The organism is Aeromonas sp. MR19 (assembly GCF_963899305.1).
In the GTDB taxonomy this organism is placed as follows: domain Bacteria; phylum Pseudomonadota; class Gammaproteobacteria; order Enterobacterales; family Aeromonadaceae; genus Aeromonas; species Aeromonas bestiarum.
Genome location: NZ_CAWQWZ010000011.1, coordinates 1026947 through 1253416, shown reverse-complemented (window position 1 = coordinate 1253416; position 226470 = coordinate 1026947). Strand labels below are relative to the sequence as shown.

Here is a 226470-nt window from a genome sequence, read left to right as displayed (position 1 = left end):
CATCCTTGAACGGCGCCACCAGATCCTCATAGCCACCCAGCAGTTCACGGGCGCTGTAGTCGTGGCCCTTGGCCTGGATGATGCGACCCTGATGGATGGGGCCGAGCTGGCTGACGGTGCCGTCCACCGGCAGGGCCAGAGTCATGGCATCCTCTACCAGCGGACGTATCCCCGGCTTGAGCTCACGGGTGAAGAACTGGTTGAAGCTCTTGTAGTGGGCCGGACTCTCGTGCAGCGCCTCGCTCATGTCGACGCCGTACTGCTTGATAAACGCCTCTATCACCTTGGTGGTGAGGTTGCCGGCTTCGGCAGCCGCCAGCTTGCCTACCAGACGGGAGAGGGCGTGTTTGGGCAGGCAGTATTGACCGGCAATTTTCAGGTTGTCAGTGATGCTCATGATCTTCATCGAAATAATAAGTTGAATGGGTCACAGCCGGGCCTGTTGCCGACCGTGGCGGGCTTCCTGCATGGTTTCCAGGATGCGGTGATAATTGTGGAAGCGATCGGCGCTGATGTCGCCACGGTCGACCGCCGCGCGCAGGGCACAGCCGGGATCGTCCTTGTGGGTGCAGTCGCGGAATCGGCAACCACCCAGGTAGTCGCGGAACTCGATGAAGCACCAGGTGATGCGATCGGCTTCCAGATGCCAGAGGGCGAACTCGCGGATCCCGGGGGAATCGATCAGATCGCCGCCGCTCGGGAAGTGATAGAGCCGCGCCGTGGTGGTGGTGTGCGTACCGAGTCCCGAGTTTTCGGAGATCTCGCCGGTGAGCACATCCAGCCCCGGCATCAAGGCGTTGGTGAGCGACGATTTGCCCACCCCGGACTGGCCGACGAAGATGCTGATCTTGCCTTCGAACTGGGCCTTGAGCTCATCCAGCCCTTCGCCGCTCTCGCAGCTGACCAGGATCACCTGGTAGCCCAGCTTGCGATAGGGGTCGAGCTGGCTATCGATGCGGGCACGGGCCGCGGCATCGAGCATGTCGACCTTGTTCAGCACTATGAGCGGCTGGATCTCCACATCCTCGGCGGCCACCAGATAGCGGTCGACGATGTTGGTGGAGAACTCCGGCATCACCGCCGAGACGATGATGATCTGGTCTATGTTGGCGGCGATGGGTTTGACCCCGTCGTAGAAGTCCGGCCGGGTCAACACAGAGTGGCGCGGATGCACCGCCTCTATGACCCCTGCGGTCGCGGCATTGAGGCCGGGACGCCAGACCACCTTGTCGCCGCACACCAGGCTGCTGATGCTGCTGCGACGCAGGTTGCTGCGGTGTATGGTGCCATCGACGGCTTCCACATCCGCATGCTGACCGAAGCGGCTTATCACTACCCCTTCGATAGCCGGGCCAAACAGGGTGTCATCCACGACAGTAGTGTGATCTTTTTGCAGCCGCCGCTCGCGGTTGGCCTGGACGCGCCTTTGTTGACCCAGATTGAGTTTTGCTTTCTTTGCCACTCGATTCGCCAGTTTATGAACAGATCCAAAGCCAGTATGATACATGCAAATTGGCAAAATTCCGCCATTCCTCCCAATAGAGAGAGCAATCATGACAGTCAGCGCGCAGAACCTGGTATGGATCGACATGGAGATGACGGGTCTGGACCCCGAAGAGAACGTGGTACTGGAGATCGCCACCATAGTCACCGACAAGGATCTGAACGTGCTGGCCGAAGGGCCTGTCATCGCCATCCACCAGAGCGATGAAGAGCTGGCCAAGATGGACGACTGGAACGTCAACACCCATACCAAGAGCGGGCTGGTGGCCCGGGTCAAGGCGAGTCAGCACGACGACGCCCGCGCCGTGGCCGAGACGCTCGCGTTCATCCGCCAGTGGGTGCCGGAGCGTACCAGCCCGCTGTGCGGCAACAGCATAGGCCAGGATCGCCGCTTCATGGTCAAGCACATGGGCGAGCTGGAAGCCTTCTTCCATTACCGCAACGTCGACGTCAGCACCATCAAGGAGCTGGTACGTCGCTGGCAGCCCGAACTGCTGGATCAGTTCAGCAAGAGTGGCTCCCATCAGGCGCTGGACGACATCCGCGAATCCATCGCCGAGTTGCGCTTCTATCGCAGCCATGTCTTCAAGATCTGAGTGCCAGGCAAGGAGTTGCCATCGATCGGTTGCTAAAATCGACAGTTCGGCCAGCTTTTGAGCGAACGCGCGCAACCAGACGAAAAAGCCCTTGCAATTGGAAAGACTGCTCTTATAATTCGGCTCCCGTGCAGTAGCGCAAGCAACCAAATGCTGCACGATTTGTTTTGATGCCATTTTATGGTGTGTGCGGGAATAGCTCAGTTGGTAGAGCACGACCTTGCCAAGGTCGGGGTCGCGAGTTCGAGTCTCGTTTCCCGCTCCAAATTGTGATGATGAAACTGGTTCAATCCAGCCCGATGCGGGAATAGCTCAGTTGGTAGAGCACGACCTTGCCAAGGTCGGGGTCGCGAGTTCGAGTCTCGTTTCCCGCTCCAATCATCCTCACAGGCCACAAAATGACAACGCTGTTGCGGGAATAGCTCAGTTGGTAGAGCACGACCTTGCCAAGGTCGGGGTCGCGAGTTCGAGTCTCGTTTCCCGCTCCAAAATGTGATGATGAAACTGGTTCAATCCAGCCCGATGCGGGAATAGCTCAGTTGGTAGAGCACGACCTTGCCAAGGTCGGGGTCGCGAGTTCGAGTCTCGTTTCCCGCTCCAATCATCTTCACCAGCGCAAAACGACCATTTATGTTGCGGGAATAGCTCAGTTGGTAGAGCACGACCTTGCCAAGGTCGGGGTCGCGAGTTCGAGTCTCGTTTCCCGCTCCAAACATTTGCAATGTGACATCCTGTTGCGGGAATAGCTCAGTTGGTAGAGCACGACCTTGCCAAGGTCGGGGTCGCGAGTTCGAGTCTCGTTTCCCGCTCCAACACATTTGCAAGTGACATCCTGTTGCGGGAATAGCTCAGTTGGTAGAGCACGACCTTGCCAAGGTCGGGGTCGCGAGTTCGAGTCTCGTTTCCCGCTCCAATTTCTCTTCGTAGTCCTAGTCGTTCATTCTTTTTCTTATCCCCTTTCGAATAGATCCCGTATCGCGCCGCGATGCTTTGCCATATCCGCTTGTCAGCACCTGTGCCGTTTTCCCGTCATTGCCCTCGGTCCATGGACTATGGCGGCGGCAGCTGAGCGTAGGCGGCTTGAGAGAGGGGAGGGGCAGGTCAGGGCGGCGAAGGGCTCGCCTGATACGGGGCGGGGAATGACAGACAAAAAAATAGGAGGAGCAAGTCTCCTCCTACAGGCTCACTGGCGTGGCTTAGAGCAGGGTAACGTTCTCAGCCTGAGGGCCTTTTTTGCCCTGGGTCACAGTGAACTGGACTTTTTGACCTTCAGCCAGGGTTTTGAAGCCTGTGCTCTGGATGGAGGAGAAGTGAACGAAAACGTCCGGTCCCTGGGATTGCTCGATAAAGCCAAAACCCTTGGTCTCATTGAACCATTTTACTTGGCCGGTGCGAATGTCAGACATGTGGTAAGTCCTATCTATAACAAAATGAAACTAAGCCTTGTTGGGCAGCATTTGCCTAGAAATCAGGGGTTGCAGCATGACTGACCACGTCAATTTGTCCCAGTAGCATGTAGAACAATCCCTGTCTAAAGCACAAACGATTGTACGTGAGCGCGATCCCTTGTCAATTTGGCGCTTTTCATTTTTTGAGCAAGCTAAAAATATTGTGAAGTCAGCGGCTTATTTCATGGCGTCAGGTCAAAAAAACGGGAGGCCATGGCCTCCCGTTTCATCACTCCTTGAGGGCGAACCCTTCGCCCTGTCGGTCATAGCGATAGATGGCCTGACCGTAGGAGCGGATCTCGACCCGCTGGATGCGGCGGTTGTCATCGATCAGGATGAACACCGACTTGCCCGATTGCAGCCGGGTCAGCGGGCGATCAGGCCCTTCGATGGCGATCAGCCGGCTGAGCTCGGCCCCCGGCAGCTCGAACTTGCGCCAGATAGAGTAGAGGGTCTCGCCGGCCTGCACCTCGTGTTGCAGCCAGGTGCCGTCCACTTTCTCTTCGACCGGCTTGGCTGCAGTCGAGCTGCCATTGCCGGCCGTCAGGGCCTGGGCGGGCACGGCGAGGGGGACCTCGAGCGAGCCGGACGGGGCGACTTTCGGGGCGGCAGGCGCGGGCTCCCAGGCCAGCAACAGCAGCCAGATGGGCACCAGGACCAGCAGGCCTATGGTGTGTTTGCGGGGCAGCGGGCTGGTCAGCTTGAATTTGCCTGCTTTGGCCTCCTGGCCGCGCTGGCCAAGGCCACGCATCCCCTGGCCTATGCGCTGGCGCAGGGGCAGGGTAGCGGCATTGATACGATGGAGCAGGGATCCTTGTGATTCGTCTTGGCGACGCTGCTGGGCTCGTCTGTTATGGCCACGTGGGCGACGGTCCGGGGTGGGCACGGCATTTACCTCTCACTACATTGCCTGCCATCAGGCAAATTCCTTGCCTATGGTAAACGGACTCGCCCCCGAGGGGGAGAGTCCGCGAGAGGAAAATTATCAGCTGAGACGAAATTGTCCCAGTAATTGCTGTAAACGCTCGGCCGCCTGACGCAATGCCTGGCTGGCTTTGGCCGTTTCGGTCGCATCCTGAGCGATGTCGTTGGCCAGTGCGTTGGTTTTTGACAGGTTGCCGGACACCGTCTCGGAAACCGAGCTCTGCTCCTCGGCGGCGGAGGCTATCTGGTAGGTCATGTCGTTGATGGTGGAGATGGCCTTGTAGATGCTGCCCAGCGCCTCTTCCGCCAGATCTGCCTCGCCCACCGCCTGGTGGGTCAGCTGCTGGCTCTGCTGGATGGCGTTGACCGCGTTGGTCGAGCTGTGACGGATCTTCTCGATCAGCTCCTGGGTGTTCTGCACTGCCTGTTGGGTGTTGCCCGCCAGCTTGCGCACCTCGTCGGCCACCACCGCAAAGCCGCGGCCCTGCTCACCGGCGCGGGCCGCCTCGATGGCGGCGTTGAGCGCCAGCAGGTTGGTCTGATCGGCTATGCCCTGGATCACAGTCAGTATGCTGGTGATCTGCTCGCTGTCGTGGGCCAGCCCCTCGACCACTTCGGCCCCCTTGCCGGCCTCGGCCGCCACCTTGTGCATCGACTGGATCACCTGCTGGAAGCGTACCTTGCCCTGATCCGCCGCGCCCTGGGCCTGCTTGGCCGAGTCGGCTGTGTTGTTGGCGTGGGTGGCCACCTCCTGGCTGACATAGGACATCTCCTGCACCGCGGTCAGCATCTGCTCCATCTCCGCCTGGTGATGCTGCAGGTTGGTGTCGGTCTGGCCGGCGATGCGGTCGGTATCGCCGGCATGGCGGTTCACCTCGCTGGCGGTTTTCAGCACATCCCCCAGCAGCACCTGCAGCTTGTCGATGAAGCGGTTGATGCCCTTGGCGAGATCCCCCAGCTCGTCGACTGAGCGGGTGGTGAGGCGCTTGGTGAGATCTCCCTCGCCATCGGCGATGTCATCTACCAGGCTGACCATCTGGCGGATGGGGCCCGTGATGCTGCGGGCTATCACCAGCATGGTGGCCAGCGCCAGCACCAGCACTATGAGAGCGCCCACCAGTTGCTGGGTCATGGCTGCCCGGTTCATGTCGCTCAGCTGGCTCTCCAGCTGGTCGGCACCCGCCAGCACCACCTTGTAGGGCAGGGTGACTATGATGGCCCAGTTGCGGCTCATGCCCGGCACCATGATGGGTACAGAGATACGAAACGACTCGTCCAGCTCCTGGCGCTGCACTTCCGGTTTCAGATACTGCTGCCACTGGTTGCCGAGCAGCTTGTCGGCCCGGCTGCCCAGCAGGCTGGCATCGCCGCTGGTGCCGGTGATGACGCCGGCGGCGCTGACGATCAGGGTCTCGCCCTTGCCGTCATAGATGTTGCTGTTGAGGGACTGGGCCTGCCGGCTGATGGAGTCCACCGCCAGATCCAGCGCGGCGACGCCCTTGAACTGACCCGCCACCATGATGGGGGTGGTGATGGTGCTCACCAGCACCTGCTGGCCGTTGATGTCCACCTTGAAGGGATCGATGAGGCAGGAGCGACCCTCCCGTTTCGGGCAGGCATAGTAGTCGTTGGCCGGATTGCCAAATTCGTCGGCATCGCTCTTCTCGATGGAGAGCAGCAGGTCTGTGCCTATCTGATCCTTGTCACGGTAGAAGTAGGGGACGAAGCGGCCCTGGCTGTCACTGCCCAGTGCCGTCTGACCGGCGAAGGCGGCGTCCTGGCCGTCGAAGCCGTTCGGCTCGAAGCCGGCGAAGGCGCCATACAGTTGCGGTTCCAGGTTGAGCTGTGCCTTGAGCAGATCCGTGGCCTGCTGGCGATCCAGCGGCAGCTTGCCCTCCTGTTGCAGGGCGAGGGCACTGGCCATCTGCTGGGTATAGGAGAGTCCCTTTTGCAGCAACTGGGTGATGGTGGCGGCCTCGGCGCGCGCATTGGCACTGACCTTCTGCCAGGCCTCCTGCTGCAGGGCGGCACGGCTGGAACTGATGGTCAGCTGTTGGGTCTGTTGACCGGAATACTGGTTGAGCAGGATCAATATGACCAGGGCTGTGGTCATGGCGATCCCGGCCATCACCAGAATGCGATTCTGGATAGAACGGAACTGCATCGTCTCTTCCTTGTTTCGTGAGAAGTAGTGTGAGAGTTATTTGAATATCGGCCGGAGGAGGCAGCTCTCCAACACTTCCCATAGCAAATCGGAAATGGCGCTTCTGTTTTGCGATCCCCCTCAAATATCAGGTGCCAAGCGGTCGCCCGGCCAATTTAACCCCCTACTTTAGCGCGCCGCCACCTCATGGTTTTCCCATCCGGGATTCTGAGTGCTAAAATGCGACGGTTTTTTCTAACGAATTGGCCCAAGGCCCTCTACACAAGGCTTAAAGATGAAAGTCAAAACCCGTTTTGCTCCCAGCCCGACCGGCTTTTTGCATGTCGGCGGTGCCCGTACCGCACTCTATTCCTGGTTGTTTGCAAAGAGCCAGGGCGGTGAGTTCGTGCTGCGTATTGAGGATACCGACCTGGAACGTTCCACTCAGGAGGCGATCGACGCCATCATTGAGGGCATGGAATGGCTGGAGCTGAACTGGGATGAGGGCCCCTACTACCAGACCAAGCGTTTCGATCGCTACAACGGCATCATCGACGAGATGCTGGCCGACGGCCGCGCCTACAAGTGCTATTGCTCCCGTGAGCGCCTGGACGCGCTGCGCGAAGGCCAGATGGCTAGCGGCGAGAAGCCCCGCTATGACGGCAAGTGCCGTGATGCGGCCCACGATCACCCGGCCGATGCGCCGCACGTCATTCGCTTCCGCAACCCGACCGAAGGTTCCGTGGTATTCGATGACCACGTCCGTGGCCGCATCGAGTTTGCCAACACAGAGCTGGACGATCTCATCATCCGCCGTACCGATGGCGCCCCCACCTACAACTTCTGCGTGGTGGTCGATGACTGGGACATGGAGATCACCCACGTGGTGCGTGGCGAAGACCACATCAACAACACCCCGCGCCAGATCAACATCTACAAGGCCTTGAACGCGCCTGTGCCTGAGTTTGCCCACGTCTCCATGATCCTGGGCGACGACGGTGCCAAGCTGTCCAAGCGCCACGGCGCCGTCTCAGTGATGCAGTACCGCGATGACGGCTACCTGCCGGAAGCCCTGCTGAACTATCTGGTGCGTCTGGGCTGGTCCCACGGCGATCAGGAGATCTTCACCCTGGACGAGATGATCAAGCTGTTCAGCCTGGATGCCATCTCCAAGTCCGCCTCTGCCTTCAACACCGACAAGCTGTTGTGGCTGAACAACCACTACATGCGCAGCCTGGATCCGGCCTATGTGGCCAAGCACCTGGCCTGGCACATGGAAAACCAGCAGATCGACACCAGCAAGGGCCCGGCCCTGGCCGAGGTCGTCACCCTGCTGGCCGAACGCTGCAATACTCTGGTGGAGATGGCCGCCCAGAGCCGCTATCTGTTCGAAGAGTACGAGGCCATCGACGAAGCGGCCGCCAAGAAGCACCTGCGCGGCGTGGCTGCCGAGCCGCTGACCCTGGCCAAAGCCAAGCTGGCGGCGCTGGAAACCTGGACCACAGAGGCACTGCACGAGCTGATCGAAGCGACCGCCGCCGAGCTGGGTCAGGGCATGGGCAAGGTCGGCATGCCGCTGCGCGTAGCCGTGACCGGTCTGGGCCAGTCCCCAGGCATCGACGCCGTGATGGCGCTGGTGGGCAAGGAGCGGGTACTCGCCCGCATCGATCGCGCCCTGGCGTATATCGAAGCACGCATGGCCGCCGAGTAAGCTTGCCTTCGCACATTGCCGTCACCGGTCTGGGGTAATCTCTCCCCCGGCATCGACGCCGTGATGGCGCTGGTGGGCAAGGAGCGGGTACTCGCCCGCATCGATCGCGCTTTGGCGTATATCGAAGCGCGCATGGCTGCTGAATAAGTGCCTGTGATGGCATGCAAAAGGGCTCCCGCGAGGGGGCCCTTTGTTTTTGTTGGCTAACCAGATTTGTGACATAAAACAGCGAGATAGCGGCAAGGTTGCCGGTAAAAACAGCTAACTGATTGAATTTTGACTAAACGCGCCAATCGGCGTTATTTTTGGGTTGACAGCAAAGCGGGTGATGCCTATCATGCGCCTCCGTTGCCGGAGATAACTTTGGTAGCGCCGAGGTGAGTTGGGGTTATAGCTCAGCTGGGAGAGCGCTTGCATGGCATGCAAGAGGTCCGCGGTTCGATCCCGCGTAGCTCCACCAAATTCTCCTCGAACAATCTGGAATCCAAGGGGTTATAGCTCAGCTGGGAGAGCGCTTGCATGGCATGCAAGAGGTCCGCGGTTCGATCCCGCGTAGCTCCACCAGGTTCCTGATTGAAGATGAAGTACCCAGGGCAGTGCGGTGTGTATCACCCAGGCCGACCTTTGTGGGGTTATAGCTCAGCTGGGAGAGCGCTTGCATGGCATGCAAGAGGTCCGCGGTTCGATCCCGCGTAGCTCCACCACTATTTGATATTTGAATACCAGAGTTAGGGCAACCGGCCGCCAGAACCGGTTGTCTAATGAAGAAAGAATTTGGGGTTATAGCTCAGCTGGGAGAGCGCTTGCATGGCATGCAAGAGGTCCGCGGTTCGATCCCGCGTAGCTCCACCAATATTTGCGACAGATGGCCGCCAGAACCATTTGTCGAGTACGAAACTTGGGGTTATAGCTCAGCTGGGAGAGCGCTTGCATGGCATGCAAGAGGTCCGCGGTTCGATCCCGCGTAGCTCCACCAAATTCTTGTTACAAGAAGCCGAAAGGCCACCGTTATCGCGGTGGCCTTTTTGTTTTGGCTCATTTTTTCATTCAGCCCGTCTCTTGCCCGTAAAAAAGCCCGCATCGCAGCGGGCTTTTGGCGTTATGGCAAGGCCGCATCAGCCGCGGCGACGACGCCAGGCCAGCGGCAGCAGGGCCAGCAGCAGGGCGCCCATGGCACCGCCACCGCCGTTGCTCTCTTCCTTCAGCTTGAGGTCGACGATGATGGGATCATGGTCGGAGGCGCTGAACGGGTTGCCGGACTTGATCATGTCGCCGCTGAAGTCACGGCCGTACTCGAACAGGTTGCTCTCGAACGAGTTGATGTGCCAGTCGGCGACCGCCACTACCTTGCTGGCCAGCGCCGGGTTGGCGAGGGCATAGTCCAGGGTGCCGAGTTCGGCCTCGTAGCTGTAGGAGATGGCCTTCTCCTTGTTGAACTTGACGTTCATGTCCACCAGACCGTAGCTCTTGCTCACCTCGCTGCCGGTCTGCTCAAAGACCTGAGCGCCGAGGAAGGTCTGGGAGGCGGAGACTATCTTGCGCTGACCCTCGGTCGGCACATAGTCGGTCAGCACCCGGATCGCATCTTCCCTGGCGTAGGAGTTGAAATCCCCCACCAGCAGTACCTGGCCGGGCAGTTTGTTCACCGCCTCGCCCAGCACCTTGGCGGCGCTGACCCGGAACTCGGTGCACTTGCCTTGCAGATCGGCCGGCTCCTTGCCGTCCAGATTCTCCAGGCAGCCGGATCCCTTGGATTTCAGGTGGTTGACCACCAGGGTCAGCGGCTCCTTGCTGCCCTCGATGGTGAAGCTCTGCACCAGGGAGTCACGCTGGGAGGCCTGTTTCTCGACCCCTTTCGCATCCAGGTATTTCTGCACCGGCAGCGTGATGACGTTGGCGTCCCCCTGCGGTGCCAGCTTGGCGGGTCGGTAGATCATGGCCACCATGATGGCGTCGCCACCGAAGAAGCGCTCGTTGCCAAGCAGCGCCTTGGGCAGGGTCACGAAGGCGTACTGCTTGCTGGCATCCTTCTGCTGGGCGTTGAGGCTTTGCACCAGATCACTGATGGCGGAGTGGCTGTCGAAGCCGTTGTTCTCCATTTCCATCAGGCCGAGCAGGTCGGCATCCATCTCGGTGATGGCGTTGACTATCTTGGTGCGCTGCAGCTGGAAGTCTTCCAGGTTCTTGGCACCGCGGTTGCAGCCCTTGGCGCTGTCCGCATCCGCCTGATCCTTGCACAGCACGTTGAGGGCACCGCCCACGCTGGAGTGGCTGGTGAAGTAGTTGAGCACGTTGAAGCTGCCGACGCGCAGATCGGTGCCATCGGCACGGGCCGGGGCGCTCTGGCGGTCGTTGTCGCTGGTGCGCAGCAGATCGCCGGCGGTGATCACCTGATCCTGCGGCACTATCAGCCGGTACTCGTTGTAGCTGTAGCCCACCAGCGCATCCAGGTTGACCGGGGCATCGCCGATGCGCAGGTAACCCTGCTCCGGTTCCCAGGCCGGCAGCCAGGGCAGTTTGCCGTCAGCGGCCTTGAAGTCCGATTCGAGGAACACCCGGTTGTTGGCGTTGGCCTTGGCCAGTGCCTTGGCGGCCTTGCTGTCGGCATCGTGCAGCTGGGTCGGCTTCATCAGCGGCGCCTGGTGGGAGAGCACCAGGTTGTTGCGTTTGGCGGCATAGTCATAGCTGAAGTTGCGGCTTATCTTGAGCTCGCTGTCAGCATCGAGGCGCACCCGCATCCCTTCGTGACGCTCCAGCGCCCGGGCCAGGGTCTCGTTTTCCAGTACCCGCAGCGGCACGGCGGCAGGGGCCGTCCCCTGGGCGAGGACTCGCAGGCGCGGGGTGCCGCTGTCAGCGACCGGCTTGAGCTGGGTGTGGTTGTAGTACTCCTCGACCTTGGCCTCCAGGCAGACTTCGGCACCCGGCTTGATGTCCGGGTACTTGCTGGCGAAGTTCTTGTCGTTGAGGTAGACGAAGATGCCGTCCGAGGTCTGGGGGTTGCCATCGCCCTGCACATCCTGCAGGTAGAATCCAATCCGATCATTGCCCTTGTTGAGCGCATCGCCGAGGCCAGAGACCACCGCCTTGACCATGACGCTCTGGGGGCTCTCGAACTTGTCGCTGGGAATGAGCGGACTCTTGTCGCCACTGCCCTGAATGACGGGGATGGGGGTGAGGGCACTGTCGGCCGGGCAGCTGAAGCCGGCGGCATGGAGGGACGGGGACGCGAGCGCAAGCCCCACGGCCAGCGACAGCAGGGTACGTGTTCCTTTCATAACGGTTCCTTTTTTATTTTTGCCAGTGTTTCCATAGCCTTGGCTCATCGGCCAAGGGCGCGCATTGTCACATTTCCGGCATGTCATACCAGTGAGCCAACGCACATTACGGGGATGCAAATGAGGGCAATCTCGGTTTTTTTGACTTGGCTAACAGTATGAAATTAATGACAAAATCATTAATTCAACCAAAGCGGGAAACTGTGATCTGGCTGGCATCCACATATTTTTCTTCGAGAATGAAGATTGAGACTCGGCTGCTTGATTCCTATACTCGGCTTGTTCCTCACGGAACCCAGGTAAAGGGCAAACCGGCCGAGAGGCCGGGACGCAATGCCTCCGGTCTCAAGATCAGTCGATCCAGATAGCGGGGCTTCCCGGGGTGATGGTGGTGTCTGTGGCAGGTCCATTGCCAGCTGTCTGCCCCCCATCACGCAGGTTGCGATTGTTCTTTGTCCTGGTGACCAATGCCAAGACAAAACAAGGAAGATAACAATATGCAACAGACCTTTAGGCCTAGCAGGCTTGCCATGCTGGTGGCCCTGGCTGCCATGCCCGCCTGGGCACAAGCCGCGTCTTATCCCGCCTATCAGGCCGGCACCGCCTACAAGGCTGGCGATATCGTCAGCAACGCAGGCTCCCTCTACGAATGCAAAGAATTTCCCTACTCCGGCTGGTGTGGGGCCTCGCCCTATCACTACGCCCCCGGGGTGGGAGTGGTCTGGGCCGATGCCTGGAAGCTCTATGGCGGCGAGGTGCCACCACCGGCGCTCGGAGTGGCAATCAGTTCGCCCGCTGTTGGTAGCGCTTTCAACGAGGGCGCATCGGTGGCGCTCGCTGTGACCCTGAGCGGCAACAGCAGCGCCCTGGTCAAGGTGGAGTATCTGGTCGATGGCAAGCAGGTCGCATTGAGCAGTGGATCCCCCTGGTCGGCCAGCTGGGTTGCCACGGGTGTCGGCCCCCATCAACTCAAATCACGTGGGTTGGACAAGGATGGCAAGCTGCTGAGCGAGGCGGATGCCAGCTTCAGCGTCAACGCCGTGGTCGCGCCAGAGGCGCCCAGGGTGAGCATCAGCAGCCCAGCCAGCGGCGCCAAGGTGACCCTGGGTCGCAGCGTGGCGGTCAGTGGCAACGTAACCGATGCCAACAATGACGTGGCCAGGGTCGAGCTCTACGTGGATGGCAAGAAGGTGGGTGAAGACACCAGCGCCCCCTGGCAGGTGAGCTGGACGCCCCAGAGCAAGGGCGTTGCCGGCCTCAAGCTGGTGGCGACCGACAAGGAGAACCTCAGCGGCGAGTCGGCCCAGGTCGACGTGCAGGTGGAAGAGGCGGCCCTGCCGCCCACAGGTGGCAACCTCTCCTGCGACATCCGCCAGATCTATCGCCCGGACGGTTACGAGTGCATGGGGGATGACCATGCCCGCCGCGTCATCGGCTACTTCACCTCCTGGCGCACCGGCAAGAACGGTCTGCCCTCCTACCTGGTGAGCGACATCCCCTGGGACAAGATCACCCACATCAACTACGCCTTCGCGGCTGTGGATGAGCAGAGCCACCTGATCAAGGTGGACGATGCCGCCACCAAGATGACCTGGAACGGGGTGCCGGGCGCCGAAATGGACCCGGAATTCGCCTATCAGGGCCACTTCAACCTGCTGTCGAAGTACAAGAAGCAGTATCCGGACGTGAAGACCCTGATCTCGGTAGGGGGTTGGGCCGATACCCGCGGCTTCTACACCGCCACCACCAAGGGCGACTGTTCGGTCAATACCGCCGGCATCAGCGCCTTTGCCGACTCGGCGGTGAGCTTCATTCGCCAGTACGGCTTCGATGGGGTGGACGTGGACTACGAGTACCCTACCTCCATGAAGGATGCGGGCAATCCCAACGACTTCCCGCTCTCCAACCAGTGCCGGGCCAAGCTGTTTGCCAACTACGAGGTACTGATGAAGACCCTGCGGGCGCGGCTCGACAATGCCGGCACCGAGGACGGTCGCAAGTACATGCTGACCATAGCCTCGCCGGCGTCGGCCTACCTGCTGCGCGGCATGGAGAACTTCCAGGTCACCCAGTACCTGGATTACGTCAACCTGATGACCTATGACTTCCACGGTGCCTGGAACCACTTCGTCGGTCACAATGCGGCCCTGTTCGACAACAATGCCGATCCCGAGCTCTCCCACTGGGGCGTCTATAGCCAGGCCCAGTTCGGCGGCATCGGTTATCTGAACGCGGCCTGGTCGGCCCACTACTTCCGTGGCGCCCTGGCGGCCGGCAAGATCAATGTGGGTGTGCCCTATTACACCCGCGGCTGGCAGGGGGTGAGCGGCGGCAGCAACGGGCTGGGCGGCAAGGCAGCCCTGCCGAGCCAGAACGAGTGCCAGCCGGGCACGGGTGGCAGCACGATTCCGTGCGGCAACGGGGCAATCGGCATCGACAACATCTGGCACGATCTGGACAAGAACGGCAAGGAGATAGGCGGTGGCGCCGTGCCCATGTGGCATGCCAAGAACCTGGAGAACGCGGCCAGCCTCGGCATCACGACTCTGCCGAGCTACGGCACGGCCTGGGGTCTGGATCCCAACAATCCGGCCCACGTGATGCAGGGCAAGTACGTGCGTTACTACGATGACAAGGCGCAGGCTCCCTGGCTGTGGAACGCCGAGAAGAAGGTGTTCCTATCCACCGAAGATGAAGAGTCCATGGGTCACAAGCTGGACTACATCATCAAGCGGGGTCTGGGCGGCGTCATGTTCTGGGAGATGGCAGGCGACTACGCCTTCGATCCGGCCAAGAACGAGTACGGCATGGGCAGCACTCTGACTACCCTTGCCTACGAGAAGTTCGCCAAGGCGACCAAGTACAACACCAGGCAGAACGATCTGGCGGCACCGAGCGCCCAGCTCGACATCGCCGTGAGCCTCTCCGGCTTCAAGGAAGGGGACTCCAACTACCCGATCAACCCGAAACTCAAGCTGGTCAACAAGTCGACCCAGACAATCCCGGGCGGCGCCAGGATCGAGTTCCTGGTGCCCACTTCCACCTCTGACACCATCACGGATCAGAGCGGTATGGGGCTCAAGGTGGTGGAGAGCGGTGGCAACGACAACTCCGAAGGCATCGCCAACGAGAAGGACTTCCACAAGGTCGCCATGACGCTGCCGAGCTGGCAGACCCTGGCACCGGGCGCCGAGGTTGAAGTCGCCATGACCTACTACCTGCCGGCCGCCGGCGTGCCGAGTGGCATGCGCATCATCAGCGGCAGCCAGACCATAGGGCTCAAGGCCGAGTTCCCGACCCTGCCGGAGGCCGTACTGGGCTCGGGTGGCGGCGAGAATCCGGGCGGCGCCACCTGCAGCAGCCAGAACGTCAACCCGGCGGCCTACAAGGCCTATCCGAGCTGGCCGCAGGGGGATCACGCCAATGGCGGCGATCGCATGACCAACAACAAGGTGGTATGGCAGGCGAACTGGTGGACCAGCAGCGAGCCCAAGGCCACCGATGGCAGCTGGAAGCTGGTATGTAATTACTGATAACCCCTGCATGGGGTCTGGGCTGCCAACGCCATTCGTGGCAAGGCAGCACCAGCAAGCGGCATGACAATCCGGAGCCCAGGCTCCGGATTTTTTTATGGCGGAATATATAAAGAGGGGAATAAAAAAGACCGCTCCGAAGAGCGGCCAATTGCCACCAAGGCAACCTGCGGGGCGAACCCCTTGTTATCTGCGACGAGCGGGAGTGCGCCTGCCCTGCCGGGTGCCATGACGTGACGGCCGAGGCCGGGTGGCCGGGCCGTCACGCGGTTCGCGCCTCTAGGGGGACTGCGCCACCCTGCTGCGCGAGGCCGGGGCCTTGTCTATTGAGTGACGGCGCCGCCCCCTGCTGCGCTAGGCCGAGGCCTTGTTTATTGAGTGACGGCGCCGCCCCCTTGCTCCTTGAGGAAGTTGATCCAGGGGGAGGCGCGGCCACTGACGTTGCCATTCTGGGCGGCCTGGGTGAAGGCGCTGAGCGCCTCCTTCGGCTTCTGTTGCTCAAAATAGGCAACCCCGGTCAGGAACTTGAGATCGGCGCGCTGTTCACCATTGGCATTGGCCGCAGGCTTGGCGGCCAGGGCCACCAGATCCTGATAGCGTTTACTCTGGATCATCATGCGCGCCATCTTCAGTTGCAGCTCGGCATCCGGAGCCAGCTTGTAGGATCTCGCCAGAGTATCGATGGCGGGATCCAGCTCCTTGGCCTGATGCCAGTAGTTGGCCAGCGCCTTGTAGTTGGCCGCGTTGCTCTCTATGGAGCCCTCCTTCATCGCCTTCTCCATCACGCGTGCCGCCCGGTGGGGAATGCCGGCGAAGGCCAGGTAGTTGGCCAGGCGCTGCAATTCGGCCGCCTCGGTCAGCATGCCGAGGTTGTAGGCGGCTTCCAGCGCCGCCAGCGCCTTGCCATCGTTGCCCGCCTGCATGTGCATGGCCGAGAGCTGGGTCCAGTACTTCTTCTTCTCCGGATAGCGGTCGACCAGAGCGGTCAGCACCTCGGTGGCCGGTTTGTACTGTTTCAGCTCGTAGTGGGCCGCCATCTTGAGCAGATACCAGGATTCAGGTGCCTTGCCGGCGGAGAGCTTGATCGCATTGTCCACCGCCGGAATGGCTTCCCGGTACTGCTTGAGCTGCACATGGGCGTTGGCCAGGGTGATGTAGGCGTGCGGGGTCGGCTTCTCGTCCTTGCCCAGGCTCGCGAACCACTGGTTCATGGTGCTGATGGAGGCCTTGAAGTTGCCCTCCGCCATGTAGAGCTGGGCCAGGTTGTAGCGCACCTGCTGGGCCACGGGTTGCGGCAGGCCGCCGGTGGCGATGGCATCGGCGAAGTACTTGGTCGCCTGACCGTACTTCTCCTGCTGCGCCGCCACGAAGCCGAGGGTCTGCAGTATCACTCCCTTGTCGTAGACTCGCTCGCCGGCGCCGGACAGCGCCTCCTGCAGCTTGGCATTGGCCTCGCCGTATTTCTTCTCGGTGATCAGTGCCTGTGCCTTGTTGACCGCGCGGTAGGCGCGGTCAGAGAGAGCAGGCTGCTCGGCGGCCCAGCTGGCGGTGCAAAGCAGCACCGCCATGGCGACCGGGGCGAGGATCAGGGTATGTAACTTTTTCATCGCCACCTTCCTTAGTTGACCGCAAACTCGATTTCTTGCTGCATGCGGGTGGCCTGCGCCTTGCCATCGACCATGGCCGGTTTGAACGTCCATTTGGCTATGGTCTTGCGCGCCTCCTTGCCGAGGTCATAGCTGCGGGGCTCTTCTTTCACGATCCGCACGTTGCTGACGGTGCCGCGCTCGGTGACGGTGAACTCCACCAGCACCTTGCCGGAGGCGAGTCCTGCCAGCGCCGCCTTGCGGGGCATCATGGGCTCGAAGGTCGCCATCGGGATGGCGCCGTTGTTGCCACCCATGCCGCCACCACCGCCACCGGTACTGTAGGCACCGAGGGCGTTGCCGCCGCCTATGTTGACCGGGATGTCGAGTTTGGGCATGTCCATCGGCGAGCTCTCCATCTGCGGCCGATCCGTGCTGGCCACTTCCATCTCGGGAGGGGGAGGCGGCCGGTTCGGGGGCGGCGGTTTGGGCAGCTCGCGTTGTCTCTCTTGCAGTGTCTCCTGAGGGCGAACCCGAATGAAGTCGGTCATGCTGACGTCTTCGGATTCCACCAACTCCCGGTGATCCGGTGTGATGAGCTTGTTCATTCCCAGAAACAGGAAGAACACCACCACACAGGAGACAGCCAACGATATCAGGTATCTCATGGTACTCGCTCCGGCATCAGCTGCTCTTGCTCGCCGCGATGGAGATGTTCTGGACACCGGCCATGCGGATCTGATCCATGACCTGGACCACCAGACCTGAACGGGATTCGGTATCGGCCTGGATCACCACGGCGCTCTCCGGGTTCTCGGCTCGCAGCCGCTCTATGTTGGCGCGCACTGCGCCCACTTCGACGATGCGCTTGTCGACCCAGACCTGGCCGTTTTCACGGACCGCAACCATGATGTTCCCCTTCTTCACCGTCTCGGCCGTGCTGGCGCTCGGGCGGTTGATCTCCACGCCGGACTCCTTGACGAACGAGGTGGTGACGATGAAGAAGATCAGCATGATGAACACTATGTCCAGCATGGGGGTCAAATCGATGGCCGCCTCATCAGCACTGCTGTCGCTGTGACGTTTTCTCATGGCAAAAACTCCTTGCTTGTTCTGTGCCCCCGCCAGACTCGCGCCCGGCGGGGGAGTGCATCCTGCATCAACCGTGTTTCAGGTTGTCTTCCAGCTTCTCGACCGCCAGCTTGGCCTTGTGATCGAGCTGGTTGACAAAAAACAGGCCGGAAAGGGCGGCAATCATGCCCGCCATGGTCGGTACCGTCGCTTTTGAGATGCCCGATGCCATCGCCCTGGGGGAGCCGGTGCCCGTGATGGCCAGGGTGTCAAACACCTGCACCATGCCGACCACGGTTCCCAGCAGCCCCATCAGCGGGCAGAGCGCGATCAGCACCTTGATGACCGGCATTCCCTTGTCCACCGCCATGGCGACCCGGGAGACCAGCTCGCGCCGGATCTGCCTGGCGGACCAGGAGAGGTGGTCGCTGCGGGCCAGCCAGGCGGCCTTGGTCTGCTTCACCTGCTTGGGATAGACGGTCATGAAGTAGAACCAGCGTTCCAGCAGCAGGGCCCACATCAGCAGGGTCAGGAAGAACAGGGCGACCAGTACGTCGCCCCCCAATCCCAGAAACCGGCGGACCGACTCGACTTCTTCAATCAACCAGAACCACATGGGTGACTCCTTAGGCTGCGGCCTTGGCGGCGTGCAGATTTTCCTGATAGCGGGCGACGAAACCGGCGCTCTGCTCTTCCAGGATCTGGATGAGACGGCGGCTCTGGGTCTGCACTATGGTGTAGAGGAACAGCATGGGCACCGCCACGACCAGACCTTGCATGGTGGTGACCAGGGCCTCGGAGATACCGCCCGCCATCAGCTTGGGATCGCCGGTACCGAACAATGTGATGGCCTGGAAGGTGGCTATCATCCCGACCACGGTACCGAGCAGTCCCAGCAGCGGCGCGACCGAGGCGATCAGCTTGATGATGCTGATGCCCTTCTCGAACTTGGGCACGTTGCGCAGTATGATCTCGTCCAGTTTAGATTCCAGATCCTCAATGTTGTCGCCACTATGGTTCTGGTAAGCCCCCAGCATGTCGCCTATGGGGTTGCCCTTGATGATCTGATTGGATTTCAGTTGCTTGCGCATGGATCCGCCGATGAGGGAGAGGCGGGCGCCGCAGAACAGGGCCAGCAGGGTACCGAGCACGCCGAGCACCATGATGACGTAACCCACTTCACCACCCTGATCGACCCGCTCCTTGAAGGTGGGGGATTGAACCAGCAGGGAGAGGATCACGCCGCGGGACGGGTCGACGAAGATGGGCTTGACGCCGCCGCCACCCTGCTCAAACTCGGCGATGGGCTCCAGCACACCCTTGTCGGGCTGACGGGGCAACTGCTCGAACTTGCCGGTTTCCGGGACGAAGGTCAGGTACTTGCCCTCGGAGACGGTATTGAACTCACCGATCTGGGTCACCGTCTTCTCGGCCTGGTTGCCCTCGCCGTACACCACGGTTGCCGGTATCTGGCTCACCTTGCCGCCATCGACCATGCGGCTGAGGGTGGTGGTCCAGAAGGCGCTCAGATCATCGCTGGAGGGCAGCTCCTTGCTCTCTGCCAGGCGGGTCAGCAGCGCCGCCTGTTCCGGGTGTTCGACCCGGCGGGCTGAGGCGTTGAAGATCCCCTTGAACTCACCGGCAAACTGGCGCAGCACGCCAAACATCTCGCCCATGTTGCCGGAACGCTGGCGCAGGGTGTCGGTCAGCTCGGTCAGCTGTTTGTCGTTGGCATCGAAGGTGGCCTTGAGCTTCTCCCCCTTGGCGGTTTCGGCGGCAAGCTCCGCCTTGGCCTTGGCCAGCAGGGCGCCTTGCTCGTTCTTGTCTGCCAGGAAGCGGGCTTCCCGCTCCTTGTTGAGCTGGGATTCGCTGGTACTGGCGGCCTTGACCTGATTGAGCAGGGCGTTCAAGTCCACCGGTTTCTCGGCGGCGGTCACCGGCAGGGTGATCAGGGTGGCTCCCGCGATCAGGGAGGCAATGGCAAGTTTGATTCCTTTCATGATGCTTTCTCCGCAGTTTGAACCGGCAGCTTGATGAGCGCGGGGGGCGCCTGCTTCTTGGCGATACGCAAGCCCTGTTCTACTGCACTGCGATACTCCTGGGGCAACTCTTCCCATTGACGGGTCTTCTTGTTCCACATGCCGGTCTCGTTGCCATCCGGGGACTGGTAGAGCAGGGCGATGCGGCCGACGCGCAGGAACTCATAGGTCTTCTCGGTGCCGGCCTTGTCCAGGCTGGCCTTGTAGGATTCTATGGTTCGGCTGAAGCCCTCCTCGATCTGGTAGGCCTCCAGGATCTTGCGGTACTTCTCGGAGATGGTGACATCGGCCCGGTTCATCAGATCGGTCAGGGCCGCCACGCGGTCCTCCCGCTCGACCTTCTGGAACGGCAGATCCAGAGAGACGAACTGATCGAGGGAGTCGATCATCTTGAGCATCAGGGGCACCACTTCGGTGCTGGTCTGGTCGATCTGGGCGATCTGGCGCTGCATCGAGGCCAGCTGTGTGGTCTGGGAGTCGACCATCTTGCCCACTTGCTCGTTGTAGGTGCGCAGACTGTCGACCTGACGCAAGGCGGCCTTGTACTGCGCCAGGGCAGACTCGGCAGACTCGGCGTAGTTGTCGATCTTCTGCTGGGAAACTTTGGATGCATTGTCGGTGGCGGCTTGAGCGTCCACTGCCTGACCGGCAGAGGCGGCACTCAGATTGAAGCTGGTCAGCAAGGCGGCCGAAACCAGGCTGCCGAGGAGCGCTTTCTTCATTGTAATTGTCCTTGTCTTCATAGGATTACCCTATCTCCGTAACTTCCTTGGAACCTTGGGCAAAGCCGGCCCGACCGGGCCGGCTTGGGTTGTATATCAACGAGGTTGATTAGAACTTCTGGGTGTAGTCGAGGTAGTAGATGCGCCCGTCGATGCTGTAGAGCTCATCGTCATAGGTAAAGCCATCACTTTCCAGAGACGGGGCCGTGTTGAACATGTTCTTCACCCCGACCTGGATCTTGCCATCCCAAGGCGCATCGACACCGACGTTCAGGTTCCAGGTGGTCTGGGACGAGATATGGCCCACTTCCTCACCGGTATCTGCGATGTAGTCCTGGCTCTGGGAGTCGATGTAGCTGGCGCTCAGGTAGGTGTCCATGTTCCACCACTGGGGCACGTTGACACCAACCCCTGTGTTGAAGCGCAGCTGTGGCTTGCCGTTCTGGCCAATCTTGTCGACGACGGGGCCACCGGCATACAGACCTTCCTTGTACTCCAGGATGTAAGTGCTGCCGAAGTCATAACGCACTGTCGCCATGTTCAGGTCGTACTTGTAATCCGCCTTGAAGTCCAGGCCGCTGGTGTTCAGCTCGCCCAGGTTGACCATGGGGGCTGTGCCCTGTTTGATCTTGCCCTGGCTGTTACGCACTATGTTGCTGGAACTGCCGTTGTTCAGCTCGTCATAGATGATGGACTGCAGGGAGTTCAGCTGGATGAGGTCGGTGATCTTGATGGTGTAGTAGTCAAGCGACAGGTTCAGCTCATCCAGCGGACTGTAGGCCACACCGAAGTTCCAGGTATCGGCCGTCTCTTCCTTCAGGTTCTCATTGGCGGTACGGATGGTGGTGTATTGCTGGTTCGGGCAGGCGGCAGCCGAGATGCCGTTTGCTTCGCAATAGACATAGTCCTTGGCCCAGTCGGCAGATTCAGAATCTGCAGAGTAGAGATCGCTCAGGCTGGGGGCCCGGAACGAACGGGACCAGGAGGTGCGCAGCATCAGGTTGTCCAGCGGCTGGTAGCGCAGACTGGTCTTGGGTGAGAAGGCACTGCCAAAGTCGCTGTACTTGTCGAAGCGACCGGCTACGTTGAGCTCAATCTGATCCGTGATGGGAACTAGGGACTCGATATAGGCAGCCGTTACATCACGAACACCACCGGAGGAGTTGCCTGCTGAACCTATGATGTTGCCAGCTTCCGATTGTGCATCGTACTTGTCGGCATAGACCCAGTCGTTGTATTCGGCGCCGGCGTACCAGCTGACCGGACCGGCCGGCAGTTCACCCATGTCCCACTGGACACCGGCATACCACTGGTAGAAGTCCATGGTGGAGCGGCGGCTGGTATCGGCAGTCATGGAGGCAGTGGTGGAGGCATCAAATTCACCACCGACAAACTTGCCATCCTCGATCGCTTTCTGAGCGGCAGACTTCAGCACATAGCCGGTACCGTTCTCCTTGTTGTCTGTCTTGGAGTACATGTAACCAGCGTTCCACTGCATGTCGCCGACGCTTTCGGTCGCAATGGTGCCCTCGAAGCCCAGGTTCATGCTGCCAGTGGTGTCTGTGACCAGGTTGTCACGGGTACCGACGTTGTTGAAACGGTAGTAGGCGTAAGCAGCTTCTCCCAGCCCTTGAGTGGCTGCGGCATCCAGGCCGTTGTCGGTGAAAAACTGCGCATTTTTCGGGTTGGCCGGGTCTATGGTGAAGGCACCTGCGGCGGGGGCGAAGCGACCGAAGCTCTCGACCCTGGAGCCGATGATCTGGGGGACGAAGTCGACGTTGTCATTGATGTGATAGCGACCGTTCACGTAGAGGGTGTCACGGCTGCGTGAGGCCGTCTTGGCGGCAACCTGGCCGTAGTTGAAGTTACAACCGCCTTCGAAATTGGTGAAGGGTTCCTTACAGGTGCCGTCTGCATTGGTGGAACCTGCCAGTGGACCGTATTTCCAAATGGCATCGCCATTGCCGTCCAGGCCTGTGATACCTTCCACGTTACGGCCGTAAACGCTAGGGGAATCATTGCCTTGCTTGGCGAGATAGTCACGGTCACGGCTGTAGATGACGTCTTTCTTGTCATGCTCATAGACAGTCATCAGGGAGCCTTTTTCACCGGTAATGCCGGCAACGATGGAGCCGCTCTTTTCATCGCCCCCGTCTTCAGTCGGACTGCCAATCCTGCCCTGGAAGGTCAGGCCTTCATAACCCTCTTTCAGCACCACGTTGATCACGCCGCCGATGGCATCGGAGCCGTAGATGGCTGAGCCACCATCCAGATTGACTTCCACCCGTTCAACGGCCGCCATGGGAATGGTGTTCAGGTTGATGGAGGTACCGCCCATGGTGGGAGAACCGGCAACCCGTTTGCCGTTCAACAGTACCAGGGTGCGCTCGGAGCCGAGACCGCGCAGACCAATGGTGGCTTGAGACTGGAAAGAGCTGCCGGAGGAGGGAGATACACCACCGAAGGAGTTGTAGGAGGCCTGTTTCAGGTAATCGGCAACGGTCTGCTGACCGGATTGCTCGATCTTGGCCTTGGTGACGGAGACGACCGGGGTGGCGCCTTCCACATCGACACGGGAGATGCGGGAGCCGGTAACCTTGATTTTCTGCAGTTTTTCGACGTTTTGGCTTTCTTCGGCCATGGCGGGGGTAACTACCACTGCCGCGCTCGCCAAGGCAAACGCAACGGCAGCAGAGAGTCTGCTTTTCCTAAGCATCGCTATATCCTTCCTGGTTGTTTTTTTGTTTGCTTCCATACCGCCCTCGTTGGAGCGATGCGTAAGGCTTATCAAGCTTTCGATGTGGACGTCAATTGAGGCGGTGCGGATGGGGTAGGTGTGGGCAATAAGATGACTATGTTTTATTAGTTCGCTATTGCCAGCTTTTTATTCTGACTTGGCATTCATTTACGATGTGAAATCGGTGTTAAATTGATGTGTTTCCATTTTATCGATTAATTTTGAACTTATCGATAAGGGATCTGTCCCCTTGATATTTATCTTGTAAAAGGCTGCTTATATAGAATTATTAGCTGTTTTTGTGGTGTGTTGTGTTTCTGTTCAGACTTGGTATTTGGCGGAATTCAAACTTGTGTATATAGATAGGGTAAAATAACGAGCTTTTATTTAATGTCATGTTTAATAAGGTGTTTTTGTTTTTGTGGTTGTTTTTTGTTATTTTAATTTAAAATTTAAACGATGGTTGAATTGCTCTGCGAGTAGTTTTTTATCTTGAAGTTGGGGTTTTCATAAAAAACTCACAGTAAATTCTGCTATTTGCCAAAGGCAGATGCTGCCCTCTTCGTTCTACTTGATTTTTGTTGCAGAGCTTTTACAGTGACCCAGCGGATTGTCTGCCAATAACAGCCTATCCAGTGAGTAATGCCAGGAAGGAGAGGCCCGTCACCGGATGTGACTGGCCATAAAAGAACAACAAGGACGAGGTTTCACCATGCTGTCGTATTTCTTACGTCGGATGCTTTTGATCATCCCGACGTTTCTCGGTATCACACTGCTCGTCTTCACCATCACCCGTTTCGTGCCGGGCGGCCCGGTCGAACGCATGTTGCTGCAGGCGCAGGTGTCACAAAACGAGACCGGGCGCTCCAGTGGCAGCAAGGGCGCCCAGGCGCTCTCCGATGAGCAGATCGAGGAGTTGAAAGCATTTTACGGGCTCGACAAGCCGATGCTGATCGCCTATTGGGAGTGGCTGCAGAAGCTGGCCGTGCTGGATCTTGGCGAGTCGACCCGCTATTACGAGCCGGTGTGGGGCCTCATCAAGGATAGGTTGCCGGTGACAGCCTTCTTCGGGCTGGCCACCTTTCTGCTGAGCTACGCGGTATCCATACCACTCGGGGTAGCCAAGGCCCTCAGGCACAACAGCCGCTTCGATTCGCTCAGCTCCATGCTCATCTACATGGCCTATGCGCTGCCCGCCTACGTTGTGGGGATCTTCCTCATCACAGTCTTCGCCTTCCATCTGGAGTGGCTGCCCATGGGCGGTTTTCCGGGGGACGATTTCGATTCCATGGAGAGCAGTTGGGACCAGATCCGTACCGTCTTCGCCCATGCCCTGCTACCGCTTATCGCCTACGCCATCGGGGATTTTGCCATCCTCACCATGACCATGAAGAACAGCCTGATGGAGAACCTGTCGGCGGATTACGTGCGTACCGCCGTAGCCAAGGGGCTGCCGTTTCGCAAGGCGGTGACTGATCACGCCATGCGCAACAGCCTGATCCCCATCGCCAGTCACCTGGGGTCCGTGCTCACCGTCTTCTTCGGCGGCTCCTTCCTCATCGAGACCATCTTCAACATCGACGGCATCGGCCTGCTCGGCTACGAGGCGATCGTCGAGCGGGATTACCCCACCGTCATGGGCATACTGGCCATCACCTCCATGTTGATGCTGGTGGGCAATATCGTCTCCGATATCTGCGTTGCCCTTGTTGATCCGCGCGTACGGTTTGGAGAGTGAGCATGAACCCTATCTCTCTTGTCATGCCGATGCTGATATCACGCCATATCGTCTCCGAGATCTGCGTTGCACCTTCTGTTGACCCCCGCGTACGGTTTGGAGAGTGAGCATGAACCCTATCTCTCTTGTCATGCCGATGCTGATATCACGCCATATTGTCTCCGATATCTGCGTTGCACCTTCTGTTGACCCCCGCGTGCGGGTTGGAGAGTGAACATGAACCCAGTCACCTTAAAAAAACTCAAGCGTTTCAAGTCGATAAAACGCGGCTACTACTCCTTTGTCATCTTTACCACCCTGGTGCTGCTCTCCCTGCTGGCGGAGCTGCTGGTCAACAGCCGGGCGCTGATGGTGAGCTATCAGGGCCAGCTCCACTTCCCCACCTATGGTGACGTGATCCCGGGCCAGCACTTCGGGCTCGATTACGAGTACGAGACCAACTACCGCCAGCTGAAGGCCAAATTCGCAGAGGAAGGCAAGGGCGACTGGGTGCTGCTGCCCCCTGTGCCCTGGAACCCCTATGAGCAGGATTTCAAGCAGGATGCCTATCCGCCCTACGCCCCCAGCGCCGAGGAGCGCCACTTCCTCGGCACCGACACCAGCGGCCGTGACGTGCTGGCGCGGCTGGTGTATGGCTTTCGCATTGCCATCGGCTTTGCCTTTATCGCGTTGGCGGCCAGCTATGCCATCGGGGTCAGCATAGGCTGCATGATGGGCTTCCTCGGCGGTCGCTTCGACCTTGTGTTGCAGCGCTTTATCGAGATCTGGTCCCAGGTGCCGTTTCTCTACGTCATCATGATCCTGGTGTCGCTGGCCAAGCCGAACTTCGGCCTGTTTGTTGGCATCAACGTGCTGTTCGGCTGGATGGGGATCACCTGGTACATGCGCACCCTCACCTACAAGGAGCGGGCGCGGGACTATGTGATGGCGGCGCGGGCGCAAGGGGCGAGCACCAAACGGATCATCTTCAACCACATACTGCCCAATACCCTGATGATGATAGTCACCCTGGCACCGTTCGCCGTGGTGGGCAATATCTCGACTCTGACGGCGCTGGACTATCTGGGCTTCGGGCTGGCACCACCGACTCCGAGCTGGGGCGAGCTGCTCTCCCAGGGCATCAACAACCTGGATGCCATCTGGATCGTCAGCTCGGTCGTCGCGGCGGTGAGCCTGGTGTTGATCATGGTCTCCTTTATCGGCGAGGCGATCCGCGAGGCGTTCGACCCGCGCAAATTTACCCGTTATCAGTGACACGCGGCATGCTTCATCGCCGTGTGTATCCAACCCTTAATTGAGAAGCCCCCAGTGCAGGGGCCAGACTTGGAAGTCAAACATGAAAAATAAAATCAAATGGATAGGTGCTCTCTTTGTGCTGGTGAACGGATCCTGGGTGTGGGCGGCCAGCCTGCCTGCGGATCTCAAATGGGAGACCAACGACACGGATCCTGTGTTCGCCTCCCCCAAGGCGCTGCCGGGCGGCAGCCTCAACATGTTTGTCGACAGCTTTCCGCTGACGTTCCGCACCGTGGGGCCCGACTCCAACGGTGCATTCCGCTCCTTTATTCAGGACAACCAGTTACGGCTCATCAGCTTCCACCCCAATACCGGCAACCCCATACCCTCGCTGGCCACCCACTGGGCCATAGCGCCAGACAATCAGACCGTCTACTTCAAGCTGGATCCGCGGGCCAAATGGTCCGACGGCAAGCCGGTCAATGCCGACGACTACACCTTCGGCTACGAGATGATGCGCTCAAAAGAAATCCGCGCCCCTTGGTACAACAACTACTACACCACCGAAGTGGTGGCGGTAGAGAAGATCGATGACCACACCATTCTGGTCAAAACGGGCAACCGCAAGGCCAAGCTGGATCTGCTCAATACCACAGAGCTGTACCCTCAGCCCAAGCACTACTACAAGCTGACCCCCAACTGGGTGAAGCAGTACAACTGGGCTATAGCGCCCACCACTGGCCCCTATGTGATCAGCGACGTCAAGAAGGGCAAGTCGGTCACCTTCAGCAAGCAGCAGGGTTGGTGGGCAAAGGACGATCGCTACAACCAGCACAGATTCAACCTCGACACCATCAAGGTGCAGGTGATCCGCGACCACAACATCGCCTTCCGTCACTTCCTGAAAGGGGAGCTCGATACCTTCGAGATGATACTGCCCAACTGGTGGCATGAAAAAGCGGTCACCCCGGAGTACAAGAAGGGGTACGTGCAGAAGGTGATGGCCATGACAGACACCAAGCAGGGAGGTCAGGGGCTGCACCTCAATGTGGCCAATCCCAAGCTGGCGGACGTGAACGTGCGGCTCGGCATCCAGCACGCCTTCAACATCGACAAGATGATCGAGACAGTGCTGCGTGGCGACTATGACAGAGCCACCACATTCGGCTCGGGTTTTGGCGAGTTCACCGACATCCAGCTGCCGGAGCGGGCCTATGACATAGGCAAGGCGCGGGAGTACTTTGCCAAGGGCGGCTACGCCAAGCCGGGGCCGGACGGCATTTTGCAAAATGACAAGGGCGAGCGACTGACGCTGGCGCTCACCTACACCAGTCAGGAGCACTCCAAGCGACTGACAGTGCTGAAAGAAGAGGCCAAGAAGGCGGGTCTGGATCTGGAGCTCAATCTGGTGGATGGCGCCACCGGCTTCAAGGTGATGCTGGAGAAGAAACACGAGGCGGCCTGGATGGGCTGGGCTGGCGGTGGTCTCTACCCACAGTATTGGGAGTCGTTCCACTCCGCCAACGCCAACAAGCCGCAGACCAACAACCTGTTCAACGTGGCGGACAAGGAGCTGGACGCGCTGATCGACGCCTACAACGTCGAATTCGACATGGACACGCGGGCCAAACTCTCACAACAGATCCAGCAGCGGATCTATGATCTCGCCATCTTCGTGCCCGGGGTGCAGCTCAACTACGTGCGGGCCAGCAGCTGGCGCCATGTGATGCTGCCCGAGGTGCCCGCCACCAAGAACACGCCGGATCTGCTCTACTGGCCCATGGATGGCTATCCCCACAGTAGCGGCGGTCTGCTCTGGCTCGATCCCAAGGTGAAGGAAGCGACCTTGAAAGCCAAGGACGCGGACGAGGCGCTGGCGCCCATCACCCTGCTCGACAAGACCTATGCACATCATTGATGCCATTGAGCAGGGAGCAGCAGTCATGTCCAACACACAGGCCCCCATTCTTGAGGTAAGCGATCTCGAGGTGGAGTTTGCCGTCGACGACGGCAAGATCAAGGTGCTCGACGGGGTCAGCTTCAAGGTGGCCCCGGGCCAGACCCTGGGTATCGTCGGTGAGTCCGGCTGCGGCAAGAGCGTCACCTCGCTCGCCATCATGGGGCTGCTGCCCAAGCCCCACGGTCAGGTGGTGGCGGGATCCATCCGCTTTCAGGGAGAGGAGCTGCTCACTCTGGCGCCGGATCAGATGTACAAGGTGCGCGGCAACCGTATCTCCATGATCTTTCAGGAGCCGATGACGGCGCTCAACCCGGTGCAGACGGTGGGCGATCAGCTGATGGAGGTGTTCGGCCTGCACAGACCCGATTACAACCGGGCCCAGCGCAAAGCCGCGGCCATCGCCATGCTGCAGAAGGTGGGGATCCCGGAGCCGGCCCAGCGCTTTGCCGTCTATCCTCACAACCTCTCCGGCGGCATGCGCCAGCGGGTGATGATCGCCATGGCGCTCTCCTGCGAGCCGGATTTGCTCATCTGCGACGAGCCGACCACGGCGCTGGATGTCACCATTCAGGCCCAGATCCTGGAGCTGATGAAGGAGCTGCAGGCCCAGACCGGCATGGCCATCATCTTCATCACCCACGATCTCGGGGTGGTGGCCGAGCTGTGCGACGAGGTGGTGGTGATGTATGCCGGTCGCGCGGTGGAACAGGCGGATGTCTATGAGCTGTTTGACCACCCGCGCCATCCCTATACTCATGGCTTGATGAGCTCGATCCCGCGACTGGAAGATGTCCCCAAGAGCCTGCTCAAGACCATCAAGGGTCAAGTGCCCGCCCTGCACGAGATGCCGGCGGGTTGCCGCTTCTCCAATCGCTGCCCCCACGCCACCGACCTCTGCATAAGGGTCATTCCGGCGACCGAGCAGCTCGGTGCCCGGCATGGGGTGGCCTGCCATCACTGGAAGGAGTTGACGATATGACGGCGTTGTTGTCCGTGCGGGATTTGAAACAGCACTTCCAGCTTGGCGGTGGTTTTCTGCGCAAGAAGTATCGTGTCTATGCGGTAGATGGCATCAGTTTCGACCTCAAACAGGGGGAGACGCTGGGGCTGGTAGGGGAGTCAGGTTGTGGCAAGTCCACCCTGGGCCGTACCCTGCTCAAGCTGTTCGAGCCGACCGCAGGCCAGATAAGCTTCGAGGGGCGGGACATCACCCATCTCTCGCCCCGGGAGATGCGCTCTCTGCGCCAGGAGATGCAGATAGTGTTTCAGGATCCTGCAGAATCCCTCAACAGCCGCCACACGGTCGGCCAGATCCTGGAGGAGCCCTTCATTATCCACGGCAAGGGCAACACTGAGCAGCGGCGAGCCTGGGTGCTGGAGCTGCTGGACAAGGTGGGTCTGCCGAAGAGTGCGGTGGATCGCTACCCCCACGAATTTTCCGGCGGTCAGCGTCAGCGCATCGGCATCGCCCGGGCCATCGCCCTCAAGCCCAAGCTGCTGGTGTGCGACGAAGCTGTGTCGGCCCTCGATGTCTCGGTGCAGTCCCAGATTATCAACCTGCTGCTCAGCCTGCAGCGGGAGATGAACCTGGCCATCATCTTCATTGCCCACGACCTGTCGGTGGTGAAACACATCTCGGATCGCATTGCTGTGATGTATCTGGGACGGATCGTCGAGCTGGCGGAGGCTCAATCGCTCTATCTGGCACCACGCCACCCCTATACCCAGGCGCTCATCTCGGCCATTCCTGTGCCGGATCCGCGCCGTCGCAACCAGCGTATACTGCTGACCGGCGATGTGCCGTCCCCCATCTCGCCGCCGAGTGGCTGCCACTTCCACCAGCGTTGTCCCTATGCCACGGATCTGTGCCGTCATACGGCGCCGAGCCTGCATAACTGTGACGGGGCGGCTCATCAGGTGGCCTGCCATTTCCCCCTGGCGGAGGCGGAGGCTGTGCCTCTGGGAAAGGCGATATGATGCCGGTGTCCGCATCGCAACAGAGTGGCACGGGAGACAAGCAGTAAAAAAATGGGGCCTGTGGGCCCCATCTTCATGGTTGGAGTTCAGGTTTGGCCGTGGAACATCTGGCCAGGGCAGGACAGCGGCCCCGAGAGGGGATGGCTGTTGCAATGATTATGATGTGTGTAATTTTACTACGTTAGATCTCTTTCTCCGATGCATCAGGCACCGTAACGGAAGTAATACTCACGGGTTGACGGGGCGTAGGTGTCTTTCTCTACGGCGCCTTTCTTGCTGGTTGCACCCTTAAGGTGGAACAGTACTGCCAGGTTCTCAAACATATATTCACCTCATCGCTCTGTTATCTAGTTGTAGTGTGTGACCTGGGTCACAATTTGATCCTATGGCCTTATGTGAGCTGGATCAACTTTTTGTGTGGTAAATTTACATAAATCATGGAAAGGGTTTTCAAACCCAGTTCTGTTCATGGAGACGGTTTCAGAGCCACTCAGGGCACAATGGCGGGTCGGGAGTGATCTCTGATGGGCAGATGAAGGGCCAGGGTATTGAAAGGAAGGCGACCCTCAGGAGCCAGGTGTGCCTGGCGGTGGCGGCCACATGCGTGCAAAAAAATACCCCGCACTTGGCGGGGTATGCATCAGGTCGACTGCAAGTACAGAGGAACCGGCGCCTTATTTGGCCGGGATCTGCTCCAGCACGTGCACCAGCAGCTGCCAGAAGCGCTCGACCGCCGGGATGTGTACCTTCTCGTCTGGCGAGTGGGCACCGCGTATGGTCGGGCCGAAGGAGACCATGTCCCAGTCCGGATAGGCGCTCTTGAACAGGCCGCACTCCAGGCCTGCGTGGATCACCATGACGTTGGGCATTTCGCCGAACAGGGTCTGGTAGCTGTTGCGTACCAGCGCCATCACGGGGGAGTCCACATCCGGCGCCCAGCCAGGATAGGCCCCGGTAAATTCGCAGCTGGCACCGGCCAGATTGAACAGGGAGCGGGTCATCTGCTCGACGCTCTCGCGACCGGAGTCGATGAGGGAGCGGATCAGGCACTGCACATACACCTCGCCGTCGAGCGTCTTGATGACGCCCAGGTTGGTGGAGGTCTCGGTGACGCCCGGAATGGCATCGCTCATGCGCATCACGCCGTTCGGGCAGGCCATCAGGGAGTCCAGCAGGCGTGCCTGCAGGGTTTCGCTCATCAGCTTGGCCGGTTTCTCCTGAGCAGTGAGCAGCACTGTCAGGTTGGCTTCGGTGGCTGCCAGCTCGCTCTGGTAGATGCCGGCATAGCGGTCGACCAGGGCCTTGAATTCATTGACGTGGGCAGCGGGCACCAGCAGCTTGGCGCGGGCTTCGCGCGGGATGGCGTTGCGCAGGGTGCCGCCGTGGATTTCGGCCAGACGCAGGCCCAGCGGCTCGGCCGCTTTCAGCAGGCGCACCAGCAGCTTGTTGGCGTTGCCACGACCGCGATGGATATCGACCCCGGAGTGACCGCCACGCAGCCCCTTCACCTGCAGCTCGAACCCTTCGCCCTCGGTGGCGGCGACCAGCTCCAGTGGGAAGCGGATATTGGCATCCACCCCGCCGGCGCAGCCCATGTAGACCTCGCCATCCTCTTCGGAGTCGGTGTTGAGCAGGATCTCGCCTTCCAGCCAACCCGCTTCCAGCCCGAACGCGCCCGTCATGCCGGTCTCTTCGTCCGTGGTCAGCAGCACTTCCAGCGGACCGTGCTTGAGGTTTTTGTCGGCCAGCACGGCCAGGCAGCCGGCCATGCCCATGCCGTTGTCGGCGCCCAGGGTGGTGCCGCGGGCGGTGACCCAGTCACCGTCTATATAGGCATCGATGGGATCCTGGGTGAAGTCATGCTGGGTGTCGGCGTTGGCCTGGGGCACCATGTCGATATGGGCCTGCAGTACCACACCCTTGCGGTTTTCCATCCCCGGCGTGGCCGGTTTCTTGATGATGATGTTGCCGACGGCGTCTTGCTTGACCGCCAGGCCTTCCCCCTGGGCCCACTCGACTATCCAGGCGCTTAAACGGGCTTCGTGCTTGGAAGGGTGGGGGATGGAGCAGATCTGTTCGAAGAAATGCCAAATCAGTTGGGGAGAGAGAGAACTAAGCTGTGCCACGTCGGGACTCCTTACCAGCACGGAAATTGACCGGGCCCAGAGGGCCGAGGAAGAGGATAACGATAATACAGTCAATCACACAAAAATGTGAGCGATCAGCGCAAATTGCGCGCGGCTTGTGCTGGTAATCGGGTTGTTCGCAGCGTACAGCCGAGGTTGAGGTGACAATGCCCAGCACAAAAGAAATTGTGTGATGTACGTCACAAAAATATTGTGTTTATGGCGCCGGCTGGTAAATTGGTGGCAGTGGTTCGCCACCCGTCAGGATGACGATGAATGCCTCCAGGGAACCGAAGCAAAGCAAGTGCGCCTCCATGGAACCGAGTGTCTGTTCAAGGATCTGAGCCCGCATAAAGGTACGTAACTTGTTAAGCAATCAGGAGTTTTACTATGTCAGGCAGCAATTCAACCTATTGGTTTGCCCAATCGCTCTACACCCAGGGTTATAGCTACCCGAATCCCTTCGCTTACCGCTAAGCAGGGGCGCCCCGCCGGGGACAAGCAGCAAGATGTGAAGCAGCAGGTGAGTGAGGATGTCATCCTCCCCCTGCTATTTTTTTATCTGCAACGGGCGGGAACGGGTGTGGTGAAGCGTGGGCATATGCCTGACGCCGGGCGGGATGGCAGGGGGCCGGGACGCTTTTTCCTGCATTTCGCATACGTTTGCCAGTCAATTTATCCGCAAACGATGCTATCATGCCGGCCCAACAGCCTGTCTGCGGTCTTTCCTCCAAACGACATGGCCGCCAGCTATGCCCATCCTGCTTTCATTGCATCTGTTTTTGCTGCCGAGGTACCAGCCCTGAGGCCGCCAACGTGCAAGCCGAATTCGGGAAGCAGGGGCGCCAGCATTGACTCAGCCGCGCGTGAAAACGCGAGGTGATTATTTTTAAGTAATTGTTTTATATAACTCTTCGAGATCGATAACATGCCAAAAAAATTCTACGTGTCGTGGGATAACCTGCAACGTGAAGCGCGCCGTCTGGCCCGTCGTCAACTGCCCGTCAGCCAGTGGAAAGGGATCATAGCGGTCAGCCGTGGTGGTCTGGTACCGGCCGCGCTGATGGCCCGCGAACTTGGCATCCGTAATGTCGAAACCCTGTGCATCTCCAGCTACGACCACAACAGCCAGCGCGAGCTGGTGGTCGTCAAAGCGGCGACCACGGCCGGTGATGGCGAAGGTTGGCTGGTGGTGGAAGATCTGGTGGACACAGGCACTACCGCCAAGGCGATCCGCGAGCTCTACCCCAAGGCCAAGTTCATCGCCATCTTCGCCAAGCCCATGGGTGAGCAGCTGCTGGATGACTTCGAAGTCGCCATCCCGCAGGATACCTGGATCGAGCAGCCCTGGGACATGGCGCTGGAGTTTGCCCAGCCTATCTGCGACGAAGAGTAAGCACCGAATCAGCTTCACAGGGCTCCTATATGGAGCCCTGTTTTTTTATGGTGCAACTGGCTGCCGGGCGGGAAAAGTGGTTAAGATGGAGCCATTGCCTGACCGTATGAGTAATTACTTTGGACTTGAACGACGACCTTAACCTGACCGAGAAGCTGTTTACCCGGGTCAAGAAGGTGCTGGAGACCTCCGAGATCTCCAACAGCAGCCCGGTGGAAGAGCAAGATGCCAATCTGGACGAGACCTTTATCGATGGCTCCATGTCGTCGCGCTGGTATCGTCTGCTGCGCCGGCCAACCTGGGCCTGGCAGGGGGCGGATCCGGTCGAGGTGGAACAGACGCTGGCCTGCATCGCCATGGGAAAAGGGGAACGCACCCACGAGCGTTACCTGGATACCATCAAGGGCTATGTGTCCGGCAACTGGGTCTATGAGTGGAGCCAGCTGGCCGGCCGTTACTTCAATCAGGGCCGCGCCCTGGTGGAGCAGGGTGACTCGGCGGCAGCCCTGAAGGATCTGCTCAGGGCGGTGCGTTACTACTCCATCGCCAGTTATCCCCATCTGAAGAATGACGAGTTGGCGGATCAGGCCCAGTTGCTCGGCAACATGGCCTACCGCGAGGCGGGCCGCCTGTTCAAGGTGCCCCTCAAAGAGATACAGGTGCCATTTCGTGGCAAGAGCATTCAGGGCTACCTGCATCTGCCGACCACGGACAAACCCGTGCCCCTGGTCATCGTCAGCGGCGGCATCGACTCGTTGCAGGTCGATTTCCTCAACCTCTATCTCAAATGCCTGGAACCCAACGGCATCGGCATGTTGTCGCTGGATATGCCGGGTATCGGCTATGCCGAGCACTGGCCACTGGTGCAAGACACCAGCCGGCTGCATCAGGCCGTGCTGAACCACCTGTCCGAGGTGGCCTGGGTCGATCATCAGCGCATCGCCATGGTGGGCTTTCGTCTGGCGGGCAATGTGGCGGCGCGCCTCGCCTTCATCGAGCCGTTCAAGCTCAGGACAGTGGTCTGCATAGGGGCAGGCGTCAATCAGGTGTTCACCAATCAGGAGATGTTCGTCCGCTGCCCGCGCATGATGCGCGATGGCCTGGCGAATCGTCTGGGGGCCGACGCGGCCCAGTGGGAGTCGCTGCGTACCAAGTGCCAGGTATTTTCCCTCAAGACGCAAGGATTGCTGGGGACTCGCACTCCCGTGCCGATACTAAGTATCGGACACAAGAAAGATTTTATTTGTCCCGAGCAGGATGTACGGGCATTGGCGTCCGCCAGCCGCAATGGCAAGGCGGTGGTGTTCGACAAGCAACCCTTGCTGGAGGTGTATGACGAGGCGTTGAAAGAGATGGTCGACTGGCTTAAAAAGCACCTATGTACATGATATAGCGCTAAAAAAATAACGTCATCCCAGGATGATGTGGCTTGTTCAACAGGGAGGTTAACATGTCAGAAAGAGTGACCTACAAGCGACTGCTGAGGCAGTTTGCCGCGATTGGCCCCTATTTACGTGAAGATCTGTGTGAAGAGGGGCGTTACCGTTTCGACTGTCTCTCCGTCTGCGTCAGCGCCAAACCGGCGCCGGACAAGCGGGAGTTCTGGGGCTGGTGGCTGGTGCTGGAGCAGCAGGATCACAGCTTCAGCTATCACTATCAGGTCGGTTTCTACAATGCGGAAGGGGCCTGGATCAACAAGCCAATCCCGAAGAAGCATCAGGTGGAAGTCGATCGCACCCTCAACCGCTTCTACAAGCTCATCAGTGACAAGCTCACCTCGCTTGAGTGTCGGCTCTCCCCTGCCGAGCAGGTGACCAACGAGCTGACCGTCACCGCCGCCTGATGTACTGATGCCCTGCGAGCCGTCCACTCACTCGCAGGGCCATCTTGTCTCGCTGCCCGCCGTTATCCATTCCTCTCTTCAAGCCTGCCGCCTCTTGCCACAGGGCAAGCTTCCCTGGTCCACGCAGCGCTTGCGGGCTTAATTGCCTTGCAGGGCAACAGGGCCGTGGGTATAAAGGGATTCCTTACTTTTCAGCCTTCTTGCTCCCATGGAAAACAGAACCATAGTCGTCAAACTGGGCACCAGCGTGCTCACCGGGGGATCTTCCCAGCTTAACCGTGCCCACATGGTGGAGCTGGTCAGACAGTGTGCGGCCCTGCACCGTCACGGCCACAGAGTCGTGGTGGTCACCTCGGGGGCCATAGCCGCCGGGCGTGAACATCTGGGTCACCCCCCACTGGCGCCTACCCTGCCCAACAAGCAGATGCTGGCGGCGGTTGGCCAGACCCAGCTCATTCGGGTATGGCAGGATCTGTTCAACCTCTATGGGCTGCACATCGGCCAGATGTTGCTGACCCGCGCCGATCTGGAAGACAGGGAGCGTTACCTCAATGCCCGCGATACCCTGCGCACCCTGCTCGATCACCGCATCATTCCGGTCATCAACGAGAACGACGCCGTGGCGACCGCCGAGATCAAGGTGGGTGACAACGACAACCTCTCCGCCCGCGCCGCCATTCTGGCCGATGCCGACTTGCTGATCCTGCTGACCGATCAGACCGGCCTGTTCACCGCCGATCCGCGCAGCAACCCGGATGCCCAGCTGATCGAAGAGGTGCAGACCATAGACGACACACTGCGCAAGTTGGCGGGTGGCAGCGTCGGTGGCCTCGGTACCGGTGGCATGGCGACCAAGCTGCAGGCGGCCGACGTGGCGCGCCGGGCCGGGGTCAAGGTGGTGATTGCCACCGGCCAGATGCCGGAGGTGATAGGCCGTCTCGCCAAGGGCGAGCGCATCGGCACCCTGTTCCCGGCGCTGGCCTCGCCGCTGGAAGGGCGCAAGAGCTGGATCCTGGCCGGCCCGCCCCCGCACGGTGAAGTCCAGGTGGATCAGGGCGCCGTGGCCGCCATGCAGGATAAGGGCTCCAGCCTGCTGCCCAAGGGCATAGTCTCAGTGAAGGGGGATTTCGTGCGCGGCGATGTAGTGCGCATTCTCGATCCCAAGGGCGTCGAGCTGGCCCGCGGCATCTGCCGTTACGACCATCTGGAGCTGGAGAAGCTGCGGGGCGTTCACTCGGATCAGATAGAACAGATATTGGGCTATGGCTATGGCGCCGTGGCCATTCACAGAGATGACATGGTGCTGCTGTAAGGCCGCCGGTTCGCTACGGCGATCATGGGCCATTTACCGAGATAACATGGTGCTGCTGTAAGGTGGCACCCAGAAAGGGACAAAATCATGAGTCTGGAGAAAATGGGGCAGGCGGCCCGCGAAGCCGCCTATCAGCTGGCTACCATCAGCACGGCGCAGAAAAACCGGGCGCTGGCCGCCATCGCCGATGAGCTGGAGGCGCGCAGCAGCCAGATCCTGGCCGCCAACGACAAGGACATAGCGGCCGGCCGCGAGGCCGGACTGTCGGACGCCATGCTGGATCGCTTGCTGCTCAACCCGGCCCGGCTGGCGGGGATAGTGGCGGACGTGCGCAAGGTGATCACCCTGGATGATCCGGTCGGTGCCGAAATCGACAGCCGGGTGCTGGAGAACGGCCTGCGCCTCTCTCGCCGCCGGGTGCCCATCGGTGTCATAGGCGTCATCTACGAGGCGCGTCCCAATGTCACCATCGACATCGCCAGCCTCTGCCTCAAGACGGGCAACGCCAGCATCTTGCGCGGCGGACGCGAGACCTTCCACTCCAACCTGGAGCTGGTGCAGGTGATCCAGAGCGCGCTGGCCGCCTCCGGCCTGCCACGCGATGCGGTACAGTACATAGACAATCCGGATCGGGCGCTGGTGGGCGAGCTGCTGCGTCTCGATCGCTACGTGGACATGATCATCCCCCGCGGTGGTGCCGGGCTGCACAAGATGTGCAAGGAGAACAGCTCCATCCCCGTCATCATTGGCGGCTTTGGCATCAGCCATGTCTTCGTGGACGAGAGCGCAGATCTGGCGCGCTCGCTGGCGGTCATCGACAATGCCAAGGTGCAGCGCCCCTCCGCCTGCAACGCCCTCGATACCCTGCTGGTGCATGAAAAGGTGGCCGCCGCCCTGCTGCCGCAGCTGGTCAGCCTGATGAACGAGCGCAAGGTGGCCCTGGTGGCCGCCCCCAACGCCATGGCGTTGCTAGCTGGCGCCGACACGCTGCGCGAGGCGGGCCCGGAAGACTTCGATACCGAGTGGCTCTCGCTGACTCTGGGAGTCCGGCTGGTGGCGGACGTGAACGAGGCGCTGGCCCACATGCGCGAGCATAACGCCGGCCACTCGGATGCCATCCTCACCAACGATCTGAGCAATGCCGAGCGGTTCGTCAATGGCGCCGGTTCGGCCGCCGTCTACGTCAACGCCTCCACCCGCTTCACCGACGGTGGCCAGTTCGGGCTGGGTGCCGAGGTGGCGGTCTCGACCCAGATGCTGCACGCCCGCGGCCCCATGGGACTGACCGAGCTCACCAGCTACAAGTGGGTGGGATTGGCGGATTATCTGATCCGTGCCTGAGGACGTTGCCAACGCCTGCTGGAACCATGCCGACTCAGGTCGGCATTTTTATGCTCTTTTCTTGCGCCCCATCAGGGGCTTGCATATAACTATCCAGCAGGGTGTGGCGATATTTTGCACACTGCACTACCAACAAAAACGGGAGCAGATTCAAGGATGAAGCAAACAGATTGGATTGCGCGGCCAGGATGGCTCTGGTTGAGCTTGCCGCTGCTACTGGGGGCGCTCTGTTTCAGCACCAGCAGCCACGCCAGTTGGGATCAGGATCTCTATCGCCAGCTGGGGTTGGCAGGCAAGCTCGACAAACAGGTGTTTCGCCAGGCCATCAACAGTTATCAGAGCGTGCGCCACAAGCGCAAACCCATACTCACCATCATCGACTACAGCAAACCCTCGACCCAGCGCCGGCTGTTCGTGATCGACGTGAAACGCCACAAGCTGCTCTACCACACCTGGGTCAGCCACGGCCGCAACTCGGGCGAGCTGGCGGCCCGCCAGTTTTCCAATCAGCTCAACTCCATGCAGAGTTCCCTCGGCGTCTATCGTACCGCCGAGACCTATCAGGGCAAGCATGGCTACTCGCTGCGCCTCGATGGCTTGAGCCCGGGCAAGAACAGCAATGCCCGCAGGCGTGCCATAGTGGTGCACGGCGCCGACTATGCCAGCCCGCGGCACCTGCGCAAATATGACAAGCTGGGCCGCAGCTGGGGTTGCCCCGCGCTACCCAAGGAGCAGTCCAGGGCCATCATAGACATCATCAAGGGGGGAAGCGTCATCTATGCCCACGGCTGAGGTGCACGCATCCATGCATAAGGCCAGCACGAGTGCTGGCCTTATTGTTATCTGTTACGCGGTGAACGAGCCGGGCGTTAACGCACGACCAGCACGGGGCAGGGGGCGTGACGCACCACGGATTCGGCGACGCTGCCCACCAGCAGGTGGCTGAGGCCGGAGCGGCCGTGGCTGCCCATGACCACCAGGTCGACCTTCTCCTCTTTCGCCTGAATGACGATCTCGTCGGCGGCGCGGCCGAAGCGTACCTCGAAGGTAGCGGGAATGGGCAGGCTGGCGACCAGCTCTTTCAGCTGGGTCTTGGCCTGGCGTTCCATCTCGTGGGTGATCTCGATGGCGGTCATGTGCAGGATCTTGTAGCTGTCGAAACCGTGCAGTTGGTCCACCACATGGACCAGCTTGAGTTCAGCCTGATGGCTCCGGGCCATGAACACCGCATAGTCGAGCACAGACTGGGACATCTGGGAAAAATCGACGGGGCAGAGCAGGGTTTTGATGGATGACATATGAAGGCTCCCCTATGGTTGGGCTACTAATGAATCTTATTGTCAATAATACCCATTCAGAGGGTAATAACCCTCGACTCGCTCTCAAAACTGGGAAAAAGAGGTGATTCAGCGCCATATCTTCTTATGATGTGGTATGGCTTGGGTGCATTCATCGCGCTGGCTGATCCGTCGGATGAAAACATCGCCACCGAGGAAATTGTGAAACATGGTTCGTCTGCTGCTGTCGTTGCTGCTTCTTCTGTTTTCCCTGCCCGGTCGGGCCGATCCCCTGCATGTCTATTGCGATGACTGGCCCGGCTTCTGCCAGCCGGATGGGCGGGGTGTCTATCTGGATATCGTCAGGGCCATCTATCAGCCCCATGGCTATGAGGTGATCCCGCACCTAGTGCCCTACAAACGGGCGCTGGCTGTGGTGGCGCAGAGAGGGGGAGACATGGCGATGGGGGTCTATCGGGATGAGGTCAGCGGTGTGCGCCAGCCGGATTATCCCGCCTCGGCCGACGATCTGACCGTGCTGATGCTCAAGAAGTGGCAGCCCCAATGGCTTGGCGAAACCAGTTTGAAAGGAGAGGGAGTGCTGTGGCTGAGGGGCTGGGCCTTTGACAAGTACATCCCGGTCAACATGCGCTGGCACGAGATCGACAGCCACGACATGGCGCTGCAGCTGCTGGCCAAGGAGCGCTACCGCTATTACCTGACCGCAGGTGTGCTCTACTCGGCCGATACCATCCCCGCCAACATGAAGCGCACCTTCCTGCGCTGGATCCCGACCTACCCCATCTTTGCCGATACCGAGCGAGGGGGGCGTCTGCAACAGCTCTGGGATCAGGGCATGGTGCGGCTGATCCGGGGCGGTACCCTGGCCGAGATCTATCGCCGTTACCAACTCCATGATTACTACCGTGGTTTTATCAAGGAGCTGGAACAAAGGGTGCAGAAGTAAGGGGAGCAGTGACGCCGTTATGACAAGCCGGCCCGCAGGCGTTTCGCCAAGCGGTCATAGAGGATCATCTTGACCGAGGCGGCCAGGCTTATGCAGCCTTGCCGTGTGGTCACATAGACCACATTTTACTCTGTTAGCCCGGCCCGCAGACGCTTGGCCAAGCGGTCGTACAGGATCACCTTGACCGAGGCGACTAGGCTTATGCAGCCTTGCCGTGTGGTCACATAGACCACAGCTTTACTCTGTTAGCCCGGCCCGCAGGCGCTTGGCCAAGCGGTCATACAGGATCACGTTGACCGAGGCGGCCAGGTTCATGCAGCCTTGTGTCGGTACATAGACTACATCCTTCACTGTGCCATAACGGGCGGGATCCAGGGTGCCATCCTCGGGGCCGAAGATATAGAAGGCCCGCTCCGGGTGGACATAGTCCGGCAGCGATGTGGCGCCCTCGATCAGATCCACCACCACGGGGATGCACCCGGCCGGGACCATCTCCATGAGGTTATCGACCCCGAGCAGGGGGATCTTGTCCACCATCTGCTTGGTATCCGTGGCAAAACGGCGCGCCAGCTCGAAGCGGTTGCCCGTGTAGTAGACCTCGTCCGCCCCGTAGCAACCGGCGGCGCGCATCACGGCCCCCACGTTCTCCGGTGACTTGGGATTGACCAGTCCGATGCAGCAATAGCCCGGTGCCGCCTGCGTTGGCGACTGTGGATCGGCCTGCTCTGGGCAGCCATAACCTGACTCTTTCATCTTGTTCTCCTCTGTGGCGGCCGCATTATACCCCCGGTTCGCGCTTTGCCCATGACATGCATGTCGAGGCTTGCCTGGGAGCGCTGCCGCTTGCAGGCCCGTCTTGGCCGGCGGTGGCCTCTTTTTGCTCGACGGGGCCCCGGAAGGGGGCAATTGCACCGTCCCGGCGCAACTCGGCCTGAGTGGCCGCAGTGGCGCAGGGGCTGACATCTTGGCGCAGGGTTTGCAGTTATCCCTGGACAGAGTGAATGCGGCTTATCTGGACAAAGGCGTCCGTCCCCATCAGGGGCGGACGCCTTTTTTATGGGCCGTGGCAATCAGGCAACCCGTAACCGGGTCGCCGGACGACAAGGAGCGAGGGAATGAACACCACCTGTGCCTATTGTGGAGTAGGGTGCGGCATCCGGCTGAGCCGGGAGGGCGCAAGCTGGCAGCTGAAGGGGGATGAACAGCATCCGGCCAACGCGGGCGCCCTCTGCGTCAAGGGGGCCAGCCTGCTGGAGAGTCTGGACTTTCCCGACCGTCTGCTCTATCCGCGCTGGCAGGGGCAGCGCATCGGCTGGGATCAGGCGCTCGATACCCTGGCCAGCCGGTTTGCCACCATATTGGCCGAATCCGGGCCATCGGCCATCGGCATCTACCTGTCGGGTCAGCTCACCACCGAGGATTACTACGTCGCCAACAAGCTGATGAAGGGGTATCTGGGCAGTGCCAACGTGGATACCAATTCCCGGCTCTGCATGTCGTCGGCGGTGGCGGCCCATCAGCGTGCCTTCGGCGAGGATCTGGTGCCCGCCTGCTACGAGGATCTGGAGCTCGCGGATCTGGTGGTGATCACGGGGGCCAACACGGCCTGGACCCACCCCGTGCTGTTTCGTCGCCTGCAGCAGGCGCGGGCACGGCGGCCCGAGCTCAAGCTGGTGGTGCTGGATCCGCGGCGCACCATGACGGCGGAGCAGGGGGATCTGCACCTGGCCCTCAAGCCTGGCAGCGACGTGGCGCTGTGGAACGGTCTCTGCCGTTATCTGCTCGATCACGACGGCTGGGACAAGGATTACGTGGCGCGCCATGTGAGCGGCTTCGAGGCGCTGGCGGCGGCGCTGGACGATCCGGCCTGGCAGCTGGAGGCGGTGGCCCAGAGCTGCGACCTGGCGCCAGGGGATCTGCTCGGCTTTTACCGGCTGTTTGCCCGCACCCCCAAAACCGTCACCCTGTTCTGCCAGGGGATCAACCAGTCCAATCAGGGGGTGGACAAGGCCAACGCCATCATCAATGCCCACCTGCTGTGCGGGCGCATCGGCAAGCCGGGGGCTGCCCCCTTCTCCATGACGGGGCAACCGAACGCCATGGGCGGGCGCGAGGTAGGCGGGCTGGCGACCCAGCTGGCGGCCCACATGGGCTTTGGCGAGGTCGAGTGCGACCGGGTGCAGCGCTTCTGGCAGAGCCCGACCATGGTGCGCGGGCCGGGCCACAAGGCGGTGGCGCTGTTCGAGGCGGTAGCGCGCGGGGAGATACGCGCGCTCTGGGTGCTCGGCACCAACCCGGCCGTCTCCCTGCCAGACGGCAACCGGGTGCGCGACGCGCTGGCCCGCTGCGAGCTGCTGGTGGTCTCCGAGGTGACGGCGGACACGGACACGGCGCGCCTCGCCCACCTGCTGCTACCCGCCGCCGCCTGGGGCGAGAAGAGCGGCACGGTCACCAACTCGGAGCGCACCATCAGCCGCCAGCGCGCCTTCCTGCCCCTGCCGGGGGAGGCCATGCCCGACTGGTGGGCGCTGACCCAGCTGGCCCGCCGGCTCGGCTTTGGCGAGGGCTTTGCCTATGAGCACGAGCACGACATCTTCAGCGAACACGCGGCCCTGTCGGGCTTCGAGAACGAGGGGGGCCGCCAGTTCGACATCTCGGGGCTGGCCCGCCTCAGTCGGGCCGAATTCGAAGCGCTGGCGCCCCTGAGCTGGCCGGTCAACGCCGCCTGGCCCAGCGGCCGTGCCCGATTGTTCGAGGATGGGGTCTTCTCCACGCCGGATGGGCGGGCCCGGCTGTTGCCGCTGGCCCAGCACTTTCCCCCCGAACCTGTCACCGAGCCAAAAGCTGTGCTGCAGCCGGCGGGCCTCTCCTTGCTGCTCAATTCGGGCCGGCTGCGGGATCAGTGGCACACCATGACCCGCACCGGCCACGTGCCCCGCCTGCAGGAGGCCGAACCCTGGCCCAAGCTGCGGGTGGGCGCCGCCAGCCTGCTGGCGCTCGGGCTGGCCGAGGGGGATTTGGTGCGGTTGAGCAACGGGCTCGGTGAGGCTCGGCTGCTGATCGGGGTGGACGAGGGGCTGAGGGAGGGGGAGGCCTTCCTGCCCATGCATTGGACCGACAGCCAGTGCAGCCAGGGGGCGGTCAACCGCCTCATCGCCGCCGTGGTGGATCCCCTCTCGGGCCAGCCCATGTTCAAGCAGGGGCGGGTGATGGCCGAGCCGCAGCAAACCCGCTGGCAGGGGCTCTGGCTCGGTCAGCAACCCTGGGGGGAGGCGGTGGACTGGTGGGCCAGGCGCCCCCTGCCCGAAGGCAACTGCACCCTGCTGGCCTCCTGGTCGGAGGGGCCACAGGCGCTGTGGCAGCGGTTGGGGGTGGCGGGCCGCTGGCTGCGGCTGCCGCTCAAGCAGGGCTGGCTCGCGGTGGCGCTGGCGCAGGATCGCATCGAGGGCCTGCTGCTGGTGGGGGAGCGGTGGCCTGACATCAAGGTCGACCTGCTGGCCAGCCTGCTCGGCACGCCCTTGCAGGCGGGAGCCCTGAGCCAGACCCTGGGCGCGGCCCTGGCCGGGGATAGCCGACTGGTCTGCTCCTGCCTGCGGGTGTCGGAGCTGCGCATCGTCGACGCCATCACCCGGCAGGGGGTGAGCGAGCTGGCGGGGCTGCAGGCCCTGCTCGGCTGTGGCAGCAACTGCGGAACCTGCCTGCCAGAGATAGACAAGCTGTTGATTAAGCATGTTTTTATCGCCTCAGCTTAAGAACCTGTACACGATCTTACTGTGAGGCCGTGATCAAGGCTCATGTGCTGCTCGGAATCCTCACGTATATCTATACGCTCCGGTTCCTGCGCTGCGCTTCACCTTGCTGACAGCCTCTCGTGACAGGTCGTGAACAGGTTCTAGGGGGCAGAAATACAAGGAGTGTGAGATGAGCCATGTCAGTCTGGTAGGGGCCGGTCCCGGCCCGCTCGAATTGTTGACCCTGCGCGCCCTGCAACGGCTGGAGGCGGCGGAGGTGGTGATCTATGACCGCCTGGTGGGAAGCGAGATCCTGGCCCGGATTCCCCATGGCGCTGCCCGTTTCGACGTGGGCAAGCGCTGCGGCGAGCCGAGCCCGAGCCAGGATCAGATCAACGCCCTGCTGCTGGCACTGGCCCGCACCGGCAAGCGGGTGGTGCGGCTCAAGGGGGGAGATCCCCTGGTGTTTGGCCGTGGCGGGGAGGAGGCGTTACACCTGGCCCGTCACGGCATAGCCGCCGAGCTGGTGCCCGGCATCACGGCGGCGCTGGGCTGCGCCGCCAGCAGCCTGATCCCCCTGACCCACAGGGGGCTGGCCCGCTCTCTGACCCTGGTGACGGGTCATCTGATGGAGGAGGGCGACTATCAGGGCTGGCAGGGGCTGGCCCGGGCCGGCCACACCCTGGTGTTCTACATGGGACTGGAGCGGGCGGCGCAGATCCGGCAGGGACTGCTGGCGGCCGGTGCCTCGCCGGATCTGCCGGTGGCGCTGGTGGTGGCCGGTTGCAGCCCGCAGCAGCAGGTGCATGAGACCCGGCTGGCCATGCTGGCAGAGGCCGCCGTGGCCCTGCTCGGGCAGAGTCCCGTGCTGATGATCATGGGGGAGGTGGTGGGTCTGCGCAGCGAGCTGAACGCCCTGCTGACCCAGGCGCTGGATCGGGTGGCCTGAGCCCCTCCACAGCCTCTACCTCCACTACCTCCAGATAGATAAAAAGGGGGTAGATTCAAATAGTTGGCCTTCATGTTGCGTCATCTGCGGTGAACAAGCAGCGACAGACAAGCTGCGCTAGCCGTTGGCAAGGAGCGCCATGACTACTCTTCCCCCCGGGGGCCGTGCCGGCCCCCCTTCCCGCCTGCTGATCCACGCAGACGAGCCGGGTCAGGCCAACCGCCTGGCCCTGCTGGTCAGCCACTACGGCCATCAGCCGCAGATCCTGGACAGTCGCCAGCTGCTGACCCCGCACGGACAGGGGGATGCCCTGCTCATCAGCAGTCGCCAGTTCGGTGCCGAGGTGCGGCTCGGTCTCTCTCTCTGGCCCGGGGTGCCGCGCCTGCTGTTTTGCGAGCGGATCGGCACCGAGCCCCAGATCGCCCTGTTGCAGCAGGGGGTGCTGCTGGTGCCGCATCCGTGCGGCGAGCGGGAGCCGGTCGAGCAGTGGCTGCGGCTGGCCCGCAGCCAGCTGGCCATGGTGCAGGCGCTGGCGCAGACCGAGAGTGAACTGCGCCAGCAGCTGGTGGATCGGCGCCTGGTCGAGCAGGCCAAGGGGCGGCTGATGCGTCATCAGGGGCTGGACGAGGAGCAGGCCTACCGCCTGATGCGCAGCACCGCCATGAGTCGGCACCTGAGCCTGGGGGAGCTGGCACGGCAGCTGCTGCTGGCACTGCCAGCGTGAGAACCTGGGCTGGCAAACCGTTTTGGTGCAACTGCGCCTAATTGAGGCAAACGAGAAGGCAAAGCGGGAGGAAAAAGGCGGAATAGGGCCCGTTTCTGCGGCTTGGCCAATTTGGCACGGAAAGTGGATTACCCAGAAGACAAGGAGTGATGGCGCCCACGGGCCCGTCACTCGCAACAGGGCAAAGAGGCCTCACCGATCCCGGATCGGTGAGGTTTTTTTTTGGCCGCGACCCTGCAACGGCGCAGGGAAATGGCCGCCCATGACTGTGATCTGAGCGAGGAAGGCGAATGAACAAGAGACAAGGATGTGCGGGTCTGCTGCTGGCGCTGCTGTCACTGCCGGCGCTGGCGGCTGTGGGGGCCCCGGAGCAGGAGGAGCTCAAGCTGGGCTTCATCAAGCTGACCGACATGGCACCGCTGGCGGTGGCCTATGAGCGCGGTTATTTCGAGGATGAGGGGCTCTACGTCACTCTGGAGGCGCAGGCTAACTGGAAGGTGCTGCTGGATCGGGTGATCGACGGCGAGCTGGACGGTGCCCAGATGCTGGCAGGTCAGCCGCTGGCCGCCCATGTCGGCATAGGCACCCAGGCCGAGCTGGTGACGGCGTTCGCCATGGATCTCAACGGCAACGCCATCACGGTCGCCAACCCTGTGTGGGCCGCCATGCAGCCCCATCTGCCCAAGGCGGTGGCGGGTCAGGTGCCGGCCCCGGTGAGCGCCGCCGCGCTCAAACCCGTGGTGGCTCAATACCGGCAGGCGGGCAAGCCGTTCAACATGGGGATGGTGTTCCCCGTCTCCCCCCACAACTACGAGCTCAGATACTGGCTGGCGGCCGGCGGCCTGAACCCCGGCTTCTATGCCCCCGCCCTCGGCGACAGCTCGGGTCAGCGCCAGGCGGACGTGCTGCTGTCGGTCACCCCGCCACCCCAGATGCCCGCCACCCTGGAGGCGGGCACCATAGCCGGCTACAGCGTGGGAGAACCCTGGAACCAGCAGGCGGTCGCCAGGGGCATAGGGGTGCCCGTCATCACCGATTACGAGATCTGGCGCAACAACCCGGAGAAGGTGTTCGGCGTCACCCGCCAGTGGGCCGAGCGTCATCCCAATACCCACATACGGCTGGTGAAGGCGCTGCTGCGGGCGGCCTGGTGGCTGGATGCCGAGCAGAACGGCAACCGGCGCGAGGCGGCCAAGCTGCTGGCGCGGCCGGAGTACGTGGGGGCCGACGAGGGGGTGATCGCCAACTCCATGGTGGGCACCTTCGAGTACGCCAAGGGGGACAAGCGCAGTCTGCCGGACTTCAACGTCTTCTTCCGCCATCAGGCCACCTATCCCTACTACTCGGATGCCATCTGGTACCTGACCCAGATGCGGCGCTGGGGCCAGATCCCGACGGCCAAACCGGACGCCTGGTTCGAGCAGGTCGCCAGGGCCGTCTATCAACCCGAGGTCTACCGCCAGGCGGCCGAGGCGCTGATCGCCGAGGGCAAGTTCAAGGCGCAGGATTTCCCCGATTTTGCCAGTGAGAAGGGCTATCGCGGCCCGCAGGATGGTTTCATCGATGGCCTCATCTACGACGGCCGCCACCCCAACGCCTATCTGCAACAGTTTGCCATCGGCCTCAAGGGCGATGAGCGGGTGCAATAAGCGAGGAGAGCGCAATGAAACGACACAAGTGGAAAACCATGGTGCAGCCCCTGCTCGGCGTGCTGCTGTTCCTCGGCCTCTGGCAGTGGGGGGCGAGTCAGGTGCAGACCAGCCTGGGCACCTTGCCGGGGCCGCTGGCGACCGCCAGCCAGCTCTGGTCGCTGGGGCAGGAGCATCTGGCCGAGCGGGAGAAGGCGAGCGCCTTCCTCAAGCGTCAGCAGGTGCGCAATGCTGAGCGGCTGGCCGCAGATCCGGCGGCCGAGGTGAGGCTGCGCCCCTATACCGGGCGCCCCACCTTCTTCGATCAGATCGCCACCAGCCTGCTCACCGTGCTGTGCGGCTTCGCTCTGGCCAGCCTGATCGCCATCCCGTGCGGTGTGCTGCTCGGCATGAATCAGGGGCTCTACCGCGCCGCCAACCCTGTGATCCAGCTGCTCAAGCCGGTGTCGCCCCTGGCCTGGTTGCCGCTCATCACGCTGGTGGTGAGCGCGCTCTATACCAGTTCTGCCCCCTGGCTTGCGAAGTCTTTCGTCACCTCGGCGCTGACGGTGACCCTCTGCTCCCTCTGGCCGACCCTGATCAACACGGCGGTCGGGGTGGCGGGGCTGGACAGCGACCTGCACAACGTCAGCCGGGTGCTGCGGCTCTCTTTCCTGACCCATGTGCGCCGCATAGTGCTGCCCGGCGCCCTGCCCATGATCTTCACCGGGCTGCGGTTGTCCCTCGGGGTGGCCTGGATGGTGCTGATCGCGGCCGAGATGCTGGCCCAGAACCCTGGGCTCGGCAAGTTCGTATGGGACGAGTTCCAGAGCGGCGGCTCGGCCTCCCTGGCCCGCATCATGGTGGCCGTGGTCACCATAGGCCTCATCGGCTGCGGCCTGGACAGGGGCATGCTGGCCCTGCAGCAGTGGCTCTCCTGGGACAAGCGTCAGGTGTTGCGCTAAGGGTCTGATTCAGTGACGAAACCAATATTCAGGCAGGAGAAGAGCCAATGAAGAGTTATCTGGAGATAAGCGACGTCGGCATCTCGTTCGAGACGGAGCAGGGGCGCTTCGAGGCCCTCAGCCGGGTCAACCTGCGCATCGAGCGGGGGGAGTTCGTCTCCCTCATCGGCCACTCAGGTTGCGGCAAGAGCACTGTGCTCAACCTGGTGGCCGGGCTGCTGGAGCCCACCACGGGGGGCATCATTCTGGACGGGCGCGAGGTGGCTGGGCCCGGCCCGGAGCGGGCCATGGTGTTCCAGAACCATGCGCTGCTGCCCTGGCTCAGCGTCCGGCAGAACGTGGCGCTGGCGGTGGGGCAGGTTGAGCCGAACCGGCGGGCGGCTTCGGAGCGGGTGGACTATTACCTCTCCCTGGTGCAGATGGATCACGCCAGCCAGAAGATGCCCCACGAGCTGTCGGGGGGGATGAAGCAGCGGGTCGGCATTGCCCGCGCCCTGTCGCTCTCCCCCAAGGTGCTGCTGATGGACGAGCCGTTCGGCGCCCTGGATGCCCTGACCCGGGCCCACCTGCAGGACGCGTTGATGGCCATTCAGGCCGAGCTTGGCAATACCGTCATCATGATCACCCACGACGTGGATGAGGCTGTGCTGCTCTCCGATCGCATCGTCATGATGACCAATGGCCCCGCCGCCACGGTCGGGGAGATCCTGACCGTGGACTTGCCAAGGCCCAGAGACAGGGTCGCCCTGGCGGACGATGGTCACTATCACAAGCTGCGCCAGCAGGTGCTGCGCTTCCTCTACGAGAAGCAGCGCAAGGTGACCCCGCTCAAGGCGGCCGACCCGGTGCGCAGCAAGCTGCGCGCCTGAGCCCCCAGAATTCAAGGAAGAGAAACATGGACAATAAACAAAGATTGCTGGTGGTGGGCAAGGGCATGGATGATGAGATGGACCATCACTTGGTCGACTCGCCCGAGAGGGGTGAGAAACAACGTCTGCTGGTGATCGGCAACGGCATGGTGGGTCACCACTTTGTCGAGCAGCTGGTGGCGGCCGGCGGCCTGAACCGGTTCGAGGTGACGGTATTTGGTGCCGAGCCGGACTCCGCCTACGACAGGGTGCATCTGTCCGAGGTATTTGGCGGCAAGGCGCCCGAGGCGCTGCAACTGGCGGATCCCGCCTGGTATGAGGCGCAGGGCATCAGGCTGCGGCTGGGGGCAGAGGTTGAGGTGCTGGACAGAGATACCCGCACCCTGACCCTGGCCGATGGCGAGCGGTTCGGTTACGACCGGCTGGTGCTGGCGACCGGCTCCGTGCCCTTCGTGCCGCCCATCCCCGGCCATCAGCGGGCGGGCTGCTTCGTCTACCGCACCCTGGCGGATCTCGCAGCCATCCGCGATGCCTGCGCCCAGGCGCGCAGCGGCGTGGTGATCGGCGGCGGCCTGCTGGGGCTGGAGGCGGCCAACGCCTTGCGCCTGCTCGGCCTCAAGACCCAGGTGGTGGAGTTTGCCCCGCGGCTGATGCCGGTGCAGCTCGATGACAACGGCGGCGCCGTGCTGCGGGACAAGATCCGGGCGCTCGGGGTCGAGGTGCTGGTGGAGAAGGCCACCGAGTGCATCGAGGATGGGGAGCAGGCCCGTCAGCGGCTGAGGTTCAAGGATGGATCTCATCTTGAGACCGACGTGATCCTGTTCTCGGCCGGCATCCGACCCGCCGACGGCCTGGCCCGTCAATCCGGGCTGAGTGTCGGCGAGCGCGGCGGCATCTGCATCGACGAGGGCTGCCACAGCTCGGACCCCGCCATCCTCGCCATCGGCGAGTGCGCGCTCTGGCAGGGGCGCATCTTCGGGCTGGTGGCCCCCGGCTACCAGATGGCCCGCGCCGCCGTGGCCAGCCTGTGCGGCGGCGAGAGCCGCTTCGCGGGGGCCGACATGTCCACCAAGCTCAAGCTGATGGGGGTGGACGTGGGCTCCATCGGCGACGCCCACGCCAGCACCGCCGGCGCTCAGGAGCTGCTGTTGCTGGACAGGGTCAACGGCATCTACAAGAAGCTGGTGACCGACGGCGAGGGGGGCCGGCTGCTCGGTGCCATCCTGGTGGGGGACGGAGCCGATTATGAGCGACTGCTGCAGTACTACCAGAACGGGGTGGCGCTGCCCCAGCCGCCGCTATCCCTGCTGGTGGGGGAAGCGGGCGGCGCGGCGGCGCCTCTGGTGCTGCCGGACAGCGCCATCCTCTGCTCCTGCCACAACGTCAGCAAGGGGGCCGTGGTGGCCGCCGTCAAGGCAGGCAACCACGAGCTGGCGGCGGTCAAGAGCTGCACCAAGGCGGGCACCGGCTGCGGCGGCTGCAGCAACCTGCTCAAGCAGGTGGTGGAACAGACGCTGGCGGAGATTGGGGTCGAGGCGGACAAGGGGCTGTGCGAGCACTTCGCCCACAGCCGCCAGGAGCTCTATCACCTGGCCCGGGTCGGCGAGCTGAAGAGCTTCGAGGCGCTGCGCGACAAACACGGCAAGGGCCTTGGCTGCGACATCTGCAAGCCGACGGTCGCCTCCATACTGGCGTCGCTGTGGAACGAGCATGTGCTGGAGCAGCCCCACCGCAGCCTGCAGGATACCAACGACGCCTTCCTCGCCAACCTGCAAAAGGACGGCACCTATTCGGTGGTGCCGCGCATCCCCGGCGGGGAGATCACCCCGGATGGCCTGATCACCATAGGGGAGGTGGCGCGCAAGTACGGCCTCTACACCAAGATCACCGGCGGCCAGCGCATCGACTTGTTCGGCGCCCGGCGCGATCAGCTGCCCGCCATCTGGGGCGAACTGGTGGCGGCGGGGTTCGAGACAGGCCAGGCCTATGGCAAGTCGGTGCGTACAGTGAAGTCCTGCGTCGGCTCGACCTGGTGCCGCTACGGGGTGCAGGACTCCATGACCCTGACCCAGACTCTGGAGAACCGCTACAAGGGGCTGCGGGCGCCCCACAAGCTGAAGTTTGCGGTTTCCGGCTGCACCCGGGAGTGCGCCGAGGCCCAGAGCAAGGACATAGGCGTCATCGCCACCGAGCGCGGCTGGAACCTCTATGTGTGCGGCAACGGCGGCATGCGGCCGCGCCACGCCGACCTGTTTGCCACCGACCTCGATGAGCAGACCCTGATCCGATACATAGACAGGCTGCTGATGTTCTACGTGCGCACCGGCGATCGGCTGCAGCGTACCTCGGTCTGGATGGAGAGCATGGAGGGGGGGCTCGACTACCTCAAGTCGGTGATCATAGAGGACAGGCTCGGCATAGGGGCCGAGCTGGAGGCCATGATGGACGGCATAGTGGGCAGCTGGCAGTGCGAGTGGAAGAGTACCCTGGCGGATCCGGACAAGCTCAAGCTGTTCGAGGCCTTCGTCAACCAGCCGGAGGGGAGCACGCCCCCCAGACGGGAGGAGCGGGGCCAGTGGGTGCCGGATATCAGTATCAAGGAGGTGATATGAACGGGGCCAACCAGAGTGCATGGCAAGAGATGCCGGATGAGCAGCGACAAGGAGCAGAGATGGAGCCGAGCAGAGAGAACGTGTTGCAGAGCGAGCATGGCGAATGGTTGCGGGCATGCGAGCTGGCCGCCCTGCCGGAGCAGGCGGGGCGCAGCGCCTGGCTGGGGGGGCGGGCGCTGGCGCTGTTTCGGCTCGGCGAGCGGGTCTATGCGCTGGATGATCTGGATCCCCTGGCCGGGGTGGCCGTGCTGAGCCGGGGCCTGGTGGGGGATTGCGGCGGCGAGCCCGTGGTTGCCTCGCCGCTCTACAAGCAGCGTTATGCCCTGGCCGATGGCCGCTGTCTGGACGACCCGGCGCTGAAGGTGGCTTGCTGGCCCGTGATGCAGAGTGCCGGCGAAGTCTGGGTGTTGTTGGGCTGAGTGGCATCATCTGAAAACCGTTTTTTCATCGCCGGGCTTTGCCCGGTGATTTTTTGTGCGCAAACCGACAATTTTTGCACGGGGTGATAGCGGGAAAACGTTTTTCGGAAATAATGGACAAACGTTTGTAACTGGATGTTTGTCTATGACGGAACGTGAGCAAGAGATCCTCGCCCTGCTGCGCCAGGACCCCATGATTGCCCAGCAGGAGCTGGCGGACAGGCTCGGCATCAGCCGCTCGGCGCTGGCGAGCCACATCTCCAGCCTGATGCGCCAGGGCTATGTGCAGGGGCGCGGTTATGTGCTGCGGGAAGGGCCCTACGCCGTGGTGATCGGCGGCGCCAATATGGATATCTGCGGCTGCAGCCACGACAACCTGCGCATCGGCGATTCCAATCCCGGCAAGGTTCGCACCTCCGCCGGCGGGGTGGGGCGCAACATAGCCGAGAACCTGGCGCGGCTCGGTACCGATACCCGGCTGCTGAGCGCGGTGGGCAATGATCAATACGGTCATCACCTGCTGGACGTGACCCAGCGCGCCGGCGTCGACGTGCGCCAGGTGCTGATGCTGGACGGTCAGGCGACCTCCTGTTACCTCAGCCTGCACGATGGCAGCGGCGAGATGAGCTGCGCCGTCAACGACATGGCGATCATCGATCAACTGACACCGGCCCGGCTCACCCCCTTGAGCGGTTTTCTCGGCGCGGCCCGGCTCTGGGTGCTGGATACCAACCTCGCTACCCACACCCTCGACTGGCTGTTCGAGCGCCAGGGCGAGCACATCATCTTCGTCGACACCGTCTCGGTGGCCAAGGTGGAGAAGATCCGCCCCTGGCTGCACCGGATCCACACCCTCAAACCCAATCGCAGCGAGGCCGAGCAGCTGTGCGGCTTCACCATAGCCGGGCCCGATACCTGGCCCATGGCGGCGGCCTGGTTCCACCGCGCCGGGGTGCAGCGGCTGTTCCTGAGTCTCGGCGATCAGGGGATTTTCTATAGCGACGGGGAGTGCCAGGGCCATCTGCCCGTGCTCGGCAGCCCTGTCGTCAACGTGACCGGCGGTGGCGATGCCTTCATGGCAGGGCTGGCCCACGCCTGGTTGCAGGAGAGCGACATGACCGACACCACCCGGTTTGCCCTCGGCTGCGCCGCCCTCACCGTCAATTGTTCCGATACCGTCTTTTCCGGCCTATCCAAGGCCGCCGTTGAACGCATGCTGGAGGAGTACCCATGTTGAACGCTTACCTCGATATCCAACCTGAAGTCGCTGCGGCCCTGGCCGCCGGCAAACCCGTCGTTGCCCTGGAGTCCACCATCATCTCCCACGGCATGCCCTATCCGCAGAACGTGGAGACGGCGCGTCAGGTAGAGCAAGTCGTGCGCGACAACGGCGCCGTGCCGGCCACCATCGCCATCCTGGATGGCCGCCTCAAGGTGGGTCTGGATGCGGGGGCGCTGGAGGCGCTGGGTCGGGCCGGTCATGCCGCCACCAAGTGCAGCCGCCGCGACATTCCCTTCGTGCTGGTGAACAAGGGGCTGGGGGCGACCACGGTCGCCTCCACCATGATCATCGCCGCCATGGCCGGGATCCGGGTGTTCGCCACCGGCGGCATCGGCGGCGTGCATCGCGGCGCCCAGGAGACCTTCGACATCTCGGCGGATCTGCAGGAGTTTGCCCAGACCCCGGTGGCTGTGGTCTGCGCCGGTGCCAAGTCGATCCTCGACATAGGCCTGACCCTGGAGTACCTGGAGACCCAGGGCGTGCCCGTCATCGGCTATCAGACCGATGAGCTGCCCGCCTTCTACACCCGCGAGAGCGGCTTCAAGGTGGATTACCGCCTCGACACCCCGGCAGCGATCGCCGAGGCGCTGCGCCTCAAGTGGGAGCTGGGACTGGCCGGCGGCGCCGTGGTCACCAACCCGATCCCGACCCAGTTTGCCATGCCCAAGGCCGACATAGATGCCGCGATCAAACAGGCGCTGCAGGAAGCGGACGAGCAGGGGGTGAAGGGCAAGGCGTCCACCCCCTTCCTGCTGGCCCGGGTGTGCGAACTGACCGGCGGCAACTCGCTGGCGGCCAACATTCAGCTGGTGCTGAACAACGCCGCGCTGGGAGCCCGCATCGCCGCCAGTCTGTAACGGGTAGTCCGGGGCGGTAACTCCCTGGCCGTTAATGTCCAGCTGGTGCTGAACAACGCCGCGCTGGGAGCCCGCATCGCCGCCAGTCTGTAACGGGTAGTCCGGGGCGGTAACTCCCTGGCCGTTAATGTCCAGCTGGTGCTGAACAACGCCGCGCTGGGGGCCCGCATCGCCGCCAGTCTGTAATCAGTTTCTGCAAACGAAAAAGAGGGCCTCTTGGCCCTCTTTTTTTCATCTCGGCTCGGTGAGCGGCCGGGGGCGTTATTGCAACACCAACCGACCGTGCAGCGGCTGCACGGGTCTGTTGTTGGGGTGGTGCATCACCGCCTTGAAGGCGTCGATCTGGGCCTGGCTCACCTGTACCGGTTGTTTCATCACCAGCCAGCGCACCCCTTCCGAGCAGGGCGGTGTGGTCAGCGAACCGCTGAAACGGTAGTAGTCGCGGTTGGTGGGCAGCAGTTGCTCCGCCGACAGTGGCGTTGCCAGCGACCGGTTTTCGCCCGCCTTGGCCGGCAGTTGCTGCCAGGCCTGGCTCAGCGTCGGGTTGGCGTGGCCCGGCTCGAACATCACGGCCACCACCGCCAGCTCCCCCTTGGCGTTGGCGTGCACCAGGTGCCCCTCCAGCGGGTAGGATTTGCCCTTGATGAGGTTTTCACTGGGGGCGTGGAAGTGGAACTGCTTGAGCTCAAAGCGCATGCCGTCGAGCTCAAGCGAGCTGCCCGGGGCATAGCTGACCTGTACCGTGTGGCCGTTGTTGGTGATGCTCTGGCCACCCGCCAGGTAGTGAAACTGCAGCGGGGCCAGCTTGGCCTCCACCAGACCATCGAGGTTGACAGGCGACTGGTTGCTGCCCGCGCACTGGCCAAATTCGGGGGTCAGTTTGGCCCATTGCGCCGGGCCGGCCTCGCCGCCGTATTCCCAATGCGGGGCGGCGGCGAAGGCGGTGGGACAGAGCAACAGGGCACAGGCCAACAGGGACTTTCTCATCATACATCCTTATCTTGATTGAAAAGCACAGCCATCCGCTTCCTTAATAAGTGAAGGAACAGGGGATGGCATTATCTGAAATGCGGGATACAGAATGTCAGACCGGATTGTTTATTATTAACAGCCGCATTACCGATCATATTTATGATGCATTTAATATGAATCTAATTAACAGTCGGCAGCGACTGCATATTGAATAATCGCTTTATTCAATGACAGCAATCTAATTAATTGGCTGTCATCGCAGATGAATTTGATCATAATTCACTCATCAGAATTCAGCTCTTTTTTGGCTCGAAAGTCCCCGCCACCGATCCGCCTGTAATATATTAATTCATTGTTTTTAATATGGTTTTTGTTGGTCTCATTTGATCTTGAACAAATAATAAGCAGGCTTTCCCGGTCAGGCTGATGCTGCTGTTATGCACAGTCACAAGGGAGAGAAAAAATGAATAAATATTGTCTGTTGCTGGCGCTGGGTCTGCCCGGGATGGGGTGGGCGGCTGAACCGGTCCAACCGGTAGAGGTACCCAAGGTGGCATCGCCGGAAAAAGTCGAGCTGGGCAAGATGTTGTTCTTCGAGCCGAGGCTCTCCAAATCCAACGCCATCTCCTGCAACTCCTGCCATAACCTGGCCACCGGCGGGGTGGACAACCAGGTCAGTTCCCTCGGCCACAAGTGGAAGGAGGGGCCGATCAACTCCCCCACAGTGCTCAACTCCAGTCTCAACTTCGTGCAGTTCTGGGATGGGCGCGCCAAGGATCTGCAGGCGCAGGCGGCGGGCCCCATCGAGAATCCGCTGGAGATGGCCTTCACCCACAAGCTGGCGGTGGAGACGTTGCACACCCTGCCCGAATATCGCACCCGTTTCGGCGCCGTGTACGGCAAGGCGGACTTCGGCATCGATGAGGTCACGGACGCCATCGCCGCCTTCGAAGAGACCCTGGTCACCCCCAACGCGCCGTTCGATCTCTGGTTGAAGGGCGACGGCAAGGCGCTGACGGCGCAGCAACTGAAGGGCTATCAGTTGTTCAAGGAGAAGGGCTGCACCGCCTGCCACAACGGGGTGGCCATCGGCGGCAACTCCTATCAGAAGATGGGGCTGGTCAAGCCGTTCAAGACCGACAACCCGGCCCTGGGCCGTGGCGGCGTGACCGGCGAGAAGCAGTTCATCGGCTGGTTCAAGGTGCCGACCCTGCGCAACATAGAGCTGACCTACCCCTACTTCCATGACGGTTCAGTCTGGGATCTGAAGGAGGCGGTACAGATAATGGCGGACATCCAGCTGGGCCAGGCGCTGAGCGAGCAGGAGGCCGACGACATGACCGCCTACCTCAAGAGTCTGACCGGCGAGCAGCCGCAGATAGTGCTGCCGATCCTGCCGCCCTCCCAACCCGACACCCCCAGGCCTCAGGTCAAGAGCTGACCGGGTCGTGGTTCTGAAATCGAGCGGGGCTGATGCCCCGCTTTTCATGGCCCTATCTCTCTGATAACACTGCCAAAGTGCAGTATTCAGCATAATGACAAGGGGATGACAATCCCCCAGCTGGCTGCGGCGATTTTACCGATTTGCAGCCCTCTTCACATTTCCGGCACGCTCACAATCTGTTCGATTGCCTAACTCATCCGACCTGGTGTCAAATCACTCCGCCTAATACAAGGAGTGGCATAATAATGAATAATATCAATAAATTAGTTCTGGCTATCGGATTCACTCTCACCACCTTCCCGACCCTGGCGGCGGGCTTCCAGTGCAAGGACCACGTCAAGCTCGGGGTCCCCAGCCAATCCAGTCAGCTGCTGTGCCGTGACGGTTACGCCGCCGGTTACAACTATGACACCAAGGTCTCTGACTGGGTCTCTTATCGGATGACGGCCGCCAGTGCCCAGGGCCAGGTGCCGCGCAAGGATGCCTTTGCCGAAGACAAAGAGGTGCCGGTGCAGTACCGCGCCACCCTGGCGGACTACAAGGGCTCGGGTTATGACCGCGGCCACCAGGCGCCCGCGGCGGACATGCGCTCCACCGCCACCACCATGAAGCAGAGCTTCCTGTTGACCAACATGACCCCGCAGCTGCCGGCGCTCAATCAGGGGGCCTGGCGCATTCTGGAGGAGAAGACCCGCCAGTGGGCCATCGCCTATCAGGATGTACAGGTGATCACGGGCCCCATCTTCACCAACTCCGATGGCGCCATTGGCAACGGTGTGACAGTGCCCCACGCCTACTATCGGGTGGTGATGGACGTGGCCAACCAGGAGGCGATCGCCTTCGTCCTGCCGCAGCAGAACGTGTCGGCCAGCAAGCTTGCGGATTACATAGTGACTGTGGATGCGGTGGAGGAGCAGACGGGGCTCGATTTCTTCACCGAGCTGCCGGATGAGCAGGAAGAGGCCATGGAATCCCGGCTGATGGCCATGTGGGGCAACTGACTTGCGGTAATGACAACAGGGGCCTTGGCCCCTGTTGTCAGTCGTTCAGATCGTCACCGATTTTCTTGACGGTATCCCGGGTGCCGTGACCGATTTCACGGGTCACATCCCGGGTGGTGTGGCCAATCTCGCGGGTCACGTTGCGGGTGGTATGCCCCACAGTCCTGCCCGCTTCCTTGATGTCGGCACAGCCGCCGGTCACTGCGCCCAGGGTCAGGCCGAGTGCCAGCAGTGCCAGGTAGTTAGGCGTCATGTGTGCTCCTTCTCGTTTCATCATCTTCATGCCGATGACGGCATTATGGCCTCGTGTGCAGCGGGCGGGCAACCAGCAGGGTATGGCCAGGGCCCGGGATCTCGTGCTCCTCCTCCACGTGGAAATACGCTTCGCGCAGGCACTGGTACATCTGTTTGGAGTGATAGAAGCGGCTGTTGCCGTTGGCCAGACAGGTGAAGTAGAGGGAGGTGGCGTTGAGACTGAAACTGGCGGCTTCGAAGGTCTGCCTGTCCCAGAACAGCTCCAGGATGCAGACCCTGGCGTCCGGTTGCATGGCCAGCCGGATCCGATTCAGGATGGCGACTATCTGTTCGTGACTGAAGCAGTCGAGGAACTGGCTCATCCACCAGAGATCGGCCTCGCCGGGCAGGGTACCCGCTTGCAGCAGATCCACAGGATGGCCCTGCACTCGATCGCTGAGACCCGCCTCTTCAATATTCAGGCGGGCCAGCGCCAGCTGCTCGGGCAAGTCCAGTATGGTGACCCGCAGGGCGGGATCCCGGTTGGCGCAGGCGATGGCCCACTTGCCGGTGTTGCCGCCCAGATCGTAGAGGTGGCGCGGCTCATAGCCAAGCACCTTCGCCTGTGCCTGCTGGAACGCCCAGTCGGAGTAGAAGTGATCAAACGCAAACCAGCTGCTGCGGGCGGGCTCGGGCAGCTCGCTCAGGTGCGGGTAGAGGGTCTGCCAGGGGCCGAACTCCTGCAGACCGGCCGGCGTGCCGTCGCGGATGGCGTCGAGCAGATGGGCTAGAGGTTGATAACAGACGTGCTGGGTGAAGTCGAGATTGACCCGGCTCATGGCATCGTGCTGCAGATACTTGCCGACCCGGCCCAGCACATAGCGATCATCGGCCAGGTAGCAGAGTCCGCCGCCGAGCCCCATGTCCAGCAGCACGCTGACCGCATATTCACTCAGCTCGCACGCCTGGGCTATGTCCGCCAGCGGCGCGCCCTGCTGGCCACGGGTCTCGAGAAAGGCGAGCACCCCGGTTTCACGCAGACACCAGCTGGCCTGGAACAGCATGGGCCCGAAGGCGATCTTCTGGGCCGCGCCTATGGCCTCCAGCGCGTTGTAGGGGTCTGCCTGATAATGGTTCACGGGGTGGCTCCTGCCGGATTAACGGCTCTGTGCGCGGGCGAGTTCGGTCTGGATGGCCTGATTCAGGCCCAGTACCCAGCGGTTATAACTGCGATGTATGCTGCCCTTGCCCTTGTCATCAAGGTTGATGCTGCTCACATAATTAATGGAATAGTCGTGACTGCTATATGGAATATCGATCACCGCCTGATGCTGGCGTACATTGACCTGGCCACGAATAAGTCCCGGCTTCTCTTTTTTCATCACCCAGCTCTTGCCGATCCCCGCCGTGATAATGGCGCTGGCGACCTGATCTTCGGTCAGATTGAAGGCAACCGGGTTGGCGGCCATATTGCGAATGGGTTGGCTGGTGGAGCAGGCGGCCAGCAGAGCGCAGGCCAGCAACAGGGATATTTTATTAATGAGTTTCATAATATTTCCTTGCGAGGACATTCAATAAATGGAGCCCGGCAATGAGACAACACAAATCATTTATTTTCAATCACAATGCCAACGGATAATCCGCGCCAGCTATTATTTTTGATGAATAATGGTATTATTCGCGCGGTATTAATGTGATGACTCCGGTGGATAATCCCCAGGGAGCAGGCACTGCCCGCCGGGTGAGTGCCTTTTATCGTCCAAGCGCTCACACGAAGGTCAAGGACAGGTTGCCTGAAATATGCTCTCTTTTTCGCTGCAGGATAGTCAGGCACTGTCACCCGGTCTTGTCGACGAACTCGACTGGCAGGCGTGGGCACGGCAGGGACAATGGCCCGCCGACCCCCCGTTTCCCGTGACCCCCTTGCTGCCCATGATGATGGCGCGCCGCCTGAGCCCGGGTTCCCGGCTGGCGGTGCAGGTGGGGCTGAGCCTGCTGGCTCGCCATCCCGTCGATTACGCCATCTTCGCCAGCCGCCACGGCGAGCTGGCCCGTTCTGTGACCCTGTTGCAGGCGCTGGCGGACGGCCAGGCGCTGTCCCCTACCGATTTCTCCATGTCAGTGCACAACACGGCCGCCGGCCTTAGCTCCATTCAGGGCAAGGCCGCCATTCCCATGACCTCGCTGGCGGCGGGAGAGGGCGGGCTGATGGCGGGGTTCACCGAGGCGGTGGCGGCGCTGCACGGCGGTGCCAGCCGGGTGCTGCTGGTGGCGTTCGAGGGGCCTGTGCCCGAGTTTCATCGCCCCTGGTTGCCGAACGAGGCGCCACCCCATGCGCTGGGGCTGGTGCTGCAGGCTGGCGACCAGTGGTGCTGCGAGGGGGCGCGCTGCGCAGTCGGGTCTGCCGTCCGCCCGCTGCCGCAGAGTCTGGCCTGCTGGCGGGCCCTGCTGCGGCATGAATCGACCCTGACCCTTTGTGATGGCCGCCAGGAGTGGACATGGCGGCGGCGCTGAACCGGGGCTGGCGGCTGATCGGCACGGCCCTTGGCTTCACCCTGTTCGGGGTGGGCGGCCTGCTGCTCTCCCTGTGCTGGTTTCCGCTGCTGGCGCTCTGCCTGCGCGGGGAGCGGCGGCGGACCCTGGCCCAGCTGACCATACGCCACAGCTTTCGGCTGTTTCTCGGCGTGTTGCGCGGCTGGGGCGTGCTGGATTATCGGGTGAGCGGCATGCCTGCCGACTTGCGCGGCGCCCTGGTGGTGGCCAATCACCCCAGCCTGCTCGACTACGTCATGCTGGCGGCCGAGATGCCGGTGTGCGACTGCATCGTCAAGCAGTCCCTCTGGCGCAACCCCTTCGTGGGCGGCGTGGTGCGGGCGGCCGATTACCTGCCCAATGTGGAGGCGGAGCGCCTCCTGCCCCTGTGCATGGCACGGATCCAGGCTGGCGGCCTGCTGCTGATCTTCCCGGAGGGAACCCGCACCACGCCGGGGGAACCCATCAAGCTGCAGCGCGGCGCGGCCCAGTTGGCGGTGCGCAGCCGGGTGCCCCTGCAGCCGGTGCGGATCCACTGCAGCACCCGATTTCTCACCAAACAGGACAAATGGTTCAAGATCCCGGAAAATAAGCCGACTTTCACCATAGAATTCCTGCCACAAGTGGCGGCAGACGAGGTGGTCGCCACCGACCAGAGCAGTGCGCTGGCCGCGCGCCAGCTGACCCGGTTTCTCACCCGGGCCCTGCAAACGGGGCCCCAATGACAGCGTATGGAACAGTTATGCAAGACCTGCACCTAGAGATAAAACAACTCATCATCGACAGTCTCAACCTCGAGGGGCTGACCCCTGAGGATATAGACAGCCAGGCGCCGCTGTTCGGGGATGGCCTGGGACTGGACTCCATCGATGCGCTGGAGCTGGGCCTTGCCATCAAGGGCCGCTACGGCATAGTGCTCTCCGCCGAGGATGAAAATACCCGTCGTCACTTCGCCTCAGTCGCGGCCCTGGTCGCCCTGGTGCAGGCCCAGTCGAAAGGGGAGGCCTGAGCCATGACCCGTGACGACATCTTTGCCCAGATAAAGGCCGCCCTCGTCGAGTTGTTCGAGGTGGATGAAGAGGCCATTACCCCCGAGGCTCGCCTCTATCAGGATCTCGAGCTCGACAGCATAGACGCCATCGATCTGGTGGTGCACCTGCAGAAGCTGACTGGCAAGAAGATCAAGCCGGAGGAGTTCAAGTCGGTGCGCAGCGTCAATGACGTGGTGGATGCGGTCGAGCGTCTGCTCGCCGGCGCCTGATGCCGGTGTGCTCCCGCCCATGACGCGCTGGCTCTCCTGGCTGGCCGGTGGCGCCCTGCTGCTCTACCCGCTGGCGGTTTACTGGGGGCTGACCTGTGCCGGTCAGACCCCGCTGCTGCTTGGCCTGCTGGTCATCTTCTCGCTGCGGCTGCTGCCGGGTCTGCTCAAGGGCAGGGCCCGTCTCGGCCCCTTGCCCGAGTGGCTCTGGCTGGGCCGCCTGCTGGCCTGCATCGGGCTGGGGCTGACCCTGCTGTCGGCCCTGTTCAACGCCCGTCACTGGCTGCTCTACTACCCGCTGGCGGTGAGCCTGGCGCTGCTCTGCCTGTTTGGCTGGAGCCTGACCCGTCCCATGAGCCTGGTGGAGCGACTGGCCCGCTTGCAGGATCCCCGCCTGCCGGATGTCGCCATCGGCTACACCCGGCGGGTGACCCAGATCTGGTGCGGTTTCTTCGTGGTCAACGGCGCCCTGGCGGCCTTCACCATCTGGTACGGCGATCTGGCGCTCTGGAGCCTCTACAACGGCCTCATCAGCTACGGGTTGATGGGCGCTTTGATGGCGGGGGAGTATCTGGTACGCCGGCGACTGATGAAGAGGCTGGCCCCATGACCTTGCTGCAGACGCTCTGGCAGCGGGACGACGACCAGCTGGTGGCGTTCGGCCAAGGCGGCGAGGTGACCCTGGCCGAGCTGCGCCTTGGCAGCCTGCAACTGGCCAGGGCCATGGCCCGCCCCGGGCAGCCGCGCGCGCGCTGGGCACTCTGTTTCGATGACAGCCTGCTGTTTGCCCAGGCGCTGCTGGCCTGCGCCCTCGCCGGTCATCAGGCCATCCTGCCGGGCCATCAACGGCTGGCCGGGCTGCTGGCGCTGCGGGATCAGTTTGACGGCCTGCTCACAGATGGCGAGCTGCCAGCCGATGGGCTTGATGTGCCCCAGCTGCGGCTGCCGCTGGCCGACGCTCATGGCGAGCTGGATGCAGAGCACGCCAGCCGGCTTCCCGAACGTCTTGACCTGACCCTGTTCAGCTCGGGCTCCACCGGCGAGCCCAAGGCGATCCCCAAAGCCTGGCCCCAGCTGGAGGCCGAGCTGCGGGTGCAGATTGCGCTCTGGGGCCAGGCCCTGGCCGGTACCCGGGTGCTGGCCAGCGTCAGTCACCAGCACATCTATGGCCTGCTGTTTCGCATCCTGCTGCCGCTGGCCCTGGGTCGTCCGTTCGATCGCCGCAGCATCGACTATCCGGAGCAGCTGGCGGTGCAAACCGCTCCCTGGTGCCTGATCGCTTCCCCCGCGTTTCTGAGCCGGCTCGACCCGGCCATTCCCGCCGCGGGCTGCCATCTCATCGTCTCCTCCGGCGGGCCCCTGCAACCCGAGGATGCCCAGCAGGCCCGGGCCCTGCTCGGCCAGCTGCCGGTGGAGATCTTCGGCAGCAGCGAGACTGGCGGCATCGGCTGGCGCCAGCGCCAGCAGGCGCAGACCCCCTGGACCCCCTTGCCCGGGGTCGAGGTGCGGGTCGGCCCGGATCAGGGCCTGCTGCTGCGCTCCCCCTTTCTGGCAGAGGACGACTGGCTGGCCTGCGCGGATCGCATCCTGATGACGGGGGCCGGGTTCGAGCTGCTGGGACGCCAGGACAGGGTGATCAAGCTGGAGGAGAAGCGCATCTCCCTCGACGAGGTGGAGGCGCGCCTGCAAGCCCTGCCTGAGGTGGAGCAGGCCGCCGTGCTGCCTCTGCAGCAGGGCCAGCGTCAGATCCTCGGCGCCGTGCTGGTGCTGAGCGAATTGGGCGCCGCCCGCTGGGCCGAACTGGGTCAGGGCCGCTTCCTGCTGGCCCTGCGCCAGCAGCTGCGCCCCTGGCTCGAACCGGTCGCCCTGCCGCGCAGCCTGCGCCGGGTCGAGCGCATGCCCGTCAACGCCCAGGGCAAGCGCCCCTGGCCACAACTCAAGGAGCTGTTCGATGAGCCTCTCTGCTGACACGACGCCGATGAACTCGCTGCCGACAGTGCTGGGCTGCGAGACGCTGGCCGATGGCGTGCGCCTGCACCTGCGGCTCGATCCGGAGCTGCCCTGGTTTGCGGGCCACTTTCCCGGGGCGCCCCTGCTGCCAGGGGTCACCCAGATCCACTGGGTCATGCACTATGCCGCCAGCCGACTCAACCTGGAGTTGCCGTTTCACGGGCTGGATCAGCTCAAGTTTCAGCGCCCGCTGCGGCCGGGGGCCGAGTGCAGCCTGAGCCTGCAGTGGCAGCCACAAAAGGATCAGCTCGTTTTCAGCTATACGCTGGGGGATGAGCCGGCGAGCAGCGGACGGGTGCGCTTCATCCCATGACGCCCTGCATCCTGATCCCCTGTTACAACCACGCAGGTCTGCTGGCCGCCGTGCTGGATCGGCTGGCCGAATATGAGCTGCCCTGCCTGCTGATCGACGATGGCAGCGAACCCGTCGCCGCCGCGGCGCTGGATGCGCTGGCCGCCCGCCACCCCTGGGTCACCCTGCTGCGCCATTCGCACAACCAGGGCAAGGGCGGCGCCGTGATGACGGGGCTGCGCCACGCCCATGGCCTAGGTTTCAGCCACGCCCTGCAGGTGGATGCCGATGGTCAGCACGATCTGGCAGACATTCCGGCCCTGCTGGCCGAGGCGGGCAAGCACCCGGAGGCGCTTATCTCGGGGCGGCCTGTCTACGACGATTCCGTGCCCAAGGGGCGCCTCTATGGCCGCTACATCACCCATGTCTGGGTCTGGATCGAGACGTTGTCGTTTGCCATCAAGGACAGCATGTGCGGCTTTCGGGTCTATCCGCTGGCGGCCAGCTGCGCGCTGCTCGAACGGGTGGCACTCGGCAGGCGGATGGATTTTGACACCGAGGTGATGGTGCGCCTGCACTGGGCCGGGGTAGCGGTGCGTTTCGTGCCGACCCGTGTCATCTATCCCGCCGATGGCAGCTCCCATTTCCAGCTCTGGCGCGACAACCGCGATATTTCATGGATGCACACCCGGTTGGTGTGCCGCCTGTTGTGGGATCTGCTGTTGCGCCTGGCGAGCGGGCCCCGCCGCCTCGGCGCATGGGCGGCCCGGCTATGGCGCGAGCGCCGTACCCACTGGTCGCGCACGCCTGAGCGCGGCTCCCTGCTCGGCATGCAGATCATGCTGGCCAGCTACCGCCTGCTGGGGCGACGGGGCTTCTCCCTGCTGCTCTACCCCGTCATCGGCTACTTCTGGCTGACCGGCCGCACCCAGCGTCAGGCATCCCAAGCCTATCTGGCCCGGATCGAGACCTTTTCCCACGCTCAGGGCATACGGCTCCCCCCTGAGCCGAGATCGAGCTTTCGCCACTTCCTGCGCTTTGGCGAGGCGGCGCTCGACAAGCTGGCCGGCTGGCGCGGCGACATAGCCGAGGATCAGGTCGAGCTGGTGGGAAGGGAGCACTACGAGGCAGCCATCAGCAGTGGCAAGGGCTTGCTGCTGCTGGGTTCTCACCTCGGCGATCTCGAGCTGTGCCGGGCCCTTGGCAGTCGCCGGGGGGAGGTGCGCATCAATGCGCTGGTGTTCACCCGTCACGCGGCCCGTTTCAACGCCCTGCTCAAGCAGATCAACCCGGATTCACGGCTCAACCTCATCCAGGTGCAGGAGATGGGGGCTGATACCGCCATCTTGCTCAAGGAGAAGCTGGATCAGGGGGAGTGGGTGGTGATCGTCGGCGATCGCACCTCTGTGACCCGGGAGAAGCGGGTGGTCTGGGCCGAGTTTCTCGGCGCGCCGGCCCCCTTTCCCCTCGGTCCCTTTGCCCTGGCCAGCGTGCTGGGTTGCCCGGTTTACCTGATGTTCGGCCTCAAGGAGCAGGGGCGCTTTCGGGTGCATTTCGAGCCCTTTGCCGACAGCCTCAGTCTGCCGCGCCAGGGGCGACAACAGATACTCGCGTCCCGGGTGCAGGCCTATGCCGATCGCCTGCAGCATCACTGCCTGCGCGCCCCGCTGGACTGGTTCAACTTTTTTGATTTCTGGCAGCTGACCGATGAACAAGAGTGAGATGAAGTGCGTCACCTTTGGCGCCGAGCCGTTGACCATCGAAGATGTGGTGGCGCTGGCAGAGCGTCGTGCCCGCCCGGCATTGAACCGGGATCCCGCCTTCATGGCCCGCATCCAGCGGGGGGCCTATTTCCTCGACCGGCTGCTGGCCGAGGAGGGGGTCATCTATGGGGTGACCACAGGCTACGGGGATTCGGTGACCCGGCCGGTGCCCGCCGAGCTGGTGCCCGAGCTGCCGCTGCACCTGACCCGCTTCCACGGCTGCGGGCTGGGGGCGGATCTTGAGCTCGATGCCGGTCGCGCCGTGCTGGCGACCCGGCTCTGCTCCCTGGCGCAGGGGGTCTCCGGGGTCAGCCCGGGTTTGCTTGAGCGGCTTTGCTGGTTGCTGGAGCAGGATCTCATACCGCGTATACCGGAAGAGGGTTCCGTCGGCGCCAGCGGCGATCTGACGCCGCTCTCCTACGTCGCCGCCGTGCTGGTGGGGGAGCGCGAGCTCCATCACGATGGCGCGCTGCGCCCCGCCGCCGAGGTCTACCGGGAGCTGGGGGTCACCCCATTGACCCTGAGACCCAAGGAGGGGCTGGCACTGATGAACGGCACTTCCGTGATGACGGCGCTGGCCTGCCTCGCCTATGTCCGCGCCGACTACCTGATGCAACTGGCGACCCGGATCACGGCGCTGGTGAGCGTCGCCATGGGGGGCAACGCCTTCCACTTTGACGAGCGGCTGTTTGCCGCCAAGCCCCACCCCGGCATGCAGGGCATAGCGGCCTGGCTGAGGTCGGATCTGGTGGCAGGCGAGCTGCCGCGCCACAGCGACCGGCTGCAGGACAGATACTCATTGCGCTGCGCGCCCCACGTCATAGGGGTGGTGGCCGACAGCCTGCCCTGGTGGCGCCAGCTCATCGAAAACGAGCTCAACAGTGCCAACGACAACCCGCTGATCGACGGGGAGGGGGAGCACGTGATGCACGGTGGCCACTTCTACGGCGGCCATATCGCCATGGCGATGGACAGCATGAAGACGGCCATCGCCAATCTGGCCGACCTGCTGGATCGCCAGCTGGCCCAGCTGGTGGACACCAAGTTCAACGGCGGCCTGCCGAGCAACCTCTCGGGAGCGCCAGCCGGGCGGCAGATGATCAACCACGGCTTCAAGGCGGTGCAGATCGGCGTCTCGGCCTGGACCGCGGAGGCGCTCAAGCAGACCATGCCCGCCAGTGTCTTCTCCCGCTCCACCGAGTGCCACAACCAGGACAAAGTGAGCATGGGCACCATAGCGGCGCGCGATGCCCTGCGGGTGCTGACCCTGACCGAACAGGTCGGGGCCGCCTGTCTGCTGGCGGCGGTACAGGGGGTCGAGCTGCGCCTGGCCCAGCCCACGCTCTTCACCCGGCCGCTCAGCCCGGCCCTGGCCCATATGGTGCAGCAGGTGCGGGCCGAGTTTGCGCCTCTGCTGGAAGACAGGGCGCTGGAGCAGGAGCTCAGGGCGCTGATCGCCCGTCTCCGCCAGCGTCACTACCCCCTTTATGGGCCCAGCCAGGACTGAAACAAGGTCACTATTGATGAGACAACCCATGCAGAATGAACCCTGGCAAGTCAGTGCCGAAGTCGAGGTGACCATCCCCTTCCACGATGTGGATATGGTGGTTGTGTCGCTCTGGCGGGGGCACTACTTGTGAGAAAAACCATGCAGCAAGAACCCTGGCAGATCAGTGCCGAAGTGGAAGTGACCATTCCCTTCCACGACGTGGACATGATGGCGGTCGCCTGGCACGGCCACTACTTTCGCTACATAGAGCTGGCCCGCTGCGCCCTGCTCGACCTCATCGATTACAACTACCCGCAGATGGAGGCCTCCGGTTACCTCTGGCCCATCATAGACACCCGGATGAAGTACCTGGCACCGCTGCGCTTCGGCCAGCGGGTGCGGGTGCGCGCCACCCTGACCGAATACCAGAACCGCTTGAAGATCGACTACCTGCTGAGCGATGCCGCGAGCGGCGCCCGCACCAGCAAGGGCTACAGCATCCAGGTGGCGGTGAGCAAGGCGAGCGGCGAGATGTGCCTGGCCTCGCCCCAGGTGCTGCTGGACAAGCTGGGGGTGAGCCAATGAGCTGTCTTCTGAACCGGCTGATGGTCGGACTGGCCCTGCTGCTGGCGTTGCCGCTGCAGGCGGCCCCCCTGAGCCGTGACCAGGTGCAGCAGTTGCTGACCCTGAGTCCGGTCAGACAGGCCCATTTCGAGCAGGAGAAACAGGTGGCGGGGCTTAGCCAGCCGCTCAGGGCCTCCGGCGAGCTGCTGCTGGTGCGCGATCTGGGTCTCTGGTGGCAGCAGCAGAAGCCTTTTGCCCTGACCCTGACCCTGACGCCGCAACGCATGGTGCAGCAGGTGGCGGGTCAGCCCGCCACCGTCATCGACAGTCCGCAACTGCTCGAATTCAGCCAGATGCTGCTGGCGCTGTTCGGCTCGGACGAGGCGACCCTGAGCCGCTACTTCAAGATCGATTTTCAGAGCACGGAGGCGGGTTGGCAGTTGCTGCTGGTGCCAACCCTGACGCCGCTGGACAAGGTGTTCGCCAGCCTCACCCTGAGCGGGCAAGGGCAGCTGGATCAGCTCATCATCGCCGACAAGCAGGGTGACAGCACCCGCATCCGTTTCAGCGCCTGGCAGGAGCGAAGCCTGCCACTGACCCCTGAGGAGCAGGCCCGCTTTGCTGCCCACTAGACCCGTATCGCGCCCTGCTACTGCCCGTGGTCTGGCCGGGAGAACCGACTTTGCTGCAATCTGAAACCGCCTGGCGCCGCTTCTCATACCTCTGGCTGCTGCTCAGCCTGCTTGCGGTGGCGCTGCTTGGCTGGCAGCTCTCCCAGAGCCGCATCAACACCAGCCTGATGGATCTGCTGCCCCACGAGGAGCGATCCACGCTGGATCCGGCCCTGCGGGGTGGCCTGCTGCGCCAGATCGACAAGCAGCTGGTCTGGATGCTGAGCCTGCCGGCGGGACAGGATGGTCGCCCCGCGGCGCAGGCGTGGGCAAAGACCCTGAAGGCCCTGCCCGAACTCGGCGCTGTGCGCGGTGCCCAGCCGGAGCTGGCCCCCGCCTGGCAAGGCTTCATCCATGACTACGCCTGGCAGCGTCTCGACGAGGGCAGCCGGGCCAGGTTGGCCGCCGGCACCGAGGCCTGGAGCCAGTGGGTGCTCGGCCAGATCTACAGCCCTTTCGGCGGTGTCTCCCGCGCCGAGTGGCAGGCAGATCCCCTGCTGCTGACCCGCGCCGGCGTGCAGGGTCAGATGACGAGCACACTGCGCCTCGATCATGACTGGTTGATGAGTCAGGACGAGACGGGGCGGCAGTGGTTTCTGCTGCGAGCCGAGCTGGATCTGTCGGCTTTCGATCTCGCTCGCAATACCGAGCTGCTGAACCGGCTCAACGAGGCGGAGCAGAGCCTCAAGGCCGAGTTTCCGGGACTGGAGCTGCTGCGCCGCGGCACCCTCTTCTACAGCCAGCATGCCAGTGATCTGGCCCAGGAGGACATCTCCACCATAGGGCTGGGCTCCACGGTCGGGGTCTTGCTGCTGATGTGGCTGGCGTTTCGCTCGTTGCGGGCGCTCTGGATCTCCCTGCTGCCCATCGCCATCGGCCTCGTCTGGGGGGTGCTGGCCGTGCTGCTCTGGTTTGGCGAGGTGCACATGTTCACCCTGGTGATCAGCTCCAGCCTGGTCGGCATCATAGATTACGGGATCCACTTTCTGACCGAGCGGCGCCTGCATGGGTTGCAGGAGAGCCCTCACCAGACCCGCGCCCGTTTGCTGCCAAGCCTCTCGATGGCGCTGTTCGCCACCCTGGTCGGCTATGGCCTGCTCTGGCTTGCCCCCTTCCCCGGCCTGCAGCAGATGGCGCTGTGCGCCCTGGTGGGTCTGACGGCCTCGTTTATTACCGTGCTCTGCCTGTTCCCGCTCTGGCTCGGTGCCTTGCCCCAGCGGGAGGCGCGCATCCTGGTGCCGATGGCGCTCTGGCTCAGGTGGTGGCGGGAACGGCGTGTCTTGCGCTGGGGCGTGCCGCTGCTCTGCCTGGCGCTGATAGTGGCGGGATTGAGCCGGCTGGAGGTGGATGACGACATAGCTCACCTGCAACCCCTGCCCACCGAGCTGCAGGCGCAGGAGCGGCAGATCCAGCGCCTCACCGGCCAGCAGGGCGGCATGACGGGCTTCCTGGTGACGGCGGCAGATGGCGAGACGGCATTGCAGCGCCTCGAGGCCCTTGGTCACAAGCTGGCGCAGGCCAAGGCGCAGGGTCAGTTGACGGACTTTGTGCCACTGACGCAATGGCTGCCGTCTCTGGCACGGCAGCGGGCGGATCATGCAGCCCTCACTCGCCTGCTGCCCGACGTGGTGGCGCGGCTCAATCAGGCTGGCGTGCCGGTCAAGGCCGAGCCCAGACCCTGGCAGCCATTGCTGCCGGCGCAGTGGCTGGCCAGCCCGGTCAGCGAGGGCAGTCGACTGCTCTGGCATCAGCTGCCAGATGGCCGGGTCGCGCTCTGGCTGCCGGTCAACGGGGTGACGGATGTTGCCGCCGTGGCAGAACTGGCACAGGGGCAGGAGGGGGTCTTCTGGCAGGATCCTCGCAACCAGTGGAGCCAGCTGTTTGCTCACTACCGCATCAAGCTGACCGAACTGCTGCTGCTGGCGATCGCCCTGGTGGGGGTGCTGCTGTGGGTCCGGTTCGGCTGGCGCAAGAGCGCGCGGATCCTGCTGGTCAGCGGCTTTTCGTTGGGGGCCGGTCTGGCCCTGCTGGCCGCCTGCGGGCAGCCGCTCACCCTGTTCGGGGTGCTGGCCATGAGCCTCATCTTCGGCATCGGTATCGACTACAGCCTCTTCTTTGCCTACTGCGGCCGGGATCTCCTGCGTCAACGCTCGACTCAGTTCGCCATCCTGCTGGCCAACCTGACCACCCAGTTGTCATTCGGTTTATTGGCGCTGAGCCACACCTCTGCCATCGCGGGCTTCGGTCTGGTGCTGAGTGGCGGTATCTTTACTGCCTTCCTGTTGTCACCTCTGGTGCTGGATAAACAGGGATTGGACAAGCCGGTATTCAGCCCGCCAGTGCGGGATGACCGGGAGCCGGAGCAACCATGAGATCAGTGTTCGCATTATTCATCCTCCTGCTGGGTGGCTGCAGCAGCCAGCCGGCCCCCACCGCCTATCTCGACAAGAGCAGCGTCATGACGCTGCCGGTTCCCGTGCTTGCCACCCCCTTCTATCGCCAGCAGTTGCTGACGGCCACTGTGGGTGAGAGTTCCCATCAGCTGATGACTGTGCTGGAGGCCGATGGCAGTCAGTTGACCCTGGTCGGCCTGACCCCGAGCGGGGTGCGGCTGTTTCGGGTGCGTTACGATCAGCAGGGCATAGCGACCCAGCAGCTGAGCCCGCTGCTCGCTACCGGCATGCCGCCCGTGACCCAGGTGCTGGCGGACGTCATGCTCTGCTACTGGCCGCTGGCCAGCTGGCAGCCGCAGCTGCCGCCGGGCTGGACGTTGCGGGACGAAGGGCTGACGCGCCGGCTGCGTGCCCCCGATGGCGCCCTGGTCACCGAGATCGGGTACCAGGACAAGGGCGGCGTGCGGGAGCCGGTCAGCCTGCAACAGCATGTGTTTCACTACCGTCTGCAGCTGGAGACTCTGAGCCAATGAGTTGTTATATCGCGGCCTACGGCCTCATTTCGGCATTGGGGGAGGGCAGGGATGCCAGCGCCGGGGCCCTGCTGGCCTGGCAGGCAGAGGGGATTACGCCGCTCACGCGCCACAACCAGACCTTGCTGGATGGTCGGCTGACTCCGGTGGGGCGGGTCGAGGGCGCGCTGCCCGAGATACCGGCGGCGCTGGCCCCTTATGCCTCGCGCAACAACCGCCTGCTGCTGGCGGCGCTGGCCCAGATCCGCCCAGCACTGGACAAGGTGCTGACGGAGTTTGGCCCCGCGCGGGTAGGCCTGGTGCTCGGCACCAGCACAGCCGGGATCGGCGAGGCCGAGCTGGCGATCGCCGCCGCCCGGCGGGGGGAGGCGATTCCCCCGGCCTTTGACTATCGCCAGCAGGAGCTGGGCTCGCCGTCCGAATTTCTGGTTCGCCACCTCGGCCTGACCGGGCCGGCCTGGACCATCTCCACCGCCTGCTCCTCCAGCGCCCGCGCCTTCATCAGCGGTCAGCGGATGCTGGCGGCCGGACTGGTGGACGCCGTACTGGTTGGCGGTGCCGACAGCCTGTGCGGGCTGACCCTCAACGGTTTTGACAGCCTGGAGTCCCTGAGCGGCACCCTCTGCCAGCCCTTCGACAACGGCCGGCAGGGGATCAACATAGGCGAGGGGGCCGCGCTGTTTCTGCTGAGCCGCACGCCTGCGCCGCTGGCGCTGCTGGGGGCGGGCGAGTCGTCCGATGCCTGGCATATCTCGGCTCCTCATCCGGAGGGCGTGGGTGCCGAGGCGGCCATGCAGATGGCGCTGGCCCGGGCGGGCGTGACGCCGGAACAGGTGGGTTACATCAACCTGCACGGCACCGCCACCCGCCTCAATGACGCCATGGAGAGCCAGGCCGTGCATCGCCTGTTCGGCGACAAGGTGCCCTGCAGTTCCACCAAGCCGCTCACCGGCCATACCCTGGGCGCCGCTGGTGCCATCGAGGCCGCGCTCGCCTGCCTGCTGCTGGAGCGGGCCCTGCCGTTGCCGCCCCAGCGGGTGACGACGGCTGATCCGGCGCTGGCCCCCATCCGGCTGGTGAGTGGCGCCACTCGGCTTGCGGCGCCCCGGGTCCTCTCCAACTCCTTTGCCTTCGGTGGCAACAATGTCAGCCTGCTGTTTGGACTATCACCCTCATGAATGAGCTCGTACCGCTGCCCGCCATCGACACTCTCTTGCCCCATCAGGCCCCCATGCTGCTGCTGGACAGGCTCTGCGCCGTGGATGCGAGCCGGGTGTGCTGCGAGACCCGGGTCGGCGCCCGGCATGCCTTGCTGCTCGATGGCGAGGGCTCGTTGCCCGCCTGGGTCGGCATAGAGCTGATGGCCCAGACCATAGCCGCCTGGGCCGGCATGCAGGGGCGATTGCGCGGCGAGCCGGTGCGCATCGGCATGCTGCTCGGCACCCGCAAATACCGCTGCCAGCCCACCCGCTTTGCGGCGGGGGCCCTGCTCACCATTGAGGCCAGCTGCCTGTTGCAAGACGGCGGCATGGCCAGTTTCGATTGCCGGATCCTGCAAGATGGGCAGGAGTGCGCCACCGCGCGCCTCTCGACCTATCAGCCCGCACCCGGCGAATTATCCGATTTGTTAGCTAAGGACGTTTCATGATCTCTAGCGTATTGGTCACGGGCGCCAGCAAGGGGATAGGCCGCGCCATCGCCCTCAAGCTGGCCGCCGACGGTTTTCTCGTCGTGGTGCACTACCACGGCGACCGCGCCGGTGGCGAGGCTACCCTGGCGAGCCTGCAAGCCGCCGGGGGACAGGGGCGCCTGATCCAGTTCGACATCGCCGATCGCCAAGGCTGCCGCGAGCGGCTGGAAGCCGACATGGCCGAACACGGCGCCTATTACGGTGTGGTCTGCAACGCCGGCATCATACGTGACGGCGCCTTCCCCGCGCTCACCGACGAGGATTGGGACGGGGTGCTGCACACCAATCTGGACGGCTTCTACAACCTGCTCAAGCCCTGCATCATGCCGATGATAGGCCTGCGCCGGGGCGGCCGCATAGTGACCATCTCCTCGGTTTCCGGCCTGATGGGCAACCGTGGTCAGGTCAACTACAGCGCCGCCAAGGCGGGCATCATGGGGGCCACCAAGGCGCTGGCGCTGGAGCTGGCCAAGCGCAAGATCACGGTGAACTGCGTGGCGCCCGGCCTCATCGACACCGGCATGGTGGATGAAGAGGTGCAGGCGGAGGCGATGAAGCTGATCCCGCTCAAGCGCATGGGACAGGCCGACGAGGTGGCCGGCCTGGTCTCCTACCTGATGTCGGACATCGCCGGCTATGTCACGCGCCAGGTCATCTCCATCAACGGGGGCATGGTATGACGCGAATGCGATGGGTCTCTTGCCTGATGTCGGTTCAACATGGCGCTGTCTCTGTGGCACGCCAGCTTATCTCTGTGAATGGCGGTATGGTATGAAGCGGGTAGTAGTAACCGGCATGGCCGGGGTGACGGCGTTCGGTCAGGACTGGCCGAGCGTGCGGGCAAAGTTGCAGGCGGGGCGCAATGCGGTAGTGACCATGCCTGAGTGGGCCATCTACGAGGGACTCAATACCCGGTTGGCGGCGCCCATTGCCGATTTTGTGCTGCCCGCCCGCTATCCGCGCAAGAAGACGCGGGCCATGGGGCGGGTCTCCCAGTTGGCGACCGTGGCCAGCGAGTTGGCGCTGGCGCGGGCTGGGCTTATCGACCACCCGGTGCTGACCGACGGTCGCACCGGCATCGCCTATGGCTCCTCCACCGGCAGCACGGATCCCATCCGCGCCTTCGGGGTCATGCTCAACGACAAGAGTACCGCCAGCATCACGGCCACCACCTATGTGCAGATGATGCCGCACACGGCGGCGGTCAACACCGGCCTCTTCTTCGGCCTGCGCGGGCGGGTGATCCCCACCTCCAGCGCCTGCACCTCCGGCAGCCAGGGGATTGGCTACGCCTACGAGTCCATCAAGCACGGCTATCAGACCCTGATGGTGGCCGGCGGGGCTGAGGAGCTCTGCCCGTCTGAGGCCGTGGTGTTCGATACCCTGTTTGCCACCAGCCAGATGAACGACAACCCAGAGCTGGCGCCGCGGCCGTTCGATCGGCAGCGGGACGGGCTGGTGATTGGCGAGGGGGCGGGCACCCTGGTGCTGGAGGAGCTGGAACATGCGCAGGCGCGCGGGGCCACCATCATCGCCGAGCTGGTGGGGTTTGCCACCAACTGCGATGCCGCCCATGTGACCCAGCCCCAGCAGGAGACCATGCAGCTGTGCATGGAGATGGCGCTGGCCCAGGCCGGGCTCGAGGCCGCCGACATCGGCTACATCAGCGCCCACGGCACGGCCACCGAGCGCGGCGACATAGCCGAGAGCCACGCCACCGCCGCCATCTTTGGCGACAAGACCCCCATATCGTCGCTCAAGAGCTTCTTCGGCCATACCCTGGGCGCCTGCGGTGCCATCGAGGCCTGGTTGTCGCTGGAGATGATGCAGGAGGGCTGGTTTGCCCCCACCATCAACCTGACCGAGCCGGATCCGGCCTGCGCCCCGCTGGATCATGTGGTGGGCAATGGTCGCGCGCTGACGGTGGAGTACCTGATGTCCAACAACTTCGCCTTCGGCGGCATCAACACCTCCCTCATCTTCAAGCGCTGGCCCTGAGGCCGTGCGCCTTGCCTGCGGGCAGGGCGCCGGTACAGCCTGGGTTTAGCCTTGATGAATTAATATGCCTCCCATTTTTCGGGAGGCATAATGTCTGCTCCATCTGCTGTTTTTTCTGCTCGACCCAAGCTGCGCTGCGGCTTCAATGCGCTCTTGCTGTCCACCCTTTTATTGGCGCTGCCCGCACCTGCCATGGCCGATGATGAATTTCGACTGGGCAGCACAATGCTGCTCGGTGTCGGCGATCATGCCGCCGTTATTCCCATCATCGTCTGCCGACCGGCCAAGTCCATCATGCTCAAGGCGGGACGGGAATTGACCCTGGACAGGGTCAAGGTGTTTTACGGCAATGATCGCAGCAAGACCCTCAATTTCGACAAGGATCTGAAAGAGGATCAGGAGTCCGGCTGGAAATCCCTCGGCAGCCGGCTCTGCATCAAGCGGATCGAGGTCTATGGCAATTCGGAGGGGAGCAAGGCAGGGGTCAAGGTATACGGCCGCAAATAAATACCGCAAATAAGAGATGGACGGGGAGCCCCCCGCCCACTCAGGGCCTATTTCTTGGGGCGAAACGGCTTGATGACGGCTTCATCGCATTCGAGATAGGGCCCTTCCATCAGATCGATGCAGTAGGGGATGGCAGGGAAGACGGCATCCAGGCACTCGCGGATGGACTTGGGCTTGCCCGGCAGGTTGACGATGAGGGAGCTGCCGCGCAGGCCTGCGGTCTGGCGCGACAAAATGGCGGTCGGCACGAACTTGAGAGATTCGGCCCGCATCAGCTCGCCAAAGCCCGGCATCATGCGATCGCACACCGCTTCCGTGGCCTCTGGGGTCACATCCCGCTTGGCCGGGCCTGTGCCGCCCGTGGTGACGATGAGGCTGCACTGCTCCTGGTCCGCCAGCCGGATCAGGGTCGCCTCGATCTGATCCTGTTCATCCGGGATCACCTGATAGATGGGTTCCCACTCTGAGGTCAAATATGTGTTCAGCGTGTCTATGATGGCCTTGCCGGAGAGGTCTTCGTAGATGCCTGCACTGGCGCGATCGCTGACGGTGACGATGCCGATTCTTGCCTTGCTCATGGTCTGCTCTTGGTTGCCTGGAATAAGTGGAAAATAAAATAACATAATCAGTGGGATATGTTAAACGAGGTCAGGGGTTGGCGAGGCTGGAGCACAAGATTGAGTGTCGAATGAAAAACAATCTTGCCGATGCCCTTTCAATAAGACATAAGGCTCCGGCATTGCCGTCCTAAAAATGTATAAACGAATGCAGTCGCCATATTGGTGATTAATTGGTTGATCCATAACGAATAAGAAAATAGGTCCCCGAACGGCGGTCATTTTTTGGCGCAGTCAGCCTCGAAAGGCCGTGGTATGGATTGAACCTGGAGGGCAATCGTCTTATATAACTCATTATACGGTTGGTTGAATCTTGTGCTGATCGTTGTTGTTTGAGTATCACTATGCAGCGGCTGGCCGCGGGAGGGCATATGGAGTTGCCTGATTTTGATACCTTGAGGCGACTGGCGGTGGCGGAGCCGGAGCGGCTCGACGAGTTGCTGCGCCAGCAGATAGAGGGGTTGATCGACCGGGTCAGTCCGGAGCAGCAGCAGCGATTGCGCGGCCTGCAGTTTCGTATCGACTGTCAGCGTCAATTGGCCAAGAACAACATGGATAGCTGTATTCGTATTGCGGCCATGATGCACGACTCCTTTTATTCCATGCGCAGCGAGATGATCCAGCTCAATGCCAATCTCTATGCCGACCAGGCCCCCGTCTACAGAGAAAATAATGTGGTTTCTTTCTTCGATTATTATCGCAAGAAGAAATAAATATCCTCTTGATGGAATGGCTGAATAATATCCCGCATTATATATTTGTCATCGGGTGAGGTCCGCTTGCCGACGTTAATTTATCTGGGGTGATTTGTAATCTATTTGATGTATTTTCGTGGCGTTCGCTGTTTTATTAAAAATTGATTATTGCCGTGATCGGTGTGGATGTATGGCGCCGACAGTTAGGCTAATATGGCGATACTTTAATTTTGCTACGACTCGAAGGGATTATGAGAAGTATCACACCAAGACGGGTGCTGTCGCGGGAGCAGCAGACAGAGATCACCCGTATCATCGTCAAGGTGGGCCAGATGCTGGCCCAGTTCGGGGCCGAGAGTCGCATCATAGAGCAGACCACGGTCCGGCTCGGCATGGCGCTGGGGCTGGAGAGCGTCGAGATGGCCATCTCCTCCAGCGCCATAGTGCTCACCAGCCTCTATCAGGGCAGTTGTGTCACCACCACCCGCCGGGTGCGGGAACACGGCATCAACATGCAGGTGGTGTGCGAGATCCAGCGTATCTGCATCATGGCGGAGAAGGAGCTGATCGGTGCGCGCGAGGTGCGTCAGCGGCTCGACGGCATAGTGCCGTTTCATTACCACCCCTGGTTGGTGGTGCCCATGGTGGGGCTCTCCTGCGGCGCCTTCAGCCTGCTGTTTGGCGGCGACTGGCCCATCTTCCTGGTGACCTGCCTCTCTTCTGCCGTGGCGATGCGAGTGCGCCAGCTGATCGCCCGCCATCACCACAGCCCGCTCATCAACTTTGCCGCGACCGGCTTCATCGCCACTCTGCTCTCCTCCAGTGCCACCTTCTTCAACTGGGGCGCCCAACCCTATCTCGCCATGGCCGCCAGCGTGCTCTTGCTGGTGCCGGGCTTCCCGCTCATCAATGCGGTCTCCGACATGGTGAAGGGTTACTTCAACATGGGGCTGGCTCGCTGGGGCACCGCAACTCTGCTGACCATCAGCGCGGCGATAGGGATTATTCTCGCCATGTCGGTGACCGGTATCTGGGGGTGGAAAGTATGATGGTTGTTGACTCTGCATTGACCCAAGAGGATCTGGCCATCAGTGCACGGATCAATACCGGCATTATTCTCGCCATGTCGGTGACCGGTATCTGGGGGTGGAAGGTATGATGGATCTTGTCTGGTTGCTGGCCAAGGATGCCTTCTGGTCCTCCATTCCGGCGGTAGGGTTTGCCATGCTGTTCAACGTGCCGCCGCGCATGTTGAAGTACTGCGCCATGGGCGGTGCCCTGGCTCACAGCCTGCGAACCCTGCTCATTCATTACGGCATGCCCATCGAGTGGGCTACCCTGGCGGCGGCGACCACGGTCGGCTTTGTCTGCGTCTACTGGTCGCGCCGATTGCTGGCGCCGCGTCCCGTGTTCAGCGTCGCCTCCATCATCCCCATGATCCCGGGCAGCTATGCGTTCAAGGCGATGATCGCCGTGGTGGAGCTCAACATCTCCGGGGTGACCATGGATCTTATCCAGAGTGCGGTGGAGAACGGCCTCAAGGCACTCTTCATCGTGGGGGCCCTCAGTTTCGGTTTGGCGATCCCCTCCCTGGTCGTGTACCGTAACCGGCCCATTATTTGACAGACGGTGTGAGAGGCTGACCCCATGAAGATTTCCATGATTGCCGCCATGGCGCACGATCGCGTGATAGGCCTGGATAACCAGATGCCCTGGCACCTGCCGGCGGATCTGGCCCACTTCAAGCGGGTGACCCTGGGCAAGCCGGTGTTGATGGGGCGCAAGACCTTCGAATCCATAGGTCGGCCGCTGCCTGGGCGGCGCAATCTGGTGATCAGCCGCAACCCAGATTACCAGGCCGACGGGGTGGAGGTGGTCGATTCGGTTGAGGCTGCGCTGGCGCTGCTGGCCGACGGTCAGGCGGTAGACGAGCTGATGGTGATAGGTGGCGGTCATCTCTATGGCCAACTGCTGCCACGGGCCGACAGCCTCTATCTGACCCGAATCGATCTGGCGGTGGCAGGGGATACCCGTTTCCCCGCCTTCGAGGAGGACGAGTGGCATTGCGTTGAGCGCGAACCCCATGAGCCCGACGAGAAGAACCCCCATCCCTACTGCTTCGAAACCTGGCAGCGGCGTTGAAGCGCATTGAATAACCGTTGAAGCTGAAAGCCCCTCGTGCTGCACAGGGGCTTTTTTCTTGCAACAAAGGGCAGGTCCGGCAGGCAGGGCCTGTGACATTGCTGCGTTCAACCCCCTCCTATATCCCCTCGTTTTTGCCTGCATATCATTCGGGCTGTAAGGATTTCTCCTGCCCTGCAGCCTGTTCGGGATCTTGCCCGGTGGCATCCCCCGGTCTGCCTGATTTTCCCCTCTTATTGGCCTGTCAAAACAGAACTATGATTAGTTATCTAATCAAATAATTCATGCTGGTATGGCCTATGCTTGTCGATTTATGGCTTTTTCTTGTCAAAAATAAACGATATAAATCAATGTGTTATGTTTTAATTGTTTTGTGAGGACTCTTATGGTTCTTTTGTTTTTCATGAAAACTGCTTAGTGTAGAAAGTAATTGGTTCGCGTTCGGCAGGTTAACTACCAAGATGTCGACCATGAAAAAAGGACAGTATGACAGTCAAACTCGAAGTGAAATCACTCTATAAAATCTTCGGAGAACAGCCGGAAAAGGCGTTCAAATTGCTGGCGAAAGGGCACGACCGCGCCAGCATTCTGCAGAAGACCGGGCAGACCCTGGGTGTGCATGGGGTCGATCTGGCCATCCACGAGGGAGAGATCTTCGTGGTGATGGGCTTGTCCGGTTCGGGCAAATCCACCCTGGTGCGCCTCTTCAACCGGCTGATCGAACCGACCCGTGGTCAGGTGCTGATCGACGGTGAGGACATTGCCGCCATCTCGGACAGTGAACTGCGCCAGGTGCGGCGCAAGAAGATCAGCATGGTGTTCCAATCCTTCGCCCTCATGCCTCATCTGACCGTGCTGGAAAATACCGCCTTCGGCCTGGAGCTGGCCGGGGTGCCGCTTCTCGAACGCCAGGAAAGTGCCCGTCAGGCACTCAATCAGGTGGGCCTGGGCCAGTGGATGGACGCCTTCCCCGATGCTCTATCCGGTGGCATGAAGCAGCGGGTCGGATTGGCCCGCGCGCTGGCCAATGACCCCGATATCCTGCTGATGGACGAGGCCTTCTCCGCGCTGGATCCGCTGATCCGCACCGAGATGCAGGATGAGCTGCTCAAGCTGCAGGCCAGCCATCAGCGCACCATAGTCTTCATCTCTCACGATCTGGACGAGGCGATGCGCATCGGCGATCGCATCGCCATCATGCAGGATGGTCAGGTGATCCAGGTCGGGACCCCCGACGAGATCCTGAGCCAGCCCGCCAACGACTATGTACGTGCCTTCTTTCGCGGTGTGGATCTGGCCAACGTGTTCAGTGCCCGCGATATCGTCAGTCGCAAGCAGATGCCGCTCATCAAGAAGCACACCACGGACGGGCCGGGCAACGCCCTGCGTCAGCTCAAGGATCAGGAGCGGGAGTTTGGTTACGTGGTGGATCGCAGCCGTCGCTTCCTCGGCGTCGTCTCGGTCGAGTCGCTCGGTCAGGCGGTGCAAAACAAGGGAAGCCTGGAGCAGGCCTTGCTGGCCGATATCCAGCCCATCCAGGCCGACACCTCTCTCAACGAACTCATCAGTCAGGTGGCCGCAGCGCCCTGTCAGGTGCCCGTGGTCGAGCAAGATGGCACCTATCTGGGGCTCATTTCCAAGGCCAACTTGCTGAACACCCTGGACAGGAGTACCCCGGTATGAATATCAAACTCTTTCATCGTCTGCTGACCGGCTTGCTGGCGCTGCTGTTATTGGCGAGCGCCCCCGCCCGGGCCGATGAGGCGCAGGCCGATCCCTGGGGCGCCGCGGCCGCCACGACTGTGGCCACGGATCCCTGGGGCAGTACCGAAACCCAGGCCGCCGACTGGCAGAGCCAGATTGAAGCGGCGGATACTTCCGCGGCCGTCGACTGGCTGGATCCCTTCCAGCAGGCGCTGGTACCGCTGGATGTCTGGGTCGAGGGCGGCATCGGCTGGCTGGTCGAGAACCTGCGTCCCCTGTTCCAGCTGATCCGGGCGCCGGTAGAGGTCACCCTCAACGGCATGACCCATCTGCTGCAGACGATGCCATCCACCCTGATGATAGGGATGCTGACCCTGATCGCCTGGCAGCTGGTCAACGGTCGCATGGCGATCGGAACCCTGCTTTCTCTCGTCGGGATCGGCCTCATAGGTGCCTGGTCCGATGCCATGGTGACCCTGTCGCTGGTGCTGACCTCGCTCTTCTTCTGCATCCTGATCGGCTTGCCGGTCGGTATTCTGCTGGCCCGCAGCGAGCGGCTCTCCACCTGGACCCGGCCGCTGCTGGATGCCATGCAGACCACCCCGGCCTTCGTCTATCTCATTCCCATCGTCATGCTGTTCGGCATCGGCAACGTGCCCGGGGTGGTGGTGACCGTCATCTTCGCCCTGCCGCCCATGATCCGGCTTACCATGCTGGGGATCCGCCAGGTGCCTGCGGATCTGGTGGAGGCGGCCCATTCGTTTGGCGCCAGCCCCTCCCAGCTGCTGTTCAAGGTACAACTGCCGCTCGCCATGCCCACCATCATGGCCGGGGTCAACCAGACCCTGATGCTGGCGCTCTCCATGGTGGTGATCGCCTCCATGATAGCGGTCGGTGGTCTGGGCCAGATGGTGCTGCGCGGCATAGGTCGCCTCGACATGGGGCTCGCCTCCATCGGCGGCCTCGGCATAGTGCTGCTGGCCATAGTGCTCGACCGTCTGACCCAGGCCATGGGACAGCGGGATCGCAGCCACACAGGCCGCTGGTATCAACATGGTCCCGTGGCCCTGCTGATGCGCCTGCGCGGTCGCCGTAACGTTATTGATTACAAAGGAGTAAACGCATGAGACTCATTACTAAGACCTTGAGCGCCCTGGTGCTGAACTCCCTGTTGCTGAGTTCGGTCGCCATGGCCAGCACCGAACTGCCGGGGGAGGGGATCCGCGTTCAACCCTTGCAGAGCTCCTTGCCGGAAGAGACCTTCCAGACCCTGCTGGTCAGCAAGCTGATGGATCGCCTGGGCTATGACGTCCAGGCGGTGCAGGAGGTGGATTACAACGTGGCCTACGCCTCGGTGGCGCAGGGCGATGGCACCTTCCTGGCCTTTAACTGGATCCCGCTGCAGGACAACAAGTACGAACAGGCTGGCGGCGACAAGGTGTTCTTCCGCCAGGGCACCTATGTATCGGGCGCTGCCCAGGGTTACCTCATCGACAAGGAGACCGCCACCCAGTACGGCATCACCAACCTGGGTCAGCTCAAGGATCCCAAGCTGGCGGCGCTGTTTGACGGCGATGGCGACGGCAAGGCCGATCTGGTGGGCTGCAACCCGGGCTGGGGTTGTGAAGAGGCCATCAACCATCATCTGGACGAGTTCGGCCTGACCCCGACCATCACCCACAAGCAGGGCAACTACGCGGCCCTGATCGCCGATACCCGGGCCCGTTACCAGAGTGGCAAGCCGGTGCTCTACTACACCTGGACCCCCTACTGGCTGAGCAGTGAGCTGGTGCCGGGACGGGACGTGGTGTGGCTGGAAGTGCCTGCCGGTGCCAAGGATGCCGCTCAGACCCGCCTGCCCAACGGCAAGGATTACGGCTTTCCGGTCAACACCATGCACATAGTGGCCAACAAGGCGTTCACCGAGGCCAACCCGGCGGCGGCCAAGCTGTTCAGCATCGTCAAGCTGCCGCTGAACGACATCAACATCCAGAACGGGTTGATGAACAAGGGCCAGAACAAACCGGCGGATATTGAGCGCCACGCCGAGGCCTGGCTCAAGGGCCATGAGGCCCTGGTCAACGACTGGCTGACCCAGGCGCGCGCCGCCGTGCAATAAGCGGACGGCGTGCAGGGCGCACTTCCCTGCGCACCTCAGCAATAAAAAACGCCCGGCAGTTGCCGGGCGTTTTTTATTGTCAGATCCTGCCTTGTCAGCGGGCTCAGATGCCGGAGCCGCTCTGCTCGCCACTTTCCTGGACACTCTCCTCGTGCAGGCCGCACTCGCGCTTGAGGCCGAAGAAGCGGGTCTGCTCCTCGCTCATGCCCGGCTCCCACTTGGTGGTGGTGTGCACGTCGCCGACCGAGAGGTAACCCTGCTCCCACAGCGGGTGGTAGGGGAGGTCATGCTCCTTGAAGTAGTAGAAGACGTCCTTGTTGCTCCAGTCGATCACCGGCAGGAACTTGAAGCGGCCGCGCTGGATGCCCAGCACCGGCAGCGCACCCCGGCTGCCTGACTGCTCTCGGCGCAGGCCGGAGAACCAGGTCTGGGCGTCCAGCTCGTTCAGGGCCCTGTCCATGGGCTCCACCTTGTTGAGCTGGTTGTAGCGGCTGATCCCCTCCACTCCCTGCTCCCACAGTAGGCCGAAGCGCGCCTCCTGCCAGGCCGGTGACAGCTCGGCCCTGTATATCTTCAGATTCAGCGTGAGGCGCCCGGTCAGCTCATCGATAAAGCGGTAGGTCTCGGGGAACAGATAACCGGTATCGGTCAGCACCACGGGCACATCGCCGCGCTCGCGGCTCACCAGATGCAGCATCAGCGCCGCCTGGATGCCAAAGCTCGACGACAGCACATGTTCCCCCGGCAGGTTCGCCAGCGCCCAGCGCACCCGCTCGGGGGCGCTTATGGCCTCGAGAGCCTGATTGATAGGGGCCAGCGCCTTGGTTTGCTCGTCCCGGCTCAAGGAGAGCAGGGCATTGAGGTCGAGCCTGCCATCGGCGGTCAGTGTCAGCCGCCCGCCATCAGTCAGTTCAGGCTGCATAGAAGTCCCTCGCGGAGTCGATGACGGGCGCCACTATGCCTGCGCGGATCACGAAATCGCCGAAGCACTCGTGACCGTCGCGCTCGGTGGCCCAGCGGCCGATAAGCGTATCCAGTTCCGCCAGGATCTGCGGCTCCGTGATGTTCTCCTGATAGAGGCGCGGGATGCGGGTCCCCTCCAGGTTGCCACCCAGGTGCAGGTTGTAGCGGCCCGGCGCCTTGCCCACCAGGCCCACTTCCGCCAGCATGGCGCGGCCGCAGCCGTTGGGGCAGCCGGTGACCCGGAATATGATGGCGTCATCCGCCAACGCGTGTTTGGTGAGCAAGCCTTCGATGTCGGTGACAAACGCCGGCAGCATGCGCTCGGCTTCGGCCATCGCCAGCGGGCAGGTGGGCAGGGCCACGCAGGCCATGGACTGCTTGCGCTGCTCGCTGACGCCGTCATCCAGCAGGCCGTACTGGCGCGCGAGAGCTTCGATGCGCGCCTTCTCGCTGGCGGGGACGCCGGCGATGATGAGGTTCTGGTTGGCGGTCAGGCGAAAATCCCCCTGATGTACGCGGGCGATCTCCAGCATGCCGGTCTTGAGCGGCTTGCCCGGGAAGTCCAGCAAACGGCCGTTCTCGATGAAGAGGGTGAGGTGGTGTTTGCCATCTATCCCCTCCACCCAGCCGAAGCGATCGCCACGGCTGGTGAACTCATAGGGACGCACAGGCCCGAACGGTATGCCGGCGCGGCTCTCCACCTCGGCCTTGAAGGCCTCCACCCCGACCCGTTCGAGCGTGTACTTGGTCTTGGCGTTCTTGCGGTTGACCCGGTTGCCCCAGTCGCGCTGGGTGCTGACCACGGCGGCCGCCACCTCCAGCACGTGGGAGAGCGGAATAAAGCCAAAGTCGCTCGCCTTGCGCGGATAGGTGCTGGTGTCGCCGTGGGTCATGGCCAGACCACCACCCACCAGCACGTTGAAGCCCACCAGCTTGCCGTTTTCGGCGATGGCCACGAAGTTGAGATCGTTGGCATGCACGTCTATGTCGTTGTGGGGCGGGATCACCACTGTCGTCTTGAATTTGCGCGGCAGGTAGTTGGAGCCCAGGATCGGCTCCTCGTCCCCACCCAGCTTCTCGCCATCCAGCCAGATCTCCACGTAGGCGCGGGTCTTGGGCAGCAGGTGCTCGGAGATCTGCTTGGCCCACTCGTAGGCCTCCTGGTGCAGCGCTGACTCCACCGGGTTGCTGGTGCAGAGCACGTTGCGGTTCACGTCGCCGGCGGTGGCGATGGAATCTATGCCCGTGCTGTTGAGGGTCTGGTGCATCAGCTTGATGTCGCGCTTCAATACCCCGTGAAACTGGAAGGTCTGGCGGGTGGTGAGGCGAATGCTGCCGTACAGGCTGTGCTCCTCGGCAAACTTGTCGATCACCTGCCACTGGGCCGGGGTGATGATGCCGCCCGGCAGGCGGGCGCGCAGCATGACGTTGTGCAGCGGCTCCAGCTTCTGGGCGGTGCGCTCGGGGCGAATGTCGCGGTCATCCTGCTGATACATGCCGTGAAAACGGATCAGCTGGAAGTTGTCACCGTTGAAGCCGCCGGTGAGGGGATCCTGCAGATCCTGCGCTATGGTGCCGCGCAGGAAGTTGCTCTCGCGCTTGAGGCGTTCGTTGTCGGCCAGCGGCCCTTCTACCGGTCCCGGAATCACTTGTTTGCTCATCAATAGACATCCCTTTGATAACGTTTGGCACGACGCAATTCGCTCAAATACTCTTCTGCTTCTTCACGGCTCTTGTGGCCGTGTTCGGCAATCACATCCAGCAGGGCCTCCTGCACATCTTTCGCCATGTGATTGGCATCACCGCACACATAGAAGTGAGCACCTGCTTCCAGCCACTGGTAGAGCTCCAGGCCCGCTTCACGCAGCCTGTCCTGCACATAAATCTTGTTGGCCTGATCCCGGCTGAAGGCCAGCGAGATCTTCGACAGCAGACCCGATTTCACATAACGCTGCCACTCCAGCTGATAGAGGAAGTCCTGGGTGAAGCGGGGGTTGCCGAAGAAGAGCCAGTTCTTGCCCGAGGCATCCTGGGCCTCGCGCTCCTGCATGAAGGCGCGGAAGGGGGCTATGCCGGTGCCCGGTCCCACCATGATGACGGGGGTATCGGGATTGGCCGGCAGGCGGAAGTTGTCGTTGTGCTCGACGAACACCCGCACCTCGGCATCCTCGGCCAGCCTGTCCGCCAGATAGGAGGAGGCGGCGCCAGAGCGCACTGTGCCATCTTCCTGCGGGTAGCGCACCACCGCGACTGTCAGGTGCACCTCCTCTTCCACCTCGCTCTGGGCGGAGGCGATGGAGTAGAGGCGCGGGGTGAGCGGGCGCAGCAGGCCGATCAGCTGTTCTGCGCTCAAGGGGGTCGGGAAGCGTTTCAGCACATCCACCACCTGGGCAGAGGCCACCAGGGCGTTGACCTGAGCCTTGTCACCGGCCAGATCCTTGAGCGCCGCATTGTCGGATAGCTCGGCGAGACCCGTGATGAAGCCGCCGTGCAGCCGGGTCAGCTCCAGGTTGCGGGTGAGCACCTCGCGCAGGCTGCCGTGGGCGGTCGCCTCGTCACCACTACGTCCGGCCAGGGCCAGCACTTCCCCCACCAGATCGGCGTCGTTGTCGAACCAGACCCCGAGGGCGTCCCCCGGCTGATAGGTGATGCCGGACGCCTCCAGGCTGATCTCGACATGGCGGATATCCTTGGTCGAGTCGCGGCCGGTGATCTTCTGATTCAGTGACAGGCGGGCCGGGAAGGGGTTGGCCTTGTCGTACTGGCTGTGGCCGACCGCCTGTTGCACCGCGTTCGTCACGCTGCTGCTGGTCGAACCTGCGGAGAGGGTGGTGGCAATGGCATTGACCGCCTGCTCGCCCCAGGCCTTGGCGGCCTCCTGATAGTCCACATCCAGGCTGGCAAGCTCATGCACGCGATCGGCGCCCGCCTTGGTCAGCAGGCCATCAAAATCCTTTCCGGTCTGGCAGAAAAATTCGTAGGAGCTGTCACCCAGCCCCAGTACGGCGAACTTGAGCCCCTCCAGCTTGCCGACCTTGCCCTTCTTGAGCTGCTCAAACAGATCGACCGCGCTCTCCGGTGGTTCACCCTCCCCGTAAGTGCTCACTACCACCAGCAGGTGGGTCTCTTTCTTGAGCTGCTTGGGTTTGTAGTCGGCCATGGAGGTGAGGGTCACCGGCAGGCCGCGTGCCTCGGCCTGTGCCTTGATGGCACTGGCCACGCCCTTGGCGTTGCCTGTCTGGGATCCGTAGAGAATGGTCAGGCTGCCGCCGGGTGCCGCCGGCGCACCGCTGGCTGCCGCAGGCTGGCTGCCGGATTGGGAGAGACCGTAGAGATAGCCGCTCACCCAGACCAGTTGCTGGGTATTGAGGGTCGAGAGCGCCTGGTTCAGCTGACGTTGTTGTTCATCAGAGAGGGGGGCTAGGTTGGTCAGAGAATCCTTCAATTGCATCACACTCGTCTTCCATGGTCTGATTTTTGGTCAGGTTAAGGGGTGTGATGGATAACAACAAAGAATAAAAATGTCTTTTTTATTCTATTAGTGCATTAAAAACGTGCCTGGTGGGCTCCTGGGCCCGTTCGGGCAGGGCCCGGTTTCATGGTATAAACGGCGATGAATGAGCCCGGTCGTGGCACAACAGGAAATGCGAATGTCGATTGTCAGACTGTTTCATGTCAATGCCTTCAGCCGGCAGCCCTTTGGCGGCAACCCGGCCGTGGTGGTGCTGGGGCCGGCCCAGTCCGATGCGCAGCTGCAGGCCATGGCGGCCGAGTTCAACCTGTCGGAGACCGCCTTCCTCAGTCCCCTGGGGGCGGCGCACTATCGGCTGCGCTGGTTTACCCCCAGGGTGGAGGTGGATCTCTGTGGTCACGGCACCCTGGCGGCCGCCCATGTGCTGTGGCAGACGGGGGCTGTGGCACCGCAGGAGGGCATCCGCTTCGAGACCCGCAGCGGGGAACTGCTGGCCAGGCGCGAGGGAGAGTGGATCCGGCTCGATTTCCCGCGCATCCCGCTCACGCCTCTGGCGCTGGATCCTGCCTATGGGGCGGCGGTCGGTTGCACACCCGTGCAGACTCTGGCCGCCGGCGCCAAGTTTCTGCTGGAGCTGGCAAGCGAGGAGGAAGTCCGCGCGCTCACCCCCGATTTTCACGCCCTGCGCGCCCTGCCCGGTCGCGGCCTGATGGTGACGGCCCCTTCCAGCTGCGGGGATGATGACTTCGTCTCCCGCTACTTCGCCCCCTGGGTCGGGGTGGAGGAGGATCCCGTCACCGGCTCCAACCACTGTGCCCTGGTGCCCTTCTGGGCCGAGCGGCTCGGCAAGACGCAGCTGAGGGCCCGCCAGATCTCCGCGCGGGGCGGGGAGCTTGTGCTCGAGTTGCAGGGGGATCGCGTGTGGATGTCGGGCCAGGCGCTGACCCTGTGGCAGGGGGAGTGGCTGCTGCCGTCCACCTCGTGAGGTGCCGGCGTGCGTTACCCTCTGGGGCCCGCCACCGGGCTGCCTTCGCCATAAAAAACGCCCCGCAGTTGCGGGGCGTTTCATTGTCATCGAGGTGCAGGCCAGGCCTGCGCATCGGGCTTATTTCTGTTGCGGGCGCAGGGCCGGGAACAGGATGACGTCGCGGATGGTGTGGCTGTTGGTGAACAGCATCACCAGACGGTCGATACCAATGCCCTGACCGGCAGTCGGCGGCAGACCGTGTTCCAGCGCGGTCACGAAGTCGGCGTCGTAGAACATGGCTTCGTCGTCACCGGCTTCTTTCTGGTTCACCTGATCCTGGAAGCGTTTGGCCTGATCTTCCGCATCGTTCAGCTCGGAGAAGCCGTTGGCCAGCTCGCGGCCACCGATGAAGAACTCGAAGCGGTCGGTCACGTCCGGGTTCACGTCGTTGCGGCGCGCCAGCGGAGAGACGGCGGCCGGGTACTCGGTGATGAAGGTCGGTTGCAGCAGCATGTGCTCCACTGTCTCTTCGAAGATGGCGGTGATCACGTGACCCAGCTCCCAGCCCTTCATCAGCTCGATGTGCAGACGCTTGGCAACGGCCTTGGCGCTCTCCAGGGTGGAGAGATCTTCCAGGGTAACGCCATCGGCGTACTTCAGGATGGAGTCCACCATGGTGAGGCGCTGGAACGGTTGACCGAAGTCGATGGTCAGACCCTCTTCGCCCTCTTTGGCGTAACGGATCTTGGTGTCGCCCAGAATGTCCTGCGCCAGGGTGCGCAGCAGCTCTTCGGTCAGGTCCATCAGATCGATGTAGTCGGCATAGGCCATGTAGAACTCGATCATGGTGAACTCGGGGTTGTGACGAACCGAGATGCCTTCGTTACGGAAGTTGCGGTTGATCTCGTACACGCGCTCGAAACCACCGACCACCAGACGCTTCAGATAGAGCTCGGGGGCGATACGCAGGTACATGTCGATGTCCAGCGCATTGTGGTGAGTGACGAACGGACGCGCGGAGGCGCCACCCGGGATGACCTGCATCATGGGGGTTTCCACTTCCATGAAGCGCTTGTCGTTGAAGAACTTGCGGATGCCGGCAACCACCTTGGTGCGGATCATGAAGGTCTTGCGGGACTCTTCGTTGGCGATCAGATCCAGGTAACGCTGGCGGCAGCGTGCTTCCTGGTCGGTCAGACCCTTGTGCTTCTCGGGCAGCGGACGCAGTGCCTTGGTCAGCAGACGTATGGTGGAGACGTGCACCGAGAGTTCACCTGTGTTGGTGCGGAACAGTGTCCCTTCCACGCCGACTATGTCACCCAGATCCCACTTCTTGAACTGCTCGTTGTAGAAGCCTTCCGGCAGATCGTCACGGGTCACGTAGACCTGGATCTTGCCAGCCATGTCCTGCAGGGTGGCGAAGGACGCCTTGCCCATGATCCGGCGGGTCATGATGCGACCGGCAATCTTCACCTGTTTACCCAAGGCCACCAGTTCTTCGGCGCTCTTGTCGCCAAACTCGGCGTGCAGATCGCCGGAGAGGCTGTCACGACGGAAGTCGTTGGGGAAGGGGTTGCCCTGGGCACGCAAGGCGGCCAGCTTGGAACGACGCTCCGTCATCTCGTTGTTCAGTTCGAGAGTGTGGTCGACTTCCGGAGTTGTGGTTTGTTCAGACATGGTGATTCCTGCTGTTCTGTTTTTTACAGGCCTGACTTCAGGCTAGCTTCGATAAACTTGTCCAGGTCGCCGTCGAGTACCGCTTGGGTATTGCGGGTTTCGACGCCGGTACGTAGATCCTTGATGCGCGCATCATCCAGCACATAGGAACGGATCTGGCTGCCCCAGCCGATATCGGACTTGGTCTCTTCGAGGGCTTGTTTCTCAGCGTTTTGCTTCTGAATTTCCAGCTCGTAGAGCTTGGCTTTCAGCTGCTTCATACACTGATCTTTGTTTTTGTGCTGGGAACGATCGTTTTGGCACTGTACCACGACACCCGTTGGTATGTGGGTGATACGTACCGCGGATTCGGTCCGGTTGACGTGCTGACCACCGGCGCCGGAGGCACGGTAGACGTCGATACGCAGGTCTGCCGGGTTGATCTCGATGTCGATGTCGTCATCGATCTCGGGATAAACGAAGATGGAGCAGAACGAGGTGTGGCGGCGGCCACCGGAATCGAACGGAGATTTGCGAACCAGACGGTGGACGCCGGTCTCGGTGCGCAGCCAGCCGAAGGCGTATTCGCCGGTGAACTTGATGGTGGCGGACTTGATGCCGGCCACGTCGCCGTCAGAGAGCTCGATCAGCTCAGGCTTGTAACCGTGGGCATCGCCCCAGCGCAGGTACATGCGCAGCACCATGTTGGCCCAATCCTGTGCTTCGGTACCACCGGAGCCGGACTGGATGTCGATGTAGCAGTCGGAGGCGTCGTGCTGACCGGAGAACATGCGGCGGAATTCCAGATCCACCAGCTTGCTTTCCAGCACATCGGCTTCGGCCACGGCTTCGTTGAAGGTCTCTTCGTCTTCCCCTTCCACCGCCAGGCTCACCAGCATTTCGACGTCTTCGGCGCCCTGGGTCAGGGTGTCTATGGTGCCCACCACGTTTTCCAGCGTGACGCGCTCCTTGCCCAGCGCCTGTGCGCGCTCCGGCTCATTCCATACGTCCGGCTGTTCCAGCTCGGCGTTGACCTCTTCTAGACGCTCTTTCTTGGCGTCATAGTCAAAGGTACCCCCTAAGAAGCTCGGTCCTCTCAGACAGCTCCTTAAGCTTGTTTAATACAGGATTGACTTCAAACATCGTGAAAACTCTCGGGGTCGATGTGATTTAAAAACGGGATATTCTAGCCAATTGTGGAAGGAATAAACAGGGTCGCCTGTCCTTGTGCGCGTCCTGTAGTCAATTTCTGGTGCAGTTTTCCCCAACTCGGTGGAAAATATCGCCCGCAGACTCATTTTCAGGTTCAGTTTCGGCCTGGCGGGTCGCTAACAACGATGCAGTGCTGTGCACTTTTGGGAAATCCTGTTCCTGACCTCATAAGAAGAAATCATGATGAAAAACCTATCACTCAAGCAGAAGATACTGTTGTCAGTGGTGATCGCCTTGTCATTGGTGATCCTGCTGCTCTCCTGGCAGAGCTATACCAGCCAGAAGTCCCTGTTGCTGCAAGGCAGTCAGGAACAGGTGCAACGCCTCGGCAGCCAGCAGGCCGCCAGTGTCAGTGACTGGCTCTCCGCCCGTCGCGACGTGATCCAGGCGCTCGGCAGCAAGGCCGGTGCCGACCCCCTCAACGCCCTGCAACAGGCGCAAGTCTCGGGTCGCTTCCAGCTCACCTACTTCGGTGAGGGCAGCGGCAAGATGAACGACTCTGACCCTTCCATCAACCGTGACGGCTATGACCCTCGCTCCCGTGGCTGGTATCAGGAAGCCATGAGCAAGGGCGGCCTGATCGTGACCAAGCCCTATCTGGATGTGGCCTACAACATCATGGTGGTGACCCTGGCCCAGCCGGCGCAGGGCGGCGTGGTCGGTGGTGATCTCTCCATCGCCTCCCTGGTGGAAGACGTCACCCGGATGAAGCTGCCCGCCGACGGCATCGCCATCATGATGCACAAGGATGGCACCGTCATCGCGTACAAGGACGCAGCCAAGGCGATGAAGCCAGCCACCGAGATCGACAACGATCTGACCAACGCCCTGATCGAACAGAGCAAGGCCAGCAACAGCCTGATCCCGGCCTACTTCGACAACGAAGGCCGTGACAAGCTGCTGTGGGCCGTGGATATCCCGGATACCGACTGGGAGCTGGTGCTGGTGCTGGACAAGGAAACCCTGGAAGCTCCGCTCTCCTCCCTGCTGATGACCCAGCTCGGCCTGGCCCTGCTGGTGCTGGTGGGCAGCATCATCGCCATCTCCTGGCTGGTGAGTCTGCTGCTCGGCCCGCTCAGCAAGGTCTCCCAGGCCCTGGCCCGCATCGCCGACGGTAACGGCGATCTGACCCAGCGCATCAAGATCGACGCCAACGACGAAGTGGGCCAGCTGGCCAACAGCTTCAACCGCTTCGTCGGCAGCCAGCACCAGCTGATCGGCAACATCCGCAAGCTGGCCAACGAGCTGAACGCCGATGCCGAGCGCAGTCTGGTGACCAACCAGGCCGCCGTGGACGAGCTGCAGCGTCAGCAGCAGGAAGTGACCATGGTCGCCACCGCCGTCACCGAGATGGCGAGCGCCACCATGGAGATCGCCGGCAACGCCGAGAACACTGCCGCCGCCGCCCAGCAATCCGCCCAGAGCAGTGAGCAGGGCAAGATGCTGGTGAACCAGACTCGCCAGTCCATCAACGGTCTGGCCGAAGAGGTGGGGCAGGCGACCGAGGTGATCGGCGAGCTGAGCCGTCATGCCCAGGCCATCTCCGGCATCCTCTCCACCATCCAGGGCATAGCCGAGCAGACCAACCTGCTGGCGCTGAACGCGGCCATCGAAGCGGCCCGTGCCGGTGAACAGGGTCGTGGTTTCGCCGTGGTGGCGGACGAGGTGCGGGTGTTGTCCCGCCGTACTCAGGACTCCACCCAGGAGATCCAGTCCACCATAGAGACGCTGCAACAGACCACTGCCCGTGCGGTGAGCCTGATGCAGACCAGCCAGGGGCTGGCGGACAACAGCGTGAAAGACGCTGATGCCGCCGCCGCCGCGCTGGAAGAGATCACCCGGGCCGTGTCGCTCATCTCCGACATGGCGGGCCAGATCGCCACCGCCGCCGAGGAGCAGACCCAGGTGACTGGCGAGATCACCCAGAACACCACCGCCATCAAGGATGTGAGTGACGAGATCACCGCCGCCGCCATGCGCGATCTGGATCAGGCCCAGAGCCTCAAGGGTCGCGCCACCGACCTGAACCAGCAGGTGTCGACCTTTATCCTGTAAGGGATGATGCCGATGGGACGCCTGCGTCCCATCCTGAACAAAGCCCCGCACCCTGGTGCGGGGCTTTTTGTTGTCTGCGGTCTGGCTGTGTCATGACAGGGAAGGCGGCTGGCCATGCTTGCCGTTGCCGCCTGGGTGGTGTTGCCAACGGACGATGGCGCCGCACAGCCAGGATGCCAGCAAGCAAAGAGCCCACCATGAGGTGGGCTCTTGTTCATATCACGTCTGGCCGAGCGGTTTACAGGAAGGGGAGCGCCATAAACAGCTTGATCACCATGGCGTTGATGATGTCGATGAAGAAGGCCCCCACCATGGGCACCACCAGGAACGCCAGATGGGACGGGCCGAAGCGCTGGGTGATGGCCTGCATGTTGGCAATGGCCGTCGGGGTGGCCCCCAGGCCGAAGCCGCAGTGGCCCGCCGCCAGCACGGCCGCATCATAGTTGCTGCCCATGACCCGGAAGGTGACGAAGATGGCGTAGAGCGCCATCGCCACCGTCTGGGCGGCCAGCAGGATGAAGATGGGCAGCGCCAGGCTGGCGAGATCCCACAGCTTGAGGCTCATCAGCGCCATGGCCAGGAACAGCGACAGGCTGACGTTGCCGAGCAGAGAAACCTCGCGGTCGCTCACCTCATGCCAGTTGAACAGGGTCAACAGGTTGCGCAGCAGCACACCGACAAACAGCACGCAGACGAAGATCGGCAGCTCCAGCGCGCCGCCCTTGAGGGAGGCGGAGAGCAGTTCGCCCCCTTTGAGGCTGATGGCGATCAGCGCCAGCGTTTCGATCAGGCTGAAGGTAGTGAGCGGGCGCTCCATGTCGGGCATCTCGAAGCCCTTGGGCGCCTCATCCTTGTTGTGCTCTTCACCGGGCACCTGCACCTTCTTGACCAGATAGCGGGCCACCGGGCCGCCGATCAGGCCGCCCAGCACCAGGCCGAAGGTGGCACAGGCGATGGCGAGTTCGGCGGCGGATTGCACCCCGTACTTCTCGGCGAAGGTGGCGCTCCAGGCCGCACCTGTGCCGTGGCCGCCGGAGAGGGTGATGGAGCCGGCCAGCAGCCCCATGTGTGGGTCCAGACCGAGCAGGGTCGCCAGACCCACACCCAGGCTGTTTTGCACCAGCAGCAGGCCGGTCACCACCATCAGGAAGGTGATCACCGCCTTGCCGCCGCGCTTGAGGCTGGCTAGATCGGCGGAGAGACCGATGGAGGCGAAGAAGGCCAGCATCAGCGGGGTCTGCAAACTGGTGTCGAATTGCAACTCCAGCTGCAGGGTCGAGCGCAGCAGCAACAGCACCAGAGCGACCACCAGGCCGCCGGCAACCGGTTTGGGGATGTTGAAGGTTCGCAGCAGCCCGACTCGGGTCACCAGCAAACGACCGAGCAGCAGCACCAGGGTGGCAGCGACCAGGGTGGCGTAGGAATCAAGTTGTAGCATTCAGTACTCCCATGTTGATTGGCTGTGTCTTTCGTTGATGAAGACTCACAGATTCAGCCGGGATAAAAACAGTGTGGCTCACGTGCCAACAAAGAAGGGGCGACATGCCCCCGTCCCACGCAAAAATGGGATCGATGTGGGCCTGAACGGATCAGGCATCCAGATGAGATTTATGAAAAATCCGGCGGATAGTAGCAAAAAGCACCGCTTATATCCAGATTTGTCAGATTAATGGTCATGTTTGTACTTTATTGTGACATTTAACACTATTGGGTTAGTCGCCGTTTAATACGGCCTGCAGGCCATTTCCCGGCTGTCATTTGGGGCGCCAGTCTCTATAATTCGCCGGTTTCCAGCCCATCAGCGGCAACGAACGGAATGTGAAGACACAGGTTCGTTTCCCATGGGATTCATGGTTTGCGGGTATTCAGCCCATTAACATGGGTGTTGTGCCCATCAAAGAGGAGAGGGTGTGAAGAAGTCCATCTACATTGCCTACACAGGCGGCACCATAGGGATGCAGCGCTCCGACCACGGCTATGTGCCGATGGCGGGCTTCATGGAAGACTGTCTGGCGCGGATGCCCGAGTTTCATCGCCCCGAGATGCCGGATTACCATATTCACGAATACGATCCCCTCATCGACTCCTCCGACATGACGCCGGCGGACTGGCAGCGCATCGCCGAGGACATTCGAGACAACTACGAGAAATACGATGGCTTCGTGATCCTGCACGGCACAGATACCATGTCGTTCACCGCCTCGGCCCTCTCCTTCATGCTCGAAGATCTGCACAAGCCGGTGATCATCACCGGCTCCCAGATCCCGCTCGCCGAGCTGCGCTCCGACGGTCAGCAGAACCTGCTCAACGCCCTCTACATCGCGGCCAACTACCCGATCCACGAGGTGACGCTGTTTTTCAACAACCAGCTCTATCGCGGCAACCGCAGCAAGAAGGTGCACGCCGATGGCTTCCACGCCTTCGATTCACCGAACTATCCGCCGTTGCTCAACGCCGGCATCGCCATCTCGTTGGAGGCGGGCGAGCTGGGCGCACCGTCCGAGCGGCCGCTGGTGCTGCACGACATCACCCCCCAGCCTATCGGCGTGGTGACCCTCTATCCGGGCATCTCCAGCGAGGTGATCGCCAATATCCTGCAGCAGCCGGTGAAGGCGCTGATCCTGCTGTCGTTCGGGGTGGGCAATGCGCCGCAGAACCCGGCCATGCTGGCGTTGCTCTCCGAGGCCTCGGCCCGCGGCGTCATCATAGTCAACCTGAGCCAGTGCCTGCACGGCAAGGTCAACATGGGCGGCTATGCCACCGGCAATGCCTTGTCCCGTGCCGGGGTCATCTCGGGCTTTGACATGACGGCCGAGGCGGCGCTGACCAAGCTGCACTTCCTGCTGAGCCAGGACTTGCCGGCGCCGCGCATCCGCGAGCTGATGCAGCAGTCCCTGCGCGGCGAGCTGACGCCCTGACTGGTCGCTATCGCTGAACAAAAAAAAGGGGAGCCATGATGGCTCCCCTTTTTGCTATGGCGTGCGAGCCTGGGCTCGCGGCAAGGCTCAGTGACTGATCTCGATGCGGACTATCTCTTCCTCATCCCGATACTGACGTTTCAGCTCGCTCTTGCTCTTCATCACTATCTCGCCGTCACGGCCTATGTTCATGTGCTCGGGATTGTCGATGTGCATCGCCTGCCAGGCCATCACCGCCTGCAGCGAGGTGGCCTTCTGCTCGTCGGTGAGGGGCTTGCCATCGGGCCACTTGCCGAGCTCGACTGCGGTCTTGAGCCGCTCATACACTTCTTTGGGCATCTGTCTGATGGCCTGTTGAAACTCACCCTGTTGAAACGACATCCGGCCTTCTCCTTGCACATTGAGCCATGACGAATCGGGATCAGGCGGGCAGATCCTGGCGAACCGCGCCAGCCATCTGCTCCATCACCCGCACTACCTGACAACTGTACCCGAACTCGTTGTCATACCATACGTAGAGCACGCAGTGATCCCCCTCGGCTATGGTGGCCTGGGAGTCCACTATGCCCGCGAAGCGGGAACCCACCATGTCGGAGGAGACCAGCTCAGTGCTGGCGCTGAAATCGATCTGGCGATGCAGGGCCGAGCTCAGCGCCATCTGCTGCAGATAGGCGTTCAGGCTATCCCGATCCGTGCTCTGCTCCAGCGACAGGTTGATGATGGCGAGCGACACATTGGGGGTCGGCACCCGGATGGCGTTGCCGGTCAGCTTGCCCTTGAGCTCGGGCAGCGCCTTGGCCACCGCCTTGGCGGCGCCCGTGCTGGTCATCACCATGTTGAGGGCCGCGCTGCGACCGCGGCGCTCGCCCTTGTGATAGTTGTCGATCAGGTTCTGATCGTTGGTGTAGGAGTGCACCGTCTCCACGTGGCCGTGGCGGATGCCGTACTTGTCCTGCATCACCTTGAGCACTGGGGTGATGGCGTTGGTGGTGCAGGAGGCGGCCGAGATGATCTTGTCATCCGGACCTATCACCTCGTGGTTGACCCCGAACACCACGTTCTTCATCTCGCCCTTGCCGGGGGCGGTCAGCAGCACACGGGCGGCGCCGCGCGCCTTGAGGTGCTCGGACAGCCCCGCCTCGTCGCGCCAGACACCCGTGTTGTCGACGATCAGCGCATTCTGGATGCCATGGGCTGTGTAGTCGATGTCGGCCGGGCTGTTTGCATAGATCACCTGGATGAAGGTGCCGTTGGCGATAATGGCGCTGCGCTCGGCATCCACCTCGATGGAGCCGTTGAAGGGGCCGTGCACCGAGTCGCGGCGCAGCAGGCTGGCACGTTTCTCCAGATCCCCCTCGCGGCCACCGCGCACGACTATGGCGCGCAGACGCAGGGAGTTGGCGGCGCCGGTGCGCTCGATCAGCAGCCGGGCCAGCAGGCGGCCGATGCGGCCAAAGCCGTAGAGCACAACATCGGTGGGGGCCGGTACGCCGCGACCCAGGGCCGGTGCCAGCTTGGCGCGCAGGTAGTCGTCGATGCCGGCTTCATCCTGGTGATCCTGCCAGTAACCGACGGCCAGCTTGCCCAGATCGATCTCGGCGGCGGTCGGGTTGAGGGCCAGGATGGCCTGCAGCAGGGGGAAGCTCTGTTGGATCGGCAGCGGGGCGCCCTGATGGCGGCGGACGACCCTGTGGGCCTTGAGGATGTCGATGGTGGAGGCGTTTTGCAGGGGACGTCCGTAGACGGTGATCTCGATCCCTTGCTGTCGGTAGAGGCGACCTATCAAGGGTTGCATGGCTTCGGCGAGCTCCTGGCTCTCCTGCCACGCTTGCAAGTAGTGCTCGTGGGTCATTAACCAGATCCTTTATTTCACGTTGTTGGGGCAAATAGAAATTCGTCGAATGCAGATCAGTGTAGGGATGTATATTTCGTTATATTATTCTGCAGTCGCGGCCTTATACGGCGCGCGCATTGTAATGGATATGTAATCTGTTTGCTAGCCAAGGGTGGCCGTGACAGGCTGCAATTGTTACCAACAAGATGTGAACCATGACCCATTTTCCAGCGCGCTCCCTGCTGTTCGCTCTCTGTTGCGGCCTGACCCTCACGGCCTGCAACGACGACAGGATCCACAACATCTGCGGCAATCATCCGACCCTCTGTCAGGACCTGGTGGATGACGGTTGGTGTCGCTATGAGCGAACCGACGTCATCCGGGCTCGCTACCATCTGCAGGAAGAGGGGACGGACAGGCGCAAATATGATGTGATGCGCAGCCTGGAGCGTTACCTCAAGTGCGCCGAGCGCTCCACCAACATCGAATACAAGACGGCCCGGGAGCAGAAGAGCCCTCGGGTGGAGGGGATGCTGGCCGCCGGCGATCAGCTGGCCCGGCTCGATGCCGCTACCCGCAACTCGCAGGATCCCTACCTGTTGCTCTGGCACTGGACCAACAATACCAACGAGCTGGCACGCCAGCAGTTCATGGCGCTGGAGGGGCAGCCCGTGCTGGAGGAGCCCGAGTTGCAGCTGGCATTGGGGGGCATCTATGCCAAAACCGAACCGCAGAAGGCCATCGCGCTCATGCACCATGCGCTCTCCCTCTATCGGGAAGGGGATGCGGTCAACGGCCGGATCCTCACCTCTCTCAGCACCCTCTACATGAGTCAGAAGCAGTACGGTCTGGCCTATCTGTGGGGCAAGGTGAGCGAGTCGTTCCAGAATACGCCCGAGGTCTCGGCCAAGCGCTTCGGCCTCTATCACTCCCTGAGCAAAGCCGATCAGGAGGCCTGGGATAGCCAGGCCGCCACCCTGGTCGAGCAGCTACAAAGCGGGACTTACCGTCCCTGAACCTGATGAATCACATTGAACAACTGGCCAGCGACTGGCCTCACCCCTTCGACATCCAGTTCATGCACGGCCAGGTGACCCCGGGTGGCCGCCAGCTGGAGCGTGTCACCGTCAGGGCCATAGTCCTGCGCGGTGACCGGCTGCTGCTGGTTCACTCCCGGGTCAACGGCGATCTCATGTTTCCCGGTGGCGGCATAGAGGAGGGGGAGTGCCACAGCGCCGCCCTGGCACGCGAGCTGCGCGAAGAGTGTGGCGCCGAGCTGGTGGCAGTCGGCGCCCTGCTCGGCCAGACCCGGGAGTATCGCGCCGCCCGCGAGGCCGACTATGACGCCTACTGCATCCGCTCCTTCTACTACCTCTGCCAGGTGGGGGAGGACTGGAGCGAGCCGCGGCCCCAGCCCTACGAGGTGCGACTCGGCTTCACTCCTGGCTGGTTCGAGCTGGAAGATGCGCTGCAGACCAACAAGACCCAGCTGGCTGGCCCCTGCCCCCAGTGGACGGCGCGCGAAACCCGGGTACTGGCCGAGCTGCACCACTGGCACGAATCCGGCCTGCTGGCGTGACTCGGGCCCCTTGAGGCAGATGTAAAAAAACCGCCCCAGGGCGGTTTTTTGTTGCGCGTCTGCCGGTTACGGCACACAGACCGGGCAGAAGGCGTAGGTGCCCTGCGGGTCGTTGAAGCGGGTCAGCGGATCCAGGCTGCGGTTCACCTCTGCCAGCGCCTTGCCAAAACCTGCCGGCAACCAGCTTTGCAGGTGCGGGGCCAGCGCCTGGGCGCTGCTGTCGAACAGCTGACGCAGGAACCTGTCTCTGGTGGACTCCTCCTTTTCTATGGGAGTGACCTGCCACTCCTTGAGGTTGGCGAGCTCGGCGGCGGCCTTGATGGCGGCCTCCTGGTTGCCAAACTCATCCACCAGCCCCAGCGTCTTGGCATCCTGACCGGTCCAGACCCGGCCCTCGGCCGCTTTTTCCGCCTCTTCCGGGCTCAGGCCGCGGCCCTTGCTCACCAGGCCGACGAAGCGCTGATAGGTGTCTTCCACGCTCAGTTGAATGGCCTGGCCGACGTGATCCGGCAGGGCGCGGGTCAGGCCGACGCCGACGTAATCCGTGGTGCCGACGCCGTCGGTGTGCACCCCGTACTGGGAGAGCGCCTTGTCGATGGTGGCGAACATGCCGAACACCCCGATGGAGCCGGTGAGGGTGGTGGGGGAGGCGAAGATCTTGTCCGCATCGGCGGAGATCCAGTAGCCACCGGAGGCGGCGTAGCTGCCCATGGAGATCACCACAGGCTTGCCGGCCTGCTTCAGAGCCAGCAGCTCGGCGCGGATCTGCTCGGCGGCGAAGGCGCTGCCGCCCGGGCTGTCGACCCGCAGCACCACGGCTTTCACCTTGTCGTCACGGCGGGCATCGGCCAGCAGATCGGAGAGGCTGTCGCCGCCTATGGTGCCGGCCGGCTGCACGCCATCCATGATGGCGCCGCTGGCGACGATGAGGCCCACCTCATCCTTGCCGCTCTGGGGGTACTGCTCGGGGATCGCCGCCAGATAGGTTTTCAGACCGACCCCTTTCCAGCCGTGATCCTCGTCTTCCCCCACTTCCTTGATGACCGCCTGGGTCATCTCGTCGCGGGTGGCCAGCTGATCCACCAGGCCGTTGTCGAGGGCGTAGTTGGCAGCGTTGCCACCGGCCTTGCGCAGCAGCTCGAGGAAGCGATCCTTGCCGGGCGCGACGGCCTCGGGTTCTATCTCCCGCTGCTCGGCCACGTCCGCCACATAGGATTGCCACAGCTGATCCAGCCAGCGCTGGTTCGCCTCCTTGCTCTCGGGGGACATATCGTCGCGGGTATAGGGCTCGACGAAGGACTTGTAGGTGCCGACCTTGAACACGTGGGGGGTGATGTTGAGCTGCTCCAGTGCCGACTTGAAGTAGGTCTGGTAGACGCCCAGCCCCTCGATCAGCACGGCGCCGCTCTGGTTGAGCAGCACGTGATCGGCGTGGGCGGCCAGCAGGTACTGGCCCTGATTGTAGTAGTCGGCCATGGCGATGACCGGCTTGCCGCTCTCCTTGAACTCGTCGATGGCCGTCGCCACCTCCTGCAGTTTGGAGAAGCTGGTACCCTGCAGCCCCTGCGGCTTGACGACCAGCGCCTTGATGCGATCGTCATCCTTGGCACTGCGAATGGCCCACAGCAGATCGGAGAGGACTATCTCGCTGGGCAGCTCTTCGCTGTTGTCCACCTGGCGCAGCAGTTGCACCGTAGGATCGGTTTGCGAGCGCTGTTCCACCAGCACGCCGGAGAGATTGAGGGTGAGGGCCCCTTCGATGGGGGCGCTGGGCGCCTCTTTCTGGCTGACGCTGAAAATGATGACCAGCACGACGATGAGAAACAGCAGATTGACCAGCATCAGCCGGGTAAAGTTGAGCAGACGCCAGAGGCTGCGAAACAGCCACCCCAGACCTTTGAAAATAGACATAGCCGCGTTATCGCCCTGTTAATGGGTAGAGAAGGGCCATTATTAACCAGTTGACCCGCCAATTGCCATTTCCGCTTGGGTGCGATCGATGGCGCGATTCTCCTTCCTTGCTTCGGAACACGTCTGTTCGCCGAAAAAATGTCCAAACATTTGTTTGAAAAAGCATTTTCGATTCTTTACTCTAGCTTCAATTTGATAACAAAAAGTTAACCGGAGGCCTTGTGAGCCGCTACCCTACGTTTCTGACGCCCCTCGACGCCGGCTTTACCCAGCTCAAGAACCGGGCATCGCGTATGGATTCCGGCGCACCGGCCTCGAAAAGGAGTTCATGATGAGCCGCTACCCAACGCTTCTGACCCCTCTCGATCTCGGCTTTACTCAGCTTAAGAACCGGGTATTGATGGGCTCCATGCACACAGGCCTCGAAGAGGAGAAGGGCGGCTTCGACAAGCTGGCCGCCTTCTATGCCGAGCGCGCCCGTGGCGGCGTCGGCCTCATCGTCACCGGCGGCATAGCCCCCAATCTGCGTGGGCGGCTGGTGCCCCACGGTTCGCAGCTGAGCTTCCCCTGGCAGGTCGCCAGGCACAAGAAGGTGACCCAGGCCGTGCATCAGGAGGGGGGCAAGATAGCGCTGCAGATCCTCCATGCCGGCCGTTACGCCTACCATCCGTTCAGCCTGGCGCCGAGCGCCCTCAAGGCGCCCATCTCCCCGTTCAAGCCGCGCGCCATGAGCGAGCGGCAGATCCGCGGCACCATTCGCGACTTTGCCTCCACCGCGCAACTGGCCAAGGCGGCCGGTTACGACGGGGTCGAGGTGATGGGCTCGGAAGGCTATCTCATCAACCAGTTCATCTGCGAGCGCACCAACAAGCGCACCGATGGCTGGGGCGGCAGCAATGAGAACCGGATGCGCTTCCCGGTGGAGATAGTGCGCGCCATCCGCGAGCAGGTGGGTACGGATTTCATCATCATCTTCCGACTCTCCATGCTGGATCTGGTGGAGCAGGGCTCCACCCTGGAAGAGGTGATTGCGCTGGGCAAGGCGCTGGAGCAGGTCGGCGTGACCCTGATCAACACCGGCATCGGCTGGCACGAGGCGCGCATTCCCACCATAGCCACCAGCGTGCCGCGCGGCGCCTTTAGCTGGGTGACGGCGGAGCTCAAGAAGCATCTGAGTGTGCCGCTTATCACCACCAACCGGATCAATACCCCCGAGGTGGCCGAGCGCATATTGGCCCAGGGGGAGGCGGACATGGTCTCCATGGCGCGCCCCTTCCTGGCCGACCCTGAATTTGTCATCAAGGCCGCCGAGAACCGGGCGGACGAGATCAACACCTGCATCGCCTGCAACCAGGCCTGCCTGGATCACGTGTTCAAGCAGAAGCGCGCCTCCTGCCTGGTCAATCCCCGCGCCTGTTTCGAGACCGAACTCACCTTCGGCCGCGTGCCCCAGCCCAAGAAGCTGGCGGTGGTGGGGGCGGGCCCGGCCGGGCTGGCGTTTGCCTGCTACGCCGCCGAGCGCGGCCATCAGGTGAGCCTGTTCGATCAGGCGAGCGAGATTGGCGGCCAGTTCAACTTCGCCAAGCAGATCCCGGGCAAGGAGGAGTTTCACGAAACCCTGCGCTACTTTGCCAAACGGCTGGAGAAGTGCGGCGTCGAGCTCTACCTCGGTCAGCGCCAGAGTGCCGAGAGCCTGCTCGGCGGCGGCTTTGACGAGGTGATCCTCGCCACCGGCATACGTCCGCGCACTCCGAACATCCCAGGCATAGAGCATCCCAAGGTGCTCAATTACATAGACGTGCTGCGGGATCACAAGCCGGTGGGCGACAAGGTGGCGGTGATCGGTGCCGGCGGCATCGGCTTCGACGTGGCCGAATATCTGGTAGAGGGCAAGGGGGATCGCAGCCGCGATCACTGGCTCAAGGAGTGGGGCATCGACAAGCAGTTTGGCGAACGCGGTGGCCTGATGGCCCCCGAGATCGACGCCCCCGAGCGCCAGATCTGGCTGCTGCAGCGAAAAGAAAGCAAGGTGGGGGACGGCCTTGGCAAGACCACCGGCTGGATCCACAGAACCGTGCTCAAGAACCGCAAGGTGCAGATGCTCTCCGGCGTCCAGTACCTGCGCATCGACGACGAGGGCCTGCACATTCAGGTGGGCGAAATCCGGCAGTGCCTGCCGGTGGATCAGGTGATCATCTGCGCCGGACAGGAGCCGCTCAAGGAGCTGCAGGCCGGATTGCAGGCGGCGGGCAAGCCGGTACACATCATAGGTGGCGCCGACGTGGCCGCCGAGCTGGATGCCAAGCGCGCCATCCGTCAGGGGGCCGAGCTGGCGGCCGTCATCTAGTTCGCCATGGCATTGCGATAAACCCCTGAGCCTCAGGGGTTTTCTTCATTCTGCGCTGTGCTAAGGTAGCGCCATCACAGCCCCTGACAAGGATTTGCCCATGGATGCCCTCACTCTGTTGCTCAACCGCCACTCCTGTGGCCGCCTGACCACACCCGCCCCCAGCGGTGAGGTGCTCGACAATATCCTCAAGGCAGGGCTGCGCGTGCCGGATCACGGCACTCTGACGCCTTGGCAGTTCATCCTGTTTGAAGGGGAGGGGCGGGAGCGGCTGGGGGCTCTGCTGGCCGAGGCCGCCCGTGCCCGTGGCGAAGATGAAGAGAGCATCAAGAAGTGCCAGGAGGCGCCGCTGCGCGCTCCCTTGCTGGTGGCCGTCGCCACCCGCTATCAGGCCCACCCCAAGGTACCGAAACTGGAGCAGGAACTCTCCGCCGGTTGCGCCCTGATGGCGATGCAGATGGCGGCTCAGGCCCAGGGCTTCAACGGCATCTGGCGCTCCGGTTGGTTCATCTTCGATGAGCGGGTCAACGCCGGGCTGGGGCTGGCACCGGAGGATCAACTGGTGGGTTTCCTCTACCTCGGCACCCCCATGCTGGAGGCGCGCAAGTTGCGCGAACTGCCGCCGGATGAGTTTGTCCGTCGCTTCTAAGTCGTATCAATTTCAGCCAAAGCCCTGATTTGTCAGGGCTTTTTTGATCCCGCCCGATCACGAGCCCTAGGCTGTACTGATAAATAAATGCTTGCCAAGAGGGGGATGGGGCTTGGCAGGGAATTTTTTAAATAGTGAGAGGCTGTTCTCAATCCTGGTTGATTACGCTATGTAAAACGTTTGCGCCTCGTTAATATCCCTGTGCCAGTTTAGAAGGTGACCCCTTCTAATTTTCTGCGATGAGAGTCGCAATTCCGTAGCACCTTTTTACAGCCCAACGTCGTTATGACATTGGGCTTCATTTTTATCTGCACTTTTCAGGTACAGCTCCCATCTCCCCGGCAAGCAACCCTTTTTACAGACCAGCGTGGTCGTTATGACGTTGGGCTTCATTTTTATCTGCGTTTTTTCAGGCACAGATCCCATCAGCTCTAGCAAGCAGCCCCTTTTTACAGACCAGCGTGGTCTTTATGACATTGGGCTTTATTTTTATGGGCAGCTTTGCTGCTGGGTGATGTTTGCCTTGGCAGCCAGGATCCGGGCCGGGTTGCCTACCACCCGGGCACCGGCCGGCACGTCTTTGGTGACCACGGCGCCCGCGCCGACAATGGCTTCCCGCCCTATGGTGACACCGGGCAGCAGTATGGCGCCGCCGCCGATCCAGACCCTGTCTTCTATGGTCACCGGCAGCGCCGTCTCCACCCCCTGGATACGCTCATCGGCTGCCAGTGCGTGGGCGGCGGTATAGATCTGCACGTTCGGCCCTATCATGACGTTGGCGCCGATGCGGATCGGTGCGTTGTCCAGCATGGTGGCTCCCATGTTGATATAGGAATCCTTTCCCAGGCTGATATGGCGGCCATAGGTGCAGTAGAGGGGCGGGCAGATAAAGGCGTTCTCCGCCAGCTCGCCGACTATCTCCCGCAGCAGCGCCAGCTGTTCCTCCTCCTCGTCGCTGCGATTGAAACGGCGGTACAAGCGCGCCGTCTCCCGGCGCAGGACATCCAGCTCCGGCGCCATGCAGTTATAGGGCTGGCTGCTGATCATTTTCTGATATTCGGTCATGGCTGGGACTCAATGGGGTGGAGGAGGAGAGAATAAGCCATCTAGGCGCAGAGAAGCGTGAAGTTCTCCCCAGAGTGGGCAGAAGGGTGCACGGCTGGCGCTGAGAAACAACAAGGGCACCCTGGGGTGCCCTTGTTGGTCTGCTGCTGCAGACATCGAAGATGCTTGTCTCTATCAGCCGTGTTTGCGGCCGGAGAGGCGGCACCACTCCTCTTTCACAGCGGTCGGGTCCATGTCGAACCACTGGCCGTAGATGGTTTCCAGCTCCGGGGCCTGGCTCTCCAGCACGCCGGAGAGGGCCATCAGACTGCCCGCTTTGCCGTGGCCGGCGATGAGCGGGGCGAGTTCGCGCAGCGGGCCGGCCAGGATGTTGGCCACCACCACGTCCGCTTCCACCCCTTGCGGCTGATCCGCCGGCAGGTAGAGTTCGATCTGGCCGGCGACACCGTTGCGCTCGGCGTTGTCATGGCTGGCCTGAATGGCCTGCGGGTCTATGTCGATGCCGATGACGCGGGCGGCGCCCAGTTTCAGGGCGGCGATACCGAGGATGCCGGAGCCGCAGCCGAAATCGACCACGGTTTTACCGGCCAGATCCAGCCCGTCCAGCCACTGCAGGCAGAGCGCCGTGGTGGGGTGGGTGCCGGTACCGAAGGCCAGACCCGGATCAAGCATGACGTTGACCGCATCCGGATTGGGCACGTCGCGCCAGCTCGGGCAGATCCAGAGTCGCTCGCCAAACTGCATGGGGTGGAAGTGATCCATCCACTCGCGCACCCAGTCCTTGTCTTCCAGCTGCTCGACCTTGTAGCCCACGTCTTCCCCGAAGATCTGCTGGAAGAAGGCGATGGTGGGGGCCGGATCGGTTTCGGCATCGAACAAGCCCATCACTTCGGTCTCGCCCCAGAGCGGGGTTTCACCGGGCAGCGGCTCGTAGACGGGTACATCCTGGGCATCCATAAAGGTCACGGCCTGGGCTCCACGCCCCAGCAGCATGTTGCTCACCTTGTCTGCTGTCTTGGCAGTGGCGTTGATTCGAATTTGTATCCAGGGCATGGCGTCGACTCTTCATAAATGTGAAACCGCGAGATTCTATCATCATGGGCCTGTGCTGTCGTGGTTTGCCCATGTCGGCATGGCGCAGGAAGAGAACTCTGCCAAGTTGGCACGGTTAATGTATTCCTCATTGGGTGACGGGAAGCAACCTGTTCCCGCTGAATGCTTTGCTCTAGGAAAGTTCCGTCATCTTTTTCAGCCACCTTAGGGTGGCTTTTTTTTTACCTGCTGGCGGTTAGCAGGCTTGCGTGGGTTGCTGTGTGGGGATGCGCGTGAAGAAAGGGCGCAGATCCGGGGGATTGGCACACAAGATGCAAAGATGGAGATGTCCTGCATAAGGATATGTGTGTGATTGTTACCCCAACGTTCAGGTATTTAGGGCCATCCCGGCGGGATGGCCCCTTTTTTATCGTTTTTTGGAGTGATGCTGCGTGGTGACTGTCTGGTGCCTGTTGTGAACTGTGCACTGATGGGGCCTGTCACTGGTGAATTCACCCCATGATGGTGCAGTTTTTACCTATAAGGGATTAGTTGCCGAATCGACTCATGTCGATCACCAGCTTGCCGACCATGCGACCCGCTTCCACCTCGGCATGAGCCCGGGCCAGGGTGACTGGGGTCAGCTCGGCCAGGGTGCGGGTGAGCGTGGTCTTGAGCACCCCTTGATCGAGGAGGGTGGCGACCCGGCTCAGCAGCTTGTGTTGCTCGATCATATCCGGGGTCTGGAACAGGGAGCGGGTGAACATGAACTCCTGGCTGAAGGTGACGCTCTTGCTCTTGAGCAGGCCCAGATCCCAGGGCTCGCTGGATTCGGCGATGGTGCAGATGTGGCCGAACGGGCGAATCAGGCTGGCCATGGCATCCCAGTGCTGCTCGGTGGCATTGGTGCAGAAGATGGCATCGAGCTGGGTGACGCCAAGGGCGGTGAGCTCTGCCTGCAACTGGTGATGGCTCACCACCTGATGGGCCCCCATTGCCAGACACCATTCACGGCTTTCTGGCCGGGAGGCGGTGGCGATCACCTCCATGTTGGTGAGCTGGCGGGCCAGCTGGATGGCGATGGAGCCGACGCCGCCGGCACCGCCTATGATGAGCAGCTTGCCCATGCTCTCGCGGCGAAAGCCGATGCGCTCGAACAGCGCCTCCCAGGCGGTGATGGCGGTGAGCGGCAGAGCGGCGGCTTCCGGGTCTGTCAGGCTGGTGGGGGCAAGGGCGGCGATGCGCTCATCCACCAGCTGCAATGCGCTGTTGCTGCCGGGGCGACTGATGTCGCCGGCATACCAGACTCTGTCGCCCGCCTTGAACAAGCTAACCTCATGGCCGACGGCCACGACTTCGCCGACAGCATCCCAGCCCAGCACGCGGGGCGTCTCCTCAACCTTGGCCTTGGGAGCGCGGACTTTGGTGTCCACCGGGTTGACCGAGGTTGCCGTCACTTTCACCAGCAGATCCCGCGGGCCCGGGGTCGGGTCGGGCAGATTGGCCTCGATGAAGCAGTGGGGGTGATCGCTGGGCAGATAATGGGTGAGGGCGATGGCTTTCATGGCAGTTCCTTTCAAATCGGATGGATTGGGATTGCCAGCCACTCTAGTCTGATTGATTATCCTGATTAAGATGGGTAATTGGTAAAGACTGTTTGAATATATGAACAATGTCGAACTGGAGTTGATGGGGCTGTTCGCTACCGTGGTGGAGCAGGGCAGTTTTACCGGTGCCGCCGAGGCGCTCGGCATGCCCAAGTCCTCGGTGAGCCAGAAGATCTCGCGGCTCGAAGCCCAGCTCGGGGTGCGACTGCTGCAGCGCACCACCCGCCGGCTGAGCCTGACCCCGCAGGGAGAGATCTACGTGGAGCAGTGCCGGGCGCTGCTGGCGCTGGCCCGCAGTGCCAACCTGGCGATGGCGCGGCTGCGCACCGCCCCCGCTGGCCGGGTAAGGATCACTGCGCCCGAGGCGACCGGCACCCTGCTGCTTGGCCGGATCCTGGCCGAGTTTCGTGCCCTCTATCCCGAGGTGGTGCTGGAGCTGACCCTGAGTGACGAGCAGCTGGATCTGGTGGGGGAGGGTTATGATCTGGCGCTACGGGCGGCGCCGCTGAAAGATTCCAGCCTCATCTGCCGGCGCATCGGTCAGGTGCCGCGCCATCTGGTGGCGGCTCCCGGTTATCTGGCGACCCATGGCGCGCCGCAGCAGTTGTCTGAGCTGGGACTCCACCCTTGTCTGGTGCACTCGGCATTGCCGGTGTGGCCACTGCAGGAGGGGGGCTGGCGGCCGCAAGGGGCCTGCATCAGCAACAGTTTGCTGGCGTTGCGGGAGCTGGCGTTGCACGAGGGGGGCATTGCCCTGCTGCCCCATCACGTTTGCCAACAGGATCTGGCTGCGGGGCGGCTACACAAGGTGTTGCCGGATCACCCCATACCGCCCAATCCCTTCTACCTCATCTACCCGAGCCGGGAACATCTGGCGCCCGCCTTGCGCTCGCTGATGGACTTCGTCGCCGAGCGGCTGCCGTTTGCCTGAGGCTACCAGTTGCTCTGGCTGGCGGACTCCTGGTTGGGCTTGAGGCCGAGCGGCACCGACTGGCGCTCCGCCAGCATGCGGATCTGCCCCTCGATCAGGCTGGCATTGGGGCCCAGCACCAGCACCAGCTGATGGTCGTTGAGCTGGATCCAGGAGAGGCAACCCAGCCCCAGCAGACGGGACTGATCCACCAGCGCTATGTCGCGCACCCGCAGGCTGAGACGGGTCAGGCAGACGCTCATGGCCTGCAGGTTGTCCATCCCGCCCAGCACCTTGAGATACTGGATCGCCAGCATCTGGGGATCCGAGGGGGCGACGCTCGCCAGCCGTGGATGCTCTTTGGCGATGGGCTTGCTCGGCAGGCTGAGGGGGGCGCGTTCCAGCAGTTGATAGAACAGCAGGGTATAGGCGACGAAGAAGAGGATGCCGACCGGAATGAGCCAGAAGCTGTGCTCGCCGGACTGATAGCTCAGTACCAGATCCAGCAGGCCGGCAGAGAAGTAACTGCCCACCTGGATGCCAAGGGCGCTGCAGATGGCGAGCGATAGCCCGGTCAGCAGGGCGTGGGCCAGAAACAGCCAGGGGGCGGTGAAGGCGAACAGGAACTCTATGGGTTCGGTGATCCCCACCAGCGCCGAGGTGAGCGCCAGGGTGAGCAGCAGGCCCCCCTGCGGCAGGCGCTGCATGCGCTGGCGGTGCAGCCAGATGGCAAAACAGGCGCCGGGCAGGCCGAACATTATGATGGGGTAGAGCCCGGCCACATAGCCTTCGTGCAGCGGCTGGGCGCTGGCCAGCGCCAGCAGGTTGCTCTCGCCCAACCCCATCAGGCTGCCCAATACCTGATGCAGGCCGAGGGGGATCAGCAAGCGGTTCAGCACGCCATAGCAAAAGGCCCCCAGCGGGGTGGTGAGCAGCTCTGAGGCCAGCAGCGTGATGCCCTGTTCCAGCAACGGCCAGAACAGGGAGAGAGGGAACGCCAGCAACAGGCAGCTGAGCGCCGAGGCGAACAGGCAGAGGAAGTCCCCATTCACTCTCTGCAACCAGCCAGACAGTGTGTGCCGTTTCACCCAGGGGTAGACGATGGCCGTGGTCATGCCCGCCAGCAGGCCGCAGATCATGTCCGCATGCAGGCCGGGGGCCAGGGTGCCCAGTGCCGAACTCAGCAGCAGGAAGTTGACCGCCCCGGCCAGCGCCTGGGTGCCCTCTCCCTGCCGGCTCAGGCCGAAGGCGATGGCCACCGCGTAGATGAGCGGCATCTGGCTGAACAGAGCGCGCCCCGTGAGGGAGAGCACCGCCAGATCCAGCACATCCGGCTGACCGAGCCGATAGAGCAGGGCCGCCAGCGGCAGTATGGAGACCGGCAACAACAGGGCATAGCCGAGTCGTTGCAGGGCATGAGTCAGGATCTGTCTGGCGTTCTGTACTGGCATAAGGGCGCGGCGTTTTGTGACTTGGCGCACAGTTTACCCGCAAAACACCCATTTTGGGATAGTTTTGGAACCCTTTATTAATCTATTTGTTATTGCTGTTCAAACAATCGCCGCACGCTCTGGCCGGGTGGCGGTGTCATCAGGCTGACCACCACGAAGGCGGCCAGTCCCAGCCCCAGGCTCGGCACTATGGCGTGCAGTCCGGCCAGCTTGATCCCCCACTGACTCAGCACGCCATAGCAGACGATGCCGGACACCATGCAGGCCAGGGCGCCGGGGCCGTTGGCCCGCGACCAGTAGAGGCCGAGTACCAGCGGCCACAGGAACACGGCCTGCAGTCCGCCGAAGGCGAGCAGGTTGAGCCAGATGATCATCTCGGGGGGCTGCAGCGCCGCCAGCAGCACCAGCGTGCCCAGGATCAGGGTGCAGAGCAGGGAGAGGCGGGGAATGCGCACTTCCAGCTTCTCCTGCTTCGGACTGAGGTAGTTGAGGTAGAGATCCTTCACCAGGGTCGCGGAGGCCTGGATCAGCTGGGAGTCGATGGTAGACATGATGGCCGCCATGGGCGCCGCCAGGAAGACCCCGGCCAGCCAGGGGGGGAGCACCTCCATCATCAGCGAGGGCATGATCTTGTCCGGGCTGTCCATGCCGGGCAGGATGGCGCGACCGAGCGCCCCGGCCAGGTGCATGCCGAACATCAGCAGGGCGCTGACTACTGTACCGATGAGAATGCCTCTGTGCAGCGCCTTGCTGTCGCGATAGCCAAAGCAGCGCAGGGCCGAGTGGGGCAGCCCCACCACACCGACACAGACCAGGATCCAGAAGCTCAGCATGAAGGGCTGGGTCAGCATGTCGCCGGCCCCCTGCGGGCTCACCAGCTTGGGATCTATCACCTTGAGCTGGTGGATGAGGTTGGGCAGGCCGTCGCCTGCCACCAGGATCCCTGCCAGCAGGGCGCCGGTGCCGATCAGCATGATGATGCCCTGCAGGGCATCGGTCATCACCACGGCGCGAAAGCCGCCGATCACAGTGTAGAGCAGCACGCAGCTGGCAAACAGGAAGAGCCCCTGCTGATAGCTGAGGCCGGTGGCCGTCTCCAGCAGGCGGGCGCCGCCGATAAACTGCACCACCATGGTCGCGATAAAGGCGAGGATGATGGTGACGGAGCCCAGCACCACCACCGCCTTGCTCTGGTAGCGGGCCCACAGCATGTCGTTGATGGTCACCGCATTGACCCGGCGGGCTATGATGGCGAACTTCTTGCCGAGCACTCCCAGGGTGAGCCAGACGGTGGGCAGCTGGATCATCGCCAGCAGCACCCAGCCAAGGCCGATTTTGTAGGCAGCACCGGGCCCGCCGATAAAGGAGGAGGCCGAGGTGTAGGTGGCCACCAGCGTCATGGCCAGCACCAGACCGCCCATGCTGCGGTTGCCGATGAAGTACTCCTGCACGAAGTCGCCGCCGGCGCGGTGGCGGCTGGCCCAGAAGCCGACTCCCAGCACCAGCACCAGATAGATAATGAGCGGCAGCATCAGCTCAAGATTCATGGGTGGACTCCTTGGCAGGGGGATGAGGCGTATCGAGGGGAATATCCACAAACAGGCGATCCACCATCAGGCCGCACAGCACTATGAACAGCAGCGGCATCACCATGCAGCTGAGCAGGAACCAGAGCGGCATGTCCCAGTATTCGATCTCTTCGGGGATGAAATAGGCAGTGCCATACCAGGCAAAGAAGTAGAGCAGGGTCAGCAGCAGGCAGAGGGCTGCTTCCCGGCGAGCGAGCGCGAAACGATTCACCTTGGCCTCCGACAATTTTGAGGGGCGCAAGGATAACAAAAAAGGGCCATGTCGCCATGGCCCTTTTTCAACAGAGGCTCCTTGCGGAGCTGACTTCTATCGGAAGTCATTGTTCTGCCTTAGATCCTTACAGACCCAACTTCTTGTGCAGATAGTGGATATTGGTCCCACCATGCTGGAAGTTTTCGTCCTTCATGATCTCTTTTTGCAGGGAGACGTTGGTCTTGATCCCTTCCACCACCAGCTCGTCCAGCGCCTGGCGCATGCGGGCGATGGCGACGTCACGGTTCTCGCCGTAACAGATCAGCTTGCCGATCATTGAGTCGTAGTAAGGCGGCACCTTGTAACCGGCGTAGATGTGGGAATCCCAACGTACGCCCAGACCACCCGGCGCGTGGAAGCGCTGGATCAGGCCCGGAGACGGCATGAAGGTGGCCGGGTCTTCGGCGTTGATCCGGCATTCGATGGCATGGCCACGGATGCGGATGTCCTGCTGGGTGATCGACAGGGGCTGACCGGCGGCGATGCGCAGCTGCTCCTTGATCAGATCCACGCTGGTGACCATCTCGGTGACCGGATGCTCAACTTGGATCCGGGTGTTCATCTCGATGAAATAGAACTCGCCGTTTTCGTACAGGAACTCGAAGGTCCCCGCACCGCGGTAGCCGATCTCGATACAGGCGCGCACGCAGCGCTCGCCGATGAACTTGCGCATCTCTTCGGTGATGCCGGGTGCCGGCGCCTCTTCGACCACTTTCTGGTGGCGACGCTGCATGGAGCAGTCACGCTCGCCCAGATAGAGGGCGTTGCCCTGGCCGTCTGCCAATATCTGAATTTCGATATGGCGCGGGTTTTCCAGGTACTTCTCCATGTAGACCATGTCGTTCTTGAAGAACTGGCCTGCTTCGGATTTGGTCAGCGCGATGGCGGCAGCCAGCTCGGCTTCACTGCGCACCACGCGCATGCCGCGACCACCACCGCCACCGGCGGCCTTGATGATCACCGGATAACCGATGCGCTTGGCGATGGCGGCGTTGTGCTTGGCATCGCTATCGACGGGGCCGTCGGAGCCGGGTACGCAAGGTACGCCAGCCTTCTTCATCGCCTCGATGGCGGAGACCTTGTCACCCATCAGGCGAATGGTCTCGGCGCGCGGGCCGATGAAGATGAAGCCGGATTTCTCGACCACTTCGGCGAAATCGGCGTTCTCGGAGAGGAAGCCGTAACCCGGGTGGATGGCAACGGCACCCGTCACCTCGGCGGCGGCTATGATGGCCGGCACATTGAGGTAGGATTCACCGCTGGCAGGCTTGCCGATGCAGATGGTTTCGTCGGCCAGGAGCACATGTTTGAGCTCCCGATCGGCGGTGGAGTGAACGGCCACTGTCTTGATCCCGAGCTCTTTGCAGGCGCGCAGGATCCGCAGGGCAATTTCACCGCGGTTGGCGATGACTACTTTGTCCAACATGGGTGGCAATTTCCCTTATTCGATGATGAACAGCGGCTCGTCAAATTCGACGGCCTGACCATTTTCAACCAGGATCGCTTTGATCACGCCGGCCTTGTCAGACTCGATTTGGTTCATCATTTTCATGGCTTCGACGATGCACAGGGTATCGCCGACATTGACGTGCTGACCCACTTCCGCGAACGGTTTGGCTTCCGGGCTGGAGGAGCGATAGAAGGAACCCACCATGGGGGAGCGCATCAGATGGCCACTTGGCGCGGCCGCTTCTGCGGTCGGTGCTGCGGCGCTGGCTGCCGGTGCGGCGGCAGGGGCCATGGCTGGCTGCATCATCATCTGCGGCATGGCGGTGGTCACCTGACCGGAGAAGTTGCGGCTGATGCGAACGGACTCTTCACCCTCGGAGATCTCCAGTTCGGCGATGCCGGACTCTTCAACCAGTTCAATCAGCTTCTTGATTTTGCGGATATCCATTAGCATTCTCTTTCTTCTTTATCTGATCAGTGATTATCAAGCCGCGCGCAACTGATGCACGGCCGCGGTTAAAGCGAATTGGTAGCCATCGGCACCCAGCCCGCAGATCACCCCCCTGGCGACATCAGACAGATAGGAGTGATGACGGAAGGGTTCCCTGGCATGGACGTTTGACAGGTGAACCTCGATAAAGGGGATGGCCACACCCAGCAGCGCATCGCGAATGGCGACGCTGGTGTGGGTGAAGGCGGCCGGATTGATGATGATAAAATCCACCTGGCCCATGGCCTGGTGAATGCGGCTGACCAACTCATGTTCGGCGTTGGATTGCAGGTGTTCCAGTGTGGCGCCGAGTTCGCTGGCGTTGTGCATCAGATCGGCAACGATCTCGTCGAGCGTCTTGCTGCCGTAGATGCCCGGTTCCCGTTTGCCCAGCAGGTTCAGGTTAGGCCCGTTGAGCAGGAGAATTCGGTGATGTTGCGACATATTGAGTACATCCTCGATGATAATGCTGCTATCTATCAGCTATCTTGTGGACTACCAGAAATCTAGCCATTTTCTGCGCAATTCGGTGTGCACTGGTACACAGATTTCGCAATTATATTGATTTCGTGAAAATTAGCAGCATTTTACTGGTCTAATCTCTACATCTGTCTGTTTTTTGAGCCTTCCGGTTAGCTGTTAAGTTGCTCAGTAGCAGAGACGACAAAGCCGGCACAGGGCCGGCTTTGGAGGTGGATAAGGGGCGGGATCAAGCCGCTTCCGACTTCTCGCGAATGAGCTTGTCGACTACGCCCGGATCCGCCAGGGTGGAGATATCCCCCAGACTGTCGGTCTCACCGGTGGCGATCTTGCGCTGCATTATGGAGCGCATGATCAGGCCGCCTCTGACTTTTCGCGGATGAGCTTGTCGACCACGCCCGGATCGGCCAGGGTGGAAATATCCCCCAGACTGTCGGTCTCGCCGGTGGCAATCTTGCGCAATATACGGCGCATGATCTTGCCGGAACGGGTCTTGGGCAGCCCCTCGGCCCAGTGGATCACATCCGGGGTGGCGATGGCGCCAATCTCCTTGCGGACCCACTCCTTCACCTCTTTATGCAGCTCGCGGCTCGGCTCTTCCCCGGCGATCAGGGTGACATAGGCGTAGATGCCCTGACCCTTGATCTCGTGGGGCACCCCCACCACGGCCGCTTCGGCAACCTTGGGATGGGATACCAGCGCAGATTCAATTTCGGCTGTGCCCATGCGGTGGCCCGAGACGTTCAGTACATCATCCACCCGCCCGGTGATCCAGTAGTAACCATCCTCGTCGCGACGAGCGCCGTCGCCGGTGAAGTAGCGGCCCGGGAAGGTGGAGAAGTAGGTCTGCTCGAAGCGTTCGTGATCGCCGAACACGGTGCGCATCTGGCCCGGCCAGGAGTCGGTGATCACCAGGTTGCCCTCGGTGGCCCCCTCCAGCGGTTCGCCCATGTTGTCCACCAGCGCCGGCTGCACGCCGAAGAAGGGACGGGTGGCCGAGCCTGGCTTGAGATCGGTGACGCCGGGCAGCGGGCTGATGAGGATGCCGCCGGTTTCGGTCTGCCACCAGGTATCGACTATGGGGCAGCGCTCCTCGCCTATGGTGCGGTAGTACCACTCCCAGGCTTCCGGGTTGATGGGCTCACCCACGGAACCCATGATGCGCAGGCTCGAACGCGAGGTACCCTCGACCGCATCACGGCCCTTGGCCATCAGGGCGCGGATCGCCGTCGGCGCCGTATAGAGGATGCTGACCTGGTGCTTGTCCACCACCTGGCTCATGCGGTTGGTGGCCGGGTAGTTGGGCACCCCTTCGAACATGATGGTGGTGGCGCCGTTGGCGAGCGGCCCGTAGACCAGATAGGAGTGGCCGGTGACCCAGCCCACATCGGCGGTACACCAGTAGATGTCTTCCTCGTGGTAGTCAAAGATGTACTTGAAGGTGAGGGTGGCATAGACCAGATAGCCACCCGTGGTGTGCAGCACACCTTTGGGCTTGCCGGTGGAACCCGAGGTGTAGAGGACGAACAGGGGATCCTCGGCACCCATGGCCTCGGGCGGGCAGTCGGCACTGATGGTTGCGATGGCTTCGTGCCACCAGATGTCCCTGTGACCGTGCCAGGCGACCTTGCCGCCGGTACGCTTGAGCACTATCACCTTGCTGACCTGGGTATCCGGGTTGGTGAGCGCTTCATCCACGTTCTTCTTGAGCGGGACAGGGCGGCCGCCGCGCAGCCCCTCGTCGGCCGTGATGACGATGGAGGAGCCGGAGTCTATGATGCGACCGGCCAGGGCCTCCGGCGAGAAGCCGCCGAAGACTATGCTGTGCACGGCGCCGATGCGGGTACAGGCCAGCATGGCGATGGCCGCTTCCGGCACCATGGGCATGTAGAGGCAGACCACGTCACCCCGATGCACACCTTGTGCTTTCAATACGTTGGCAAACTTGCACACCTCGGCGTGCAGCTCGCGATAGGTCAGCTTGCGATCCTCGGCCGGGTTGTCCCCTTCCCAGATGATGGCGACCTTGTCACCGCGCTGTGCCAGATGGCGATCCAGGCAGTTGGCCGAGACGTTGAGCAGGCCATCTTCATACCACTTGATGGAGACGTGGCCCGGATCGTAGGAGGTGTTCTTGACCTTGGTATAGGGCTTGATCCAGTCGAGGATTTTTCCCTGCTCACCCCAGAAGGCATCCGGATCCTGCACCGAGGCCTGGTACATGGCCTCATAGCCTGCCTTGTCCAACAGGGCGCCCTTGCTGATGTGGGCCTTGACCGGGTAGACCTTGCTCTCGCTCATCTGTCACTCCTTTGAATACATTCCCGTAATGATTAGATAACAACTTATACCTTTGGCGAGGGAGGGCAATTAGACTTTTGGATAGATGGAAACATCCGCTTACAGCACCATGAGTGACAATTCATCCGTGATTGAGTAAAAACATCGGTTTTATCGATGGAGATAGCCATGCTGTCCTTGCTCCTTTGCACCTCCCTCTGGCAGTTCGATGCCCCCCCGCTTGCCGATGACGCGGTACTGGCGGCTCCCCAGCCCAAAGAGTTTGCCGTGACCCGCGAACAGACGGGCTCGCCGGCGGTGCGGGAGCGTGTCGCCGAGCTGATGGGGAGTGCATTTCTGGCCCGCAAACCGCCGGTGTCCGTCACCCTCGAAGAGAAAAAGTCGCCCTATCCACAGAATTCGCTGCTGGCAGACTCGCCCCAGGGCCAGAGTGAGGGATGGGGTGCCCGATTGACGTTCAGCGAGTGAGTTGTTTATCTGTCATCGAGCGGTTGCTGCCACGCCCGTTTCAACACCAGACTCCCTTCTGGGGAGCCAGCTGCGCCGCCAGATGGGGTTCGGTCAAGGGGTGGCTGAACAGATAGCCCTGTCCCTCCTGGCAGTGCAGGGATTGCAGAAACTGGCGCTGAGCCTGGGTCTCTATCCCCTCGGCGGTGACTGCCATGTTCAGGCTGTCGGCCAGGTTGATGATGGTGCGGCACAGCTCCCGGCTGTGCTTGTCATCCGGCAGGGCCTGCACGAAGGTGCGGTCTATCTTGATGCGATCGATGGGCAGGCTTTTCAGCAGGCTCAGAGATGAGAAGCCGGTTCCGAAGTCGTCGATGGCGATCTGCACTCCCAGCGCCTTCAGGCGGGTGAACAGCAAAAGGCTCTGATCGACCCGCTGTATGATGCTCTCCGTGACCTCTATTTCCAGCCGCTCAGGCGGGAAACCTGTCTCCGCCAGAATGGCGGCGACCCGCTCCACATAACCAAGGGATCGCATCTCCCGCACCGAGACATTGACCGAGAGCCGTGGCACCGACAGCCCGGCCGCCAGCCACGTCTGCCCTTGCTGACAGGCGGTGCGCATCACCCACTCCCCAATCTGCTCTATCAGACCGCACTCCTCGGCCACCGGGATGAAGCGGGCGGGGACTATCATGCCCTCGTCGGGATGCTGCCAGCGCAGCAGGGCCTCCAGCCCGCTCAGGCGGTTGCTGGTCAGATCCGTCATGGGCTGGTACAGGATGCAGAGCTGATGCTGTTCTATGGCCTTGATCAGTCCCTGCTCCATGCTCATGCGTTCACGGATCTGCTCGGCCATGCCGGGGGTGTAGAACAGATAGCCGTTGCGACCCTGGCTCTTGGCCTCGTACATGGCGTTGTCGGCTGCGCTGACCAGGGCATCCGGGTTCTGGGCGTGTTCCGGGTAGAGGGCTATGCCTATGCTGGCGGAGACGGCGACTTGCTCGTGCGCCAGCTCGACCGGCTCGCGCAGGCGGGCCAGCAGCTGTTCGGCGAGCCGCTCCAGCTCTTCTGGCTGCTCGAAATAGGGGATCAGCACCAGGAATTCATCCCCACCGAGCCGGGTGGCCACATCGTTGTGACGCAGGCAGAGGCGGATGCGTTCGGCCAGCAGCTTGAGCAGCTGATCCCCCGCCCTGTGGCCCAGGTTGTCATTGATCAGCTTGAAGCCGTCCAGGTCGATGAACAGCAGGGCGAGCCGCTGCCGGTTGAGCTGGGCTGTCTTGAGCTCCAGTTCGAGCCGCTCCTGCAGCAGGTTGCGGTTGCCGAGCTCGGTCAGGGGATCGTGATAGGCGAGGTGATTGAGCTGTGCCTCGGCCTTGCGGATGGCGCTGATGTCGGAGAAGGCGATCACGTAGTGGGTGGTGTTGTGGCGGCTGTCGTAGACGGCGCTGACGTGCTGCCAGGAGGTGAAGTAGCCACCATCCTTGCGCAGGCACATCATCTCCCCGTGCCAGGCATGGCTGCCGGGCAGCAGGGTATGCCAGGGGTAGTCGATGTCGGTATGGCGGCGCGGATGCATGATGGATTCCGGCGACTTGCCCACTATCTCGTCCGCTTCATATTGGGTCATGTTGCAGAAGGCCGGGTTGACCGAGATGATCTGGCGTTGGCCATCCATGATGATGATGCCCTCGGCCGTGGTTTCGAATACCACATTGGCCTGGCGCAGCCGGTCCTCCTGAATGCAGCGATCGGTCGCGTCGTGGAGCACCCCCATGATGCGACGCCCCAGACTGTCGGTGGCCGCCACGTGATCGGCGTGGAGATCGACCCAGCCCCGCACCTGATCTGGCCCCAGATAGCTCAGGGTCAGATGAAGGGGGGCCGTGCCCTTGAGTGCCGATCTGAGCTGTTCCCCCGATACCGGGTCGAAGCGCTTGATGAACTGATCCATTCCCCCCTGAAACTGATTGGCTTGCGTGCCGAGCAGGCGCTCGACCTGACCATCAAATTGCAGCCGATCCTCTGCCACATGCCACTCCCAGACCCCGACCTGGCCGGCGCTCATGGCCAGTTGCAGCCGTTGCTGTGCCTCGACCTGCTCGGTCACATCCCGCACTATGGTCAGGATGCCGTCAGGCGTGCCCTGCTCATCCCGCATGGGGCTGTAAATGGCCTGCCAGTGCCGTTGCTGGCCCTGATGCGCCGCCGTCTGGCCGCTCAGGCTCAGCTCCACCTGGGGGACGCCGCTGCTGATGATCTGCTGGAACAGGGGTTCCAGCACAGGCGCCAGCGTCGGCACTATCTCACGCAGGTATTTGCCGTAGTGATCCTCCCGGGAGAGGCCATTGATATCGGCGAGGGTCTGATTGACGCTGCGACAGCGAAATTGGCGGTCGAACACGCCTATGCCAAACGGCGCCAGCTCGAACAGTTGCTGCAGCTCGTTTGGATTCAGCTGACCTGGTATCGGTGGATCAGGCATGGATTCGGATGTCTCTTCACGCATGACGGCTCCTGAATTGACTTTATTGTCATTTAAGGTGTTGTCAGTATGGCATGAAGCGCTTTGGAGGGAAGAGAGGGGGCTGCATTTGCCCCCTATCTGGTGCCTGACCCGTTCAGAGGTTGGCTTGTCAAAGGTGCCGTGGTGGGGGCGCTACCAGCTGAAGCGATAGCTCAGGGTCAGGTACACCACAGGCTGCCAGTCGTGCTCCTTGATCAGCCACCGCTTGGCCCCGAGCTCGGTGCCAAGCCGCCACTGCTGCCAGGCCCAGCTGCGCTCCAGCGTGAGCCCCCAGTCCCGCCAACCCGCATCGGCATCATAGGCTGCCATGTGCGCCTGACTGCCCCGGGTCAGCCAGAGGTTGAGGGAGAGATCTGCCGGCAGCGGCAGGCTGTGCTCCATATACCAGATCTGGCCATAGCGGCCGGTGACATCATAGAGCTGGCCCAGGGTCAGCTGATGATCCTCGTCCAGCTGCCAGCCGAGGCGCCAGAGCGCGCTGAAGCGAGTGCGATCGACCACCTGCATGGGAGCGACGCCGACCGCAAAGAAGCTCTTTTTATATAGCGGCAAGGCCAGCCCGGCGCTCTGGCCATCGGCGAAGAGCAGGCCGACCTGGGTCTCCCGTTCATAGGCGAGCCAGAACTGCATGCTGGCGTCGGCGCTGACCCCCGCCTGATTGCTGCCAAGCTGCCACTGGCCGCCCACTTGCCACTGGTTGTCCGGCTCCTTGGCTGACAGGGGCAACGCCAGGGCAAGGGCCAGCAGCGGCCAGCGATGACTACTTGCCATAGAGCCGCACCCAGTCTCTGTCCTGATGCATGCCCATCAGGTGGCAGATGATGCCGGAGCGCTGGAAGGCGTAGATGAGCAGCACGCTGGTGGCACTGAGTGCCATGATGAGGCCGAAGCTGTTGGGCAATATGGTGCCCTGGCGCGCAGTCCACCACAGCAACAAGGGGCCCCACAGGTGCACGAAGATGCTCTTGTGGAAGATGAAGACGGTCAGCGAATACATGCCGATCCAGTTGAGCGGGCGCCAGCACAGGCGGATGTTGCGCTGATGCAGCCAGAGCACGACCCCGATCACCAGAAACTCCATGCCCCAGATCCCGGCGCGGCCCGTCATGTCCATCGCCAGCTCATGCTCGTTGGCGTAGATGTCGTTGAGTTCGACCGAACTGCTCTCGCCAAACACAAGGTAAACGGCGAGGGCTATGAGGGAGAGGGTGAGCACCAGGCCGTTGAGGCGATCCCGCCATTGGGGACGCTGATGCCAGCACCAGCCATACAGGAAGCCGAAGCAGCCGCTGGCCATGAAGAGATCGAGGCGGGCATCCAGCTCATAGTCGGGGTGCACATGCAGCTTCATCCAGCCGTCGATGTGGCCGAGCAGGGTCTGCACGCCGAGTTGATCCAGCAGCAGGCTGAGCAGGGTCAGCAGCAGCATGCCGCGAATGCCGAACCAGGCGTAGACCAGCGAGAAGAGCGCCAGCAGGCACATCCACAGCATGACCGGATAGAAGGAGATGGCCTCGCCGAAGTTGGGGGCTATGACCAGTCCTTCGACATAGAGCACCAGAATGATGCTGGCAAACAGCACCAGCTTGCCGCCCAGCTGCGGTCTGAAACCGGCCTGATCGCGACGGCTCAGGTTGAAGGCCGCCAGGGCCAGGTAGATCTGGCTCACCCAGGGAATGAGCCAGGCCGAAACCTGGGCCGTGGTGTGATCCATGGGCAGCAGATGGCCGGCCATGGCCTTGTGCGACAGATAGAAGCTGTCCCACAGGGCCTGTTCCCGGGTGAAGAAGTCGATGTACCAGTAGTTGAGGTAGCCGGTGTAGTGTTCGAAGACGGCCATGAAGATGACGAGCCCTCGCAACAGGTCGAGACCCGTGATGCGTGCGTCCTGTGGAGGCATGGGGTTGCTCCTGTATCGGTGGGAAAAGGAGCGGCACTATAACGGTTGCAACAAAACTGAATGGGAGCTGAATGTAAGCGGATGTTACCGGCTGTGGTTGCGTCAGCCCCGCGATAACGGGGTATCTGCGGATCCGGCTGTCATGATTTGTAATACTTTTGGCGCTTTTTCAGCCCTTCTGGCGGCCGAATGCCTGAATGCCGCGCGCCAGCACCAGCAGGCCGAGCACCTGAAAGGGCAGGGAGAGGGCAAGTAACAAGAGCCAGTGGGCCTCGCTGCCGCTGGCATTGATAAAACCTATCCAGGCGGCCAGCAAGGTGAGCATGCCGGCTATCTGAAAGCGGCGGCGCAGCACCACCTCCACCCCCAGGTTGGCGAGGTAGAGGGTCAGCAATATGCCGCCAAAGCCGGTGAGCTGTGCCGTACCATACAAGTCTCTGTCCGGATGGAACAGCAGGCTGAAGAGCGGCGTCAGACCCTGATCCTGCGGGATCAGGGTCAGCAGCCAGCAGGCGATCAGCAACAGGGCGGTTTTCATCGAATCAGTCGGCGGAACGGGCCGGTTTGACCAGGCTGAGGTAGTTGGCATCCATGGTGAGGAATACCCCCAGCAGGCGGGCGCTGGCGCCATAGAAGCCGAATGGATCGGCGGCGCGGCAGGCGGCCTCGAAATGGGGGAACCAGACCAGCAGATGAGTGTGCAGCAACTCTTCCTGCTCGCCGAGCCACAGCTCACGCTGATCGGCACTGGTGGCTTCGGCGGCGCGTATGATGAGATTGCCCATCAGATCCAGCTCGACTCCCAGATGATCGACCGGCTGCGGGTACTTGGCGCTGACGTCGATGGCGAGCCGTGCCAGCCGTTGCTGCATGCGTAGCAGGGATGCGGCCGTCAGATGGGCGGATTCATAAGGCTGAACGGCCGGGTCGGCCAGAAACAGCGCCTTGAAATCGGCCGCCAGGGCCCTGGCCCGATCCGGGCGCACCAGCAGGCGGGCGATGGCCTCGTTGAGCTCGGCGACGGCCGGGCGCATGGGATCCAGCGTGGAGAGGCTCTTCAGGAAGCTTCGCACATCGTAGCTGTCGTATTCGGCGATCTGTTCATCGCTGAGCTGGGCGCTAAACAGGGTGGCAAACCACCAGTACAGTTCGGCCCGACGTTCGCTAGTGGCCAGAAATTCCTGCATTTTTCCTCCGTGGATGGCAAGCGGGAAACAGAGTGAGCCCGATTCTAACGGCTTTGGCAGAAAAGTTAACCCATAGGTGACAATTCACCGAACAGGCCAGCAAAAACGCCGCCGGAGGCGACGTTTTCAGGGCATGTCGGCGACGACGTCAGGGCGTGGGGCGGGTCTCGAACTGCGGCAGTGCATCACAGATCTCGTGCCAGGGGGCCTTGGATCCAACGAAGATGTGGAAGCCGGGTCGCTGGGTCGGCGCCTCGTTGAGGATGCCGAGGCGCAGGTTCAGCTTGCCGCTGCTGCGCTTCTCGCTGAACAGGCTGGAGCCGCAGTGGCGGCAGAAGGCGAGGCTGGTCTCGGGGGATTTCTGAAAGCGGCTGATGGCCTCTTCACCACGGGTGACAGTGACCTTGTCACCGTCCAGTCCGCCGACCGGGGCGTAATCGGCACCGGAGAACTTGCGGCACTCGGAGCAGTGGCAGTTGCCCAGGTAGTCGAACCGGTCGGGCAGGCTCAGGGCCACGGCGCCACACAGGCAGCTGGCGGTCAATTGTTTCATCTTGCGGTTCCTTGGCTGAGGATGATTCAGCGCTCTTCGCGGTAGAGCGCCTGCTTGCAACGGGTGCAGATATGCTGGCGCCGGAAGTCGGTCTGATGCAGCAGGCCGACGTCCAGCTGCTCATGATGGCCGCAATGAATGCAGAAGATGATATCGCCATCGACGGCCTCCGGATGGGCGGCCAGATACTGCTCCCGGGTGGGCAAGGCCTCCCACTGGTGGGCAAAGGGGCTCTTGCGACTGCCGGTATAGTAGACCCAATAGAAAACAGCGAATACCGATATGATCAGAAAAAGCATCAGGTTATCCATCATGGCGTACTCCCGTATAGAGCCGGTACAGAGAAGGAAGACAGAGGCGGAAGTGGGTCGGGAACATGGCGTTGCAATGGGGCGGCCGGCGGCGGCTGGGCGGCTCAGTCAGGCGGTCGTCGCCACCCACCCCGGGTTGGCTGGTGTGCTGGCGGAGGGTGAGCGCCAGGGGAAGGTGCAGATCCAGATCCATCGGGAGCAGGGTGAGGGCCTTGCTCGGCATTGTTAGCCTCCATCTTGGCTGGGCAACCACTGTGCCACGCAAAGATGTTATCTGTTAGTAAACGCTATATCCATGATCCGGCTCTGGTTTTTGCTGTTTGTTGGCTGTGCTTGCTGCGTTGCGGAGGAGTGAACAGCAGGGAAGGATGCATGGGAAAGAGGGCCTTGACCGGCCCCCGCTCGGGAGACTGGGCAACTGACGCTGGCTTGGATATTTGCGACACATTTTACATTTTTTAAACAATTTTTTGGGTGGTTGGACTGTCTCTTTGATCTCGCTCACGTTACAATGCCGCTGCCCACTTCACCTAACGCGCAAACGATTTTCAGGAGAGAAACGGATGTTGAAACGTGACATGACCATCGCAGGCTATGATCCCCAGCTGTGGCAGGCCATCACAGACGAGACCCGTCGTCAGGAAGAGCATATCGAGCTGATCGCGTCTGAGAACTACACCAGCCCCCGCGTCATGGAAGCCCAGGGCTCCCAGTTGACCAACAAGTACGCCGAAGGCTATCCGGCCAAGCGCTACTACGGTGGTTGCGAGTACGTCGACGTGGTCGAAACCCTGGCCATCGAGCGCGCCAAGGAACTGTTTGGTGCCACCTATGCCAACGTGCAGCCGCACTCCGGCTCCCAGGCCAACAGCGCCGTCTACATGGCCCTGCTGCAGCCGGGCGATACCGTGCTGGGCATGAACCTGGCCCACGGTGGTCACCTGACCCACGGCTCCCCGGTCAACTTCTCCGGCAAGCTGTACAACATCATTCCTTACGGTATCGATGAGTCCGGCAAGATCGACTATGACGAGATGGAACGTCTGGCGGTCGAGCACAAGCCGAAGATGATGATAGGTGGCTTCTCCGCCTACTCAGGCGTGGTTGACTGGGCGCGCATGCGCGAAATCGCCGACAAGATCGGTGCCTGGCTGTTCGTCGACATGGCGCACGTGGCCGGTCTGATTGCCGCTGGCGTCTACCCGAACCCTGTGCCCCACGCCCACGTGGTCACCTCCACCACCCACAAGACCCTGGCCGGTCCCCGTGGTGGTCTGATCCTCTCCGCCGCTGACGACGAAGAGCTCTACAAGAAGCTGAACTCCGCCGTCTTCCCGGGCGGTCAGGGTGGCCCGCTGATGCATGTCATCGCCGGTAAAGCCGTGGCGTTCAAAGAAGCGCTTGAGCCCGAGTTCAAGACCTATCAGGCTCAGGTAGTGAAAAACGCCAAGGCCATGGCCGCGACCTTCATCGAGCGTGGTTACAAGATCGTCTCCGGCGGTACCGACAACCATCTCATGCTGGTTGACCTGATCGGCCGCGAGCTGACCGGTAAAGAAGCCGATGCCGCCCTTGGCAAGGCCAACATCACCGTCAACAAGAACTCGGTGCCGAACGACCCGCGCTCTCCGTTCGTCACCTCGGGTGTGCGGATCGGTACCCCGGCCATCACCCGCCGTGGTTTCAAGGAAGCCGAGTCCATTCAGCTGACCAACTGGATCTGCGACGTGCTGGACAACCATGACAACGATGCCGTGCTGGCCACAGTGCGCGAGCAGGTACTGGATATCTGCCGTCGTTTCCCGGTTTATGCCTGATACGCCAGAGACTCTGGTATAAAAACAATGCCACCCCAGGGTGGCATTGTTGTTTCTGCTCCGGCCTTGCCATAGGGCTGTACTCATTCGACCGACAGAGGAGACATCATGCCAAATCAGACCGGGCTCAGTGATGAGGAACTCATCTCTGCCATCCGCGCCCAGTATCACTTTCGCCCAAGCCCCGAGGGCCTGCTGGCCTGGGATGTGCGCCGCCTGGTGCGGCTGAGCCGCAGGCTGCCGGTGCAAGCTGTGCCGCTCTCGCAGATCGCGGAGCTCGATAGTGAGCACTGGTACGGGCATGGGAACATCCGGCCCACGGTGCGCAGCATAGTCGAGCACTGTCAGCTGATGCTGGCCGTCGACCTCGCCTATCCCATCATTCTGGACAGTGCGGGCAGGGTCATGGATGGCATGCACAGGGTGAGCAAGGCGCTGATGCAGGGCCACACCCATATCGATGCGGTGCAGTTCGAGCAAGACCCGGCGCCCGACCATGTGGACTGCGACCCCGACGCCTTGCCCTATGACGATTGAGCCTCTGGTCGATTGAGTGGCGCCATACGGGCATTTTTACACCGTTTTTAGCAGGAGAAAGCGTGATGAAGCGAGTGCTGGAGATCCGGAGCTATCGGCTCAAGGCCGGGAGCCGGGCGGCTTTTCATCGGCTGGTCACCGAGCAGAGCCTGCCCTTGCACCTTGCCTGGGGGATGGATGTGGTGAGCCATGGCCCCTCCTTGCATGATCCGGACGCCTATTTTCTGATGCGGGCCTACGATGACCTTGAGCATCTGAACCGCTCCCAGGCGGCATTCTATGGGACCAAGGCCTGGCAAACAGGCCCGAGAGAGGCCATCGTTGCGCTGATCGAGGGGGATGAAAATACTGTGCTTTGGTTGCCAGGCGGGGCCATAGAGGCGCTGCGCACTGGCTGAGACGGCCAAGGTGCAGCTGCGGTGACATATTGTTTTTCTGGGCTTTTACCGGCTTTGGATGGCCGTGCTACACTGGCCGACCAAGATCCTGACCCCGCGGGGCAGGTGCCTTTTCAGTTAACGCCGGAGGTCAGATGCATTGCCCTTTCTGTAGTGCCGTTGATACCAAGGTGATCGATTCCCGTCTGGTGGCAGAAGGCCATCAGGTGCGCCGCCGTCGTGAGTGTCTGCTCTGTCACGAGCGCTTCACTACCTTCGAGATGGCCGAGCTGGTGATGCCCCGCGTCATCAAGTCCAACGGCTCCCGTGAACCCTTCAACGAAGACAAGCTGCGTGCCGGCATACTGCGGGCACTGGAGAAGCGGCCGGTGAGCATGGAGGCCATCGAGAAGGGGGTCAATCACATCAAGTCCCGCCTGCGGGCCACAGGTGAGCGCGAAGTCGCCTCCCAGCTGGTGGGCAACCTGGTGATGGATGAGCTCAAGGGCCTGGACAAGGTCGCCTATATCCGCTTCGCCTCCGTCTATCGCAGCTTCGAAGACATTCGTGAATTTGGCGAAGAGATCGCCAAGCTGGAGAAGTAACGCTGTCGGGTGGGCAAACTGATATCCGCTTCGTTTCCCCCTATCGCAGCGTCGAAGAGATTCGCCTTGTTTATGGCAAGAAGCGGCGAAGAGATTACGAAGTTGGAGAAACAAGCTTTCTCAACGTCCGATCACGCTGCGCTAATCGAACCTGCAACGCCCATTTTCTCGCTTTGAACGGGAGCTCAGATGTTTAGTCAAGATGATTACCAATGGATGAGTCGGGCCCTCGAACTGGCCCGCCGCGGCCGCTATACCACGGCGCCCAACCCTTGCGTCGGTGCCGTGCTGGTGAAAGCCGGCGTTGTGGTCGGTGAGGGGTGGCACAAGCGTGCCGGCGAACCCCATGCCGAGGTCTATGCCCTGCATGCCGCCGGTGAACAGGCCCGTGGCGCCACCGCCTATGTGACCCTGGAGCCCTGTTCCCACTATGGCCGTACCCCGCCCTGTGCCGAGGCGCTGATCAAGGCCGGGGTGACCCGGGTGGTGGCCGCCATGGTCGATCCCAATCCCGAGGTGGGCGGACGCGGGCTGCGCATGTTGTCTGAGGCCGGCATCAAGACTGACTTCGGCCTGCTCAGCGCCGAGGCCGAGGCACTCAATCCGGGCTTCTTCAAGCGGATGCGCACCGCTTTCCCGCAGGTGACGGTCAAGCTCGGCGCCAGCCTGGATGGCCGCACCGCCATGGCAAGCGGTGAGAGCCAGTGGATAACGGGTCCCCTGGCCCGCGCCGATGTGCAGCGACTGCGGGCCCGTCACGACGCCGTGCTCTCCAGCGCCGAAACCGTGCTGGCCGATGGCGCCTCGCTGACCGTGCGCTGGGACGAGCTGCCCCCCTCGGTCAAGGCCAGCTACCCCAAAGAGACGTTGCGCCAGCCGCTGCGGGTCATAGTCGACTCGCAAAACCGGCTCACCCCGGACCTGCCCCTGTTCCAGAGCACAGGCCCTGTCTTGCTGGCCCGCCACAAGGCGGCCGGCGACTGGCCGGCCTGGGTGCAGCAACTGGAGCTGCCGCTGCTGGATGGCAAGCTGGATCTGGTCAGCCTCTTCATGCTGCTGGCCAAGCAGCACATCAACTCCGTGCTGGTGGAGGCGGGGCCGCGGCTGTGTGGCGCCCTGCTGAACAAGGGGCTGGTGGATGAGCTGGTGCTCTACCAGGCGCCCAGACTGATGGGGGATGAGGGGCGTGGCCTGTTCCATCTGCCTGAACTCACCCGGCTGTTCCAGGCACCCAAGCTCAACATCAAGGATGTGCGGCTGGTGGGGCAGGACATTCGCATCACGGCGAAAATAGCCTGATTTTTCAATATTTATCTGGGGCCTGCCCGGCCCCGTCATCAGCAAGGTGATCTGCATGTTTACCGGAATTATCGAAGCTGTGGGCACCCTGGCCGAGCTGCGTCGCCAGGGTGAAGACATGGTTCTCACCGTCCAGGCCCCGACCCTGGATTTCAGTGACGTCAAACTGGGTGACTCCATCGCCACCAACGGTGTCTGCCTGACTGTGATTGGCCTTGGCGACCAGCGCTACAGTGCCGACGTGTCGCTGGAGACCCTGTCGTGCACCGGCTTTGCCACTGCCAAGGTGGGCGATCCCGTCAATCTGGAGAAGGCGCTGATGCCCAGCTCCCGCTTGGGCGGCCATCTGGTCTCCGGTCATGTGGACGGAGTGGGGGAGGTGAAGAGCAAGTCCAGCAGCGGCCGCGCCATCGAATACTGGATCAAGGCGCCAGGGTCGCTCTCCCGCTACATAGCGGAGAAGGGCTCGATCGCGGTGGACGGCATCAGCCTGACGGTCAACGCCGTGCAGGGGGACTTGTTCCGCCTGACCATAGTGCCCCACACGGCGCAGGAGACCACCATAGCGCGCTGGAAACCGGGCCATAGCGTGAATCTCGAGGTGGATCAGATAGCCCGCTATCTGGAGCGACTGATGCAAGGCAAGGCCCATGACAGCTCGTCATCGACCCTGACGCTGGAAAAGCTGGCCCGGTCCGGCTTCCTGTAACGGCCGATGCCGCGGGAAAAACGCTTTTCTGTGATCCCGATCCGATTGAAATGGGGTCTTGTGCCCCCATCTAGAGCAGAATAATCCCGTATCAAGTCGAGCCGGCAGGCTCAATCCCCGAAGCATGTTGATGGAGTAACCCATGGCGCTGAGCACAACCCAGGAAATCATTGCCGATATCAAGGCTGGCAAGATGGTGATCCTGATGGATGACGAAGACAGGGAGAACGAAGGGGACCTCATCATAGCCGCCTCCTGTGTCCGCCCGGAGGATATCAACTTCATGGCCCGCTATGGCCGTGGTCTCATCTGCCTGACCCTGACCCGGGATCGCTGCAAGCAGCTGGCGCTGCCGCTGATGGTTGATCGCAACAATGCCCAGTTCTCCACCGCCTTCACCGTCACCATAGAAGCGGCCGAAGGGGTGACCACAGGCATCTCGGCTGCCGATCGCGCCGTCACGGTACAGGCTGCGGTGGCGCCCAATGCCAAGGCCGCCGATCTGGTGCAGCCGGGCCACATATTCCCGCTGATGGCGCAGGATGGCGGCGTGCTGACCCGCGCCGGTCACACCGAAGCGGGCTGCGATCTGGCACGGCTGGCGGGCTACGAGGCGGCCTCCGTCATCGTCGAGATCCTCAACGAGGATGGCACCATGGCGCGCCGTCCTGATTTGGAGATCTTCGCCGAGCAGCACGGCATCAAGCTCGGCACCATTGCCGACCTTATCGAATACCGCAACCAGCACGAGACCACGGTCGAGAAGGTGGCCGAGTGCAAGCTGCCTACCGAATACGGCGAGTTCGACCTCATCACCTTCCGCGACACCATAGACAACCAGGTGCACTTTGCCCTGAAGAAAGGCGAAGTACAGGCCGAGCAGCCGACCCTGGTGCGGGTCCATCTGCACGATGTGCTGAGCGATCTGCTGCTGACCGACCGTCACGCCGCCCGCAGCTGGCCGTTGCCCAAATCCATGGCCCGCATCGCCCAGGAAGGTGGTGTGCTGGTGATCCTGGGGGCCGAGGCCCACGGCGAGGAGCTGCTGGCCCGGGTCAAGGGCTTTGAAGCCGCCGACAAGGGGCTGCAACCGGAAGGGGCCAAGTGGCAGGGCACCTCGCGCCGGGTCGGCGTGGGCTCCCAGATCCTCAAGACGCTGGGGGTCGGCAAGATGCGGCTGTTGAGCTCCCCCAAGAAGTATCACGCCCTCGGTGGTTTCGGCCTGGAAGTGGTGGAATACGTGGGCGAATAAGCGCGTCGTCCGAATGACATTGAGATCATGGCCGCCCGTTGCGGCCATGGTTTTTGTCGTGGGTCTGTTGTGCTAGAATGTGCGCACTTTTGACTCCGGCCCCTTTTGATTGCACAGATACAGGATTTCCAATGAAGGTTATCGAAGGAAATATCGCCGCTCCTGAGGCGCGCGTTGCTATTGTCGTTGCCCGTTTCAACAGCTTCATCAACGAAAGCCTGGTGGACGGTGCTGTGGACGTGCTGAAGCGTCAAGGCCAGATCCAGGACAGCAATCTGACCCTGGTGCGCGTGCCGGGCGCCGTCGAAATCCCTCTAGCGGCCAAGAAGCTGGCCAAGAGTGGTCAATACGACGCCATAGTCGCGCTGGGCACCGTCATCCGTGGTGGCACCTACCACTTCGAGCTGGTGGCGAGCGAGAACGGCAAGGGCCTGGCCCAGGTAATGATGGAATATGAAATTCCCGTTGCCTTCGGCGTATTGACCACAGAAAACATTGAACAAGCCATCGAGCGCGCCGGTACCAAGGCGGGTAACAAGGGTGCAGAGGCTGCACTGAGCGCGCTCGAAATGATCAACGTCCTGAAACAGCTGGACGTGTAACGAGGAGAAGTACATTGAAACCGTCCGAGCGCCGTAAAGCCCGCCATTGCGCCACCCAGGCCATCTACCAGTGGCAGATGACCAGGGCCAACGTGGGCGACATCGAAGAGCAGTTCAAGATAGATCAGGACACCAAGGGTGTGGACCTGAACTATTTCCGCGATCTGCTGTTCGGGGTAGCCCTCCACTGCAACGAGCTGGACAAGGTGTTTTCTCCTTTCCTCTCCCGTCCGCTGGAAGAAGTGGACATGGTGGACAAGGCGATCCTGCGTCTGGCGACCTATGAGCTGACCCGTCGTGATGATGTGCCGCCGCGTGTGGTGATCAACGAAGCGATCGAGTTGGCCAAGGCCTTTGCTGCCGATGACAGCCACAAGTTTGTCAACGGTGTACTGGACAAGGTGATCAAGACGCTGGCCAAGCGTTGATCCTGCTGTCCGTCAGCATTAAGAGAGGAGCCAGCCTAACCGCTGGCTTTTTACTGTATGGGTGAATTTGAGCTGATTGATAAGTACTTCAAGGTCCCCCACGCCCGCAAGGACGTGGTGATGGGCCCTGGAGATGACTGCGCCCTGTTGACCCTGCCGGCCGATACTCAGCTGGCGGTGAGCACGGATACCCTGGTGAGCGGCGTCCACTTCTTCCCCGACATGGATCCGGTGGATCTCGGCTACAAGGCACTGGCGGTCAATCTGTCCGACCTTGCCGCCATGGGCGCCGAGCCGCGCTGGGTGTCGCTGGCACTGACGCTGCCGGCCATCAACGAACCCTGGGTCGCCGGCTTTGCCGAAGGCTTTCTCGAACTGGCCGAATACTACAACGTGGCGCTGGTGGGGGGGGACATGACCCGCGGCCCGCTCTCCATCACAGTCTCGGTGAAGGGATCCGTCCCCGCCGGTCGCGCCCTGATGCGCAGCGGTGCCAAGGCCGGCGACGGCATCTATGTCACCGGCACCCTGGGGGATGCCGCCCTGGCGCTCTCCCATCTGCTCGGCAAGCGCAGCCTCAACGAGAACCAGCTGGCCGCCGTGCTGCCACGGCTCGATCATCCCCATCCCCGCATTCTGGCAGGGCAGGCCCTGCGCGGGCTGGCGAGCAGTGCGCTGGATCTCTCCGACGGGCTTTCCTCGGATCTCGGCCATATCCTCAAGGCCTCCGGGGTGCGGGCCCAGATCGATCTCGGCCTGCTGCCCCTCTCGCCCGTGCTGCAGGATGCGGTGCCCGAGCAGGATGCCTGGCAGCTGGCGCTGGCCGGTGGCGATGACTACGAGCTCTGTTTCACGGTGCCGGAGGAGTATCGCGGCGCGCTGGATACGGCGCTGGCCAACTGTGGCGTCAAGTTCACCCGCATCGGCCGCATCGTAGCGGGCGAGGTGGGCATCGACTACCTGAGAGGCGAGCAAGTGGTTGAACTGCAACTGAAAGGGTGGGATCACTTCGCATGAGCTTGTTCAGGATAAAGCCCGAGCTGACACGACTGAACCTGAAGCACCCGCTGCACTTGCTGGCGGTGGGGTTTGGCTCCGGTCTCTCCCCCAGGGCGCCGGGCACCATGGGGACGCTGGTCGCCATTCCGCTCTATCTGCTGGTGAGCGGTCTGCCGACGCCCTGGTTCATCGCCCTGCTGGCGGTGGGGTTCGTGGCGGGCATTCGTATCTGCCAGAGTGCCACCGATGCCATCGGCATGCCGGATCACGGTGCCATCGTCTGGGACGAGGTGATAGGTTTTGGCGTGACCATGATAGCGGCGCCAGCCGGTTGGCAGTGGGTGCTGGCCGGCTTCGTGCTGTTCCGGCTGTTCGATGTGTTCAAGCCCTGGCCCATCTCCTGGTTCGATCGCCGCATTCACGGCGGACTCGGCATCATGCTGGACGATCTCATCGCCGGCCTGTTCGCCCTGTTTTGTATGCAATTGCTGGCATACTGGCTGGGGTGAATCTCCCCGCAAGGGGGATCGCCAGCCTGGCATCCCCCTATATAGCTCTGTTTAGTTTTCATTCATCGGCATATGCTGCCGTTAAAAAATCATTTCACATAAATATTCACTACTCATTCGAAGCTTAATACTATTGTACCAATAGTGATTATTCCCGCCTGTTGCGTCTTTGTTGAAAGTAAAAGCACTAAAAAATCTTGATGGTGGTCATATAGTCTAGTTATGTGACACAAGTCATCATTTATGACTGCTGCAATGGCCACTGACTGAGCAAAGTATTGCGAAATTGTATAACCCGATCATTTACACTCGCGGTCAAACCGTCTAAGTTACTCGCGGGTTATTCCAAAAAAATGCAAAAAACCCGCCCGGATCGCTGGTTTCGCTGCCTCATGGATTGAGCGTTTATTACTCAGAAAAGCACTCAAGATCAGTACTCAAGGCACAACCGGCATCTGCGGCCGATTTACGGACGAATTATTTGGGACGGATGTCCCCCGCAGAGGTAAACATGTCCTTGCTCGAAGTGAAAAACTTGCGGATCGAGTACCCCTCCCGCTATGGGGTGCTGGCCGCGGTCAAAGATCTCTCTTTGTGTGTCGAAAAAGGGGAGATCGTCGGTGTGGTGGGCGAATCTGGCGCCGGTAAATCCACCATAGGCAATGCCGTCATCGATCTGCTGAGCCCGCCGGGCCGCATCGCCCGTGGTGACATCTATCTCAACGGCGAACTCATCTCCGGCAAGAGCCAGAACGAGATGCGGGCCATCCGTGGTTCCCGCATCGGTTTCATCTTCCAGGATCCCATGACCTCCCTCAATCCGCTGTTCACCGTTGAACAGCAACTGATGGAGACCATACTGGCCAATACCAAGCTCTCTCGCGATGCCGCCTTTGCCAAGGCGCTCGAGCTGATGGGCGCGGTCGGGATCCCGCAGCCCGAGCTGCGTATCAAGCAGTATCCGCACCAGTTTTCCGGCGGCATGCGCCAGCGGGTGGTCATCGCCATCGCGTTGTCGTGCGATCCCGAGCTCATCATCGCCGATGAGCCGACCACGGCCCTCGACGTCTCCATTCAGGATCAGATCCTCCAGCTCATCCGCAACCTCTGCAAAGAGCGCCAGGTGGGCTGCATGCTGGTGACCCACGACATGGGTGTGGTCTCCAACGTCACCGACAAGGTGGCGGTCATGTATCGCGGCGATCTGGTGGAGTTCGGTACCACCGAACAGGTGCTGGGTCGCCCCACTCACCCTTATACCCGCAGTCTCATCTCGGCTGTGCCCCGCTCGGACGTCAAGCTGGTGCGCTTCCCGCTGGTCTCCTATATCGAGGATGCCAGTGCGCCGGATACCAATATCGATCTCAAGACCCACTGGCTCGGCCAGAGTCAGGATGAGCGCACCTACGAGGGGGCCCTGCTGCGGGTGGAGAACGTGGATCTGAGGTTCGTCACCAAGGACTCCATCTTCCCGAGCCGCCGCCAGTATGTGCGCGCCTGCAACAACATCAGCTTCGAGATCTTCGAAGGGGAAACCTTCGGTCTGGTGGGGGAGTCGGGTTCCGGCAAATCCACCATAGCCCGTGCCATCACAGGCCTCTATCCGCCCGATACCGGCAAGATCTTCTTCGAGGGGATCGATCTGACGGCTCTGAAAGGGGAGCACGAGCGCCGTCCGCTGCGCCGCCAGATGCAGATGGTGTTCCAGAACCCTTACTCCTCGATGAACCCGCGCATGAAGGTGCGTGACATCATCGCCGAGCCCATCCGCTTCCATAAGCTGGCAGGCAGCGAGAGCCAGATCGAGGGCATCGTCAACGATCTGCTCGATCACGTGGGGCTCGGCCGCGGTGCCGGGGTCAAGTATCCCCACGAGTTCTCCGGCGGTCAGCGTCAGCGCATCTCCATCGCCCGTGCCCTGGCGACCCGGCCGCGCTTCCTCATCTGCGACGAGCCTACCTCGGCGCTGGATGTCTCGGTACAGGCTCAGATCCTCAACCTGCTCAAGGATCTGCAGCAGGAGCTCGGGCTAACCATGCTGTTCATCAGTCACGATCTGCCGGTGATCCGCCAGATGTGTGATCGCATCGGCGTGATGCAGCACGGTCATCTGGTGGAAGTGGCCGAGACCGAAAAACTGTTTACCAATGCCGAGCATGAGTACAGCCGCAAGCTGATCTCGCTGATGCCGGAGTTCAAGGGAATGTCCCGCGAGGGGCTGGAAATCGCAAGCTAGGAAAGAGCCGGCTCGCCGGTCTGCTTGTCACAAAAAGTGTCAATAAAAAGCCAAAAGCATGGAGAAAGACATGAAGAAAGGATTATCCAAGATTGCCATGGCGCTGTTCGCCGCGGGTCTCGCGTTTAACGTCTCTGCCGCCGACATTACCGTGGCCGTCGCCTCCGACGCCACCTCGCTGGATCCGCAGGAGCAGCTCTCCGGTCAGACCCTGGAGATGTCTCACCTGGTGTTCGATCCCCTGATGCGTTACACCCAGGATCTGAAGTTCGAGCCGCGTCTGGCCGAGAAGTTTGAACGTATCGACGACAAGACGGTGCGTTTTCACCTGCGCAAGGGCGTCAAGTTCCACTCCGGCAACGACTTCACCGCCGATGACGTGGTGTGGACCGTCAACCGCCTGAAGGCCTCTCCCGACTTCAAGGCCATCTTCGACCCCATCGCCGAAGTGAAGAAGGTCGATGATCTGACCGTCGATCTGATCACCGCCAAGCCGTTCCCGCTGGTGCTGCAGACCGTTACCTACATATTCCCGATGGACTCCAAGTTCTACACCGGCAAGGATGAAACCGGTAAAGACAAGGCCGAGATCGTCAAGAACGGCAGCTCCTATGCCTCCACCCATGTTTCCGGTACAGGTCCGTTCAGCGTCAAGTTCCGCGAGCAGGGCGTCAAGCTGGAATACGTGCGCAACGCCAACTACTGGGACAAGGCTTCCAAGGGCAACGTTCAGAACCTGACCGTGGTACCGATCAAGGAAGACGCCACCCGTGTGGCCGCCCTGCTGGGCGGTGACGTGGACATGATCTACCCGGTTGCTCCGAACGATCTGGAGCGCGTGAAGAATGGCAAGGATTCCCAACTGGTGACCCTGTCCGGTACCCGCGCCATCATCATAGAGCTGAACCAGAACACCAACCCGGCTCTGAAAGACAAGCGCGTGCGTCAGGCGATCAACCTGGCCATCAACGAAGTCGGCATAGTCGACAAGATCAACAAAGGCTTCGGCACCCCGGCCGGCCAGCTGAGCCCGAAAGGCTATGCCGGTCACAACGAGGCGCTCAAGCCCCAGTATGATCTGGCCAAGGCCAAGCAGCTGATGAAGGAAGCCGGTTTCGAGCAGGGCTTCAAGATGAGCTTCATCTCCCCGGCTGCCCGCTACGTCAACGACGTCAAGATTGCCCAGGCTGTCTCCGCCATGCTGTCCAAGATCAACATCAAGGTCGATCTGAAGACCATGCCGGTGGCCCAGTACTGGCCCGAGTTTGACAAGTGTGCGGCAGACATGCAGCTGATCGGCTGGCACTCAGACACCGAAGACAGTGCGAACTTCTTCGAGTTCCTGACCTTCACCAAGGATGCCAAGACCGGCATGGGTCAGTACAACTGCGGCGGTTATGCCAACGCAGAGGCTGACAAGCTGGTCGAGCAGGCCAACGCCGAAACCGATCCGGCCAAGCGTGCCGCCATCCTGCAGAAGGTGGAAGCCATGCTGATCGACGACGCCGCCTATGTGCCGTTGCACTGGGAAGACCTGGCCTATGGCGCCAAGAAAAACGTCGACATCAAGCCAGTGGTCAACGTGATGAACTTCCCTTACCTGGGTGACCTGGTGGTCAACAAGTAAGCAGGGTCGTAAAGAAGGACCTGGCGGGGGCAGCCATGGGCGCCCCCGCCATTAACAGAAGCCTGTGCCAAGACACAGGCCACGTAGAAGGACAAGCATGTTTACATTCCTGCTGAAACGGTTCTATCAGGCCGTGATAGTGATGTTCGTCATCAGCCTGGTCGCCTTCTCCATCCAGGACAACCTGGGGGATCCGCTGCGCGAGCTGGTGGGACAATCCGTCTCCGAGTCCGTGCGCCATGAGTTGCGCGAAAAGATGGGCCTTAACGATCCCTTTTTGGTGAAATACAGCCGCTTCTTGCAAAATGCAGTGCAAGGGGATCTGGGCACCTCCTACTTCTTCAAGCGACCCGCTCTCGAGGTGATACTCGACAAGCTGGTGGCTACCCTTGAGCTGGTCTTTGCCGCTGCACTGATCATCGTCGCCGTCTCCATTCCGCTGGGGGTTTACTCGGCGATAAGGCCACGCAGCTTCCTGACCAAGCTCATCATGGCGGTGAGCAGCATCGGCATCTCGATCCCTGTCTTCCTGACGGCGATCATGCTGATGTATCTGTTCTCCATCCAGCTCGGCTGGCTGCCGGCCTATGGCCGTGGCGAGACCCTTAACCTGCTGGGCTGGGAGTCGGGCTTCTTCACCTGGGATGGCATCAAGCACCTGATCCTGCCCGCGGTGTCGCTCTCCTCCATCATGCTGCCGCTGTTCATCCGGCTGGTGCGCTCCGAGATGCTGGAGCAGCTCTCTTCCGAATACGTCAAGTTCGCCCGTGCCAAGGGACTGGACAACAACAAGGTCTACTACCAGCACGCTCTGAAGAACACCATGCTGCCGGTCATTACCGTCGGTGGCGTGCAGATCGGCACCATGGTTGCCTACACCATCTTGACCGAGAGCGTGTTCCAGTGGCCGGGGACGGGTTTCCTGTTCCTCGAGGCGATCCACAGGGTCGATACGCCGCTGATCACCGCCTACGTCATCTTCGTCGGCCTGATCTTCGTGGTGACCAATACCCTGGTCGACCTGCTCTACGGGTTCATCAACCCGACCGTCAACTTGACCGCCAAGGGGTAACAGATGACTAACGCTGTGACTGTGAGCCGCTGTTTGACATGGCGCAACCACGCGGGTCTTGCCATCAATCCGGCTATCTACCTGGCTACGAAGGGGTAAGCATGAGTAACGCAGTAACTGCAAGCCCAAGCCGTTGGGCACGTTTTAAAAATTCCGACATCGTCTACTACTTCCTGCGCGATAAAGTCGCCATGTTCAGTTTTGCGGTGTTCGTGGTGTTCGTGCTGGCCGCGCTGCTGGCGCCCTGGCTGGCGCCGCACAACGTCTACGATCAGACCAGCTTCGATCTGATGGATGCCGAGCTGCCGCCCTCCTGGCTGGAAGGGGGCGAGGAGCGCTTCTGGCTCGGCACCGACAACCAGGGCCGCGACATCTGGAGCACCATCCTCTACGGTGCCCGCATCTCGTTGACCATAGGGCTGTTTGCGGTGGGGCTGCAACTGGTGCTCGGCATCGTGATCGGCCTGATCGCCGGTTACTTCGGTGGCCGCATCGACAACCTGCTGATGCGCTTCGCCGATGTGCAGCTGTCGTTCTCCACCATGATGGTGGCCATCATCATCTCCGCCATCTTCCAGGCCAGCTTTGGCTCCGAGGTTTACTCCGAATTTGCCATCGTCATGCTGGTGGTGATCATCGGCATCGCCGAGTGGCCGCAGTACGCCCGTACCGTGCGTGCCTCCGTGCTGGCGGAGAAGAAGAAGGAGTATGTGGAAGCGGCGCAGGTGATGGGGTTCCGTGCCCCGCGCATCATGTTCCGCCACATTCTGCCGAACTGTTTGTCACCCATACTGGTCATCTCCACCGTACAGGTGGCCAACGCCATCATGAGCGAGGCGGCACTCTCCTTCCTCGGATTGGGGATGCCGGTGGATCAGCCATCGCTGGGCTCGCTCATCAGCGTCGGCTTCAACTACATCTTCTCCGGCTCCTGGTGGATCACCGCCTTCCCGGGCATCTGTCTGGTGGTGCTGGTGCTGGTCATCAACCTGCTGGGTGACTGGCTGCGGGATGTGTTCAACCCCAAGATCTACAAGGGCTGATAAAAACCTGTCCTCACACTTACTGCGAGGGCGTGATCAAGGCTCATGTGCTGCTCGGAATCCTCACGTATGTCTATACGCTCCGGTTCCTGCGCTGCTCTTCACCTTGCTGACGCCCTTCTCGCGACAGAGTGTGCACAGGTTTGAAATAATGGATAACAAGAAGGGCGCCATCAGGCGCCCTTCTTTATTTGCTCGTCAACGTGCCTGATCAGGTCAGCAGCCAGGCCTCGATGCTGGCTTGAATGCCAGTGCTGTCGAGTCCCAGCAGCGCGTAGATCTCCTCCTGGGTGCCTTGCTCCACGAAGCGATCCGGCAGGCCCAGATTGAGCACCGGCTTGCACCGCTTGCTGCGCATCAGCAGCTCGTTCACCGCAGAGCCGGCGCCGCCCATGATGGCGTTGTCCTCTATGGTCACGAACTGGTCGTGGCTGGCGGCAAGCGACAGCACCAGGGCTTCATCCATCGGCTTGACGAAGCGCATGTCCACCAGGGTGGCATCGAGCGCCTCGGCGGCGGTCCTGGCCTGCTGCAGCAGGGTGCCGAACGCCAGTATGGCTGTGCCCTTGCCCTCGCGAATGACACGGCCCTTGCCGAGCGCCAGAGCCTGCATCTCGGTCTGCACCTCGATGCCTGTGCCGCTGCCGCGGGGGTAGCGCACCGCCGCAGGCTGGTTGCATTGATAGCCGGTGTAGAGCATCTGGCGACACTCGTTCTCGTCGGATGGCGTCATCACCACCATATTGGGCACGGTGCGCAGGAAGCTGATGTCGAACGCCCCCTGATGGGTCGGGCCATCGGCGCCCACCAGACCGGCCCGGTCGATGGCGAACAGCACAGGCAGCTCCTGCAGCGCCACGTCGTGGATCAGCTGGTCATAGGCGCGCTGCAGGAAGCTCGAATAGATGGCGACCACCGGCTTCTTGTCGGCGATGGCGAGGCCGGCGGCGAAGGTGACCGCATGCTGCTCGGCGATGGCCACGTCGAAGTAGCGATCCGGATACTGCTGGCTGAACTTGACCAGCCCTGAGCCCTCGCGCATGGCGGGGGTGATGCCGACCAGCTTCTCGTCTTTCGCCGCCATGTCGCACAGCCACTGACCGAAGATGGCGGAGAAGCTCGGCTTGCCGCCGCTCGCCTTGGGCAGGGTGCACTCGTCCGGATTGAACTTGGGCACGCCGTGATAACCGATGGGGTCCTTCTCGGCAGGCTCGTAGCCCTTGCCCTTCTTGGTCTTGACGTGCAGCAGCTGCGGCCCCTTGAGGTTGCGCATGTTGCGCAGTGTCTCGACCAGGGCGTTGATGTCGTGGCCGTCGATGGGGCCTATGTAGTTGAAGCCAAACTCTTCGAACAGGGTGCCAGGCACCACCATGCCCTTGAGATGCTCCTCGGCCCGCTTGGCCAGCTCCTTGACCGGCGGCAGACCCGCCAGCACCTTCTTGCCACCCTCGCGTATGGTGGTGTAGAGCTTGCCTGACATGATGCGGGCCAGGTGGTTGTTGAGTGCCCCGACATTCTCGGAGATGGACATCTCGTTGTCGTTGAGCACCACCAGCATGTCCTTGTGGACATCGCCGGCGTGATTGAGCGCCTCGAAGGCCATGCCGGCCGTGATGGCGCCGTCACCTATCACCGCCACCACCTTGCGACCCAGACCCTCGCTCTCGGCGGCGACCGCCATGCCGAGCGCCGCACCTATGGAGGTACTGGAGTGGCCGACCGAGAGCACGTCGTATTCGCTCTCGCCACGCCAGGGGAAGGGGTGCAGGCCGTCTTTCTGGCGGATGCTCTGCATACGGTCGCGACGACCGGTCAGGATCTTGTGGGGATAGGCCTGATGGCCCACGTCCCACACCAGTCTATCGAACGGCGTGTTGTAGACGTAGTGCAGCGCCACCGTCAGTTCGACTGTGCCGAGCCCGGAGGCGAGATGACCACTGGAGCGGCTCACCGAACGCAGCAGATATTCACGCAGTTCGTTGCACAGTACGGGCAGTCGCTCGAAGGGCAGGGATCGCAACTCGACCGGCGTATCCGCGAGGGCCAGGTTGGGGAAATTGCTTATATCAACGCTCATATTGTTACTGTTATCCAGCGTTTAGTGGGTTCGCTCGATGATGTAATCGGCAAACGCTTCCAGAATGTCGGTATTGTAGGGCAAAGATTGCAAGGCTGTTAAGGCTTTACCGTGCAGTTCGCGAGCCAGCTCACGGGCATTGTCGAGTCCGAGCAGGGCCGGATAGGTACTCTTTTCCTGCGCCAGATCCGAGCCTTGCGGCTTGCCCAGGGTGGCGGTATCGCCCGTGATGTCGAGGATATCGTCCTGTACCTGAAAAGCGAGGCCTATGGCGGCCGCATAGGTTTGCAGCGCCGCCAGGGTGGCGTCGTCCACGTCGGCCTTGCACAGGGCACCGAGCGCCACGGCGCATTCGATCAGGGCCCCGGTCTTGTGGCGATGCACCTGCTCCAGCTCGGGCAGGCTGATCTGGCGCCCTTCGGCCTGCAGATCCAGCGCCTGACCACCACACATGCCAAGGTAGCCGGAGGCACGGGCGAGGGAGCTCAGCATCCGCACCCGGTTTGCCAGAAGCCGGTCGGGCAGGGGATGATCGGCCAGAATGGCGAAGGCCAGGGTCTGCAGGGCATCGCCGGCCAGGATGGCGGTGCCTTCGTCAAATGCCTTGTGCACGGTCGGCTGGCCGCGACGCAAGTCGTCGTTGTCCATGGCGGGCAGGTCGTCGTGCAGCAGTGAGTAGGCGTGGATGCACTCCACCGCGGCGGCGGGGCCATCCAGCAGCTCGCTCTTGACGCCCAGCATCTCTCCTACGGCGTAGACCAGGAAGGGGCGCACCCGCTTGCCGCCGAGCAGCAGGCCGTAGCGCATGGCATCGCGCAGACGCGGGGCCATGGCGGGCAAGGATTCAAGTTGTGCAGACAGGCAGTCGTCAATACGTTGACGATGCAGGCGGGAAAAATCGTCCAGCGTCACTCACTCCTCTCCTTGCTCTGGCTGGAAGGGAACCGCTTGCTCTGTGCCATCGGCCTGAGTCAGCAGGATCTGGATCTTCTGTTCGGCCTGCTCCAGCTTCTGCTGGCCGGCGCGCACCAGGTGGACACCCTGTTCGAACTGCTTGAGCGCCTCTTCCAGCGGTAAGGAACCTTGTTCCAGTTGATGAACTATGGTTTCCAGCTCTTCCAGAGTGGCATCAAAACTCAGGCGGTCGATTTTTTTACTGGCCATGTCCATCCTCGGGGATTGAAAAAAACGGTTTATCTTAACATCGACGACGGGCAGGGGGGAGGCTGAAAAGTGCGGTCGGCTTAAACTCTCGGAAAAGTGGCCGATAATAAGCCATCTTGTGAACTAGGAAAAACGTGGTGGCCCTTGCCGCTGATGAGCCAATAGCAGAAAATTCAACAAACTGCAGATACAACGAATTTCAGCTGACAGGAGTAGGGATGTGGATCTAGGTAGTCTGATTGGCATAGTGCTGGGATTTGGGGTCGTGGTGTACGGCATGTTGCTGGGTGGCCCCATGAGCATGTATGTGGATATGCCTTCGGTCTATATCACCATACTGGGTTCCCTCTTTATCTGCATGATGAAGTTCAACATCGGTCAGTTCCTGATGGCGTTCAAGGTGGCCGGCAAGGCATTCATCTACAAGGGCGACAAACTGGATGACCTCATCATCAAGGCGGTTGAACTGGCCGATGCGGCCCGTAAAGGGGGCTTCTTGGCGCTGGAAGCCGCTGAAGTGCCGAATACCTTTATGAAAAAAGGCATCGACATGCTGGTGGACGGGCACGATGCCGATGTCATCCGCGGCGTGATGGAGAAGGACATTGAGCTCACCGCCGAACGGCATGTCATCGCCATCAAGGTGTTTCGCGCGCTCGGGGATCTGGGGCCCGCCATGGGCATGATAGGTACTCTGGTGGGACTGGTGGCCATGCTGGCCAACATGAGCGATCCCAAATCCATAGGCCCGGCCATGGCGGTGGCCTTGCTCACCACACTGTATGGCGCCATCGAGGCCAACATGATTGCGATCCCCATAGCCGACAAGCTGGAGCTGCGCAGCGGTGAAGAGCAGCTGAGCCGCTGTCTGGTGCTGGACGCCATCATGGGCATTCAGGATGGCCAGAACCCGCGGGTGATCCAGTCCATGCTGCAAAATTACCTGAACCAGTCCAAACGCAACAATGGCAGCGAGTAATCTCCATGGCTAAGTGCAAGTGTCCGCCACCTGGTCTGCCCGGTTACATGGGCACCTTCGCCGATCTGATGTCGCTGTTGATGTGCTTCTTCGTGCTGCTGCTCTCCTTCGCCGAGATGGATGTGCAGAAGTTCAAGCAGATCGCGGGCTCCATGGAGAAGGCGTTCGGGGTGCAGAATATTCTGGAGGTCAAAGACATTCCCAAGGGGACGTCCGTCGTTGCCCTCGAGTTCAGGCCGGGTCGCCCCGAGCCGACCCCCATAGACACCATCATGCAGCAGACCATGGACATGACCCAGACAGAGCTGGATTTCCAGCCTGGTGACGCCGATCAGGCCGGGGGTCATGACAAGAGCGAAGACAAGCTGGTGGGGGGCGACACCCGGCAGGAGGCGCAGAAACAGCAGGAGCAGTCCAATGCCCTGGCCAAGGAGCTGGCGGAGCAGATGAAGGCCCAGATCCAGGATGGTGCCATCGAAGTGGAGGCGCTGGGTCAGCAGATCATCATACGGATCCGCGAGAAGGCTGCCTTCCCGGCTGGTTCCGCCTTCCTGCAGCCCCAGTTCTGGCCCGTGGTGCGCAAGGTGGCGGCTCTGCTCAAGGATGTACCGGGGGAGATCACCATCTCGGGTCATACCGATGATGTGGCCACCGAGGATGAGCTGTTTCAGTCCAACTGGGAGCTTTCTTCCCAGCGCGCGGTGGCTGTGGCTCATCAGATGATCAAGGTCCCCGGCTTCGATGGCGGGCGACTGGTGGTGCAGGGCATGGCCGATTCCCAGCCGCTGGTGCCGAACACCACCCCGGAAAACCGGCGCATGAACCGGCGGGTGGAGATCGCCATCATGCAGGGCAAGCCGACAGTATCGGCGCCAATCGGCGTCTCTGAGCAGAAGTAGTGTCGATGGCAAAGCGCGATCCCGCTCGCAGGGACTGACATGGATTTTGTGCCGGCTTCATATTAAGATGCCTCATCCGAACCGATAGCTGCGGCTCTCTTTGATAGCCGCAGCTTCTCTTTTCAAGCAACCCAGGTTTCGACTATGAATCATACTCCGATGACTGTTCGCGGCGCTGAAAAGCTGCGTCAAGAGCTCGACTATCTGAAGAGCGAGCTTCGTCCGCAGATTATCGAAGCGATTGCAGATGCCCGTGAACATGGTGATCTGAAAGAAAACGCCGAGTACCATGCCGCCCGTGAGCAGCAGGGCTTCTGTGAAGGCCGCATTCAGGAAATTGAGAGCAAGCTCTCCAATGCTCAGGTGATCGATGTCACCAAGATTACCAACAATGGTCGCGTCATCTTCGGGGCGACCGTGACCCTGCTGAAAAGCGAGACGGAAGAGGAAGTTGTCTACCGTATCGTGGGTGACGACGAATCTGACATCAAACAGAACATGATTTCAGTGAACTCGCCCATCGCCCGTGCCCTGATCGGCAAGGAAGTGGACGATGTGGCCATCGTCAAGACGCCGGCCGGCGACGTGGAATACGAAGTTCTGGCTGTCGCTTACCTCTGATGTGAGGTGATGCCTGAAACAGGGGAGCTCGGCTCCCCTGTTTGTATTTAGCGGGGTTGGTAGGCCTGGGTGAAGGCGTCCTGATGGCGCTGGAACATCCAGCTGCGCAGTTGCTCAAGATCCGGCTTGGCCATCTGGAAGTGCAGTGCCCAGCCCTGTACTCCATTGCGTTGATGGATGTGCCTGACCAGCTCGGCGCAGAGGGGCAGCGGGGCCAGTTCATGAATGAGCAGGGTGCCGCTGAGGGTGGCGCCTATCGTCAGGCCGGCGGGCAAGCCCTCCACCACCAATCCGTCCAGCGACAGGCTGTGCACCAGACACTCGGTATCGGCCACCTTCAGGCGCGCCTCTTGGTCGAGGCGCCAGGCGCGCAGATGGGGATAACCCAGCTCCTTGATGACGGGCGCGGCGATGCGCGGTTCGACGAAGCCATCGTCCCCCTGGGTGAAGCGCAGCGGAAAGCGGAGTTGATGCCCGGCGAAGCGGGCTTCGAGCACCAGTTGATCGGCGCGTTGCAGCAGTCCGAGCAAGGGGGTGGCGAGATAACCGCTCAGGGATTGTCCGGCGGCCGTCTCCTGACTGCTCCCCAAGTCCCGTAACATGGCCAGTTCATCTTCGGTGAGAATCTGATGGTGATCCATAGCGGGGTGTCCACGAGTATTCATCGCAGGTTAAGGGCCTGGAGACTACTTTGGCAAGCGACTTGGGAAGAAGGGAAATGAAGGAAAGAGCGAGGCTCTTTCCTGTTACTTGCGGGGCAGTTGGATTTTCGGCTCGTTGGCCTGACGGTAGATGGTCAGCACGTGGCCGATGCTCTGTACCTTGACCGCGCCGGTTTCACGGACGATTGCATCCATAACCAGCTGTTTCATCTCACGATCTTCAGACGCAACCTTAACCTTGATCAGCTCGTGGTAGTTCAGGGCCAGATCGATCTCGGCCAGTACGCCTTCGGTCAGACCATGTTGACCCAGCAGGACAACGGGCTTCAGACTGTGGGCAAGGCCCTTGAGGTACTGTTTCTGTTTATTGTTGAGAATCATGGCAATTTCTTCATAAGTCAGGGTTGAAAGGGGCGTATTCTACCCCCACTTAGCCCTTAATACTAATAACCCTTGTGGTTTTTTAAAGTCGACAATCATGACCCAGAAAAAACGTTCCCCCAGCTCAAGCCGCTGGTTAAAAGAACATTTCGACGATCAATACGTCAAAAAAGCCCAGAAGTTGGGGCTGCGTTCCCGCGCTGTTTTCAAGATTGATGAGATCCAGGGCAAGGACAAGTTGCTCCGTACCGGCATGACAGTGGTGGATCTGGGGGCGGCCCCGGGTGGCTGGTCCCAGTTTGCCGTTGAGCAGGTGGGTGACGATGGACGGGTCATCGCGTGTGATATTTTGCCGATGGATCCCATTGCCGGTGTCGATTTCCTGCAAGGGGACTTTCGGGAGGAAACTGTACTCGGCGCCTTGCTGGCCCGTGTCGGTCCGGACAAGGTGGACCTGGTTATGTCTGATATGGCGCCCAATATGAGTGGCACCCAGCAGGTGGATCAGGCCCGCGCCATGTACCTGGTCGAGCTGGCGCTCGACATGTGCAACCAGGTATTGCGCAGTAATGGCAGCTTCGTGGTGAAGGTATTCCAGGGAGAGGGGTTTGATGCCTATCTCAATGAAATTCGTAAGCTTTTCTCTGCTGTCAAGATTCGTAAACCAGACTCGTCTCGTGCCCGTTCACGAGAAGTCTACATTGTGGCTACCGGTTTTAAACTGTAGTACCCTAACCTTCATCGTTAACTGTCAGTCTGCGAGGTCATTGATTTGAGTGACATGGCGAAAAACCTAATCCTGTGGCTGGTCATCGCCGTCGTGTTGATGTCGGTGTTCAATAGCTTCAGCCCCAGCGATACCACCAGTCGCCAGCTGGACTATTCCAGCTTCGTTAAAGAAGTGACCCAAGAGCAGATCCGTGAAGTGCGGATGGATGGCAAGGTCATTAATGGCGTCAAGCGCACTGGTGAACGCTTCACCACCATCATACCGGCGCCGGATCCCCAGCTGCTCAACGACATGCTCAATCACAATGTCAAAGTGATGGGCGAGAAGCCGGAAGAGCCGTCTTTGCTGACCTCTATCTTCATCTCCTGGTTCCCGATGCTGTTGCTGATCGGTGTCTGGGTCTTCTTCATGCGTCAGATGCAGGGCGGTGGTGGCAAGGGTGCCATGTCGTTCGGCAAGAGCAAGGCTCGCCTGATGAGCGAAGATCAGATCAAGACCACCTTTGCCGACGTCGCAGGCTGCGATGAGGCCAAGGAAGAGGTGAAAGAGCTGGTCGACTATCTGCGCGATCCGAGCAAGTTCCAGAAACTGGGTGGCAAGATCCCCACCGGCGTACTGCTGGTAGGTCCTCCCGGTACCGGTAAGACCCTGCTGGCCAAGGCCATTGCGGGCGAGGCCAAGGTGCCTTTCTTCACCATCTCGGGTTCCGACTTCGTCGAGATGTTCGTGGGTGTCGGTGCCTCCCGGGTGCGTGACATGTTCGAGCAGGCCAAGAAGTCTTCCCCCTGCATCATCTTCATCGATGAAATCGATGCGGTCGGTCGCCAGCGTGGCGCCGGTCTCGGCGGTGGTCACGATGAGCGTGAGCAGACCCTGAACCAGATGCTGGTCGAAATGGATGGTTTTGAAGGCAATGAAGGCGTCATCGTCATCGCCGCCACCAACCGTCCCGATGTTCTGGACCCTGCCTTGCTGCGTCCGGGCCGTTTCGACCGTCAGGTCGTGGTCGGTCTCCCGGATGTGCGCGGTCGCGAGCAGATCCTGAAGGTGCACATGCGCAAGGTGCCGTTGGCAGATGATGTCAATGCGGCCCTGATTGCCCGTGGTACCCCAGGTTTCTCCGGTGCCGATCTCGCCAACCTGGTCAACGAAGCCGCCCTCTTCTCCGCCCGTGAGAGCCGTCGTGTGGTTTCCATGACCGAATTCGAGAAGGCCAAGGACAAGATCATGATGGGTGCGGAACGTCGCTCCATGGTGATGAGAGACTCTGAGAAGGAGATGACGGCTTACCATGAGGCTGGTCACGCCATCATAGGCCGTCTGGTACCAGATCATGACCCTGTCTACAAGGTTTCCATCATACCGCGCGGTCGTGCGCTGGGTGTGACCATGTACCTGCCCGAGCAGGATCGCTGGAGCCACTCCAAGCAGCACCTGGAGTCCATGATCTCCAGCCTGTACGGCGGTCGTCTGGCGGAAGAGCTGATCTACGGTGCCGAGAAGGTATCGACCGGTGCATCCAACGATATCGAGCGTGCGACCGACATCGCTCGCAAGATGGTTACCCAGTGGGGCATGTCCGAGCGTCTCGGTCCCATGCTCTATGCGGAAGAAGATGGTGAAGTGTTCCTCGGTCGCAGCATGGCCAAGGCCAAGCACATGTCCGATGACACGGCGCGCGTCATCGACGCCGAGGTCAAGCAGGTCATCGATCGCAACTACGCCCGCTCCAAGCAGATCCTGCTGGACAACATGGACGTGTTGCACACCATGAAAGATGCGCTGATGAAGTACGAAACCATCGACGCCAAGCAGATCGACGATCTGATGGCCCGTCGCGAGGTGCGTGCTCCCAGCAACTGGCATGACGAGCACAGCGACACTCCGCAAGGCGGTGCCACTGTCGCGGCGGATGCCAAACCGGCAGTGACCGACGTGGAGCCGGTGGCGGATGTCGACATCGACAAGGCCAACGATCTCCCGGCCAAATAAATTGTGATGATGCAAACCCCGGGCTGGTCCCGGGGTTTTTCTTTATGTAAATGGAAGCGAAGATGCAGCTAACCAGCAAGGGGCTCAGCCTCTCCCTCGATCGTCCCCATGTGATGGGGATCCTCAATGTGACACCCGACTCCTTCTCCGATGGCGGCAATTTCAATCAGATTGACCGGGCCATGGCCCATGCTCGCCAGATGATCGCCGACGGGGCAACGCTCATCGACATCGGCGGCGAGTCGACGCGTCCGGGTGCCCCCGACGTGAGCGAGCAGGATGAGCTGGACAGGGTGATCCCCGTGGTCGAGCGGATGGTCGCCGAGCTGGATGTGATGATCTCCCTCGATACCTCCAAGGCTGCCGTGATGCGGGAAGGCTGCAAGGCGGGGGCCCATCTCATCAACGACGTGCGGGCCTTGCTCGAACCCGGCGCCCTGGCCGCCGCCGCAGAAGCTGACGTACCCGTGTGCCTGATGCACATGCAAGGCCAGCCGAGAACCATGCAGGCCGAGCCCCACTATGACGACCTGCTGGGGGAGGTGAGGGCCTTCTTCGACGAGCGTATCGCCGCCTGTCTGGCCGCCGGGATAGGGCGCCAGCAGTTGTTGCTGGATCCGGGCTACGGCTTTGGCAAGACGCTGGCGCACAACTATCAGCTGCTGGCCTGGCAGGAGAAGTTGCTCGATTACCAGCTTCCGCTCTTGGTCGGTATGTCGCGAAAGTCTATGATAGGCAACCTGCTCGGTCGCTCGGTTGATGAACGGCTGGCCGGCAGTCTGGCCTGTGCGCTCATCGGGATGCAGCATGGCGCCCGTATCATCCGGGTGCACGATGTGCGAGAGACCATGGATGCCCTGCGCGCCGGCTGGATGGTAATGACGGGACAAGATTTCATATCCAAATAAAAAAACGAGAACAGACAATGGCAAGAAAGTATTTTGGCACCGATGGTGTCCGCGGCAAGGTTGGCGAATTCCCGATCACCCCTGATTTCGTGATGAAGCTGGGTTGGGCCGCAGGCAAGGTGCTCTCCAAGAAGGGCACCCGTAAAGTGCTGATCGGCAAGGATACCCGCATCTCCGGCTACATGCTGGAGTCCGCGCTGGAAGCGGGTCTCTCCGCCGCCGGTCTCAAGGCCATACTGATGGGCCCCATGCCCACCCCGGCCGTTGCCTACCTGACCCGCACCTTCCGTGCCGAGGCCGGCATCGTTATCAGCGCCTCCCATAACCCTTACTATGACAACGGCATCAAGTTCTTCTCAGCCGATGGCACCAAGCTGCCTGACGAGGTCGAGATGGCCATCGAGGCCGAGCTGGATCACGAGATCAAGTGCGTCGAGTCTGCCGATTTGGGCAAAGCCGTGCGCATCGAGGATGCGGCGGGTCGCTATATCGAGTTCTGCAAGAGCACTTTCCCCTCCCATCTGAGCCTGGAAGGGCTGAAGATGGTGGTCGACTGCGGCAATGGCGCTACCTACCACATAGCCCCCTCCGTGTTCCGCGAACTGGGCGCCGAGGTGATAGCCATCGGCTGCAGCCCGGATGGGCTCAACATCAACGACGGTGTCGGCTCGACCGCTCCCGACGCGCTGGCGGCCAAGGTGCTGGAGTGCAAGGCCGATCTCGGCGTGGCCTTCGACGGCGACGGCGATCGCCTAGTGATGGTGGACCACACGGGTTACATCATTGACGGTGACGAGATCCTCTACATCATCGCCCGCGATGCGCTGCGCAACGGCCGCCTCAAGGGCGGTGTGGTTGGTACCCTTATGGCCAACATGGGCCTGGAGCTGGCGCTGCAGACCCTGGGCATCCCGTTCGCCCGTGCCAAGGTGGGTGACCGCTACGTGCTGGAGATGATGAACGAGAAGGGCTGGCGTATCGGGGGTGAAAACTCCGGTCATATCATCTGCCTGGATCAGACCACCACAGGGGATGGTATCGTCGCCGCCCTGCAGGTACTGATGGCCATCTGCACCGCAGAGATGCCGCTGGCCAAGCTGCGTTCCGGCATGAGCAAGTTCCCGCAGGTGCTGGTGAACGTCCGTTTTGCCGAGGGCAAGGATCCGCTGGCGGCTGATGCCGTCAACCAGGAAGTGGCCAAGGTGGAACAGGAGCTGGCTGGCCGTGGCCGCGTCCTGCTGCGCAAATCCGGCACCGAACCTCTGATCCGGGTCATGGTGGAAGGTGAGCATGAGCAGCAGGTGCGTGATATGGCACAACGCATCGCTCAACAGGTCGAATCGGCGTTTTAATGAACAAAAGGGGCGGCTTTTTAGCCGCCCTGGTTGTATCTTGTTCAAACGATTCGAAAATTCAAAAATAGCGCTTGTCAGCTGACAATCCTCTGGATATTATCAGCCCCGCTTTCGCAAGGGAGTTGCCGATGGGACATCGCAAGCCGTTTGTAGCCGCCAACTGGAAGTTACACGGTAGTAGGTCGCAGTTAGAGCAGTTTACTGGCCAGTGCCTGCAAGGCATGGATGAGCGAGTAGATGTGGTCTTGTGTCCATCCCATGTGCATCTCGACTTCACGGCCGCTCTGCTCAACGAGCAGAAGGTGATGAAGTTGGGGGCTCAGAATGTGAGTCAGCACCAGGCTGGCGCTTACACGGGTGAAGTCTCGTGTCAGATGCTGGTTGAGGCAGGGTGTCGTTACGTACTGGTAGGACACTCCGAGCGCAGGCGTCTCTTTGGTGAGACCAGCTTTATCGTCGCAGAAAAGTTTGCGGCAGCCAGAGCGGCAGGCTTGATCCCCATCCTCTGTTTGGGTGAATCGGGCGCAGCGAGGCAGGCGAGAAGAACCTTCGAGGTGATCGCCGAAGAGCTGGACATCGTCATAGAGAAAAATGGCGCGATGGCTTTCGATAATGCTATCATCGCCTACGAGCCGATTTGGGCTGTAGGTACAGGTAAATGCGCCACACCCGAGCAGGCACAAGAGGTTCATTCCTTTATACGTGGTCGCTTGGCGGAGGATACTCCGGTAATAGGTGAGAAAGTTAGAATCATCTATGGTGGGAGCGTGACACCGACCAATGCGAGAGATTTGTTTGCCCAGCCCGACATTGATGGCGGCCTGATTGGTGGAGCGAGTCTCGATGACAAGACGTTTTTAGGAATTGTTGAAGCGGCAAAGGGTGCAAGTTAAATGTACGAAATTCTTTTAGTCGTTTATCTGCTGGTTTCACTGGCTCTGATTGGTCTGGTGATGATTCAGCAAGGTAAAGGGGCTGACATGGGCGCCTCCTTCGGCGCAGGGGCATCGAATACCGTATTCGGCTCCGGTGGTTCAGGCAGTTTCCTGACCCGAACAACAGCAATTTTGGCTACTCTGTTCTTTCTGATTAGCTTGGTGCTCGGCTCTATGTCCAGCAACAAGGTCAAACAGGGTAGTGAATGGGAAAATCTGCAACAAACCCAACAGGTTGAGCAGACCAAAGCGCCAGTAAAGAAAGACACTGACGTTCCCGAATAAGTGAGTTTTGCCGTGGTGGTGGAATTGGTAGACACGCTATCTTGAGGGGGTAGTGCTCTAGGGTGTGCGGGTTCGAGTCCCGCCCACGGCACCAATTAAGTAGTGAGCTCGGGCAACCGGGTATATTATAGCCAGTCAGTCTTGTGTGAAGAGAATGAACTGGCTATAATCTCGCACGATTTCGGACGCGGGGTGGAGCAGCATGGTAGCTCGTCGGGCTCATAACCCGAAGGTCGTCGGTTCAAATCCGGCCCCCGCAACCAAATTTCACGCATTTCCTACGCTCAGGAAGGCGGTCGCTGCGAGGCGACAATCAGGGTAAAGCGCCAAGCCCCGATTTGACATCGGGGCTTTTTGTTATGTGCGATTTACTCTGAATCGATCTCTATCTGGGCTTTATGCCCTTTTTTTGTTTTTCGGAGGGTGACTTTGGCTACGTTGGAACAACGTTTGACCGATCTGCTCGAGGCTCCGGTCGTTGCCTTGGGTTTTGAACTTTGGGGTATTGAGTTTATCCGCGCGGGTAACCACTCCACTTTGCGTGTCTTTATCGACGGCGAGAATGGTGTGACTGTCGAGAACTGTGCTGAAGTCAGCCATCAGGTTGGCGCCATCATGGATGTCGAGGATCCCATCACAGAAGAATACTTCCTGGAAGTATCCTCCCCTGGTCTGGATCGTCCGCTGTTCAAGGTTGCCCAGTTCGAAAAATACGTTGGCCAAGAGGCGGCGGTGCAGCTGCGGATGGCAACAAATAACCGCCGCAAGTTCAAAGGCGTAATCAAAGCTGTGCAAGGCGACATGATCACCCTGACAGTAGATGGTAAGGACGACGTGTTGGCTTTCACCAATATCCAAAAAGCGAACATAGTGCCGAACTTTGGTTAACGAGGCTATCGGATATGAATAAAGAGATTTTGCTGGTCGTTGACGCAGTATCCAACGAGAAAGCTGTGCCCCGCGAGAAAATTTTCCAGGCTCTGGAGACCGCGCTGGCGACTGCGACCAAGAAAAAATATGAAGGCGAGATTGAAGTTCGGGTCGAAATCGATCGCAAGACCGGTGACTACGATACCTATCGTCGCTGGGTTGTGGTGGCCGATCAGGCTGCAATGGAGAACCCGTACGGTGAAATCACCCTCGAAGCCGCTCAGATCGAGCAGCCCGAGATCCAGCTCGGTGACTATGTAGAAGATCAGATCGACTCTGTGACCTTCGACCGTATCACCACCCAGACCGCCAAACAGGTTATCGTGCAGAAAGTGCGCGAAGCCGAGCGTTCCCAAGTCGTTGACCAGTTCAAGGACAAGGAAGGCACCATCATCAGCGGTGTGGTCAAGAAGAGCAACCGTGACAACGTGATCCTGGATCTGGGCAGCAATGCCGAGGCCGTGATCTTCCGTGACGACATGCTGCCGCGCGAGACTTTCCGTCCGGGCGACCGCATCCGTGGTCTGCTCTACGCCGTGCGTCCCGAAGCCCGTGGTTCCCAGCTGTTCGTCAGCCGTTCCAGCCCGGACTTCCTGAAAGAGCTGTTCCGCATCGAAGTACCGGAAATCGGTGAAGAGATGATCGAAATCATGGGCGCCGCCCGTGACCCGGGCTCCCGTGCCAAGATAGCGGTGAAGACCAACGATCGTCGTATCGACCCGATCGGTGCCTGTATCGGCATGCGCGGTGCCCGTGTGCAAGCCGTCTCCGCCGAACTGAGCGGTGAGCGTGCCGACATCGTCTTGTACGATGACAACCCCGCCCAGTACGTGATCAATGCCATGGCGCCCGCCGATGTGGCCTCCATCATAGTGGATGAAGACAACCACACCATGGATATCGCCGTGGAAGCCGCCAACCTGGCCCAGGCCATTGGTCGCAACGGTCAGAACGTGCGTCTGGCATCCCAGCTGACCGGTTGGGAGCTGAACGTCATGACCGTTGAGGACATGCGTGCCAAGCACCAGGCCGAGAACGACCGCATCTTGACCCTGTTCACCAGCACCCTCGACATCGATGACGATTTCGCCGGTCTGCTGATGGAAGAAGGCTTCTCTACCCTGGAAGAGATCGCCTTCGTACCGGTCAACGAGCTGCTGGCCATCGATGGCCTGGACGAAGACATGGTTGAAGAGCTGCGCCAGCGCGCCAAGAATGCGCTGACCACCAAGGCTCTGGCCAAAGAAGAATCCTTTGAAGGTGTAGAACCTTCCGAAGATCTGCTCAATCTGAACGGCCTTGGCCGTGACATGGCGTATGCCCTGGCCGCTCGCGGTATCGGCACCCTGGAAGATTTGGCAGAGCAAGGCATCGATGACCTTGCTGATATTGAAGGGCTGACGGCAGAGAAAGCCGGTGAGCTGATTATGGCTGCTCGTAATATCTGTTGGTTCGGAGAAGAGCAGTCTGAGTAAGATCAAACGGAGGAAAATGAATGGCAGAAGTATCAGTCAAACAACTTGCCACTGACATCGACACACCGGTTGATCGTCTTCTCCAGCAGTTTGTCGATGCCGGTATCAGCAAGAGCAAGGCCGACGACATGGTTAGCGAGTCTGAGAAACAGACTCTGCTGACCCATCTGAAGAAACAGCATGGAGGTGACGAGGTCGCCGCACCTGCCCGCATGACCTTGCAGCGCAAGACCAAGAGCACCATCAGTGTTCAGGGGACTGGCGGCAAGAACAAGGAAGTGCAGGTTGAAGTGCGTAAATCTCGCACCTACGTAAGACGCTCGGCGCTGGAAGATGAACAGCGCCAGGCGGAAGCCGAGGAAACAGCGCGTTTGGAAGCAGAAGAAAAAGCTCGTAGCGAGGCCGAAAACAAGGTTCGTCTCGATGCTGAAGAGAAGGCTCGCCGTGAGGCTGAGCAGGCTCGTCGTGAAGCTGAGGAAAAGGCGCGGATCGAGGCACAACAAAAGGCTCGACAGGCTCCACAGCCCGCCAAAGCAGCCAGTAGCACAGCTCAGCAAGAGGCAGAAAAGATGGCCAAGCGCGAAGCAGAAGAACTGAAGCGCCAACAGGATCAAACCGCTTTGCAAAAAGCAGAAGAACTCGCCGCGAAGAAAGCCGAAGAGGCTCGCGTCATGGCGGAACAAAACGGCCCTCGCTGGGCTGAAGAAGAAGCTGCTCGCGCCAAAGAGAGCAGTGACTATCATCTGACCACCAACAAGCATGCGCAAGCCGCAGAAGACGAGTTGGACCGGAAGGAAGAAACCAGCCGTCGTACCGCCGCCGCCGCCGTCAAGGCGCCGAAAAAGGCCGGTCGTCGTGAAGATGATCGCGACTCCCGCAACCCGCGTGCCCGTAAAGGCAAGCGCGGCAAGGTGGCCATGCCGAACGCCATGAAGCACGGCTTCAACAAGCCTGCGGCCGTGGTTAACCGTGACGTCGTCATCGGCGAAACCATCACTGTGGCCGAACTGGCCAACAAGATGGCCGTCAAGGGCGTAGAAGTCATCAAGGCGATGATGAAGATGGGCGCCATGGCGACCATCAACCAGGTGATCGATCAGGAGACAGCCCAGCTGGTCGCCGAAGAGATGGGTCACAAGGTGGTGCTGCGTCGTGAGAACGAGCTGGAAGAGGCGGTACTGTCCGATCGTGACGAGACCTCCGAAGCCAAGCCGCGCGCACCTGTCGTGACCATCATGGGTCACGTCGACCACGGCAAGACCTCGCTGCTGGATTACATCCGTAAAGCCAAGGTCGCTGCTGGCGAAGCCGGTGGTATCACCCAGCATATCGGTGCTTACCACGTCGAAACCGACAGTGGCATGATCACCTTCCTGGATACCCCGGGTCACGCGGCCTTTACCTCCATGCGTGCTCGCGGTGCCAAGTCGACCGATATCGTCGTTCTGGTTGTTGCTGCCGATGACGGCGTCATGCCGCAGACCATCGAAGCCATCCAGCACGCCAAGGCGGCAGAAGTGCCCATCGTGGTTGCGGTCAACAAGATCGACAAGCCCGAAGCGGATCCGGATCGTGTCAAGACCGAGCTGGCCCGTTACAACGTCATGTCCGAAGACTGGGGTGGCGACAGCCAGTTCGTTCACGTCTCCGCCAAGTCTGGCGAAGGCATCGACGACCTGCTGGAAGCCATCCTGATCCAGTCCGAAGTGCTGGAATTGAAAGCGGTTGTCGATGGCATGGCCAGCGGCGTCGTGATCGAATCCTTCCTGGACAAGGGTCGTGGTCCGGTTGCCACCGTGCTGGTACAAGAAGGTACTCTGCGCCAGGGCGACATCGTACTGTGTGGTCTGGAATACGGTCGTATCCGTGCCATGCGTGACGAGCTGGGTCGTGAAATCAAGGAAGCGGGTCCGTCCCTGCCGGTGGAAATCCTGGGTCTGTCCGGGGTGCCGTCTGCCGGTGATGAAGCCACCGTTGTACGTGACGAGAAGAAGGCCCGTGAAGTGGCACTCTATCGTCAGGGCAAGTTCCGCGACGTCAAGCTGGCTCGCCAGCAGAAGGCCAAGCTGGAAAACATGTTCGCCAACATGACCGAGGGCGAAGTGTCCGAAGTGAACGTGGTGATCAAGGCCGACGTACAGGGTTCGGTGCAGGCGATTTGCGATGCGCTGGTCCAGCTCTCTACCGACGAAGTCAAGGTCAAGATCGTGGGCTCGGGTGTCGGTGGCATCACCGAAACCGACGCCACTCTGGCAGCGGCTTCCAGCGCCATCCTGGTGGGCTTCAACGTCCGTGCCGACGCATCTGCGCGCAAGGTCATCGAGTCCGAGAGCCTGGATCTGCGTTACTACTCCGTCATCTATGATTTGATCGACGAAGTGAAGCAGGCCATGAGCGGCAAGCTGGCTCCTGAGTATCGTCAGGAGATCATCGGTCTGGCTGAAGTGCGTAGCGTCTTCAAGTCACCCAAGTTCGGCGCCGTTGCCGGCTGTATGGTTACCGAAGGTGTGGTCAAGCGTTCCAACCGTATCCGTGTTCTGCGTGACAACGTGGTTATCTATGAAGGCGAGCTGGAATCCCTGCGCCGCTTCAAGGATGACGTCAACGAAGTCCGCAACGGTTACGAGTGTGGTATCGCGGTCAAGAACTACAACGACGTACGCGAAGGCGACCAGATCGAAGTTTACGAGACCATTGAAATTCAACGGACTCTGTAAGCCGAGAGTTAGACAAAATAGGGGGCCGCGGCCCCCTTTTATCGCAGGATAGAATATGGCCAGAGAATTCAGCCGGACCAACAGGGTCGGCCAGCAGATCCAGCGTGAAATCGCGCTGATCTTGCAGCGTGAGGTCAAGGACCCGCGCATCGGCATGGTAACCGTCTCGGACGTGGAAGTGTCCAAGGACCTCAACTATGCCAAGGTTTATGTCACCTTCTTGCAGCTGGATATCGATGCCGAGCGCATCGCGGAAGGGCTCAAGGGCCTGACCGAAGCGGCCGGCTACATCCGCAGCCTGCTCGGCAGCGCCATGCGCCTGCGGGTGGTGCCCGAGCTGCGCTTCTACTACGACCAGACCCTGGTCGAGGGGATGCGCATCTCCAACCTGGTGTCCAACACAGTGCGTGACGACAAGCGTCGCATGGCCGAAGCCGGCCGTGAAGAAGACGAAGCCGCACCGGATGATACAGAGGATAAAGCCTGAGATGTCTCGTAGACGCCGTTTCAAGGGTCGTGACGTACACGGCATCCTGCTGCTGGACAAGCCGACCGGTCTGACCTCCAACGATGTGTTGCAGAAGGTCAAGCGTATCTACAACGCCGCCAAGGCCGGTCACACCGGTGCTCTGGATCCGCTGGCGACCGGCATGCTGCCGATCTGTCTCGGCGAGGCCACCAAGTTCTCCCAGTATCTGCTGGAAGCGGACAAGCGCTATGAGGTGACCGCCAAGCTGGGCGAGCGCACCAACACCAGCGACTCCGACGGCGAGGTGGTCTCCACCCGGCCGGTGAACGTGGCCGTGGGCACCCTGATCGAGTCGCTGGACCAGTTCCGCGGCCCCATCATGCAGGTGCCGTCCATGTACTCCGCCCTCAAGCACAACGGTCGCCCGCTCTATGAATATGCCCGTGAAGGCATAGAGATAGAGCGCGAAGCCCGCCCCATCACGGTGTTCGAGCTCAAGCTCATCAGCTTTGAAGGGGATGAGGTCAAGCTGGAGGTGCACTGCAGCAAGGGTACCTACATTCGCTCCCTGGTGGACGATCTCGGGGAAGTGCTGGGTTGTGGCGCTCACGTCACCCAGTTGCGCCGCACCCAGGTGGCCAGCTATCCCTATGAGCGGATGCTGACTCTGGAACAGCTCGAGTGCATCTTCGAACAGGCCAAGGCTGAAAGCATCCCGCCACGGGAGCAGCTCGACCCCTTGTTGCTGCCGATGGATACCGCCGTGGCCGCGCTGCCCGAGGTGAACATGCTGGCGGCAGTCGCCGCCTATGTGAACCAGGGTCAGGCCGTGCAGGTAGCTGGCGCGCCGCAAAGCGGCCAGGTCCGCATGACGGTCGGCCCTGAGCGTGAGTTCATCGGGGTGGGCGAGATCGACGACGAAGGGCGGGTTGCCCCCAAGCGTCTGGTGCGCTACCACGACGATCACGACGAGGAGTGATCCTCAGGCGGTATCTGGGCGTCTTTCCCGTTGCGAAAAGTGACGGGGACGATTATGATACCGCCCTCATTTCACGGCTGAATTAGAGATTGGCTGTGAACCTTTAAACACTCTACTTGGAGTAATACCATGTCTCTAAATGCTGAGATCAAAGCTTCCATCGTTGCTGACAACGCTCGTTGCGCCAACGACACTGGCTCCCCCGAAGTGCAGGTTGCCCTGCTGACTGCCCAGATCAACCATCTGCAAGGTCACTTCAAAGAGCACGCTAAAGATCACCACGGTCGTCGTGGTCTGCTGCGCATGGTTTCCCAGCGTCGCAAGCTGCTGGACTACCTGAAGCGTAAAGATGTTCAGCGTTATGCTGCTCTGATCGCCAAGCTGGGTCTGCGTCGTTAATCGACCATCAGATTTCGCGAAAAAGGGGAACCTCAGGGTTCCCCTTTTTTATTGCGCGTCAGGCTGTTGCCGGCTTCACAGAATTTGTGTCACTGCTTACCTTTTGGTTCGAATCAAGTATACTTGCACGCGAATTTAAAGAGCCAAATTGTAAAAAGGAAATTCACGTGAATCCTATTGTAAAGTCATTCCAGTACGGTCAACACACCGTCACTCTGGAAACCGGTGTGATGGCCCGTCAAGCCACTGCGGCCGTAATGGTCAGCATGGACGATACCTGCGTATTTGTGACCGTAGTAGGCAAGAAAGAGGCCGATCACGGTCGCGATTTCTTCCCGCTGACCGTCAACTACCAGGAGCGTACCTATGCTGCTGGTCGTATCCCGGGTGGTTTCTTCCGTCGTGAAGGCCGTCCGAGCGAAGGCGAAACCCTCACCTCCCGCCTGATCGACCGTCCTATTCGTCCGCTGTTCCCGGAAGGCTTCCTCAATGAGGTTCAGGTGGTTGCCACCGTCATGTCCGTGAACCCGCTGGTTTCCCCGGACATAGTTGCCATGATCGGTGCCTCTGCTGCACTGGCCATCTCCGGCATCCCGTTCGGTGGCCCGATTGCCGCGGCTCGCGTGGGTTACATGAACGGTCAGTACGTGCTGAACCCGACTACAGCCGAACTGCCCCAGAGCGATCTGGACCTGGTAGTTGCCGGTACCGCCAACGCGGTACTGATGGTCGAATCCGAAGCGGCCATCCTGTCTGAAGAGACCATGCTGGGCGCCGTCGTTTATGGCCACGAGCAGATGCAAGTCGTGATCAACGCCATCAACGAATTCGCCGCCGAGGTGGGTACCCAGCCGTGGGATTGGACCCCGCCTGCGACCAACGAAGCGCTGAAAGCCAAGGTTGCCGAGCTGGCCACCGCCGAGCTGGGTGAAGCTTACCGCATCACCGAGAAGGCCGTGCGTTACGCCGCCATCGGTGCCATCAAGTCCCGTGTGGTTGAGCAAGTGATCGCCTCCGGTGTGGAAGAAGATGCCAAGAAGATCGGCGAAGAGTTCCACAGCCTGGAAAGCCGCATCGTCCGTGGCCGTGTGGTCCGTGGCGAGCCGCGCATCGATGGTCGCGATCCGGAAATGATCCGCGCCCTGTCCGTCGGCACCGGCATCCTGCCGCGCGCTCACGGCTCCGCCCTGTTCACCCGTGGTGAGACTCAGGCTATCGTGGTTGCGACCCTGGGTACCGAGCGTGACGCCCAGAACATCGACGAGCTGGCTGGCCACCGTGCTGACCGCTTCATGCTGCACTACAACTTCCCGCCGTACTGCGTCGGTGAGACCGGCATGATGGGTAGCCCGAAGCGTCGTGAAATCGGTCACGGTCGTCTGGCCAAGCGCGGCGTTGCTGCCGTGATGCCGAGCGCCGCCGAGTTCCCGTACGTGGTGCGCGTGGTGTCTGAAATCACCGAATCCAACGGTTCCTCCTCCATGGCCTCCGTCTGTGGTTCCTCCCTGGCGCTGATGGACGCGGGTGTGCCGATCAAGGCCTCCGTTGCCGGTATCGCCATGGGTCTGGTGAAGGAAGAAGAAGGTTTCGTCGTGCTGTCCGACATCCTGGGTGACGAAGATCACCTGGGCGACATGGACTTCAAGGTGGCCGGTACTACTCAAGGTATCACAGCGCTGCAGATGGACATCAAGATCGAAGGTATCACCAAAGAGATCATGGAGATTGCCCTCAAGCAAGCCCGTGGTGCTCGCCTGCACATCCTGAAAGTGATGGACGAAGCCATCCAGGCGCCGCGTAGCGAAATCTCCGACTTCGCCCCGCGCATCCACACCATCAAGATCAATCCTGAGAAGATCAAGGACGTGATCGGCAAGGGTGGTTCCGTGATCCGCGCGCTGACCGAAGAGACTGGCACCAACATAGAGCTGGATGATGACGGTACCGTCCGCATCTCCGCCGTTGCCAACGAAGCCGCCATGGAAGCCATTCGTCGCATCGAGGCCATCACCGCCGAGATCGAAGTGAACCGCATCTATGAAGGCAAGGTTGTGCGTCTGGCCGACTTCGGCGCCTTCGTCAATATCCTGCCGGGTAAAGACGGTCTGGTACACATCTCCCAGATCACCGATGCCCGCGTGCAGAACGTGGCCGACTTCCTGAAGATCGGTGATGTTGTGAAGGTGAAGGTACTGGAAGTGGACCGTCAAGGCCGCGTGCGTCTCTCCATCAAGGAAGCGAATGCACCGACCGAAGCCGCCGCACCGGTTGCTGACGTGGCTGTTGCCGAAGAGCCGACTGCCGAATAAGGCTGCCGTGCCGTTGAAAAGCCGACCTCAGGGTCGGCTTTTTTGTGCCTGCTCGGCGGCGATGTTGTTTCTTATGAAGCCCTCTGTTACAACAATGGGCTCCCCGCGCGACGGGCAACAAGGAGCAGTATGATGTCGTTGGCCCTCCTCAGGCAGTTTCCTCCGCTGGTCTGGACCGTGATCCTGGGTACCTTCATGGTGCGCACCAGCTATTACATGGTCTGGCCTTTTCTCTCCATCTTGCTCTATCGGGAGTATGCCCTCTCGGCCACCAGCATAGGGGCCATGCTGGGAGCGAGTGCGGCGCTCTCCACCCTGATCAGCTTCTATGGCGGCTGGTTGTCGGACCGGCTGGGGCGGCGCAACATCTTGCTGGCCGGCTGCCTGGTGGCGCTGCTCTGTTACGGCCTGCTCGGCTTCTCCCACTCAGTGCTCTGGCTCGGGGTCGGGGTGATCGGCAGCGGTCTCTCCTCCGGTCTCATAGATGCACCGGGCAAGGCGCTGATGGCCGACAGTCTCGCTTCGGCCAAGGCGCGCGAGCTGGCGCTGCATATGCGCTACTTCCTGCTCAACCTGGGGGCGGCGACAGGGCCCCTGCTCGGGGTGACCCTGGGCATCAGCGCCCAGCAGCAGACCTTCCTGCTGCTCTCCGGCAGCTATCTGTTGCTGGGGGCCGCCTTCGTCTGGGGCTTTCGCAGGCTGAATGAGGAAGAGCGGCGCGGTGGCGGCCTGGGTCTGCGGGCCGCCATCAAGGTGCTGTGGCTGGATCGGGGCTTTCTGCTGCTGGTAATGGCGAACCTGCTGATGGTGCTGGTCTACTCCCAGTTTCACTCACCCCTGGTGCAGTACCTGACCCGGGCCGAGACCCCGGAGGTGGCGCGGCTGGTCGCCATTCTGGTGACGATCAACGCGCTGACCGTGGTCTTGCTGCAATTCCCGCTGCTGCACCTGCTCGCCCGCTGGCCCGGCAAGGTGCGGCTGCAGCTTGGCATCATGCTGTTTCTGGGGGCTCAGGTGCTGTTTGCGCTGGGGGATCCCGCGCAGTGGTCGCACTGGATCGGGGCCGTGCTGCTGCTGAGCGTGGGGGAGACCATACTGTTCCCGCTGCTCAACGTGCTGATCGATCAGATGTCGCCCCCTCATCTGAAGGGGAGCTATTTCGGGGCCGGGGCGCTGGCCGGGCTGGGCGGTGCCATAGGGGCCGTGCTGGGGGGCTGGATCCTGGAACTGTGGGGCGGGCCGTCACTCTACATATTGATGGCGCTGTGCTGCATCTTGACCTTTCTGCTGTACGAGTGGGGGGCGCGGATCCCGCGCCCCGAGGTGGTGAAAGCCTGTTCCCGCGAGGGTTAGTGGGTCTCCTTCAGGTTGACCTGCTTCATCGCCTTCTTGGCGGCATACATGCGCTCGTCGGCCAGCCGGATCAGGCTGTTGCCCTCGTCGAACTGGATGGGGCCCGTTTGCACCATGCCGATGCTGAGGGTCACGTCCCCTAGCTGCTCTGCCAGGGTGTGGGTCAGCCGTTGCAGATAGACGTCCCTGGCCTGATCCTCGTTGCAGTTGGGCAGGATCAGGCAGAACTCATCCCCGCCGTAGCGAAAGCAGCAATCCTCCGCCCGCGACACCTTGCGAATGCAGGCGCCGACGATGCGCAGTATCTCATCTCCCCGCTGGTGTCCCTGGGTGTCGTTGATCTGCTTGAAGTCGTCGATGTCGAGGTAGGCGATGACCACGGGCTCGGCGCGGCGCTGGCAGGTACGCAGGGTGCGGGTCAGGTTCTCCTGCAGGTGACGCACGCTGAGCAGGCCGGTGAGGGAGTCGGTCCGGCTCATCTCCTCCAGCTGCTGGGTGCGCTCGCGCACCTTCTCCTCCAGCGTCTTGGCGTAGATCTCCGACTTCTCCTTGGATGACTCTATCTCCGAGACCAGGCTGCGGATATAGGTCTCGAACACCAGAGTGATGTCGAACAGGAAGAGCTTGTCGAGGGCGGTCAGCATGGTCATGCGATTCTGCTCATGCTCTATCTGGGTGAAGATATCCTCGATGAGCAGCCCCTTGAGGGTGTTGATGGCGGCCAGATAGAGTTTGGGTTCCACCCCGATCCGCTTGTGCACCAGCCCGATCCGCAACCGGTTGTTGACGTACTCCAGATCATACTGGCCGCTGAACAGGTCGAGGATGTAACGGCGCTGGGCCGCCCGCAGCCGGGTGAGCGTATCGGCATCGCCGATCAGCAGGGCAATCTCGGTGATCCCGGTCTGCAGCGTATAGAACTTGTCGACCAGCGCATCTATGTGGGGCTCTATCTTGATGCGATAACTGGCGAGCAGAGTGAAATCGTCCTCGCCCAGCAGCAACAGCTCCTTGCGATGGGCTATTTCGAACTCTGTGATCCGCATCTGTTCCAGCAGAGTCTGTTCGGTTGGATTCATGGCTGTTCCCTGAACGAAAATGACGACGCGCACTTTGTTATCTAACTGACAGTGTAGACATTAACGGCAGGGGACAGGTTTTCAAATGGCGCAGGTTTGTTGCAGGTCAACGGCTGCGCCCATCGCTCTATCTACTAGAAGGTCAGCACCTTGTCGGCCGCCAGGGTCCACTGGGCCAGCAGCGGCAGGGTACCGATCTCGATCCCCTCGATGAGCGGCAGGGCCGTGATGCCGCGGGCATCGGTACAGGTCTTGCACAGGCGGATGATGGTGCCATGGGCCAGCAGGATCTCCAGCATCTGGCGCAGGTTGTACCCCTCGGCCGGGGCTTGCCCTGCCAGCGCGGCGCCGACCGCATCGGACATCAGGAACAGTTGCAGGCTGGCACCGCCCTGTTCGCCCAGGGCAATGGCCAGCCGCAGGGCGTTGAACAGGGATTCGCTACCGTAGGGTGCGCCGTTGGCGATGATGACAATACGTTGATTCATAAAAGACTCCATTCTGAAAGCCGCTATTGTAGACTCGTCGGGGCCGCGCTGGCGTGATGTTGCACAAACTCTGTCGTACCGGTTGGCACACGGCTTGACCCGTCCGGCCGAGTGAGGTCTGATAGGCGGCCATCAAACATGACAGAGGAGTGAGGTCGTTATGTGGAAGGTTATCGGAATGAGTATGCTGCTGTTGGCCGGTCAGGCTTATGGCAGCCAGGAGGTGGGCTGCAAGGCACGGCAACAGGCGGTGACGGATCAGCTGGTCTTCGCCAAGGCGCACAACAACGCGGATCAGGTGGCCGGGCTGGAGCGGGCGCTGCGCAATATCGAGGCTCACTGCACCGATGCGGGCCTGTTCAAGGAGCAACAGCAACGGGTGACCGAGCTGAAAGCGCAGGTGAACGAGCGGCTGATCGAACTGCAAAATGCGCGGGTGTCGGGCAAGCCTGACAAGATCGCCAAGAAGCAGGCCAAGCTGGAAGAAGCCCAGACCAAATTGCTGGCAGCCCAGAACGAGCTGGATGCGCTGAGCAAGCTGATCACCCACTGATCGCCGCATTGCAGCGTGAAAAAGCCGGGCATGCCCGGCTTTTTGCTGTTCAGTGATCCCTCCTATCATGCTCCCCGTCGACCGACCATGTTGGCCGGCACCACCCAGGCATCGAACTGCTGCGCCGTGAGATGGCCGGAGGCGATGGCCGCCTCCCGCAGGCTGAGCCCTTCATGATGTGCCCGCTTGGCTATCTCGGCCGCCTTGTCGTAGCCGATGTGGGGGTTGAGTGCCGTGACCAGCATCAGGGAGCGGGCCAGCAGATCATCGATGCGAGCCCGGTTCGGCGCGATGCCGATGGCGCAGTGATCGTGGAAGCTCTGCATGCCGTCAGCCAGCAGCCGCACGCTCTGCAGAAAGTTGTGGGCGATGAGCGGGCGGAACACGTTCAGCTCGAAGTTGCCGCTGGCACCGCCTATGTTGATGGCCACGTCGTTGCCCATCACCTGGGCGCACAGCATGGTCAGCGCCTCGCACTGGGTCGGATTGACCTTGCCGGGCATGATGGAGGAGCCGGGCTCATTTTCCGGGATCAGCAGCTCTCCCAGCCCGCTGCGGGGGCCGCTGGCCAGCCAGCGCACGTCGTTGGCGATCTTCATGAGCGATGCGGCCAGCGTCTTGAGGGCGCCGTGGGCATGCACCAGGGCGTCGCTCGCCGCCAGCGCCTCGAACTTGTTGGGGGCGCTCACCAGCGGCAGGCCCGTCTGCTCCGCCAGGGTGGCTGCCACCTCGTCGGCAAAGCCGGGTGGCGTGTTCAGGCCCGTGCCGACGGCCGTGCCTCCCAGCGCCAGCTCGCACAGGTGGGGCAGGGCGGCCCGAATGTGGCGCTCAGCCTGTTCCAGCTGGGCGACCCAGCCGGAGAACTCCTGCCCCAGGGTGAGCGGGGTGGCGTCCTGCAAGTGGGTGCGGCCAATCTTGACTATGTCGTCGAAGGCGTGTGCCTTGCGGGCCAGGGTGGCGCTCAGGGTGATCAGAGCGGGCAGCAGTTGCAGCGTGATGGCGCTGACGGCCGCCAGGTTCATGGCGCTCGGGAAGACGTCATTGCTCGACTGGCTCTTGTTCACCTCGTCGTTGGGGTGCACCAGACGCCCCTCGCCGCGCGGGCCGCCGAGCAGCTCGCTGGCCCGGTTGGCCAGCACCTCGTTGACGTTCATGTTGGTCTGGGTGCCCGAGCCTGTCTGCCAGACCCTGAGCGGAAACTCCCCCCCGTGCTGACCACAGAGGACCTCATCGGCGGCGCTCATGATGGCCTGGGCCGTGCGAGCGGGCAGCAGTCCCTTGGCGTGATTGACCCGGGCACAGGCAGACTTGATGCGCGCCAGGGCGTGGATCAGCTCCATGGGCTGACGCTCCCCCGAGATGTCGAAATGGTGCAGGGAGCGCTGGGTCTGGGCCCCCCACAGCCGCTCGGCCGGAACGGCTATCTCCCCGAAGCTGTCGTGTTCTATCCGTGTCGTCATTGCATCCTCCCGCCGAAAAGAAAAGGGGCGAGGGAATATCCCTTGCCCCTCACAGCATGGCAAACCACAGGCCTGGTCGCTCAGAATGGCAACTCACGTTGTGGCGCGCCCTCTTGCATCATGGTTCAGCCGTGGGGGCGAAACGGCGTCAGCGCCGCCAGCGGGCTGGCATCCATGCATTCCTGAATCGCCTCGCCGTGCTTGAAAATCTTGAAGCTCTCGCCGCGGGCGCTCCAGTATTCGAGGGTCTCACCGCTGCCCTCGCCACTTATTTGGAGCAGGCTGGCTTCACGCAGGGCCACCACGTGTTCGCTCGGGTTGATGGCGCAGAACTCCGCCAGACGCTCGTCGCGGGTCTCTCCCATGTGGCCGCTGATGCTGGCGTCCAGATAGTGGGGGTTGATCTGCAGCGGGAACAGGCCAAGGGCGGGCAGCACGGCGGCGTTGCACACCGGCATGTCGTTGGTGGTGCGAATGCTCGGGGTCGCCACGTTGCAACCTGCGCTCCAGCCCACATAGGGTACGCCCCGCTCGCGCACGGCGCGCTGGATGGGCACGACCAGGCCATTTTCGTGCAGCAGCTGGTTCAGGCGCCAGGTGTTGCCGCCACTGATAAAGATGGCGTCGGCCTGCTGGATTGCGTCCACCGGATCGTCAAACTGATGGATGCTGATGGCTTCCACCCCCAGGCTCTCGCCGAGCTCATTGGCCCTGGCATCCCAGTCGCTGCGGATCACGGCGTAGGGGATGAGCAGGATGCGCTTGACCTGTTTGCGGGCGAGCAGGGTCTGCACCCGATCCCGGGCCCAGCCGAGCAGACCCGGAAATTCGGTGGCTTTACCGTTGCTGAGAAGAAGCAGTTCCATGAAAAGTGTCCTCATGAGTGAAAGCGGAGGAGGCGCCGCCAGGACGTGCCGTGGCGACAGGAGCCCCCATTCTAACCCGATTGGCCGCAGGGTTCTGTGATCGGTTCATGTATCCCGATGAGCCTGCCCTCTGGCCGGTTATCAAGCAGTCCACCCTCTGCGCCATCTACCAACTGCTCGATATGCATCCGCCGGGCCGCCGCAACCGGCGGTGATCTGCCTCCCGCCGCGTCTCAAATACGAAAGACCCCACCGAGGTGGGGCCTTGATCCTTGAAGGCGGTTCCCGTCAGCTGGCGCTGGCCGGGGCAATCTGGAACTCGGGCTGCTGGCGCAGCTTCCACAGCTCAATCCACTTGTGGATGGCCGACACCAGTATGATGGCGCCCAGCCCCAGCATCAGCAGCGAGATGCCGCCGTTGAGCAGGTTGTAGCCCTTGGATTCCGGGTTGAAGTAGACATGGCTGACCATCCAGTAGCCGGCATAGTTGACGGTGACGAACAGGTAGGCCAGCGGGATCAGGCAGGTCAGCATGTAGCGGCGCTTGCTGGCCAGTCGCAATATGATGGTGGCGCCTATGATGAGGCCCACCGAGGCCATCAGCTGGTTCGAGACCCCGAACAGCGCCCACACAGAGCCGATATCGCCGGACATCAGCAGATAACCCCACATCACGCAGGCGAGCACGCTGGCACCTATGGCGCCCGGCATCCAGTCGATGCGCTTGAGGGGCGGGTAGAACTCGCCGAAGAAGTCCTGAATGAGGTAGCGGGAGACCCGGGTGCCGGAGTCGACGGCGGTCAGGATGAACACAGCTTCAAACATCACCACGAACTGGAAGAAGTAGGAGGCGAGATTGCTGAACCAGGGCACCTTGGTGAAGATGTAGGACATGCCCACCGCCAGGGTGACGGCGCCGCCGGTGCGACCGTTCAGATCCATGCCGATCTCCTGGGAGAGGAAGGGCAGATCTACTACCTGCATCCCCAGCTTGGCGAAGGCCTCAGGAGTGGCGTTGATGGCGAAGTAGTCGGCCGGGTGCAGGGCGGTGGCGGCGATCAGCGCCATCACGCCCACCACGCACTCGGCCAGCATGGCACCGAAGGCGACCGGCAGAATGTCGCTCCACTTGTCCACCAGTTTCGGGGTGGTGCCTGAGCCGATGAAGGCGTGGAAACCGGAGATGGCGCCGCAGGCGATGGTGATGGAGATGAAGGGCCAGACCGGGCCGCCCAGCACGGGGCCGCCGCCGTGGACGAACTGGGTCATGGCGGGGAACTGGATCTCGGGGTTGATGCAGATGACGCCGATCACCAGGGCGCCGAACACGCCTATCTTCATGAAGCTGGAGATGTAGCCGCGGGGGGTGAGCAGCAGCCAGACCGGCAGGGCGGTGGCGAAGAAGGCGTAGACGGGCAGTGCCAGACTGATGGTCTCGGCGCGCAGGGTCAGCCAGGCACCGAAGGCGCTCTCCTGCACGTAAGGGCCGAAGAAGACGCAGGCCAGTACGGCGATGAAGCCGACCCAGGAGGCGGCTTGCAGGTTGCCGGTCAGCTTGTGCCAGATCCCCACCACCATGGAGATGGGGATGGTCATGAAGACCGCGAACACGCCCCAGGCGTTACGCTCCAGCGCGTGCACCACCACCATGGAGAGACCCGCCATTGTGATGGTGATGATGAACAGCATGGCGAGCCCCGTACACCAGCCAGCGATGGGGCCTAATTCGGCCTTGGCCACCTCGGAGAGGGACTTGCCCTGATGCTTCATGGAGGCGAACAGCACGACTGTGTCGTGCACGGCGCCGCCGATGACGCAGCCGATCAGCAGCCAGAGAAAGCTCGGCAGGTAGCCGTACTGGGCGGCCAGGACCGGGCCCACCAGGGGGCCTGCGGCGGCGATGGCCGCGAAGTGCTGACCGAAGTTGACCCACTTGTTGGTCGGCACATAGTTTTTGCCATCTTCCAGCTGGTGGGAGGGGGTGACCAGCTTGTCGTCGGCCATCAGCACCTTGCGCACAAAGAACACGCCGTAGAGGCGATAGGCGATGGCGAGGATGCAGAGGGCCGCAATGACGAAGGTGATTGCGTGTTGCATGACGGAGTTTCCTTTTCCTGCGGCCAATCTGGCCGGGCTCAGGCTGCACTCTACGCAGGCGGTGGGGAAAGGGGAGCGCAGAAGAGGTCAGTGGCAGAGGGCCGCCCGCGAGCGGCAGAAAAGCGGCCCCGAGCGGTTTGAGGGATGAGCCGGCGGGCGTGGGAAGCGGGTGAGTGGTGGCTGGCAGAGCAGGAGCGGAGTGAGTGGCCCGCTCCTCAGGGGATCTCCAGCAGCTCCTTGAGGGGTTTGAGGTAGCGGCGACTCACCGGCACCTTGTGACCGCCCTGGGTCACCACCTCCGCCAGCCCGCCGTCCAGCAGCAGGATCTCGCGGATCTGGCCGGGGTTGAGCAGGTATTGGCGGTGACAGCGCACGAAGCCGGTCTTCTCCTCCAGGGTGCGCAGGGTCAGCTCTGTGGTGCCTTGCTGCTGGGCGCTCACCACCTTGTTGCCGGCCAGATCGCTGTGGACGAACTCCACCTCGCCAAGGGGCAGCAGCAGGATGCGGTTGTGGCCGCTGCAGGGGATGCTGCGCAGGGGCTGGGCGATGCGGGTCGGATCCGGCAGCGGTTGGCCAGCAAGTTCCCCCCCTTTGGAGGAGAGAGGAGAGAGCAGCCTCTGGATGCGTTCCAGCGCCTTGTTCATCCGCTGTGCCGTGACCGGCTTGAGCAGGTAGTCGAGGGCATTCTCCTCGAACGCTCGCAGGGCAAACTCGTCGTAGGCGGTGATGAAGACGATGTGGGGGCGCAAGTCCGGGTCCAGCATGCTCACCAGCTCCAGCCCGCTGATGCGCGGCATCTGTATGTCGAGAAACAGCAGGTCGGGTTTGAGGCGGTGGATGGCGGGCAGCGCCTCCATGGCGTGGGCACACTCCCCCAGCAGGCGGATGTTGCCCGCCTGCTCCAGCAGCAGCCGCAGCTCCTCGCGGGCGAGGGGTTCATCGTCGACGATAAGGGCGGTCAGCATGGGCTCTCCTGCAGGGGAAGGGTGATCCTCACCCGGGTTGAATGGTGTGGGACGCACTGTATGGTGACGCCGTATTCCGGGCCGTAGCGGGCCTTGATGCGTCTGTCCACTATGTTCATGCCAAGGCCGCTCCCCTCCTGATTCGCCTGATAGAGGCCGGCGTTGTCACACACCTCCAGCACCACACGTGCCCCCTCGACCCGCGCCGTCAGGGTCAGCCTGCCCGGTTCGAACATCTGGGAGATGCCGTGCTTGATGGCGTTCTCGACTATGGGTTGCAGGGAGAAGGTGGGCAGCCGGTACTCCAGCAGCGGCTCGGGAATATGGATCTCCACGCTCAGGTGCTCGGCGAAGCGGGCCTGCTCGATATGCAGATAGGCGTTCACGTGCTCCAGCTCGTCGGCCAGGCTCACCTCGTCCCCCTGGCGCTTGAGGTTCTTGCGAAAGAAGGTGGAGAGGTGGTGCACCAGGGTGCGGGCATCCTCGGGGTCGCGCCGGATCACCGCCGCCAGAGTGTTGAGGGCGTTGAACAGAAAGTGCGGGTTGATCTGCGCCTGCAAGAGCTTTATCTCCGACTGGGCCAGCAGCCGCTTCTGCTCGTTGTACTTGCTGGCCAGGATCTGGCCGGAGAGCAGCCGGGCAATCCCCTCTCCCAGGGTGCGGTTGATGGAGGAGAAGAACTTGCGCTTGGGCTCGTAGAGCTTGATGGTGCCCACCACCGACCCCTCTTCCCCCCGCAGCGGAATGACCAGCGAGGAGCCGAGCCGGCACTGGGGATGCAGGTTGCAGCTGTAGGGGATCAGGTTGCCGTCCGCATAGACCACCTCGTTGTGCTGGATCGCCTTGAAGGTGTGGGCCGAGTTGATGGCGGTGCCCGGCAGGTGGTGATCCTCGCCTATGCCGATGAAGGCGAGCAGCTTCTCCCGATCCGTGATGGCCACCGCGCCGACTCCGGTCTCCTCGTAGAGGATGCGCACCATCTGCTGGCACGCCTCCTGGGTGAACCCCTTGTCCAGCACCCGCATCGCCCGCTCGGCGATCTTGAGGGCGCGGGCGGAGAAGGCGACCGAGTACTTCTCCAGCATGGCGCGGTGATCGAGGATCATCCGCATGAACATGGCGGCCCCTAGCGTATTGGCCACCAGCATGGGGGCTATGATGTTCTCGATGAGGTGGACGGCGTCATCATACGGGCGGGCCACCAGCAATATGATGCCCATCTGCATCAGCTCGGCGATGAGGGCCACAGATCCCACCACCCAGGGGCTGAACAGCAGGTCGAGCCGGTGGCGGGCGACGAAGTGGCGATGCACCAGGCCGCCGAGCAGCCCCTCGGCTATGGTGGAGAAGGTGCAGGCCAGGGCGGTGAAGCCTCCCAATGAATAGCGATGGATGCCGCCGGTGAGCCCCACCAGCAGCCCCACCACAGGGCCGCCGACTATGCCGCCGAGCACGGCGCCGATGGCGCGGGTGTTGGCGATGGAGTCCTCGACTCTCAGGCCAAAATAGGTGCCCATCACGCAGAAGCCGGAGAAGATGAGGTAGCAGAGGATCTTGTGGGGCCAGCTCAGGGTCACCTGAGTCAGCGGCATGAACAGCGGCGTCTTGGAGAGCAGCCAGGCGATCACCAGATAGACGCAGAGCTGCTGGAAGAGAGATATCACGAGCGCGAATTGTTCGAAAGCCACGGCACACTATCTCGAAAGGGGATGCTCATCCAATGGACGCGGAGTATTAGCAAACCCAGATTTGCGCTGCAAGCCACGGGCGCCGGAATAGCGGGTTTGCGCACAGATTTGGTTGACAGCCTGAGCCAAAGGCATCCCATGTCGCCGCCTGGCCTGCCCATTCACGAAAGCTGTAACCAATCAGGGGGCCCGCGGGCCCCCTGATTGTTGATAACAACATCAAATTAGTCGAGCTTGAAGTCGACCCACACCAGGCGGTGATCCGAGCTGACTCCCTTGGCGATGCCCAGCTTGGCGTCGTACACCAGGTGATAGCCCGGCTCGAAGCTGGCCGGCCAGAACACGCCAGAGGCGACCACGTTCAGGTTGGCGGAGGGCAGCACATGATCGAGCTGCAGGCCGCTGCTGCTGGTGATGCGCTCCGGAGTGGGGCGCTTGTTGTTGCGCTTGCACTGATCCGGCTGGCTGGCGAGGCACTCGGGGCCGCCCTGACTGACCGGTATGATGGCGCCGTTGGTGACCGCCTGATTGACCAGCACATGGTTGTGCAGGTCCTGGATGGCGGTGAGATCCCCATCGCCAATCTGGGGATCGGCGTTGAGATCGCCGGCGATGACGAACTTGGCGCCCTCGGCCAGGCCACCGGCCTTGCCGGCGTCATCCACCATGTAGCTGGCGGTCTCCACATAGTCCTGCCAGAAGGCGACTTCGGCGCGGTTGTGCTTGACGTTGTGGCGCGCCGCGTTGCCGAAGATGGGCGGGGTCGGATGGGAGACGAGGAAGTGGATCACCTCCTCCTTGTTGCCGCGCTTGATGCGCACCGGCACGTCTGCGTGGTTCTTTGACGAGAGCGGGAAGGCCTGCCAGGCGGCGTCGTCATACCAGGCATCGCCACACTGGCGGCCGGCCGGGATCGGGGCCTTGGCATTGTTGCAGTCGTCGATGACGGGGTTCGCTTCGCCCGGCATGTCCTTCCACTTGAATTTTTGGAAGGTGCGGATCTGCTTGGTATCGATGGGGTACTGGGACATCACCGCAAAGGCGTACTGGCCGTGGTAGTTGCCAAAGCCCCAGGCGTCGTCCGGCCCATTGTTGACCTTGCCGTCCAGGTTGAGGTCATGGCCGCTCATCAGGCCTGTGTTGGTGGCGAAATTTTGCAGCACAGGGTAGCTGATGGCGGTCACCTCGCCGTGCTGGGCGTGGGCCAGATAGTTGTCGTTGAACGCCTTCAGATCGGCGGTGCCGGCGCCCTTGCCGTCGTTGTCGAACTCGTTGAGCAGGAAGACATCCGGCCGGGTGCGCTGCACTATCTCGGCGATATTGCGGATCTGCTGCACGTCGAGGGCCTTGGTCTTCTCTGCGCCGCTCAGGCTGCCGTCGGCGAGGCGAGACAGCAGGGTGTCCTGCTCGGCGCGGGTCAGGGCCAGTTCTCCGCTCAGCATGCCGGGGGCGGTGCGATCAAAGGAGAGGTTGAAAGTTGCGAAGCGAACCATGGGGGTCGGGGTCTCGGAGTCGTTTTGGCTGTTACAGCCTGCCATCAATCCGAGGGAAATGGCAGCGGCGAGTAGGGACTTGCTGATATTTTTCATTGTAATATTCCGTAGCATCAATAAGTTATATCTCGTTGGTACGAGCGTTGAGGCGCGCCCATTATAGGGATCCCGGCCCCGGGCCGGGCGCCGGATGAGCCAAAGTGTGAGTCCATTCACAGAGCAATGAGGGGAGGCGAGATGAGTCGGCGACAAACGGCCCTGGTGGTCGAGGGGGGTGCCATGCGCGGCATTTTTGCCGCCGGTGTGCTGGATGCCTTTCTGGCACAGGGCCGGACGGCGTTCGATCACTGCATCGGGGTCTCGGCGGGGGCGGTCAATCTGGCGGCCTTTCTGGCCGGCCAGCGGGGGCGCAACCACAACGTCATCACCGACTACTCCTGCCGTCCCGAGTTCATCAACCTGGCCAAGTTCTTGCGCGGCGGTCACTGGCTCGATCTCGACTGGCTGTGGGCGATCACCATCCGCGAGTGCCGGCTCGATCTGGCGCGCTTTGCCGCCAACCCGGTGCCGCTGACCGTGGTGGCCACCCGGGTCTCGGATGGTCAGGCCGCCTACCTCAAGGGGAATGCGGCCGAGCTGGAGCAGCAGATCAAGGCCTCCTGTTCTGTGCCCCTGGTCTATCGCGACTTCGTGCGCATCGGCGGGGAAGCCATGACGGATGGCGGAGTGGCCGACTCCATTCCTGTGCGTCATGCCTACGAACAGGGGGCGAGAGAGATAACCGTGGTGCTCTCCCGGCCGCTGGGTTATCGCAAGCGGGCGCCACGTCTGCCGGCCCTGCACCGTTATCTGCTGCGCGAGACGCCGGCCCTGGCCCGCGCCAGCCTCTCGCGTCATCAAAGCTACAACGACGCCATCGATTTCATCCGCCAGCCACCGGCGGATTGCCGCATCCGGCTCATACACCCGCCGGCGGGTTTTCGGGTCGGCCGCATGACCACAGACAAGGGGCGGCTGGAGCAGGGCTACCAAATGGGCTGGCAGACGGCCCTGGACTATCTGGCGGCCGACCCGGCCCAGCCTTGAGTCCTCTTGGCGGCTCCGCCCGGGGCCGCCACCATGAAAAGCCATGGCGATGTCGCTGCGGGTCAGGGATGAATCATCCCGCCCGCCACTCTCCGTCTTGATGACCAGAGCCAGCTTTTGTTCGTCCGCTTAATATGCAGCTGGATAATTGTTTGCGATATTTAAAGCGAAATGGTCAGCATTATCGGCATGAAGAAATATCACTATTAAGTTGAGCTAAATAATCCACGAGTCAAATTGTGACTGAATAATAAAGCCGGTGGGGAACTTTCCTGACTGGTGTTTTTTAATACGCCTGGATATTCATTAAATCTGTTTTTATTCATATGTATAGGCTGAGTTAGCTTATGCGAAATAGATTATTAGCGCTGGGTTGAATATCTTTACATTAATGGCGAATTGATAGCCCGACTTCATCTCGGCTACTGTCCCCTCTCGATTCGTTTGGGTAGCAAACGGATACGTCAATAATAACGACAGAGACTGGACGCATTGATAAAGAGTCATCTTTATTGATTTTAATCCTGCCAAAGGAGCCGGAATAATGAGTGGTTTATCTTCCCATCAAATTGCCCGTGAGATATTTGCCGAGTTGTTGCCCTATCGTCGTCGCTTCCCCGATCCCATCCTGGATCGGCACAGCGAAGAGCAGGAGGTGGCCGCCATCCAGATCCCCCGGCTGCAGGCCTTCATCGAGCGGGGCGAGACCATCACCTGCGTCTTGCCCGCCTTCCCCACCAAGTCACCGAACCCGAACAAGGTGCTGGGCACCCTGCCGGACATGGCGGAGCGGCTCTCCCTCAGTTTTCTCAACCACCTCTGCCAGCGCATCCAGCTGCACTACAGGCCCGGCATGCGGATCCTCATCTGCTCGGATGGCCACGTGTTCGGTGACCTCATCCGGGTGCCGGATCCGGCCATCGACGCCTATCAGGCCCATATCGAGCAGCTGATCCTGGAGCTGGGGGCGACCCACCTCGGGGTCTTCCACCTGGGGATGGTGGCGGGCATGGCCGAGTTCTGCGCCAGCCGCGACTTCGACACCCTGCGTGAACAGCTGGTCGAGCGCTATGCCGAGCCGCTGGCGCAGATCAGTGAAGAGGTGAAGACCACCGAGGAGGGGGTTCGTCTCTATCGCGCCATGACCCGCTTCCTCTATGAAGACAGCCAGCTGCCGGACACGCCACTCTCCAACACGGCGCTGCAGCGGGATGCCAAGTCGCGCACCCATGCCGTGATCCAGCGCAGCCGCGCCTGGGGCAACCTGCTGGCTGAGCGCTTCCCCGAGGCGATCCGTCTCTCCATCCACCCCCAGGCCAGCCACAGCCTGAAGATGGGCATCCACATGCTGCCGACCCGGGATGACTGGCTCACCCCCTGGCACGGGGTGGCGGCCAATCTGGATGGCCAGTTCGTGCTGATGAAACGGCGCGACGTGCTGGCTCTGGAGCACGAGCTGGTCCATATCCATGGCCGTCCCAGTCACTACCTGATCCACAGCAAGCAGGCCGCCGCCTGAGGAGTTCACCATGACAGCATCCATCATTCCCCTCGGCGGCGAACACTGCCGCATTCACCCCCAGGCCCCCTTCGGCCTGCTGATCGAACCGGTCCGGGAGGGGCAGGCTGTGCAGGCCCTGCCGGTCGAATCGCTGCGTGAACTGGCCCGTCGCCACGGCGTGCTGATCCTGCGCGGATTCGAGTCCGGCTTCACCGACCCCGAGCGGCTGACCCGCTACGGCGAGGCGTGGGGCGAGATCATGATGTGGCCGTTCGGCGCCGTGCTGGACGTGAAGGAGCACGAGAACGCCACCGACCACATCTTCGACTCCAGCTATGTGCCGCTGCACTGGGATGGCATGTACAAGCCGACCCTGCCCGAGTTCCAGCTGTTTCACTGCGTGCACGCCCCGGCGGCCGACGAGGGGGGGCGCACCACTTTCATCAATACCCGCCAGCTGCTGGTGGATCTCGATGGCGAGCGGCTGGCCCGCTGGGAGCGGGTACGGATCACCTATCGCATCAAGCAGGTGGTGCACTACGCTGGCCAGGTGAGCTCGCCCCTGCTGGTGCCCCACCCGGTGAGCGGCGAGACCGTCATGCGCTACAACGAGCCGCCGCGCGAGGGGGTGCGCTTCCTCAATCAGCATGCGCTGCAGATCGAGGGGATCCCGCCCGATGAGCAGGACGCCTTCCTGCAGGATCTGCACGAGCGACTCTACGATCCGCGCTACTTCTATGCCCACCAGTGGCAGCCGGGAGACCTGGTGATCGCCGACAACCTCGGCCTGCTGCACGGGCGGGAAGGCTTCACAGCCCGCTCGGCGCGCCACATCCAGCGGGTCCACATCCAGGCCAGCCCGCTCTGCCTCAACCCGGCGCTGGCGCCGCAAGGAGCGGCGTGATGGCGACCATTTTGCTGGCGGCCACCGCCACCCCAGGCCACGTCAACCCCATGCTGGCAGCGGCCCGTCTGCTGGTGGAGGAGGGGCATCGGGTGCTGATGCTGTGCGGCGCCCTGTTCGAGCAGCGCATCCGCCAGAGCGGCGCCGAGTTTGTGCCCTTCTCCCCCGAGGTGGACTTTGACTACCGGGTGCTGGAGCGGTATTTTCCCGAGCGGGCCAGCCTGAGCGGTACCGCCCAGATGGCACTGGCGCTCAGGCGTTTCTTCGCCGCGCCCATCCCGCAGCACGACCGCCGCTTGCGGGCGCTGATCGCGGCAGAGGGGGTGGATCTGCTGCTGGTGGAGAACGGCTTCTACGGCGTGCTGCCGCTGTTGCAGCAGGCGCGCGGCCGGCGCCTTCCCATACTGATGCTGGGGGTGAACCCCGTCTCTTTCTCGAGCCCGGATGCCATCTTCTACGGCCCGCGCATCGCCCCCGAGCTGCTCCGCTCCCTTGGCGAGCTGCCCTGGCTGGATGAACAGACCCGGCGACTGCAGGCCGAGGTACAGCAGAGCTTCGATGCCGCGCTGGCCGAGGCGGGGGCGCCGCCGCTGGCGGCTCCCTTCACCGATGTGATGGTGACGGCGCCGGATGCCTTCCTGCAGCTCTCCTGCGCCGGCTTTGAATACGAGCGGCCGGAGCTGGAAGGGGTGATCCGTTATGTCGGCCCCCTGCTGCCACCCCGGATTGAGCTGGTGCCGCCGCCCTGGTGGGAGCAACTGGATGAACGGCCGCTGGTCATCGTCAGCCAGGGCACCCTGGCCAACGTGGATCTGGGGCAGCTGCTGATCCCGGCCATGCAGGGGCTGGCGGGTGACGAGCTGCAACTGCTGCTGACCACGGGCGGGCGGGATCCGGCGCTGCTGGGTCCATCCATTCCCGCCAATGCCATCGTCACCGAGCATGTGCCGTTCGAGCTGGCGCTGCCCCGCGCCGCCGGGCTGGTGACCAACGGCGGCTATGGCTCTGTGCAGGCCGCTCTGGCGCACGGGGTGCCGCTGGTAGTGGCGGGCACGGGGGAGGACAAGGCCGAGGTAGCGACCCGGGTGGCGTGGAGTGGCGTTGGCATCAATCTGCACAGCAACGAGCCGACGGCAGAGGCCGTGGCCGCCGCGGTGCGCAAGCTGGTGCACGAGCCGCGCTATCGGGCACGGGCGCGCCTGCTGGCCGACGAGATGGGGAGGCTGGATGCCAGGGCCGCCATTGCCGGGGCGGTGACGACTTTGCTCACCAGCACCCGATAACGGAGGGAGGCCGATCTGGCCTCCCTTTTTGTTCAGCTTCTGCTCAGTTTGCGGTTGTTAGCCTGCTTGCCAGCTAAAGAGCAGGCGCCGGCGGCGATGGATGCACTTTTTCATGCAAAAAGAGCCATCCCGACGTTGAATTTTTGGCCGACTCAGGAAAGAATGCGCGCTCGGTTATTGACCTCGGGCGCAGGGTGACTCGTCACAGGCCAGACCGAGGATGACACGGCCCCCGGCCAACTTGGTACAGGAAACCACACAGGAATTTTATGAATCCCCTTCGCACTGCCGCTTCGGCCCTTTTATGTACTCTGACGCTGGTCAGCCATCAGGCCGCCGCCGTTGAATACACACTGCCCGCGGCCAACAGCCGCCTGATCGGTGAGAACCAGGAATACGTGGTGCCTGCGGACAACCGTCCGCTGGAGCAGATCGCCTCCGACTTCCAGTTGGGCCTGACCAACATCATGGAAGCCAACCCGGGCGTCGACCCCTATCTGCCGACACCGGGCAGCAAGCTGGTCATCCCCCATCAGCTGATCCTGCCGAATGCGCCCCGTGAAGGGATCGTCATCAACGTGGCCGAGATGCGCCTCTACTACTACCCCAAAGGCAAGAACGTGGTGGAAGTGCTGCCCATCGGCATAGGCCAGCTGGGTGTGAATACCCCGGAAAACTGGATCACCAAGGTGGAGCGCAAGCGCGCCAACCCGACCTGGACCCCGACCGAGAACATCCGTCGCCGCTACGCCGCCCAGGGCAAGACACTGCCTGCGGTCTGGCCGGCCGGTCCGGACAACCCCATGGGTCTGCACGCCCTCTACATCGGCAACCTGTATGCCATCCACGGCACCAACGCCACCTTCGGCATAGGTCTGCGGGTGAGCAGCGGCTGCGTGCGTCTGCGCGCCGACGACATCAAGTACCTGTTCGACAAGGTGCCGGTCGGTACCCGTGTCCAGTTCGTCAACCAGCCGGTCAAGTCCACGGTCGAGCCGGATGGCGGTCGCTACATGGAAGTCCATGAGCCGCTGTCGCGCAACGAGGAGGAGTTCAACTCCACCACGTCCGTGCCGCTGCCCATGACCCCGGCCATCACCCGCTTCATCGCCCACATGGACAGCGACTCCAATGTGGTCAAGCAGGTGCTGGAACAGCGTACCGGCATGCCGACCCGTCTCAACCCGCAGGCCTGATGGCCCGGGAGACCCGGTAATGAACAACGGCGACCTTGTGGTCGCCGTTGTTGTTTCTGGCATTGGTGAGAGCTATTCGTGGCTGATGGTGATCACCGCCATGGTATGGCGCGGGTCAATCCATCGACAGGAAACCTGGCTGCTGGCGAGACGCAGTGGCGACTGCTTCGCCAACTGCTGCAGATTGAGTGTCTCTGTGGTTTGCGCTGGGCCCGAGAGGCAGGTGATCTGCATCTGATCCTGTTGCTGCTGGATACGGCAGGCATCTTCCACTATGGCTCCGCTGAAGCTGATGCGTCCCGTACTGGTCGCCGGCACCGCCTGTGCCGTGGAGATGGTGGCGAGGGTGAGCGCCACTGCGATTGTCTTCATGCAGACCTCCTGATTGTCTTGCACGCTGGAAGGAAACCACTTTTTCATTGCCTTGCACTGTCACTATCGACCTGACCAGAAGGGATCTGAGCGTTATTTGACCGCTTGCCATGTCGCCCGGCGCTGGCGGGTTGACTGAAAAAAACAGGGCAACCCAGAGGTTGCCCTTGCTATGGCCGCCGGCTGCGGGTGACAAGGCCGCGTACATCCAGACGCGGCGCTCATCTTGCTCAGGGGGTGGGCGGGGCATAGAGGGCAAGCCAGTTGCCTTCGGTGTCTTCTATGATGACCCGGGAGCCATGGCCGCTGCCGATGCTGTGCAAGGGTTCGAGCACCCGTCCGCCTAGCCTTGGGACCATCTCTTGCGCCGCTTGCAGCCTGTCTCCGAGGGAGAGATAGATGAGGGGGCCAGTGCCGCCCGGCTGGTGGTATTTATCCATGGGGCCGAGGCAGGCCGCCGCGTTGTTGCCATCGTGGCGCAGCATGGCGAAGCGTATCTCCTCCTGTATCGGCGTGACCGGCACGTCGAGCAGGGCCGAGTAGAAGGCCATGGCGCGATCCAGATCCCGTGTCGGAATGTCGGCCCAGACCAGGGTATTGTCCATCTTGGTGATCTCCAGCATGTTCCGGCCGATGCGACCGGCGGCTCTTGGAACCAGTCCACGATCTTGTTGCGAGACCGTGATCAAGGCTCATGCGCTGCTCGGAATCCTCACGTATATGTATACGCTCCGGTTCCTGCGCTGCTCTTTTCCTTGCTGACGGCCTCTCGCGACAGGTCGTAGACAGGTTCTTAGAGGGTAGGAGTGGCCACTGAGGGACGCCAGAGGCAAAAAAACGGCGCCTGATGGCGCCGTTTTTGGGTGGGGAAGTGAAGTCTTTTCCCCTCGAGATACAGTTACTTGCCTGCGATGCTCAGCCCGCCAAAGCGGATGAGGGGCGCGTAGAAGCCCTTGCCATCGTCGTGGTGCAGCCGATCGCCGACCGCCTCCAGCTCGCCCAGCAGGCGGTAGAAGTTGCCCGCCACCGTGATGCCGCGCACCGGCTGGATGCGAATGCCATCCCGGCACAGGAAGCCCGACGCCCCGAACGAGAAGTCGCCGCTCACCGCATCGGCACCGGAGTGCAGACCGTCCAGCTTGACCAGTTCCAGATACTCGCCGGTTTTGACCTCGGCCTCGCTGTGGGGGCCTGTGCCAAACACCAGGTGGCGCGCCGTCACATCCAGCGCGCCGCGGGCGCTGCGCGCTGCCGAGCCGTTGCTGGCCAGGCCGAAGTGGTGAGCGGTGGCGCTGTTGTGCAGCAGCGTCTTGAGCTCGCCCTCGCCAATCAGCAGCAGATCCGAGGTGGGGGCCCCTTCACCGTCAAACGCCTTGATGTTCATGCCGCCCGGCATATAGGCCCGGCTCTCCAGGGTGAGCCAGCGGGAGGCCACAGACTGGCCCAGCTTGCTGCGCCAGGGGTTGATCCCCTGCTGGGCCCACTTGCCCGACAGCGCCGCCTGGAAGCAGCCAAACAGGCTGGCGAAGCAGTTGGTGCTGAAAATAGCGCTGTAGTGACCACTCGGCACGGCTTCCCCCGGCAGCAGGCCGTCGGCCACGGCATGGATCTGCGCTATGAGGGCCTGGCTGTCGAGCTCGTCGAAGCGGCGGCCATACTGCCCCTGGGAATGCATGGATTGGCGGCCAGCCCGCTCGATCAGCGCCGAGGTGTAGCAGCCGACGCTGAATTCACTGTGCTGGCAGCGGCTGCCCAGGCTGTTGGCGAGCCAGAGCTGGCTCTCCCCCTCGAAGAAGCTGTTGTAAGGCGCGCCTGTCACGTCCGGCAGGGCCAGCATGTCCGCCTCGAGGCGCAGGGCCAGGGCGATTTTCTCCTCCGCCGCCGTGGTGTCTGGCTGGTTTATCTCGGCGCAGTCGGTGGTGAGCCGGCTGTTGGCCACCGAGATGCGCTGATCCGCATCCAGCTTGGCGAAGCGGCTGGCATCGAGCGCATCCTGCAGCATGGCATCCAGCGCCGGCTCATCCAGGGATTCCGAGTAGGCGATGCCGACCCGGCCATCCTTGATGAGGCGGATGCCGAGCTGCTGGCTGCTGGTGACCTTGTATTCACCCAGCTCGCCCTTGTCGGCCTTGAGGGAGAAAGCCTTGTCCCGATTGGCTATGATGTCCGCCTCGGCATTGATATCGGCGACCTTGTCCAGCAGGCGGGTGAGCAGAGTATTCATATCGAGTTGGCTCATCAGGCGTTCCCTCCGACCAGAATATTGTCGACCTTGAGTGGTGGCTGGCCGACGGACGCCGGGATCGAGCCTGAGACAGAGCCGCACATGCCGGCAGCGATGGCGAGATCGCGGCCCACCATGGAGATCTCTTTGAGCACCTGGGGCCCTGTGCCGATCAGGGTGGCCGACTTGAGCGGCCGGGTGATCTTGCCCCCCTCGATGAGGTAGGCCTCCTGCACGTTGAAGTTGAACTCGCCTGTGCCCGGCTGCACAGATCCGCCGCCCATCCGCTTGGCATAGATGCCGTGTTCCACCGTCGCCAGCATTTCGTCCAGGCTGTGGTTGCCCGCCTCGATATAGGTGTTGCGCATGCGCGACGCCGGGGCGAAGCGATAGGATTCGCGTCTTCCCGAGCCGGTGCGGGCATAGCCGGTTCTAAGCGCTCCCATGCGATCGACCAGGAAGCCGGTCAGCACGCCATCCTTGATGAGCTGGGTGTGCTGGGTCGCCATGCCCTCGTCATCGACGTTGATGGAGCCCCAGGCGTTGCCCTGCAAGCCTTCGTCCACCGCGTTGACCACTGGGTTGGCGATGAGCTGGCCCATCTTGTCGTGAAACACCGAGGCCTTCTTGGCCACCGAGGTGGTCTCCAGCAGGTGGCCGCACGCCTCGTGGAAGATGACGCCGCCAAAGCCGCTCTCCATGATGACCGGCAGGGTGCCGCTCGGGCAGGGGGCTGCGCCGAGTTTCACCAGCGCCTGGCGGGTGGCGGTGAGGGCCAGCTCGCGCGGGTCTATGAGGGCCGCGTGTTCCCAGCCCATCATGGCGCCGGGGGCCTCGTAGCCCACGCTCTGCTCGCTCCCTTCCATGGCTATGGTCTGGGCCATGATGCGGTTGTAGTGGCGACGATCGGCCACTTGCAGCCCTTCGCTGTTGAAGATCTCCACCTCCTGCTCCCAGCCCAGGGCATTGCCCGAGAACTGGCTTACCTTGGCGCTCTCGGCGCGGGCCGCAGCATCCATGGCGTGCAGATAGGCAATCTTCTGCTCCAGCAGCTTGTTGGCACCGAGCGGCAGGGTGACCGGGTTGCGGTCAGTGAAACGGCTGAAGTCGAAGGCGGTGGCGGTCACCACTGGGTCGCGTCTGTCCTTGGCAGCCAGCAGGGTGACGATGCGCAGCAGCTCGTTGCGATCGGCCAGGTTGGTGTAGCCGTAGAGTACCTTGTGGCCGTAGCACAGGCGCACGCCTATGCCGAAATCGAGGCCGCCGCTGATATTTTCGATCTGGCTGGAGAGCAGGCTGAGCTGGCTGCGGCGCTTGCGCTCCACAAACAGCTCGGCGAAGTCGGCACCGAGCGCCAGCGCGTGATCGAGCACGTCGCGGGCAATGGCGGGGGCCAACAGGGAGAATGAGGTCATAGAATATCCTTTTCTGGTCTGTTTCCTGTTTGCTTCCGACACCCTTCTGATTGTGTTATGGGGTGTCGATTGCATTGTTGCAGACCAGCACAAAAAAGTCGCTATAGCGTCATGCGATGATACCGATTGAGAAAATCGGTGCGATTCGTGCGCCCGGCGGCCCAGATCCAGGCCGCCGGCAGGAGAGGTTAGAGCAGCTCGTGGATCTCGCTCAGGATCTGGTCGACCCACTGTTCGATGCGGGATTCGGTCTGGTCGTACTGGTTGGCGTCATCGAGCGCCAGGCCGACGAAGTGACGGCCATCGTCGATCAGCGCCTTGGAGGCGTCGAACTCGTACCCCTCGCTGGGCCAGTAACCCACCAGCTTGACCCCTTTGGGCACCAGCTGATCGTGCAGCAGGCCGAGGGCATCCTGATACCATTCGCCATAGCCCAGCTGATCGCCCAGGCCGAACAGGGCTATGATGCGCCCCTCCAGATGGACATCCTTGATGTCCTCCCAGCGGGATTCCCAATCTTCCTGCAGTTCGCCAAAGTCCCAGGTGGAGATGCCGAGGATCAGGATGTCGTACTCCTGCATGCGGATGAGGGGCACATCCTTGATGTTGTGGAGATCGACCAGCTCCGGGCCTATGAGGGCGCGGATCTTCTCGGCGGCCATCTCGGTGTAACAGGTGGTGGAACCGTAAAACAAACCTATCTTCATCGCACTGTCCTTACCGTAAAACAGATAGCTCTTTATCCTGGCGGCGCGTGGGGCTGGCGCGCGCGGAGGGGCGCCAGTTTAACAGATTGCCCAGCACCCTTCACGGGGCAAGCGTGGTGCTGGCCTCATCAGATCCCGCTGTCGCCCGGCGCCGGGCGCGCTACAATGGGCCACCGTTTGCCCAAGACCCAGTACCATGACCAAGCCAGCGCCTGCCGTGCACAATCATCCCCTGATCGAACCCTTCCTCGACGCCCTCTGGCTGGAGCGGGGTCTGTCTGACAACACTGTCAGCTCCTATCGCAGCGATCTGGAAAAATTTGCCCTCTGGCTCGATGAGCAGGGCAGCTCTTTGCTGCTGGCGGGGATGGACGAGATCCAGCACTACCTCGCCTGGCGGGTGGATCACCAGTTCGCCGCCAGCAGCACGGCCCGCTTTCTGTCTGCCCTGCGCCGCTTCTATCAGTATCTCAATCGGGAAAAATTGCGCAGCGATGACCCGACCGTGCTGCTGGAGGGGCCCAAGCTGCCCAAGAAGCTCCCCTCCGATCTCAGTGAAGGGGAGGTGGAGGCGCTGCTGGCGGCGCCGCTGGTGGACGATCCGCTGGAGCTGCGGGACAAGGCGATGCTGGAGCTGCTCTACGCCACCGGGCTGCGGGTCTCCGAGCTGGTGGGGCTCACCGCCGAGCATGTCAGCCTGCGCCAGGGGCTGGTGCGGGTGGTGGGCAAGGGCAACAAGGAGCGGCTGGTGCCCATGGGGGAGGAGGCTATCCACTGGCTTGAGCGTTACTACCGGGAGGCCCGCACCCTGCTGCTGGGGGGCACCAGCTCGGACGTGGTGTTCCCCTCCAGGCTGGCCCGCATGATGACCCGCCAGACCTTCTGGCATCGCATCAAGCTCTATGCCCTGCGCGCCGGGATCCAGGGCGAGCTCTCTCCTCACACCCTGCGCCACGCCTTTGCCACCCATCTGCTCAACCACGGCGCCGATCTGCGGGTGGTGCAGATGCTGCTGGGTCATGCGGATCTCTCCACCACCCAGATCTACACCCATGTGGCGAACGAGCGACTCAAGGCGCTGCACGGGGAGCACCACCCCCGCGCCTGAGCCGCCGACGCGCAACAAAAAACCGCCCTTGGGCGGTTTTTTTAAACACACGACAGGAGTTGGCGCTTATTTTCCCTGCTGGGATTTGAGCAGATCGCGGATTTCGCTCAGCAGCTCCTGATCCTTGGTGGGACCGGCGGGAGCGGCTGCCTCTTCCTGCTTCTTCTTGAGGGTGTTGATGGCTTTGAGCCCCATGAAGATGGCGAAGGAGATGATCAGAAAATCTATGATGGTCTGGATGAACTTGCCGTAGGCGATGACCACGGCAGGGGTGGCACCCTCGGCGGCCTTCAGGGTCACGGCGAGATCGCTGAAGTCCACTCCCCCCAGGATCAGACCAATTGGCGGCATGATCACGTCACCCACGAAGGAGGAGACTATCTTGCCGAAGGCGGCACCTATGATGATACCGACCGCCATGTCGATGACGTTGCCCCTGGCTGCAAAGGCCTTGAACTCTTGAATCAGACTCATGTTTCCCTCCAAAAATGGGCAGAGTGCGGCCGCTGCCGCACCAAGGTTTGAATAATAAAGCATCAGGAAAACAGAGGGATGACCGTCTTGTTTCCTGTCGTCACGGTTAGCTTGCTGGGCCTCTGCCCAATTGGCAACCTGTCAGGGAGGGATTTTTTTGCAGCCCTCGCTATTAATCAATCAGTAATTAACAGGTTGAGGCCAGTATATGGCCTGAGTTACCTTGTGAGTCCATTCGTTCATGCCAAGTGAGTAAAAGAGTGAAGCATTTACTACTGGGAATGATGCTGCTGTGCACCTTTGCTGCCAGCGCGGGGATGGATCCCCAATTATTGAAACAGCGTATAGAGCAGCGGCTCGGGGTCCAGGTCTATCTGGTGGATGCGACCCCCATGCCCGGCCTCTTCATGCTGGGCACCAGTCAGGGGCCGCTCTATGCCGATGCCAAGGGGGACTATGTGCTCCAGGGCATCATGCTGGATCTGGGCCACGACATGAAAAACCTCACCATGCTGGGCCAGCGTCAACAACGGCAGCGGGCCCTGACCCAGATCGGCGAACGGCGTATGCAACTCAAGGCGGTGCCCGAGCGTCACAGCATCACACTCTTTACCGATCTGACCTGCCGCAGCTGCCGTACCTCGCTCGATGAGCTGCCCATACTGCAGGCGCAGGGGGTGAGCGTGCAGCTGCTGCCAGCGCTGAGTACCTTCGCCGATCTGGCCGAGGCGCAGGCGCGCTGGTGCGATCCCGCTCTGTTCAGTGAACTCAGTCTCAGTGATCGTTTGCCTGCGGCTGGTTGTAATGAGATCCTTGCCCATCATATCGGCCTGAGCCAGTGGCTCGGGATCAAGGCGCTGCCGAGCTGGGTCCTGCCAAACGGGGATCTGGTACGGGGTTATCAGAGCCCTGAACAACTGCTCAAGATACTGGATCACATCAATGCCCCTGCAAATCCGTCGTCGTCCGCGAGTTGATGATTCCCATCTGCCCGCCACCCTGCATCCACTGCTTCGTCAAGTCTTCGCCAGCCGTGGCGTAGAAGATCCCGTCCTGCTGGAGCGCAGCGCCAGCTTGCTGCTGCCACCCCAGCGCCTGTTCGGCATGGAGCAGGCGGTACCGCTGCTGGCGGCGGCGCTCACCGCCCAGCAGCGCATCCTGATCGTCGGTGATTTCGACTGCGACGGCGCCACCAGCTCGGCCCTGTGCGTGCTGGCCCTGCGGGCCATGGGCGGCAAGCACATCGACTTTCTGGTGCCCAACCGCTTCGAGTTCGGCTACGGCCTCACCCCCGAGATAGTCGAGCTGGCGGTGGCGCGCGGCGCCGAATTCCTCATCACGGTAGACAACGGCATCTCCAGCATCGCCGGGGTGGCGGCGGCCAAGGCGGCCGGCATGCAGGTTCTGGTCACCGATCATCACCTGCCGGGCCAGGAGCTGCCGGCTGCCGATGCGATAGTGAATCCCAACCAGCACGGCTGCGACTTCCCCTCCAAGTCCCTGGCCGGGGTCGGGGTCGCCTTCTATCTGATGGCGGCCCTCAACACCCACCTGCGTCAGCTGGGCTGGTACGAGCGCCAAGGCATTCGCGCTCCCAATGTGGCGGATTATCTGGATCTGGTGGCGCTTGGCACGGTCGCTGACGTGGTGGCGCTGGATGGCAACAACCGCATCCTGGTGCACCAAGGGCTGCAGCGGATCCGGGCCGGTCGCTGCCGTCCCGGCATCCAGGCGCTGGTGGACGTGTCGGGCCGGGACGGCCGCCGCCTCACCGCCGCCGACCTCGGCTTCGCGCTGGGGCCGCGCCTCAACGCCGTGGGCCGACTCGATGACATGTCCCTCGGGGTCGCCTGTCTGCTGAGCGACGACCTCAATCTGGCGCGCCAGCTCGCGGCCGAGATGGACAGCCTCAACCAGGAGCGCAAGGAGATAGAGCAGGGGATGCAGCAGGAGGCGCTCGCCACCCTGGAGCAGATCCGTTTTCGGGACGGCGAGGTGCCCTCCGGCATAGTGCTGCACAGAGACGAGTGGCATCAGGGGGTGGTGGGGCTGGTGGCCTCCAAGGTCAAGGAGAAGTACTACAGGCCGGTGATTGCCTTTGCCGAGAGCAGCGACACCGAGCTCAAGGGCTCGGGTCGCTCCATCCCCGGTGTGCACCTGCGCGATGCCCTCGAGCTGCTCGATACCCGCCATCCGGGCCTGATGGGCAAGTTTGGCGGCCATGCCATGGCGGCCGGGCTGACCCTGCCCAAGGCCAATGTCGAGGCCTTCGGCCGGGCGTTTGAGACGGTAATAAGCGAGCTGGTCACGCCCGAACTGCTGACCGGGGTGCTGCTCACCGACGGCGAACTGCTGCCCGATGAGCTCAGCCTTGAGCTGGCGGAGCTTATTCGCGCCTCCGGCCCCTGGGGCCAGGCCTTCCCAGAGCCGCTGTTTGACGGCGAATTCGTGCTGGTGCAGCAGCGACTGGTGGGGGAGAAGCACCTCAAGATGATGCTGACCACGGATTCCGGTCATGCGGTGGATGCCATCGCCTTCGGGGTCGATCTCAAGCGCTGGCCGGACGCCTCGGTGAAGCGGGTGCGGCTGGTCTATCGGCTCGATGTCAACGAGTGGCGCGGCAACCGCAGCGTGCAGCTGCTGGTGGAGCATCTGGAGGCTGCCGGCCTCTAGCCGTTGGCCGCTTGTCAGCTGTCTTGTCACGGCCATCCCTCGGGATGGCCGTGTTGTTGTGGGCGGTTGCACTTCGGGGCACATAGTGAATGTTCCCTTCGCGCATGGTGGTTTTAAATTGCCGGCTTTATTGATAACGAGGGTTTTTAGTATCAATCCACGCTGATTTGCAGGGTTTAAAATTCAATAAAAAGATGGATTGTGATATATTCGGCCTCGCTGAATCCTCTTTTCAAGAAGGGACCGCCCGCTTGTCACCCTCTGGCCGACTCTCGACCTGGGCGATGGCTCTCGCCATCGCCAGTCTGCTGTGGCTTGCCGCCTTTGCCGCGGCAGAGGTCGGTGCAGCCGTTCGTCAGGCCTCGGTCGGCCAGGGCGCCGCGATGCAGTTGTATGAACCGTCCGATCCCGGGTTCGTCAACAGCGTCAGCCTGCCGCCGGGCGGCCAGTGGCGGCTCAGCTTCGAGCAGGGGCGGCGGCTGGAGAGCGCCGGCCACCCCGAGCTTTATCAGATGCTGCTGGCCTGGTTCCAGCACGAAATCCTGGGCCTGCTCTGCGGCCTGCTGTTCTTCCTGCCCCTCATCTACCTCAGGCAGCTGTCCGATTACTTCGGTTACCTGCACAAACGCCTGCTGGTCTGCCATCACCTGCAATTTCGCTTCTGCCACGGCCACTCGCGTCCGGTTTGCTGCTGAGCGCGCACCGGATCCCGGCGTTTCCCCGTCGACTGACTGTTTGACCCCTCTGCCGGCTGACGCCTGCGATCGGTTGCCGCGCCTTGTTGCCCCTGCTATCCCACCCGCCGTGCGGGAGCCGGGCCCTTATCTGCACAAGCTGTGAGCCGATCCGATGGATTATTATGTAAACCTGTTTATTCAGTCGATTTTTGTCGAAAACCTGGCGCTGGCCTTCTTTCTGGGCATGTGTACCTTCCTGGCCGTTTCCAAGAACATCAATACCGCCTTCGGCCTGGGCCTGACGGTGCTGGTGGTCATGGTGATCGCCATTCCCCTCAACAACCTGATCTACCGCCATATCCTGCGTCCCGAGAGCACCTTCCTCGGCGAATTTGATCTCAGCTTTCTCGATTTCATCGTCTACATAGGGGTGCTGGCCGCGCTGGTGCAGGTGATGGAGATGGTGCTCGACAAGCATTTCCCGGCGCTCCATCACGCGCTAGGCATCTATCTGCCGCTCTTGACTGTGCACTGCGCCATCTTCGGCGGCGTCATGTTCATGGCCCAGCGGGATTACGATTTCATCGAATCCATAGTGTATGGGGCGGGTTCAGGGCTTGGCTGGTTGCTGGCCATCGTCGCCATCGCCGGCCTGCGCCAGAAGATGAAGTATTCGGATGTACCCGAGGGGCTGCGCGGCATCGGCATCACCTTTATAGTGGCCGGGCTGATGTCGCTCGGCTTCATGTCCTTCTCCGGCATGTCGCTCTAGGCACGCCACCTGTGAAAACGGCCACTTGCGTGGCCGTTTTGCTATGCGGCGGGGGCTATCATCCCCAACAGCCGGTCGTGGACCAGCGGCAGTGTCAGGAAGCCGTCCCGGTCGAGGAAGTGGCCACCCTGCTCCAGGCTGTAGAGCGGCGCGGCCAGCTGCTCGCTCAGGTGCTGGCAGTAGCGATAAGGCACTATGGCATCGTCGCGGGAGGCAACCACGACGCGTTGGGGAGCCAGGGTCATGATGTGTGCCGGGTCATAGCCCGGCTGCATGAAGGGATCCAGTTCCGGCAGGGTGTGCAGGGGCTGATCGAAACCGGACACCAGCAGGATCCCGCCCACCCGGCGGCAGGCGGGCAGGCGGCTGAGCTGACGCAGTATGGCGATGCAGCCGAGGCTGTGGCCCAGCAGGAAGGTGCGCTCATCGTGATCCCGCACCAGGCTGTCCATGGCGGCATCCCAGGCGGCTGGTTCCGGCCGGTGCGGGTCTGGCATGGCCAGCACCTCGACCCGGATATCGCGGGCTTCGAGTTTCTCCTTGAGCCAGGGGAACCAGTGGGACTGGGGGGAGGCAGTGTAGCCGTGCACTATGAAGACGCGGGTGTGTGACATGAGCATGATCCTGAAACGGGCAACAGGGAATGAAAAACCGTGCCGCTGCGGCAACTGGCCGGGGCGGCCACATAATACCAGCACCCCCTGGGTGCCGACACGCCCCTATCCGGGCGATACAGGGGAGGGACAAACCGCTCAGTCCAGCAGCTTGGCCATGTTGTAGCCGGTGATGGCGAAGCCCGCCTCCTGGTAGAGCGCCAGGGCGCGCGGGTTGTCGTACGCGACCCGCAACTTGATCTGGCTGATGCCACTGGCCCTGAGCTCGGCCTCCAGCACCGCCATGGCGGCCTTGCCGATGCCCTGGCTGCGGTGAGCCGGGGCGACATAGAAGTCATAGATAAAGGTGGCGCTGGCATCGGGGTCGATGGCGTGCCAGAGATAGCCCAGTGGCTGCACCTCTGCGGTCGCAACCGCCTCCTCTTCGCTTGCGGGCAGGATGCAGAGCAGGCTGTGGCCGGCGGTGGCTACCCCCTGCGGCAGGGAGTGCAGCAGAGAGGCTTCGGCCTTGCGACGGGCGGTGGCGAGATCATGGCCATGATTGCTGGCGATATCCTGCGCGTAATCCTCGATGAAGTAGGTGCAATAGGCGGGGTAGTGGGCCTGGCTCATGGGGATCAGGCGAACGAGGGGGGTTGGCATACTGCAGATCACTCAAAGGGAGAAGGGGGTTCACGTTAACCCGGCGGCGAAGTGAGCGCAAACGACGCTGGCTGCTGTCGGGAGCCGGAACGGCGTCAGCCCGCGGCTGGCCCATAAAAAAGAGCGCCCTTGGGCGCTCTTTTTTGATCAGGGGTGGATGAGGTTATTTCACCTCTTCGCCCTTGGCTTGCAGGTCCGCATGATAGGAGGAGCGGACGAAGGGGCCGCAGGCGGCGTGGGAGAAGCCCAGCCCCATGGCGACATCCTTCAGTTCGTCAAACTCTGCGGGCGGCACGTAGCGCTTCACCGGCAGGTGGTGGCGGCTCGGCTGCAGATACTGGCCCAGGGTCAGCATGTTGACGCCGTGCTCGCGCAGATCGGTGAGCACCTGCACGATTTCTTCGTTGGTCTCGCCCAGACCCATCATGACACCGGACTTGGTCGGTACATGGGGGTGCATCTCCTTGATGCGGCGCAGCAGCTCGAGGGACCACTTGTAGTCGGCGCCGGGGCGGGCGACCCGGTACATGCGCGGGGCTGTTTCCAGGTTGTGGTTGAACACGTCAGGCGGCGTCTCGCGGAACACCTCCAGCGCCTGCTCCATCCGGCCGCGGAAGTCCGGGGTCAGGATCTCGATGCGGGTCTGCGGGCTGTGCTCGCGGATCTGCTTGATGCAGTCGGCGAAGTGCTGGGCACCGCCGTCGCGCAGATCGTCGCGGTCCACCGAGGTGATGACCACGTATTTCAGCCCCATCTCCTTGATGGTGAGTGCCAGCTTGTGTGGCTCGTCGGGATCCAGCGCCAGCGGGCGGCCGTGGGCCACGTCGCAGAAGGGGCAACGACGGGTGCAGATGGCGCCCATGATCATGAAGGTGGCGGTGCCGTGGTTGAAGCACTCGGCCAGGTTGGGGCAGGAGGCCTCTTCACACACTGAGTGCAGCTTGTTCTTGCGCAGCGTGCTCTTGATGTGCTCGATCTTCTGGCTCGACGGCGGCAGCTTGATCCGCATCCAGTCCGGCTTGCGCAGCACTTCCTCGTCGGGATCCGGCATGAATTTCACCGGGATCAGGGCCATCTTGTCGCCATCGCGCAGCTTGACGCCCGGCTCCATACGAACGGGTTTGCTCATGATTCACTCTCGGTGTTTGTTATTGTTTGGTAGATAGCCGTCGGGGTCATCTCTGTGCCCTCATGGCCACGCAGCATGGGCTTGCTCATGCCGCCTCTTCGGTATGGGTGATCGTCTCATAGCCAATCAGGCTGGCCAGTTCGGCCACCAGAATGGCCTGCGCCTCGGCCACGCTCTGCGGGCCGCCCAAAGCGCTGGTCTGGGTCATGGCCATGCCCGCATAACCGCACGGATTGATGCGCAGGAAGGGGGTCATGTCCATGTTGATATTGAGTGCCAGCCCGTGGAAGGAGCAGCCCTTGCGGATGCGCAGGCCCAGCGAGGCCAGCTTGGCTTCTGTCTGCATCGAGGCGCCAAGCTCGCTTTTCACATAGACGCCGGGGGCGTCGGGTTTGGCATAGGCCTCAATCCCGCTCTTTGCCAGGGTCTTGATGATGGCGGTTTCCAGGCAGGTCACCAGCTCGCGCACCGTCAGCTTGCTGCGGCGCACATCCACCAGCACGTAGAGCACCAGCTGGCCGGGGCCGTGATAGGTCACCTGACCGCCGCGATCGCTCTGCACCACAGGGATGTCGCCCGGCGCGAGCAGGTGCTCGGCCTTGCCGGCCTGGCCCTGGGTGTAGACGGGGTCGTGCTCCACCACCCAGAACTCGTCCGGGGTGTCGCTGGTGCGACTGTCGGTGAAGGCCTTCATGGCGTCCCATACCGGCTGGTAGGGGCGGCGACCCAGGTGTCTGACGAGCAGCTGTGGCTGGGCGGGGATCTGGGGTGACATCTTTTCCTCACAGGCTGGCGCTTGAGTCGGCACCATGGGTCAGCGCTCGGGGGTGACGCAAAATCAATCGCCCCTGGCGGGGCGAGAGAGAAATTACAGTACGTATTTCACCAGCTCGATCTTGCCAAGGGCGTGGTACATCGCTTCGATGTGCTCTTTGCTCTGGGCTGTCACGGTTACGCGGACCGAGTGGTAGTTGCCCTTGGAGCTGGGCTGAACGGTCGGGCTGTAAGTGCCGGGGGCGTGTTGCTGCAGCACTTCAACCACCTGATCCGGCAGGGCCGGGTCGGCAATGCCGAGCACCTTGAACGGGAACTTGCAGGGGAACTCCAGCAGTTCATCAAACTTGGTATTCATCTACTCACCTTTTGGCGTCATCACGGGATGACTTCATCTTTAATCTTGCGTGGCTGGTGGCCTATGGCTCATCAGGCCGTCATGTACAAGTCTATATGGGCATAGCCCGGGCAGAGATCAAGGCCCGGGCCGCGCGACAAGACATGGAGATGCTGCTTTTTACCACAAATCGCCAGTCGGCGGAACCTGCAGATTGCAGGGTTATTCGCTGGTATGAGCGGGTAAAGACAGCAGCGGCGCCTGTTGGCGCCGCTGTTTGGTCAGGATTGTGCGTCTCTCTTACTTGAACCAGCTGGAGACCAGCATCACCAGGTAATCCCACAGACGGCTCATCAGTCCGCCTTCCTGCACCTCTTCCAGCGCGACCAGCGGAACCTGCTTGATCTCCTTGTCGCCCTGCTTCAGGAACACGGTGCCGACCCGTTGGCCCTTGGCCAGCGGGGCTTTCAGTTCGCTCTCGAGCTGGAAGTCCGCTTTCAGGTTGTTGCCCTGACCACGGGTGACCAGCACGGACACGTCCTTGTCGACGCCCAGTTTCACTTCAGACTTGTCGCCCATCCAGATCTTCTGGGTGACCAGCTCGGTGCCGGCCTTGTACGGGGTCAGGCTCTGGAAGAAACGGAAACCGTAGGTGAGCAGCTTCTTGCTCTCGGCGGCGCGGGAACCCTCGCTGCTGGCGCCCAGCACCACGGCGATCAGGCGCATGCCTTCGTTGTTGGTGGCGGAGGAGACCAGGTTGTAGCCGACCTGGCTGACGTGGCCGGTCTTGATGCCATCCACTTGCAGGGATTGATCCCACAGCAGGCGGTTGCGGTTGTGCTGGGTGATGCCGTTGAACACGAAGGATTTCTGGGAGTAGATCTTGTACTCCTCAGGCAGATCGCGGATCAGGGCCTGACCCAGACGGGCCATGTCGTGGGCGGTACTGTAGTGGCCTTCCGCATCCAGACCGTGCGGGTTCATGAAGTGGCTGTCCTTCATGCCGAGCTTGGCGGACCAGGAGTTCATCAGGCTGGCGAAGGAGTCTGTGCTGCCGGCCAGGAATTCGGCCATGGCGACGCAGGCATCGTTGCCGGACTGGATGATGATGCCCTTGTTGAGATCATCGACGGAGACCTGCTTGCCCACCTCGATGAACATCTTGGAGGAGTCGGTGTAGTTCTTGGACCAGGCGTTCTGGCTGATGGTCACCATGTCGGTGCGCTTGATGTTCCCCTTCAGCAGCTCCTGGCCGATGATGTAGGAGGTCATCATTTTGGTCAGACTGGCGGGCGGCAGACGCTCTTCGGCGTTCTGCTCGGCCAGCACCTGACCCGAGTAGTAATCGATCAAAATATGGGCCTTGGCGGAGATCTCCGGCGCGGCGGGAACGACCATGGGGGTTGCGTTCGGGGTCGGTACAGGCTGGTTGGCCTGGGCGGTGGCGCTTAACAGGGAGGCCAGAATAACTGAACGGGCAAATTTGGACATCTTGAAATTCCTGGAGCCTGGATGGGGGTAACCCAAGTTAAAAATGCGGGCTTCACTATACCAGAAGCGACCGTCGGTCATAGTCCGACGTGCCATCTGGTCTGGTTTTTTATCCATCGGGAGCCGTCGTCACGCCGGGAAACGACGTGACGACGGGCACCCGGCGGTGGCTCACCCGAGGTGAGCCAGCTGGTGTCAGGGGACGATAAAGGCTTGCTCCAGCCCCCCCTGACGGATCTGTTCCAGCAGGCTTGCCTGCTGATCGGCGGCGACCGGTCCCAGCAGGACCCGGAAGATGGCGCCGTGGGCCACCACCTGATACGGCACGCCGTAGCGCTGGGTCATCACCTTGCCCATGGCCTCGGCTCTGGGCTGGGAGCCACTGGCCAGCACCTGGATCATCTTGCCGTCGCCACTGCCGGCGGGGGCGGCCGCCTTGGCCGGTGCCGGTTTGGCGGGTTTGGCCGCGGGAGCCTTGACGGGGGCCGGTTCAGCTGCGGCCGGCGTGGCCATGGCGAGCGCGGTCGGTTCACCCAGAAAACCCTCCTGCGCCGCAGCCTGCGGAGCGGCCGGGGTCGCCGGGCTCTGCGCCGCTTGCATGGGCTGCATCGTCATCATGGGCACCATCTCGACCATCTGATCCGGCTTGTCGTTGATCAGCTCCAGCCGCACGCGCGCCTCGCCGCTCTCCACCATGTCCAGCTGTTTGGCGGCGGCGTAGGAGAGATCGATGAGGCGAGTGCTGTCGGACGGGCCGCGATCGTTGACCCGCACTATGGTCTCCAGCCCGTTGGTCAGGTTGGTGACCCGCACATAGCTCGGCAGCGGCAGGTTGCGGTGGGCGGCGCTGAACAGCTTGCTGTCCAGCACGTCACCGTTGGCGGTCTGCTGACCGTCCAGATCCTGGGCCAGCCAGCTGGCGGTGCCCTCTTCCGTGTAGTGCTTGATGTCGCGCCACACCTCGTTCTTCTGCTTGCCTATCCAGTAGTCCCGGTTGCCGCTGGCACTCAGGGGCTCGGGACGCGGAATGGCGCCCGTGGCTTGCGGGATCTCGATGACCTGGGGTTTTTCCTGCTGGACGGGTTCCTGCGGCAGGGGAGCCTGTTCCGGCTGGCTGCTACAGGCGGCCAGCAACAAGCTCAGGCTGAGCGGGAGAAGTTTGTGGCTGTAATGCATACGCTTCCTGGATTGCTTGACTGAGTTGATGCACCGCCATCGCATAGAGAGGGCTGCGGTTATAGCGGGTGATCACATAAAAATTGTGGCGCGCGACCCAGTATTCCGGTCCATCGGCCTGTTCCAATGCCAGCAGTTTCACCGGCGTGTCGGGTGTCAGCGGGGTGGCGAGTTCAATCCCGGCGGCGGCCAGCTCTGCCCACTGCTGTTTGAGCTCGGGTTCGGGCCGAAGCAGGGTACTCACTGGCACCAGCCCGATCAAGGCGGGCTCGACGGCCGACTCGCCCCAGCGCCACTGGTGCAGGGCGAAATAGTTGGCGACGCTGCCGATGGCATCCACCGGATTGGCAAACAGATCCCGCTTGCCATCTCCGTCAAAATCGACCGCGTAGTGGCGGTAACTGGAGGGCATGAACTGCCCCATGCCCATGGCGCCCGCGTAGGAGCCCTTCAGGCGGGTGAGTGGCCACTTCTCCTCTTTGGCCAGCAGCACCAGCTGGGCAAATTCCTTGGCGAAGAACTCCTCGCGCGCTGGGTAGTGAAATCCCAGGGTGTAGAGGCTGTCGAGCACAGAGTGGCGGCCCATCTGGCGGCCGTAGAAGGTTTCTATGCCTATGATGGCGACTATGAGGGAGGCGGGCACCCGGTAGTGCTGCTCGGCCCGCGCCAGGGCATCGGCATGGCGTTGCCAGAAGCTGACCCCGTCCTGTATGCGGGCCTGGGTCACGAACAGGGGCCGGTAGCTGTGCCAGGGCCTGGCTTCCCACGGCTTGCTGATGGTGTCGAGTATCTCCTGGCGCAGCCGGGCCTGCGCCGTGGCCGCCTGCAATTCGGCCAGCGGCACCTGCTGCTGCTCGGCCAGCAACGCCAGCCGCTCGGGCACATGGGCTGCACTCGCCGTCAGCGAGCACAGGGAGAGCGCCAGCCAGGCACCTCTCATCAGGCCAGCAGCCTTCTGTGGGTCTGGATGGACATCAGGATGCCGAAGCCGGCCATCAGGGTCACCATGGAGGTGCCGCCGTAGCTCACCAGCGGCAGGGGCACCCCCACCACAGGCAGTATGCCGCTCACCATGCCCATGTTGACGAACACATAGACGAAGAAGGTGAGGGTCAGGGCGCCACCGAGCAGGCGCTCGAAACTGTTCTGGGCCTGCATGGAGATAAACAGGCAGCGGCTGATGATGTAGAGATAGATCACCAGCAGCAGGGCGACGCCCACCAGACCGAACTCCTCGCTGAACACCGCGAAGATGAAGTCGGTGTGGCGCTCGGGCAGGAATTCAAGCTGGGACTGGGTGCCTTGCAGCCAGCCCTTGCCAAAGACGCCGCCGGAGCCGATGGCAATCTTCGACTGGATGATGTGATAGCCGCGGCCGAGCGGGTCTTTCTCCGGGTCGAGCAGCATCAGTACCCGCTGGCGCTGGTAGTCGTGCATCAGGAAGAACCAGAGCACCGGCATGAAGGCGCAGATGAGCAGCACCGCCAGCCCGATCAGCCACCAGCTGATCCCCGCCAGGAAGATGACGAAGAAGCCGGAGGCGGCCACCAGGATGGATGTGCCGAGATCGGGCTGGGCCGCGATCAGCAGGGTGGGCAGCAGCACCATCACCAGGGCGATCACCACATGGCTGAACTTGGGGGGCAGCGAATGGCGGCTGAGCCAGGCGGCCACCATGATGGGCATGGAGAGCTTCATCACCTCGGAGGGCTGGAACTTCATAAAGCCGAGATCCAGCCAGCGCTGGGCGCCCTTGCCGATATGGCCGAACACGTCCACCGCGATGAGCAGCAGCACCACCACCACGAACAGGGGCACGGACCAGCGCGCGTAGAGGGAGGGGGGGAGCTGGGCCATGCCTATCATCAGGGCGAAGGCCAGGCCGCCACGCACCAGCTGGCGCACTATGGAGTCCACGCTCTGACCGGAGGCGGAGTAGAGCACCACCATGGAGAGGGACATCAGGGCCAGCAGGCCGAGAAACAGCGGCAGGTCGATATGCAGCCGGTACCAGATGCTCTGTCGCTGCGCGGAATTACTCATGGGAAACGGCCTCGCGTGATGGGGACGGCTGCTTGGGAGCGGGTGGCAACTGGGGCTCTGGTGGCACCAGATAGGCATCCAGCATCTGGCGTGCCACGGGCGCGGCCATGCTGCTGCCGCCCCCGGCGTTCTCCAGCACCAGGGCCACCACGGCCTTGGGTGCCTCGAACGGGGCGAAGGAGACGAACAGGGCGTTATCCCTGTGCTCCACCTTGGTGGTGGCCGCGTTGTAGACCTGGTTCTCTTTCAGGCCCACCACCTGGGCGGTACCTGACTTGCCCGCGGCCTTGTAGGGCGTGTTGGCAAAGGCGCGGCGCCCTGTGCCTTCATTGCCGTTGATGACGCGCCACATGCCGTCCTTGGCCACCTGCCAATAGGCATCGTTCTTGGCCTTGAGCGCCATGTTCGGGTTGACGGGGGCGTTGACCACCCCATCCAGCGAGGCCGTGCTCTTGAGCAGGTGCGGCGTCACGTCGTGACCGTTCTGGGTCAGTATGCTGATCGCCTTGGCCAGCTGGATCGGGGTGGCGCTCCAGTAGCCCTGACCTATGCCGATGGAAATGGTGTCACCCTGATACCAGGGCTGGCGCCAGCGTGCCATCTTCCAGTCGCGAGAGGGCATCACCCCTTTGGTCTCCTCGTACAGATCCACCCCGCTGTACTGACCGAAACCGAACTTGGTCATGTAGCTGTGGATCTTGTCGATGCCGACTCGATAGGCGAGATCGTAGAAATAGGTATCCGCCGACACCTCGATGGCGCGGTAGACGTCGAGCCAGCCGTGGCCCCAGCGGCGCCAGTCGCGAAACTTCTTGGTGGTGCCGGGGATGGAGAAGCTGGGGCCGCCGAAGTAGCGGTAGTTGGGGGTGATGGCCCCCTCGTTCAGTCCCATCACCGCCATCATGGGCTTGACGGTGGAGGCGGGGGCATAGATGCCCTGGGTGGTGCGGTTTACCAGCGGACGGGCCGGATCGTTGAGCAGCGCCGAATAGTTGGTGTTGGAGATGCCGGTCACGAACAGGTTGGGGTCGTAGCTCGGGCTCGACTCCATGGCCAGGATGGCGCCGGTATTGGGATCCATCATGACGATGGCGCCCCGGCGACCGGCCAGCAGTTGCTGGGCCTTCAGTTGCAGGCGAATGTCGATGTTGAGGTAGATGTCCTTGCCGGGCTCCGGCGGCTGGAACTTGAGGGTCCGTACCACGCGGCCGCGGTTGTTGACCTCGACCTCCTGATAACCGGCCACCCCGTGCAGCTGATCCTCGTAGTACTTCTCCACCCCCTGCTTGCCGATATCCTTGGTGGCGGCATAGTTGGCGAGCTTGTCCTCCTTGTCGAGGCGCTCCACGTCGCGGGTGTTGATCTTGGCCACGTAGCCCAGCGCATGGGTGAGGGTGTCACCAAACGGATAGTAGCGCTTGAGGTAGGCCTCTATGCTGGCGCCCGGATAGTTGTGCTGGTTGACCGAGAAGAGCGCGACCTGATACTCGGTCAGCTTCTCGAACAGGGCCACCGGCTTGAAGCGGCGCTGGCGTTTGACCTCGGCCAGGAACTTCTCCTTGGTCCCTTCCGGCAGGGCCAGCAGGGTGATCAGCTCGTCGGCGGTCTTGTCCAGGTCTTTGGTCTCTTCCGGCACGATTTCGAGACTGTAGACGGGGCGGTTCTCCGCCAGCAGCACGCCGTTGGCGTCATAGATGAGGCCCCGTGGCGGCGCCACGGGCACGACCCGGATCCGGTTGTCGTTGGAGCGGGTCTGATAGGTCTCGAAGGATTCGACCTGCAGGTAATAGAGATTGCCCAGCAGCACCAGCATCAGCACTATCATGCCGATGTAGGCGACCAGGGTGCGTCGGAAGAAGAGGCGACCCTCGGCGCTGTGGTCGCGCATTTCGATGCGATTCTTCAGCATGCCGCTACCTTATGACAGACGAAGGGAGAAGACAAAAACCCCATGGGTTATTCCCTGTGATACGGGTGATATAAGGGGGTGATGCGCCAGATGTGCATGGTTCATTCCCTGTGATACGGATGATTGGTGGTAATGCTCCAAGCGCGGTAGAGGCTCTCGGCCACCAGCACCCGTACCAGCGGGTGGGGCAGGGTCAGCGGCGACAGCGACCAGCTCTGCTCGGCGGCGGCCTTGCACTCGGGCGACAGCCCCTCCGGGCCCCCGACCAGCAGCGCCACGTCACGACCATCCAGCTTCCAGGCTTCCAGTTGTACGGCGAGCTGCTCCGTGGTCCAGGGTTTGCCGGGAATATCCAGGGTCACTATGCGCGAACGGCCGGCGGCGGCCAGCATGGCTTCCCCCTCCTTTTGCAGGATGCGGGGAATGTCGGCATTTTTACCGCGCTTTCCGGCGCCGATCTCGACCAGCTCGAACGGCATGTCTTTGGGGAAACGGCGACGGTACTCTTCGAAGCCACGCTCTACCCAGGCAGGCATCTTGGTGCCCACTGCAATCAACTGGATCTTCATCGTTTGTTACACTTGTGCTCTGTTATTGCGCATTCACTTGAGCGGTAGCGCCCCAGAGTTTTTCCAGTTGGTAGAAGTCGCGATATTCGTCCTGCATCACGTGCACTATGACTTGCCCCAAGTCCACCAGTACCCATTCCCCCGTGAGCTGGCCTTCCACGCTCAGCAGATCGAGCCCGGCATGGCGAGCTTCGCTGGCCAGGTGATGGGCGATGGCGCTGACGTGGCGACTGGAGTTGCCGGAACAAACGATCATGGTGTCTGTGATGCTGGATTTACCGCGCACATCGAGGGTGATGATGTCGCGGCCTTTCATGTCATCGATCTTGTCGACGATAAAGGCATGCAGTTCTTGGCCTTGCAATGATCTTCTCCTGTGTTCCGACGCCTGAGGGCGGCGGATTATATCATGGTCACTCCCGTTTCCCAGTCCGGTGAAGGGGAGTGGAACGGGGGCCGTGCCCGTGTGGCAAACCGGGCCCCTGTTGATCAATATAGTGCGCAACCGGCCGGGACAATAGTCGGCGCCGGTTGTGGTCAGCTTGGCTGGTAGAGGCCTTGCTGGCGAATGTAATCGGCCACCGACGGCGGCAGCAGGTAGCGGGGATCCTCCCCGGCCGCCAGCAGGGCTCTGAGCCGGGTGGCCGACAGCTCGATGGGCTGGTTGTCCGCCAGCCAGATATGGCCGGCAAGGCGCCGGTGCAGCGCGGTGGCATCCGTGGTGTGATGGCGAGCCAGCAGCTCGGCAACTTCCCCCGGGTAGTCAGGTTGCCAGCCCGGCCGCACGCTCACCACCAGATGGGCATAGTCGAGCAGCTCTTGCCAGCGGTGCCAGCTCGGCAGGCCGAGCAGGGAGTCCATCCCCATCAGAAAGCAGAGCGGGGTGCCCGGCAGCGCTTGCCGCAATTCGATGAGGGTGTCTATGGTCCAGGAGGGGGTGTCCCGCTTCAGTTCCCGCTCATCCACCACGAATCCCGTATTCTCCGCCGCCGCCAGCTTGACCATGGCGAGGCGCTGCTCGCTCGAACAGAAGGGGTTGGCGCGATGGGGCGGTATATGGTTCGGGATCAGCCGGATTTCGGCCAGCCCTATAGCGTCCCGCGCCTCTATGGCCGGGCGCAGGTGGCCGATATGGATGGGGTCGAAGGTCCCGCCCAGCAGCCCGATAGGTGGCTTCAGCATGAGCAGTCCTCAGCTGGAAGGGAACCTATGTGGATGGGGTCTAAGGTGGCTCGGGCCAGCAGGTCGATGGGGGCCTTCAGCATGCGGCGGGTTCCAGCAGGGGCAGCGGCGTACCATCGCGAAAACCCAGGGCCAGGGTCTGCAACATCAGCCAGGCCTGCTCGGTGTCGAAGCGACGCTGGGCGTCGTCAAGCCGGGCCATCAGCTGCCACAGCTGCTGCAACTTGGTGAAGGGCAGCCGGGTCAGGGCCTGCTGGATCAGCTGCTGGCGGCTCTGCCAGATGCGCAGGCGGGAGAAGTGCTCCACCAGCGGCTGGCCGGCTCTGGCGGCCAGGGCCAGCTCGGTGAGCTGCTCCAGCTCGCGGCATAGGGCCCAGGCCAGCATGCCGGGCTCTGTACCCTCGGCGCGCAGGGCCAGCAGGATGCGCTGGGCCCGGTTCACCTTGCCCTCCAGCAGGGTATCGATGAGCTGGAACGGCGTGAAATGGGCGTGGCGTATGATGGTCTCTTGCAGATAGGCGACGCTGATGGGCTGGGGCGGTGCCAGCAGGGTCAGCTTCTCTATCTCCTGGCTGGCGGCCAGCAGGTTGCCCTCGTAGGAGTGGCACATGAAGTTGATGGCATCCGGCAGCGCCTTGAGGCCGAAACGCTGGAAGCGGGCGCTCATCCAGCGCGGAAAGAAGCGGGGCTCGGGGTGATTGACCGGCACATAGGTGCCGTTCTGGCTGAGCTTGTCGAACCAGGCTGCCTTCATCTGGGTCTGGTTGAGGCGACCGCCGCTCAGTACCAGCAGCAGATCCGGATGCAGTTGCTTGCCAATTTCAGTGATGCGGGCGGCCAGATCCTTGTCGACCTTGGCCGGCAGCTCCAGCTCTATGATCTGGCGGGCGGAGAAGAGGCTCATGGCCTGACAGGCATCGTAGACCTGATTCCAGTCCAGTCCCTGCTCCACCACGAAAGTATGGCGCTCATCGAACCCCTGCTTGCGGGCGGTCTGACGGATGGCGTCGATGGCTTCCAGCTTGAGCAGAGGTTCGTCACCAAAAACGAGATAGCAGGGTTTGAGCCCTGCCTTGAGATGATCCGCAAACTGCTCGGGATAGACTCTCATCAAGATACTCGCATCAGAACTTGACCTGGCTCAGTTGGCGGATCACCAGGCTGGCGGCCTGCTCCTGCATCTCCTTGCCAAGCTGCTCCTGCTCGCGGGAGGAGGCCAGTGCCGCATCCGGCTTGTTCAGGAAGCTGCGGTTGAAGGTGATGGGGAAGACCTGGGTCGGTTTGCCCGGCATGGAGACGGTGAACTGGGTGTTGTAGCCCAGCACGTACTCACGGGCCTGGCCTATGGAGTCGACCGAGGCAACCTGACTGGTACTGCCGACGCCGGACAGGGTCAGCACAGGTATGCCCTCCTTGTCGGCGAGCTTGACGCCAGCCGCCTTGAGGCGGGTGGTGACCAGCCGGTAGAAGTCGCTCTTGTTGTCACCGACCACCTTCATGGTCATCAACTCGGGCGGGATGGCCGTGCCTCGCATCTGAAAACCGCAAGCCTGCAGCAGCAGGCCCATCAGCACTATGGCCATCCAGCGAATGAGGGGGGTGCCCATATGAAATCCTCTTTGCATTAGGGGAAAGCGGCGGGCGCAGGGCCCGCCGTTATCATCCGTTTGTCGTTACCGCTTGGCAACCAGGCAGTCAGCTTGCGTTGCCACGCGATATGGCATCAGTTGGCCACTATGTTGAGCAGTTTGCCCGGCACATAGACCACCTTGCGAACGGTCAGGCCATCGGTGAACTTCTGCACAGAGGCATCGGCCATGGCCAGTTTCTCGACGTCGGCCTGGCTTATCTCGGCCGGCACTGTCAGCTTGCCGCGCATCTTGCCGTTGATCTGCACCACCACCAGCTTCTCGGTCTCGACCATGGCGGCCTCGTCGGCCACCGGCCAGGCGGCGTGGTCCAGGTCGTCGCCCTTGCCCAGCATCTTCCACAGCTCGAAGCCGATGTGCGGGGTGATGGGGGAGAGCATGACCACCACGGCTTCCAGCGCTTCCTGCATCAGGACGCGATCCTGCTCGTCGGTGCCGAGCTTGGCCAGGTTGTTCATCAGCTCCATGATGGCGGCGATGGCGGTGTTGAAGGTCTGACGGCGACCCACGTCATCGCTCACCTTGGCGATGGTCTTGTGCAGTTCGCGGCGAACGGCTTTCTGGTCGGCACTGAGGGCAGCCACATCCAGCGCCGGGGTAGCACCGCCACTGACGTGTTCGAAGGTGATGCGCCACAGGCGACGCAGGAAGCGCTGGGCCCCCTCAACGCCGGAGTCGGACCACTCCAGGGTCATCTCGGCTGGCGAGGCGAACATCATGAACAGACGGACGGTATCGGCGCCGTAACGCTCCACCATCAGCTGGGGGTCTATGCCGTTGTTCTTGGACTTGGACATCTTGGTCATGCCGGAGTGGATGACTTCACGGCCCTCAAGGTCGATGGCCTTGGTGATGCGACCCTTGTCGTCACGCTCGACCTTGACGTCAACCGGGCTGACCCAGACGTTGCCGCCCTTCTCGTCTTTGTAGTAGAAGGCGTCGGCCAGCACCATGCCCTGGCAGAGCAGGCGCTTGAACGGCTCATCGCTGTTCACCAGCCCTGCGTCACGCAGCAGCTTGTGGAAGAAGCGGGCGTAGAGCAGGTGCATACAGGCGTGCTCGATGCCGCCTATGTACTGATCCACCGGCAGCCAGTGGTTGGCGGCAGCAGGATCCAGCATGCCCTTGTCGTAGTCCGGGGAGCAGTAGCGGGCGTAGTACCAGGAGGACTCCATGAAGGTGTCGAAGGTATCAGTTTCCCGGAACGCTTCCTGGCCGTTATAGGTGGTCTTGGCCCACTCGGCGTCGGCCTTGATCGGGCTCTGGATACCGTCCATCACCACGTCTTCCGGCAGCAGTACCGGCAGTTGATCTTCCGGGGTCGGCACCACAGTACCGTCGGCCAGGGTCAGCATGGGGATGGGGGCACCCCAGTAACGCTGACGGGAGACACCCCAGTCGCGCAGACGGAAGTTGACGGTGCGCTTGCCCTTGCCGATCGCTTCCAGCTTGCTGGCGATGGCATCGAAGGCGGCCTGGAACTCGAGACCGTCGAACTCGCCGGAGGCGAACAGCACGCCCTTGTCGGTGTAGGCGGCCTCGATCACGTTCGGCGCTTCACCGCCAGCCTGCTTGATGACAGGCTTGATCTCGAGACCGTACTTGGTGGCGAACTCATGGTCGCGCTGGTCGTGGGCCGGAACGGCCATCACGGCGCCTGTGCCGTAGTTCATCAGCACGAAGTTGGCGACCCAGACCGGCACCTTGCGGCCATCCAGCGGGTGAATGGCATAGAGGCCGGTGGCCATGCCCTTCTTCTCCATGGTGGCGAGTTCGGCTTCGGCCACCTTGGTGTTCTTGCACTCGTCGATAAAGGCGGCAAGCTCGGGGTTACCGGCGGCAGCCTGCAGGGCCAGCGGGTGACCGGCGGCTATGCCGACATAGGTGACGCCCATCAGGGTATCGGGACGGGTGGTGTAGACCTCGAGGTCGCCAGCCTGATCGGCGACCTGGAAGTGGATGTTGACCCCTTCGGAGCGGCCAATCCAGTTGCGCTGCATGGTCTTGACCATCTCCGGCCAGCCTTCCAGATTGTCGATATCATTCAACAGCTCTTCGGCATAGTCGGTGATCTTGATGAACCACTGGGGGATCTCTTTCTGCTCCACCGGGGTGTCACAGCGCCAGCAGCAGTTGTCGATCACCTGCTCGTTGGCCAGCACTGTCATGTCATTCGGGCACCAGTTGACGGAGGAGGTCTTCTTGTAGACCAGACCCTTCTCGTACAGCTTGGTGAAGAACCACTGTTCCCAGCGGTAGTAATCCGGTTTGCAGGTCGCCAGCTCGCGATCCCAGTCATAGCCCAGACCCAGCATCTTCAGCTGGTTCTTCATGTATTCGATGTTTTCGTAGGTCCAGGGCGCCGGTGCCGTGTTGTTTTTGACCGCGGCGTTCTCCGCCGGCAGGCCGAATGCGTCCCAACCTATGGGTTGCAGCACGTTCTTGCCATTGAGGCGTTGATAACGGGAGATCACATCACCTATGGTGTAGTTGCGAACGTGCCCCATGTGTAGACGACCAGACGGATAGGGGAACATGGAGAGGCAGTAGAACTTTTCCTTGTCTACTTTCTCCACCGCCTTGAAGGTTTTCTTGGCATCCCAGTGCTTTTGCACTGCTGGTTCTATGGATTGGGGAACGTATTGCTCTTGCATTGGTGACATCCGGATCTGTGAAATGAATAGATAAATCAGCTGGGAAATCGCAATAGAATACCCATATCCAGCGGCGGCAACAACCGCCAGCATCCGTCAGGCCTTATGCCGGGCATGATCAGGGTTCAGTAGAGGAGTAACGACCATGGACAAACGTCAAAAAGGGTACGAAGCCTTCATTGCAGAGCTGCAGAAGCAGTGGCAAGAGACTGAAGAGTTCCAGGGGGAGCGCCTCAACCGGATGATCGCCAAGGTGCAGGCCTATCTGGAGGCGGCCGGCGACCTGACCCAGGATGAGCTGGCGCTGATCGCCGAGTACGTGAAGCGGGATCTGGGCAACTATGACGAGGGGCGTGCCGAGGTGGAGGAGTCCGCCTTCATGCTGGCGCTCAAAGATACTGCCTGGTCCTGGCTGGCGGACGTGACCGACCGCGCCCAGGTGGAGTGGCGCGAGCTGGCGGACGAGCTGGAGCACAAGGGCGTCTACGAGGCGGGTGACTGGGTGGGCCTCGGCGTCATGGTGTGCGAGCAGTGCGGCTGGCGCCATACAGTGCTGCACCCGCAACCGCTCGATACCTGCCCCGAGTGCGGCGGCCACGAGTATCACCGCGAGCCGCTCTCACCCTGATCCCGTCAGACAACCAGATGAAAAGAGGCGCCCAGGGGGCGCCTCTTTCATTCAGCGACGAACCGGAGAGCCGGTTCAGAGCTCGCGGGCCCAGGGGTGGGCACGGGGGCGCAGCGCCAGCGCCAGACCGAGCAGCAGGGCGGTCAGCCCGTACAGCGGCCAGCTGCCAAAGCGCAGGTAGGGGGTCGAACCGTGGGCGGGACGCACCTCGGCTCTCAGCACCCCGGCCTCGAACTGGGGGAGCTGGGCTATGATGCTGCCGTCGATCTCGGTGACGATTGTGATGCCGGTGTTGGTGTCGCGCAGCAGCGGGCGAGCCAGCTCCAGCGCGCGCATGCGGGCTATCTCCATGTGCTGCCAGGGGCCGATACTGGTGCCGAACCAGGCATCGTTGGAGACGGTCAGCAGGAAGTCGGTATCCGGCTGCACGTTGCGGCGCACCTCGTCCGGGAAGATGATCTCGTAGCAGATGGCGGCGGCGAACTTGAGCCCCTTGGCGATCAGGTTCGGTTGCTGCTCATTCCCGCGGCTGAAGGAGGACATGGGCAGGTTGAAGAAGGGCGCTATGGGGCGCAGCAGATCTTCAAACGGCACGAACTCACCGATGGGCAGCAGGTGGTACTTGTAGTAGCGGTTCGGGTGCTCGTAGTGATAGGACTCCTTGCCGTCCGCGTCCTGTACCCCCATGCCCAGCACGGTATTGAAGAAACGCTGCTGCTCGAAATCGTAATGAATGATGCCCGCCAGCAGGCCGGTGTCATTCACCTTCATCGCCTTGTCCAGGCTCTCCAGGTAGTTGCCCATCTCCTTCTCGATGGCCGGGATCGCCGATTCCGGCCAGATGATGATGTCGGCATCCTGGTTCTCGCGGCTCAAATCCTGATAGGTGTGCACCGTCGGCACCAGCGCCTCGGGATCCCATTTGAGGGACTGCGCTATGTTGCCCTGCACCAGGGCGACCTTGACCGGCTCGCCTCGGGTCACCCAGTTGAGCTGCATCAGCCCCTGAGCGGCACCGATCAGCGCGACGGGCAGCAGCAGCCAGACCGGCTTGCGGCTCTGCCACACCAGCCAGAGGGCGGAGGCCGACAGCAGCAGCGCCAGCGTGATGCCCTGCACCCCCAGGATGGGGGCCAGCCCCTTGAGCGGCCCGTCGATCTGGCTGTAACCAAACCAGAGCCAGGGGAAGCCTGTCATCACCCAGCCGCGCAGCCAGTCTGCCACCAGCCAGAGCGCCGGGAAGGCGAGCAGCCAGCGGCTCCAGTGGCGACCGCTGAAGAAGCGGGCGAAGGCCCAGCAGGCCAGGGTCGGGTAGAGCGCCAGATAGGCCGACAGGCCGGCCAGCAGCACGAAGGCGACCGGCAGCGGTATGCCGCCAAACATGGTCATGCTGACGTGGATCCACCAGAGCCCCGGCAGGAACAGCCCCATGGCATAGCCAAAGCCGCGCCAGGCCGCCTGTTTGGGGCTGGCCTTGTCCAGCAGAGCATAGAGGCCGAGCAGGGACGGGATCACCAGCGGCCAGTAGTTGAAGGGGGAGAAGGCCAGCACGGCGAGCGCGCCGGATGCCATGGCACAGAGGCTTGTCAGGAGTTTCGATTTCACGGGCAATAGAGGCTCGGATTGGACTGCAACAGGTTGATTGGCCGGTATCTTAACCTGTAAATGCGGTCAACGGCGAGCCTCCCGGCTGTGGCGGGCGCAACCGGGCTGGGATTGGGAAATAAAGGGCGGTCTGCCGGGCAGGGGATGACGTGCGGGGTCGGAGGGTATGGTTGCCTTGCCCCGTGGCAAATGGCAAGCGCCCCGACGAGCGGGGCGCTGATGCTTCACGGCTGGCCGGGGGCCGAGCTGGATTTACTGGGCTTCAGACTGGGCCGCGACATGGTTGTCGGGGATCTTCACCTGCAGCTGCTGCAGGCGGCGCCGGTCGGCGTGCATCACCTTGAACAGGTAGCCGTCCAGCTCTATCTCCTCGCCCTTTTTCGGCAGGTGGCTGAAGGCGTGCATCACCAGACCGCCCACGGTATCCACCTCTTCATCGCTGAACTGGGTGCCGAAGAAGTCGTTGAAATCCTCGATCTCGGTGAGGGCGCTGACCGAGAAGACCCGTTTGCTGATGCGGCGGATCTCGTCCGGCTCATCTTCGATGTCATCAAACTCGTCGTCGATCTCGCCGACGATGAGCTCCAGTATGTCTTCAATGGTCACCAGACCCGAGACGCCACCAAACTCGTCGACCACGATGGCCATGTGGTAGCGCTCTTCACGAAACTCCTTGAGCAGACGGTCGACCCGCTTGCTCTCGGGCACGATCACCGTAGGGCGCAATATTTTCTCGAGCTGCAGCGGCTCGCTGGCATGGTGGCCGCCGAAACCGAACGGCAGCAGATCCTTGGCGAGCAAGATGCCCTCCACATGATCCTTGTCTTCGTTGATCACCGGAAAGCGGGAGTGACCGGATTCGATGATCACCGGCAAGATGTCGTCCACCGGCTGGGACTTCTCTATGGTGACCATCTGGGAGCGGGGGATCATGATGTCGCGAACGCGCAGCTCGGCAATTTCGAGCACGCCTTCAATCATGTCCTTGGTGTCCTGATCGATAAGATCGCGCTCCTCGGCATCGGCTATCACATCCACCAAATCGTTGCGGTCTTTTGGCTCGCCCTGGAAGAGTTGGCTGAGTTTGTCGAGCCAGGTTTTCTTCGGCGAGCCGGTACTAGGGTGATCGTCGGTCATTTTTTCTCTTGGTTACTCTCTTGAACACATTTGAAATTGTCTTGGTGATATAAGGATGGCCATCGGCTGTTTCAAGACGATGACTCTCCCGTCCTTTACGCTTTTACTCTTCGTCGTTCAGATAAGGATCGGCAAAACCGAGTTCCTGCATGATGCCGCGTTCAAGACGTGGCACCATCTCTTCGGCTTTGTTCTCCTGTCTACTCTGTTACTTCATCGTCCTGATAAGGATCGGCAAAACCGAGCTCCTGCATGATGTCGCGCTCCAGGCGTGGCACCATCTCTTCGGCTTTGTTCTCCTGTCTACTCTGTTACTTCATCGTCCTGATAAGGATCGGCAAAACCGAGCTCTTGCATGATGTCGCGCTCCAGCTGCTCCATCTCTTCGGCTTCCTCATCCTCGATATGGTCATAACCTAGCAGATGCAGACTGCCGTGCACAACCATGTGGGCCCAGTGGGCCTCCAGCGGTTTGTTCTGCTCGACGGCCTCCTGTTCCACCACCTGGCGGCAGATGACGAGATCGCCGAGCAGCGGCAGTTCCATGCCGGGTGGCGCCTCGAATGGGAAGGAGAGCACGTTGGTGGGCTTGTCCTTGCCGCGGTAGGTGAGGTTGAGCTCGCGGCTCTCCGCCTCGTCGACGATGCGCACCGTCACTTCGGCCTCGGTCTGGAAACCGAGTATGGTGCCGTCAAGCCAGCCTTGCAGCTTGGTTTCGCTCGGCAGATCTTCCGCCTGAGCGCAGGCCAGTTGCAGATCCAGGGTCACACTCATTGGGCACTCTCTTTATTGGCTTTGGCAGGGATGGACTCGGCCTGTCTGGCGTCGAACGCCTCATAGGCCTGCACTATGCGGGCCACCACGGGGTGGCGTACCACGTCTTTGGATTCAAAGAAGTTGAACGACAGGCCGTCGACCCCTTGCAGCACTTCCAGCGCGTGGCGCAGGCCGGACTTGGTGCTGCGCGGCAGATCCACCTGGGTGATGTCGCCGGTGACCACCGCCTTGGAGTTGAAGCCGATGCGGGTCAGGAACATCTTCATCTGTTCCGTGGTGGTGTTCTGGGCCTCATCCAGGATGATGAAGGCGTCATTGAGGGTGCGACCGCGCATATAGGCGAGCGGCGCCACTTCGATGATGTTGCGCTCCATCAGCTTCTCGACCCGCTCGAACCCCAGCATCTCGAACAGGGCATCGTAGAGCGGGCGCAGATAGGGATCGACCTTCTGGGAGAGATCGCCGGGCAGAAAACCCAGCTTCTCGCCTGCTTCCACCGCCGGGCGGGTCAGCAGGATGCGGCGTATCTCCTGACGCTCCAGCGCATCCACGGCGGCGGCCACCGCCAGATAGGTCTTGCCGGTACCGGCCGGGCCTATGCCGAAGCTGATGTCGTGCTGGACTATGTTGGCGATGTACTGCGCCTGATTGGGGCTGCGCGGCTTGATGAGGCCGCGTTTGGTCTTGACCGTCACCTCCTTGCCATAAGGAATGCCGGCGGCCGGTTCGTCGTCCTGCTCCAGCACCCGCGACTCCTGAATGGCCAGGTGCACCATGTCGGGCACTATGTCGGTCACCTTGCCGCCCTTGAGGGGCTGGGTTTCCACATAAAGGTGCTTGAGGATGACGGCCGCGGCATCCAGCTGGGCCTGTTTGCCAACCAGCTGGAAGTGGCTGTCACGGTAGCTGATCTCGACGCCGAGGCGGCGTTCCAGCTGCTTGATGTTGTCATCGAAGGGACCGCACAGGCTGGCGAGGCGCCGATTGTCGGCGGGCTCCAGATGCAGGTTCAGGGTCGAGATGTGTCGGCTCAAAATATCCTCGTTTTGACGCAGTGCCCATCAGGCCAGGCCGGATGGGCACGAAGAGATTAGTGGGGAGTAAACGCGGCAACGCCCAGCTCGTCCGGTATGTTATCCGGGCGGTCGGATTTAACCAGGATCTCGCTTGGGGTGGGGGTAAACGCAGCAACGCCCAGCTCGTCTGGTATGTTATCCGGGCGGCGGGCCAGGATCTCGCGCGGGGCGGTGGCGATGCGCAGATTCATCTCATCCTCGCCGCGGATAAAACGACCGCGCAGGGAGTTGGGACGCACCTCTGTGATCTCCACGTCGGCAAAGCCGCCGATCAGGGTGTGCTGCCCCTCGAAGTTGACCACCCGGTTGTTCTCGGTGCGGCCACACAGCTGCATGGGGTCGAGCCGGGACGGCCCTTCCACCAGGATGCGCTGGGTGGAGCCCAGCATGGCGCGGCCAATCTGCATCGACTGGTTGTTGATGACATGCTGCAGGCGGGCCAGGCGGGCCTTTTTCACTTCCATGTCGACGTCGTCTGGCATGTCGGCGGCCGGGGTGCCGGGGCGCGGGCTGTAGATGAAGCTGAAGCTCATGTCGAAGTTGATCTCTTCGATCAGCTTCATCGTGGCCTCGAAATCCTCGTCCGTCTCGTTCGGGAAGCCGACGATGAAGTCGGAACTCATGGTGATGTCGGGACGGGCGGCGCGCAGGCGACGGATCTTGGACTTGTACTCCAGCACTGTATGAGGGCGCTTCATCATGGTCAGGATACGGTCGGAGCCGCTCTGCACCGGCAGATGCAGGAAGCTGACCACTTCCGGCGTGTCCTTGTAGACCTCTATGATGTCGTCGGTGAACTCGATCGGATGGCTGGTGGTGTAGCGAATGCGGTCTATGCCATCGATGGCGGCCACCAGTCGCAGCAGCTCGGCGAAGGAGCAGATGCTGCCATCGAAGGTCGGGCCCCGATAGGCGTTGACGTTCTGGCCCAGCAGGTTCACCTCGCGCACGCCCTGTTCGGCGAGCTGGGCGATCTCGTAGAGCACGTCGTCCATCGGCCGGCTCACCTCCTCGCCACGGGTGTAGGGCACCACGCAGAAGGAGCAGTATTTGGAGCAGCCTTCCATGATGGAGACGAAGGCGGTGGCGCCTTCGGCACGGGGTTCCGGCATGCTGTCGAATTTTTCGATCTCGGGGAAGGCGATGTCCACCTGGGCACCGCGCCCTTCCTGCACCTGCTTGATCATGGCGGGCAGGCGATGCAGTGTCTGTGGACCGAAGACGATATCCACATAGGGGGCGCGAGTGCGAATGTTGTCCCCCTCCTGAGAGGCGACACAGCCACCCACGCCGATCACCAGACCGGGCTTGTTGGCCTTGAGTTTTTTCCAGCGTCCCAGCTGGTGGAACACCTTCTCCTGTGCTTTTTCGCGGATGGAGCAGGTATTGAGCAGCAAGACATCTGCCTCTTCGGGCTCCTCGGTCAGTTCATAGCCATTGCTGGCATCCAACAGGTCGGCCATCTTGGACGAGTCGTACTCGTTCATCTGGCAACCCCAGGTTTTAATGTGAAGTTTCTTGCTCATTGCTTCTCTTGACTTGTTTTGAAATCGGCATGGTCAAAGGACCGGGTATTTTACTCCGCAATCTGGATACTGCCTAGCTAATATCCAGCCCGTCATGGGTCTCTCTCCCTCCTGGACAGCCGCTATTTGCTCGGGCTTTCTCCTTGATTTGGCGCGGCAATTCGCAATTTGTCTCACTGTTTCTGCCGGTCCCTTGCGGTATCATGTCCCCATTCGGTTTTACCCCGCCAACCCTTGTCCGGGGCGTCCCCTTTCAGGAATCAAGTTATGGAACAGTGTGATATCGCCATCGTCGGCGCCGGCATGGTCGGCGCCGCCACCGCCTGTCTGCTGGCGGCGCAGGGCCTCTCCATTCGGGTCATAGAGACCCAATTGCCCGAGCAATACGCCCCACAGCAGCCGTTGGATCTGCGGGTCTCCGCCATCAGCCAGGCCTCGGTGGCGCTGCTGGAGCAGGCCGGTGCCTGGCAACACCTGCAGCAGATGCGGCTCTGTCCCTACCGCCGGCTGGAAACCTGGGAGCTGGATGGTTTTTCCACCCGCTTCGACGCGGCCGCTCTCGGCCTGCCCCAGCTCGGTTACATCATAGAGAACCGGCTGGTGCAGCTGGCCCTGCTCAAGAGGATGGAAGATTTCCCCACTATCCAGACCCATACCCCGGCGGCGGTGACGAGTCTGCGCCAGCGCGCCGATGAGGCGGTGCTGACCCTGGACGATGGCACAGAGCTGGCCGCCCGCTGGGTGCTGGCCTGCGACGGCGCCGAATCCCAGATGCGCCGGCTGGCGGGCATAGGCGTGTCGCGCTTCGAGTATCGTCAGCACTGCATGCTGATCAATATCGATACCGACTTCGAACAGGAAGACATCACCTGGCAGCAGTTCACCCCGAGCGGCCCGCGTGCCTTCCTGCCGCTGCCCGGCCGGCACGGCTCCCTGGTGTGGTATGACAGCCCGGCCCGCATCCGCGCCCTGTCGGCCATGAGCAACGAGAAGCTGGGGGAGGAGGTGCATCGCCACTTTCCGGCTCGGCTCGGCGGCTTCACCGTCACGGCCAAGGGGAGTTTCCCGCTGGTGCGGCGCCACGCCAACGACTATCACGCCGGTCGGGTGCTGCTGCTCGGCGATGCCGCCCACACCATCAACCCGCTGGCGGGGCAGGGGGTCAACCTCGGCTTCAAGGACGTGGCCTGCTGGGCCGGGTTGCTGGAAAAGGCGGGCGCCGACTGGCATCAGCCGGCCCTGGCGGAGCGCTACGAGCGTCGCCGTCGTCCCGACAACCTGTTGATGCAGTCGGGGATGGATCTCTTCTATGGTGTGTTCAGCAACGAGATAGGGCCGCTCAAGCTGGCCCGCAATCTGGCCCTCAATCTGGCGGACAAGGCAGGCCCGCTCAAGGAGATGGCGCTGCGCTACGCATTGGGGCTGGTATAAGGCGCCGGGCACCATCACGAGGGAGCAGAGATGATGAACAAGGCACTGCTGGCGATCGATTTTATCAACGACATAGCCCATCCGGACGGGCGCATCGCCGCCTCGGCGGCCCATGTGCTGGAGCAGGATGCCATCACCCATGCCAATCAGGCGCTGGCCCATGCCCGTGCCCACGGCTGGCTGGTGATCCTGATCAAGGTCGGCTTTGACGGCGGCTACCTGCTGCAACCCAAGGGGTCTCCCATGTTTGGTCGGACCAATCAGTTTGGTGCGCTCTCCCTGGCGGACAGCGGCACCGACTTTCACCCCGACCTCGACGTGCAACCCGGCGATCTGGTGCTGACCAAGCCCAGGGTCAGCCCCTTCTATGGCACCGCGCTGGAGCCGGCGCTGCGGGCCAATCGCATCGGTCACCTCTATCTGTGCGGGGTCAGCACCAGCTGGGCCATTCAGGCTGCGGCCCGGGACGGCCACGATCGGGACTACGCCATCACCATACTGGAGGATGCCTGCGCCGCCGCCGACGCCAGCGAGCACCAGGGCTCGCTGCGGATGCTAGGCCGCATCGCCGAGATCATCAAGGTGGCCCAGCTGGCGTGATCCCGCCGGTCAAGGCTGTTTTCGCTCACTATTTTGACATTTTGTCGCCAGTCCCCTGTTGAGCCGGCGCCGTTTTAGGGCAACATGGAGTCAGCATTGATGGCCACAAGGATGAGGCATGCGTTATCAGGGACGGATCGCGAGCTGGAACGAGGCGCGAGGCTTCGGCTTTATCACGCCGGAGCAGCAGGGGGGCGAGCAGCAAGGGCGCGAGCTGTTCGTGCATATCTCGGCGCTGCAATCCGATGGCCGGCTGCCCGAGGCGGGGGAGCGGGTCTCCTACCAGATAGGCAGGGGCAAGGACGACAAGCCCAGGGCCGTGCAGGTGTTCTTTCCCGACCGGCCGCTGTCGCTGGCTGATACCTCAGCGCCCCCCTTGCCCGGCAAGGACGCGGTCCGCCGACCCGCGGCCAGGGGAGCACAGCCAGCCGTTTCGTCCAGGCCCGGCCCTGGCCCCTCCTATCGCCGCAAGAGCAACTGGCGCGGCAAGTTGATCCCCCTGCTGGTGCTGGCGGGTCTGTTTTCTGTCTACTCCCGCTTCTCGGCCGAGTCGATGGCCCCCTTGCCGGTTTCCTCTTTCAGTCAGGAGGAGGCCGGCAGCTCATACAGCCCCACCTTCGTCCGTCAGTGCGACGGTCGGCAGTACTGCTCCCAGATGACCTCCTGCGAGGAGGCGACCTGGTTTTTGCAAAATTGCCCCAATACCAAGATGGATGGCAGAGGGAGAGGCAATGGCATTCCTTGTGAAAGTCAGTGGTGTGGTCACTGAGCCCGGCCTGTTCGCTCGCCGCCGCGACTAAGTCGTGTGGCCACTGAGGCCGGATTGATCAATTGTTGCCGCGACTAACAGGTTGATAATCAAGGGCTCTTTTATCCTGAAGGGTCATCACGGTCGGGGAGAAGGGGCCATCCCCTTGTTCCTCTGTGGCCGGTGACGGCATTTGGCTAAGTGAGTCAGGGCTGCTTTACTTCTGGTGATGACTCATTTGTCTCTAATTTTTGCTTGGCGTTTTCATTTCAGGATGACGGTCATGGTGGATGATTTTCGGGGCTCTCTGTTTCACTTTTCCGATCGGGCGCAATACCTGTCTGCGCTGCTGAACTCGCTGGAAGACCAGATATCCGTGATTGATCGGGATGGGGTGATCCACTATACCAATCTCGCCTGGAACCGGTTTGCCGAGCAAAACGGCATGCCGCCAGGGTACAACTGGCTGGGGGTCAACTATCTGAGGGTGTTCGACAGCCTGGTCGATCCTCTGGTTCTGATGGCGGCAGAGGGGATCCGCCGCGTGCTGTGTGGTGAGCAGGAGCACTTCTCTCTGGAGTATCCCTGCCACAGCCCGGATATCCAGCGCTGGTTCATGATGCGTGTCTCTCCCGTGCTGGGGGTGGATGTCGAGTTTTACACCATAGCCCACATCAACATCACGGAGCGCAAGTTGCAGGAGCTGGACGTGACCCACCTCTCCCAGCACGACCCCCTGACCGGCCTGGCCAACCGGCGTCTGTTCAACAGCTTCCTGCATAACGAGTGGCGCCGCAGCATGCGGGAGCGTACGCCCATCTCCTTCATCATGCTGGATCTGGACAACTTCAAGGCGTGCAACGATCGCTTCGGCCATCAGGTCGGGGATGATTTCCTGCTGCAGGTGGGCCACCTGCTCAACGCCTTTTGCCAGCGGCCAGCAGACTTGCCAAGTCGGTTCGGGGGCGATGAATTTGCGCTGGTCCTCGGCAATACCGGCAAGGAGGCCGCCTTGCGGATGGGGGAGGCGATCCGCCTAGGGATCCACGCCTTGAGTACCGAGGAGGCGGGTGATGCCCGACTCAGTGCCAGCATCGGCATTGCCACCCAGATCCCTGAGCAACTGCCGGGCTCGGAGAACGAGCTGCTGGCAGCGGCCGACATGGCGCTCTATATGGCCAAAAAGGGGGGCAAGAATCGCTGCCACAGCGTCGGCTGTCCGCCATTACCCGCCCCTTGAGCACCACAGCCCCTTGATGGGGCTTTTTTTTGCGCATAAGCCGCCTCAGCGCTCGGGCACGGCCGAGCATGGCGTGGGATGCGCCGCCATGACCAGTTGCAGGAAACGATCGCGGATGGGATCGGCAAATGCCGGATTCCAGACCAGGCTGATTTCCCATTCTGACCAGGGGCCGGACAGGGGATAGAGGGTAACATCCTGGCCCGCAATGAAGCTGACGCTGCGGGGCAATATGGCGTTGCCTATGCCGGCGGCCACCAGGGCGACCAGAGTCTGGATATCTTCCGCCTCCTGCACCATGCCGGTCAGCCGGTTGGCGCCGAGGAAGCTGGCGATCTGCTGGCTGAGGCCCGGGCAGCGGTGCCCGACCATCTGCAACAGCGGTTGATGGGCCAGCGCCCACTCCACGTCGAACGCAGCCGGATCCGGCCCCGTCATCTGGCTGGGCACGGCCAGCACCAGCCGGTCGGTCAGCAGCCTGTGCTCCCGCAGTTGCGGCGCGTGCGGCCGGCGCATGAATCCCAGCTGCAACTGACCCGACAGCAATCGCTCGTGCTGGATGGCGGAGGTCATGTCCTGCAGATGCACCATCACATCGGGTACCTGCTGCTTGAAACGGGCGACCAGCGAAGGGGCCAGCGCGAAGCTCGACAGCCCGAAGCCAATTTTGAGCCGCCCGGCTATGCCGCTCGCCAGCGCCAGGGCGTGGCGCTCAAACCCCTTGCCGTGTTCGACCAGTGCGCTGGCCTGGGTGAGCAGCTGTGCCCCCATGGCGGTCAGTTCGGCGCCGTGGCGCCCCCGGTTGAACAGCGTGCTGCCTAGCGCCAGCTCCAGCCCCTGGATCTGCTTGGTCAGTGCCGGCTGGGTGATGAACAGCCGGCTGGCGGCCTCCCGGTAGTTGGCGGTCTCGGCCAGCATCACGAACGCCTGCAGTTGCCTCAAGTCGAATTTCATTCCATTTGGTTATCCAATGTGGCGATTTATTGATTATAAATTATCTAACCGCCTTGTTCTAATGGTCTCGTAACGGGCCATCTGCCCGCCTGACGCACAACGAGGAGCCATGTCATGTCTAGCGAACGCTATCTGTTTTTGATCAAGGGAACCCTGGTGATGGCCCAGCCTCTGGCGGCGCCGGAGACGGGAGAGCTGCTGGCGAGCCTGCTGCAACAGGGATTTGTGGTGGCCCCCCAGCAGGTCTGGGCGGGCAATGCCGAGCAGGCGCTGGCCTGTTATGAGCAGGCGGCCCAGCAGTCGGCCCTCGCCAGCGTGCTGGCAGGGGCTGAGCCCGTGCTGGCTGGAGCCCCGTCATGACCCGGCTCACCCTGCGGGCCGCCGCCCTGCTGCTGGACATGGACGGCACCCTGGTTCACTCCACCGGCGAGGTGGAAACCGTGTGGCGGCTCTGGTGTCGACGTCATCAGCTGGCGCCCGAGCCCGTGCTGGCCATGTGTCACGGCCTGCGCTCGCGGGAGGTGATCCGGGCCCTGGCACCTCAGCTGGACATGGCGCAGGAGGTGGCCCTGCTCGATGAGATGGAGATCCATCACACGGGGCGCGGCGAGGCCATCATGGGGTGCCGGGCCGTGCTGGCCAGCGTGCCCATCGAGCGCTGGGCGCTGGTGACCTCCGCCAGTCAGAGGGTCGCCCGCCATCGGCTGGCGAGCGCAGGTCTGCCACTGCCGGCCCTGCTGGTGGGGGCGGAAGACGTGATGCGGGGCAAGCCGGATCCCGAGCCCTATCTGCTGGCCGCGACGCGGCTCGGGGTTGCCCCCGCCGACTGTCTGGTGTTCGAGGATGCACCGGCTGGCATAGAGAGTGCCCTGCGGGCCGGTTGCACCGTGGTGCAGGTCGGTGGCAACCGGCGGCTCGATCCGGCCGTGGCGGCGGTGATCCAGGATTGGCGCCAGGTGAGTGTGGGTGATGGGGTGGAGGGCGCGTTGCAGGTGACGCTGCTGATCTGATGGGGCGCCGCCAACAAAAAGCCCCCGGCGAGCGGGGGCTTGGGATGACGAGTCGGGTTACTTGAAGACGCGAAAACGCACTGCGTCGTCCATGAAGGTCTTGTCACCGGCCGGCTGCTTGATGCTGCCAAAGGGCATCTGGGCACGCAGCAGCCAGCTCGCGGGCAGGTTCCACTCCTTGCGCACCGCTTCGTCGATCAGCGGATTGTAGTGCTGCAGGGAAGCACCAACCCCTTCCTGTGCCAGGCTGGTCCAGACCGCAAACTGGGCGATGCCCGTGCCGTGTTCGGACCAGATGGGGAAGTTGTCGGCATAGAGGGCGAATTTCTGTTGCAGATCCTTGATCACATCCGTGTCTTCGAAGAAGAGCACAGTACCGAAACCGGCGCGGAAGCTGCCATCCACCTTGGCTTCGCTCTGGGCATAGGCCTCTGGCGGCACTATTTTCTTCAGCTCCGCCTTGACGATATCCCACAGCTTGTGGTGCTGGGCGCCAAACAAAATGACGGCACGGGAGGTTTGGGAGTTGAAGGAGGAGGGGCTGTGCTTGATGGCATCCTGGATCAGGGCCGTGAGCTGCTCCGGCGTGTGGGAGACCTGGTCGCCCAGGGCATAGATGGTACGACGTACTTTGATCTGTTCGATAAACGGACTGCTCATAACATCTCCTTGGTTTGACAGAAAATCGCATTCGGCGGCCAGCAAGAAGGCCATCCGGCTCCGATTGTTCAAGCTATAGACTATAACACCCCCTTCCCGCTGAACCGTCAACGCACAGTGGTCACTGTTTTTACTTTTTGTGGATATTCATATGCGTGGTCTGGATGAGCCACCTCGCATCTTTATGTTTCTTGTCAACTAGCCCTCATTCAGCTGATTTCAATCAATGATTAACCCGGCATGTTCACCATAAAATCCTGTCACGTCGGCTGTTTTCAGGGAGCTATGATGATCCAGTGGGTGCTCAACCGGCGCTACTATGTGTTGACCTCGTGCTCCTTCCTGCTGGGCGCTCTGGTGCTGGTCGCCACCCTGACCCTGGCTGCGGTCAGTTATCTGCGCAGCATAGACAAGACGATGGCCGGTTACGGTCACATGATTTCCTCCATAGAGGCGGCGCTCATTCACGAGCTGGTGCTGGCCAACCAGCGTCAGCTGGCCGTGCTGGAGGCATCGCTGGACAAGGCCGCCATCGCCCGTGGCGAGCCCGCCGACAACCCGATCTGGGCCATAGCCCATCAGATCAAGCGGGACGATCACTACATCTACTTCTACAACTCCCGCTTCGATCGGATCAGCAGTTATCCCCTCTGGGTGCAGCCAGCCGAATACAGCGCCGCCCTGCGCCCCTGGTACCGGGTGTTGTCGATGAAAGGGGACGAGCTGGTCTGGTTTGGCCCCTATCAGGAGTACAGTTCCCACGAGCGCATCCTCACCCTGATCAAGCGGGTGAAGGATGATGAGGGCAAGCTGCTCGGCCTCCTGATGGTGGACATGTCGTTCAACGCCATTCAGCAGGCGCTGCAACGGGCCATGGGCAGCAACCAGGCGGCCATCTACCTCAGCCAGCGGGGCAGCAACCGTCTGCTGGTGGGCAGCAAGATGGCGCTCTATGACAGGGCCCACGCGATGACAGAGCCCCATCTGCTGGGGCTGGATGTGATCTGGCATGGCAGCCACCTGAGGCGCGAGCTGGAGGACATAGACTGGGACCTCAACATCTATCTGCCTCCCGCCCTGTTTCGTGACAGCCTCTACGAGGCCCTGCTGATGGTGGTGCTGCCGCTGCTCTCCCTCTTCATCATCTGGTTTTGCAGCATCAATTTCCTGGTGCGGGTGTTCCGTCAGGAGCAGGCGCTGGTCTCGGGTTCGCTGACCGGCATAGTGCAAGCCCCCTGTTGCCCCAAGCCTTCGCTCCATCTGAAAACCTGGTTTGTACGCAACAGCCTCAGCGAGATAGAGCAGGTCCGCACCAGCTTCCTGCAGGGACAGGATGCGCTGCTGCACGATCCCCTCACCGGCATCATGAACCGGCGCGCCTTTACCCAGCGCCGCAGTGAGCTGGAAGCAAATCGGACGTCCCACTGGCTGGTGCTGTTCGATGTGGACAATTTCAAATGCATCAACGACAGCTGGGGCCACAGCGTGGGGGATGGCGTGCTCTGCCGGGTGGCCGAGCTGATGGTGGCCGAGCTTGGCAGCGGCAGTGCCTACCGGATCGGGGGGGACGAGTTTGCTGCCCTGCTGCCGTGGACGCGCCATGAGCTGGAGCCCCGGCTGAACCAGCTGCTGGCCCGGGTACGCAATCAGCAGTGGCGGGAGTTCAGGGCAGAGGTCACCCTGAGTGCGGGCGGTGCCCACTATCCGGATGATGCCCTCTTTCTGTTCGAGCGGGCCGACGAGTGTCTCTATCGGAGCAAGCGGCTGGGGCGCGACTGCTGGTCGCTGACAGAGCGGAACCGACAGGGCGAGGGTGCTGACAGATCCTGTCAGAGCGATAACGGTTAAGTGATCTCCGTCGCTCGGCCAACCTTGGACCCCTTCTGCATACGGTTTCCTTCTTGTGCTTTTTTGGCAAATAAATTCAATGTGTTACGAATTAACTTGTCAGCCTGGACGAGGTGGATGGGGCTGTGTGTCGCTCTCCTGCGACAGTGGCGCCGTTTGTCGGGAATTGTATAGTTTGGGGAAATTAATCAGGTTTGGCAGGAGTACCCCATGGAGATGAAAAAGCACGGCATGAGCGCCCTGGCCCTGTTGGGCTCCCTGTTGCTGGCGAGCGGCGCAGTGCAGGCCTCGGAAACCCTCAACACCATACTCGGCGGCGGTGCCGGTGGCGTGGCGGGCACCATGATAGGCAAGGAGCTGGGGGGCGATACCGGCGCCCTGGTGGGAGCGGCAGTCGGTGGTGCGGCCGGTGGCGCCGCCACCGCCAACAAGGGCAACAAGAATGAAGCCGCCCTGGGGGGCGCCGTCGGTGCCCTGGGTGGCGCGGCCATCGGCAAGAGCGTGGGAGGCAGCACGGGTCAGCTGATCGGTGCCGGCATCGGCGGCGCCAGCGGCTCGGCCATAGGTGCCAAGACGGGAGACGGTCACAAGAGCAGCAACGATCGCTACTACGACGATGAGCACAGGTACCACAAGAAACACAAGAAGCACAAGAAACACAGATGGCACGACGATGACTGATGTCAGCCGTGCTGGCTGGCGCGCCATGGTGGCGAGCATAGACAAAAGGGGCCAACAGGCCCCTTTTTGCATGGTGTGACTCACACCAGCCGGTGCTGGCGTCGTCCCTCGGCGAAGGCGTTGATGTTGTCGATCAGCTGATCCGCGAGGCGCTGCATCGACTCCTCGCTGGCCCAGGCCACGTGCGGGGTCAGGATGAAGTTGGGGTATTGCAGGGCCTGCATCAGCGGGTGATCGGGGGGCGGCGGCTCGACGCTCGCCACATCGAAGCCGGCGCCACCGAGCCGGCCGTTGGCCAGTGCCCGCAGCAAGGCCTCTTCATCCACCAGGCCGCCGCGACCCACGTTGATCAGCAGGGCGCCCGGTTTCATCAGCGCCAGCTCCCGCTCGCCTATCAGATGGCGGTTATAGGGGGTGAGCGGGCAGTGCAGGCTGATCACATCCGCGCTTTGCAGCAGCGCGTCCAGCGGCAGCCGATCCTCATCGTGACTGCCCCCCACCTGGCTCTGGGCGTAGCGCACCTCCATGCCGATCCCCCTGGCCCGCTCGCCAAGCGCCTGGCCCAGGGTACCCTTGCCTATGATGCCGAGCCGCTTGCCGTGCAGATCCATGATGGGATGATCGAAGAAGCAGAACTGGCCGCTCTGCTGCCAGCGCCCCTCCAGCAGGGACTGGCGCCAGGCGAACAAATTGCGCGACAGGGCCAGCATCAGCGCCATGGCGTGCTCCGGCACCGAGGGGCCCGAGTAGTTGCGGATGTTGCACACCCCGACCCCGGCGGCGCGGCACGCCTCCAGATCCACGTTGTCGCTGCCGGTGGCAGCCAGGGCGATGAGTCTCAGATCCGGCAGCTGGGCCAGCTCGGTGGCGCCGATGCGCACCTTGTTGATGATGGCGATGCTGGCGCATCGGAGCCGCTCCACCACCTGTTCGGGATCTGTGCTCGGATGGCTCTGCCAGTGGTGGGGGAAGCCGGGATGGTGCAGGGTGACACCCGCATCCAGGGTATCGCTGTCGAGAAACACAATTTGCTGCATGACGCCTCCTGCCATTGGTGCGGACATGATGCCAAACATGGGCACTCGGGGGCCAGCCCGAACGGGCTCAGCGGCGATCCGATCGCGACGGATGTGAGGCAGGCAGCATTTTGGTGCTGCGGCAGGGCTCAGAGCCAGCCGAGGTGGGTGAGCCAGCCCTGAATGCGGGTTGGCGTCTCATCCAGCTCCATCAGGGCGTAGGGACGGTAGTTGAGCTTGTGGCTGCGGCGGCTCTCGCTCTGGCGGGCCTCGGCGGCGAGCAGAGGCCAGCGGCCGCCCGCTTCCTGATAGAGATCCAGGGTCGGCATGGTGGCCTGGGCCACCTGCTTGGCCAGGGTCTGGTTGCTCTGCTGGTTGGGGAAGAAGCCGTCCAGCAGCACCAGGGCATCCGGGGCGGGCAACTGTTCGCTGGCGATGAGGTTGGTGGCCCAGGCGGCGCTGGTGCCCTGCGCTAGTATCAGCTTGAAGCCCCCCTCCTGCAGCTTGGCGTCCCCCAGCTTGCTGATGCGGGTGGCAAACTGCTTGCGAAAGTCATCGATGGCCTGCTGCTTCTTCTCGGCGGCGGGATCCAGCTCAATCTGCTGGGGGGAGGGGAGCAGCAGCAGGGTATCGAAGCCGAGCCGGCCGAGGGCCCGGGTCAGCTGCCACAGCTGGCCGCTGCGCTGCCAGTCCGGCAGCAGGATCGCCAGCCCGACATAGCTGTCGCTGTCGTGCTTGGCAAACAGCACAGTCTGCTTGTCTATCTGGGTGCTGTTGGGCAGCCCCTGCCAGTCGCTGTTTTGCCAGTAGTCGAGGGGCTGTGGCTCGGCGACGGGGGGCGCGACATCGCTGGCCTGCGAAGCCTGGCTTGCCAGCAGGGTCAGTAACAGCAGTGATAAGGATAATCTGGCCATAGTGCGCTCCCCGGTTAACTGGGTTAGCGGCACGGGGCCGGTTTTCTGAAGCTCGGGTATGGCATCAATAAAAAAGCGAGCCATTGGCTCGCTTTTTTGCATTCAACTCAAGGGGTCGATCAGGAGATGCGACGCTTGAATTCGCCGGTGCGGCTGTCGATTTCGATCTTGTCACCGATCTCTACGAAAGCAGCAACAGCCAGCTCGTAGGTGGTGCCCTTCAGACGGGCAGGCTTGGTCACTTTGCCTGAGGTGTCGCCACGGGCGGCCGGCTCTGTGTACTCGACTTCACGCACGATAGTGGTCGGCAGTTCGACGGAGATGGCTTTCTCGTTGTAGAAAGTCACTTCGCAGATGTCTTCCATGCCGTCTACCAGGTAGTTCAGCACGTCACCCAGGTTGTCTTTCTCAACGTCGTGCTGGTTGTACTCGGTGTCCATGAAGACATACAGAGGGTCGGAGAAGTAAGAGTAGGTGCACTCTTTACGCTCCAGCTGAACCACGTCCAGCTTGTCGTCGGCCTTGAATACGGTCTCGGTCGCGCTACCGTTGAGCAGACCCTTCAGTTTCATCTTGACCACGGCGGAGTTACGGCCGGATTTGTTGAACTCAGCCTTCTGGACCACCATCGGCTCGGTGCCGATCATGACTACGTTACCAGCGCGGATTTCCTGTGCGGTTTTCATGTAAAAAATTCCTGTTCGTGAAACGGACGGATAAAAACTGCCAGATTATATACGGCTTTCTAAAAATTTCACCAACCGCGTGACGAGATCCCCGTCCGCGAGTGGCTTCTGTGACCAGCTTCGCGCATGTTGCCGCCAAATGGCACCGTATCGCGGCCATTGGGCCCAAAGTTCGCGGGTCTCTTCCCCCTGATTGAGGGCGTGGCTGAAGGCGCGCAACCACTGGGCCGTGTCCGCGGGCAAGTCTGCCAGATAGTGATCGAGAAAACCGTCCAGCTTGACCATGTGGGCCTGCTCTTCCTGCGGGTAGATGTGCCACAGGAAGGGGCGACCTGCCCACTGGGCCCGCACGAAGGAGTCCTCGCCGCGCACCAGATTGAGATCGCAGCTCCACAGCAGCCGATCGTAACCGGCCTGATCTGTCATGGGCAGCAGCTTGATGCGCAGATTGCCCGAATGCAGCAGGTCCCCCGCTTGCGCGGTGGTGATGGCGCTCTCAAGGCCGGCGCCGCGCAGCACGTCATCGAGGGAGCGGCCGAGGGGCAGCAACAGGGTGACGGGGGTTGGGCTCTGGCACCAGCTGTTGACCAGACTCAGCAGCGCATCGCTCTCATAGGTAAAGAGGCTGACCCTCAGCTCGTCGTTCGCTTGAGGTGGCAGGCCCAGGCCGGCCCAATAGGCCGCAAGACCGGCCTTATCCTGTTGCCACTGTTCACGTTCGGCGATGAGCCCCCGCTCGCACAAGAGGCCGCCGGTTTTAGGGGTGAAGCCCGGGAAGAAGAAGTATTTGTTGAGGCTCAGGTCGCCGAGGCTCTGGTTAACGAGACGTTGCGGCGAGGCGAGGCCGTGGCAATCCTCGACCCAGGATTCGGCCGAGAGGTACTCCAGATTGATCCAGCAGGGGGGCCTGGGTTGGCTGGCCATGCGCTCGATGAAGGGAGTGGGCAGTTCGCAGGCGAACGCCTCTATGACCACCTTTGCCGGGATCACATCCACCGGCAGCGCGTCGTGCCAGTGCTGGATATAGATGCCCGCGACCCACTGGCCATCTTGCGCGGGATCGAGTCCCGGGCAGATGCGGGCGAAGCTCGCCAGATCGTCCACCCAGAGTCGCACTTGGACCTCATTGCCGTGCGTCGGGAGCTCTCCTTCCTGTTTCAGCTGGCGGGCCAGTCGCCAGGTGACACCTATGTCGCCGAAGTTGTCCACTACGCAGCAGAAGATATCCCAGTCAAACGGGGGGAGGGGGCTGGTCATGTCAGGGCATCCAGATGCAAAAAACCGGTGCGCAGGGTAGCACACCGGTTGGCTGGCTTCTAACCGTCAGCGCGTGACGGTGGCTGCGGCAGGTTACTCCTTGCCGTAGACGTTGTTCTCTTGCTCGCGCACCCGGATAAAGGTGGTGCGTTTGGTCAGCTCTTTGAGCTGGCTGGCGCCGACGTAGGTGCAGGTGGAGCGCACGCCGCCCAGGATGTCGCGCACCGTGTTCTCGACCGGGCCGCGGTAGGGCAGCAGCACGGTTTTGCCCTCTGAGGCACGATAGTCGGCGACGCCGCCGGCGTGCTTGTCCATGGCACTCGATGAGCTCATGCCGTAGAACTTCATGAAGGGGGTGCCATCCACGTCCACCACTTCGCCGCCGCACTCCTCGTGGGCTGCCAGCATGCCGCCCAGCATCACGAAGTCGGCGCCGCCGCCGAAGGCTTTGG

209 protein-coding genes, 14 tRNA genes, 1 pseudogene and 1 riboswitch (2 of these 225 only partly in view) are annotated in these 226470 nt (G+C 61.9%); of the genes and pseudogenes, 128 read left to right on the top strand and 96 right to left on the bottom strand.

Annotated elements, in window-relative coordinates; genetic code table 11:
• Together asd and rsgA are read right to left on the bottom strand one after the other, a co-directional pair.
• Positions 1–397: the 5' end (the start) of an archaetidylserine decarboxylase gene (asd, locus tag AACQ95_RS11490; protein WP_241278639.1), read on the bottom strand. The gene continues 476 nt to the left of window position 1, outside the view; 397 of the gene's 873 nt are visible here — the first part of the coding sequence; the start codon lies at positions 395–397; the stop codon falls past the left edge of the window.
• Positions 398–427: 30 nt separating this feature from the next.
• Positions 428–1462 (bottom strand): small ribosomal subunit biogenesis GTPase RsgA, encoded by a 1035-nt coding sequence (rsgA, locus tag AACQ95_RS11485; protein WP_042870911.1) that lies wholly within the window; start codon positions 1460–1462, stop codon positions 428–430.
• 91 nt (positions 1463–1553) lie between these two features.
• Between rsgA and orn the strand changes: the two genes are divergently transcribed.
• The 8 genes from orn to AACQ95_RS11445 all read left to right on the top strand — a co-directional run bounded on the left by orn (position 1554) and on the right by AACQ95_RS11445 (position 3012).
• Positions 1554–2099 (top strand): oligoribonuclease, encoded by a 546-nt coding sequence (gene orn, locus AACQ95_RS11480; protein ID WP_241278638.1) that lies wholly within the window; start codon positions 1554–1556, stop codon positions 2097–2099.
• A gap of 189 nt (positions 2100–2288) precedes the next feature.
• Positions 2289–2364 (top strand) — tRNA-Gly (locus AACQ95_RS11475).
• A 36-nt stretch (positions 2365–2400) separates the two neighbouring features.
• Positions 2401–2476: transfer RNA gene (locus AACQ95_RS11470), tRNA-Gly, on the top strand.
• A 35-nt stretch (positions 2477–2511) separates the two neighbouring features.
• A tRNA-Gly gene (locus AACQ95_RS11465) sits at positions 2512–2587 on the top strand.
• Positions 2588–2623: 36 nt separating this feature from the next.
• Positions 2624–2699 (top strand) — tRNA-Gly (locus AACQ95_RS11460).
• A gap of 35 nt (positions 2700–2734) precedes the next feature.
• Positions 2735–2810, top strand: a tRNA-Gly gene (locus AACQ95_RS11455).
• A 25-nt stretch (positions 2811–2835) separates the two neighbouring features.
• Positions 2836–2911: transfer RNA gene (locus AACQ95_RS11450), tRNA-Gly, on the top strand.
• Positions 2912–2936: 25 nt separating this feature from the next.
• Positions 2937–3012: transfer RNA gene (locus AACQ95_RS11445), tRNA-Gly, on the top strand.
• 283 nt (positions 3013–3295) lie between these two features.
• Here the strand turns inward: AACQ95_RS11445 and AACQ95_RS11440 are convergent.
• The 3 genes from AACQ95_RS11440 to AACQ95_RS11430 form a co-directional block, all read right to left on the bottom strand.
• Positions 3296–3505 carry a cold-shock protein gene (locus AACQ95_RS11440; protein ID WP_005327092.1) on the bottom strand — a complete coding sequence of 70 codons (210 nt, stop codon included), beginning with the start codon at positions 3503–3505 and terminating at the stop codon, positions 3296–3298.
• Positions 3506–3776: 271 nt separating this feature from the next.
• The gene (locus tag AACQ95_RS11435; protein WP_241278637.1) at positions 3777–4433 is read right to left on the bottom strand and encodes a LysM-like peptidoglycan-binding domain-containing protein; all 657 of its coding nucleotides are present in this window, start codon (positions 4431–4433) and stop codon (positions 3777–3779) included.
• Between the two features lie 99 nt (positions 4434–4532).
• Positions 4533–6635, bottom strand: coding sequence for a methyl-accepting chemotaxis protein (locus AACQ95_RS11430; protein ID WP_241278636.1), 2103 nt, complete (start codon positions 6633–6635; stop codon positions 4533–4535).
• A gap of 274 nt (positions 6636–6909) precedes the next feature.
• On the opposite strand from AACQ95_RS11430, the gene gltX reads away from it, so the two are divergent.
• The 7 genes from gltX (at position 6910) to AACQ95_RS11395 (ending at position 9301) form a co-directional block, all read left to right on the top strand.
• Positions 6910–8325, top strand: a complete 1416-nt coding sequence (gene gltX / locus AACQ95_RS11425) for a glutamate--tRNA ligase (RefSeq protein WP_241278635.1) — start codon at positions 6910–6912, stop codon at positions 8323–8325.
• A 15-nt stretch (positions 8326–8340) separates the two neighbouring features.
• On the top strand, positions 8341–8472 hold the full coding sequence (locus AACQ95_RS11420) for a glutamyl-tRNA synthetase (protein WP_223955721.1): 132 nt from the start codon (positions 8341–8343) through the stop codon (positions 8470–8472).
• A 237-nt stretch (positions 8473–8709) separates the two neighbouring features.
• Positions 8710–8785: transfer RNA gene (locus AACQ95_RS11415), tRNA-Ala, on the top strand.
• Between the two features lie 28 nt (positions 8786–8813).
• A tRNA-Ala gene (locus tag AACQ95_RS11410) sits at positions 8814–8889 on the top strand.
• A 64-nt stretch (positions 8890–8953) separates the two neighbouring features.
• Positions 8954–9029, top strand: a tRNA-Ala gene (locus AACQ95_RS11405).
• Between the two features lie 72 nt (positions 9030–9101).
• Positions 9102–9177, top strand: a tRNA-Ala gene (locus AACQ95_RS11400).
• Positions 9178–9225: 48 nt separating this feature from the next.
• A tRNA-Ala gene (locus AACQ95_RS11395) sits at positions 9226–9301 on the top strand.
• 139 nt (positions 9302–9440) lie between these two features.
• Here the strand turns inward: AACQ95_RS11395 and AACQ95_RS11390 are convergent.
• Positions 9441–11600: an ExeM/NucH family extracellular endonuclease gene (locus AACQ95_RS11390; RefSeq protein WP_241278634.1), complete on the bottom strand. Its 2160-nt coding sequence runs from the start codon at positions 11598–11600 to the stop codon at positions 9441–9443.
• Between the two features lie 295 nt (positions 11601–11895).
• A riboswitch (cyclic di-GMP riboswitch) is annotated at positions 11896–11981 on the top strand.
• 116 nt (positions 11982–12097) lie between these two features.
• Here AACQ95_RS11390 and AACQ95_RS11385 point away from each other — a divergent pair.
• The gene (locus tag AACQ95_RS11385) at positions 12098–15133 is read left to right on the top strand and encodes a glycosyl hydrolase family 18 protein (protein ID WP_445290530.1); all 3036 of its coding nucleotides are present in this window, start codon (positions 12098–12100) and stop codon (positions 15131–15133) included.
• A 371-nt stretch (positions 15134–15504) separates the two neighbouring features.
• On the opposite strand, the gene AACQ95_RS11380 is transcribed toward AACQ95_RS11385, so the two are convergent.
• The 7 genes from AACQ95_RS11380 to AACQ95_RS11350 all read right to left on the bottom strand — a co-directional run bounded on the left by AACQ95_RS11380 (position 15505) and on the right by AACQ95_RS11350 (position 23267).
• Positions 15505–16740 carry a tetratricopeptide repeat protein gene (locus tag AACQ95_RS11380; protein ID WP_043556252.1) on the bottom strand — a complete coding sequence of 412 codons (1236 nt, stop codon included), beginning with the start codon at positions 16738–16740 and terminating at the stop codon, positions 15505–15507.
• Positions 16741–16751: 11 nt separating this feature from the next.
• Positions 16752–17387, bottom strand: a complete 636-nt coding sequence (locus AACQ95_RS11375) for an energy transducer TonB (protein WP_043138091.1) — start codon at positions 17385–17387, stop codon at positions 16752–16754.
• 16 nt (positions 17388–17403) lie between these two features.
• Positions 17404–17811 (bottom strand): ExbD/TolR family protein, encoded by a 408-nt coding sequence (locus AACQ95_RS11370; RefSeq protein ID WP_010633018.1) that lies wholly within the window; start codon positions 17809–17811, stop codon positions 17404–17406.
• Between the two features lie 67 nt (positions 17812–17878).
• Positions 17879–18406 carry a MotA/TolQ/ExbB proton channel family protein gene (locus tag AACQ95_RS11365; RefSeq protein WP_043138094.1) on the bottom strand — a complete coding sequence of 176 codons (528 nt, stop codon included), beginning with the start codon at positions 18404–18406 and terminating at the stop codon, positions 17879–17881.
• A gap of 10 nt (positions 18407–18416) precedes the next feature.
• Complete coding sequence (locus AACQ95_RS11360) at positions 18417–19790, bottom strand: MotA/TolQ/ExbB proton channel family protein (protein ID WP_043138097.1); 1374 nt, start codon at positions 19788–19790, stop codon at positions 18417–18419.
• Positions 19787–20551, bottom strand: a complete 765-nt coding sequence (locus AACQ95_RS11355) for a DUF3450 domain-containing protein (protein WP_241278633.1) — start codon at positions 20549–20551, stop codon at positions 19787–19789. The genes AACQ95_RS11360 and AACQ95_RS11355 overlap by 4 nt, the downstream gene beginning before the upstream one ends.
• A 109-nt stretch (positions 20552–20660) precedes the next feature.
• Positions 20661–23267, bottom strand: a complete 2607-nt coding sequence (locus AACQ95_RS11350; protein ID WP_241278632.1) for a TonB-dependent receptor plug domain-containing protein — start codon at positions 23265–23267, stop codon at positions 20661–20663.
• A gap of 733 nt (positions 23268–24000) precedes the next feature.
• On the opposite strand from AACQ95_RS11350, the gene AACQ95_RS11345 reads away from it, so the two are divergent.
• The 5 genes from AACQ95_RS11345 to AACQ95_RS11325 all read left to right on the top strand — a co-directional run bounded on the left by AACQ95_RS11345 (position 24001) and on the right by AACQ95_RS11325 (position 30199).
• Positions 24001–25026, top strand: coding sequence for an ABC transporter permease subunit (locus AACQ95_RS11345; protein WP_339357890.1), 1026 nt, complete (start codon positions 24001–24003; stop codon positions 25024–25026).
• 210 nt (positions 25027–25236) lie between these two features.
• On the top strand, positions 25237–26280 hold the full coding sequence (locus tag AACQ95_RS11340) for an ABC transporter permease (RefSeq protein ID WP_241278630.1): 1044 nt from the start codon (positions 25237–25239) through the stop codon (positions 26278–26280).
• Between the two features lie 82 nt (positions 26281–26362).
• Entirely contained in the window at positions 26363–28180 is a 1818-nt protein-coding gene (locus AACQ95_RS11335) for an extracellular solute-binding protein (protein WP_241278629.1), read from the top strand.
• Between the two features lie 25 nt (positions 28181–28205).
• Positions 28206–29201: an ABC transporter ATP-binding protein gene (locus AACQ95_RS11330; protein ID WP_241278628.1), complete on the top strand. Its 996-nt coding sequence runs from the start codon at positions 28206–28208 to the stop codon at positions 29199–29201.
• Entirely contained in the window at positions 29198–30199 is a 1002-nt protein-coding gene (locus tag AACQ95_RS11325) for an ABC transporter ATP-binding protein (protein ID WP_241278627.1), read from the top strand. The genes AACQ95_RS11330 and AACQ95_RS11325 overlap by 4 nt, the downstream gene beginning before the upstream one ends.
• 674 nt (positions 30200–30873) lie before the next feature.
• Here the strand turns inward: AACQ95_RS11325 and AACQ95_RS11320 are convergent.
• Positions 30874–32325, bottom strand: a complete 1452-nt coding sequence (locus AACQ95_RS11320) for an aminoacyl-histidine dipeptidase (RefSeq protein ID WP_042866766.1) — start codon at positions 32323–32325, stop codon at positions 30874–30876.
• Positions 32326–33253: 928 nt separating this feature from the next.
• On the opposite strand from AACQ95_RS11320, the gene gpt reads away from it, so the two are divergent.
• From gpt to AACQ95_RS11290, 6 genes are all read left to right on the top strand, one after another.
• On the top strand, positions 33254–33721 hold the full coding sequence (gene gpt, locus AACQ95_RS11315; protein ID WP_042866764.1) for a xanthine phosphoribosyltransferase: 468 nt from the start codon (positions 33254–33256) through the stop codon (positions 33719–33721).
• 119 nt (positions 33722–33840) lie between these two features.
• Entirely contained in the window at positions 33841–35109 is a 1269-nt protein-coding gene (frsA, locus tag AACQ95_RS11310; RefSeq protein ID WP_241278626.1) for an esterase FrsA, read from the top strand.
• Between the two features lie 62 nt (positions 35110–35171).
• Entirely contained in the window at positions 35172–35564 is a 393-nt protein-coding gene (gene crl / locus AACQ95_RS11305) for a sigma factor-binding protein Crl (RefSeq protein WP_043138124.1), read from the top strand.
• Positions 35565–35772: 208 nt separating this feature from the next.
• The gene (gene proB / locus AACQ95_RS11300) at positions 35773–36876 is read left to right on the top strand and encodes a glutamate 5-kinase (RefSeq protein ID WP_103472602.1); all 1104 of its coding nucleotides are present in this window, start codon (positions 35773–35775) and stop codon (positions 36874–36876) included.
• Between the two features lie 87 nt (positions 36877–36963).
• Positions 36964–38217: a glutamate-5-semialdehyde dehydrogenase gene (locus tag AACQ95_RS11295; protein ID WP_241278625.1), complete on the top strand. Its 1254-nt coding sequence runs from the start codon at positions 36964–36966 to the stop codon at positions 38215–38217.
• A gap of 156 nt (positions 38218–38373) precedes the next feature.
• Positions 38374–39009, top strand: a complete 636-nt coding sequence (locus tag AACQ95_RS11290; RefSeq protein WP_043138133.1) for a murein L,D-transpeptidase catalytic domain family protein — start codon at positions 38374–38376, stop codon at positions 39007–39009.
• A 77-nt stretch (positions 39010–39086) separates the two neighbouring features.
• Here the strand turns inward: AACQ95_RS11290 and AACQ95_RS11285 are convergent, their stop codons facing one another.
• Entirely contained in the window at positions 39087–39515 is a 429-nt protein-coding gene (locus tag AACQ95_RS11285) for a universal stress protein (RefSeq protein ID WP_043138135.1), read from the bottom strand.
• 208 nt (positions 39516–39723) lie between these two features.
• Between AACQ95_RS11285 and AACQ95_RS11280 the strand changes: the two genes are divergently transcribed.
• Entirely contained in the window at positions 39724–40461 is a 738-nt protein-coding gene (locus AACQ95_RS11280) for a hypothetical protein (protein WP_241278624.1), read from the top strand.
• Between the two features lie 237 nt (positions 40462–40698).
• Here AACQ95_RS11280 and AACQ95_RS11275 read toward each other — a convergent pair whose 3' ends face one another.
• Positions 40699–41214 (bottom strand): RNA methyltransferase, encoded by a 516-nt coding sequence (locus AACQ95_RS11275; RefSeq protein WP_241278623.1) that lies wholly within the window; start codon positions 41212–41214, stop codon positions 40699–40701.
• Between the two features lie 362 nt (positions 41215–41576).
• On the opposite strand from AACQ95_RS11275, the gene AACQ95_RS11270 reads away from it, so the two are divergent.
• From AACQ95_RS11270 to AACQ95_RS11225, 10 genes are all read left to right on the top strand, one after another.
• Positions 41577–44213 carry a nitrate reductase gene (locus AACQ95_RS11270; protein WP_241278622.1) on the top strand — a complete coding sequence of 879 codons (2637 nt, stop codon included), beginning with the start codon at positions 41577–41579 and terminating at the stop codon, positions 44211–44213.
• A 169-nt stretch (positions 44214–44382) separates the two neighbouring features.
• Entirely contained in the window at positions 44383–45141 is a 759-nt protein-coding gene (gene cobA, locus AACQ95_RS11265; RefSeq protein ID WP_098982629.1) for a uroporphyrinogen-III C-methyltransferase, read from the top strand.
• Positions 45142–45280: 139 nt separating this feature from the next.
• The gene (locus tag AACQ95_RS11260; RefSeq protein ID WP_241278621.1) at positions 45281–45865 is read left to right on the top strand and encodes an ANTAR domain-containing response regulator; all 585 of its coding nucleotides are present in this window, start codon (positions 45281–45283) and stop codon (positions 45863–45865) included.
• Positions 45866–46155: 290 nt separating this feature from the next.
• Positions 46156–47514 carry a CmpA/NrtA family ABC transporter substrate-binding protein gene (locus AACQ95_RS11255; protein ID WP_241278620.1) on the top strand — a complete coding sequence of 453 codons (1359 nt, stop codon included), beginning with the start codon at positions 46156–46158 and terminating at the stop codon, positions 47512–47514.
• 14 nt (positions 47515–47528) lie between these two features.
• Positions 47529–48458 (top strand): ABC transporter permease, encoded by a 930-nt coding sequence (locus AACQ95_RS11250; protein WP_241278619.1) that lies wholly within the window; start codon positions 47529–47531, stop codon positions 48456–48458.
• 47 nt (positions 48459–48505) lie between these two features.
• Positions 48506–49327, top strand: a complete 822-nt coding sequence (locus AACQ95_RS11245) for an ABC transporter ATP-binding protein (RefSeq protein ID WP_043556226.1) — start codon at positions 48506–48508, stop codon at positions 49325–49327.
• 26 nt (positions 49328–49353) lie between these two features.
• Entirely contained in the window at positions 49354–51939 is a 2586-nt protein-coding gene (gene nirB / locus AACQ95_RS11240) for a nitrite reductase large subunit NirB (protein ID WP_241278618.1), read from the top strand.
• A complete protein-coding gene (gene nirD, locus AACQ95_RS11235) occupies positions 51936–52358 on the top strand; it encodes a nitrite reductase small subunit NirD (protein WP_241278617.1) in 423 nt (140 codons plus the stop codon). Before nirB ends, nirD begins: the two co-directional genes overlap by 4 nt.
• 145 nt (positions 52359–52503) lie before the next feature.
• On the top strand, positions 52504–53595 hold the full coding sequence (locus tag AACQ95_RS11230; RefSeq protein WP_103472611.1) for a PfkB family carbohydrate kinase: 1092 nt from the start codon (positions 52504–52506) through the stop codon (positions 53593–53595).
• A complete protein-coding gene (locus AACQ95_RS11225; protein ID WP_241278616.1) occupies positions 53589–54497 on the top strand; it encodes a pseudouridine-5'-phosphate glycosidase in 909 nt (302 codons plus the stop codon). The genes AACQ95_RS11230 and AACQ95_RS11225 overlap by 7 nt, the downstream gene beginning before the upstream one ends.
• A 261-nt stretch (positions 54498–54758) precedes the next feature.
• On the opposite strand, the gene AACQ95_RS11220 is transcribed toward AACQ95_RS11225, so the two are convergent.
• Positions 54759–55484, bottom strand: coding sequence for a carbonic anhydrase (locus AACQ95_RS11220; RefSeq protein WP_241278615.1), 726 nt, complete (start codon positions 55482–55484; stop codon positions 54759–54761).
• Positions 55485–55932: 448 nt separating this feature from the next.
• Here AACQ95_RS11220 and AACQ95_RS11215 point away from each other — a divergent pair, with 448 nt between their 5' ends.
• The gene (locus tag AACQ95_RS11215; RefSeq protein ID WP_043138171.1) at positions 55933–56910 is read left to right on the top strand and encodes a cytochrome-c peroxidase; all 978 of its coding nucleotides are present in this window, start codon (positions 55933–55935) and stop codon (positions 56908–56910) included.
• A 248-nt stretch (positions 56911–57158) separates the two neighbouring features.
• Positions 57159–57914: a DNA/RNA non-specific endonuclease gene (locus tag AACQ95_RS11210; RefSeq protein WP_241278614.1), complete on the top strand. Its 756-nt coding sequence runs from the start codon at positions 57159–57161 to the stop codon at positions 57912–57914.
• A 37-nt stretch (positions 57915–57951) separates the two neighbouring features.
• Here AACQ95_RS11210 and AACQ95_RS11205 read toward each other — a convergent pair whose 3' ends face one another.
• From AACQ95_RS11205 to AACQ95_RS11195, 3 genes are read right to left on the bottom strand one after another with little or no spacing between them, the layout of a single operon-like run.
• Positions 57952–58167, bottom strand: a complete 216-nt coding sequence (locus AACQ95_RS11205; protein WP_043138177.1) for a hypothetical protein — start codon at positions 58165–58167, stop codon at positions 57952–57954.
• Between the two features lie 43 nt (positions 58168–58210).
• Complete coding sequence (locus tag AACQ95_RS11200; RefSeq protein ID WP_241278613.1) at positions 58211–59287, bottom strand: methyltransferase; 1077 nt, start codon at positions 59285–59287, stop codon at positions 58211–58213.
• Between the two features lie 18 nt (positions 59288–59305).
• Positions 59306–59698, bottom strand: coding sequence for a hypothetical protein (locus AACQ95_RS11195; protein WP_241278612.1), 393 nt, complete (start codon positions 59696–59698; stop codon positions 59306–59308).
• A 250-nt stretch (positions 59699–59948) separates the two neighbouring features.
• Here AACQ95_RS11195 and AACQ95_RS11190 point away from each other — a divergent pair, with 250 nt between their 5' ends.
• From AACQ95_RS11190 to AACQ95_RS11100, 18 genes are all read left to right on the top strand, one after another.
• The gene (locus tag AACQ95_RS11190; protein WP_241278611.1) at positions 59949–60662 is read left to right on the top strand and encodes a beta-ketoacyl synthase chain length factor; all 714 of its coding nucleotides are present in this window, start codon (positions 59949–59951) and stop codon (positions 60660–60662) included.
• Entirely contained in the window at positions 60647–61405 is a 759-nt protein-coding gene (locus tag AACQ95_RS11185; RefSeq protein WP_098982661.1) for a lysophospholipid acyltransferase family protein, read from the top strand. Before AACQ95_RS11190 ends, AACQ95_RS11185 begins: the two co-directional genes overlap by 16 nt.
• Positions 61406–61422: 17 nt before the next feature.
• Positions 61423–61689 (top strand): phosphopantetheine-binding protein, encoded by a 267-nt coding sequence (locus AACQ95_RS11180; protein ID WP_005317803.1) that lies wholly within the window; start codon positions 61423–61425, stop codon positions 61687–61689.
• Between the two features lie 3 nt (positions 61690–61692).
• A complete protein-coding gene (locus AACQ95_RS11175; RefSeq protein WP_043138192.1) occupies positions 61693–61941 on the top strand; it encodes an acyl carrier protein in 249 nt (82 codons plus the stop codon).
• 19 nt (positions 61942–61960) lie between these two features.
• Positions 61961–62548 carry a hypothetical protein gene (locus AACQ95_RS11170; protein WP_241278610.1) on the top strand — a complete coding sequence of 196 codons (588 nt, stop codon included), beginning with the start codon at positions 61961–61963 and terminating at the stop codon, positions 62546–62548.
• Positions 62545–63906 carry an AMP-binding protein gene (locus tag AACQ95_RS11165; protein ID WP_241278609.1) on the top strand — a complete coding sequence of 454 codons (1362 nt, stop codon included), beginning with the start codon at positions 62545–62547 and terminating at the stop codon, positions 63904–63906. The genes AACQ95_RS11170 and AACQ95_RS11165 overlap by 4 nt, the downstream gene beginning before the upstream one ends.
• Positions 63890–64261: an ApeI family dehydratase gene (locus AACQ95_RS11160; protein WP_241278608.1), complete on the top strand. Its 372-nt coding sequence runs from the start codon at positions 63890–63892 to the stop codon at positions 64259–64261. Before AACQ95_RS11165 ends, AACQ95_RS11160 begins: the two co-directional genes overlap by 17 nt.
• Complete coding sequence (locus tag AACQ95_RS11155; RefSeq protein WP_241278607.1) at positions 64258–65961, top strand: glycosyltransferase family 2 protein; 1704 nt, start codon at positions 64258–64260, stop codon at positions 65959–65961. Before AACQ95_RS11160 ends, AACQ95_RS11155 begins: the two co-directional genes overlap by 4 nt.
• Positions 65948–67510: an HAL/PAL/TAL family ammonia-lyase gene (locus tag AACQ95_RS11150; protein WP_241278606.1), complete on the top strand. Its 1563-nt coding sequence runs from the start codon at positions 65948–65950 to the stop codon at positions 67508–67510. Before AACQ95_RS11155 ends, AACQ95_RS11150 begins: the two co-directional genes overlap by 14 nt.
• Before the next feature lie 141 nt (positions 67511–67651).
• Positions 67652–68077: an acyl-CoA thioesterase gene (locus AACQ95_RS11140; RefSeq protein ID WP_241278605.1), complete on the top strand. Its 426-nt coding sequence runs from the start codon at positions 67652–67654 to the stop codon at positions 68075–68077.
• Positions 68074–68688, top strand: coding sequence for an outer membrane lipoprotein carrier protein LolA (locus tag AACQ95_RS11135; RefSeq protein ID WP_241278604.1), 615 nt, complete (start codon positions 68074–68076; stop codon positions 68686–68688). Before AACQ95_RS11140 ends, AACQ95_RS11135 begins: the two co-directional genes overlap by 4 nt.
• A 50-nt stretch (positions 68689–68738) precedes the next feature.
• Positions 68739–71099, top strand: a complete 2361-nt coding sequence (locus AACQ95_RS11130) for an MMPL family transporter (protein WP_241278603.1) — start codon at positions 68739–68741, stop codon at positions 71097–71099.
• Complete coding sequence (locus AACQ95_RS11125; RefSeq protein WP_241278602.1) at positions 71096–71653, top strand: DUF3261 domain-containing protein; 558 nt, start codon at positions 71096–71098, stop codon at positions 71651–71653. Before AACQ95_RS11130 ends, AACQ95_RS11125 begins: the two co-directional genes overlap by 4 nt.
• Entirely contained in the window at positions 71650–72831 is a 1182-nt protein-coding gene (locus AACQ95_RS11120; RefSeq protein ID WP_241278601.1) for a beta-ketoacyl-[acyl-carrier-protein] synthase family protein, read from the top strand. The genes AACQ95_RS11125 and AACQ95_RS11120 overlap by 4 nt, the downstream gene beginning before the upstream one ends.
• Positions 72828–73301, top strand: coding sequence for an ApeP family dehydratase (locus AACQ95_RS11115; RefSeq protein WP_043140047.1), 474 nt, complete (start codon positions 72828–72830; stop codon positions 73299–73301). The genes AACQ95_RS11120 and AACQ95_RS11115 overlap by 4 nt, the downstream gene beginning before the upstream one ends.
• Positions 73298–74023 (top strand): 3-ketoacyl-ACP reductase FabG2, encoded by a 726-nt coding sequence (locus AACQ95_RS11110; protein WP_043140049.1) that lies wholly within the window; start codon positions 73298–73300, stop codon positions 74021–74023. Before AACQ95_RS11115 ends, AACQ95_RS11110 begins: the two co-directional genes overlap by 4 nt.
• Before the next feature lie 91 nt (positions 74024–74114).
• Positions 74115–75341, top strand: coding sequence for a beta-ketoacyl-ACP synthase (locus tag AACQ95_RS11105; RefSeq protein ID WP_241278600.1), 1227 nt, complete (start codon positions 74115–74117; stop codon positions 75339–75341).
• Between the two features lie 192 nt (positions 75342–75533).
• A complete protein-coding gene (locus AACQ95_RS11100; protein WP_339357894.1) occupies positions 75534–75848 on the top strand; it encodes a DUF2541 family protein in 315 nt (104 codons plus the stop codon).
• A gap of 47 nt (positions 75849–75895) precedes the next feature.
• Here the strand turns inward: AACQ95_RS11100 and mog are convergent, their stop codons facing one another.
• Positions 75896–76426: a molybdopterin adenylyltransferase gene (gene mog, locus AACQ95_RS11095; RefSeq protein WP_241278598.1), complete on the bottom strand. Its 531-nt coding sequence runs from the start codon at positions 76424–76426 to the stop codon at positions 75896–75898.
• A gap of 410 nt (positions 76427–76836) precedes the next feature.
• Between mog and AACQ95_RS11090 the strand changes: the two genes are divergently transcribed.
• From AACQ95_RS11090 to proX, 7 genes are all read left to right on the top strand, one after another.
• Positions 76837–77178: a DUF3135 domain-containing protein gene (locus AACQ95_RS11090; RefSeq protein ID WP_043140058.1), complete on the top strand. Its 342-nt coding sequence runs from the start codon at positions 76837–76839 to the stop codon at positions 77176–77178.
• Positions 77179–77411: 233 nt separating this feature from the next.
• A complete protein-coding gene (locus AACQ95_RS11085; RefSeq protein ID WP_052159096.1) occupies positions 77412–78209 on the top strand; it encodes a threonine/serine exporter family protein in 798 nt (265 codons plus the stop codon).
• Between the two features lie 106 nt (positions 78210–78315).
• On the top strand, positions 78316–78783 hold the full coding sequence (locus AACQ95_RS11080) for a threonine/serine exporter family protein (RefSeq protein ID WP_042866694.1): 468 nt from the start codon (positions 78316–78318) through the stop codon (positions 78781–78783).
• A 24-nt stretch (positions 78784–78807) separates the two neighbouring features.
• Positions 78808–79302, top strand: a complete 495-nt coding sequence (folA, locus tag AACQ95_RS11075; RefSeq protein WP_043556198.1) for a type 3 dihydrofolate reductase — start codon at positions 78808–78810, stop codon at positions 79300–79302.
• Between the two features lie 486 nt (positions 79303–79788).
• On the top strand, positions 79789–80985 hold the full coding sequence (gene proV / locus AACQ95_RS11070) for a glycine betaine/L-proline ABC transporter ATP-binding protein ProV (protein ID WP_043556197.1): 1197 nt from the start codon (positions 79789–79791) through the stop codon (positions 80983–80985).
• Entirely contained in the window at positions 80982–82133 is a 1152-nt protein-coding gene (gene proW / locus AACQ95_RS11065; protein WP_241278597.1) for a glycine betaine/L-proline ABC transporter permease ProW, read from the top strand. Before proV ends, proW begins: the two co-directional genes overlap by 4 nt.
• Positions 82130–83125, top strand: a complete 996-nt coding sequence (proX, locus tag AACQ95_RS11060; protein WP_241278596.1) for a glycine betaine/L-proline ABC transporter substrate-binding protein ProX — start codon at positions 82130–82132, stop codon at positions 83123–83125. Before proW ends, proX begins: the two co-directional genes overlap by 4 nt.
• 103 nt (positions 83126–83228) lie before the next feature.
• Here the strand turns inward: proX and AACQ95_RS11055 are convergent, their stop codons facing one another.
• From AACQ95_RS11055 to AACQ95_RS11045, 3 genes are read right to left on the bottom strand one after another with little or no spacing between them, the layout of a single operon-like run.
• Positions 83229–84047, bottom strand: coding sequence for a phosphoadenylyl-sulfate reductase (locus AACQ95_RS11055; protein WP_241278595.1), 819 nt, complete (start codon positions 84045–84047; stop codon positions 83229–83231).
• Positions 84037–85749 carry an assimilatory sulfite reductase (NADPH) hemoprotein subunit gene (gene cysI, locus AACQ95_RS11050; protein ID WP_241278594.1) on the bottom strand — a complete coding sequence of 571 codons (1713 nt, stop codon included), beginning with the start codon at positions 85747–85749 and terminating at the stop codon, positions 84037–84039. The genes AACQ95_RS11055 and cysI overlap by 11 nt, the downstream gene beginning before the upstream one ends.
• On the bottom strand, positions 85749–87539 hold the full coding sequence (locus AACQ95_RS11045) for an assimilatory sulfite reductase (NADPH) flavoprotein subunit (protein WP_241278593.1): 1791 nt from the start codon (positions 87537–87539) through the stop codon (positions 85749–85751). Before AACQ95_RS11045 ends, cysI begins: the two co-directional genes overlap by 1 nt.
• A 199-nt stretch (positions 87540–87738) precedes the next feature.
• Here AACQ95_RS11045 and AACQ95_RS11040 point away from each other — a divergent pair, with 199 nt between their 5' ends.
• Entirely contained in the window at positions 87739–88545 is an 807-nt protein-coding gene (locus tag AACQ95_RS11040) for a PhzF family phenazine biosynthesis protein (protein ID WP_241278592.1), read from the top strand.
• 120 nt (positions 88546–88665) lie between these two features.
• Here the strand turns inward: AACQ95_RS11040 and lysS are convergent, their stop codons facing one another.
• Both lysS and prfB read right to left on the bottom strand, forming a co-directional pair.
• On the bottom strand, positions 88666–90204 hold the full coding sequence (gene lysS, locus AACQ95_RS11035) for a lysine--tRNA ligase (RefSeq protein WP_042866684.1): 1539 nt from the start codon (positions 90202–90204) through the stop codon (positions 88666–88668).
• A gap of 23 nt (positions 90205–90227) precedes the next feature.
• Positions 90228–91326 (bottom strand): peptide chain release factor 2 gene (gene prfB / locus AACQ95_RS11030; RefSeq protein ID WP_098982715.1). Its coding sequence is split into 2 segments (ribosomal slippage): positions 90228–91250 and positions 91252–91326, totalling 1098 coding nucleotides; the frame shifts between segments, so codons are not numbered across the junction.
• Positions 91327–91578: 252 nt separating this feature from the next.
• On the opposite strand from prfB, the gene AACQ95_RS11025 reads away from it, so the two are divergent.
• Entirely contained in the window at positions 91579–93450 is a 1872-nt protein-coding gene (locus AACQ95_RS11025) for a methyl-accepting chemotaxis protein (RefSeq protein ID WP_098982718.1), read from the top strand.
• Between the two features lie 238 nt (positions 93451–93688).
• Here the strand turns inward: AACQ95_RS11025 and gltS are convergent, their stop codons facing one another.
• Positions 93689–94888 carry a sodium/glutamate symporter gene (gene gltS, locus AACQ95_RS11020; protein WP_042866683.1) on the bottom strand — a complete coding sequence of 400 codons (1200 nt, stop codon included), beginning with the start codon at positions 94886–94888 and terminating at the stop codon, positions 93689–93691.
• Positions 94889–95360: 472 nt separating this feature from the next.
• Here gltS and ansA point away from each other — a divergent pair, with 472 nt between their 5' ends.
• Positions 95361–96368, top strand: a complete 1008-nt coding sequence (gene ansA / locus AACQ95_RS11015) for an asparaginase (protein WP_042866682.1) — start codon at positions 95361–95363, stop codon at positions 96366–96368.
• A gap of 87 nt (positions 96369–96455) precedes the next feature.
• Here the strand turns inward: ansA and AACQ95_RS11010 are convergent, their stop codons facing one another.
• Together AACQ95_RS11010 and AACQ95_RS11005 are read right to left on the bottom strand one after the other, a co-directional pair.
• Entirely contained in the window at positions 96456–96749 is a 294-nt protein-coding gene (locus tag AACQ95_RS11010; RefSeq protein WP_043140085.1) for a YeaC family protein, read from the bottom strand.
• 40 nt (positions 96750–96789) lie between these two features.
• Positions 96790–98220 (bottom strand): glyceraldehyde-3-phosphate dehydrogenase, encoded by a 1431-nt coding sequence (locus tag AACQ95_RS11005; RefSeq protein ID WP_043140089.1) that lies wholly within the window; start codon positions 98218–98220, stop codon positions 96790–96792.
• A gap of 197 nt (positions 98221–98417) precedes the next feature.
• On the opposite strand from AACQ95_RS11005, the gene AACQ95_RS11000 reads away from it, so the two are divergent.
• Entirely contained in the window at positions 98418–99218 is an 801-nt protein-coding gene (locus AACQ95_RS11000; protein ID WP_241278591.1) for a DUF2989 domain-containing protein, read from the top strand.
• Between the two features lie 5 nt (positions 99219–99223).
• Positions 99224–99781, top strand: a complete 558-nt coding sequence (locus AACQ95_RS10995) for an NUDIX domain-containing protein (protein ID WP_043140095.1) — start codon at positions 99224–99226, stop codon at positions 99779–99781.
• A 66-nt stretch (positions 99782–99847) separates the two neighbouring features.
• On the opposite strand, the gene sppA is transcribed toward AACQ95_RS10995, so the two are convergent.
• Positions 99848–101692: a signal peptide peptidase SppA gene (gene sppA, locus AACQ95_RS10990; protein WP_241278590.1), complete on the bottom strand. Its 1845-nt coding sequence runs from the start codon at positions 101690–101692 to the stop codon at positions 99848–99850.
• A gap of 331 nt (positions 101693–102023) precedes the next feature.
• On the opposite strand from sppA, the gene AACQ95_RS10985 reads away from it, so the two are divergent.
• On the top strand, positions 102024–104039 hold the full coding sequence (locus AACQ95_RS10985) for an NADPH-dependent 2,4-dienoyl-CoA reductase (RefSeq protein ID WP_241278589.1): 2016 nt from the start codon (positions 102024–102026) through the stop codon (positions 104037–104039).
• A 100-nt stretch (positions 104040–104139) separates the two neighbouring features.
• A complete protein-coding gene (locus tag AACQ95_RS10980; protein ID WP_241278588.1) occupies positions 104140–104688 on the top strand; it encodes an NAD(P)H nitroreductase in 549 nt (182 codons plus the stop codon).
• Between the two features lie 489 nt (positions 104689–105177).
• On the opposite strand, the gene AACQ95_RS10975 is transcribed toward AACQ95_RS10980, so the two are convergent.
• The 3 genes from AACQ95_RS10975 to AACQ95_RS10965 all read right to left on the bottom strand — a co-directional run bounded on the left by AACQ95_RS10975 (position 105178) and on the right by AACQ95_RS10965 (position 108350).
• Entirely contained in the window at positions 105178–105753 is a 576-nt protein-coding gene (locus AACQ95_RS10975) for a sugar O-acetyltransferase (RefSeq protein ID WP_241278587.1), read from the bottom strand.
• 174 nt (positions 105754–105927) lie between these two features.
• Complete coding sequence (gene prmA / locus AACQ95_RS10970; protein WP_098982739.1) at positions 105928–106806, bottom strand: 50S ribosomal protein L11 methyltransferase; 879 nt, start codon at positions 106804–106806, stop codon at positions 105928–105930.
• Between the two features lie 527 nt (positions 106807–107333).
• A complete protein-coding gene (locus tag AACQ95_RS10965; RefSeq protein WP_241278586.1) occupies positions 107334–108350 on the bottom strand; it encodes a zinc-binding alcohol dehydrogenase family protein in 1017 nt (338 codons plus the stop codon).
• 100 nt (positions 108351–108450) lie between these two features.
• Between AACQ95_RS10965 and AACQ95_RS10960 the strand changes: the two genes are divergently transcribed.
• A complete protein-coding gene (locus AACQ95_RS10960) occupies positions 108451–109323 on the top strand; it encodes a LysR family transcriptional regulator (protein WP_043140115.1) in 873 nt (290 codons plus the stop codon).
• A 2-nt stretch (positions 109324–109325) separates the two neighbouring features.
• Here AACQ95_RS10960 and AACQ95_RS10955 read toward each other — a convergent pair whose 3' ends face one another.
• The 8 genes from AACQ95_RS10955 to acs all read right to left on the bottom strand — a co-directional run bounded on the left by AACQ95_RS10955 (position 109326) and on the right by acs (position 117315).
• Positions 109326–110753, bottom strand: coding sequence for a PTS transporter subunit EIIC (locus AACQ95_RS10955; protein WP_098982746.1), 1428 nt, complete (start codon positions 110751–110753; stop codon positions 109326–109328).
• 89 nt (positions 110754–110842) lie between these two features.
• A complete protein-coding gene (gene panF, locus AACQ95_RS10950) occupies positions 110843–112300 on the bottom strand; it encodes a sodium/pantothenate symporter (RefSeq protein WP_241278585.1) in 1458 nt (485 codons plus the stop codon).
• Positions 112290–112553 (bottom strand): YhdT family protein, encoded by a 264-nt coding sequence (locus AACQ95_RS10945; protein ID WP_131729601.1) that lies wholly within the window; start codon positions 112551–112553, stop codon positions 112290–112292. The genes panF and AACQ95_RS10945 overlap by 11 nt, the downstream gene beginning before the upstream one ends.
• Positions 112554–112680: 127 nt before the next feature.
• On the bottom strand, positions 112681–114021 hold the full coding sequence (gene accC, locus AACQ95_RS10940; protein WP_042866664.1) for an acetyl-CoA carboxylase biotin carboxylase subunit: 1341 nt from the start codon (positions 114019–114021) through the stop codon (positions 112681–112683).
• Positions 114022–114036: 15 nt separating this feature from the next.
• A complete protein-coding gene (accB, locus tag AACQ95_RS10935; RefSeq protein WP_043140125.1) occupies positions 114037–114492 on the bottom strand; it encodes an acetyl-CoA carboxylase biotin carboxyl carrier protein in 456 nt (151 codons plus the stop codon).
• A gap of 36 nt (positions 114493–114528) precedes the next feature.
• The gene (gene aroQ, locus AACQ95_RS10930; protein WP_043140128.1) at positions 114529–114978 is read right to left on the bottom strand and encodes a type II 3-dehydroquinate dehydratase; all 450 of its coding nucleotides are present in this window, start codon (positions 114976–114978) and stop codon (positions 114529–114531) included.
• Positions 114979–115243: 265 nt separating this feature from the next.
• Positions 115244–115366 carry a hypothetical protein gene (locus AACQ95_RS10925; protein ID WP_262108529.1) on the bottom strand — a complete coding sequence of 41 codons (123 nt, stop codon included), beginning with the start codon at positions 115364–115366 and terminating at the stop codon, positions 115244–115246.
• A gap of 2 nt (positions 115367–115368) precedes the next feature.
• A complete protein-coding gene (gene acs, locus AACQ95_RS10920) occupies positions 115369–117315 on the bottom strand; it encodes an acetate--CoA ligase (protein ID WP_241278584.1) in 1947 nt (648 codons plus the stop codon).
• A 168-nt stretch (positions 117316–117483) separates the two neighbouring features.
• Between acs and AACQ95_RS10915 the strand changes: the two genes are divergently transcribed.
• Complete coding sequence (locus AACQ95_RS10915; RefSeq protein ID WP_241278583.1) at positions 117484–117783, top strand: hypothetical protein; 300 nt, start codon at positions 117484–117486, stop codon at positions 117781–117783.
• Between the two features lie 40 nt (positions 117784–117823).
• Here AACQ95_RS10915 and AACQ95_RS10910 read toward each other — a convergent pair whose 3' ends face one another.
• From AACQ95_RS10910 to AACQ95_RS10875, 8 genes are all read right to left on the bottom strand, one after another.
• The gene (locus AACQ95_RS10910) at positions 117824–120274 is read right to left on the bottom strand and encodes a sensor domain-containing protein (RefSeq protein ID WP_241278582.1); all 2451 of its coding nucleotides are present in this window, start codon (positions 120272–120274) and stop codon (positions 117824–117826) included.
• A 150-nt stretch (positions 120275–120424) separates the two neighbouring features.
• Entirely contained in the window at positions 120425–121063 is a 639-nt protein-coding gene (locus AACQ95_RS10905; RefSeq protein ID WP_241278581.1) for a MipA/OmpV family protein, read from the bottom strand.
• The gene (locus tag AACQ95_RS10900; RefSeq protein ID WP_241278580.1) at positions 121053–122192 is read right to left on the bottom strand and encodes a hypothetical protein; all 1140 of its coding nucleotides are present in this window, start codon (positions 122190–122192) and stop codon (positions 121053–121055) included. The genes AACQ95_RS10905 and AACQ95_RS10900 overlap by 11 nt, the downstream gene beginning before the upstream one ends.
• Positions 122193–122361: 169 nt before the next feature.
• Positions 122362–122730 (bottom strand): hypothetical protein, encoded by a 369-nt coding sequence (locus tag AACQ95_RS10895; RefSeq protein ID WP_241278579.1) that lies wholly within the window; start codon positions 122728–122730, stop codon positions 122362–122364.
• A gap of 4 nt (positions 122731–122734) precedes the next feature.
• Complete coding sequence (gene torD, locus AACQ95_RS10890) at positions 122735–123379, bottom strand: molecular chaperone TorD (RefSeq protein WP_241278578.1); 645 nt, start codon at positions 123377–123379, stop codon at positions 122735–122737.
• 148 nt (positions 123380–123527) lie between these two features.
• Positions 123528–123932 (bottom strand): GFA family protein, encoded by a 405-nt coding sequence (locus AACQ95_RS10885; protein WP_043140138.1) that lies wholly within the window; start codon positions 123930–123932, stop codon positions 123528–123530.
• Positions 123933–123958: 26 nt separating this feature from the next.
• Positions 123959–124246 carry a hypothetical protein gene (locus tag AACQ95_RS10880; RefSeq protein WP_043555027.1) on the bottom strand — a complete coding sequence of 96 codons (288 nt, stop codon included), beginning with the start codon at positions 124244–124246 and terminating at the stop codon, positions 123959–123961.
• The gene (locus AACQ95_RS10875) at positions 124236–124466 is read right to left on the bottom strand and encodes a hypothetical protein (RefSeq protein WP_241278577.1); all 231 of its coding nucleotides are present in this window, start codon (positions 124464–124466) and stop codon (positions 124236–124238) included. Before AACQ95_RS10875 ends, AACQ95_RS10880 begins: the two co-directional genes overlap by 11 nt.
• Positions 124467–124806: 340 nt before the next feature.
• Between AACQ95_RS10875 and glyA the strand changes: the two genes are divergently transcribed.
• From glyA to AACQ95_RS10800, 15 genes are all read left to right on the top strand, one after another.
• Positions 124807–126060, top strand: coding sequence for a serine hydroxymethyltransferase (glyA, locus tag AACQ95_RS10870; RefSeq protein WP_043555030.1), 1254 nt, complete (start codon positions 124807–124809; stop codon positions 126058–126060).
• A gap of 108 nt (positions 126061–126168) precedes the next feature.
• Entirely contained in the window at positions 126169–126597 is a 429-nt protein-coding gene (locus AACQ95_RS10865) for a hypothetical protein (RefSeq protein WP_241278576.1), read from the top strand.
• Between the two features lie 65 nt (positions 126598–126662).
• On the top strand, positions 126663–126995 hold the full coding sequence (locus AACQ95_RS10860; protein WP_103470914.1) for an NIPSNAP family protein: 333 nt from the start codon (positions 126663–126665) through the stop codon (positions 126993–126995).
• 134 nt (positions 126996–127129) lie between these two features.
• Positions 127130–127579, top strand: coding sequence for a transcriptional regulator NrdR (gene nrdR / locus AACQ95_RS10855; RefSeq protein WP_042866644.1), 450 nt, complete (start codon positions 127130–127132; stop codon positions 127577–127579).
• A gap of 189 nt (positions 127580–127768) precedes the next feature.
• Positions 127769–128878, top strand: coding sequence for a bifunctional diaminohydroxyphosphoribosylaminopyrimidine deaminase/5-amino-6-(5-phosphoribosylamino)uracil reductase RibD (gene ribD / locus AACQ95_RS10850; protein WP_043140151.1), 1110 nt, complete (start codon positions 127769–127771; stop codon positions 128876–128878).
• Between the two features lie 55 nt (positions 128879–128933).
• Positions 128934–129587, top strand: coding sequence for a riboflavin synthase (locus AACQ95_RS10845; RefSeq protein WP_241278575.1), 654 nt, complete (start codon positions 128934–128936; stop codon positions 129585–129587).
• A 142-nt stretch (positions 129588–129729) separates the two neighbouring features.
• Positions 129730–130839, top strand: coding sequence for a bifunctional 3,4-dihydroxy-2-butanone-4-phosphate synthase/GTP cyclohydrolase II (gene ribBA, locus AACQ95_RS10840; protein WP_241278574.1), 1110 nt, complete (start codon positions 129730–129732; stop codon positions 130837–130839).
• A gap of 131 nt (positions 130840–130970) precedes the next feature.
• Complete coding sequence (gene ribH, locus AACQ95_RS10835; RefSeq protein ID WP_042866640.1) at positions 130971–131441, top strand: 6,7-dimethyl-8-ribityllumazine synthase; 471 nt, start codon at positions 130971–130973, stop codon at positions 131439–131441.
• Positions 131442–131455: 14 nt separating this feature from the next.
• Positions 131456–131869, top strand: a complete 414-nt coding sequence (nusB, locus tag AACQ95_RS10830; protein WP_042035824.1) for a transcription antitermination factor NusB — start codon at positions 131456–131458, stop codon at positions 131867–131869.
• A 57-nt stretch (positions 131870–131926) separates the two neighbouring features.
• Complete coding sequence (thiL, locus tag AACQ95_RS10825) at positions 131927–132886, top strand: thiamine-phosphate kinase (protein ID WP_043140161.1); 960 nt, start codon at positions 131927–131929, stop codon at positions 132884–132886.
• Positions 132883–133377, top strand: a complete 495-nt coding sequence (locus AACQ95_RS10820; protein ID WP_043555036.1) for a phosphatidylglycerophosphatase A family protein — start codon at positions 132883–132885, stop codon at positions 133375–133377. Before thiL ends, AACQ95_RS10820 begins: the two co-directional genes overlap by 4 nt.
• A 511-nt stretch (positions 133378–133888) precedes the next feature.
• Positions 133889–135613 (top strand): ABC transporter ATP-binding protein, encoded by a 1725-nt coding sequence (locus AACQ95_RS10815; protein WP_241278573.1) that lies wholly within the window; start codon positions 133889–133891, stop codon positions 135611–135613.
• A gap of 70 nt (positions 135614–135683) precedes the next feature.
• Positions 135684–137240: an ABC transporter substrate-binding protein gene (locus tag AACQ95_RS10810; RefSeq protein WP_241278572.1), complete on the top strand. Its 1557-nt coding sequence runs from the start codon at positions 135684–135686 to the stop codon at positions 137238–137240.
• 97 nt (positions 137241–137337) lie between these two features.
• Positions 137338–138312: an ABC transporter permease gene (locus tag AACQ95_RS10805; protein WP_043140172.1), complete on the top strand. Its 975-nt coding sequence runs from the start codon at positions 137338–137340 to the stop codon at positions 138310–138312.
• A gap of 101 nt (positions 138313–138413) precedes the next feature.
• A complete protein-coding gene (locus tag AACQ95_RS10800; RefSeq protein WP_043140174.1) occupies positions 138414–139355 on the top strand; it encodes an ABC transporter permease in 942 nt (313 codons plus the stop codon).
• 211 nt (positions 139356–139566) lie between these two features.
• On the opposite strand, the gene dxs is transcribed toward AACQ95_RS10800, so the two are convergent.
• Genes dxs through xseB form a run of 3 tightly spaced genes read right to left on the bottom strand, consistent with a single transcriptional unit; the run spans position 139567 to position 142596 of the window.
• Positions 139567–141432, bottom strand: coding sequence for a 1-deoxy-D-xylulose-5-phosphate synthase (gene dxs, locus AACQ95_RS10795; protein WP_241278571.1), 1866 nt, complete (start codon positions 141430–141432; stop codon positions 139567–139569).
• 21 nt (positions 141433–141453) lie between these two features.
• Complete coding sequence (ispA, locus tag AACQ95_RS10790) at positions 141454–142344, bottom strand: (2E,6E)-farnesyl diphosphate synthase (RefSeq protein ID WP_241278570.1); 891 nt, start codon at positions 142342–142344, stop codon at positions 141454–141456.
• Positions 142345–142596, bottom strand: a complete 252-nt coding sequence (gene xseB / locus AACQ95_RS10785) for an exodeoxyribonuclease VII small subunit (protein WP_005317577.1) — start codon at positions 142594–142596, stop codon at positions 142345–142347.
• Between the two features lie 220 nt (positions 142597–142816).
• On the opposite strand from xseB, the gene pomA reads away from it, so the two are divergent.
• From pomA to greA, 3 genes are all read left to right on the top strand, one after another.
• Positions 142817–143575: a flagellar motor protein PomA gene (pomA, locus tag AACQ95_RS10780; protein ID WP_241278569.1), complete on the top strand. Its 759-nt coding sequence runs from the start codon at positions 142817–142819 to the stop codon at positions 143573–143575.
• 5 nt (positions 143576–143580) lie between these two features.
• A complete protein-coding gene (locus tag AACQ95_RS10775) occupies positions 143581–144474 on the top strand; it encodes a flagellar motor protein MotB (RefSeq protein ID WP_241278568.1) in 894 nt (297 codons plus the stop codon).
• 144 nt (positions 144475–144618) lie between these two features.
• Positions 144619–145095, top strand: a complete 477-nt coding sequence (gene greA / locus AACQ95_RS10770) for a transcription elongation factor GreA (protein WP_042866628.1) — start codon at positions 144619–144621, stop codon at positions 145093–145095.
• A 47-nt stretch (positions 145096–145142) separates the two neighbouring features.
• Here the strand turns inward: greA and AACQ95_RS10765 are convergent, their stop codons facing one another.
• Complete coding sequence (locus tag AACQ95_RS10765; RefSeq protein WP_043555046.1) at positions 145143–145736, bottom strand: hypothetical protein; 594 nt, start codon at positions 145734–145736, stop codon at positions 145143–145145.
• 105 nt (positions 145737–145841) lie between these two features.
• Positions 145842–146138 carry a ribosome assembly RNA-binding protein YhbY gene (yhbY, locus tag AACQ95_RS10760; protein ID WP_042035811.1) on the bottom strand — a complete coding sequence of 99 codons (297 nt, stop codon included), beginning with the start codon at positions 146136–146138 and terminating at the stop codon, positions 145842–145844.
• Between the two features lie 97 nt (positions 146139–146235).
• Between yhbY and rlmE the strand changes: the two genes are divergently transcribed.
• The 16 genes from rlmE (at position 146236) to AACQ95_RS10680 (ending at position 162974) form a co-directional block, all read left to right on the top strand.
• Positions 146236–146865, top strand: a complete 630-nt coding sequence (gene rlmE, locus AACQ95_RS10755) for a 23S rRNA (uridine(2552)-2'-O)-methyltransferase RlmE (protein WP_042866625.1) — start codon at positions 146236–146238, stop codon at positions 146863–146865.
• Between the two features lie 45 nt (positions 146866–146910).
• The gene (gene ftsH, locus AACQ95_RS10750; RefSeq protein WP_098982797.1) at positions 146911–148860 is read left to right on the top strand and encodes an ATP-dependent zinc metalloprotease FtsH; all 1950 of its coding nucleotides are present in this window, start codon (positions 146911–146913) and stop codon (positions 148858–148860) included.
• 62 nt (positions 148861–148922) lie between these two features.
• The gene (folP, locus tag AACQ95_RS10745; protein ID WP_043140191.1) at positions 148923–149768 is read left to right on the top strand and encodes a dihydropteroate synthase; all 846 of its coding nucleotides are present in this window, start codon (positions 148923–148925) and stop codon (positions 149766–149768) included.
• A gap of 17 nt (positions 149769–149785) precedes the next feature.
• Positions 149786–151120 (top strand): phosphoglucosamine mutase, encoded by a 1335-nt coding sequence (gene glmM, locus AACQ95_RS10740; protein ID WP_043140194.1) that lies wholly within the window; start codon positions 149786–149788, stop codon positions 151118–151120.
• A gap of 131 nt (positions 151121–151251) precedes the next feature.
• Positions 151252–152016 (top strand): triose-phosphate isomerase, encoded by a 765-nt coding sequence (gene tpiA, locus AACQ95_RS10735; RefSeq protein WP_098982802.1) that lies wholly within the window; start codon positions 151252–151254, stop codon positions 152014–152016.
• Positions 152017–152343 (top strand): preprotein translocase subunit SecG, encoded by a 327-nt coding sequence (secG, locus tag AACQ95_RS10730; RefSeq protein ID WP_025326063.1) that lies wholly within the window; start codon positions 152017–152019, stop codon positions 152341–152343.
• Positions 152344–152352: 9 nt separating this feature from the next.
• Positions 152353–152437: transfer RNA gene (locus AACQ95_RS10725), tRNA-Leu, on the top strand.
• 92 nt (positions 152438–152529) lie between these two features.
• Positions 152530–152606, top strand: a tRNA-Met gene (locus AACQ95_RS10720).
• Positions 152607–152772: 166 nt separating this feature from the next.
• Entirely contained in the window at positions 152773–153231 is a 459-nt protein-coding gene (rimP, locus tag AACQ95_RS10715; RefSeq protein ID WP_005317527.1) for a ribosome maturation factor RimP, read from the top strand.
• 14 nt (positions 153232–153245) lie between these two features.
• Positions 153246–154748 (top strand): transcription termination factor NusA, encoded by a 1503-nt coding sequence (gene nusA / locus AACQ95_RS10710; protein WP_043140200.1) that lies wholly within the window; start codon positions 153246–153248, stop codon positions 154746–154748.
• A gap of 20 nt (positions 154749–154768) precedes the next feature.
• Positions 154769–157465, top strand: coding sequence for a translation initiation factor IF-2 (infB, locus tag AACQ95_RS10705; RefSeq protein ID WP_043555054.1), 2697 nt, complete (start codon positions 154769–154771; stop codon positions 157463–157465).
• A gap of 55 nt (positions 157466–157520) precedes the next feature.
• Positions 157521–157952, top strand: a complete 432-nt coding sequence (gene rbfA, locus AACQ95_RS10700; protein ID WP_042866616.1) for a 30S ribosome-binding factor RbfA — start codon at positions 157521–157523, stop codon at positions 157950–157952.
• A gap of 1 nt (position 157953) precedes the next feature.
• Positions 157954–158913 (top strand): tRNA pseudouridine(55) synthase TruB, encoded by a 960-nt coding sequence (truB, locus tag AACQ95_RS10695; protein WP_043140204.1) that lies wholly within the window; start codon positions 157954–157956, stop codon positions 158911–158913.
• 129 nt (positions 158914–159042) lie between these two features.
• Entirely contained in the window at positions 159043–159312 is a 270-nt protein-coding gene (gene rpsO, locus AACQ95_RS10690; RefSeq protein ID WP_005317514.1) for a 30S ribosomal protein S15, read from the top strand.
• A 167-nt stretch (positions 159313–159479) separates the two neighbouring features.
• Positions 159480–161621 (top strand): polyribonucleotide nucleotidyltransferase, encoded by a 2142-nt coding sequence (gene pnp, locus AACQ95_RS10685; protein WP_043140206.1) that lies wholly within the window; start codon positions 159480–159482, stop codon positions 161619–161621.
• Positions 161622–161753: 132 nt separating this feature from the next.
• On the top strand, positions 161754–162974 hold the full coding sequence (locus AACQ95_RS10680) for an MFS transporter (protein ID WP_241278566.1): 1221 nt from the start codon (positions 161754–161756) through the stop codon (positions 162972–162974).
• On the opposite strand, the gene AACQ95_RS10675 is transcribed toward AACQ95_RS10680, so the two are convergent.
• Together AACQ95_RS10675 and AACQ95_RS10670 are read right to left on the bottom strand one after the other, a co-directional pair.
• A complete protein-coding gene (locus AACQ95_RS10675; RefSeq protein ID WP_241278565.1) occupies positions 162971–164053 on the bottom strand; it encodes a protoglobin domain-containing protein in 1083 nt (360 codons plus the stop codon). The genes AACQ95_RS10680 and AACQ95_RS10675 overlap by 4 nt on opposite strands.
• 134 nt (positions 164054–164187) lie before the next feature.
• Positions 164188–164541: a DsrE/DsrF/TusD sulfur relay family protein gene (locus AACQ95_RS10670; RefSeq protein ID WP_241278564.1), complete on the bottom strand. Its 354-nt coding sequence runs from the start codon at positions 164539–164541 to the stop codon at positions 164188–164190.
• 178 nt (positions 164542–164719) lie between these two features.
• On the opposite strand from AACQ95_RS10670, the gene AACQ95_RS10665 reads away from it, so the two are divergent.
• Positions 164720–165094 carry a DUF1090 domain-containing protein gene (locus AACQ95_RS10665; protein ID WP_241278563.1) on the top strand — a complete coding sequence of 125 codons (375 nt, stop codon included), beginning with the start codon at positions 164720–164722 and terminating at the stop codon, positions 165092–165094.
• A 65-nt stretch (positions 165095–165159) separates the two neighbouring features.
• Here the strand turns inward: AACQ95_RS10665 and fumC are convergent, their stop codons facing one another.
• The 6 genes from fumC to AACQ95_RS10635 all read right to left on the bottom strand — a co-directional run bounded on the left by fumC (position 165160) and on the right by AACQ95_RS10635 (position 173759).
• The gene (fumC, locus tag AACQ95_RS10660; protein ID WP_241278562.1) at positions 165160–166554 is read right to left on the bottom strand and encodes a class II fumarate hydratase; all 1395 of its coding nucleotides are present in this window, start codon (positions 166552–166554) and stop codon (positions 165160–165162) included.
• Between the two features lie 125 nt (positions 166555–166679).
• Positions 166680–167420: a dipeptidase PepE gene (pepE, locus tag AACQ95_RS10655; protein WP_241278561.1), complete on the bottom strand. Its 741-nt coding sequence runs from the start codon at positions 167418–167420 to the stop codon at positions 166680–166682.
• A gap of 288 nt (positions 167421–167708) precedes the next feature.
• Positions 167709–169517 (bottom strand): carbon starvation CstA family protein, encoded by a 1809-nt coding sequence (locus AACQ95_RS10650; protein WP_241278560.1) that lies wholly within the window; start codon positions 169515–169517, stop codon positions 167709–167711.
• Positions 169518–169732: 215 nt separating this feature from the next.
• Complete coding sequence (gene btsR, locus AACQ95_RS10645) at positions 169733–170482, bottom strand: two-component system response regulator BtsR (RefSeq protein ID WP_241278559.1); 750 nt, start codon at positions 170480–170482, stop codon at positions 169733–169735.
• A complete protein-coding gene (locus AACQ95_RS10640) occupies positions 170476–172170 on the bottom strand; it encodes a LytS/YhcK type 5TM receptor domain-containing protein (RefSeq protein WP_241278558.1) in 1695 nt (564 codons plus the stop codon). The genes btsR and AACQ95_RS10640 overlap by 7 nt, the downstream gene beginning before the upstream one ends.
• A 224-nt stretch (positions 172171–172394) precedes the next feature.
• On the bottom strand, positions 172395–173759 hold the full coding sequence (locus AACQ95_RS10635) for an endonuclease/exonuclease/phosphatase family protein (RefSeq protein ID WP_241278557.1): 1365 nt from the start codon (positions 173757–173759) through the stop codon (positions 172395–172397).
• A 141-nt stretch (positions 173760–173900) separates the two neighbouring features.
• Here AACQ95_RS10635 and AACQ95_RS10630 point away from each other — a divergent pair, with 141 nt between their 5' ends.
• The 5 genes from AACQ95_RS10630 (at position 173901) to AACQ95_RS10610 (ending at position 179633) form a co-directional block, all read left to right on the top strand.
• On the top strand, positions 173901–174749 hold the full coding sequence (locus AACQ95_RS10630; RefSeq protein ID WP_241278556.1) for a patatin-like phospholipase family protein: 849 nt from the start codon (positions 173901–173903) through the stop codon (positions 174747–174749).
• Between the two features lie 544 nt (positions 174750–175293).
• Positions 175294–176268, top strand: a complete 975-nt coding sequence (locus AACQ95_RS10625; protein WP_241278555.1) for an L-tyrosine/L-tryptophan isonitrile synthase family protein — start codon at positions 175294–175296, stop codon at positions 176266–176268.
• A gap of 10 nt (positions 176269–176278) precedes the next feature.
• Positions 176279–177154 (top strand): TauD/TfdA dioxygenase family protein, encoded by an 876-nt coding sequence (locus AACQ95_RS10620; RefSeq protein WP_241278554.1) that lies wholly within the window; start codon positions 176279–176281, stop codon positions 177152–177154.
• Complete coding sequence (locus tag AACQ95_RS10615) at positions 177154–178437, top strand: glycosyltransferase (protein ID WP_241278553.1); 1284 nt, start codon at positions 177154–177156, stop codon at positions 178435–178437. Before AACQ95_RS10620 ends, AACQ95_RS10615 begins: the two co-directional genes overlap by 1 nt.
• 269 nt (positions 178438–178706) lie before the next feature.
• Positions 178707–179633: a L,D-transpeptidase family protein gene (locus tag AACQ95_RS10610; RefSeq protein ID WP_043135772.1), complete on the top strand. Its 927-nt coding sequence runs from the start codon at positions 178707–178709 to the stop codon at positions 179631–179633.
• A gap of 72 nt (positions 179634–179705) precedes the next feature.
• Here AACQ95_RS10610 and AACQ95_RS10605 read toward each other — a convergent pair whose 3' ends face one another.
• The 5 genes from AACQ95_RS10605 to fldB all read right to left on the bottom strand — a co-directional run bounded on the left by AACQ95_RS10605 (position 179706) and on the right by fldB (position 184351).
• Complete coding sequence (locus tag AACQ95_RS10605; protein WP_241278552.1) at positions 179706–180005, bottom strand: type 1 fimbrial protein; 300 nt, start codon at positions 180003–180005, stop codon at positions 179706–179708.
• A 230-nt stretch (positions 180006–180235) separates the two neighbouring features.
• A complete protein-coding gene (locus tag AACQ95_RS10600; protein WP_043555073.1) occupies positions 180236–180628 on the bottom strand; it encodes a VOC family protein in 393 nt (130 codons plus the stop codon).
• Positions 180629–180903: 275 nt separating this feature from the next.
• Positions 180904–182244 carry a TldD/PmbA family protein gene (locus AACQ95_RS10595; protein ID WP_241278551.1) on the bottom strand — a complete coding sequence of 447 codons (1341 nt, stop codon included), beginning with the start codon at positions 182242–182244 and terminating at the stop codon, positions 180904–180906.
• Entirely contained in the window at positions 182244–183644 is a 1401-nt protein-coding gene (locus AACQ95_RS10590) for a TldD/PmbA family protein (RefSeq protein WP_241278550.1), read from the bottom strand. Before AACQ95_RS10590 ends, AACQ95_RS10595 begins: the two co-directional genes overlap by 1 nt.
• Positions 183645–183832: 188 nt before the next feature.
• Entirely contained in the window at positions 183833–184351 is a 519-nt protein-coding gene (gene fldB, locus AACQ95_RS10585) for a flavodoxin FldB (protein WP_042867526.1), read from the bottom strand.
• Positions 184352–184547: 196 nt separating this feature from the next.
• On the opposite strand from fldB, the gene xerD reads away from it, so the two are divergent.
• The gene (gene xerD / locus AACQ95_RS10580; protein WP_043555079.1) at positions 184548–185459 is read left to right on the top strand and encodes a site-specific tyrosine recombinase XerD; all 912 of its coding nucleotides are present in this window, start codon (positions 184548–184550) and stop codon (positions 185457–185459) included.
• Positions 185460–185525: 66 nt separating this feature from the next.
• Here xerD and mscL read toward each other — a convergent pair whose 3' ends face one another.
• A complete protein-coding gene (mscL, locus tag AACQ95_RS10575) occupies positions 185526–185933 on the bottom strand; it encodes a large-conductance mechanosensitive channel protein MscL (RefSeq protein ID WP_005317444.1) in 408 nt (135 codons plus the stop codon).
• 260 nt (positions 185934–186193) lie between these two features.
• On the opposite strand from mscL, the gene AACQ95_RS10570 reads away from it, so the two are divergent.
• The 4 genes from AACQ95_RS10570 to nqrE all read left to right on the top strand — a co-directional run bounded on the left by AACQ95_RS10570 (position 186194) and on the right by nqrE (position 190055).
• Complete coding sequence (locus tag AACQ95_RS10570) at positions 186194–186910, top strand: disulfide isomerase DsbC N-terminal domain-containing protein (protein ID WP_043555080.1); 717 nt, start codon at positions 186194–186196, stop codon at positions 186908–186910.
• Positions 186876–188606 carry a single-stranded-DNA-specific exonuclease RecJ gene (gene recJ, locus AACQ95_RS10565; protein ID WP_241278549.1) on the top strand — a complete coding sequence of 577 codons (1731 nt, stop codon included), beginning with the start codon at positions 186876–186878 and terminating at the stop codon, positions 188604–188606. The genes AACQ95_RS10570 and recJ overlap by 35 nt, the downstream gene beginning before the upstream one ends.
• Positions 188607–188857: 251 nt before the next feature.
• Entirely contained in the window at positions 188858–189301 is a 444-nt protein-coding gene (locus AACQ95_RS10560) for a hypothetical protein (protein WP_241278548.1), read from the top strand.
• A 154-nt stretch (positions 189302–189455) separates the two neighbouring features.
• Positions 189456–190055, top strand: coding sequence for an NADH:ubiquinone reductase (Na(+)-transporting) subunit E (gene nqrE / locus AACQ95_RS10555; RefSeq protein ID WP_042867538.1), 600 nt, complete (start codon positions 189456–189458; stop codon positions 190053–190055).
• A 41-nt stretch (positions 190056–190096) separates the two neighbouring features.
• On the opposite strand, the gene AACQ95_RS10550 is transcribed toward nqrE, so the two are convergent.
• The 16 genes from AACQ95_RS10550 to leuS form a co-directional block, all read right to left on the bottom strand.
• Entirely contained in the window at positions 190097–190669 is a 573-nt protein-coding gene (locus tag AACQ95_RS10550; protein ID WP_241278547.1) for an RBBP9/YdeN family alpha/beta hydrolase, read from the bottom strand.
• Between the two features lie 138 nt (positions 190670–190807).
• Positions 190808–191311, bottom strand: coding sequence for a GNAT family N-acetyltransferase (locus AACQ95_RS10545; RefSeq protein ID WP_241278546.1), 504 nt, complete (start codon positions 191309–191311; stop codon positions 190808–190810).
• 163 nt (positions 191312–191474) lie between these two features.
• Positions 191475–192440 carry a lipoyl synthase gene (gene lipA / locus AACQ95_RS10540; RefSeq protein ID WP_042867544.1) on the bottom strand — a complete coding sequence of 322 codons (966 nt, stop codon included), beginning with the start codon at positions 192438–192440 and terminating at the stop codon, positions 191475–191477.
• An 85-nt stretch (positions 192441–192525) separates the two neighbouring features.
• Complete coding sequence (lipB, locus tag AACQ95_RS10535) at positions 192526–193215, bottom strand: lipoyl(octanoyl) transferase LipB (RefSeq protein ID WP_241278545.1); 690 nt, start codon at positions 193213–193215, stop codon at positions 192526–192528.
• 93 nt (positions 193216–193308) lie between these two features.
• Entirely contained in the window at positions 193309–193572 is a 264-nt protein-coding gene (gene ybeD / locus AACQ95_RS10530) for a DUF493 family protein YbeD (protein ID WP_042867550.1), read from the bottom strand.
• A gap of 279 nt (positions 193573–193851) precedes the next feature.
• On the bottom strand, positions 193852–195042 hold the full coding sequence (locus tag AACQ95_RS10525) for a D-alanyl-D-alanine carboxypeptidase family protein (protein WP_043555087.1): 1191 nt from the start codon (positions 195040–195042) through the stop codon (positions 193852–193854).
• A 195-nt stretch (positions 195043–195237) separates the two neighbouring features.
• Positions 195238–196218 carry a septal ring lytic transglycosylase RlpA family protein gene (locus AACQ95_RS10520; protein WP_241278544.1) on the bottom strand — a complete coding sequence of 327 codons (981 nt, stop codon included), beginning with the start codon at positions 196216–196218 and terminating at the stop codon, positions 195238–195240.
• On the bottom strand, positions 196160–197158 hold the full coding sequence (gene mltB, locus AACQ95_RS10515; RefSeq protein WP_241278543.1) for a lytic murein transglycosylase B: 999 nt from the start codon (positions 197156–197158) through the stop codon (positions 196160–196162). The genes AACQ95_RS10520 and mltB overlap by 59 nt, the downstream gene beginning before the upstream one ends.
• Positions 197158–198261, bottom strand: a complete 1104-nt coding sequence (gene rodA, locus AACQ95_RS10510; protein WP_043135747.1) for a rod shape-determining protein RodA — start codon at positions 198259–198261, stop codon at positions 197158–197160. The genes mltB and rodA overlap by 1 nt, the downstream gene beginning before the upstream one ends.
• Positions 198254–200170, bottom strand: coding sequence for a penicillin-binding protein 2 (mrdA, locus tag AACQ95_RS10505; RefSeq protein WP_043555091.1), 1917 nt, complete (start codon positions 200168–200170; stop codon positions 198254–198256). The genes rodA and mrdA overlap by 8 nt, the downstream gene beginning before the upstream one ends.
• A gap of 101 nt (positions 200171–200271) precedes the next feature.
• Positions 200272–200739: a 23S rRNA (pseudouridine(1915)-N(3))-methyltransferase RlmH gene (gene rlmH / locus AACQ95_RS10500; protein WP_042034723.1), complete on the bottom strand. Its 468-nt coding sequence runs from the start codon at positions 200737–200739 to the stop codon at positions 200272–200274.
• A 22-nt stretch (positions 200740–200761) separates the two neighbouring features.
• Entirely contained in the window at positions 200762–201103 is a 342-nt protein-coding gene (gene rsfS, locus AACQ95_RS10495; protein ID WP_043135742.1) for a ribosome silencing factor, read from the bottom strand.
• Positions 201104–201276: 173 nt separating this feature from the next.
• Entirely contained in the window at positions 201277–201921 is a 645-nt protein-coding gene (gene nadD / locus AACQ95_RS10490) for a nicotinate-nucleotide adenylyltransferase (RefSeq protein ID WP_043135740.1), read from the bottom strand.
• A 76-nt stretch (positions 201922–201997) separates the two neighbouring features.
• On the bottom strand, positions 201998–203032 hold the full coding sequence (holA, locus tag AACQ95_RS10485) for a DNA polymerase III subunit delta (RefSeq protein ID WP_241278542.1): 1035 nt from the start codon (positions 203030–203032) through the stop codon (positions 201998–202000).
• Positions 203033–203045: 13 nt separating this feature from the next.
• Positions 203046–203528 carry an LPS-assembly lipoprotein LptE gene (locus AACQ95_RS10480; RefSeq protein WP_042867584.1) on the bottom strand — a complete coding sequence of 161 codons (483 nt, stop codon included), beginning with the start codon at positions 203526–203528 and terminating at the stop codon, positions 203046–203048.
• A gap of 116 nt (positions 203529–203644) precedes the next feature.
• A complete protein-coding gene (gene leuS / locus AACQ95_RS10475; RefSeq protein ID WP_241278541.1) occupies positions 203645–206224 on the bottom strand; it encodes a leucine--tRNA ligase in 2580 nt (859 codons plus the stop codon).
• A 145-nt stretch (positions 206225–206369) separates the two neighbouring features.
• Between leuS and AACQ95_RS10470 the strand changes: the two genes are divergently transcribed.
• On the top strand, positions 206370–206852 hold the full coding sequence (locus tag AACQ95_RS10470; RefSeq protein ID WP_043135733.1) for a zinc ribbon-containing protein: 483 nt from the start codon (positions 206370–206372) through the stop codon (positions 206850–206852).
• Between the two features lie 75 nt (positions 206853–206927).
• On the opposite strand, the gene lnt is transcribed toward AACQ95_RS10470, so the two are convergent.
• The 5 genes and pseudogenes from lnt to miaB form a co-directional block, all read right to left on the bottom strand.
• Complete coding sequence (gene lnt, locus AACQ95_RS10465; RefSeq protein WP_157774610.1) at positions 206928–208424, bottom strand: apolipoprotein N-acyltransferase; 1497 nt, start codon at positions 208422–208424, stop codon at positions 206928–206930.
• Positions 208425–208709: 285 nt separating this feature from the next.
• Positions 208710–209594 carry a CNNM family magnesium/cobalt transport protein CorC gene (gene corC / locus AACQ95_RS10460; RefSeq protein ID WP_042034712.1) on the bottom strand — a complete coding sequence of 295 codons (885 nt, stop codon included), beginning with the start codon at positions 209592–209594 and terminating at the stop codon, positions 208710–208712.
• Positions 209595–209897: 303 nt separating this feature from the next.
• The gene (gene ybeY / locus AACQ95_RS10445) at positions 209898–210368 is read right to left on the bottom strand and encodes an rRNA maturation RNase YbeY (RefSeq protein WP_241278540.1); all 471 of its coding nucleotides are present in this window, start codon (positions 210366–210368) and stop codon (positions 209898–209900) included.
• Positions 210365–211405 carry a PhoH family protein gene (locus AACQ95_RS10440; protein ID WP_241278539.1) on the bottom strand — a complete coding sequence of 347 codons (1041 nt, stop codon included), beginning with the start codon at positions 211403–211405 and terminating at the stop codon, positions 210365–210367. The genes ybeY and AACQ95_RS10440 overlap by 4 nt, the downstream gene beginning before the upstream one ends.
• A 140-nt stretch (positions 211406–211545) precedes the next feature.
• Positions 211546–212973, bottom strand: a pseudogene (gene miaB, locus AACQ95_RS10435) (tRNA (N6-isopentenyl adenosine(37)-C2)-methylthiotransferase MiaB); the annotation flags it as partial.
• A 267-nt stretch (positions 212974–213240) separates the two neighbouring features.
• Between miaB and AACQ95_RS10430 the strand changes: the two are divergent.
• The 4 genes from AACQ95_RS10430 (at position 213241) to AACQ95_RS10415 (ending at position 216992) form a co-directional block, all read left to right on the top strand.
• Positions 213241–214404: an FAD-dependent monooxygenase gene (locus tag AACQ95_RS10430; protein WP_241278538.1), complete on the top strand. Its 1164-nt coding sequence runs from the start codon at positions 213241–213243 to the stop codon at positions 214402–214404.
• A 33-nt stretch (positions 214405–214437) separates the two neighbouring features.
• On the top strand, positions 214438–215004 hold the full coding sequence (locus AACQ95_RS10425) for a cysteine hydrolase family protein (protein WP_241278669.1): 567 nt from the start codon (positions 214438–214440) through the stop codon (positions 215002–215004).
• A 118-nt stretch (positions 215005–215122) separates the two neighbouring features.
• Positions 215123–215773 (top strand): cold-shock protein, encoded by a 651-nt coding sequence (locus AACQ95_RS10420; protein ID WP_241278537.1) that lies wholly within the window; start codon positions 215123–215125, stop codon positions 215771–215773.
• 262 nt (positions 215774–216035) lie between these two features.
• Positions 216036–216992 carry a sensor domain-containing diguanylate cyclase gene (locus AACQ95_RS10415; RefSeq protein WP_241278536.1) on the top strand — a complete coding sequence of 319 codons (957 nt, stop codon included), beginning with the start codon at positions 216036–216038 and terminating at the stop codon, positions 216990–216992.
• 45 nt (positions 216993–217037) lie between these two features.
• On the opposite strand, the gene AACQ95_RS10410 is transcribed toward AACQ95_RS10415, so the two are convergent.
• On the bottom strand, positions 217038–217946 hold the full coding sequence (locus tag AACQ95_RS10410) for a LysR family transcriptional regulator (protein ID WP_043555101.1): 909 nt from the start codon (positions 217944–217946) through the stop codon (positions 217038–217040).
• Between the two features lie 114 nt (positions 217947–218060).
• Between AACQ95_RS10410 and AACQ95_RS10405 the strand changes: the two genes are divergently transcribed.
• Together AACQ95_RS10405 and AACQ95_RS10400 are read left to right on the top strand one after the other, a co-directional pair.
• The gene (locus tag AACQ95_RS10405) at positions 218061–218306 is read left to right on the top strand and encodes a hypothetical protein (RefSeq protein WP_043135721.1); all 246 of its coding nucleotides are present in this window, start codon (positions 218061–218063) and stop codon (positions 218304–218306) included.
• Positions 218303–218956 carry an HAD-IA family hydrolase gene (locus tag AACQ95_RS10400; RefSeq protein ID WP_241278535.1) on the top strand — a complete coding sequence of 218 codons (654 nt, stop codon included), beginning with the start codon at positions 218303–218305 and terminating at the stop codon, positions 218954–218956. The genes AACQ95_RS10405 and AACQ95_RS10400 overlap by 4 nt, the downstream gene beginning before the upstream one ends.
• A gap of 57 nt (positions 218957–219013) precedes the next feature.
• On the opposite strand, the gene AACQ95_RS10395 is transcribed toward AACQ95_RS10400, so the two are convergent.
• Positions 219014–219616 carry a nitroreductase family protein gene (locus AACQ95_RS10395; RefSeq protein WP_103470961.1) on the bottom strand — a complete coding sequence of 201 codons (603 nt, stop codon included), beginning with the start codon at positions 219614–219616 and terminating at the stop codon, positions 219014–219016.
• A 288-nt stretch (positions 219617–219904) separates the two neighbouring features.
• Between AACQ95_RS10395 and AACQ95_RS10390 the strand changes: the two genes are divergently transcribed.
• Both AACQ95_RS10390 and AACQ95_RS10385 read left to right on the top strand, forming a co-directional pair.
• The gene (locus AACQ95_RS10390; protein WP_241278534.1) at positions 219905–221464 is read left to right on the top strand and encodes a sensor domain-containing diguanylate cyclase; all 1560 of its coding nucleotides are present in this window, start codon (positions 219905–219907) and stop codon (positions 221462–221464) included.
• 210 nt (positions 221465–221674) lie between these two features.
• Positions 221675–222145 (top strand): YMGG-like glycine zipper-containing protein, encoded by a 471-nt coding sequence (locus tag AACQ95_RS10385; RefSeq protein ID WP_241278533.1) that lies wholly within the window; start codon positions 221675–221677, stop codon positions 222143–222145.
• An 80-nt stretch (positions 222146–222225) separates the two neighbouring features.
• Here AACQ95_RS10385 and AACQ95_RS10380 read toward each other — a convergent pair whose 3' ends face one another.
• The 5 genes from AACQ95_RS10380 to AACQ95_RS10360 all read right to left on the bottom strand — a co-directional run.
• Positions 222226–223182: a D-2-hydroxyacid dehydrogenase gene (locus AACQ95_RS10380; protein ID WP_241278532.1), complete on the bottom strand. Its 957-nt coding sequence runs from the start codon at positions 223180–223182 to the stop codon at positions 222226–222228.
• Positions 223183–223310: 128 nt separating this feature from the next.
• Entirely contained in the window at positions 223311–224075 is a 765-nt protein-coding gene (locus tag AACQ95_RS10375; protein WP_043555110.1) for a DUF3530 family protein, read from the bottom strand.
• A gap of 119 nt (positions 224076–224194) precedes the next feature.
• A complete protein-coding gene (efp, locus tag AACQ95_RS10370; RefSeq protein ID WP_042867629.1) occupies positions 224195–224761 on the bottom strand; it encodes an elongation factor P in 567 nt (188 codons plus the stop codon).
• 45 nt (positions 224762–224806) lie between these two features.
• Positions 224807–226018: an elongation factor P maturation arginine rhamnosyltransferase EarP gene (earP, locus tag AACQ95_RS10365; RefSeq protein ID WP_241278531.1), complete on the bottom strand. Its 1212-nt coding sequence runs from the start codon at positions 226016–226018 to the stop codon at positions 224807–224809.
• Between the two features lie 93 nt (positions 226019–226111).
• A protein-coding gene (locus AACQ95_RS10360) for a GMP reductase (RefSeq protein ID WP_042867634.1) crosses the window boundary here: on the bottom strand, positions 226112–226470 show its 3' end. The gene runs 685 nt beyond the window's last position; the window shows 359 of its 1044 coding nt (coding positions 686–1044); its start codon lies off the right edge, out of view; the stop codon is at positions 226112–226114.

Bases quoted from the DNA above. Each gene is read 5' to 3' on its own strand.
- greA (WP_042866628.1), top strand. From the start codon at position 144,619: ATGAATCATACTCCGATGACTGTTCGCGGCGCTGAAAAGCTGCGTCAA.
- AACQ95_RS11180 (WP_005317803.1), top strand. From the start codon at position 61,423: ATGCAAGACCTGCACCTAGAGATAAAACAACTCATCATCGACAGTCTC.
- folA (WP_043556198.1), top strand. From the start codon at position 78,808: ATGAAGATTTCCATGATTGCCGCCATGGCGCACGATCGCGTGATAGGC.
- AACQ95_RS10650 (WP_241278560.1), bottom strand. From the start codon at position 169,517: ATGCAACACGCAATCACCTTCGTCATTGCGGCCCTCTGCATCCTCGCC.
- AACQ95_RS11370 (WP_010633018.1), bottom strand. From the start codon at position 17,811: ATGAGAAAACGTCACAGCGACAGCAGTGCTGATGAGGCGGCCATCGAT.
- AACQ95_RS10805 (WP_043140172.1), top strand. From the start codon at position 137,338: ATGTTTACATTCCTGCTGAAACGGTTCTATCAGGCCGTGATAGTGATG.
- AACQ95_RS11360 (WP_043138097.1), bottom strand. From the start codon at position 19,790: ATGAAAGGAATCAAACTTGCCATTGCCTCCCTGATCGCGGGAGCCACC.
- secG (WP_025326063.1), top strand. From the start codon at position 152,017: ATGTACGAAATTCTTTTAGTCGTTTATCTGCTGGTTTCACTGGCTCTG.
- AACQ95_RS10960 (WP_043140115.1), top strand. From the start codon at position 108,451: ATGAACAATGTCGAACTGGAGTTGATGGGGCTGTTCGCTACCGTGGTG.
- AACQ95_RS10965 (WP_241278586.1), bottom strand. From the start codon at position 108,350: ATGAAAGCCATCGCCCTCACCCATTATCTGCCCAGCGATCACCCCCAC.
- tpiA (WP_098982802.1), top strand. From the start codon at position 151,252: ATGGGACATCGCAAGCCGTTTGTAGCCGCCAACTGGAAGTTACACGGT.
- btsR (WP_241278559.1), bottom strand. From the start codon at position 170,482: ATGCTGACCGCCCTTATCGTCGACGATGAACCCCTCGCCCGCGAGGAG.
- cysI (WP_241278594.1), bottom strand. From the start codon at position 85,749: ATGAGCAAACAAGTGATTCCGGGACCGGTAGAAGGGCCGCTGGCCGAC.
- AACQ95_RS10520 (WP_241278544.1), bottom strand. From the start codon at position 196,218: ATGCATTACAGCCACAAACTTCTCCCGCTCAGCCTGAGCTTGTTGCTG.
- panF (WP_241278585.1), bottom strand. From the start codon at position 112,300: ATGAATCTTGAGCTGATGCTGCCGCTCATTATCTATCTGGTGCTGGTG.
- earP (WP_241278531.1), bottom strand. From the start codon at position 226,018: ATGACCAGCCCCCTCCCCCCGTTTGACTGGGATATCTTCTGCTGCGTA.
- AACQ95_RS10865 (WP_241278576.1), top strand. From the start codon at position 126,169: ATGCCAAATCAGACCGGGCTCAGTGATGAGGAACTCATCTCTGCCATC.
- AACQ95_RS10980 (WP_241278588.1), top strand. From the start codon at position 104,140: ATGGATGCCCTCACTCTGTTGCTCAACCGCCACTCCTGTGGCCGCCTG.
- AACQ95_RS10405 (WP_043135721.1), top strand. From the start codon at position 218,061: ATGTCTAGCGAACGCTATCTGTTTTTGATCAAGGGAACCCTGGTGATG.
- AACQ95_RS11005 (WP_043140089.1), bottom strand. From the start codon at position 98,220: ATGACCCACGAGCACTACTTGCAAGCGTGGCAGGAGAGCCAGGAGCTC.
- AACQ95_RS10900 (WP_241278580.1), bottom strand. From the start codon at position 122,192: ATGCCTCCACAGGACGCACGCATCACGGGTCTCGACCTGTTGCGAGGG.
- AACQ95_RS11205 (WP_043138177.1), bottom strand. From the start codon at position 58,167: ATGACGCCTAACTACCTGGCACTGCTGGCACTCGGCCTGACCCTGGGC.
- AACQ95_RS11010 (WP_043140085.1), bottom strand. From the start codon at position 96,749: ATGTCGTTTCAACAGGGTGAGTTTCAACAGGCCATCAGACAGATGCCC.
- AACQ95_RS11100 (WP_339357894.1), top strand. From the start codon at position 75,534: ATGGCCGATGATGAATTTCGACTGGGCAGCACAATGCTGCTCGGTGTC.
- prmA (WP_098982739.1), bottom strand. From the start codon at position 106,806: ATGCCCTGGATACAAATTCGAATCAACGCCACTGCCAAGACAGCAGAC.
- AACQ95_RS10775 (WP_241278568.1), top strand. From the start codon at position 143,581: ATGGCTAAGTGCAAGTGTCCGCCACCTGGTCTGCCCGGTTACATGGGC.
- AACQ95_RS10605 (WP_241278552.1), bottom strand. From the start codon at position 180,005: ATGAAGACAATCGCAGTGGCGCTCACCCTCGCCACCATCTCCACGGCA.
- mog (WP_241278598.1), bottom strand. From the start codon at position 76,426: ATGAGCAAGGCAAGAATCGGCATCGTCACCGTCAGCGATCGCGCCAGT.
- AACQ95_RS10550 (WP_241278547.1), bottom strand. From the start codon at position 190,669: ATGTCACACACCCGCGTCTTCATAGTGCACGGCTACACTGCCTCCCCC.
- rodA (WP_043135747.1), bottom strand. From the start codon at position 198,261: ATGAGTAATTCCGCGCAGCGACAGAGCATCTGGTACCGGCTGCATATC.
- truB (WP_043140204.1), top strand. From the start codon at position 157,954: ATGTCTCGTAGACGCCGTTTCAAGGGTCGTGACGTACACGGCATCCTG.
- AACQ95_RS10420 (WP_241278537.1), top strand. From the start codon at position 215,123: ATGCGTTATCAGGGACGGATCGCGAGCTGGAACGAGGCGCGAGGCTTC.
- AACQ95_RS11390 (WP_241278634.1), bottom strand. From the start codon at position 11,600: ATGAAAGGAACACGTACCCTGCTGTCGCTGGCCGTGGGGCTTGCGCTC.
- lipA (WP_042867544.1), bottom strand. From the start codon at position 192,440: ATGAGCAAACCCGTTCGTATGGAGCCGGGCGTCAAGCTGCGCGATGGC.
- AACQ95_RS11385 (WP_445290530.1), top strand. From the start codon at position 12,098: ATGCAACAGACCTTTAGGCCTAGCAGGCTTGCCATGCTGGTGGCCCTG.
- glyA (WP_043555030.1), top strand. From the start codon at position 124,807: ATGTTGAAACGTGACATGACCATCGCAGGCTATGATCCCCAGCTGTGG.
- AACQ95_RS11155 (WP_241278607.1), top strand. From the start codon at position 64,258: ATGACGCCCTGCATCCTGATCCCCTGTTACAACCACGCAGGTCTGCTG.
- AACQ95_RS10860 (WP_103470914.1), top strand. From the start codon at position 126,663: ATGAAGCGAGTGCTGGAGATCCGGAGCTATCGGCTCAAGGCCGGGAGC.
- AACQ95_RS11110 (WP_043140049.1), top strand. From the start codon at position 73,298: ATGATCTCTAGCGTATTGGTCACGGGCGCCAGCAAGGGGATAGGCCGC.
- proW (WP_241278597.1), top strand. From the start codon at position 80,982: ATGAATATCAAACTCTTTCATCGTCTGCTGACCGGCTTGCTGGCGCTG.
- AACQ95_RS10910 (WP_241278582.1), bottom strand. From the start codon at position 120,274: ATGCGTGAAGAGACATCCGAATCCATGCCTGATCCACCGATACCAGGT.
- AACQ95_RS10905 (WP_241278581.1), bottom strand. From the start codon at position 121,063: ATGGCAAGTAGTCATCGCTGGCCGCTGCTGGCCCTTGCCCTGGCGTTG.
- AACQ95_RS11090 (WP_043140058.1), top strand. From the start codon at position 76,837: ATGGAGTTGCCTGATTTTGATACCTTGAGGCGACTGGCGGTGGCGGAG.
- AACQ95_RS10765 (WP_043555046.1), bottom strand. From the start codon at position 145,736: ATGGATCACCATCAGATTCTCACCGAAGATGAACTGGCCATGTTACGG.
- AACQ95_RS11255 (WP_241278620.1), top strand. From the start codon at position 46,156: ATGAACAAGAGACAAGGATGTGCGGGTCTGCTGCTGGCGCTGCTGTCA.
- AACQ95_RS10595 (WP_241278551.1), bottom strand. From the start codon at position 182,244: ATGAGCCAACTCGATATGAATACTCTGCTCACCCGCCTGCTGGACAAG.
- AACQ95_RS10425 (WP_241278669.1), top strand. From the start codon at position 214,438: ATGAACAAGGCACTGCTGGCGATCGATTTTATCAACGACATAGCCCAT.
- AACQ95_RS11440 (WP_005327092.1), bottom strand. From the start codon at position 3,505: ATGTCTGACATTCGCACCGGCCAAGTAAAATGGTTCAATGAGACCAAG.
- AACQ95_RS11270 (WP_241278622.1), top strand. From the start codon at position 41,577: ATGAACACCACCTGTGCCTATTGTGGAGTAGGGTGCGGCATCCGGCTG.
- AACQ95_RS11140 (WP_241278605.1), top strand. From the start codon at position 67,652: ATGCAGCAAGAACCCTGGCAGATCAGTGCCGAAGTGGAAGTGACCATT.
- lnt (WP_157774610.1), bottom strand. From the start codon at position 208,424: ATGGCATCCGGCGCGCTCGCCGTGCTGGCCTTCTCCCCCTTCAACTAC.
- AACQ95_RS11355 (WP_241278633.1), bottom strand. From the start codon at position 20,551: ATGAAGAAAGCGCTCCTCGGCAGCCTGGTTTCGGCCGCCTTGCTGACC.
- AACQ95_RS11115 (WP_043140047.1), top strand. From the start codon at position 72,828: ATGAATGAGCTCGTACCGCTGCCCGCCATCGACACTCTCTTGCCCCAT.
- AACQ95_RS10380 (WP_241278532.1), bottom strand. From the start codon at position 223,182: ATGCAGCAAATTGTGTTTCTCGACAGCGATACCCTGGATGCGGGTGTC.
- AACQ95_RS10430 (WP_241278538.1), top strand. From the start codon at position 213,241: ATGGAACAGTGTGATATCGCCATCGTCGGCGCCGGCATGGTCGGCGCC.
- orn (WP_241278638.1), top strand. From the start codon at position 1,554: ATGACAGTCAGCGCGCAGAACCTGGTATGGATCGACATGGAGATGACG.
- AACQ95_RS10375 (WP_043555110.1), bottom strand. From the start codon at position 224,075: ATGGCCAGATTATCCTTATCACTGCTGTTACTGACCCTGCTGGCAAGC.
- AACQ95_RS10895 (WP_241278579.1), bottom strand. From the start codon at position 122,730: ATGAAAACCGCCCTGTTGCTGATCGCCTGCTGGCTGCTGACCCTGATC.
- ybeD (WP_042867550.1), bottom strand. From the start codon at position 193,572: ATGAATACCAAGTTTGATGAACTGCTGGAGTTCCCCTGCAAGTTCCCG.
- AACQ95_RS11045 (WP_241278593.1), bottom strand. From the start codon at position 87,539: ATGCAATTGAAGGATTCTCTGACCAACCTAGCCCCCCTCTCTGATGAA.
- accC (WP_042866664.1), bottom strand. From the start codon at position 114,021: ATGTTGGACAAAGTAGTCATCGCCAACCGCGGTGAAATTGCCCTGCGG.
- AACQ95_RS11040 (WP_241278592.1), top strand. From the start codon at position 87,739: ATGTCGATTGTCAGACTGTTTCATGTCAATGCCTTCAGCCGGCAGCCC.
- aroQ (WP_043140128.1), bottom strand. From the start codon at position 114,978: ATGTCGCAACATCACCGAATTCTCCTGCTCAACGGGCCTAACCTGAAC.
- AACQ95_RS10985 (WP_241278589.1), top strand. From the start codon at position 102,024: ATGAGCCGCTACCCAACGCTTCTGACCCCTCTCGATCTCGGCTTTACT.
- AACQ95_RS10995 (WP_043140095.1), top strand. From the start codon at position 99,224: ATGAATCACATTGAACAACTGGCCAGCGACTGGCCTCACCCCTTCGAC.
- AACQ95_RS11225 (WP_241278616.1), top strand. From the start codon at position 53,589: ATGTTGAACGCTTACCTCGATATCCAACCTGAAGTCGCTGCGGCCCTG.
- AACQ95_RS11195 (WP_241278612.1), bottom strand. From the start codon at position 59,698: ATGAAACTCATTAATAAAATATCCCTGTTGCTGGCCTGCGCTCTGCTG.
- AACQ95_RS10480 (WP_042867584.1), bottom strand. From the start codon at position 203,528: ATGGGCACCCCCCTCATTCGCTGGATGGCCATAGTGCTGATGGGCCTG.
- AACQ95_RS10395 (WP_103470961.1), bottom strand. From the start codon at position 219,616: ATGAGCAGTCCGTTTATCGAACAGATCAAAGTACGTCGTACCATCTAT.
- AACQ95_RS11190 (WP_241278611.1), top strand. From the start codon at position 59,949: ATGCTCTCTTTTTCGCTGCAGGATAGTCAGGCACTGTCACCCGGTCTT.
- fldB (WP_042867526.1), bottom strand. From the start codon at position 184,351: ATGAAGATAGGTTTGTTTTACGGTTCCACCACCTGTTACACCGAGATG.
- AACQ95_RS10925 (WP_262108529.1), bottom strand. From the start codon at position 115,366: ATGCGCTCCATAATGCAGCGCAAGATCGCCACCGGTGAGACCGACAGT.
- AACQ95_RS11380 (WP_043556252.1), bottom strand. From the start codon at position 16,740: ATGAAAAAGTTACATACCCTGATCCTCGCCCCGGTCGCCATGGCGGTG.
- ribD (WP_043140151.1), top strand. From the start codon at position 127,769: ATGTTTAGTCAAGATGATTACCAATGGATGAGTCGGGCCCTCGAACTG.
- AACQ95_RS10885 (WP_043140138.1), bottom strand. From the start codon at position 123,932: ATGAAACAATTGACCGCCAGCTGCCTGTGTGGCGCCGTGGCCCTGAGC.
- nrdR (WP_042866644.1), top strand. From the start codon at position 127,130: ATGCATTGCCCTTTCTGTAGTGCCGTTGATACCAAGGTGATCGATTCC.
- AACQ95_RS10810 (WP_241278572.1), top strand. From the start codon at position 135,684: ATGAAGAAAGGATTATCCAAGATTGCCATGGCGCTGTTCGCCGCGGGT.
- ribBA (WP_241278574.1), top strand. From the start codon at position 129,730: ATGGCGCTGAGCACAACCCAGGAAATCATTGCCGATATCAAGGCTGGC.
- recJ (WP_241278549.1), top strand. From the start codon at position 186,876: ATGCCCCTGCAAATCCGTCGTCGTCCGCGAGTTGATGATTCCCATCTG.
- rlmH (WP_042034723.1), bottom strand. From the start codon at position 200,739: ATGAAGATCCAGTTGATTGCAGTGGGCACCAAGATGCCTGCCTGGGTA.
- ybeY (WP_241278540.1), bottom strand. From the start codon at position 210,368: ATGAGTGTGACCCTGGATCTGCAACTGGCCTGCGCTCAGGCGGAAGAT.
- AACQ95_RS11350 (WP_241278632.1), bottom strand. From the start codon at position 23,267: ATGCTTAGGAAAAGCAGACTCTCTGCTGCCGTTGCGTTTGCCTTGGCG.
- AACQ95_RS10955 (WP_098982746.1), bottom strand. From the start codon at position 110,753: ATGCCAGTACAGAACGCCAGACAGATCCTGACTCATGCCCTGCAACGA.
- leuS (WP_241278541.1), bottom strand. From the start codon at position 206,224: ATGCAAGAGCAATACGTTCCCCAATCCATAGAACCAGCAGTGCAAAAG.
- mltB (WP_241278543.1), bottom strand. From the start codon at position 197,158: ATGAGAGGTGCCTGGCTGGCGCTCTCCCTGTGCTCGCTGACGGCGAGT.
- sppA (WP_241278590.1), bottom strand. From the start codon at position 101,692: ATGTCTATTTTCAAAGGTCTGGGGTGGCTGTTTCGCAGCCTCTGGCGT.
- proX (WP_241278596.1), top strand. From the start codon at position 82,130: ATGAGACTCATTACTAAGACCTTGAGCGCCCTGGTGCTGAACTCCCTG.
- AACQ95_RS10610 (WP_043135772.1), top strand. From the start codon at position 178,707: ATGAATCCCCTTCGCACTGCCGCTTCGGCCCTTTTATGTACTCTGACG.
- AACQ95_RS10545 (WP_241278546.1), bottom strand. From the start codon at position 191,311: ATGCCAACCCCCCTCGTTCGCCTGATCCCCATGAGCCAGGCCCACTAC.
- AACQ95_RS10385 (WP_241278533.1), top strand. From the start codon at position 221,675: ATGGAGATGAAAAAGCACGGCATGAGCGCCCTGGCCCTGTTGGGCTCC.
- AACQ95_RS11275 (WP_241278623.1), bottom strand. From the start codon at position 41,214: ATGAAAGAGTCAGGTTATGGCTGCCCAGAGCAGGCCGATCCACAGTCG.
- mrdA (WP_043555091.1), bottom strand. From the start codon at position 200,170: ATGCTGAAGAATCGCATCGAAATGCGCGACCACAGCGCCGAGGGTCGC.
- AACQ95_RS10600 (WP_043555073.1), bottom strand. From the start codon at position 180,628: ATGCTGGAGATCACCAAGATGGACAATACCCTGGTCTGGGCCGACATT.
- gltS (WP_042866683.1), bottom strand. From the start codon at position 94,888: ATGCTACAACTTGATTCCTACGCCACCCTGGTCGCTGCCACCCTGGTG.
- lipB (WP_241278545.1), bottom strand. From the start codon at position 193,215: ATGTCACCCCAGATCCCCGCCCAGCCACAGCTGCTCGTCAGACACCTG.
- AACQ95_RS11120 (WP_241278601.1), top strand. From the start codon at position 71,650: ATGAGTTGTTATATCGCGGCCTACGGCCTCATTTCGGCATTGGGGGAG.
- AACQ95_RS10400 (WP_241278535.1), top strand. From the start codon at position 218,303: ATGACCCGGCTCACCCTGCGGGCCGCCGCCCTGCTGCTGGACATGGAC.
- AACQ95_RS10410 (WP_043555101.1), bottom strand. From the start codon at position 217,946: ATGAAATTCGACTTGAGGCAACTGCAGGCGTTCGTGATGCTGGCCGAG.
- AACQ95_RS11290 (WP_043138133.1), top strand. From the start codon at position 38,374: ATGAAGCAAACAGATTGGATTGCGCGGCCAGGATGGCTCTGGTTGAGC.
- AACQ95_RS10665 (WP_241278563.1), top strand. From the start codon at position 164,720: ATGAGTATGCTGCTGTTGGCCGGTCAGGCTTATGGCAGCCAGGAGGTG.
- xseB (WP_005317577.1), bottom strand. From the start codon at position 142,596: ATGGCCAGTAAAAAAATCGACCGCCTGAGTTTTGATGCCACTCTGGAA.
- fumC (WP_241278562.1), bottom strand. From the start codon at position 166,554: ATGACGACACGGATAGAACACGACAGCTTCGGGGAGATAGCCGTTCCG.
- infB (WP_043555054.1), top strand. From the start codon at position 154,769: ATGGCAGAAGTATCAGTCAAACAACTTGCCACTGACATCGACACACCG.
- AACQ95_RS11220 (WP_241278615.1), bottom strand. From the start codon at position 55,484: ATGAGAAAGTCCCTGTTGGCCTGTGCCCTGTTGCTCTGTCCCACCGCC.
- ribH (WP_042866640.1), top strand. From the start codon at position 130,971: ATGAAGGTTATCGAAGGAAATATCGCCGCTCCTGAGGCGCGCGTTGCT.
- AACQ95_RS11245 (WP_043556226.1), top strand. From the start codon at position 48,506: ATGAAGAGTTATCTGGAGATAAGCGACGTCGGCATCTCGTTCGAGACG.
- AACQ95_RS10915 (WP_241278583.1), top strand. From the start codon at position 117,484: ATGCTGTCCTTGCTCCTTTGCACCTCCCTCTGGCAGTTCGATGCCCCC.
- AACQ95_RS11330 (WP_241278628.1), top strand. From the start codon at position 28,206: ATGTCCAACACACAGGCCCCCATTCTTGAGGTAAGCGATCTCGAGGTG.
- AACQ95_RS10615 (WP_241278553.1), top strand. From the start codon at position 177,154: ATGGCGACCATTTTGCTGGCGGCCACCGCCACCCCAGGCCACGTCAAC.
- torD (WP_241278578.1), bottom strand. From the start codon at position 123,379: ATGCAGGAATTTCTGGCCACTAGCGAACGTCGGGCCGAACTGTACTGG.
- glmM (WP_043140194.1), top strand. From the start codon at position 149,786: ATGGCAAGAAAGTATTTTGGCACCGATGGTGTCCGCGGCAAGGTTGGC.
- AACQ95_RS11430 (WP_241278636.1), bottom strand. From the start codon at position 6,635: ATGCAGTTCCGTTCTATCCAGAATCGCATTCTGGTGATGGCCGGGATC.
- AACQ95_RS10815 (WP_241278573.1), top strand. From the start codon at position 133,889: ATGTCCTTGCTCGAAGTGAAAAACTTGCGGATCGAGTACCCCTCCCGC.
- efp (WP_042867629.1), bottom strand. From the start codon at position 224,761: ATGAAAACCGCACAGGAAATCCGCGCTGGTAACGTAGTCATGATCGGC.
- AACQ95_RS11375 (WP_043138091.1), bottom strand. From the start codon at position 17,387: ATGAGATACCTGATATCGTTGGCTGTCTCCTGTGTGGTGGTGTTCTTC.
- AACQ95_RS10625 (WP_241278555.1), top strand. From the start codon at position 175,294: ATGAGTGGTTTATCTTCCCATCAAATTGCCCGTGAGATATTTGCCGAG.
- AACQ95_RS10975 (WP_241278587.1), bottom strand. From the start codon at position 105,753: ATGACCGAATATCAGAAAATGATCAGCAGCCAGCCCTATAACTGCATG.
- rpsO (WP_005317514.1), top strand. From the start codon at position 159,043: ATGTCTCTAAATGCTGAGATCAAAGCTTCCATCGTTGCTGACAACGCT.
- AACQ95_RS11125 (WP_241278602.1), top strand. From the start codon at position 71,096: ATGAGATCAGTGTTCGCATTATTCATCCTCCTGCTGGGTGGCTGCAGC.
- AACQ95_RS11165 (WP_241278609.1), top strand. From the start codon at position 62,545: ATGACCTTGCTGCAGACGCTCTGGCAGCGGGACGACGACCAGCTGGTG.
- nirB (WP_241278618.1), top strand. From the start codon at position 49,354: ATGGACAATAAACAAAGATTGCTGGTGGTGGGCAAGGGCATGGATGAT.
- gltX (WP_241278635.1), top strand. From the start codon at position 6,910: ATGAAAGTCAAAACCCGTTTTGCTCCCAGCCCGACCGGCTTTTTGCAT.
- proB (WP_103472602.1), top strand. From the start codon at position 35,773: ATGGAAAACAGAACCATAGTCGTCAAACTGGGCACCAGCGTGCTCACC.
- AACQ95_RS11345 (WP_339357890.1), top strand. From the start codon at position 24,001: ATGCTGTCGTATTTCTTACGTCGGATGCTTTTGATCATCCCGACGTTT.
- crl (WP_043138124.1), top strand. From the start codon at position 35,172: ATGTCAGAAAGAGTGACCTACAAGCGACTGCTGAGGCAGTTTGCCGCG.
- AACQ95_RS11000 (WP_241278591.1), top strand. From the start codon at position 98,418: ATGACCCATTTTCCAGCGCGCTCCCTGCTGTTCGCTCTCTGTTGCGGC.
- AACQ95_RS10670 (WP_241278564.1), bottom strand. From the start codon at position 164,541: ATGAATCAACGTATTGTCATCATCGCCAACGGCGCACCCTACGGTAGC.
- corC (WP_042034712.1), bottom strand. From the start codon at position 209,594: ATGACCGACGATCACCCTAGTACCGGCTCGCCGAAGAAAACCTGGCTC.
- AACQ95_RS10470 (WP_043135733.1), top strand. From the start codon at position 206,370: ATGGACAAACGTCAAAAAGGGTACGAAGCCTTCATTGCAGAGCTGCAG.
- AACQ95_RS11085 (WP_052159096.1), top strand. From the start codon at position 77,412: ATGAGAAGTATCACACCAAGACGGGTGCTGTCGCGGGAGCAGCAGACA.
- AACQ95_RS11135 (WP_241278604.1), top strand. From the start codon at position 68,074: ATGAGCTGTCTTCTGAACCGGCTGATGGTCGGACTGGCCCTGCTGCTG.
- AACQ95_RS11170 (WP_241278610.1), top strand. From the start codon at position 61,961: ATGACGCGCTGGCTCTCCTGGCTGGCCGGTGGCGCCCTGCTGCTCTAC.
- rbfA (WP_042866616.1), top strand. From the start codon at position 157,521: ATGGCCAGAGAATTCAGCCGGACCAACAGGGTCGGCCAGCAGATCCAG.
- accB (WP_043140125.1), bottom strand. From the start codon at position 114,492: ATGGATATCCGCAAAATCAAGAAGCTGATTGAACTGGTTGAAGAGTCC.
- AACQ95_RS11230 (WP_103472611.1), top strand. From the start codon at position 52,504: ATGACGGAACGTGAGCAAGAGATCCTCGCCCTGCTGCGCCAGGACCCC.
- AACQ95_RS10630 (WP_241278556.1), top strand. From the start codon at position 173,901: ATGAGTCGGCGACAAACGGCCCTGGTGGTCGAGGGGGGTGCCATGCGC.
- AACQ95_RS11080 (WP_042866694.1), top strand. From the start codon at position 78,316: ATGATGGATCTTGTCTGGTTGCTGGCCAAGGATGCCTTCTGGTCCTCC.
- AACQ95_RS11175 (WP_043138192.1), top strand. From the start codon at position 61,693: ATGACCCGTGACGACATCTTTGCCCAGATAAAGGCCGCCCTCGTCGAG.
- proV (WP_043556197.1), top strand. From the start codon at position 79,789: ATGACAGTCAAACTCGAAGTGAAATCACTCTATAAAATCTTCGGAGAA.
- AACQ95_RS11215 (WP_043138171.1), top strand. From the start codon at position 55,933: ATGAATAAATATTGTCTGTTGCTGGCGCTGGGTCTGCCCGGGATGGGG.
- gpt (WP_042866764.1), top strand. From the start codon at position 33,254: ATGCCAAAAAAATTCTACGTGTCGTGGGATAACCTGCAACGTGAAGCG.
- AACQ95_RS10620 (WP_241278554.1), top strand. From the start codon at position 176,279: ATGACAGCATCCATCATTCCCCTCGGCGGCGAACACTGCCGCATTCAC.
- AACQ95_RS11185 (WP_098982661.1), top strand. From the start codon at position 60,647: ATGGCGGCGGCGCTGAACCGGGGCTGGCGGCTGATCGGCACGGCCCTT.
- AACQ95_RS10680 (WP_241278566.1), top strand. From the start codon at position 161,754: ATGTCGTTGGCCCTCCTCAGGCAGTTTCCTCCGCTGGTCTGGACCGTG.
- AACQ95_RS10415 (WP_241278536.1), top strand. From the start codon at position 216,036: ATGGTGGATGATTTTCGGGGCTCTCTGTTTCACTTTTCCGATCGGGCG.
- AACQ95_RS11025 (WP_098982718.1), top strand. From the start codon at position 91,579: ATGAAAAACCTATCACTCAAGCAGAAGATACTGTTGTCAGTGGTGATC.
- AACQ95_RS11105 (WP_241278600.1), top strand. From the start codon at position 74,115: ATGAAGCGGGTAGTAGTAACCGGCATGGCCGGGGTGACGGCGTTCGGT.
- AACQ95_RS11260 (WP_241278621.1), top strand. From the start codon at position 45,281: ATGACTACTCTTCCCCCCGGGGGCCGTGCCGGCCCCCCTTCCCGCCTG.
- rlmE (WP_042866625.1), top strand. From the start codon at position 146,236: ATGACCCAGAAAAAACGTTCCCCCAGCTCAAGCCGCTGGTTAAAAGAA.
- AACQ95_RS10590 (WP_241278550.1), bottom strand. From the start codon at position 183,644: ATGACCTCATTCTCCCTGTTGGCCCCCGCCATTGCCCGCGACGTGCTC.
- AACQ95_RS11335 (WP_241278629.1), top strand. From the start codon at position 26,363: ATGAAAAATAAAATCAAATGGATAGGTGCTCTCTTTGTGCTGGTGAAC.
- AACQ95_RS11295 (WP_241278625.1), top strand. From the start codon at position 36,964: ATGAGTCTGGAGAAAATGGGGCAGGCGGCCCGCGAAGCCGCCTATCAG.
- pepE (WP_241278561.1), bottom strand. From the start codon at position 167,420: ATGGAACTGCTTCTTCTCAGCAACGGTAAAGCCACCGAATTTCCGGGT.
- nadD (WP_043135740.1), bottom strand. From the start codon at position 201,921: ATGCTGAAGCCACCTATCGGGCTGCTGGGCGGGACCTTCGACCCCATC.
- AACQ95_RS11210 (WP_241278614.1), top strand. From the start codon at position 57,159: ATGAATAATATCAATAAATTAGTTCTGGCTATCGGATTCACTCTCACC.
- folP (WP_043140191.1), top strand. From the start codon at position 148,923: ATGCAGCTAACCAGCAAGGGGCTCAGCCTCTCCCTCGATCGTCCCCAT.
- AACQ95_RS10880 (WP_043555027.1), bottom strand. From the start codon at position 124,246: ATGATGGATAACCTGATGCTTTTTCTGATCATATCGGTATTCGCTGTT.
- yhbY (WP_042035811.1), bottom strand. From the start codon at position 146,138: ATGATTCTCAACAATAAACAGAAACAGTACCTCAAGGGCCTTGCCCAC.
- AACQ95_RS10800 (WP_043140174.1), top strand. From the start codon at position 138,414: ATGAGTAACGCAGTAACTGCAAGCCCAAGCCGTTGGGCACGTTTTAAA.
- AACQ95_RS11280 (WP_241278624.1), top strand. From the start codon at position 39,724: ATGGTTCGTCTGCTGCTGTCGTTGCTGCTTCTTCTGTTTTCCCTGCCC.
- AACQ95_RS11285 (WP_043138135.1), bottom strand. From the start codon at position 39,515: ATGTCATCCATCAAAACCCTGCTCTGCCCCGTCGATTTTTCCCAGATG.
- AACQ95_RS11150 (WP_241278606.1), top strand. From the start codon at position 65,948: ATGAACAAGAGTGAGATGAAGTGCGTCACCTTTGGCGCCGAGCCGTTG.
- thiL (WP_043140161.1), top strand. From the start codon at position 131,927: ATGGGTGAATTTGAGCTGATTGATAAGTACTTCAAGGTCCCCCACGCC.
- AACQ95_RS11365 (WP_043138094.1), bottom strand. From the start codon at position 18,406: ATGTGGTTCTGGTTGATTGAAGAAGTCGAGTCGGTCCGCCGGTTTCTG.
- AACQ95_RS11325 (WP_241278627.1), top strand. From the start codon at position 29,198: ATGACGGCGTTGTTGTCCGTGCGGGATTTGAAACAGCACTTCCAGCTT.
- acs (WP_241278584.1), bottom strand. From the start codon at position 117,315: ATGAGCGAGAGCAAGGTCTACCCGGTCAAGGCCCACATCAGCAAGGGC.
- xerD (WP_043555079.1), top strand. From the start codon at position 184,548: ATGACCAAGCCAGCGCCTGCCGTGCACAATCATCCCCTGATCGAACCC.
- nqrE (WP_042867538.1), top strand. From the start codon at position 189,456: ATGGATTATTATGTAAACCTGTTTATTCAGTCGATTTTTGTCGAAAAC.
- AACQ95_RS11055 (WP_241278595.1), bottom strand. From the start codon at position 84,047: ATGCAGCCTGAACTGACTGATGGCGGGCGGCTGACACTGACCGCCGAT.
- lysS (WP_042866684.1), bottom strand. From the start codon at position 90,204: ATGTCTGAACAAACCACAACTCCGGAAGTCGACCACACTCTCGAACTG.
- dxs (WP_241278571.1), bottom strand. From the start codon at position 141,432: ATGAGCGTTGATATAAGCAATTTCCCCAACCTGGCCCTCGCGGATACG.
- AACQ95_RS11160 (WP_241278608.1), top strand. From the start codon at position 63,890: ATGAGCCTCTCTGCTGACACGACGCCGATGAACTCGCTGCCGACAGTG.
- mscL (WP_005317444.1), bottom strand. From the start codon at position 185,933: ATGAGTCTGATTCAAGAGTTCAAGGCCTTTGCAGCCAGGGGCAACGTC.
- AACQ95_RS10390 (WP_241278534.1), top strand. From the start codon at position 219,905: ATGATCCAGTGGGTGCTCAACCGGCGCTACTATGTGTTGACCTCGTGC.
- nusA (WP_043140200.1), top strand. From the start codon at position 153,246: ATGAATAAAGAGATTTTGCTGGTCGTTGACGCAGTATCCAACGAGAAA.
- AACQ95_RS10675 (WP_241278565.1), bottom strand. From the start codon at position 164,053: ATGAATCCAACCGAACAGACTCTGCTGGAACAGATGCGGATCACAGAG.
- nirD (WP_241278617.1), top strand. From the start codon at position 51,936: ATGAACGGGGCCAACCAGAGTGCATGGCAAGAGATGCCGGATGAGCAG.
- cobA (WP_098982629.1), top strand. From the start codon at position 44,383: ATGAGCCATGTCAGTCTGGTAGGGGCCGGTCCCGGCCCGCTCGAATTG.
- AACQ95_RS10820 (WP_043555036.1), top strand. From the start codon at position 132,883: ATGAGCTTGTTCAGGATAAAGCCCGAGCTGACACGACTGAACCTGAAG.
- holA (WP_241278542.1), bottom strand. From the start codon at position 203,032: ATGAGAGTCTATCCCGAGCAGTTTGCGGATCATCTCAAGGCAGGGCTC.
- AACQ95_RS11250 (WP_241278619.1), top strand. From the start codon at position 47,529: ATGAAACGACACAAGTGGAAAACCATGGTGCAGCCCCTGCTCGGCGTG.
- AACQ95_RS10845 (WP_241278575.1), top strand. From the start codon at position 128,934: ATGTTTACCGGAATTATCGAAGCTGTGGGCACCCTGGCCGAGCTGCGT.
- AACQ95_RS10635 (WP_241278557.1), bottom strand. From the start codon at position 173,759: ATGAAAAATATCAGCAAGTCCCTACTCGCCGCTGCCATTTCCCTCGGA.
- AACQ95_RS10525 (WP_043555087.1), bottom strand. From the start codon at position 195,042: ATGTCCAAATTTGCCCGTTCAGTTATTCTGGCCTCCCTGTTAAGCGCC.
- AACQ95_RS10875 (WP_241278577.1), bottom strand. From the start codon at position 124,466: ATGCCGAGCAAGGCCCTCACCCTGCTCCCGATGGATCTGGATCTGCAC.